We start from the raw sequence: 180,044 nt of genomic DNA on the forward strand, positions 1-180,044 counted from the left end.
TTTTCCGGTCGGTTTTGCTTCGTAAACAAATTTGATCATGAATTCGTATGCACTTCAATTCTTTTCTCGTCCTTATTGAGCAAACCTTAAAAACATAACTGCTCAATTAAATGACAGGATTCCTCAGCGCGAAGGCGGGGATTCCATCCCTGAGCTTGGTAATGCCAATGGAGAAATGGATTCCCGCCTTCGCGGGAATGACAAAATGTCCTTAACTTAGTGGCAGTGTCTCTCCCCTGAAGGGAAGACTTTTAGCTAATAGCTCCTGCTCAGGACTCATCGTGCAGTGCGTCGGTGGGCTTTTCAATAATACGATGTTTCATCGCAAGGAAGGTCAGCTCGACATCATTTTTAATGCCCAGCTTGTCAAACATGCGGTAACGATAACCATTAATAGTCTTGGTACTTAAAAATAAGCGGTCGGCAATATCCTGAACGGTCATACCACTGGTGATCATAAACATGACCTGCATTTCACGTTCAGAAAGCTGATCAAAAGGAGATTCCTGGTCAGCCTCAAGGCTGCTGATTGCCATTTTCTGAGCAATTTCAGTGCTTAAATATTTCTCACCCTTGGCTACTTTGCGAATTGCGGCAGCCATTTCTTCAGCACTGGATTCTTTTGTGACATACCCCATTGCACCCAATTGTAACACTCGTGAGGGCAATGGTTCAGCGCATAATGCCGTCACGGCAATAATTTTGACCTGCGGATTGGATTTTTTTAAACGACGGGTTACTTCCCAGCCATCAATGCCGGGCATTTTCATATCGAGCAAAATCACATCCGGTTTATGCAACTTGACCTGTGTTAACGCCTGTTCGCCGCTTTCTGCCTCCGCAACGACACTCATGTCAGGTAAATCTTCCAACAAACGGCGAATACCCATTCTAACGAACACATGGTCATCCACAATGAGTACTTTAATCAAACGATGCTCCTTGACCATTACGCCAATGAACACAAAAGGTCCACTGATATTAGCAAGACTGCACTGTCATTACAATGATAGCCAGTCAATAACCATTTCAATTTCCCTGTGCCCATTCATGACGCATACTATATAGTGTAGCGGAATTTAACAGGCCAGAATATGAATGCTTGGATTATTCGGATCCACAGGGAAAAGAGGAGGATATTCACCCAGTTCCCGCGCCCTGTTAATCAATTTGGAAATATCCTGAGTCACCAGCTCGTAAAGCTGCTCATAACTATCAATAACAAAATAAACTTTTTGTAACTGATCAATACGGTATGGCGTTCTAAACGCAGTAATAGGATTGAATATCACCCGCATCGGAATTTCGCTTTCCACGCTGTAAGCGGTTTCGCTGATTGAAGAGAGAATACCGCCGCCATATGCCCGCAGACCCTGGCGATTATTTATTAATCCAAATTCAACGGTAAACCAGAACAAGCGCTGCAGTAAAGGCCATTCATCCTCGGAAAAACCCAGCACCCGCTGGGCATAGTTGCACACAAAATCGGCGTAGACCGGATTAGTAAGCATAGGGCAATGACCAAAGAGTTCGTGAAAAATATCCGGCTCCTGAACATAATTCAACTCTTCCTCACAGCGGATAAAGGTAGCCGCGGGAAATTTCCTTTGTGCCAGCAACTCAAAAAACTCCCTCGCTGAAATAAGCGCCGCAACCGGTTCCACCTGCCAACCTGTTAACTCAAGCAATTTGCGGCTGATATGCGGTAATTGAGGAATTTTATCGGCAGACAGGCCCAACCGCTCGAGGCCGTTTAAAAATTCATCGCAAGCCCGATTAACCAAAATCGGCATTTGCCGCTCATAGAGCAATTGCCAGATTCGATGTTCCTCAGGGGAATAGTTGACCATGCCCTCTGAATCAGGCTTGTGAGAAACATAGCGGCTGACAAACTCCATAATTACCTCGTGGATATTAATTCTGATGACTAAATTATAGCGATTTGCAGGATTGTGCAAATAAAAATTAATCGTACAAATACTGGTCTGGCCATCAATTACTTCTTGCTCTCAATCAGCTTTACACAATAAAGTAATCAATCTTACTTATCGCGTAAGGACACGGAATGAGTGGCGGAGTCAGGTGTTCCCGGACTTTAACTCTTTAGCCTTTATCGTGAACTTGTCTTACAAAACCCGCAAAGCGGGCCATTCATTCGACTGCTTATCCACAGAATCTGTGGATAAGCTTGTGCATACCCTGTAAAACGTCCTCAAAACAAAGACCTGTGAGCTATTGCTTTAATTCTGACAGGCTGCATTATCAATGGCAGCGAGTTAATTTTTTATCAGGCTTGTGTTTACAGTAATTAAATCATGCTAAAATTAGCAACTTTGCACATGAAAAGCAGCATGGTTCAATCAGAACGGTATCAGCAGGCCAAACGCGTTACACTTCTTGGCGCATTAGTCAACGCAATGCTGGGTTTAATTAAATTAATCACCGGTTTTATCTGGCATTCCCATGCGCTGGTTGCAGATGGCGTACACTCTTTTTCAGACTTATTCACCGACGGTCTGGTTCTCTTTGCTTCGCGATATGGCAGTCTGGATGCAGATGACAGCCATCCTTATGGGCATCAGCGCATTGAAACTGCCGCCACTTTACTGTTGTCGCTGCTGCTGGTACTCGCAGGAAGCGGCATTGCCTGGGATTCTATTGACGAGCTGATGAACGCCAGCCACACCCGACCTGGCTGGCTTGCCCTGCCGGTTGCCTTAATCTCTATTCTGTTGAATGAACTCCTCTTTCATTACACCCGTCATGTGGGCAAGCGCATTAAATCAGAGCTGATTATTGCCAATGCCTGGCATCATCGTTCAGACGCCGCCTCTTCCGTCGTGGTGGCATTAGGATTAGTCGCCAGCCTTTCGGGGTTTATTTATTTTGATGCAATCGCTGCCATCATTGTGGGATTAATGATTATCAAAATGGGACTTGAATACGGTTGGAACAGTGTGAAAGAGCTGGTTGACACCGCGGTTGACGCCGAAACCCTGCAGGCAATTGAAGCGATTATTCAGCAAGTGGATGGTGTGGATAAAATTCATCAGTTGCGCAGCCGATTTATGGGCGGCGATATCCTAATCGATGTGCATATCCTTGTCTCCCCGTTTATATCAGTCTCTGAAGGACATTATATTGCCCAACATGTTCATCAGGCATTAGTGAATAAACTCGAAAGAGTAAAAGATGTTATTGTTCATGTGGATCCGGAAGATGATGAGGTCACTTGCCCGTCCTTGCATCTTCCCAGCCGAAAAAAATTGCAGGAAATGTTAATTACCCCATGGCAGCAGCAATTTCCTGAACTGGAGAGATGCACCATTCATTATCTTGACGGCTATATTTATCTTGATTTACAGATTAAATCCTCATCACTCTCTTCATCGCTTCAGGAAACCATTACCAGTGATCTCGCAGATTATCCTGAAATTAAACGCGTTACTATCCTGAATCTGAACCAGAGTATTGAAAATGGGGCTTGTTGAATTGGCTAGAAAACACTTGCCAAACAGAGTATGGAAAAATATCATTCCTGCATCTTTCAGGCCCAGGCATATTATTAAACAGTATCCCACCTAAGGAAATCCATGATTGTCACTGCAGCTACATTAAAGCTGATATTTGCCGTTGCCATTGTTGCGGTTATTTTATTAGCAGGTTGGTTACCTTTTAAGAAGCGGATTGAAAACGAAGAACACCTGGACTTCCCTATAGGAGAAACACTGGCTACCGGTGTTTTTCTGGGTGCTGCATTAATGCATATGCTGCCTGAAGCAAATCATGCCTTTATGGAACGAGGCTATCATTATCCTTTTGCTTTTATCATTACCGGCCTGGTTTTCCTGGTGTTTTTGTGGTTTGAACATTTGGGCAAGGAACTGTACCAGCATCATAATCACCGCCATCCGGCTTTCGCCATCTTAGCCTGGGCGATGTTGTCGGTTCATTCGCTGATGTTAGGCACAGCACTGGGCTTAAGCCACAGTAATTCAGTAGTGATTATGCTCTTCCTGGCTATTATTACCCATAAATGGGCTGAAAGTTTTGCAATCGCTGTACAACTTAACAAAAGCAGTCTCAGTCATACCAAAAGCCTGCTCTTTTTTCTATCCTTTAGCCTGATGACGCCGCTGGGTATTTTTCTCGGCTGGTATTTTGGAAGAGGACTTGAGACCAATTCCCTTTTTGACTCCATACTGATCTCAGCTTCAGCCGGTACGTTTCTTTATCTGGGAACCTTGCATGGACTGGAGCGCTGTGTAATGGTGGAGCGCTGCTGTAATCTTCGCGATTTCAGTTTTGTAATCATTGGTTTTCTATTAATGGCTTCGGTGGCGGTTTATGTATAATTTCCCCCATCAAAAACCGATTATTCTGGCATCCGGTTCAAGGGCCCGTCAGGAACTTTTGCGATCACTGGGCCTTGATTTCAAGGTAATTCCCTCCAATTGCGATGAAGAGGAAATCAAACAATCATTCCCTTTCCAGGATTTTATAGAGCTGGCCCGTCAATTGGCTCGCTCTAAAGCGCTGTCTGTGAGTGAGGCGAACCCATCCTCTTATGTGATTGCTGCAGATCAACTCTGTGTATTGGGGCAGCAGATTCTGGATAAACCGGGAGGCCATGAAACCGCGGTTATCCACCTTAAACTGTTAAGAGGGAAACAGCATAGTCAGATTTCGGCCTGCTGTATTGCTTTTGCTGGAAAAATTATCTGGGAGGCTCAGGATAGCGCTTTGCTGACTATAAAAAACTTAAGTGAGCAAGCCATTCAAAATTATCTTCAACATGATAAGCCCTATCAAAGCTGCGGCGCTTATCATTATGAGGGAAGGGCCAAATGGCTCTTTAGTGAAGTCATCGGCAGTGATAGTACAATTCAGGGGCTGCCTCTGATGGCATTGACTAATGCATTAATTGATTTGGGGATTGTTTCACTGGATTAGCTGCCATTAAGCTGAAATTTCTATTAAACTGTCCTCCCCGCGAAGGCGAGGATCTATCTCTGAGCTAGCTATAATGCCTATTGAGGAATGGATTCCCGCATTCGCGGGAATGACAAATTCCTTAGCTTAGTGGCCGTGCTGTCGCAGGGAAGAAGAGATAATTATTACTCTTTTGAATGACCAAATCCACCTGGATTCCAGGGAATATTATCAAAGAATGCATCCACATGCGTCATTTTACCGGTCTGAATATTCTGCTTGTCTATGATCGCCAGCTTGTAGCTCACTTCATTGTTCTTGTAATGCGGAGAAGAAACCACGGCTACAAAATTCTGCTGCTTTCCAGACGCTGGCATCATGGCGAAGGCGACATTCGGCGGCACCTCTTTGAAATTATCTTTAATTGAATTATCGGTCCATAGCTTCAGAAACTCTGATAAACTTACCAGACCCGTTGAACGGACTGGTCTGTCTGAGAAGTAGCTCAGATAATCTGGAGGATTTTGCAAGGTCAGGGTATACGAACTGTCAGCATTTTTTACCAGCTGCGCCTGTGAGTCGCTCTGGAAAAACATGTAATTGGTCTGAGTTGAGGCCATTGCATAACTACTGACTACCAGACAAACAGTACCCAACAACTTTTTCATGATAACCTCTTAAATTAGCTCGATTCATATCCGCTACGATGAGTTAAATCGTCGTTATGCTCTTGCTTTACTACACTAGATGTTTCCAGGCTATGTCTGGCAAAAAACGGATAACGATTCTTGCCCTGCAAAGAAACATTTACCTCTGGCATATCCCTTATCTGCTTATAATCCGTCCTTATTGATTCATTATACTCTTTTTGACGCAAAGGTGAAGCAGGATTGTCATCAGAAATACATAAACCTTCGAGACTCAAATCTTCAATACTCTCATCTTCGAGAAGTGGCTCTGAAGTCAGTTGCTCTTCTTCATCACTGTCTAGGCTGATATCATCATCTGCATCATAGTAATCACTGTTCTCATCGGATTGATCTGCGTCCGCATCGTTATGTTGTTCAAATACTTCACTATTTGTGTTTTCGTCATCATCTGAAAAATCAGACATTGAAAATGTGATCAATTCCTGGCTTTCGATATCATTTTCATCTTCAATTTCTTCAACCCGCACTGAAGGCTCTTTTTGACGGCGCTGTGCTAATTGCAACTGAAAATCGATAAGTGCCACTGCAGACAGTAAACCCATTAAGAAAGAGCTACCAGCCAGATCCCCGTCAAACAGACCATTAGTAACCTCATCATCATGAGCTGCGGCATAGATATCCAAAGGAAAATGGAAGAGAGCAGCAGCCAGTGAAGGATTCACACAAAGCACGGTCAATAGAAAGATTAAACTGTCGCTTAATATCGGATAGCCTTCTCTTGCCAGTGACTCACATAGACCTGTAATCGCAGTGAAAAGGATTATTGTAGTGGGAATAAATGAGTTTAAGGCTAATTGTCCCTGCTGAATCAGTACATCCAGAACTCCTGTGAAAGCAGTTCCTCCACGCCAGAAACTGGCTGCGTGTCGAGAAAAACTACGTTCATTGCCCTCACCCAGAACACGGTAATATTCATTACTAGTTGAAATCAGCGTGGGTATGAGAGCCAAAGCCGGCGCAATAATCTTGCCAAAGCTATCGTTATATAAGCTCAATCCCCCGATATCCATAGCCACGGTGGTGATCATGGTCCATGCAAAGCCGAAGTCAGCCAGAAATCCGCCTACTGCGTAGTCCATAAAGAATGTGCCTTTATGCAGGGATTTCAGGAATTTATTTTCGGGATATCGTTTGGCAAGCGCTTCTACAACCTCGTTACTAAGTGAAATGCCCGCACCCACAGCCATGGGCGCAATCAGCCACGAACCTGGATGATAATAAATCGCCACCAAGCCTAAAGTCGAAACCCAATTCGCTGCGCCTTCAGGAACGGAAGCCACCAACCGGATGCCGGTTTTGAATTTTTCGATTGATGAAGGCGGCTCTATGGCATTTGGATTAGCAGGAAGTAAAGGGATATTTTCCAGGTTTGGCATAACACTTCCAAAATGAATATTTACAATTAAACACAGTGGATTAATATTTTACACGTAAAGACTTAAGAAAAGCTTAAGCTTCGGGCACTGAACCGTGAATCAGAGCTTTGGGTTCAGCGAACAAGTCGGCGTTGTTCTGAATGAAGATTAATGCACAAATCCGTCTTTGCGAACGAATGTGAAGCAATCCAGCTTCTAACTTTGTTCAAGGTTCGATCTGGGTTGCTTCACATTCGTTCGCAAAGACGACAAGTTAGTTAATTCGTTATAGTTACTCAACACCAAACAAGTAGCGGGTGTTAGGAAAGCAAATCTAGAGACGTAGGGAAAAAGCTCAAATTTTGACATTATTCATTGTTTTCAATAAATAAATTAGCCAAGTTTCTATCTATATACTAAGCTAGAAAATGATAACTTCACTCAACGGAGCATGCCATGACCTTTCGATCCATGAAGTCACTATTAACAGTTGTAGTTGTAAGTTGTTTGCCGGCCATTGGTTTTAGCGACGATACAAAAACGGATGCAAAAACCGAGGCGCCCACGTTCCAGTCAACCTGCGTTAATGCCTGGATGGGCCGAAATACGGAAATAACTGATAAAATGGATTTTAAAAATTTTGGTGAAAAATATTGTAAATGTGCGGAAACCCAACAACCTCTTGACACCCAGGAAGCGATTAATAAAGCCGCTCAAGTATGTATGTCACGCACCATATTGCAAGATGCAATGGACAATGTAGAGGAAAATGTAGGCCTGGATAAAGTAACCAGTAAAGATATCGATGACAGCTGTCACAATCGCTGGCTGCTTGTTTATCCCAAAATGGATGAAAATGATAAGAAAATTGCGACATCCTATTGCGATTGCGCAGATCCCAAGTTAGTTGATTTAAGTAAAAACTCCGAAAAAATGACAGATGACGAGTATTATAAAGAAATTTACAAAATCGCTGCGACTTGTTCAGGAAAAGAAGGTAAATAGTTTAAACTGAGTCAGGGCGTGATGCTAACTTTCAGGGAGAGATCTCCTCTAGCTAGGTTCTGTGAACCAATTTTAATTGTGGCTGCAAATGCGGCTAACTGGTGCCAATATGTCTTTGAATTCGTTAAATAGGACTCGCTATTCGCCTCATTCAAAAACATATTGGCACTCAATTATCCGCATTTTCGCTCACAATAAAATTGGTTCACAGAACCTAAGAGATCTCAAGCTTTTACGAGGATTGCGGGAGTAGTACGATGGGCCACAAAGATAAATGTGAGGATGCAAGTTGCCACCATAAAGGTCCTTTATGTCGAATTAATAAACCATCCCATTTAACCGATGCACGGCAGCATTATGATCGAATAGCCTGTATATTTCAGGGTGGTGGCGCATTAGGCGCTTATCAGGTAGGAGCCTTTCGTGCAATCCATGAAAAGGGTTACCAGCCCAATTTTCTGGCAGGCGTATCGATTGGGGCTATTAACAGTGCCATCATTGCCGGCAATCCCCCGGAAAAGCAGCTTGAAAAATTAATGGCATTCTGGGACAAAATTGTTCCCGCCCTGTGGACTGATTCTTTTTTTGCGCATGAGATGCCAGATTATCTGCACCATTTTCATAATCGTATGGGCGCTTTGCATACAGTATTTTTCGGCCTGGATGGTTTTTTTAAACCACGTCCATTACCCCCGCATGCTTTTTCAAATAATACGCCGGATAATTTAAGTTATTATGATACCTCCTACTTACGTGAGACTTTGGAAGAATTGATTGATTTCGATCGTATTAATGATAAAAAAATAACTTTATGCCTTGGGGCTGTGGATATTGCCTCTGGTGAAATGGAGTTTTTTAACAATCAGAAGACGGAAATAACAGTTGACCATGTCATGGCCAGCGGTGCTTTACCTCCCGGCTTCCCAGCTGTTAAAATAGGAGATAATTACTATTGGGATGGCGGAATTTATGCCAACACTCCATTAGTAACCGTATTGGATGCCCTGCCCGAGCAGGATACCCTTTGCTTTGTAGTGGACTGTTTCAGCTTACGAGGCAATTTGCCGCGAACAATGGATGAGATGGAAGAACGTCAAAAAGATATCCGTTACGCCAGTCATTCCCGACGTTTGACCAACGTGTACACCAGCCGTCAGAATTTACAGGCAGCTATTCAATATCTTAGTGATAAATTAACCCCGGAAGCGATGCAGGATCCCGAAGTACAAAAAATTCTCGAGCTAGGTCATAGCAAACATTTCAGTGTGGTGCATATCATTTATCGAGGAACGGCCTTTGCGCATTCATTCAAAGATTACAATTTTATTCGCTCCGCTATTGATCATCGAATGAATACGGGCTATCAGAATGCTCTGGACGTTCTGGTTAAGCCGGATTGGGAAAGAAAATCAGACAAAGCTTTAGCCTGCTCCATCTATGGCGTGCCCTCTGATTATTTTGAACAACATTAAAAGCATAGTCTCAACTTAAGAGAATGCCCCTCTCTCTAACTCTCTCCCTGAGGGGGAGAGGACTTGAGTAAGTATTATCCAATAACCGGCGCCGCCTGTTTTGTCAATGCGTCAACCGCGTCCAGCAAATCGTCGATTCGTTTGCAGGATGATCCAGTATCATTTTTAAAAAAACCATGTCTCTTCGGAGAAGCTGAGTCAGCCGTCTTCTGTGCGGCCTCAGAAACAGACTTCCCGGTCTTGAATTCCGATGTTTTACATTGAGCGAGTTCGGATTTAAACTGCTCAATGTTGACTGCATTGCATAGGCCAGCAAGAACAGTGAACAATCGATCTTTTTGCTGTTTTGGGAAATTGACCTCTTTTTCATTGAATAATTTGTCCGCCTGTTTTAACAGATCAGCAAAAATAGGACCTTCTTTGATATGCGTCAAATCGGTATCAAGCCTTGAAATTCTGGCGCTGTGGTTTTTTATGTTTTCCCACATGCTACTGCTGTAACTGCGGCTTTTTACTGGTGCTTCCCTTTTCTCCTCACTGGGCATCACAGGCTTTTTATCAGGAACTGCTGAAACTGACGGTCCGAAGTCCGGCAGCGTATCAGCCAGAGGAACTGTGCGCATCGCTTTTCTCTGTAAGGCTATAATCCCCTCCTCCTGCTCTATGGCATGAGAAGCAATAGCGGACTCAATTTGCTCGGCCATTTCCTTTTGAGAGGTATGTAAATAAGACAGTATTTCAGCTCCCGATTTCTTCAGATACTTTCTTAAAAAATCTTCCGCTTTTTCTATGCCAGCGACATTATTGGTAAATTCTATGCTACGGGTACCAAAATTCGCATCAAAATATTTTAAAACGATGGATTTATCTTTGTGCTGGATACGTAAACCCATTGTATGAGCGACTTCCTCTCCATAGTAAAAGAATTGCATGCGATCTTTTTGCGGATTGGCCAGGATATCCCTTACAATAGTATGAGCAATGGATTTCTGCGTCGAGCTGCCTGCTTTGAAATTGGCCTCAGGCAAATCATCAGGCCGCAATCTCCATTGCGCTCGCTGTAAAGCCGCAATTCTTCTCACCATTGGCATATTGCTATAATCACTTTGGTTGGCAGTCAATTTCCGAAATTGCTTAACGAATTTATCCGTTATTAGCCACAGACCGGTAATACCGTAGCATTCTCCGCCCTTATTCACGAAGCCTTTTTTATCCCCTGCAATCAAAGTACCCTGGTTAAAATTCCGATGATTGACGGAAATTAAGTTACTTAATTGGGTTAAGGGATTGGAGTGGCTGATCTTTTGCTCTTTTAGCATCGGCGGATACGATTTAAAATCAATAAACTTTTGAAATCGCTTTTCAAGCGCTGGCTCCTTAATCATCGCTTTCATAGATAATCCATGAAATTCAAGACTTGCAGCACAAAGTTTCACATAATCATAGGGATTTATATGGCGTAGAAAATACTGTACCTCTTCGATAGAAAAAGGAATCGTACTAAAATTAGTTGCCATTTGCAGATAATGCTCATCGGAGGCTCTGGCCCAGGCACGCTCATTGCTCCAAAGCTCAAGAAAAAGAAACCGGCTGAAATCAGGACCATATTGCGCTAACTTGTCAAATATTTCTTCTGGATCTTCATTTTGCTCACGAAATGAACTCCATAATGCCAGAATGTCCACCCGCAGGAGCACATTCATTACAACTTTTGGTTCTTCCTGGCTTAAATTATTCAGTGCAATGAGAGGATGCTCGTTTTCAAGATTCATCACCAGCTCATTTACTTTGTCATTCTGTTCAGAGGTCAGGTCTTTATAGGGATTTAGAAATGCAAAAGGGGTGAGGACACTGCGAGGAGGCATATTAATTGTCCAAATAGTACATATAACGAATTATTAGTATAAAGCCTCTCTATTTGCAAATTACTAAAACCCATGTCAGCCTTTCTTACATCTTTTGCAATACCTCCTGCAGATGTTTGACAGGTTCTACTTCGAGGCCCATTGCCTGTTTCGGTGCATTGGCAAAAGGAACAATAGCCCGTTTAAAGCCATGCTTGGCAGCTTCCCTCAGACGCTCCTGCCCGCTTTGTACCGGGCGGATTTCGCCTGCCAGACCCACCTCGCCAAAAATTATTGTCTCACGATCAAAGACCTGGTTTCTTAAACTCGAAACCACAGCGGCAAGCAAAGCCAGATCACTGCCGGTTTCAGTCACTTTCACGCCGCCCACCACATTAATAAACACATCCTGATCAAAAGTAGCCACTCCGCCATGACGATGTAAAACGGCTAATAAAATGGCCAGACGATTATGTTCAAGACCCGCCGTAACCCGTTTTGGCTGCTGTCCATGCGCTTCATCAACCAAAGCCTGCACCTCAACTAACATAGGACGAGATCCCTCCCAGGTAACCATCACTGCGCTGCCGGGTGTCGGTTCTGGTTGACGGGACAGAAATATTGCAGAAGGATTGGCAACTTCTTTTAGTCCGCGATCAGTCATCGCAAAAACACCTAGCTCATTCACCGCTCCAAAACGATTTTTTATCGCGCGAATTACTCGAAACCGGCTATCACTCTGACCTTCAAAATACAAGACACTGTCCACCATGTGTTCAAGAACCCGTGGGCCTGCCAGAGCGCCCTCCTTGGTGACATGGCCCACAAGAAATACCGCAGTTTGTGAGCTTTTTGCAAAACGAACCAACTGTGCAGCCGATTCACGGACCTGCCCTACTCCACCCGGTGCGGAAGAGATGCTATCGGTAAAGATAGTTTGTATCGAATCAATGACCACTACGCGTGGCTTTTCAGTCTGAGTATGGCTTATAATGGTTTCCACATGGGTTTCGGCCAGCAAGCGAAGACCATCCAGAGGCAACTGCAGGCGCTTTGCGCGCATGGCGACCTGCTGTAATGATTCTTCACCCGTTACATAGAGGACCGATTGCTCTTTGGAAAGATTCGCCAGAGTCTGAAGCAAAAGAGTCGATTTACCGATACCGGGATCACCTCCGATTAGCACTACCGAACCATCCACCAATCCTCCGCCTAGAACGCGATTGAGCTCCGATAAGCCGCAGTCCATACGTACTTCATGATTGATAATAACATCTTCAACAGAAGTGACGATTGATTTCTGATTTGCGTAATTACCAATGCGCAGATTCTTCACCGGTGCAATACTTTCTTCAATCACTGAATTCCAGGCACCACACTGTGTACACTGACCTGACCATTGGGAAAAACTGGCTGCGCATTGACTGCAACTGTAACGGATTTTAGCTTTCATTTATTCTTTGCTTCTTTTTGCATAATGTAACAAACTGGGTAATCTTATCCTGAAAATCTAATCGAGGCTATGTCGACAATGAGTGCAGAAGTATTTCAATGGGCAGTCACAGGGGCTGGGCCCGCAGGAATTGCAGCGGTAGGAAAACTCATCGACCAGGGTATACCGGCGCGTGAAATCCTCTGGATTGATCCTGCCTTTAAAGTGGGTGATCTGGGACAATACTGGAGTGAGGTATCCAGTAATACCCGCGTTTCGCTTTTTGTGGATTTTCTAAAAGATGCCCACTCCTTTAAATTCAATGAAGCCGCAGAACAATTTGAATTACTGAGACTGCCTCCCGAGGAGACTTGCAAGCTTGAATATATCGTCAAACCCTTACAATGGGTGAGCGATCATTTACGTCAATCCACCACGTCTCAGCAGGAATCAGTGCAGCAGATCAATTTATCAGGGCGGCAATGGACTTTGACTACTGAAGAAAATGAATATAAAGCTGCGAATGTCATTTTAGCGACTGGTGCTCTGCCCTCTTCGCTAAACTATCCTGGTGTGGATGTATTGCCTTTTGAAATAGCCATTGATAAGCAGAAATTAGCCCAGACAATAAGCAGAGATCATTGCTATGGAGTGTTCGGCTCCTCTCACTCGGCTATCATTATCCTGCGCCATCTGGTTGAACTTGGCGTTGAAAAAATTATCAATTTCTACCGATCCCCCTGCCGATATGCCATCAATATGGGCGACTGGATTTTATTTGATAATACTGGTTTAAAAGGTCAAACGGCGAACTGGGCACGCGAGAACATTGATGGAAAACTGCCAGCCAGTCTTTCCCGATATATTATCAATGAACACAATCTGGCCCGCTATCTCCCGCAATGCCAGCAGGTCATCTATGCCGTGGGCTTTGAAACGCGGAAAAACCTGATTATCGGTGATTATGATCAGGTCCAATACAATCCTCATCTTGGTATTATTGGTCCGGGATTATTTGGTCTGGGCATCGCTTATCCTGAATTAAAAGCCGATCCTTATGGCAGTGTTGAAGCGCAGGTGGGGCTTTGGAAATTTATGGTTTATCTTAACAAAATACTGCCGCTGTGGCTCAAATATCATACCTGAGTTTTGAGACAGCCCAAGTTTGGGCCACATTAAAAAATAAAATAGGCTCTACTCTGCAATTTCAGATATAATATTGCAACTTTGTGCACAGGCAGTATACTCGCAACGTTCTGCCCCTCTGGAAACCCTTATGTCTGAAACCATTCATTTTGAAAAATCGATGCAGGAACTCGAAGAAATCGTCAGGCAGCTTGAGCGTGGGGATTTGATGCTGGAAGACTCGCTAAAGCAATATGAGAAAGGCATCCAACTGGCTCGTAAATGTCAGGAAGTACTGACCCAGGCTGAGCAGAAAATCGAAATGTTGCGAATGAATACAATGGAAACCGGTGAGCCTTCCAATGAATAATGAGAAAGTAAATGCCCTTATTGACCGCCACGAGATGGTCTTATTGCAACTGCTGTCTGAACTCGACATTCCTGCTTCCCGGTTAAAAGAAGCGATTGCTTATTCCTTGTTTCCTGGTGGTAAGCGGCTAAGGCCGGTTCTGGTTTATCTTTGCGGTGAAATGGTTCGGGCACCACTGGCAGCACTCGACTATATCGCGGCAGCAGTTGAACTGACCCATTGCTATTCGCTGGTTCACGATGACTTGCCCGCAATGGATAATGACGACATGCGCCGAGGGAAACCAAGCTGTCACCGCGCCTTTGATGAAGCAACTGCCATTCTGGTCGGCGACGGCATGCAAGCACTTGCAATTGAAATCCTGCTAAGCAAACTGACCGATATCCTTGCACCTGCCAAGGTGATTGAAATCACCAGAGAATTAGTACGCGCCAGCGGTCCTACCGGTATGGTGAGCGGGCAAAGTCTTGATCTCTCTGAACTGAGTAACAGCAGTATTGATGAACATACTTTGAAAAAAATTCATCAGTTGAAGACAGGTAAATTAATTCTCTCCTGCATTAATATGGCGTTGGCTGCGGGAAGCCCCAGCCATGAAGAAATCAGAAATCTGCGTCTTTATGGCAACCATCTCGGTCTGGTCTTTCAAATGCAGGATGACTACCTGGATGCCTACGCTTCAATAGAACATCTTGGCAAAGGCCGAGCGTCTGATTTGGCTAATGATAAAATTACCTATGCGCAGCTTTATCCCCAGAAAGGATTGCTCGAACAAATTAATCATCACTTTGATCATGCCAAAACCGCCTTACAGCAAATCGGTTCTACCGCAATGGAACTCCTTCATTTAAATGGGCAACTGCATCAGCGCACTTCTTTTTAAAGCACCCATAAACTTCCTGGTATTGCTCTTGTAACCCGCTCTCTCCATTCTGCTGCTATTCTTTAAGAATGGACTTTTACAGAGCGATCCCGGGCATGAGACGCTGTGCAATGAATTATCTAATCGCTTTGATTCTGATATCAGTCTGTGGCTTTGCAGAAGCTGGGAAAGTCATTCAATTTACAGTTAAGGGCAGTATAGGGCCGGCTACTGCGGATTATTTGAATCGTGGGATCGCTGCCGCACAAAACGCCAGTTTGATTCTGATTATTCTTGATACTCCGGGCGGGCTCGACAAATCAACCCGTCTCATCATTCAAGACATTCTCTCCTCCAAAGTACCTGTGGTCACTTACGTTTATCCAAAAGGCGCGCGCGCTGCCAGTGCGGGTACCTTTTTGCTTTATGCGAGCACGATTGCGGCAATGGCACCAGGAACCAATCTCGGTGCCGCAAGTCCGGTCAATTTAAGCGGCGATGAGAAGTCCGGGGTAATGGATAAAAAAGTTACTAATGACAGCGTAGCCTATATACGCTCATTAGCGCAGTTGCGAGGAAGAAATCCTCTGTTTGCCGAGCAGGCGGTCATTGCCGCCTCGACTTTGACAGCCAATGAGGCACTGAAAAAAGGCGTAATTGATATTATTGCGGATACCCCGAACGATTTACTGGAAAAACTCAATGGAAAAACCGTCAGTCAGGGAGGGTTGACCATTCAGATTGATACAAAACATTCTGAAATCGCCGCAATGAATCCCGACTGGCGTATGAAGTTGTTATTGATTATCACCGAGCCAACCATTGCCTATCTGCTGTTACTGCTAGGAATATATGGCATTTTTTTTGAGCTGGTAAACCCTGGATTTGTTTTACCAGGGGTTATAGGTTCCATTTCAATGATTATTGCCCTCTATGGTCTGCAATTGCTGCCTGTTAATTATGCCGGTCTGGCTTTAATGGTCATTGGTATTGGTTTTATTATTACCGAAGCGTTTACCTCAAGCTTTGGAATTCTTGGGATTGGAGGAACAATCGCCTTTATCGCCGGCTCAATTTTGCTCATTGATACCGAGCACCAATCCTATCAGATTGCCCGCTCAGCCATCTGGTCTATGGCTGCGGCCAATATCATTGCCATGTTTACCCTATTGGGAATGGCGATTCAGTCACGCCGCAAAACCGTTCAGAATGGACTATCCATACTACTTAACGCCGAAGGTCGGGCACTCAATGATATTAATTTAAAAGGACAAGCTATTATAAGGGGTGAAATATGGAGCGTGAGTTCTATGAAGCCAATCACTGCCGATAAGCCGGTTAGAGTTATTAAAGCAGAGGGATTAAATCTGGAAGTGGAAGAAATAGATTCAGTGAAAGAGATCAGTCATCAGGGAGAAAATTAATCATGAGCTCATTTTTAGGTTTTTTGATTGCATTCATTATTATTATCATTATTTCAAGTTTTCGTGTTCTGCGGGAATATGAGCGCGGCGTAATTTTTCAACTGGGGCGTTTCTGGAGTGTTAAAGGGCCTGGGCTTATTCTGGTACTTCCTGGCGTACAGCAAATGGTGCGCGTGGATTTGCGTACAGTTGTAATGGACGTTCCGAGCCAGGATGTGATATCGCGTGACAATGTGTCGGTGCGCGTCAATGCAGTGCTTTATTTTCGCGTTGTCGAACCGGAAAAAGCGATTATACAGGTTGAAAATTATTTTGAAGCCACCAGTCAGCTGGCCCAGACCACGCTGCGTTCAGTGCTCGGGCAGCATGAGCTGGATGAGATGCTGGCTGAACGTGAACAATTAAACAGTGACATTCAAAAAATCCTGGATAGCCAAACCGACGGCTGGGGAATTAAAGTTTCCAATGTCGAAATTAAGCATGTTGATTTGGATGAAAGCATGATCAGAGCGATTGCCAAACAGGCGGAGGCTGAACGAGACAGACGTGCTAAAGTAATTCATGCCGAAGGAGAACTTCAGGCCTCTGAAAAATTAATGCAGGCAGCGAAAGTTTTAGCAGAACAACCTCAGGCCATGCAACTTCGTTATTTGCAAACCTTATCTGCTCTCGCGGGCGGCAACACCTCGACTATCGTTTTTCCAATGCCGATTGAATTAGGGGAATTGTTGAAAAAAATGGGATAGATTTTCATCGCGCATTATTTAAGGGCCATTTCATCACTGGGGTATAGCGCACTCCTCCCCCGATGGATTGGCTTTCAAAAAGAGTGATCTCACTGACATTCATCGGGGTAAAAACTGGCAAAGAGACTGGTTCCTCAAACTGTCTATTCCATGCGTTATCTCGAATTCGACCTAAAGTCACATGCGCTGTATAAACCCGTGACTCAGTGGAATAACCCAAGTGGTTTAACGCCTCTCCGATTATTCGGGATAACATAGCCAGCGTTTCATTCGGTTCCACTTTAAGCGATATTACCTTGGGATAAGCAGGATTAGGGAAATAAAGAAAGTCTCCAAATTGTATGGGAAATGGTTCACAGCTAAACTCAGCTGTTAAAGTCTTCGCTAGTATCGGTATATCCCTGCAATTCATTTTTTGCACAAACTGCAAAGTCACATGCAAATTTTCCTTTAATGTCCATTTTACTGAAGAAGCATGTGAATGCTTCTGCATCCTGCTAATCAATAGAGCCAGCTCTTCCTGAACCTGGCCGGTTATCCCTACACCAAAGAAAGATCGAAAAGACTCCATAATCATTCTAATAATCGAAGTTATTTCTAATTTACGATAAAACACTTTCTTTTTCTATGTTATCCACAAAATCTGTGGGTAACTGTGTGTATAGCTTGTCAGTTTTACCAAATTCCAGCTTGTGAGAAATTTATCAACAGCCCATCAATAAAAGACCAAAACAGACCCAAAGAGGAAAAATATTAGCCTTTATGTTATATTAATTTGTATATCCTTAAAAAGGAAACCGGGGTATGGAGCTACAGTTGAGTAAAAACAAGCTTCTTATGGAAGCTTTAATGGCTTTAAAAAAACTGCTCAGGGATGAAGAAGCTTTAGATATTGCGGTGTTTCGCAATGGCCGCGTCAAATCGCCTGGCGTCAAATCAGGATATGAGGATGCCGAATTTCTGGATGGCTTTGTTTCCTTATCTACATTAAGCCTATGGGATACTCTGGATCAAAATGGGAATATTCAGGTCGATGCAGTGAGAAACGCTGGATTCAAGATAGAATTGAATAACGATAGCTTGAAAAGCAATCTAAGTATGCTCTTTACTGATTCCCAGATTGAAAATCTGTCTGATAAAGAAAAATTATATACAGATGCTATCGTTTACACTATCAGTTCAGAGCTTCAAACACCGGAGCGATTAATTGCCGCGCTGCAACCTGGTCCTTTTCAGAAATTCTTCAATATACAGTCCCTGATAAAAGAAGCATTCGATGGTCTTGATCTCACCGCCCTGCTTAAAGATAGTGTCTCTTTGGAAAAAGCAATTGACCTGAGACTATCCGCCCTGGACACAAAACCCGATGAACAATGTGTAGCAGAGTATGAACCCCGGGATCTTGAATTATTTAGCTCGCAGAAAAGTATCAACTATCGGCAGGTTCTTGAATCAATTAATCAGCAGGAACAGCGACGCAAAGAAATACGTCAAAGAGACTTGCCTCATTTTTCAAGTTTAATAATGGAGCTGACAGCGCTTGCCCATTCAACCGACTTTTTAAATGGGTTCGTAGAAAAAACAACATTGCTCGATAAATCCAGACTTATTCTGGAATTATTGAGTCGCACACAAATGTCCGCAGCAACGGGAATTCCCAATCCATTTCCTAAAGAAACCCGCTCACTGGAAAATCTTTATCATCATTTGATTATTGATGCCCTCTATCAGACCCTACAGTCTGAAAAGGAGAATGGCGTTAAACATCTTATCCAGGAACTGAAAAGTTCCGAAGCCAACGCCCTATGGGAAAAAACGGTTTCTTGCCTGGCGGAACATTTTATCACCCTTTGCGACAGCATGTTTTCTTTCTGCCTTGGATCTAATCTCAACGCTGAAAACAAAATATCATTAAACAATGCCTATCGACTGGCCAGTGTAATCGCACCTGAAATTCAGAACAATTCACTTAAAAATAAATTATTGGAAGCAAGAGCCGAGGTATTTCTGGCTGCATTGATGCAAATTCTCGTTACCACGACCCTAAGTCAAAAGGGCTGGGGAGTTCGGAATAGCCGTTATGAAATAACCATCGACGGAAAACCTTATAAACTCCCCAGGCGCGCCTCTGAACAGTATGAAGCCATTCGGGATTTTATGAATGGCAAACTATCCGCAATAGAGGCCGCAAGCCTGGTAATGAGTATTGGCCAGAAGGATTCCTCCAATTTCATCACCAGCCCGGGAGTGATCGTAAAGAATTATTTTTCACTATTTAAAGAAGGGGATCGCAACAAAACTGAAGAAGAGGTAACCGAGCAGTTAACTAAAAAAAATAACCCCGGTTAAACCTCAACCTGATGATAATCGCATCGCAAAAACCAGCTAGCCGCAAATGTTATAACCCCCATCGACATACAGAACCTGCCCGGTGATGTGAGCCGCTTTATCTGATACCAGAAAAGCAGCCATCTCCCCTACTGACTCAATAGTGACTAATTGATTAAGGGGTGCCTCTTTTGCTGCTTTTTCCATAAGCTGATCAAAATGTTCCAGACCAGAGGCGGCACGCGTCATTATCGGACCCGGAGAAATGGCATTAATCCTGATTTTCTCCTGCCCGAGGTCAATTGCCAGATAACGCACGGTCGCTTCTAAAGCCGCCTTCACCGGCCCCATCAGATTGTAATTTTTAATTACTTTTTCGGAACCATAATAACTCATGGTCATTATCGATCCGCCATGACTCATCAGAGGCTCCACCGCTTTGGAAAGACGAATCAGTGAATGACAGGAAATGTCCATCGCCAATAAAAAACCCTCTTTGGAGCAATCGACCACTCGCCCCTGCAAATCTGATTTCGGGGCAAAGGCGATGGAATGAATCAGAAAATCCAGCGTTCCCCATTGTTTATGAATTGTTTCAAAAAGAGCAGTGGTTTCCTCGTGGTTACAGACATCAAGAGGCATAAAAATGGGGGCTTTAACTTTCTCAGCCAAAGGCTGTACATATTTTCGCGCTTTTTCATTCTGATAAGTCAATGCCAGCTCTGCTCCGGCCTCATGCAATACTTTTGCACATCCCCAGGCAATTGATGACTCATTGGCTATGCCGACAATTAATCCTTTTAAACCCATTTTCAAGACTCCTTATTCAGTATGGCCAGGCTGTGTAAAGCCATCATTTTTTCTTCATTGGCGGAAATAACCAGCACAGAACGTACAGGCAAAAAATGAATCGCATCCAGAATTTTTTTACGGACCGTCATAGAGTTTTCACCAATGCCTCCTGTAAATATAATATGATCCACGCCTCTCAAAGAGATAGCCATCATCGCCATATATTGCGCCACTTTCAGGCAAAAGAAATCCATTGCGAACTGCGCTTTTTTATCTTCGCTTTTCTCAAGTAACTGAACATCATTCGTCCAACCGGATAATCCTTTCAAGCCAGACTCTCTGTATAATAGCGACTCCACCTCCTCGATACTCAAACCAAACTGCCTGACTAAATAAGGAATAACGCCTGGATCAATACTGCCGCAGCGCGTACCCATCGGCAAACCATCAAGTGCGGTCAATCCCATTGTCGTATCCACACTACGGCCTCCGGACATGGCACAAAGACTAGCCCCGTTCCCCAAATGAGCGGCGATAATCAAATCTTTATTCAGAGCACTATGATGCTTATCAAGATAATAGCTGATCCATTCATAGGAAAGACCATGAAATCCATAACGCCTTACACCAGCCTTGCGAATGGTTTCAGGCAGGGCATATTCAGTAAATAATGGCTCATGCCCGGCATGAAAGGCAGTATCAAAACAGGCGATTTGTATAACACTCTTGCCAAGCTGGTAAATGTATTCCACTCCGGCAATGTTGTAAGGCTGATGCAAAGGAGCCAAAGGACAAAGCGTTTTCAAATAATCGATAACATCAGGGGTAATAAGAACTGAATGCTTATAACGCTCACCGCCATGAACAATACGATGTGCTACAGTTAGAATTTTCCATTGGCATTCATGATGCTCTATCCAGTTAAAAATGTATTCCACAGCTTGCCGCTGATCCATATTCTCCGCAAGACTTAAACTTTCTGACGGTCCCTCATCAACCCGGGCTGCAAACACAGGCTTACCGCCAATATTAAAAACCTTGCCACTGGCCAGCAATTCAAGGCTTTCATCAGCCACAAACATTTGAAATTTGACGCTTGAAGATCCGACATTTAATACGAGGATGCTGTTTATTGCCAGGTTCATTTAATCAGACCTTCTTTTCGAGCAGCAGCCATTTTTACTGCCAGTGCACAGGACAGCAGTCGTGTACGAATTGAATCTGCACGGCTGGTCAATATAATTGGAACTCTGGCGCCTAATACAAGCCCTGCGGCATCAGCATGTCCAAAAAAAGTGAGCTGTTTGGAAAGCAGATTCCCTGATTCAATATCAGGAACTACCAGAATATCCGCATCCCCTGCCACTTCGGAGATAATATTTTTTTCAATTGCGGCCTGTTTGTTAATCGCATTATCAAAAGCCAGAGGACCATCCAGTATAGCCTGAGTAATCTGTTCTCTTTCTGACATCTTACATAATAGTGCCGCATCCACGGTGGCCTGCATCTTCACATTAACGAACTCGGTAGCTGCCAGTATCGCCACCTTGGGCTTCTTATCCATTCCATAAAGAACCCGCCACAAATTGATGGCATTTTGGCAGATATCCGCTTTTTCTGATACCGTAGGTGAAATATTAATCGCAGCGTCTGTGATAACCAACGGTTTATGATAAGAAGGAACGTCCATTACATAGGCATGGCTAATACGGTATTTGGTTCGCAAATTGGCAGAAGAAGGCACTATTGCGCCAAGCAACTCATGAGTCGCTAAAGAACCCTTCATGATCGCATCAACTTTACCCTCCGCCGCAAGCGACGCGGCTCTGACTGCTGCGGCATCACTATGAGGGCAATCAATAATTTCCCATTGGGACATATCAATATTGGCTTCACTACCTGCTGCCCTGATTTTAGCGACAGGACCAACCAATAGAGGCCTTATCAATCCCGCCCGTTCTGCATCAGCAATCGCCTCTATGCTGCTCGCTTTAACCGGGTGAACGACCACAGTGTTAATAGGGCCAATATTTTTGCAGGATTTGATGATTGGTTCAAATCGGTCATGGTTATGAATTTCGATATCAGGCAAACGTGTTTTGGCAACCTTCAGTTTTTTTGTCGGAGCCAATACGCGTGCCTGCCCCTCAATAACGATGTCTCCCTTCTCATTTTTTCCCAAACAATTAAAGAGGACAATTGGCCTGTCTTTTTCCTTGTCAATCACAGTAATTGTAATTGTGACCGTATCTCCCAGATGTACCGGATTCTTAAATTTAAGATCCTGACCAAGGTAAATGGTACCAGGGCCTGGTAAAGCGGTGCCTAATAAAGCAGAGATCAAACCGCCAGTCCACATGCCGTGACCGACAATTCCATGAAATATATCATTTTGGGCAAATCCGGGATCCATATGAGCAGGATTGATATCGCCGGAAACGGCTGCGAATAAAGCGATATCCTCAGGAGTTAACCTGCGGCTTAACATGGCTTGCTGGCCTATGGATAATTCATCAAAGGTTGTATTTTCAAGAAATTCATCGGTCACAGCTTATATCCCTAATACAGTGTTGTTACAGAAACGCGCATAAGCGTCACTAAAAATCCTCTCTCCCCTCAGCAATCTCGTCCTAGCCCTCACTGCCATTAAGTCAAGCTCAAATGTATATTAAACTGTCTTCCCCGCGAAGGCGGGGATCCCTCTCTGAGCGAGCTATAATGCCAATTGAGGAATGGATTCCCGCCTTCGCGGGAAGGACCAAATTCCTTAACTTAATGGCAGTGACCCTAGCCCTCTCCCAGCTTGAGAGAGGGGATTTTTTCTTAAGTTGACACCTATCCTCAAACGCGGAATTATGGATTTTTGTTTCAGCGTTTTGGTCGAAGCAACTTACTTTTTTTATTATAATAAGAGTTCCTGGAACGGCTATCTGATGCGAAAGTTGCTATCGCTTTGAGAACAAGATGACCCACTTTTGAAAAGGCTTGTAATAAGGCGAAAGCCAGCGTTCTGGCTCTTGTTGAGTGTGTTTTCATAAAGCACTTCCTATGCTAACAAATTAATCATCCATTTTGCGCGCTTACCTGCACGCAGCTTAATGATATAATTTAAACTAAATTCACACAATAATTCTTAAAAAAGAAAACCGGTTATCTAAAATTCATCCCATAAATTTAACTGCTTTGGCCCCTGCTCCTTTTTGCGGAATTGACTGGTATTTAAAGCAATCTGCCTTTCAGTATTTAAGCCAAAACGCCTGCAAGCCAACTGGAATCGCATCTTTAACAAATTGGCAAATTCCCCCTCTCCACGCATACGGCTGCCAAATGTCGAATCATATTCTTTACCGCCGCGCATCTGACGAATTAAACTCATAATGTGCCCGGCACGCTCTGGAAAATGCTTGCCCAGCCACTCCTTAAACAAATCCTTAACCTCGTGCGGTAATCGAAGCAGTACATAAGCAGCATTACGCGCTCCGGCCCTGCTGACCGCTTCGAGTATCCCCTCCAGTTCCATGTCATTAACCATAGGAATTATGGGTGCCAGCATCACCTGCACTGGGATATTATGTTGCGCTAAACCCTGCACCAGCCTTAATCTTGCAGAAGGTGCCGAGGTTCTTGGCTCCAGGATGCGCTTAAGATCAGTCGATAATGAAGTAATACTGACCGCCACTTTGGCCAGGTTGTTTTTCGCCATAGCTGCCAGCAGATCGAAATCTCTTTCCAGCAGCGAGTTTTTAGTAATTAAAACCACCGGATGCTGATGCTCAAGCAAAACCTCTAACAGGCTGCGGGTTATTTTCAATTTCCCTTCAACTGGCTGATAGGGATCCGTGTTTGCGCCAATCACGATGGGTTTACAGTGGTAGTTTGCCTTATTGATTTCCTTTCGCAATAATTCGGCAGCATCCTGCTTGTAGAAAATTTTGGTCTCAAAATCTAAACCGGGCGATAAATCCATATACGCATGGCTAGGTCTGGCATAACAGTAAATACACCCGTGCTCGCAGCCCCGGTAGGGGTTAATCGACTGTTCAAAGCCAATGTCAGAGGATTCGTTGCGGCTTATTATTGTTTTTGCTGATTCAGGATATAAAAAAGTCTCAAGCGGCGGCAGCGCTTCTTCCTCTATGTCCCATCCATCATCATAGTATTCATGACTTGTTTTTGCGAAACGTCCTTCCGGGTTGGACAAAGCGCCTCGATTTTTAATAGTAGGTCCAGTTTTCATGATCAATAACTCAACATCTTTTGCTGCAATTTTACCCAAAATAGTTAAAAAATGTAGCCCAATTAGCAAATACTTTCTTGTGAAATCAGGGGATCCAAAGCAGGATGACAGCATCTGGGGCTCGGCCAGACGATTTTTAACTTTTTTTGTCTGCCAGTTCTTTTGCCTCTTTCCACAAGGCCATTAACTGTTCAAAGGATAAATGGTCAAGATTGTTCAGATTCTGACTTTTAGCTAATTGCTTCACCATTAAAAAACGCTGCTCAAACTTGTTCAAACTCTTTTCCAGCGTTAACTCGGGATCATAACCGCAATATACGCAAAGTGATAACACTGCATGAAGCAGATCACCGATTTCATATTGCAGTAAATCATTTTCTCCATGGTCCTGGTCCAGCAATTGATTGACTTCCACACACTCGCTTTCAACTTGTGCCAGAATCTGCCGGGCATTATCCCAGCGAAAACCAAACTGCATGGCGTCCAGTTCCAAATCGATCAATTTGTTAAATAAATTCATAACTTGAATATTTCCAAGTGCGGTAGATAATTATTATCAGGGAGGATTCAGTTTTATTCCAGTCTTAAAGTCCTGAAATCGTTCGAATGCGTTGATTTTTACATTATCAGAATGATACAATATTGCACCATTTAGTTAGTTATAGAGCAATAATGCCCTTCACAAAAAACCGGCAATATCTCCCTAATACCGCTTTGCAGAACTGGCGCAACCTGTTTTATCGAGAAGACGATTCTAAACCAATTGAGCTCCTGATTGATGGAGAAAAACATAGCCTGCATATAAGCCGTTACCAGGGAGATGAAAATAACTTCGTAAGTCAGGGTGGTACTAAGCAAGTCTACCGATTAAATAATGGGAAGGTCTTTTCAATTTTAAACTGTTCAACCGGAGTGGGGTCTGATGCTGCCAAAGTATGGAACTGGGTAGTGGATGACGAAATTATTTTTTCAAATTATCTGGCCAAAATAGGTTTACGCACCCAGGATTATCAAAAAGTAAAGTTAAGCATTGACGGGCATGATGTATATGTTCTGCAAATGACGGCATTTGACAGCCTGCTCAAGCAGGGGAAGCAAGTCAGAGACGCCAAGAATGCACAACATTTCGGCAGTACCATGCTTTTTGGAAATCGGGAAAATGCCGAAAATCCCGCTTATCTATTACAGTTAATGCAGCCGCTTCTGGATGACATCGCTTGTCTGCTTGCCCATTGCGTGCATATCTCTAATCTTGGAGACAGTCTTAATCTGATTATTGAAGATACCCCCGAAACCCCCGAGCATCAGCGCGACCAACCAGGGCTTATCAGTGAAAGAAAACAAGTTCCCCATTTATTCTTCTATGATCTTAGTAAAGATTTTAAACAGATAGATTTCGATAACGATATCCATTTTGATAAAGAGTGTCGCCCCAAGGTTGCAGAATACTATATAAGAGGGGCCTATTTTGCCCTGCTTGCTGCAATAAATAACGAGGAAAGATCTCTTTTCGGACTTGGCGAATGTTCTCCTTTCCAATTTTCGAATAATAGTTTCGAGACTATAAAAGAACAGTTACTGGAGACAGTTCTTCAAAAAACCGAACAACTGATTGCCAGCAGAACCACATTACCTAAAATTACTGAAATCCCTTGTCCCCATTTACCTCAGCTTTATGAGCAACCTGCGGACTCTATTTTCGTAGCTCCCCAACCTGAACGGGCAGAAGATCAAAGGCTGTGCCGCGCTTTGAACAGGTACATCAGCGAGCGTGAGGCCGAAGTTAAACGGTTCCAATCGAATTACAATTCCTTCTGGGCAAAGCTATTTTCCAGAATGGATGCAACAACAAAAATAGAAACTGCAAAAAAAGTGATTGCCTGTATAGAGAACAAACCCAATACTGATAAAAATTTTTCACCCAGGGAACTGGCGGCAGCGCTTCAAGGCCGCCTCGGGCACCTAATGGCGGATAATGAATACGCATTGCCAACGGATTTTAAACAGCAACGAGACGCTTACCTGCAGACCAAATCGTTCTGGAGTTTTAATTAACTTTGACTGCCTGCCTGATTTTCATTAAGCTCAGGTAAAGTGAATTGACCAGGACGTAATCATGCCAGTACTGCAAGGGAATAATATTAGAACCTACTATGAAATTCATGGACAGGGTCAACCGCTGGTATTGATTGCCGGGTACACCGGCGATCACAATTTCTGGAATCTAATGCTGCCGCAACTGGCGAGCCAATTTCAGGTCATCATTTTTGATAATCGGGGAATTGGTGAAACAACAGATAAGGGAGAACCGTTTACTTTAGAGACTATGGCGGCCGATGTCATTGCATTGATTGACGCACTTGGACTGCTAAAGCCGCATATTCTGGGTCAGTCAATGGGGGGAGCTATTGCACAGATTGTCGCCCGAAACTATCTCGACCGCATCGGTAAACTAATTCTTTTAAATACCGTTTCCCGTTTCAATCAACGTACCATCAGAACGCTGGAGGGTTTGCTGCGTTGCCGCAAAGAAGGGGTATCCTTTGATTTGTTTATGGATCTGGCAATGCCCTGGTTTCTTTCCAATGCCTATTTAAGCAATGAACACAATATTTTATTATTTAAAGAGGTGCTTAAAAATAACCCCATTCCTCAAACCATTGAGGATCAGCAACGCCAGCTTAGAGCACTTGCTACATTTAACTCCACCGCCTGGCTGGGAGAACTAAATGTTCCCAGTCTGGTCATTGCAGCCGAAGAGGATATCATCACCCTCCCGGGAGAGAGCGAAGCCCTGGCGAAAATGTTACCTAATGCCGCGTTTATGAAGGTCCATGGTGCTCACTCCAGCCCTCTTGAACAAGCGCAACGGGTCAATGAGTTAGTTTTAAAATTTTGTGTTTAAAAATCGGCATAGACCATATTTAGACAGATGACTTAACCCGCGTAAAATTAAACGCGGGCGTAACCCTGATATCTATCCTATTGACTCAATCTCTCTTTAATCGTTTGTGCCGTATCATTTATAATCGTTAGCAACTGCTGAAAAAGCTGCTCCAGTAATGCAGTATGGCCTGACAAATGATACTCCTCCAAGCACTGACAAGCCCATTGCAAACGTACATTTCCGCAATACATCGCACTGCTCTTCAGTTTGTGAGCCAGTTTCGCTACTTTCTGCCAATCTCGTTCAGAATGTGCTTTGGCTAATTCTTCTCCAATGGCAGGTAATTCTTTTTCAAGCAGTAAACCGAGCATTTCACGTAAAGTCGCAAAATCACCAAGATTAGCAATACCTATAGTTTCATCAAATAAAGCATGACCTGACAAGGCAAAATAATGAAGTTCCTTATTATCGCTGCCATGGTGAACAAATTTGTCTTCTGCAATGAATTCTTTCAATAGACCTTGGAATGCGGGGAGGGTCACCGGTTTGCTGATTAATTTATTCATTCCAGCAGGAAGCTTCAGAGTATTACTGGATGATAAAGACTGCGCAGTCAGGCCTACAAACGGAATAGCTGCCCGGCCCTCCTGCTGCTCAAGTTCGCGCAGTCTATTTAACATTTCATGACCCGAAATTCCTGGAAGACCCAGATCGCTGATGATTAAATCAAAGGGTTGTTGCTGCAAAAGCTGCAATGCCTCTTCTCCAGAGGTGGCAATCTGATAATGACATCCGGATTTTTGCGCCATGATCTCCACAGTTTTTAATGCGACCGGATTATCCTCAACTAACAATAAGCGCGCCTCATGATTTGATATTTCATGATCAGAATTTAATTTTTCGCCATCTTGATACGTTTCATCATAACTTATGTCAGGCTCTGCCAACACCATCGGAAGTTTGAAGTAAAATCGGGTTCCCTTGCCAATAGTACTGCTTAAATTAATTTCCCCCCCCAGCAACTCCACATAGGTTTTAACGATATGCAAACCTACCCCATGCCCCTGATATTGCGCTTTATTGGATGGGTTTACTTTAAAAAACCGATCAAATACCTTGGCTTGCGCCTCCTCACTTATGCCTAAACCTGAATCAAATACCGAAAACTCCAAAGTGACATTATTCTCTTCCTCTGAAAGCTTCTGAATGCTTACTCCCACATGGCCTTCCTGGGTGAATTTAATGGCATTTCCAAGCAAATTCAGCAAAATGCGATGAATTTTAATGCGATCACTGATAAACCAGTCAGGAACATCTGGCTTGATATCAACCAAAAACTCAAGCTTTCGCATTAATACAGAAGGTTGTTCCAGCTGGACAATATCTTTAATTAATTTTCTCAGGCTGAAATGTTCATAATGCAAATCTTTTTCCTGAATGTTTCCAGAAGAAACAATTTCCAGAACGCCGTTGAGTAGTGCAAGCAACTGGGTACCGCTTTCGTGTATCCAGCGAGAATATTGCATCTCTTCTTGGGTATTGGCATTTTCCTCAAGCAGGTTGGACATGCTGATGATGCCGGTAATCGGCGTGCGAATATCATGGCTCATATTGGCGAGAAACTCGTCTTTGGCAATGTTGGCGGCTTCTGCCAATTCCTTTGCCTCACGCAATGCTTCGGCCCGTTTATTATCTTCTGTAACGTCCGTGGCCACTCCGGTGACGCCATAGCAAATCCCCTGCTCATCAAATAATGGAAATCCATTATCAATAATCCAGCGTATTTCACCATCGGGACGAATAATTCGATAATGTTCGGAATAACGGGCTCGCTCGCCCAGACGGCTCACTTTTTCAGCCATTTCGGAAATAGGATTATGATCCATCGCATCATCGGGATGAAGAAAATCCATCCATATCGATGGATTATTGTATAATTGTTCGCGAGAACGTCCCCAGATGCGCTCAAACGAAGGGCTAATGTATTGAATTTTCTTGAAATCCGGGCTGCTAATCCAATACACCTGATCACTATGTTCAGAGAATTTTGCCAGGAAGTCTCCGACTTCGTTAATAGTGAGATGAATCTTGTCCTTTTTTTCACCCATTGGAATGCTAGACTAAGAAATGTATAATTAAAATTTTAGCAAACTATATTTATTTTGCGCACTATTTATTTTTGGAGCAAACATGAGAGACCCCGCAGGCCAAAATGCAAATAATGCTGATCAGGTAATGACACAAGCAACTTGGGTAAACCACATCGAATCACTTATCGCGCAAGGTCTTTCCCAAAAAGAAATTGCCGCCGGGATGTTAAAACCAACCCAAAAAACCGGCTACCTGAATCTACAAAACAAACCCTACTTAATCAAGGCAGGCATGGGAAGACCGACTTATCCCGCTTCCGTTGCCGCCGTTTTGAAAAAGTACTTCTCTAATATAGAGGAAACGGCAAAAAAAGAAAGACAGGAGTTAGAAAATACATCCGGCAAGGGTGCACTGGATTACGGCGATCCGCAGGGAGATGAGGCGAATCGAAAAATGATGGCCACCGCCATGTCCAATTGGTACGATGCTCCAATCTCACCCCAGGATATTCTCTTTACGGTCGGTGGGGCCGGAGGCCTGCATTTAGTATTTGAAGTGCTGAACCAATTAAATGATAACGTTCCCTTCCGGATGATAACCCCTTTTCCTCATTATTCACTCTATGCTTCAAATCCCGGGCATAAACTTCATCCTATTGATGTGTTCAAGCTGCCCGGGTACAAACTGACTGCCGAGGCGATTGAGGCCAGTATTATTGAAGCCTATGAAGCGGCCAAAGAAGATCACATCCAGCCCAAAGCGATTTTAATTTGTAATCCCAATAATCCGATGGGTACCGTGATTGATGCAGAAGAGATGAAAAAAATTGCGGTAGTACTCAAGAAGTACCCTGATTTACGCATCATCTTTGATGAAGCCTATACAGAAATGAATTATGTGCGCAGGGGCCTTCTGGAAATACTTGAAGATTTACTTAAAGAAAATCCGGATCTGAAAATTATTCTTGATGAAGCCCATGAAAAGATGGGGATGGAAGAAAAAGTTAATTTTTTAAATCTGGTTAGTGCCTTGCTTCTGCAACATAAGCTTCAGAACGAACACTTACCCGAGCTCAGAAAAGAATACCAAAAAACCCTGGATATTATAATGAGCGGCTCCATTACCTTTAACACAATGTACCATTTATTCACTTTGAGGTCTCAACTAAACCATCTCGAAAACGCCGCGAAAAATCTGCGCATTGATAAATCCATCAAAGATACCTATGGCAACAAGGTCTATCATTCCCTGAGTAAACTCACAACGGCTCTCGAAAAAGATTCAAGACTGCCTCAAATGCTGGAGCAGGCTAAGGCTATCAAGGATAAGGAAAATGCTTCATTGGCAAAACTAGCGCCTGAGTTACTTGATCGAATTATTATTATGCGTTCAGCCACAAAAGCCTTCTCTGCCGCAGGAGAGAGGCTGGCTGTATTAATGACCTTTGATCCTGCGTTTATGCGCGAGCTCAAAACCTTGCAAATCAACACCGTGGGTCATGCGCCCCGCTCTTTACAAAAAGCCTATGCCGAAACCATGGCGAATCTTAATGAAAGAGAGCATCTGCTCATGAAATATTTTTATAAAGCAAAGGTCGATTATGTAACCGAGCGTGCAAAGCAAATGGGAATTACCCTACCCTCACCCGAGTACCATACTGAGGGCACCTTCTACGTTCCAGTGGATTTAAGTGAGCTATTTGGAATGAAAATTCCTGAAGGCGCAACCAAAGCGCTGGAAAAAGAGGGCGTAGTCAGTAATGATTTGGAGCTGGCCTACAGTTTGTTATATAAAGATCTGCTGTCTATCAGTCCTTTCTCCTATTGTGGTGTCGACGGCAAAAAAGGGTATATGCGGATAACCTGCTGCAGCCCGCAAGATGAGTTATGCGAAATGATGGATCGAATCGAAAGGCGCATTCTTAAAGTAAGACTTGAGAAAAATCAAAAAATGCGTCATGAAATTGAACAGTTACTTCATAGTTATGAGCATATTGAGACTACCTTTTCAAGAAGCAGTTTATTAACTGAGCCGTCATCAAAAGATCGCTGGGGAGAGCAACGCACTAAAAATGAACCTTTTTTATCATCAAGCCAGGAAGAAGAAAGAAGCAGTATCGAGGATTTTGCACGCGAAATCAGAATTCGTTATCAGAACATTCACAAGGAAAAACAACCCAGCGCACGCAAAATTCAAAAAGAAAATAAACAGCTTGAGAGCATACTGTCGGAATTGCGGCCTGCGATTATGAGGGCTACCCGATTAGGTCAAAGAATAGCCGCTCGCAAAATTAAAAACTTTCTATCCCATAATTTTCTTACCAGGAAAGATGATAATGAAAGAAAAAAACAACAGCGCGAAGAAGATGCAATCTGGAAGAGAGTAGTCGATAAAATGTTTGTCATAGATTGCCCACAGAAGGATAGTCTTCTCTGCCTCACACGTGAAAAGCGCATGGTCTATGCTGAATATGCGGAGGCAATCAATAAGTTAGAAAATACTGGCAATCTTCCCCAGCGCCCTCGCTCACAATAGGGTATAGGTCAACCTGAAATCTTCTCTCCCCTTAAGGGGAGACTCACATAAAGCAGGTGGACAAAAAAAGTCTTTGCGAGCTTCAGCGAAGCAATCCACTTCTTACTTTGTTCAAGTTTCGATCTGGATTGCTTCACGGTGTTCGCAAAGACGACAGGCTTGTTGCTTAGTTCTATTTACCATGAACGCCTTCGCGGGAGGCCGGCCTTTACTTTTCATTTTCCCGACTCGATGCCATACTCAATTCTTTCTATATCGAGCAGATCTTGTGATAAAAAAAACAACATATCTTATTATTGTAACGGTGATTATAGGAGTGCTTTCTGGCCTAAGTGGAATGTGTATTGCCTTGCTATTGCACTGGATACAGCATATCGCTTACGGTTACAGCTTACAGCATATTATCAGCCCGGAAAGCTTTCTCCAGGGAGTCGAGGCAGCTTCGGGCGAACGCCGGCTATTGGTTTTGGTCATTTGCGGCTTGGTCGCCGGTATTGGCTGGGGGCTTCTCTATCGCTTTGGCACTCCACTGCTTGGCATCTCCAACTCTATTAAAAAAGCCGAACCTATGCCGGTCATTGCAACGAGCATCCACTCTCTTTTGCAGGTAATAACCGTTGCACTTGGTTCACCGCTGGGCAGAGAAGTAGCGCCCCGCGAAATAGGCGCACTGTTCGCTGGATGGATTTCGCAAAAAAGCGGGCTGAGAAGCGAAGATACCAAAATAATGATTGCTTGTGGGGCCGGTGCTGGCCTGGCCGCGGTCTATAACGTTCCATTGGGCGGCGCCCTGTTTATTGCAGAAGTCTTGTTGTTTAGTTTTAACTGGTCGGTGCTGTTGCCAGCCCTTGTCAGTTCCACAATAGCGGTTGCCGTCTCCTGGATTGGGTTGGGTAATCAACCGCAATATGATCTTTCAGGATTAGTGCTCAGTCCCGGAATTATGGCTTGGTCAATACTCACCGGACCTGTTTATGGGCTTGCGGGTTACTGGTTTAGTAGAATTGCGAATCAATGCCGTAAAGCGGCGAAACACAACTGGCAACTACCGATTCTTTGTATTCTGAATTTTAGCTTAATCGGCGTGCTGGCTATTTTCTTTCCAGCTATTTTAGGGAACGGTAAAAGTGTCATTCATGTCGAATTTGGAGCCGTCACGCTGATGTCGCTCTCGGCAATATTATTCCTGTTGCGTGTTATAACCACCTGGTCGAGTTTACGGGCCGGAGCTGAAGGAGGCTTGTTAACCCCCTCAATGGCCGCCGGTGCCTTGTTGGGTGGTTTTTTAGGCGGTTTATGGAATCTGTATTTTCCAGGTATTATCCCTGCTTCCTTTGCTGCAATTGGCGCCACCGCGATGCTGGCTGCCAGTCAAAAAATGCCGCTGACTGCTATTGTGCTTATCTTTGAATTTACCCGTATTGACTTCAGTTTTATTATGCCAGTCCTCTTCGCAGTATGCGGATCACTTGCTGTTTGCAAATTATGTATGAGTCTTGAAAAATAACCCGGCTGCGCACAACCGGGTTCATTGCATCAGGACATGCGATAGATGAGCGTCCCAGAAAGCCCATTATCCTGAACATTGGAAGCCCATTGTGCAATATACGAAAGCTTCAACTGCAAATGATCCATCTCTGGACGTTGCACTAATAATCCGGCATCAATTAACACTGAATTGCGCGCAATGGGGCTGCCGTAAATAGTAAACAGATTGCTGCCGCTATTAAACGCCATCAGCATTTGCGGATCAAGATGATGATTTGCGTGCTGCCAACCGAGCATCAAACGCTGAGCGATGTTAATTCTGTCATTGACAAGCAGACTGGATGTTTCACGAAGTCCCAGAGTTGAATAGAAAAGATTTTCCTGACCGCGGCCATTTAAGGCGGCAGGACTGCCGGACTCGAAAAAGCGGCGCGTTTCCACATTCACATAGCTGCCGCCTATAAAGGGTTCTGCCTCTATATTGTTCATTGTGATCGGATAGCCTAATTCTCCAAACAATTGTGCTGTATTACCGTTGGAATTGGATTTAACCGAGTTGGAAAAGCCGGGGAATACAATATTACGATGCGTATGAATATCATGCCAGGTATAGGCCGCTCCACCTCGTAAATTAAACCATGCCAGACGACTGCCTGCATAAATTCCCAGATCATAATTGTCGCTGGATACCCAGGAGTTTCGTGCATACACTTTAATGTCTGAATTACTAGTCCCACCAATCATTCCAAGACGAAATGGCAAAACAGAGGTTGTGTCAGCTCCCAGGAAAAATCCACGGGTTCTGCGATCAGTTTGCGCTGCATTCCCATTGCCTTCCAGTTTACCCCAGGCGCCAAAACCTTGGCCCCACCAGCTAAGACCTGACAGCTTCTGGACTTTCTGATTAGCATCCACCTGTAAACCTTTCAAACCTGAGAAAGCCTGCTGCAAGCGATTTAAAGCCGCATAGCGCAGATAACGGCTTTCTTCCATAAAGGCACCTAATGTCGATACATGGATTTCTCCAGAAAGGCTGTCAAATGCCTGTGGGGCGAACTGTAAACTGCTCAGGTTACTGATTGCGTCAAAGACCGGATTACCGCCACCAAGACTCTCTACCCCTTCCGCCGTATTGAACTGATTGACAGTTAAGGCGGCACTGGAAAATCGCAGTCCATTTCGCAGAATATCCAGATAAACATGCTGCGGATCATAGGCAAGAATAAAATCCAGAAACGGTAAATGCTCATTAAGACTATTGTAGGTTCCTGTAACCCCGCCAAGCGCTGTTAAAATGGTATAGCGCGTTCCAGCAGAATAAACCCCGGGGCTGCGTAGCAACAATACTTCGGCGCCAGTAATACTCGCCGCTCCTCCGATACTGATCAAATCCGATTGACCGGCCGCATTAATTTCAAGCTCATAAATCGAACCAGGAAGCTGCAGATAATTCCCAAGCACAGAGAATGTGCCAATTGAATTGCCTGGGGCGATATTTCCACCAATAATTGCCGAGCCCACTGAACCCGTACCTTGCAGGCGCGCGCCAGGCAATACATCAACCGCGCCGGGGAGGCTGCCATCGATTCGTAAAATCCCCTGATTGACGCTTGTTGGTCCGGTATAAGTCTGTTGGCCGCCAATGGTTAACTGTCCTTCCCCGGTTTTGGATAAACCGCCGCAGCCATCGAACACATTATCGGTTCCAATATTAAACCCATTGGAATCAATCGTTAATCCCTGGCAACTCACGAATAACTGTCCAGGAAGAAAACCGCTGATAAACTGTTCATTATTTCCATTGGCTCTGAGAACACCGCCATCGAAATGAGTAGCAATAAAGAGACTGTTGCCCACTAACTGGTTCGTCTGCAGAACACCATTAGCGACAATCTCAAGCAGAGCAGGACCATTTCCAAGAACAGTTTTCTGCATCACATTGACCAGCCCTCCATCCTGAATACTGAGAAAACCCGCAGAGTTTTGCCCCACTGTCAAAGACGTATTATTCCAGAGTGAGCCCTGGCCATTGACTATTACTGCTCCCACAGATCCCGCGTCGGCAGCAATGATCCCCTGCTGATTGCTCACAGTGCCGCCGCCGCTTATAAACAGACTGCCGTTTCCGGATCCACCGACAGTCAGACTGCCGCTGTTAGACCAGAGTGAGTTTTCGCCATTCACATCAGCGATACTGACCGAGCTCGCGCCCGCAGCAATTACGGCTGATTGGGAGGTAACCAGACCACCAAAGAAAATCGACAGCGATCCGTCTGATAATAAGCCTATGTACAAATCCCCTTGATTATGCCACTGTGAGCCATCACCTTCTACGCCCACCCCGCCTGTAGAACCTGTTTCAGCACCAAGAATGGCATTCAGATTGGATACCATCCCCCCGTCGCAAATACATAAATCGCCGAATCCGCCCTTTCCAAGAATCAGATCACCGCTGTTAATCCACTGAGAACCCGGACCCTGGACATCAATCACTCCCACAGCATTTGCGGTATAGGCAACAGTGGTGGTGTTACTATTGACCTGACTGCCATTATCAATAATTACGTCCCCGATTCCATCAAAGCCAATTAACCATTGGCTATTGATGTTCAGCAAGCCGTTATCCATCATCAGCATACCAAGAGAACCAGCCGTTAGACCCATGGTGAAATTGGCCGTATTGACAGCCCCTCCATCCAGGATATTCAAATTGCCAGTGCCAAAACCGCCAAGCTCGAGTACGGCTGCATTATTCCACTGAGAACCAGGGCCATGTACGGTCACCGTTCCACTTGAACCTATGTTGGTACCAATTTGCGCCAGAAAATCGCTTACAACACCCCCATTCACAATATCCAGTATCCCCTCATTGATATCACCAACGATTAAGGAAACCAGAAATGCCGTTGAATTACCGTTGACTTCTGTCGAATTAGGAATAATCGTATCAATGATTACCGAATCACCTGGAACTGGAACCCCTGGAATCCAGTTCAGAGGATCAAACCAGTCATTTGACACTGACCCTGTCCAGTCTACTGCCCATACGGGATTGGACAAGCAGAAAATAGTCAATAAAGAGATTAATGGTTTGCTGGAAAAGAAAGAATGGGTATTTCTTTTTTTTAGTGAGTGGTTCAAATTCTAAGCTCCGTTTAAACATTCCTGTTTCACTGAATCTTCCTTTAAAACTCACCCTCTCAGGAAGAGATTTTCTATTAAGGAATATTCCTTTAAATCCTCTCTCCCTCAGGGAGAGAGTTAGAGAGAGGGGTTTAAAAATCAACCCTCACCTTAAACATCCACTGCCATTAAATTAAGCTTAAATGTATATTAAACTGTCCTCCCCGCGAAGGCGGGGATTCCATCTCTGAGCGAGCTATAATGCCAATTGAGGAATGGATTCTCGCCTTCGCGAGAATGACTGAGTTCCTTCACTTAAGGCAGTGCCCCTAACCCAGCGCATGAAAGAAATTTCCCTAGCAAACATTAATTCGGGTAATAACAACAGACCTAAATTGATAATACTTGAAATTATTCAAGTGTGAAACGGGCTTTTGTATGAACCCTGCCATAGCTAAAGACTATCCGATTCCAAAGCTTTCAACTCAAGGCCCTCAATCTCCTGCAAGGATTTTCCGGCGATACCTTGTAAATCGCCATACATTCCCACAGTGGCATTCATCACCCTTTCGATTTGCTCGGCACGCTTTGCCCATTGTTTCATAATCGCTTTACGCTCTTTGTCCAGATCTGTCTGCATTGAGGAAAAGGCTTCAACAATGGCTTCGATCCGCTGCCGGAAGCGAGAACCGGTGAGGTATTGATAAACCATTTCCATTTTGCCTAACTGGCCTTCAGATGATTTTCTGGCAAGAGACAATTCAAGCAGAGTCTGGCGAAGCACTGTCGCTACGGGAAAAGCCGCTTTTGGATGAGTAACCCACACGCCGTCAATCAAATCGAAGGTTTCAACCCCATCCGGTAGTGCCTGACTGACCAGAACTGAAATTTCCGCTTTCGCGCTGCGCTGGTCCTCTCTCAATTTACTTAACCAGCCGTCACTCCAGTGTTTGGTGCGCTTGGATTCCCATAAAATACTCCCGCAGGGCTGCTGATTACCTCCAAACACCCTTTGCAGCACATCACCGCCAAACTCGCCTTTGGGCACCGGTTCAATTAGGTCAAAGGGAAATTTGGTTTGCAGCATGGACTCCAGATAAAGCTCCTGCACTTCGCCCTGCAGTTGCTGCGAACCCTGTTCCGCTTTTCGCTTCAGGTCTTCAATCTGTTTTTGCATGCTGGAAATGGTTTGTTCTTTTTCCCTGATTTTAAAAACCAGTCCTTCCTCTGCTTCAAGACGCGCCTTATTCTTAACCGACTCAAGACCCTCATTGATTCGTTTTTCAATGGTTAAGTCCATTTCACGTTTAGCATCTTCAAGCTCACGCTGTTTTTTAATCGCTTCCGCCTGCATCTTTTGTGCTTCAGCAAGTTTTTCATCACGTGTTTTAAGAATGGCCTGTAATTCAGCAATCTCTTTGAGCCTGTTTTCCAGGTCGGAACCGATTGCCAGCTTCGCTTTTTGCGATTCCTCGATAGCGATGCGGCTACGCTCTTTTTTTAGCTGAACTTCAAGCTCATCAGCAATTTTCTTTTGCATCTGTTGCTCAGCCTGTTTAAGCAAACTCTCTTTTTGGCGTACCGCTTCTTCTTTCTGAAAGATTGCCTGATCTTTTTCCAGTAATTGCTGCTGGAATTGCTTTTTTGTGGTTTCAATCAGAGGCGCTGCCAGTGATTCGGTTAACTTGATGTCTGTTTTACAGGAAGGACAGCGAATGGTGGGTTCAGTCATTTTACACCAATGAGGAAAAAAAGCCCATTTTAGTTACCTCGGACCAAAACATCTACTTCTGCATAAAAAAATATATTGCCTATTTTATGTACATTTAATTCTATAACTTATACTTATTAAATCATTATCAGATTTTAGAATGACCTATGAGCAAAGATTATGAAGATATTAACCCTGCCCCTCCGGTGGCCAGAGATCATCTTCCGCAAACAGCCACTGTATTAATAGCCAATCCTGAAGTGTACGAGTATGCAAAGTTTGAGCAGGTAACTAAAGCTGAGAATGTGAAAACGGTCTACAGGGGGCAACGGAATAATCAGGGAGAGCCAATTAATGGCATCTTTACTGCCGGTATGTCCTCCTGCGTAGCCCTCGCTTTTATTATACGGGATGATAAAGGAGAAATTACGCAAATCTCGATGATGCATGTGCCTGGCTCAATTGGCCCTTCTACCTTTGAGGGTATTGAAGGTATTGATATGACCGGGTCTGCTATTATGGATAATATGCTTAAGAAAGCACCAAAAGGCTCAAGTGTAGAAGTGGTTATTGGCTGGAGTAAAGATGTCTATGAGTCTGACTTTCAGGCTACAGGAAAAACCACACTAATTGATGAAAATCTTGCACAGACCATTGAAAAAGTGATTACCGATAGAGGTTATAAACTCGATAAAATCGAGCCCTATTGGGGGGCTAAAAATAACCTGGATGAAAGTGGTTTCAGTTTTGGTATTAATTTTCAGGGGGAGCGAGGGGAATTTAAAAACTGTCGGGGCTGTCGCACAGAGGAGAACGATGCTCGAGTTAAAAAAACCGATTCTCCTGCTACGCCATCAATGGCAGCCTTCATGCTGAACTGGGCTCGCACTCTGCGTGATAAACTATTCTTTAATGCAATCAAAAAAGATCTAGCTGAGTCAGCAAACAATCCAGATTATGATGAAGTAAAAAAAATCGGCTTTGACTACAGTAAAGCCGAGCTTCCCATGAACGATATGGTTAAATTAAAAGAAATGATGGTGCTGGCTCGTGAAAAAAACGATGCCAGGCTCTGGGCTACCATTAAAGACGCCCTGGTCGAGCAGATTCAAACAAGCTCCAATAAAGCGTCAGCGGTTGCTGAACGAAAAGAATTATTGTCCATGCATTTTAAGGGCAAAGATAGTAATGGAGAATATAAAGGCAGCGGGCTTTGCCGGATGTTTCAAGGCGGCGAAACCGCTCACTGGCGTCAGGTAAAGCAATTTGAAGACTCAGCGCAAGCGGTTATGCAAAAATCGACTGACATGAAAGCGCAGCTCAGACTTTCAAACCCTGCTCCTGAAACACAGCCCTTGCTAGAGTCGGACAAGGAAGAGGAGCAAGAAAAGAGAGCAAGCATGAGCGCCTAGAATCAATATGAGCTTAGATTCCGCCATTTTGTTTTTTAAATCGGAATAGTATACTAGGCGCTTTTCCTTCTTAAGCACCAGCATGACCGAACTATTCCATAGCGCTCTCACCTTTATTAACAGTACCAAGCTGCTCAGCTCCCTTTATGCCGCCGGCTTAATTGTGGTGGGCTACATTGTCGCACAACGAGTCAGCACCATGACTAATCACTCGATCAGCAAACGCTTTTCCCGGCATCATGCATTACTGATTAGCCGTATTGTGTTTTATATTATTCTCGGATTATTTGCCGTATCCAGCCTGCAGCATCTTGGATTTAAGCTGGGCGTATTGCTGGGGGCGGCAGGTATTTTTACGGTCGCTATCAGTTTTGCCTCGCAAACCGCTGCCTCCAATTTAATCAGCGGCATTTTTCTATTGTTTGAGCATCCTTTTAAAGTAGGCGATACTATTGAACTTAAAGGGATTAATGGGGTGGTAGAATCCATTGATTTGCTTTCGACCAAATTACGCACTTCTGATAATAAGCTCATCCGCATTCCTAATGAGGTATTAATTAAATCGGAGCTGGCCAATCTGAACTATTTCGACACACGCCGGATTGATTTAATTATTGGGGTAGCTTATCAAAGCAATATCAATGAAGTTAAAGACACATTACTTGATATTGCCAGCCACTGCGCTCAAGTGCTAAAAGATCCTGCACCCAATGTGAACATTAATAACTTTGCAGACTCTGCAATTGAGCTAAAATTCATGGTATGGGTTAAAACAGAAGATCACTCGGCAGTTAAAAATCAACTGCAGGAAATTATTAAAGAAAAGTTTGATCTCAAGGGGATTGAAATGCCCTTCCCGCAGGTCACCATTCACCGCGTTTAAATAACAGGATGACAACATGACGATTGCCTTACTTGCAACCGGGGATGAAATCATTAATGGGGATACCCTCAACAGCAATGCCCATTTTCTGGCCCATGCTCTAAGCTCGGAAGGACTAACAGTCGGCCGGCACATGTCTTGTAGTGATAGTCAGGAAGATATTCATGAATGCATTCAGTTTTTAGCAAAAGATCATTCCATTCTCATTATTATCGGCGGCCTGGGCCCTACCTCTGATGATCGGACACGCTTCGCCCTCGGTCAATTCATGGGAACAGCTCTGATAGAATTCCCGGAAGCTTTAGAGCATGTACGAAATCGTCTGCTCAAAAGCAAGCTTGCCTTAACTGAGGGCAACCGGCAGCAGGCCAAATTTCCTCCGCAAGCTCTGTTATTGCCGAATCCTAACGGTACCGCTTTAGGTTGTTTTTGCGAGTGGAAGGGTCAATTATTCTTTTTACTTCCCGGCCCGCCGCGAGAATGCCATCCCATGTTCAATGAGCACGTCCTTCCCAGATTACAATCGACAGAACATGAAAATACCCAATTATTAAAGTGGCGAGCGTTTGGTGTTGCGGAAGGGCAGATTGCCCAGCAACTGGATGATGCTTTGAAAAATATAGAGTGTGTGACCGGATATCGTCTGGAAACACCCTATGTCGAATGCAAAGTCCGTTGCAAACCTGAGCTCATCGCAGAGGTTAATACTATTGTAGAACCTATTCTAAGACCCCATTTAATAACCCGAAGTGATAAAAAAGCATCGGAAGAATTTATTCTGGCTCTTTCTAAAACAGAGATAAGGCTTGCCGTCATCGACAAAGCAACGGGCGGCCATCTGCAGACCCTCATACAAAAGCCCGAGAACCGGCAGCAACTCCGTTTTCATGACTATGGTGAGACTGATTTGCACGTTGAGATCGCAGGATTAAGCGAGTACTGGCAGCAAAGCCCGAATAGCGGCACAACCCAGCTGACAATACACTGGCGCCGGGGGGACGAGCAAGGCAGTGAAAGACACAGCCTGCCCTATCGAAGCGCCCTGGTAGTTCATTCAGCGACGGAATGGCTATGCTTCCGTCTGCTTCATCTCATCAATCAGCTGCATAAGTGAATAACAAAGCTGCTGGGTGCCCTCTCCGGTCATCGCAGAAATCTGGAAGACTTTGTCAGTCCAGTTTAAACCTTGAATCACTTTGTTAATGGCAGCCTCTCTTTCCTCTGGATCAGGAAGCATGTCGATTTTATTGAGCACCAGCCAGCGAGGCTTTTGCAATAAGGCAGGATCATACTCTCCCAGTTCATGAATAATTGTTTTTGCCGCTTCCACTGGATCACTTTCATCTACTGGCGCCATATCGATAACATGCAGCAAAATACAGGTGCGTGCCAAATGCCTTAAAAAACGATGACCGAGACCAGCCCCTTCAGCGGCACCTTCTATCAGACCGGGAATATCAGCCATCACAAAACTTTTATGCGATGAAACACTCACCACCGCCAAACTGGGATGCAAGGTCGTAAATGGATAATCGGCAACTTTGGGTCTTGCAGCAGAGACTGCACGAATAAGGGTGGATTTACCCGCATTGGGAAGCCCTAAAAGACCGACGTCTGCCAAAACCCTCAACTCCAGCCGCAGATGGCGGGATTCACCAGCTGTACCGGGTGTAGTCTGACGGGGGGCGCGATTAACGCTGCTTTTGTAACGGGTATTTCCCAAACCATGAAAACCGCCCTGAGCCACCAGCAACTGCTGACCGTGCTCACTCACATCGCCCAGTAATTCACGCGAATCCACATCATACACCAGTGTTCCTACAGGAACAGGAATGACTAAATCCTCCCCTCGCTTGCCCGTGCAGTTTCCACCCATTCCCGGTTGACCATTCTCCGCTTTAAAATGCCTTTGATAGCGAAAATCGACCAAAGTATTGAGGCTGTTATTGCCTTCCAGATATACGCAACCGCCATCGCCGCCATCGCCGCCATCTGGTCCGCCGCGGGGAACAAATTTCTCGCGCCTGAAGCTCAGACAACCATGACCGCCATTACCAGCATCTACTTTAATGAGGGCTTCATCAACAAATTTCATGTTTTCTTACCCAAAATGAAAAAAAAAGCCCCGGTAGCGGGGCTTAAAGCTATTATCCTGCATGAACAGATTATGCCTGCTCTTCTACTGCCTGGACATTAACAAATTTACGATTTTTGGCGCCTTTTACATTGAATTCAACGTAACCGGTAACCAAAGCATACAATGTATGATCGCGGCCACAACCCACACCAACGCCTGGGTGGAAACGTGTACCACGCTGACGCACAAGGATTTCTCCCGCATTCACAAATTGACCGCCAAAGCGTTTTACACCAAGATACTTGGGATTCGAGTCACGTCCGTTACGCGTACTACCACCCGCTTTCTTATGAGCCATTTCTCTCCCCTCTACTTGCTGATCGCAGTAATTTTAACCTGCGTATAATATTGTCGGTGCCCCATTTGTTTCATATGGTGCTTACGACGTCTGAATTTAATAATCTTAACCTTTTTGTGTCGGCCATGCTCAAGCACTTCAGCAGTTACAGAGGCATTGGATATTAAAGGAGAGCCACAGGTCACCTTATCGCCGTCTGTCAGCATTAGCACTTCGCTAAAGTTGATTTCTTTGCCAACGTCTGCGGTCAGCAATTCTAATTTTAAAACATCGCCTTCTTTGACACGGTACTGCTTACCGCCGCTCTTAATTACCGCATACATAGCTCTTCTCCCACTCGCCACATTTGGCTTACACAAGTTCAACAAAGTGGCATATTCTATGAAATTACTGCCCTGACTTCAAGTTGTATTTAAATTATTGTATACTTCCCTGCCCATCAATTTTAGCATTTTCCCTGGTCGCGGGCAAAATGCCGGGTAAATTTAACGATTTTTATTTATTTGGAGATTTTTTAATGCCTATTTTACTGGAAGCCGAATCAAGAACTGATATGGGAAAAGGTGCGAGCCGCCGCCTGCGTCGTCTTGAAAATAAAGTTCCTGCCATTCTTTACGGCGGCGACAAAAAACCACAAACAATCCATTTATTACATAATAAAGTGATCAAGGCACTTGAACAGGAAAGTATCTATTCAAGTATTTTTGATCTGAAAGTGGATGGCAAGGTTGAGCATGTCATTCTGAAAGATTTACAACGTCATCCTTACAAGCCTATTGTTCTGCATATGGATTTACAACGTGTTTCTGCTAAAGATGTACTGATTAAACACGTCCCTGTTCATTTCACAAACGAACAGCAATGCAAAGCAGTTAAAGCAGGCGGTATTGTTAACCACACGATGACGCAGGTTGAAGTTCGTTGCCAGGCAAAAGATTTACCTGAATTTATTGAAGTTGATTTATCCAGCATGGTAATGGACCAGGTAATTCATCTATCTGACCTTAAATTGCCTAAAGGCGTTCAACTTACTGTTGACCTGGCAGATGGCACTCACAATCATCCAGTAGTCAGCATTCATGCTCCCAGAGGCAGTGCAGGCGATGCGGAAGAAGGTGAATCCGCAGAAGCAGCAGAATAATTTTTTTGGAAGAGGCGCAAACCGCCTCTTCCCTGATTTGCTTATTTTATGACTATTAAATTAATAATTGGCCTTCGCAACCCGGGTTCAGCTTATGCGCCTACTCGGCATAATGCCGGCGCCTGGTTCGTGGAAGCTTTAGCACAACATTGTGATCTGGCTTTCAAAACTGAAAAGAAATTAAATGCTGAACTGGCAACTTTGGATGGCCGCTGCCGGCTTCTCCTTCCATTAACCTTTATGAATAACAGCGGTCTCCCAGCCCGGGAAGTTGCCCAGTTTTATCGCATAAAACCTGAAGAAATCCTGGTTGTCCATGATGAACTTGATTTGCCCGCAGGCCGAATCAAGCTGAAATCAGGTGGAGGACATGGCGGACATAATGGCTTACGCGATATTATCGCTCATCTTGGCAGCCAGGCGTTTCATCGCCTGCGAGTGGGAATTGATCACCCGGGCCACAAAGATTTGGTGCTTAATTATGTGCTGGGTAAACCATCGCAGAATGACAAACAATTAATTCTGGAAGCAATTGATCGGGCTATCCAGGCTGCACCGACCATTATTGACGGCAATATTGCTGCCGCAATGAATGTCATTAATGGATAATAACTCATCAATTGATGAGCTTAATTGATTTTGAAGTGAGGTTACTATGGGATTTAAATGCGGTATCGTCGGCTTACCCAATGTCGGTAAATCGACATTATTCAACGCGCTGACCAAGGCAGGAATTGAAGCAGCCAACTATCCTTTCTGTACCATAGAACCTAATGTGGGGATTGTAACTGTTCCAGATCCGCGCCTTGATGCGCTTAGTGCTATCGTTAAACCCCAGCAAACCCTGCCGACTACCATGCAGTTTGTTGATATCGCAGGATTAGTTAAAGGGGCTGCCAAAGGAGAAGGGCTTGGAAATCAATTCCTGGCAAATATTCGCGAGACAGACGCTATCGCCCATGTAGTCCGCTGTTTTGATAACTCCGATGTAATTCATGTTGACGGACGAGTAGATCCACTGTCTGACATTGAAATCATTAATACGGAACTGGCGCTTGCCGATATGGAAACCGTCGATAAAGCCATCCTGAAATCCGCAAAAAACAGCAGAAGCGGCAACAAGGAAGCGCTTTTTGAAAAGCAGACTCTTGAGAAAATTAAAACGCATCTCGATGAGGGAACCCCGGTGAGAACCCTGGCATTAACCAATGAAGAAGATCAAATTATCAAAAGGCTCTTCCTGCTAACAGCCAAGCCGGTGCTCTATATTGCCAACGTAAGCGATGAAGGTCAGGAAAATAATCCTTATCTTGATAAGGTCAAAGAGCTGGCCGCCAGCGAAAATGCCAAAGTGGTTGCTCTATGTGCATCAACCGAATCAGATCTGATTGATTTGGATGATGAAGAGCGTGTTGAATATATGAATGAACTCGGCATTTCCGAGCCTGGTTTGAACCGGGTAATTCGTGCAGGTTATGACCTGCTGGGCTTACAGACCTATTTCACTGCCGGCGTTAAAGAAGTTCGCGCCTGGACAGTGGCGAAGGGAGCCACAGCACCACAGGCAGCCGGCGTTATTCACACCGATTTTGAAAAAGGCTTCATTCGCGCTGAAGTGATTGCCTATGAAGATTTTATTCAGAATCGTGGCGAACAAGGTGCAAAGGAAGCGGGCAAACTGCGGTTGGAAGGGAAAGACTATATTGTTCGTGATGGCGATGTGATGCATTTCAGATTTAATGTCTGATACCCACGAATAAATTGCTATGTATTGAGCACAAAAAACCGTCTTTGCGAGCGTCAGCGAAGCAAACCAGATCCTAACTTTGTTCAAGATTCGATCTGGATTGCTTCACTTTGTTCGCAAAGACGACAGGTTAGTTGCTTGGAGCAATTCATCGGTATACTTCAATTAATGATTAATTACCTCACTAATTTCATAAATCCTTCGCTCTATACTATAAAGACCTTTAAAATCATCAGGTACTTCGCTTCGCATTGCTGCAGCATGATGCTCCAGATAAGACTGATAGGCCAGATAGTTTTTCACATAATAGTCGACCTTGATTTTTTTCCATGAAACCGGTTCTGTTTCGATGCAGGTCAATACTTCAGCTTTTAAAAAACCTTCAATATCAAGTAATTTACCGACATGCGTGTTGAGCCATGCCATATACTCATCGAATATATCCGGATGAATTTCCACGCTGATTTCATATTTTATCATGGCTAATTTTCCGCCTAGCTGCTTATCGCATTATAAGAACCTGCCAGATAATTATTATTGACCTGACGGGTCATTAAATAATAATTAATTAGTTCCGCAAGATTCTTCATTCCCAGTTTCCTCATGATATTCGCTCGATGAATCTCCACTGTGGACAGTGCAATATTGAGGGTATAGCCGATCTCTTTGTTCATTTTGCCATTAATTACATATTCCAGAACTTCCTTTTCCCGAGGCGTTAGTTTCATCATATCGTCTTTAAACCGGGTGACAGTATTACACAAGGGAATAGCAGCAAATGACTTCTGCACTGCAGCCAGTAGTTGCTGGTTGTTAAAAGGCTTGGGGATGAAATCGAACGCGCCAATTTTCATGGCTCTTACAGCCATTTCAATATCACCATGCGCAGTAATAAAAATAACAGGCAATAAATTTTTGTTCTGTGTCAAACTCTCCTGTAACTCCAATCCCCCCATGTTTGGAAGCCGCACATCCAGAATGATACAACCATTCTGAACCTCTCCACGTTGAAAAGCTTCCAGAAAAAGATAGGGATCATTGTAACAAACCACCTCAATTTGCACCGATTCAAACAAGGCCATAAGCGCTCTGCTGATGGAAAGATCATCTTCTACCAGATAGACGCAAAAATTAGATTTATGCATTGATTTGACTTCCTGAATCATCAATTATTGCGTATCTTAAAGAGATTAATATCGCTTGACAATTCATTTTTATCGCGGGCTCGCGTATAAAATATATTTCGTTTGGGCCATTATCAAGGTGATTTAATATTGAAAGTTATGTTCGTGGGTAACGCTGAAAACACTAATTCCACTCCTGATGCGCAACAAATGATGCGTTGCCTACATCAGTTGACTGTGCAATGCACAGGTAACAAAAGCCTCTACTCCCTTCTCCAGGAGCATCTGGAGCTTATCATCCAGCTGTTTAAAGTGTCTTATGCCCAATTGAGTCTGCAGAATGTGGATACTCATCAGGTGCTTATAGAAGTGGGGGAAAACCTGAGCGTTAATCCCGCCTCCATTTTGCGCCTAAGTCAAAAAGCTGAAAAAATTCATAATAGTTTCTATATTGACAATCCCATGCTCACCGAGGATATTGCAAGCCGCTTTATACTTATTCCTGTGTCAAGCCCAACAAAAAGCGCCCTGGGCAATCTTTTAATATATTGGACACATGCAGAGAGACCGGATGATATGAGTATCTCCTGTCTTGAGTTAATTGCTTATCATACAGGCCATTTATTACAGCAAAGGGAAATTGACAGTCTTTCCAGTCTTTATAAAACAGCGGCAACCGAGGAAGGTTATGCCAGAAAACTTTTTTTAGCCACTCTTTCCCATGATCTTCGCTCACCGCTTACTTCAATTTTGACCTGGGCTCAATTATTAAAAACTACCTCATCTCCTCCGGATAAATTACAAACCGGCCTGAATTTTATTGAGGAAAGTGCACTTCGACAAAATAAAATTATCGATAATCTTATTCACATTTCCGAAGTGCTTTTAAATAAAACACCAATGGAATTTGAGTTCACTGATGTTAATTCTATTCTTAACAAATCCCTGCAATCAGTTATTTCGCTGATACAAAACAGAAACCTGCAAGTTAAAAAATGCCTGACGCCGCACCCGCTCATAATTCGCGCGGACTCGTTTCGGATTAAACAGGTTTTTTGTAATTTGCTGGCCAATGCTGTTAAATTCAGTTTTGAAAGCGGAGAGTTGTTGATCAAAACAGAGCATTTGGTTTTAAATCAAAAGAGTTATGCCCAGATCGTGTTCGAGGATCATGGTGTGGGTATGAAAAAAGAACAATTAACAAGAATTCTTCGACTATTTAACGAAGACGATGGCATAAAGGCTAAAGAGGGAATGGGAATCGGCCTTGCATTTTCTGCCTATCTGGTCAAATTGCACAGCGGCTTTATGGAGGCGGAGAATAAGGGAGAGAGTAGAGGCGCTATTTTCAGGGTCATGATACCGCTGGTTTAATTATGAATAGTGGTTAACCATTAGTGTAAAGTTAAAAACCCGTATTTTTTGATTGATAATAACAGGTTATCGTTTCAGTTCTTCTTATAATTCAAGGCATTGAGGAAATAGAATGACTGAACGATTAACAGGCAAGGTAAAATGGTTTGATCCTAAAAAAGGATTTGGATTTATCCATGCTGATGGGCAAGACTATTTTGTGCATTTTCGTAATATTCAGGCGACAGGATTCAGAACATTGACTGAAGGAGCTGACGTGAGTTTTTCTCCTTGTAAGGAAGATAAGGGATTGAAAGCATGTGAAGTAGAAATTATTAACCAGGTCTGAATTTGAAATGCGATGAGAAATTAAACATTTGTTAGAGACAAGGAGAGCTCTAGTTAAAATGGAAATTTTGAAACTAAATGCTTTACAGGGACCAAATTACTGGTCAAATACACATACTCGTTTAATAGTCCTGGAACTGGATCTGTTAAAATACGGGGCGCGCCCAAGTAACTCATTTCAGGGATTTACTGACGCCTTGGAAAAGCTGCTCCCTTCTCTGGCAGAAAATCCCTCTTCAGATAATTGCGAGGGGGGATTTTTGCAAAGACTGCGAAGAGGTATCCCCTTAAGCAGCGTCATTGAACAAGTCGCTCTTGAATTACAATCTCTGTCGGGCATGAGCTGCAGTTTCGGCAGGACCCACTATGTTGCCAGCAAGGGGGTGTATCAGATTGTTTTTAGTTACGAATTAGAGGAAGCAGGCTTATACGCAGCGAAAACTGCGGTCTCTATCGTTGAGTGCCTGGCGCTCTGCAAGCCTTATCTTTGCCTGGAAAACGATCTGTCCTATCTGAAACAAATCCGAGTACTTGCCAGTCCAGCCCCAGGTATTCTGTCTATTTTAAAAGAAGCTGAGAAGAGAAATATACCTTATTATCGGCTTGATAACGAACCGTTCTATCGGCTTGGACAAGGATGTAATCAAAAGCTTCTTTGCACAACCCTGGGGTCTCAGAATAGCAGTATCGGTGTTGATAATACTTATGATGAAACAGCAGTGAAAAAAATTCTGGATTCTCAATGCATACCCGTAACTCAAAGTTCGAGTGTCAAAGGTCAGAGTTTTATTTTTCTAGTCATTAATTTCAAACTGGCTGCGGTGATCAAACAGAACCAGCCAATCGCCCAAATTAAAGAAGAAAAAGAAATTACCGCAACGGAGGTTACGTCTCAAACCCATCCTTCCTATGCATTTCTTGCGGAGCGTGTTGCAAGGCTAATGCACCTCAGCATATGCGAAGTGGTTATAGTGAGTGAAGATATTCGTTTACCACTTAATGAGACCAGCAAAGCAGTCTGTCAAGTGAATGCAACTCCCCGCCTTGGCCAGTATCCCCTTGTAAAACCTATTGCAGCATCTATTATTGATATGCTCTATCCACCTAATCAATCTTCACGCATTCCCATAGTTGCTTTCTCCGGCGTCAAAGGGCAGCCAGGACTGGCTCAATTAATTGCGTCAATGGCAGAAAAATACGATTTTTCAAGTGGATTTACCTCTATTAACGGAGCCTGTATCACTGGACAGCCAATTACCTTTGCCAACGACAAGCCATTTAACCAGGTGAGAACAGTATTAAGGGATCCGGCCGTAAACTTTGCGGTTTTTGAATGCGATGCCGAAAGTATCTATGATTTCGGACTGGCGTTTGACTACTGTGATGTTGGCATCGTAATGAATGTTGCAAAAGAAAACTCAGATTTTGAACGAGTCAAAGAAACCCTGGTACGCAGCGTCCACTCTAAAGGCTACTGTATTTTAAATGCAGATGATGATCAGGTTTATGCGATGCGAACAGTTCCTGATTGCCCCGTGGCTTTATTCAGTCTGAATGCCGATAATTTAAGAATTAGCGAACACTGCCAGCAAAATGGACTGGCAGCTTATTTTGAGGACCAGTTCCTAATCGTTCGTAAAGGCAATAAAATCAAATGCCGCATTTATCTGCCAGAAATAACTCGGGGCAGCATCGCGCAAAATATTCTGGCAACAGTGCTGGTATATGCTTGTTTTGAGTTTAATATGGACTCTATCAATAGAAAACTTGCCAGCATTCTGGAGAAAGAACAATCTGATGCGCCTCGCCTATACGACCTTGTTCCTGAATAAGCGAAGCGCAGTCGGCTCCGCGCTAGTGAGTTAAAGCAAGCAAGTCTGCCAGATCATTGGCGTGGTCCTCTTCTTCCTCCAGAATCACTTCCAGCATGCGCCGCGTGGTGGGATCTTCCTGTCCAAACCAGGCGATTAATTTGCGATAGACCATAATCGCAATTCGCTCAGCAACCAGATCATCCTCAATCATACCGCGCAAATCGGTACTGGAACCGAACTCTGTAGCAGAACGTGAAAGAATGTTGGCAGGATTGAAATCAGGGTCACCTCCCAACTGATTAATTCGCTCAGCAATCATAAGCATATGATGCTCTTCCTGCTGCGCATGTTCTTCAAATTCTGCAGCCACCTGGATGTAATCAATGCCCTTGGCAATAATCTGATGGTGGCGATAGCGCAATACACATAAGATCTCTGTCGCCAAAGCATCATTTAACAACTTGCAGGCCTGCGTTAAATCAAGCGGATAGTCACAGGTCACCGCACCGTCTTGTAGACTATTTCTTGCTTCGTTTCGTATTTCCTGCAGATTATAGGGAAAAGGAACCTGTTCTTTGTCTTTCATTATCTATCCTTGACTAGACGCTTTATAAAACATTATAGACAATATTTAATATTAACAACTAAATAAAATACAACCTGATGCTAAGGAAAACCACTAATAAATCCTGTAAATTCCACTATTTATAAATAAATACAAACAAGAGATGATAAATCATAGTCGTTTTTCCCTTAAATCGCGCTAACCATGACATACGCTACTGTACAATTAATGGAGTAAATTTTATGACGGATAAAATTAAAGGAAAGGTTAAATGGTTTAATGCTAAAAAAGGTTATGGATTTATTATGGCCAATAATGAGGATTATTTCGTGCATTTTCGAGAGATTCAGTGCACAGGCTTTCGCACTCTGATAGAGGGTTCAGAAGTAACGTTCGTTGCAGAGCACACCGTACGAGGTCCACAAGCTCTGAATGTAGAAGTTACAGGTTCTGAAACAAGGAATTGAAGGCTGGTTTACAGAGCGAGAATATCCTGTTTGTTTCATCTTCATAAATATTTGATCCTCTTTTGCTGCACCAGAAAATTTCCCGCCCAAGCGGGAAATTAAACTGGCTCCTTCGTCAGGAACTAATAAGAAGAACCATTTGAACTGCCACTTCCTGTTCCAGTACTACCTGTTCCAGGATTGGTTGTACCTGTACCTGTCCCTGTGCTGTCAGTTCCAGGATTGGTTGTGCCTGTGCCTGTTCCGGTGCTTTCAGTTCCAGGATTGGTTGTGCCTGTTCCGGTGCTATCGGTTCCAGGATTGGTTGTGCCTGTTCCGGTATTATTGGTTCCAGGATTTGTTGTAGTATTGTTGTCTGTACCCGTTCCCGTAGTTCCTGTCGTGGAGTCTGTTCCGTTAGTTCCTGTACCCGTGCTGCCTGTACCCGTTGTAGAGGAAGTGCCCGTATCAGGAGTGCTGGTTGCATTAGTGCCGGTTGATGTGGTGGAATTCGTGCTGCTGCCTGTGTTGGCATGCAGAGAAAATGCCATCACGGTGAATAGAAATGCTATCATCCTTTTCATATTTATCTCCTAATTATGAATTTTTATTTAAGATCGTTTGATTTATTGAATTGAACGGCGGATCTGGACTGAACTATCATTTGTCCTTAATTGTTCTTACCCTTTAAGTTTAGTACAAAATACCCGAGCAAACGCCAGTTTATAAAACTATTTCAGCCGGATAAATTATTTTATGATAGACTAAGTTCAATTTAATCCATACCAGGAGTAAGAATGGAAAGCATGTTCACCTGTCTTGTTCTCTTATTTATCCTGGTTATTTCGGGCGTGGTTTCCCGACTATTACCCTCATTACCCTCACCACTGGTCCAAATCGCGCTGGGAGCGCTTGCCAGCAGCCTGTCCCCCAACTTTTATATTGGTTTTAATCCTGAGTTGTTCATGCTGTTGTTCATACCTCCATTATTATTCAGCGACAGCTGGCATTTCCCTAAAAGAGAGTTCTTTTCCAATACCCGCCCGATTATTATGCTCTCTATCGGGCTCGTTTTTTTTACGGTCGCCGGCATGGGGTATCTGCTTCACTGGCTTGAACCCTCAATCCCATTAGCAGCCTGCTTCGCACTGGCCGCAGCTTTATCGCCGACTGACGCTGTATCTTTAAAATCAATGACCAGCAAAACCGGAATGCCCGAGCGTTTGCGGCATATTCTGCAAGGCGAGGCATTATTAAATGACGCCTCTGGTCTTGTGTCTTTTAAATTTTCAGTTACCGCGATGCTGACCGGGTTCTTTTCCTTCACTAATGCCACTATCAGTCTGCTTCTGGTGGGATTAGGAGGAATTATCATTGGGGTTCTGCTGACCTATTTATTCATTGCCGCACTTGGACAGTTAAGCCGTCGGAACGCCAGTGAAACCACCACCGAAAATCTGCTGCTTTTACTTTTGCCTTACGCAGCCTATCTTGCAGCCGAACATCTGGGATGCTCAGGCATTATTGCCGCAGTGGCTGCCGGTTTTACCCTCGATCAGGCCGGTTTTCTGGATAAAACAATGGCTATCATGCGTATTGAAGGCCGTTTTGTCTGGGGTATGCTCGAAACTACCTTAAATGGCATCATTTTCATTTTACTGGGTTTATATTTACCCAATTCCTTTCAAATCATTGCTTATACCGGCACCAGCGTATCGAATTGCTTCCTGATTATTGCATTGATAACCTGCTCTCTGATTGCGCTCAGGGCACTCTGGATTTATCTGACCTTGCCTTTTGAGGCAATGATAGCGAGACGAAAACAGGCAGAGTGGAAAATCCCCAATTTAAAAATTGTAACCGCCATAGCGTTTGGCGGAATTCGCGGAGCTATCGCTTTAGCAGCAATCCTTTCATTACCTACCTGGATGCCTGACGGCTCACCCTTCCCCATGAGGGATCTCTTAATCAGCGTAGTCGTGGGGGTCGTACTCTGTTCCCTGTTATTGAGTGCAATAGTACTCCCTCTCATTATTCCCAGCCTGCGCTCTTTAATTATCGAATCGCCGGATGATGAAGAGTTTCAGGCCCGAATCGCAGCCGCCCAGGCTGGTATACAGGCTATAGAACAGGAACTTGCTCAACTGGCCGAAAATTTAAATGAAGAAGAACTCAATCTCTGTACACAAGTGGGCAAAACACTTACTGCTTCCCTGAGTCAATTTGTTTCCTCCAGTGTCGGCGGAGAAACAGAGAAAATGGCAAGCCTGAAAGCACTTGATTTTGAAGAATCTTTACGCCTGGCAGCCCTGGAAGGCGCCCGCAAAGAGCTAAGACAGCTTCGCAAAAAGGGACGAATTAATAATTCCACGATGATTGGCATCATCCACTTACTGGATATTCGCCAGCTTTCGCTCGTGGATAATTACAGACAATCTCAATTAAAAAAGATTAAGAGCTAAATACGCCTCATTTTCCAGAACTGAGCAAGTGAGAGCTGCTATCATTGAGTCTCGCCAGTAATTCAGTAGTTATAAGCTCTCCCTCCATCTGCCCGCTAATCATTTCAGAGGAGGTCAGGTAACTCAAGCCCAAAGCCAGCTCTTTAATTTCCGAGCCCATCTCCTGTGAGAGGTATTGGCGAATACGATCGATTAAGGCGAGACAACCCTCTCGGTCTGTCATTGGTAACAGAAAAAACATTGTACCTTCCATCCTGGAGGACAAATCACTCTCGCGAAAGATTTGCCGCAATTTTTTAAAAAATTGCCCCATAGACCGCTCGGTATTAACAATTCCTTTCTCATGCAGCAATTGATCTTCATTGAGAATGCGCAAGGTCATTATGCTGAAATACCAGGTGTTATAACGTTCTGCCAGTTTGGCTTGCCAGGATACAATCGCCATAAAAACGATATAGTCAATGACATTAAAAAACTGATGAAAATTATGATAAATTTCCTTTTCTATACCCTGTACCAGATATTCAGCTCTCCGTGTTAATGAATAGTCATACAAGTATCTCGTTTTTAATTCATCAATGAAAAAAAGACGCTGACAAACCAGACACATCATATTCACTTCCGCTTCAGCAAAAAAATGACCGCAATCCATGCACATTTTATCTTCGACAGGCTTATCATAATCCACACCCAGTTCTTCGAGCTTGGTATTACAGCGGCTGCAAATCAATCGCTCCCGACGAAGAAACTCTGGAACAGGCCCTATTTTGCCGCAAGTATAACAATGAACAAAATTCTGTAATTTAATACGAATCGAATGGCAGCTGGGACAAGAATTTTTTAAATTTAACAGACCGGAACTACAGAAACTGCAAATCTTGATTTCATCAATCAAATTATGCTGAGAAAGGATATCCCTTAAGACCAAATCTTCAAGAAATTCCCAGTCATCCCTTTTCTCCTCTTGAGAGGAAAACAGAGTAATTAATGGAAAATAATAGACATAGGGATTGTGATAACTAATCTGACCTCTTAATTTCAACTCAGGACGTGTGTAAAGATAAGTGCTTAGCATTACCTCTTTCTCTTCTGACAGAAGCACATTCCCCGGAATTTTTTTTAATCGCTGATGAATCGCATGAGCTTTAGTCAATAATTCATCGTCAGCCGAACCATCAAATAAGTCTTGAAGAGACTCATCAATGTCTCCATGATAAAAAATAGGTGTATACCGATACGTCGGAATGGAACGGAGTTCGCGCAACAAGGCAACCCACTCCTGCCGCTCTTTTTTAGACATCACAATGGCATAGGGGGATTGCTTGGGAAGCTCATTGATCTGCCCCACGATTTCTACCTTGAACGGCAAAAACTTATCATCGCTAATATTGCTAATCATCCAAATTGATTGCGGATTATTTATTGTCATTGCGGTTATCCTGACTCAACTTATATTTTGAGTTTAGACCATTTACATTTTGAATACCGCAAAGAGCAGGCATGTTTAGAGCATGGCACTTCTGTTGCCGTCCTCTTCAAACTTGACATTATCGCTGACCCGACTTAGCATGCGAGCATAACAAGCGCAGGGGCAGATTATGACGGTTAATCGTTTGAGGGCATTAGTCAGCGAAGACTTTGAAGCCGTTAATTCATTAATTATTGATAAAATTCAGTCACAGGTCGGATTAATTGAAGACTTGTCGCACTATATTGTCCAGAGCGGCGGTAAACGCTTACGCCCTCTTCTGTTATTATTAGCAAGCCGCGCCTGTGGATATGAAGGCAGGGATCACATTCCCCTGGCCGCCATGATTGAGTATTTTCACACGGCAACCTTATTACATGACGATGTGGTTGACGAATCTACCTTAAGACGCGGAAGAGAAACTGCTAATGAAATCTGGGGCAGTAAAGCCAGTATACTCGTAGGGGATTATCTCTTCACCCAGTCTGTTCAATTGATGGTGAATGTACACAACTGGTCAGTTCTTCACCTTCTGGCTGACACCTCTCATCAAATTAGCTGTGGGGAAGTCAAGCAGCTGGTCAACAAGCATAATTCCTCACTCACCGTAAAAGACTATTATGATGTGATTCGCGCAAAAACCGCCCTGTTATTTGCCGCCGCCGCATCGATTGGCGCTATCCTTAGCAATGCCGGCGAACCTTTGGAAAAGGCGCTTTATGCTTATGGACTGCATCTGGGGAATGCCTTTCAACTCATTGACGATGCCCTCGACTACTGTGCAGACAGTAAAACCATCGGCAAAAATATCGGCGATGATCTTGCAGATGGAAAGGCAACCATGCCATTATTACATGCACTGGAGCACTCAAATTCAGAACAACAGCAAATTATCAGAGAAAGCCTGCAAACAGGCAATCGCGATAAACTGGAAGCTATATTGCAGATAATCGAAGAAACGCAATCCATTGCCTACACAAAGCAATGTGCGGCAGAGGAAGTCAACCACGCGCTTTCTGCCCTGGATATTTTGCCCGCATCCCAGTACAAGACAGCGCTGGTGGAGTTGGCCGAATTTGCGATAAATCGAAATCATTAGAGTCAACGGAGTGTAGCTCAGACTGGTAGAGCACTGCCTTCGGGAGGCAGGGGTCGCAGGTTCAATTCCTGTCACTCCGACCAATAAAATCAATAGGTTACGATAATTACCTCGTACTTATGTCTTCTTACAAAGTGCATATAAAGTGCTATTTTATTGTATGTTGATGCGTAAAGTGCAGATACATTAGAGTTATATTTATTAATGGGTAGCTTATAACTAGGAATCGATCCTGAAGAATATAGCTAGATCGATTTGTTTTATTTTGCAAAACAGCATTACGTTTCTGAAAATCTGAATTGACAAGTAGCTTTAAGAAAATAGAAAAGACGATGCATGGCTGCTTAAACCATGCACCGTAAATTGATATTAGTTAATTTGAGGGGTTAGCTAGACAATCAAGAGCATCTATGCTGCTCGAGCCATGTATCCAAATCTTCTTTTAAATAGCGAATTGAACGGCCTATTTTAATATATTTAGGACCGGGCGTGCGGTTAGCTAGTGTTCCATATGCCCTATCTTGAGAAAGAAAAGAACGACTCATGCAGATATAACTTGCTGCTTCCGCCTCTTTAAAAACCCTTTTATCCATGTTGTATCCTTATATATTAAGACTAAATCAGATGTAAGCTTATAGTATACGCATACACGTATAATTTCAATATTGATACATTATTTAAGTATAATTATTTTCTCATACTATGCTGAACTTCAAAAATTTTTCTTTCAGCTGAAAACTTACCTTCAAATCGTGCAAGTCCATCTCCCCGCATTTTAGGTGCAAATTCAGTAAAATACTGATCTAACGCTGCCCTGCTCTCAAGCACATATTGTACAGTCAACTTCTCCTGACTACTTACCGCTTCTTCTGGTTTTAGGATCTTAGCTTTGATAAAACCCGGTAACTGAATCATTTCCTCTGCATGTTTCTTCAGCCACTCTTGGTATTCAGGATATATATCAGAATCAATAGCCAAATTTACTTCGTAGATAACCATAGCTTTTCCTTTCATGATTAATAATTAACAAACTTAGAGCTGCACAAATGGTAATTGGAATACCCGGATTAACTTGATCGTTTGACGTTATCAGCCAGTAAGGCATTAGCCCTGCAAATAAAGCCAGGCTGATATTATAAGATATGGCCAGAGCCTTACCACGTTGTTCTTTTGGAAACTGAATCACGAGAAATGCCGGAAGCGCTGAGTTGAGTAATGCCTGTACTATCGCAAAAAGTGCTAACGTTACAATGCAGCTCGTAATACTCAACTGTGGCAATAATGCAAATACTACATATGAAAACAGTAAATAGAGGATAGATGCGAGTCTTATTTGTTTTCGGATGCCAATCCTATCCGCCAAGATTCCTCCAAATGGCAAGAGCAATAAATAGAGGACTAGCGATAAGAGAGTGATCAATATTGACTCTTTATGAGAATGCGCATTTAATAGTGACGTTAAAAATGTCGGCAAGAAAACAAAGGTAATATAAAAGGCTGAGGCCGATAAACTTGTGATTACAAACGCTTCAATTAACTCCCGTTTATATGTTTTCACCAGATTCCGATAAGTTAAAGACGATGAGCGCGACTTCCTAACCACTCCTTTGATACTATTTCGGATAAACAAAACAGCTAAACAACCAAGCGCCCCTAATAGAAAGGGAATTCTCCATGCGAACTCGATGATCTGTTGATTAGGTGCCACATATAAAAGAATAAATGCTGCCAAATTTGCAAACACAATTCCAATACAACCCCCGACAAAGGCTAAGCTGCCAAATAAGGCTGGCTGATTTTTCCCATGTTCAACAGCAAAAATCATCGCTGATGAGAACTCGCCTGATATCGATAAGCCCTGCATTATCCGGCAGACAATTAAAATGGAACCATAACTGACGCACAACCAGCGAGTAGGCGACAGACCAATTAATAATGTGGCAATAGTCATTAATAACGTCGTGTACAACATTACCCTTCTTTGCCCAAATTGATCTATCAAGTAGCCACAGCTAATTGCACCAATGGGTTTAATCAAATAGCTAACTATATAAGCTAAAACTGTAAAATTTATACTCGCTCTACCCGGATATTCATGAGAAAAGACTTCAACTAAAATCGGAATCAGAAAGGGAAATACCGAAAAATCATAAACCTCTATGATTGTCCCTAAAAATGCCGAGGTAAGAGGAGCTTTCTTCATTTACATCCCAGTAAAGTTTGAGTACATTATTATAACACTGGATGTATTTAATTAGCAGCATGGACTTACAGTTGTATTCAAAATCAAAAAACCCTCACAACAGCTTTCCCGAAAAATTCGAACTCCAATTTTATCAGGCCTTTCATACCTTGAAAAAGTTAGGTTGTGATTATTTATATTTTCTGGGTATTGAGAATCAAATATCGTACCGGTTTTGTACACATGACTATTGGATGGATATTTATAACAGAGAAAAACTAATTCTAAATGATCCACTTAGGCGAATTACAGAGGGTAGCAACTTTATACTTGTACCTTGGGATCAGATTACACATTTACATGGCGGTGAGAAAAAAACAATGGGGGCAAGGATTTCCTATGGCTTTTTTAATGGCCTCACAATATCCCGACAATTCGGTAATAAAAAATTCATATTCGCTTTTGCAACCGAATTGAGAGAACACGATCTTGCTAGGTTCCTTTTGCTAGAGAATATGGATAAATTGGAGCAGGTAATTGCTCTTTGCATAAAATTATATGATCAGTATTTAATTTTAGTGTCGGGTAATAGATCAATTGAAATTAAAAATCATTGTCATTAGATGTTTCTTTATCTTGAAATAGTTTAGACAAAAACCGAATATTACCTTGCTTTCTACCTTTAATTTTATTAATAAAATATTTAATTACATCTTTTTCTCTGGAGAGATAATATTTACGATGTTCGTATATTAATAAAGGAGGAAAATTATCATTCACATTTTTATTAATTAATGAATATGACGATACAAAATTTGGTGGTCCAACTCCATAGTAAAAGTCAAAGGGCAATAGCTTTGATTTATTCTTGGGATCAAAGTCAATTACATTTGGATAGAGTTCTTTATTTTTACTTTTCGGGTAAGCTTCTAAATAAACCACTCTTTTAATACCGGAGTTAACAATTTCTTTCGCACATAGATGACATGGGAATGTTGTTGTATAAAGTGTGCAGTTTCTAACAGATATCCCTACTTTAGCAGCATCGATGATCGCTGCAATCTCAGCGTGAGTGCATGGGTGGAAATCCAATGAGTCTTTTAAAAAGGATGAAATTTCATTCACATTCTGATTAGGTTCAAGCTCTTTAAGATACTTGACCCACTTTTCTATTTTAATTTTATATATCTCATATCCTTCTGTTATTAAGCATTGATCACCGAAAGTTGGATTTGAAGATTGTGATGGCGCACGAATAGAAGCCACAGCAATCACTTCTCCCTGCTCAGTAAGAATTGAAGCTCCTATATGTCTATCCCCCGGAAAATTTGATCTTACGCTTACCTGATAAGCTAGATTCATCCCGAACTCATCTTGTGTAGGATAGTCAATATATTCTCCGCAAACAATTTTAACAAACTTCTTTATTTCGTGATCAACTTTATTCAGAGGTAGATCTAAATTAAAAAAATAATGTGACTTATGAAACAATTTAGAAACTTCTTGACCATAGCCTTTTTGTGATTTTGGATCATTAAAATCTTTTTTTATTAAGTTATGAGTTACATCTGGTTGTATTTCTGTAGAAAAGACGGATGGGATTTTTTTCGATAATTTTTTAATATCATCAATCAGATGACTATCAAATAAATCGTCGTACTCATGGTTAGGATCAATTTCAAGTGTAAATGATTCTGACTCTTCTTGAATTGGAAAATCGTTAGAAAATTTATATTTCAGAAGCTTATCTCTTTCGACTTCATTTGAAAATAGAGAAATTTGGATGTAGTTTCTGCCATATACATGGGTAAGTACATCCTGTTCAGTAGTATTTTTTATTTGATCAATAAGGTATACCGTCTTTGAATTTCGCTGCCTTTTTTTAAATATTAAATACGTTGTTAGAAAACCAAAAAAGCCACTTGAATACCTTTCTCGAATATAATTGCAAAGCTGCATTTTAAAAAAATAAACGAATGCTTCACATACATCTGTAGGAGAAATTTTTATAAATTCTTTTGTAAGGGAAATATACTCGACTCTGTAACCTCTACTTTGAAAGTATTTTTTTAAGAAATCAACAAGATGCCCTCTATTGGTTCCAAGGGGGGCAACAAGTCCAATAACTAATTCAACTTGAGTCTGTTCTGATCTATCCATGAAAAAAATTATCTGTCTGAATATTATTAATATAGATTAGATTACTAGCAACACATATTTATTTCTTCAAAACCATTTAACCATTAAATTAAATAAAGTGTTTTAATAGATGCGTAAGTCAGACTCTAACCTTTCATGAAAATTAACTCGCCTTGCTGTTGAAATAGCTCTCTCTGTTCTGGAGAATCAGTAATTGCTTGGTGAAGGTAGTCAAAGGCGCCTAATAATATTGCTTTATTAAAAGAATCAAGCCCCGATTTAATTATTAGACCACCAAGCTCAATTTTCCGCTTAGTATCCGCACGCCTTTTTCTTAACTTTTCAACTGTCAATAATTTCTGGTCACGGCAAATAACTTGTTTTTGTCTTATAATTTGCTTAGTTATGTCCATGAATCACCTCATGGGCTAATTTGGCAAAAAGAGAATCTAGGCGGTTGAGATCGATTTGATTCAGGCCGTGCTTGTAGGCCAAGTGGCCGATTTTGAGCTGGTGCTTCTCTTGTAAGAGATCCAGCTTTTCTTTTGCTTTTTGAATTTTATCCATAAGTACAGCTTCCATTTGCGATACTGTCTTCTTTGACATAATAACTCCGCAAATTTGAACGAGATCAAAAATATCATATACCCACAGATCTCCTAGTTCAATAGCTTTTATCCATGAGCGCCAGCGAATTCCACCTGTCCCGAAGAAAAGAATTTTCTAAGGGCGCAATATACAAACTATCGTTTGTTTGCTAAATTCACGCATATGGCGATTTCCTATGCGAATATTTCCGTGCATAGCAGGAGCAAAGGGCACAGTGCTGTGGCTGCTGCTGCGTACCGTGCCGGAATTAAGCTATATGATGAGCGTCTTGGTCAAACGTTTGATTACAGCAAACGAAAAGACGTTAAATTCTCTGAATTGTTGTTACCCGAAGGAACAGAGGAAAACTTCACAGACCGAGAGTTCATCTGGAATGAAGTCGAGCGGGTTGAAACAAGAAAAAATGCCCAAGTCAGTAAAGATGTGATGCTCGCCTTACCCAAAGAGCTGGATTTGATTCAGCAAATCGAATTAGCCAAGCGTTTTGCTCACACTCATTTTGTCGATAAGGGAATCCCTGCGGACGTTTCCATTCACGACCACGGTGATGGTAATCCGCATGCGCACATCCTAATCACCACCAGACGGTTAGAACAAAATCAATTTTCAAAATACAAAGCCCGTGATTTAAACCCACAGTTCGCCAAAGGGTTTATTACCGAAAAAGAACAATGGCATCAGCAATGGCGAGACTTTCAGAATGTATATTTTGAAGAAAAGGGAATTGATTTAACGGTAGACCTCAACCATATCATTCCAGAAAGACATCACGGCGGTTTCAGGGATAAAGCGAGTCATTACCTCCTTGAAGAAAATGAACTCATCAAGCAAGCACGCGAAGAAATTGCTTTAAACGATATCGAGAATTTCATCAATATTCTGTCGATTGAACACAGCGTTTTCACCCGAAAAGATATTGAAACGCTGTTATTCAAAACCATTACCCAAGAAAATTATACTGAATTTTTTCAAGTAACGGTTGAGCGTGTACTATCCGATAAAAACGTCATTTGCCTGGGCGAAAACGAGCAAGGTCAGAAGGCCTTTACCACTCGGCATCAATATTTGCAGGAAAGCAAACTGTTAAGCGCTGTTGAATGTCTTCAAGAAAGAACCAATCATGTCTTTAAAGCCGATGTTGTCCGGTTTTTACAAGCTACAACGCTCAGTGAAGAGCAGCACCAAGCCTTTGAATTTATCGTAAACGGCGGTGACATCAGTTGCATTATTGGCCGGCCGGGTGTGGGTAAAAGTTACATGTTAACGCCAGTTAAAGACTTCTATCAGCAGCAAGGTTGCCGCGTATTGGGGGCAACCCTTGCCGGAAAAGTCGCCAAGCAATTACAGATTGAATCCGGTATCGAATCATCCACTATTGCCTCATTAACTGCGCAAATGATGTCAGGCAAGCTGACCTTAAATGCCAATGATATTTTAATTATTGATGAAGCAGGCATGGTGGATTTTGCCAATATGTCTTTTCTCATCGACCGGGTGAAAGAAGCCAAGGCAAAACTGATTTTAGTCGGTGACCCAGACCAGCTCAAACCCATCAAGAAAGGCGCCATTTTCAAAGGGATTGCATCCCTTGTGGGATGCTTCACGATGGTGGATATCAAACGACAAAGGCATGCCGGTGACCGTCAGGCAAGTATTGAACTGGCAAAAGGTAATATTGAAAAAGGGCTTACTCACTATCTCAGACAAAATGCGATAGTGATTGCTGACAATGAACGTTCAAAAAGCCCAAGCGACCTACTGATTAACGCTTGGCAGGCAAATATCCATCAGCATAACGATTTAAAAAATAGCATCATCCTTGCGCATGCCAATGTGACTGTAGATAGTCTCAACTTAAACGCTCGCGAACTCCTAATGCAAAAAGGCATTCTTGATTCTGAGCAAGTCAACTACATCAAAGAAATAAAAAGCAAAAACCGCCAATATCAGCCCGGCCAGTACATCATGGTCACTCACAGTGATAACGAATTAGGGCTTATCGGTGGAGAACAAGGCCGTATAGTCGCAGTCGATGAAGAACAAAACATAACACTGAAAATGAATGACGACCGGGAAATCAAAGTACCTTCGCACTTAAGGCGTTATGTCGAGCAAACCGGTCTGCAAGACTTTTATCTCACGAAAGGGGAACGCATATTCTTCAAGAAAGGCGATAAAGATATTGGCGTGAAGAATGGTGATTTAGCCACTATTACTCAAGTCAATAAGGAAGGCTTCACCGCCGTTTTAGATTCAGGGGCAACTGTAACCGTGCCTAAGCGCTACAAGCAAATTGATTATGCCTATGCCATGACCGTTCATAAATCACAAGGCATGTCCGTTGAAAACACCTATGTTTGCATTGATACCCAATGGTGGGACAGAGCATTAAGCTTTGTTGCCTTTACACGCCACAAAGAAAAACTAAAAATATTTGCAAACAGTAAAAACTATCCTGATTTCAAGACAATGGTTGAACAGCTATCACGCAAAACCCTACAAGATAACGTCATAGATTACCCAATGAATCTAGGTATCCGACACGGGTTTGAGTTTGATAATCTGGTAGACCGCGCAGTTAAGCGAATAACTTCTGCTTCGCAGATAATTAAGAATAAAGCAAATTATCTCTATAACTATGCGCAAGCCGTGAAAATGCAGCAGTTAACCCCGGGTAATAAGCAAAGGGTCCAGCAGGTCGGGAAAGACGTTGCACAATATATCAATTTAAAAATACAGATAGCGAACCAGTACCGGCAATTAAAAATTAAAGCAGAAACACTGGGGCTTAAAATGCCAGAGCTTAAAGAATACGATTATTTCTATAAACTGGCATGTGCACGCGACAAAAAAGCGGCCGAGTTGTTACTAGCCGAGCAAACACAGCTTTCTAAGATCAAGCTTAAACATTTTGACGTGAGCCAACTTGCAAAAGAAGCAGCCCGTTATGAGAAGGTAAAAATGATTCGAGCCATTATCAATGCAAGACTTAATTGGCAAGGAGATAGCGAGCTGAGTAAACGAGCACATAGCTTATCGGTTACAAAAGATGTAATTCACATTGCCCAAGAAATTAAAAAGACAAAAAGTTGTGAAAAAATATTCGCTGAAAGAGTACATTTTCTACAGCAGCGCCATAGGCAAACAATCCATGAGAAATTAAAAGAAAAATTTCCATTGCTGAAACGATATGACGAGCTTTCGGCTATACGCTCGAAACAGACTGGATTACATGCGGAACAAACAGACAAAGCCTTGATGAAAACAGTTAAAATGATAATCGCAGACAAATCCCTGTATCACAAATTGCAGAATGATTTACCGAATTTGATTGAGAGGATGACAAAGAACTATATGCTTGATAAAAAGAAAGAACATGAACGATGAGAATCCGCGATAAACTAAAAATGAGAAACAAATCTTTACAATTAAAGCCAATGTGAATTCAGATTTATGTTTTAGCTTAATACAAATATCCTAAAGAAATTCAAAAGGATAAATGTATTAAGGCTACAACCTACGACTAACTCTTACATACTTGGAGCATTAGTTGGTTCATCATCACGTTTATCGTCTAGATTTGTAATTTGTTTTATTTCACTATGGTTGGACTCTTCTTGCTTAGTTGCAGACGGCTTAGGATCTGGCTCAGTACTGGTCACAGGGCTAGAGATACTTAACTCTTTAGTCAATGTTTTGTATGATTCATTTGCATTCGTATGAGCATTATGATTTTCTGATGCTTCGTGATGAGTTCGTTCACGATGACGAATTGCTTGTACTGCATAATAGGGTACCCCTAGTACATTCAGCACCGAAACTGTAGCAATTGCTCCTCCAGCGATCGGCAAACCAATTGTACACCCAAGGCCAAATCTGAACAGATCTTTACTAAAGAGAAAACCCAATGCTGTAGAAACCCCGCCTACTGCAATCCCTATTGCAGCTACCCCGGCTCCTGCGGCAACGCCAACAGGAATAGCAACTGGCGCAACTACTAATTTATCGAAATTAGACATTTCCTCTTTGGACTTATCTTTGCTTACAGCTCGTCCAATATTTCTAAAGTATTTGCCATAAGCTTGTGCAGCCTTTCCCATGATTCCTCCAATTTTTGTGGGTCGTTGTTTTCAAACAATCCAAATGCTACCACAATGCAAGATTGATTGTAAAATAAATATACAGAGAAGGATTGTAATACAGAGAAAGACTATTCCCAGAAAGTTAGGTGAGAGTATTCTATACTGCAGCCCCGAAAAGCTTACTCGCAAACAATAATTTTGTAACATTAACTATTTTAACACACAGCTTTATCCGCTCCGCAAAGCGCATTATCGAAGGGAAAGTTTTAATTTCAATAGGCAACAGTTCTAACTGCATGACAAAGACCCTAAGGCTTATTGATACGTTATCCCATCCTCATTCGCCAGTGACAATAACTCCATGAATAACTAATACAAGGTCTACTCGTCGCAAGCTCCTGCGTTCCACCTTGCATTGGCTATTCATTCCGTTAGAACTATTTTTTGCGAATGGGGATGGGATGACGAAGCAACAAGCAAGGCAGCTGCGTTCAATTAGAAACTGAATTCGCTTTGCTCATAACTATATAGAAAGCGATGGGTTCAAGGAATCAAAAGCATTAAATATATCAGGGCGACTAATTGCATTTAATACAATTAATGACAAGTTAGCTCGACATGCGATATTAGTTTGTTGGTGACTGCGTTAAATTGAGTAAGAAAAAATGTATTATCAATTAACCCGAAAGAGAAGTATAAAACCTCACCTGAATCTGAGATAAAATTTTCTGTAGCGAATCCAGTACCGGATTGAGTTTTGTTTATTAACTTAAAGATGTGTCCATTAATATTTATAGTGTATGTAGCTCCATCATATAAAACATGAATTGTTTGACCACTTTTATCCATTCCTACGCATTGGATAATTAATGCATGTGAGCTAGTAGAATAAGCCAAGGTAAACGCAAAAATTAAATTTTTCATAAAACTATCCATTTTAAAGCATTTATTTACATTTTAGTCTGAGCTAAAAGGCACTGTCTTAGAAATATATTAAATAATTTGCCCTGATTATCCCTTTATTTAGAGTAGAGCTGATAGTTCATAATTTGTTCCCGGGCTTCCATCTCTTATGAATCGGTTACGATTTATCTTGTTAAGTGGTAGGTTCAAACTGGGGTGTCTTAGCTCTTTCTGGGCTTCCTTATACCAAATAAATTGCGTGGCTTTTACTGAAGGAAACCCAGAACGCATGATTAGAGTGTGCTCTGCCGGGATCTTCATAATTGCTTCAGGCCGCATTAACGGGACGGCCTGATAGTTTTTTCCATGACTATTACTAATACCTTGTGCCTGTAATGAAGTGGATTCATTCGCTACCCGCTGCGTTTTGGTGCCCAGCATTTTGCTGATAAACTCGGCATCTCCTAAATCTTCAGTGGTAAATGCCACCTTGGTTTTAATATTGGTAAAGGCTTTGGCTTCATCCTGCGAGTATTTTTCATAGGTTTGGGCAATGTATTGAAACATCAGGATGCAGCGCACCCGGTATTCGCGAAGCAGCTTTAACGAGCGCCTTAATCGCTCAATACGACCTAATGAGGAAAACTCATCAATGAGGCACAATAAGGGATATGGTTCCTTTTTAGGATCAGGAATTTCTCGAATCATGGCAGAAATTAATTGCTGCCAGAATAAGGTGAGTAAAGGCGCTAAGCGTTCCATGTCATCATCGGTAAACCCAACATAAATTGTCATTTTCTTACGCCGTAACCCCTTGAAATCAAAATCACTGGCGCTAGTCGCTGCATCGATAAACGGATCGTCAAAGAGCTCTAAATAGCCGGAGAAGGATTCTAAAATCGAGCTTCGGGTTTTCTCATGGTTATTGATGTAGGAATAGCCATTGCGGTAGAACTCAGGATCCAGGTGGTCGGTATTGTCGAGCAAGTCTTGCAGCCAGACATCAAATTGCTGCTGTTTAATCAAGCGGTTCATCTCGCCTAAGGTGGTTGGTCGTTCGGTCGTATCCAGTAAATAGAGCGTTAAACATTTAAAGAGCTTACGGCTCGCTTGCGTCCAAATGACATCCCCTTTTGGGTTATCCGGTATTAAAATATGTGCGGTTCGTTGAATGTCGGTCATGCGATGATTAACGTCTTTGCTAATGCTAGATAGGGGGTTAAATCGATGCGTTCGCCCTTCCGGGTGAGTCGGTGCAAAACAATAGCAGTCATGCCCTAAGACTTTTTGCCGATAACCTGATGTCGTCTCAAAGAGGGTTAATTTGACGTCATTGCATACTACTGAATAGGGATAATTAAATAGATTGGGAATGGCAATACTTCGCGTTTTACCACTCCCGGACGGTGCAAAGACCAAGACGTGTTCAAAGCCATTGGAATACAAGGGAACCCCATATTTTTTACCGATGATTAAACTTTCCTCTTTTTTTTTAAAAAAATCGGCTTTGTGAATTTCATAGCCATTGGCAAAATGGGCATTTCCCAATACTTTATTGCCAGGGCGAATTCGCTCAAACAGCGCGTGTGCCGGAAGTGCGAAGACTAAAAAGAAACCCGCGAGCTCACAGCCGATGAAACGGCGCAACGGCTCGGGTTCTTCAGTAAGTTCCTGCAAGAAAGCGATAAGCTCTGAGGTATTGTTAAAGGTTTCTTGCGACCACCATTGATAGAGGAAAACACCAACTATTAAAGCAGTTGCTGAGAGCATCAAACAAAGGAGGAAAATACCACTTAACCACCGGATAAAGCCGCCTTTGAGATAACAGGCAGCCAGAATGAAAGGAAGGGAAGCAAACAGCAATGCCCCTGCACACAAGCCGTAATACCCAAAGCGAAGTAAAACAAAGAGCGACCAAGGATAAGGCGTATTGGATAGCCCCAAGCTCCACAGGGAAATCAAGCTGGCTAGTTCCAAAACCAGCAGCAAGCAAACCATCGCGATTATTATTTTTCTAGGCATGGCTCATCCTTAAAACTGACGCACGGCGCGCACATGACCTAAGGTGCTCGCTTTATCGCTGGAAATAACCTCACCGGTGTTAAAGTTTTGTAGCCATGCCTGAGAGACGCTTGCTTCAGTTGAGCTCCAATAATAATCGGGTGCAAAACTGGTTAAACCTTGCGGTTGTAAATTCGCTTTTAAAAGGCTTAGTTCATAGATGGATGGCAGATACCAACCGCCATAGCAAAGGCTTTGTGGATTGGCGGGGGTCATGCAAGGCGCTTCACCATCCTCAGACACACTATATTGATTCGCCAGAAGGGCTGCAAATTGGCCGGTTTGATTATCAATGGTTTGTTCGCTAATGATTAAGCGGGTATTGGACTCCCCAGCACCAATGCCATCCGCCCGAGCATTAGTGATCTTATTACCGCTTTCCCCATTTCGCCATTGAATGCCTTGAGTGTTGACATCATGGGTACTGGCAATTAGTCCATGTTGACCGGTGTTATCCACCCAGAAGACAATCCCGCCCTGATAGAGCTCCCCAATTTGATGGGTGATGATATTGGCACTAATGACCTCGCCTTCAATACGGATACCACTACCGGCCTGATAACGACCTGCAGGCCCTCGTTCTCCTTTCGGTCCTGGCATGCCCTGGGGGCCTTGAGGGCCAGCGGGAATATTGGCAATTTGCCTGGCTAAAGCAGTAATCTGATTAGAAACCACGACCATTTGGTCTTGCAGCATACCAATATGCTGCCAGACATCCGTATCCCCTGCATGGACGCTGTTAAAACATAAACACGACAAGGCAGAAATCGCTAGCTTTTTCATGAATCACCTCATTAATAATTCCGGGGTTGCTCCTTTGAAATAAATCCATGAAATACCGCGTCCATTGGGTGTTTTTTGCAGTTGAATGATGACATCCACTACCTGATTGATTTCGCGCAAGATGTCTTCATCGCGCATCGAAGGCACATTGTTGAGCTTATAGAGCTGCACCATGCGCATAAGGGCTATTTGCGGGTTATTGGCGTGAATGCTGGTCATTGACCCCTCATGACCTGTAGAGCACGCCGCAATAAAATCCAATATCTCCCGCCCTCTGATTTCGCCCATCATCAAACGGTCAGGACGAAGCCTTAACGAACATTGCACCAAGTCTTGCATGCAAAGGGCTGATTCGCTTTTGGTTTTAAGCGCGAGTAAATTCACTTGATTGCTATGAGGCAATTGCAGCTCATAGGTGTCTTCTAGTGTGATAATACGTTCCTGCTTGGGAATACGCTGGCAGCAGGCATTTAAAAAAGTCGTTTTACCCGAAGACGTACCGCCTGAAATGACAATATTCTTTTTAGCCAGGATGGCCGACTCAATAAATTCCGGCCAGCATTGTTTGCGATAAAGGGCTAGCAAATGCTTGTCGGTGTCGCTTTCCAGCGATTTTTTCCCGTCTATTAAAAAGGGTTTGGCATTTCGATAAAAATCCAGCCCGTAATCGCTTAAATTGCGACTGGCTACGGTTTGCCGGCGAATCGACAAGGTGTAATGCCTGGCTGCTGGCGGGATGACTAACTGCACCCGGGAGCCATCCATTAAATTGCCCGATAACAAGGGATGCACTTCATTGAGTAGCTGTTTATTCTCATTGGCGATTAACCCAAAGAGCCGCTTTAAGTGCAGGCTATCCAATGCAGGCACTGAATGCACCTGCATTGCTCCTTCTTTTTCAACAAACACTTCTCGCGGTCGATTGATTAGAATCTCCGAAACACTGGCATCATTTAGCCAGGGCGATAAGGGCTGCAATAACCCTTCTGAACCCGGCGCGTAAAAGGCTTTCTCAATCATTAGCCTCTGCCTCCCTTCACGCCAAAGAAATCCAAATCATGCGCGACAAAGACATTGATTAAAGTGCCTTGGTTGACTTGCAAGGTTGGTCGAATGGTCATGCCGGCATTCACGGCCTGCCCTGCGGTTTGCTGAAAGCTTGAAGCAATCGCCATACGGTACTGGGATTCAGAGTTGTAACGGTCTTGGCCGTTAACGCCACTGGTGGCGGTATAAGCGCCTAAAATGGATAACAAAGCACTGGTGCCAAAGCGCTCAAAGAAATGGCGATTGATATAGTCCGCTCCTTGGCCTGAACGGCCTATAGCATCCGTGCTTGGGCTGTTTAGACTGACTATCACCCCATTAGCGAGCTGTATCCGATTCCAGACCACAAGTATTCGGCTTTGCCCATCCACCACTTGCGAATCAAATTGGCCGACTAATACCGAGCCTTTAGGGATTAAACAATGCTGGCCTTCCAGTGAAAAAATATCGCGCAGGGTAATCGCGCGCACCATCCCCGGCAATTCGGAATTAATGGCCGTTTCCAAAGTCGCTGCCAGCATTTCGCCTGCGGGTACGGTTGAACCCGGGTGCGGTAATTTGGTCGCAGTGACTGAGGTGATTTCATTTTGCTGGTTTAAAAACTGGGTGTTGGGATTGTTTCCTGCAAATGTATTGGGTGAACTGGCATTGCCGGTTCCTGCCACCGCACTGATGGCTTGCCGATTCACTAGAAAGGTAGTCGGTGCATTCATGCGCGCCTGCATTTCCTTGCTCATGTGTTCTTTATGGCGAAGCTTCGGCGGTCTAATGGGTTGTTGATTAGCCATCTTCGTTTGAGTACCCATAACCGGCTTGGCAGCTTCGGCCTTCATCTTTTCAATCAACTCAAGATTTTGTGACAGCGTGTAATCGTTTTGCGAATGGGTAGCTGGCTCCTCTGCCTTCACTGTTTTGGCATGCTTCGGCATAAAGGCATAACCTAACAAAGTAATTGAAACGCCCATCACTACTGCCATTTTTGGATTGATTCCGAAATAGGATTTCTTAGGCGGTGTCACTTGGGATAATTCGCTTAATGGTTCATCGTGATTGTGTTCATTTGCTTGCATGCTTACCTCCTGCCTTGTCGAAGACGTTCAATTTCATTGCTGTTAAAAATAGAGGCTACCAAGCCACCGCTTCTTAGCGTAAACTGAGGCGCTAAGCGTTGAATAATTAAGAGATGGCCTTGCCTTCGAGTATTTACAATCGATTCCTTCCCTTGCTTGTTATCGACTGCAAAGACCGCCGGAACCGGTTGCGTTGGACTAAATTCAAAATAAGTAAATTGGCCATCGTCATAGACATGCTGCGGGGTTAATTCCGCACTACCGCTGAAGCGATAGTTCCAGTTCAAAGTTTTTGGGTCTCTATGTTGCTTATTAAGAGAGGCATTGCGAAGCACTGCCGCTTTGCGCGCAGCCTCAAGCTTGGCTTTTTCTTCTTCAGGGTAAGTAAACTGCAATGCATAGATGGGTTTTACCGACTCATTATCCATTGATTGATTACTGGTCACTTGAAAATAATAATTATGCTTGTCAGTGACTACCGTCATATTGGTATTACTGTTTAGCAGAGTTGGCTTTACAAACATCATATAAGGCAGGTGTTCATGATAGGTCACCATCCAGCCGGCGGTGTCGCCTCCTTCTACGGCCAGAATGGTTTCTTTGGGATTAAAGAGAATTTGCGTGGTGGTAAAGGTGCGGGCTTTAAGCTTCACCACATTATGCTCTTGAAAAGGCACTACGGTGACTCGCGCATCTTGTTTCGTGGATTGGGGAAGCTGTTGCCCGAACGCCAGCGTATTGGCAAGGAGTACCATTGTTGTTATTAATTTCTTCATCATCACCTCACACATTCCGAAGTTGTTTGCTATAGCGGGTTACCTGAAAGCCGTCCCAGTTTTTCCAGCGGATATCGGGCGCATTGGAGGGCTGGTTATACACCCATGAGATTAAGGCGTTGTACTGGGTTTCTGTTTGCTGGCCAGTGGCTTTATCAGTGTCAATCAAGGTAAAGACCACTTCGGCCACGTTATGATGGTTCTTTGGAAAATCCTTGTCGTTAAACAAGACATTGTCGAGAAAGTTAATGCTGTAGACGTGAACGCTACGCGTTAACTTTGTGCCAAGTAGTATTACAGGTGACTGCGGGTTGCTTTTGGATTGCTCGCGGAGGTATTCATCATTCACTGACTCGCTGGATAAAAGCCCTACTAAATCGTATTGCGAACGATAGGCGCTGACCTCATAACTTTCACGGTGTGTGATATAGCGGACGATGTCGCTTTCCACTTGCGTTTGATTAATGGTTGCATTGGTTTGCGTCACCGGCTCAATGGTAGTCACCCCATTGTCATAATGATGTACCAGCATCGGCACCAGTGTTCGCATAGGAGCGAGGACTGCGACTGCGAGCACCGCACAAAGGTTTAATCCCATTGAGGTTAAAAACGCCACTTGATACCGATTCCTTGATACTTCTATCCGGGTAAACTGGTCATCTGCCCAGTGCTTTGCTTGTTTAAAATAGTCATTTACAGGCTGCTTGCTTGTTTTCATGATTAACCTCGAAAGGATTGAAGATTAAGAGGAGCGCGTGACGCTTGATAGACTTGAACCGGTGATTTGGCACTGGCCGGCACCAGCTGCTTTAAAGCCTCTTGGGATTGCCTACCAGCTTCTTTTGCTTTTTGGCTAGCACCCATTGCACTTCCAACAAACCCGCCCAACATGGCAGCGCCGTTGCTGGTCGAACAAGACGCCCCAATGCTTTTGGCAATGGCGGTAACTTCAAGTAAGGCCATGACACAAAAGGCTGCGACCAAGAGAATTGGGATCCAATCCGATAGGCCAATATCAAGGGCATGATTGGTATAATGCCCATAGACTGACCAATGAATCAGGCGCATGCAAAAGCTGGTTACGGACGACACAAACACCAGCACCAGCGAAAACCCCACCAGCGTTCCTATCCAGCGCTCAAAAAACGACTTGGTCACATCAAACAAAGTGAACATTATAAAAATGGGCGCGGTACTCAAACACACCGCAAGCATCAATTTCGCGATAATGAGTTCAAACAAGGCCAAGCCAATGACCGCAAGGCCGGAGAGATAAATCATTAAGGCCACAAAAATCGGACTCCAGTGTTTAAAGCTTGCTTTATCCCATGTCCAAGCCCCTACGCGAACCACTTCATTCAAGACCGATTGCAGGCCACTGTTCACACCGTCCACTGAGAGGCCTGAGAGATTGGCTTTCATCAGCACGCCACCGAGCTCGCTCGCCCCATCCACGAACAGCCCGACAAAGTATTCGGAAAAAAAGCCCCAATTCATGGCAAACAGGTAAATGCCGCCCATTCGCAAGGCTAATTTCATTAAGTCTTTGGACGGCATACGGATAAAGCCCATCATGATGCCAAAGCCCATTAAGACCAGGGCAAGCACACAAGCGCCTGCCAGTGGCTTTTCAAGATGCGAAGCCAGTGCCTGATAGCCATTCACCACAAAGGTTTTGCTTATTTCATCGATTTGGCCGGTCAGCTGGCCAATGATATTGGCATAGGTTGGACTTACCATTGGCTAGTCCTCGATGCTGTTAAAGACGCGTTGCTGATAGGCAAGGGCAATCGGATTATAGAAGGACTTATCGGTAATCTGTTTGACTTCAACTGAGGCAAAGGCCGGATGGGTTCGGAGTTCATCGACCATGAGCTTAAACAATAACTCGCAATCGATATGGGCATCATTTAAGCCCATACAGCTCGGATAATAGCCCCCGCCAGTACCTGAGTTTAAGCGCATGGCTTTTTCTGCCGAGCGCGAGGCCTGCATTAAGGCATTGACTTGCTCGGCTTTGGGTTGTGACTGCAAAGGGTTTTTATCGCAGGCGCTTAATGCCACGGTGCAAGCAAGGGTTAGGGTGAGTTTTGCTAATCGGTTCATGATTTGTTCTTCCTTTTATTGTTGTTATTCATTCACAGGGTATTGCGAGCAGGCTCGGCCGTAATTCGGACAGGGTGAGTCCAAGTCCGGTGGTTGGCTGCAAGCACAAGTGTTCAGTAGTACAAAGCATACAAGGATGAGTCGCATTGAATGTTCTCCTCATTCATCCGGCAAGCGGTTAAAGCGTGCCATGTCGGTTTCACTGCTGATGTCATTAAAGCCACTCATGGCCGACTGCTGGCCGATTAGGGTTTGCAGCTTGAGTTGCTCGGTTTGGATAAAGGCGAGTTCTGCAATCAAGCGCGAATTTAAATCGATGGCTGCCTTGGTGTTTGGGGTTTTCTCAATGTGATTACTGAGGTCATGAATGGCTTTTAAATGCTGATTGATTTCGTTATAAGCGTAGGTGGCTTGCACGCTGACCGCTTCATTCACCGCTTTGTTTTGCTGGTATTGGGTAAGACGCTCAGCAGTCGCTCCTTTTAGGAAACTGGCATCATCCAAGGTGATATGGCTTTTTTCATACGCCTTGACCAGCTCTTGATAACGGCTTGGGTTGCCTCCTGCGATATTCTTTAAGGCTTCATCCCAGCTATTGGCTGACCATTGCCGGTTTTTTAAATCCGCAATGCTGTTGTTCAAATTGCCAAAGCCATAGTTACCACTGTTTAAGTCTTGAAGTTTCTGCAAGCTATTGAGTTGCGATTCAGCATTCTGGTAGGTTTTTTCCAGCATCTCGTATTGGGCTTTCAAATGGTTTAACTGCTCAATGGCTTTTTCAAGCATGGCCGCATCAGACACGCCCAACACATCGGCATGCACATTGGCACTTAAACAAAGCCCGGCAAAAAGTAGTCGAATGTTCATGCGCCACTCCTTTCGATAAAGACCGGCAACCAGTCTTCGGCATTAGCGCTCACCTCATCGATAATGCTATCGAGTAAGCGCACGGAAGCTTCATTGCCGGAAAAGACGCGAATTTCGTCTGGCAGGTCGCTTAAATCAAGCTTACAAAGAATGCTCTTTCGGTCTTGCTTGTAGAGGAATAGTCTTGATTCGGGGGTTAAGGATTTTATGGTCTGATATTCACTTCGGCTTAAGCCTAAGGCTTCAATGTAAGTCGCTTCATTGGCTGCCGGATTGGGGAAATAAATACTGGTCGCGACATTGGTGATGATTTCGGCTGCAATCGGTGAATGGATAATGGATTCAGGCGTTTGCGTCATGAAAATGAAGTGGCCGTTTTTCTTGCGAATCGTGGCTGCCCATGCTTTTAAGTGCTTCAGCCAAAACGGGGAATTAAATACCTGCCAAGCCTCATCAATGATAATCGAGGTTAAGCGCCCATCAAGGCAGAGGCGTACCCGGTGCAATAAGTACATATAAACAGGCGTTGAGATTAGTGGGGAGACTTCATCCATCAGATAAGTGATGTCAAAGCCCACCTTATCGAAATTCACATTCAGCGCGTCATGGTCATGGTCAAACAGCCAGGCAAATTCGCCCGCTTCTCGGGTTACATCTTCACGAAGCCAACGCTTTAATTCCGGCCATCGCGGGAAGTCTTTCGGAAGACAACGGGCAATATTGCTTAAATTGCGATAACGACGCCCCAAATGCTCAAAGGAGTAAGTCACACATTCGTTAATGGTTTCGCGAATATTGCTCGGTAAATCGACTTCATTGGGCTGCTTGATGAGTTCAGCGAACCAGTCTATGACAAAGCTTCGATTGGCTGGCGTGTCCTCTAACATTAGAGGGTTCATGGCGATACGGTCAGCATGCTTGGGCGAAATCACGGTGTAGCTGCTATTCGGTGCGCTTAAGACATAAATCTTGGACGCTTCATCACGGTCAAAGAAAAAGCTTCGATTGTCATAACGTCCCATTTGCGCATCAAGGAAAGATACCAGCGTATTTTTGCCAGCATTGGTCGCGCCAAAGATAGCCGTATGCCCTTTGGCGGGGTTTGTTTTGGACGACTGGCTGTGATAGTTGAAGAATACCGGGGTTTTTGATGGCGTTTCTAATAAAGTGACCGCTTCGCCCAAGTGATTGCCATTGCGAAAGCCTGTATCGAAATTATGCAATGAACAGAAATCGACAAAGTTGTGCGAGGTAATTAAGCTTGCTCTTGCAATAAAGGCATGGTTCCCGGGAATCTGCGACCAATAGGCTAACTCTTGGCCTAAGTTCTCCCGCACTAATACAATACCTGCTGAGGCATAGGCTTTCACTGCTTCGCGAACAGCATCCTCTAATTGAACTTTATCAGGCGATAAGAGCATTAAGCTATTGTGATGAAAACCTAAACGGGCTATTTCGCTGGAAAGCCCATCTTCCAAGGCACTTAACTGCTGGATTTGGCTTGCACCTAAATCCTTGGCATTCAATAAATTGCCGCGTTTCTTGTCGACTAAATCCAGTGCGACCTCACGAGGCACCGGCGCAAAGCTATGGGTTAGGATGTATTCAGAGTCGAGCTCTAAGAGCTTATCGAGAATGATTGAGCTGGTTTCTGAACCGTATTTTTTAATTGAGAGCATGGCAGCAAACGAGCTGCCACTAGCGCCTTGAAACTGGATGGATTGGCCGAAGAATAATTGCTTGTTGGTCACGTATTGGCTGAGATTGCCCTCTGGATATTTTGCATTGGCTTTTAAGGTATCCAGCAAGCCTTTGCCGGTCATGGCGTTAAATTGGGGTTCGGTAAAGGGTAATCGCTCGCCGGCATTAGGAATTAGGGAAAGAAAGGCTAATAATTCGCTATAGCCCTTTTCGCGGTCATTTTCGCCCAGCAAATGCGGTTTAAAGGGCGATAGCGAGGTTTTTAACTGCTCCATTTTACCGAGCAGTAAGGCGATTTCAGCTTCCCGCTGCTGTTGTCTTGCTTCAATTTGTTTAGAAGCACTGACTTTGCTCCACCAGCTTAAGGTGCGGGCTGCTTTGCTTGAATTATCGCCCTTAAGCACTACGGTGATATAAATCGCATTGCGGTATAAGCTCTTGCCTTGAAAACGGGCATGGTATTTCTTATTCACCCGTTTGGCAAAGGGGGATTTAAACTCACCCTTTAAACGAATATCTTCCTTATGGCGGTGAATGGTCACATAGGCCATGAAGCGTTCATCGAGGTGCAAAAGCGCTTGGTGGAGACGAAAAGACATTTCATTGAGGTAGTCAGGTTCAGCCATGACGAAGAAAATGCCTTCGACCTGTAAGGTGGCTCCGATTGCCCCTTGTTTAGTTTCAAAAATACTTGCTGAATTTAAATGCGTAATCGGAAACAAGTAGCTAATACCTGTTTCCTGTTGTAGACGCTGTTTACTCTTAGTAAGGCTCATAAGCGCGAACTCCCCAAAAGGATGTATTGGGCACATTGGGCAATAGAAACAGGCGTTTGCTTAAGATGGTGAATAAGGCCGTATCCTGTTTACAGGCTAACCAGCCAAAGGCATGAATGGGCAGGAAAATGAGTCCATACAGCATACTGCCTAAACCAATGAACGCCCCCATCGACAGGATTAGATTCATCACGTGAAATTCAAGGGTCACCCCGCCAGTCATAGCCGGGCGGGTCAGTGCGCCAAAAACGGGATTAGAATGCAATTGATTAATCGACATTATCCCCTCTCCACGACGCCATAAATTTCACTGGCACCAAACACGAGGCCTAGCCCGACTAGAAAATACACGAAATACTCTTTGGGGAATTTCTGCAATTTAAAACACATGTAACCCAAGGTGACGATAATTCCCACAGCGACCGAGCGCACTAAGCCGCCTTGCAGGTATTTAACTGCTCCATTAATCACTGTCTCAATCGATTTGGCAAAACATGGAACCGGTAGTAGGGCGCTGCACAAGACAAGGTATTTCGCATTAGTGAACTGTTTAAACCGATAAAGTTTGCGCATTATGCTCTCCTCAGTAAGCCTTGGGGAGTTTGAAGTAAACATCATTACAGGCTTTCTCGCTTGTATTGGCGGTTGCCTGCTTGCGTGCAAAAATCTCCTGCCGGTCAACATCAATATTCAAGGGCGCTTGAACGCCCAAATACAACATGCCGTGATGGGCTGCCAAACACTTCACCTGAATTTCACCGTCATTCAAAAACAGTTTGTCGCCCAGATGGCATTGCAACACCATCATGCAATTGGCACTAAGGTACTGAATCCCCTCAGCAGGTGTGTCAATATCGATGCGCACTGAGGATTTAAATCCTAAGTGAATCAAATCGCTATCCAGATGCAGCACCTTCACTTGAATTTGACCCTTGTCAATCAGAATCAATTCGCCTTCTCGTCTTCCTAAAATCAGCATGGTTTTCTCCCTTAGTTGCTGTTTAACATTTGTTTGATCATTCTTAGATGAGCCAATCCTACTTCCAGCGGGGCGGGGTTTGCCGGCTTTTTATTTTCCTGTTCTTTTTGCTCATCGACCCGCTTTTGAAAGCTTCGGCACAGGTCATAAAATTGCGGTAGCGTGGGCGGAAACTCCTTCTGCTTCAGGCAACATTCGATTGCCTTATCAATAATTTCCGGCTGAAAGTCTTTCAAGCTGTTCAACCACTCTTTCTTCATGAAGGCGATAAAGCCTTCCTCCTTCAACTGCGAACGCCAAACTGCGCCGTAAAAGGAGGCAAACTTCATAAACAAGCGGTTAATAAGCGCCTCTGGAGACACTCCTGAAGGGGATGACGTTGGAGTCCGTACTATCGGTTTCGCATCCACTTTGGCATTCTGCCCAGAGCGAATCGTAGTTTGTGGCAGCTGAATAAGATTTTTGATGTGTTGCATGGTGCTCGTCCTTTTGGTGTTGAGTCGGTAATTCATCGTTCCAGCATTGCTGGGCTATCCAGTTACTGGCATTCTTCCAGTTGGGCATCCAGCGTTTGAGGGCTATTTGTTGGTCGTGGTAAGCAATTTGCTGCTGCAAGGCATTCATCATGCGCTGAAAGAGCTCGGCAGAAGGATTTAATTCCAAGAAAGCTTGCTGTGCTTGAGGCTGCGAGCGCTTGACCGGATACACCGACCAAAATTGGTCGAATTGTTTATATAAAAAAAATAAATAATTATTATTACTATTATGAGGTATGGCGGGTTCTGTCTTTTTACCTATGGCGGCTTGCTGATTTATTTTATCAAAATCCCTTGCCCCGTCTGGGCTATTGGAGTTATCCACAATGGCGGAATGGTGTGGCGCCTTGATGGCGGGTTTATTTTGGGCAGAAAAACGCTCAGACGCTAATAAGCACTTTAAAATAAGCGCGTGCTCAGTGCTTTGATTTTCAATTAAACCCGCTTTTTCCAATCCTTTAATGGCTCGGCGGACCTGATCTTTGCTTGGACTTCCGCTTCGAATCCCAGGGTGTGGTTCAACATAAAGCGCTTCAGCTATAGATTGATGACTGATCCCACGTTTTATTCCTGCCATGCGTGTGTTTATGTCCATATAAGGGCGTATTCCTACTAAGTAAGCCAACTGTTGAACCTGAGGTAAGCCATAAAGCCTTGCAAGTTCGTCTTTATTAATAAAAAAGTCCATCACTAACACTTCATCCCTAACGTTTTAATGCACTTGATTTTGAGCTAACACTCACATACATTGAGCAAATCAATACGAACTATCCCTTAACCTGCCTAATTCATTGACCATTTGATGTAAATTTGTTAAAGCTATTAGTTCAATGGGTTGTGTTTTATGGGATAATACGTATATTAAAATAAATTATACCTATAATGCGTATTATGTAAATACGTTATACGCGATTATGGTATATAAATTATTTGTACTAGGTTTCTATGAATGAAAATACAGATGATCAACGTATAAATGCCGGCCGGCGTATTAAAACCGCTAGAAGTTTGGCAGGTATATCTCGTAAAGATTTGGAACAGAAATTCGGTATTAGTATGCACACTCTCCAATCATGGGAGTTAGGCAGAAACCCATTAAATGAAAAAACAGCATCCAAACTTGTAGAAATATTACATAGCGCAGGCGTAAGCTGTTCAATGCAATGGCTTCTTAATGGCTCAGGGAAAAGTCCTAGCCTTGTGAATTCTGACTTTGTACCTTTTCCTGTGCTTGATAAAGATATAGCCCCACTGCTTAGTCAAGAAAGTTCCATCCAGAGAGAAATTGAATTCTTTAAGTCTAATAATCCCAATGCTATCGCCATGATGGTTTCAGATGACACAATGGAGCCCAGCTATTCAAAAGGAGACTTTGTTGGAGGTATCAAATACTTAAATGCAGTAGACATCGAGAAATGCTTAGGCCACGACTGTATCATAGAGATTAATGAGGGAACTTATTTTAGACGCCTAGTGAAAAGGAATAGTGGTTTCGCATTGGTTTGTCTAAATGCTCAAACGGAGGTTGAGGAACCAGTTATTTTTACAAAGAGAATATTAGCAGTAACACCTATCATCTGGCATCGTTGGAGAATTATACGCTGAGTTCAATGTCATGCTTTGGCGCTTTTATGACTGTTTTATATAAGCACGCCGAAGAACAATGATTTAGTTTTCACAGTAATCAGACTTAGCACCCATATTGTATAAGGGTTTCTGTGGAAGAACTGACAAAAAATGCGATTTCAAAACAACCCGGACAGTTTTATTGCAAATAATTCAAGAAGGACCTAGTGTACAATTTGTTGGTCATGATCTATACGAAAAAACCGCTTACAAATAAAAATTAGAGGGGCAAGTCTTCCCCTCTAGTTCCTCCTTTAAGGGATGCCCCTACATAAGGTCTACTCAAATTTAGCTTGCCGTGATGGCTCTTGAAATAACCCATCCAAAATATCATAAGCCTCATTCCAAACTTCCAAAGTAGTTGATGGCTCATCGTTTGAGGGCATTCCTCTATCATTCAAAAACCTAATATCGCTGCCTAATTTCTTTGATGCTGCTTCTTCTAGTTTCGCTCGTACAGCCATTTCAATTGTAATAGCAGCCTCGGTTGATACTGCTTTTATTTCGATCCCTTTATTCGATGCTGGCTCAATACTTTCAATTAGCTTGGCTTCAAGATTAAATTTTTCTGCAAATTCATCAACTTTATCTTTTTGTCTAGTAGGTTCTTTAAAAAAGTTATATTTTTCAAGGAATTTTTCAGATTTTGGTTTACCGAAAAAGAAGTTTAAAAATTTCGCAACAAAACCTTCTCTTTGGATTTCACGACGATGTGTTTTAAATACACCCTCTGAATCTTTATACCCATACATCGTAATCCTTACATCATTATGGTTATTTTTAAATGTTTCAAAAATGGTATCCAAATCTACCACATCCTGAGAATCAGCTTGATTTTTTACAGTATTGTATAGGGCGATCAAAAGGTTCAACTTAGCCAATTTAACAGTGAAGTTATTTCCACTGAATTCATTGCTAAGCGAAATTACACTGGGTATTAGATCGGTAGCCTCTTTAGACACTTTTAAAGTGTATTGCTGAGATAAGCGTCCATCATACCTTGCTTGAGGGGTAAAATATTTTTTATCCGAATGGGTTAGATTTTGTTCATAAATTCTGTTTATATGCTCATATAACTCTTTTAAAAATTTTGTTTTTTCTTCCTGTGTATGTAATTTCATCTCTGGCCTCAAATGTTTTCATTAATTTTACATAAAGACCAATAAATAGTCAATAATGGGGTTTGTGCCTCTATCTTGAAAGCGACATATCGTTGCTTTACTTGGATGTTTTAGGTACCTATTGGATAGATAAGAAAGATCATCAGACCATGAAATGCGTGGTACTCTACACCCATAAGAACATCTATTCTCAGCTGGCGGTTTTCACAAACATGGCTTTTGATTATTCCCCCAATTAATTTTATTAACTGCACTAATTTTATGTTCAGGGGCTAAATGAGCATACCTTAATGTCATTTTTATATCAGAATGGCCCAACAGCTCTCTGACAGTATTTAAATCAACTCCAGCCATAACCAGTTTACTGGCGAAATGATGACGCAGATCATGCCATCTAAATTGTGTGATTTTGGCTTGCTCTAAAAGTGAAGCCCAAGAGCGTTTGACATGATTAAATGGTTGGTTGCCCTTGCTAGGAAAAATCAAAGTGCTTTCAGCGTCTCTCTTTTGATAAAGCTGATTCAAAATACTGTATGCTTCATCATTCAAAGGAATGAAACGGGAGCTTCTGTTTTTAGTGATTCCACCATCTATGAAAATGGATTTTGCAGAAAGATCTATCATATCCCAGGTTAGATTAAATAACTCCCCTCGTCTTAGGCCTGTATTAACAGAGAGTAGTACCATAGGCATCAAATAATCACAGAACGCCCCTTCCTCGAGTTCTGAGTACAACGCATATCCGCGAATTTTACGCCATTGATTTCCACTTTCCCTTTTTTGTCTCAAGTGATTTTCCCTTTCTTGCAATGCTTGCCGTAAACGGGTTTCTTCCTCCACCGATAAATATCTTACTTTTGGGGAACGATCCACTTTGAACTGCTTTAAGTTTCGTAAGATATTTTCTTTCAGGAAGCCCCATTCTGTGGCTTTAGTGATCACCGATTTGAGCGTGGTAATGTTTCGGTTTATAGTCGCTTGCGCTGTTCCTTCGTTTAGACGTTTTACGCGCCACTGCTCTAAAAGAGCAGGAGTAATATCAGTAAGTGACTTGGAATACAATTTACTGAAACATCGGTCAAGTGCCTCGATAGTTTCCTTACCTCTTTTGTGATGAGCTAAAGCCCAAGGCTGATATTCATTTTCTATGAATTCTTTTAATGTTTTAGGCCTATTGGTGCCTTTTTGCACTTCGGGCTTAATCCCTTTGTGAAAATTATTCAGCACTTCAATTGCCTTTTCTCGTGCTTGTGCCGCTGAAATGACGCCTGCCTTTCCCAGATTAACCCTGCCCCCGCGAGCATACTGGCATATGTAAACCATACTTCCAGTCGGATGCACTCGTAAAATAAAGCCTTTTAAATTTATATCTCTCACATCATAGGCTTTCTTTTCATTAGGAACTAAAGTTTTAATGAGAGAGTTACTAATCTTAGCTAGCATCATCATCTCCTAGATCTTTGTTACTTAGGGCATAGGAGCTTAATTCTGTTTCAATTTCTTCTGTTGTAGGTAATACATGATTCAGGCGCTCTGTTAATGCTTGGCTCAGCTCATATTCTGCAATTCCCATTGGGCTACTGACACGCCTCAATGAATATTCGGCTATGACCTTATCTTTCTTTTCGCAAAGCAGCAGCCCTATAGTTGGGCCATCCTCAGGCATTTTTAATTGCTCATCCACAGCAGATAAATAAAAATTTAACTGCCCAGTATCCTTGGGATTCAGTTCACCTCGTTTGAGTTCCACAACGACATAAACATGAAGTTTTGTGTTATACATTAAGAGGTCGATCTCGAATCGTTTGCCTGAAACGACAATCGGGTAACGCGTCCCATATAAAGCGAAGCCCTGGCCTAACTCCATCAGGAATTCTTTTACATGAGTAAGCAAGCCATTATGAATATCTTTTTCGTGAGCTTCATCCCCCACCGATAAAAAATGGAACTTGTAGGGATCCTTAATCATTTCTTGCGCCAAGTGTGATTGAGGAGAAGGTAACTTTTCTATAAAGTTTGTTGTCTTATGTTCTATTTTGGATTGCCTGCTAAAGAGATCACTTTTAATTTGCTTTTGCAGTTCTCGATAAGACCACTCATTCTCAATTGTTTTATAGGCATACCATTTTTTTTCATTTACTTGGTCTAAAGAAAAAGCCTGAATTAACACAATATGGTGTGTCCAGGTTAATTGGTCAGGCAGTGCCTGACCAAATTCACCATTCGGATAATTATGAGCAAAAAGGCGCATATATTTAAGATTTGTTTTAGAAAATCCTTCTGTATTTGGAAAAGCCCTGCGTAAATCATTTGATAAAGCATCAAATAGCCTATCTCCCCATTGCGCATTCTTTTGTTCTTGAATGATTAAGTTACCAACTTCCCAATAAAATTTGATTAATTCATGGTTGACTGTTATAGCTGCACGTATTTGCGCCTTTTTAAGTCTTTCCTTTATATCGGTTAATAGATTTTGGTAAGATAAATTGAGCTGAAGTGAAGAGGCATTACTTATTTTCTTTGGCATTTGGATTTCCCGTTCCACCATTTGGTCAGGCAGTGCCTGACCAAAGTAAAGTGCATATAAAGTGCTTTTTTATTGTAAAGTGTAGCATAACAATGAATGCTAATGCATTATCAATCCGTTGAAAACCCTTTAGAAATAAGGGTTTTTAATGCACTGAGATATATTGAAATATACTGAGAAATTATTTGAATTGCCTTCGGGAGGCAGGGGTCGCAGGTTCAATTCCTGTCACTCCGACCAATAAAATCAATGGGTTATGGTATTTACCATATCTTTGGATCAAATGGCTGTAGTTACTGAGTAAGCTTTTAGGGATCCGTGAAAGCGCCCCTTTAAGCAGTTGACCAAAAACCACCCTTACGGTGGTTTTTTGGTTTATAGCCTCAAAAGTCTTCAGATGCGCTCTGCACTTCAATACCGCTTTATCAATGTATAGTGCAATCGAAAATGTCAGTGTTAAAGTTGCAATGCAGCTGGTACCACCAGCCGGGTAATAATGCAAATTATCCACTTACTCCAGGCGTATAATGGTCAAGTGCATCATCTATTTTGACGAGCGTATCTGAAGAGAAATACGATTGAGAATACAGATAAGTCATTAATTCGTTCTGTTCATTAAGCTTTTGCTGCTCGATGACTATGTTGTGTTTCCCCAGCAAAATATACATAGTATCATCAACGCTATGCATGGTTCCTTCATCATTTCCTTTTAACCTACTCTCTATATTCAATAAAGGAACGTTTTCGGGTACATCTTCCGTAAAAAGCTGAGGTAGTTCCCCAGAGCCGCCAAACAAAAAATAATCGCTGGATATGATTGGCCCATAACTTTCAGTTATGGCCTCCAGAATTTGACTATGAACAATATGCATATTTTGCAGAGGCGAAATATGAGCCAACACTCTAAATTCAGTAAGAAATGTTTTACCGGAAATGATTAAAACAAGACAATCACTAACTCCGATAGCACATAAGGAATCTAAATCAAAATAAATTTGCGGTTTATCCAGTACAAATTGATTAAGGTTTTTTGGGTTTGCTTCATATACCTGGCACACTTTATTGGGCGTTTGGATAGTAAAGCTATCCATTTCGACTATATACAATTTTTTTCCAACAAATTCCTCAGGTTTATAAAATTGATCGTTCAGATCGTAAATATCTTCCCCTGGAACTTGATAAATACTTTGAGAATTAGTGACATAATCATAGTATTCATTTGAAAATTTTGAAAAAAAATGTTTAATCTAGTTCAGACGCTCCAAGTCTTGTTGGGTCATTACATGGTAATTTAAAAACTTTAGTTTCATTACCGTCATTACAATTTGTTCTAAATCATTGGTTGGTGAAATACCTAACATATCGTAATAAGTCATGAATGCTCTGTCCTTAGTTGCCCTACTAAAAGTATAGATGGTAGTAAATTGTTGATAAATAAAAGCAGAGCTTCATTTAATATTGACACCATGGCGGTAAGACTGTGAATAAATAACCGACTGCTTTTTGTAGGTTAAAAATTCATGGAGAAAATTGAGCATTTAGTGTAAACTACAAACACCTTGACTAGAAAAAACTTCAATGCAAGAAAAAATCGATAACAGCTTGGCTTTGATTAAATCAAAAACTAAAGCCAGGAACGATGCATCAGTATTAACTTTACAATTACATGACTCGCAAATTCAAGATCTTATCGACACCTCATTTTCGTTAGTCCAAATGATTGGTGAAGGTGAGATTCTGCTTATGCCTGGTAGAAGTCCAGCTCTTCACGCATTTATTCTAAAAGCAGCAGGTCATCCCTGCTTTCATTTCCCGTGCTCAGGCCGTTTTTATGCTTTTAATTCTTATCCGGAAAATAATCAATTGGAAGGCATGCGCGCCAATTTGGAACGAATAGGACTTAATATCGAACTTTTACAAACAGCAAAAAAAATCCACCTTTTTGATTACATTGATAGCGGCGCATGTATTGAAGGCCTTTTAATGCTATTTGCGCATTGGGCTTATGATACTAAATATAATAATGGGAGAGCTAGCTCGGCTAAAATGTTTCACGATATAGCCTATAGTAGTGAAGAGTACAAACATTTTCTGGCTAAATTCAGTGTTCACGCCATGGGAAAGCTTAGTCTCTATATGTTCCCTCATCTTAAAACAATAGAAAAGCATAGTTTTAATAAATATGGTCATCTATCAATGCCTTATTTTGCTAATGCAATATATGCAAGGACTATCTATTTTCCAAGAGAATGCTGGCATCTTGATGCCACCAAAATACATATAGAAGATTTAAATTCTGAATTTGCTAAAGAAGTCCGCATCCAGGAACTTTCAATATTGGAAAAATTGCTCGAGCATTCTTTAGCGGGACATTACAACCTCGCTGGATTGGAACGAACTTTTGAAGCGGCTATAACCAATTTGAAAATCACGGAAATTACCAGTTCCTATAACAGATATCGTTTTTTATCTGCTGCAATTTCTTCAAGACCGACTTACTCTATGCGGATCCAAATTCTTGAGGAATTGATTCCATTAGAAGAAGTACAGAATTGCGCTCTGCAGTGATTAGTTGATTACCATATATGCCATTAACAATATTATGTATCTCAAAAATAGGTGCTTAAAGTAGTTCAATAAAACCACTATTTCCTAAGATTTAGAAGTGGCTCAGGCAATCAATATTCCTTATATTTTAGGAATTTACCGCTTAACTTTATTGATACTCGATCCCCTGCCGGGTCAGGTTCGCGTTGCAAATCCATCTTAAAATCAATAGCGCTCATGATGCCATCACCAAACTCTTCCTGAATTAGTTCTTTAAATGTGGTGCCATAAACACTCACTAGCTCATAAAAACGATAGATTAGGGGATCGGTTGGAACGGCTGTTGGCAAAGAACCCCGATGAGGTACTGTTTGCAATATCGCCAAAGCTTCCTTGGGTAAGTCAAATAATTTGACCACTGTTTCTGCTTGTGTAGCATTAAATGTCATTTGCCCAAGGCAGCCTGCGGTAACCCACTCTTTGCTGCCGCCAACTGCTTTAGCTACCTCCGCCCAACGCAGCTTCTTTTGTACTCGTGCAGCTAAGATCAACTCCGTTATTGTTGCTCTGTCCATGGTTTTCCTTATTAGTTAGTTTTTGCTAAAGCTTGCAAATAGTGATTCATAAATTCCAGCCATTTTAAATACATCTATAGTAAGGCTTAGTGAAAATACTAAAAAATAATTAGAGCTTAAGTTTTGTCGGACCAGGTTCTTCCTTGATAGGAGATTTCCTCTCATCTGAAATTTCATTCAGTAAGGAAACCAGGCTTGGATTATATTGTTCTGCATACTGTATAGGTGTTTTGCCCTTGTTATCGGCAGCATGAAGTTCATCCCCTGTCTCTATGAAGGGTTTTAGCATGTCTTTTAAATCAGCTTCTGATTTTTCTAACCAGTTGAAAGGATGCTGCTTTAGTAGTATATGCAATGGAGTCATTCCTACGTCATTTGGTACTGTCGGTTTTACCCCTAACTGAATGAGACCTAATAAAAAATTATAAGTTTCATTAAATTGATCTGTATAACCTTTGATAGACTTCTTCCTATACTCTTGTTCCAAATTAACACCTCTATCTAATCCCTGATGCAGAAATTTAAACTGTTGCGCCCGAGATGTAGCTTCATTCACGGATGGAAGCATCTCTATGGCGAGATGTATTAACCTATTCCCATTGGAGTCAATAGCGTTTAAATCTGCTCCATGGTCCCGCAAAATTTCAAAAACGACAAGCATCTTATTAAATGATCGCTTTCCTACTGCATGTAAACCAATAGAAAGTAATTGATCATACCAGGGGCATTCTGTGTTGCCTGTAAAAGAAGAATATCGGATAGGTGATTTATCTACATGAGGAATAAGTAAACTAACAGCCTCGTAATTATTTGCCGCTACAGCATTGTATAAGGCAGACCGATTTTTACAATCACCAACATCAGCCTTCCTTTCGATTAAAAGTTTAATAATTGCCGATACTTCTAGAGGCTTATCTGCACGCTTCGCGATAATCTCAAGTGCTGTATGTCCCGCACCATTGCGTTTATTAACATCGATATTTGGGTAAGAAAGTAATCGCTTTATTGCATCTATATCTGCTTTTTTAGCAGCAATATGAATCGGCGCATCGCCTTTCTCATTGAGCGCATTCACGTCATATAACAATGATAAAAATTCAACTAAATCTGGATGATCTCTTTCACAAATCTTTATAGCTTCCTTTAGAGTAGGTCTATTCATTTGTGGATGTGACGCGAGTAAACGAGCGATATCGAGATGATTATTGCTAATTGCTAATATTAAAGCGGGTTCATGGGGATAGTTTTGCTTTACTTCATTTGGATTACATCCGGCTTGAAGTCTGGTTTTTACCAGTTCAATATCTCCATATTCAGCTAAACAAGCTATCGATTGCAAATAGGCTATTCCATCGTTAGCAACGAGAACGCCCCCTCTTAATTCTGCAATTTTATCAATATTTTTTAAAATTGCAGTCCTCCTTTCATCAGGTAGATTATCAATTTCATTAATTGTCAGTAATGAATTCTCAGGCTTAGGATGGTTTTGACGTAATTGATCGAGCCTTACAGGAACTCCTTGAACTGAGACACCAAATAAGCAAAGATTATTTAACTCGAGTGGATAAAAAACATTATATGAAGGAAAATCGCTACCTGCTGCATAATCAAAAAGGATATTAGCAATTTGTTGGTATTGTTCACGTCCACTAGCCCATTGACCATATTTATTGTATGCAAGATTAATGGCCTCCTCTACAGAAGCCCCTGCGTTAACTAATAATTCGACAATTTGCTTATTTCCTAACAATGCTGCTTCGTAGAGCACGGAAGGACTAGGTTTTGCTCCCATTGAAAGCAAGTAATCGACAATATCTGCACTACCCTGCTTTATTGCTTTATCAAGCCCAATTCGTCTTACATCATATTGCTTGCCAAACTCATGGGGCTTTGCTGCTTCTACTATTAATTGAACTATAGTCAGATCGTTTGTTTGCACAGCATAGTTAATTATCCAGTCTCGCAAACCATTTCTTTGTGGATCCGGCACTTGCTGTATTGGGTCAAAGTACTGTAGATGGTCTTGAATCGCGCGATAATCTTTATTTAAGATGGCATCTCTGAATGATTCTAAGGTAACGGACTTGAGGGCCTCCCTCTTTACCACATCACACATGCCTGAGCAGCGGCTGAGATGGACAATTAAATTGCTGGTATGATCTGATTTTTTTAAGATGGCATTGTGCTTCTGCTTATCTACAAGCGCTTTAATCTCATCAATTGAGGTTGCATCCCCAATCTTATCTATAAGCAGTTTGGCATACTCCACTTTGGTTGCGGTTAATGCCCGATCTCGAAAATAGCGGGTAGTCAAGGACTCAGAAAACTTACCTTGCACCAAAGATCCTCTTGAATCAATATAGCGGGTTAGCTCTCTGATACAACTTTCTTTGAGATTATCAAGGCTGAGTTCTCTTTCATTCAGTAATATTTTTTTACCTTTCACAACTGCATCTGCCAATTTATCTTTTGTCCAGAATGAAATACTTGGTAAGGGTTTTTGAGAGCGGCTATCGCTTGAGAACACGTGGTCAGCAAATTCTTTGGCCAAATCTAATTCTGAGTTTGGTTCCAGGCCGAATCGTAAATCGCGTTCACTGTTATATCCGTCAGCCAGTATTTTCGCCAGAGTGGGGTTAGCTTTTAAAAAGCTGGCATCAAACATGTCCGGCCTCTTTTCCTTCAGGAATAGTAAAGCCTTAACAGTATCCATACTTTCTGGATTTTTTTTCTCAATCCAGAGAGCCAATGATTCAAACGAGCACCCTGTTGTTCCCATGTTTCACTGCTTATTATGCTGTTTCTGCGCTTTCCTCTGCTGCTAACTTTGTCTTCCTCTTCTTTTTCCAGCAGCAAAGCCATACCAACATCGATGCAAACGGTTTGCCCCTCGGCAGTGGTTATAAAGTTGAAGGGGGCAGCATCAATGATAATACGCCCTGTACGATTGAAAATATCAATAACCGCAGTGCTGATTTCTCTATCAGTAGCCTGGCGACCTTTTATGTAGGGGCAGGTCCAGCCTCTGCCGAGGGATTCTAGCTTATGGACTTCAGCAGCTGGCTTAATATGGGAGTTTATTTCATTCCATATTCTCACAGCACGTTCCGGTGTATCGGTGGCCTGACCTGCACTTTGAGGCTTTTTGAATACCAGAGTTTCTTCATCATTGACATAAGCTGTATTGAAAGCACCCTCACCCAGTTTCTTCCAGGGCATATCATTATCTCAATTTACCACTTTGCTTAATTCTAGACCATAGACAGCCATTGATTCAATCTGATTCCTGGAGCCTCTGTTCGACTTAGGAATTCAGTTAAATGGCTATACTGTATATATCCTGAATGACAGAAAATAATCATCATGCTAATAAATGAATTCATTGAGCGTAATTATCAGTTAAGTTATTTGATAAATAAGCATTTGGAAAACCTGAAGAATCATCCAGATTTGGAGAATTTAGATACCATACTAGGCTATGTAGAGAATTTATTGGGTTCTGAAAATGGGCCAATTTATTTTGAAGAAATTCTTAATTACCATTTAACGAGCACATTAGCATACATGATTATTACATTGCACGATGAAAAATTATTGAATGAAGTCTCCCTATTCCGGCTTACTCATTTTGCGCAGCCTAACAGTATGGGGCAGGGGCTGTCTCAATTACAATCGGCAGGGTTACTGAAGGCTAATTTTGAGCTGTTAAGACCATTTGATCAGATTTTATTTTCAAGACCCATGTTAGGGATTTGGAATGCAATGCCACTCGGAGAGTTGAGACAGGATGATGTCAATTCATTTATTGCGATTTGCCGCAGCGATGGAACTATCGAAGAAAAACAAAATGCTATACGTAATTATGTCAATCAGAATCTGCTCTATCTGGATGAAGAAGAACTTGTTCAATTGGGTAATATTGAAATTAATCGAGCTCAGAGCACCCATACGGCCAGCGTTCATGCAACAACGGACTTAACAGCCTGGTTATTAGATTTAAACCATAGACAAAATCCGGTTACCCTGAAAAGTATTCAGGAAATCACGAGTTTGCTCGAAGATCTCGCTGACGAAACGCTGGATGCTGAACAAAAACGTGCGGCGATTGATTGTTTGAAGCGTTTAAGTTCGCTGCCTGCAGAAATTGTTTTAGATTCTGAAAAAAAAGCGATCGCTTTGCGCCTGGCTAAAGAAACAGAACTAGGTAAGGAAGCGGCAATTTCACCACTGTTGCCCCTAATGGAACAAGAAGCTGAAAGGCTTCAGGTGATTAGTATCGAGCAATTGATACGCCTGATTTTTCATAACATCTCCCAGGATGATCAGCTTGATTATTGGGCTGCTTTTGTATCAGCACTTTATGAAATTCAGCGAGGTTATAATCTGGATGCGATGGGCTCTGATAATGTACCAGCGGAGGATAAGGAAATTTGTTTTGGCGGCACAGCCAATAAATTCTGTGAGCGATTACAAGGTTTATCCCCATTGATTAAGTTCATATACGTGGATAACGTATCGATTATTCTAAAAATAAAGCAGCTTTTGCTCAATGAAATTCTCAATACTGCCGATGAGTTGATTAACGAGCGAGCTAATGACGAGTTTATTTTATTGATTGGGGATATGCAAAATGATGAAAAGTCAATTCATCGTTATCATCAAGCCTTTGGTTATTTAAAACCCCAGTTGGAACAATTGCTGGAACTTAAAGTGTATTCCATCATTTATGGACACGATGCCCTTGAGAAATTGCTAAGTGATTTTGAAATTGCAATTGATAATTTTCCCGATATTACCAATCCAAGGGAGGCAAAGGATTTTAGTCCTGAATCCCTGCATAGATTTGCAAAATTTGTGGGTATAAAAAATGGGATGCTGAGAAGTGCAGCAAACTATCCCGGGTTTTATCCTGCTGATAAGCGTCCAGGAGAAGCAAAACAAAATGAGCAAGACAATGAGCTATCAAAAAGTGATGAGGTACCCAGAAAAAATCATTAACATCACAATATGCTGATAAAAGCACCTGCCGCCTATCCATTGTTCTGAGTGGTCTAACCCTTTGTTAGGACAAGGGCCATAGCCGTTGTTATAAAAATTCCTATCATAAGCATTCAGTTTATACAATTTTTGCTTATGCCGAAGTTCGGACACTGCCTCTGACTCTTTGGCATAGATATCGAAATTTGATATAAATCGACTCAAGTGTTAAAGTATTGCCCTATTTATATCAATTTTTGCCTTTAAATATTAGCGCTGAATACTTACCTATGATTGATCAAGAACTATTAGACCGAATTGCTCGAAATGACCCAGCCCTGACCTCTATAAAAGAGAATGGTTTTATAATAAACGATGAGGATGCGCAAAATCTCGCTCAGGCACTTCATACTAATACAAGCCTGACTGACATGGATCTTGCTCTTAACAACATCGGTGCCGAAGGGGCGCGGAGCTTGGCCAGAGAGCTTGAAACCAATACAAGTCTGACCTCTATTAACCTTGGCGGTAATCAGCTATGTGACCAAGGGGCGCAAAGTTTCGCTGAGATGCTCGAAATTAATCAAAGCCTGACTGACATTAGTCTCTTCTGTAATTTCATTTGCGCTCCGGGAGCGCAGCGGCTGGGAGATGCACTCACCATCAATAATACCCTGAAGTCCCTTGACCTTCGGGAGAATAATCTTGGTGTTGAAGGTACAGAGTTTCTGGCGGAAGGCCTCAAGAGGAATACTGGCCTGACCTCCATTAATCTTTATGATAATTCAATCCTGGATAAGGGTGCCTCAATAGTCGCCAAACTGCTTGAAACCAATACCCCGCTAAGCTTCATTGGCCTTGGCGCTAATCAAATTGGTGCTGATGGTATCCGGGAGCTGGGTAAAGCATTCAAAATCAATACACGCCTGACGTCCATGAGTCTTTATGGTAATAAGATTGATGTTGAGGCTGCGCACTATCTAGCGGAAGGATTGAAAAACAACACTGGCCTTATCAGTATCCAGCTTGGCGCTAATCAAATTGAAGCGGCCGGTGCCGCGCATCTTGCAAAAGCACTTGAGACCAATAATAGTCTGACCTCCATTGACCTTTTTAATAATTCAATCCGGGATGCCGGGATGCAAAGCCTTGCTAATGCCCTTAAAACCAATAAAGTGCTGACCTCCCTTGGGCTAAACCATAATCAAATTAGCTCAAATGGGGTACGAAGCCTTGTTGAAGCACTTAAGTCTAATACCACTCTAGGCTCCGTCAATCTTTACCAAAATGAAATTGATGATGCAGGAGCGCAAAGTCTCGCTGAACTACTCAAAACCAACACCAGTCTTAGCTCACTAGAGCTTGGCCAGAATAGAATCGGTATTGCCGGTGCGCATAGCCTGGCAGAAGCACTCGAAACCAATACTAGTGTAATATATCTAAATCTTGTTGGTAATGGAATTCGGGGGCCTATACTTCAACGTATTAATACGGCCTTGGAAAGAAACAGAAAAATCAAAGCACTCTTTGATGAGGGTCAACAGGCTCTGACCGCCACAACAAAAGAAATTGAAGAATTTCTAAATGGCACAATGGATTACAAAGATAATCTTAATGGGCTGGCGGATTTAATCAGCAGGAATTTAAAGGAACTTGAAACACTTTATCCCGAAAGCAGGCAACTTCACAGCTTGCGCGCTCAATGGTTTGAATTCAGGCTTCAACACTTTTTTGACTACGATTTGGCTGCAACTGTCACGGAGTTTATGCAATTAACCCTCACCCAATCATCGTTGCCATATTATCAAACATTTCTAACCGACATGATCGTGGCATACAAATGCAGACTGGGAGCTCGTCTGCAGGATAATAATCCCCCGGAGAGCTCCGATTTCAGTGATCAGGGATTAATTGAACTATGTCTACTCGATCCATCACTAAAGCCACATACTCTGGCTGAAAGCCTCGCTCATTATTTCAAACTAGACCAGGATGATGTGTGGGTTTACAGTTTACCAGAGGTTTTAACAGCATTGGAAACCCTAGCGCTTGAAGAAGGATGCGAACAGGATAATTTACGGCTCAAAGTATTGGGAATCTGCCATTCTGCTAATTCTCAGTTAAACTTTAAAACTGCTAAAGAGATCAATGAACATCTGCTTCAGGAGATTGCCTTTATTTCAGATCTGAAAGAGAGAAAGATGGGTTATTATAATGAACTTAATAAAATTGTTGATAACTTAAGCCCAGAACTAAGAAAAGAGTTGGCAATGCTGCTTTTAAATTCTCCCGATCACCTCTTAAAAAAAGAAAGGCATTTTTTCCGATCTCAGGATTATTCCAATCAGACATTCACTATGCATAAAATCGTCGCAAGCTTATTAACTAATGTGAATAAAACCGCCTCCAATGAGGTTCACATTGAGGAGCATACTCTATCACGGCATGTGACACAGTGTTTTTAAATATATAATTTGTCTGGGCGCTTTCGCCCGACATTTCCTTTTGCCTTCGTATAAAACGGCATTCTTATTGGACAGTTTCTAAACCATCTTATTCGCTGGATTTTGGTGAAAAATGAAACGTCGGGCGGAAAGCGCCCGACCTACTGTATTTATTCTATTTTATGGCCATCCAGATGCCGTTCATCACGCTCTTTATTTTTTTCTCTAACTGTTTTTCTTTAGCAAGCGTAGGTCGGGCGCTTTCGCCCGACATTTCCTTTTTCCTTCTTGCTCACTAAAATCAAAACTGTTATATAGCTGTTTCATAACGGAATATATAAGCAATCCAACATGCGCTATCGACGAGTGATTATTCCCGGTGCCACTTATTTCTTTACTGTTAATCTGCAAAATCGAAGCAGTAGATTACTCATCGAACAGATTGATGTACTACGTATGGCCTTTCGCCGTTCCAAGCATTATTACCCATTTATAATTGATGCGATTGTCATCTTGCCTGACCATCTTCACATAATAATGACCCTTCCAGAAAATGATGGGAATTTTTCCTTACGGTGGAATCTGATAAAAGGCATTTTTTCAAGGCAGCTCTCAATAAAAGAGCACGTGTCTCCAATAGAAAGAACAGGCGCGAAAGGGGTATTTGGCAGAAACGGTTTTGGGAGCATCTTATTCGGGATGAGTTAGACTTTGAAAATCATGTCAATTATATTCACTATAATCCGGTTAAGCATGGACATGTGTCTCAACCAATCGATTGGCCTTATTCAAGCATTCATCAATTTGTTAAAAATGGCATTATTCCTTCTCATTGGACAATTTCTAAACCCTCTTTTTCGCTGGATTTTGGTGAAAAATGAAATGTCGGGCGAAAGCGCCCGACCTACTGTATTTATTCTATTTTATGGCCATCCAAATGCCGTTCATCACGCTCTTTATTTTTTTTCTCTAACTGTTTTTCTTTATTGCTTCTTCCATATTTAATACGATTTTCAGAAGCCTTTTTCTCTTTTTCTGACTTGATTTTGGCTTTTCTTTTTTTATTTAGATTAATGACTATTGCCATAGAGGCCTCGAGAAGATGGGTACTTGTATTGTTAAGTATACATTTTATAGCGGCAATTACCTTACATTTAGCTAATTGATTTGTATGGTCTATAGTTATTTCAAGCAACTATTAAATATAAAATAAAAATGAATATCTTCATCACTGGTGGATGCGGTTTTATCGGGTCGCATTTATGCGAATATTACCTGAATAACGGTCATAACGTGATTACGGTTGACAATCTCTCATCGGGACGTCTGGAAAATATTGAAGCGCTCAGAAAAAACGCTTCATTTACTTTTGTAGAAGCTGATATTCTTGAATGGCCAGATTTGAAAGAAACTTTAAAATGGGCCGATATAATTTTTCACTTTGCAGCCACTGTCGGCATGTTTAATGTAGTCAATGATCCGATTAGCACCCTCATTAACAACCTGATGGGATGTCAGCGTCTTTTAAAGAACATGAGTGAAATTAAATCTGATGCGATTGTGGTAATTGCCTCTTCATCTTCGGTATATGGTGATAGTCAAACCTTTTCCAGCGAAAATGATAATCTGAATATTCATCGTTTATCTTGTTCGACTTCAACTTATCCGATTAGTAAATTGGCGGATGAAGCACTTGCTTATGCCTATATTCACCGTCATCAATTAAATATCATACTTGCACGAATCTTCAATACGATTGGGCCTCGGCAAACTGATTTATATGGAATGGTGGTGCCGAGATTTATAAAACAGGCCTGTAGCAATGAACCTATTACCATTTTTGGCGACGGGACTCAGACTCGTTCTTTTTGCGATGTGCGAGACGTGATTAAAGCCATGGATATGCTAATCCATGAGCCAAAGGCTTTGGGACAAAGTATCAACATTGGAAATTCATCAGAGATTTCAATTAATGATCTGGCTCAACTCGTCAGAAGTCAGGCAAATAGCCATTCTTCAATTCAGTACCTATCTTATGAGGAAGCCTATGGGGAACATTTCATAGATATTACACAACGCTGTCCCAATCTGTCGAAACTCTACCATTTAACAAATTTCAAGCATCAGTGGACTCTGGCTGATACTGTCGGTGATTTGATTGCAAGAAAGAAGCAGAAAGCGTAGGTCGGGCGCTTTCGCCCGACATTTCCTTTTCCTTCTTGCATGTCTATTACATTCATTATAATCCGGTTAAGCATGGGCATGTGTCTCAACCAATCAATTGGCCTTATTCCAGCATTCATCAATTCGTTAAAAATGGCATTCTTCCTTCTTATTGGACAGTTTCTAAACCATCTTATTTGCTTGATTTCGGTAAAAAATGAATGTCGGGCGAAGCGCCCGACCTACGTCTTATTCATAGAGGATCCAGCAAATCAGTTATTCTGAACCCTTGTCTGCAATGAAGCGTCGTCCATGATGTCTTTGAAATGTTCAACATCAGAAAGCGCATTGCGTAACTCTTCGAACGATGTCAGATTGCTATTTTCAAAGGCCTGCAGAACACTCTTCGCATCCTCGTTCAAAGAGGATTCGTCATAGTTATCCAGCCGCTTCCTGATGTCGACTAAGGCCTGTGCGATCGCCTTCTCATCATTATGATCCAGATTGCCTACGATGCTTTTGATGTCCTCAATAATTAATGGAGTAGCGCCATCCTGATTATCCATCAGAGGATCATCGAGAATGGAAAACACTGCATAAATATTTTCCTCTCGTTCATTGGGAGGAATTTTAGCGATATTTAACATCGATTTCATGCTATATTTTGAAGCATTTTGTTTTTGATTCTGGGGCGTAATATCTGATTTAATCAACTCATTCATCTCTGCCAGGTCCTGCTTAAACCCTTCAAAAAATTCTACTTCTGTATTGGACAAGGTGTAGGCCGATCGAAACAGATTCGGAATATATTCCAGAAGACTCGCTTCATGTCTTTCATTATGAGCAAGCTTAAATCCAAACAAGGCACCGCGAACCTTTGCTTTAAAATTGCCCCATGTCGAACCGGTGGTATAATCCCCCAACGACTGCATATACAAGGCGTAAGATTTTTGTTTTTCTGCTGGTGAAGCCTGCTCATTTAAATAAACTTTTTCTAATAAATGGTTAAGCGGATCAATAATATTTTTGATGGCGACCGGAAACTCTACTGTGCCAGTATCCAAATGGATGATGGATTTTCGATACATCATAAAAAAGCTGGCGTAGAGGTTACTTTCTGCAAAACTCTCTTCACAACCCAGTTTTTCAACAAGACGGGCGATATTGGGATTAGTATCGGCTTTTTCTTTTAAACGTTCTACCAGATTATTCAGCTTTTTCATTTCCGGATTTTCAAAAAGAATATCGCGTAAAGCTTTCACCTCTACAGGCAGTTTTTTATCATCCGAGCGCACGCCAGTAGGCGCCTCAAGAAATCCGTTAGAACTTGCTTTACGAGAGATGGAGGCTATGAACCGCTCAAAGCCCAGTTTTTCCAGAGTTTCCTCTTTTAAACCTGCCATTTTACAATATTCATATAATTCGTGAGCGGCCTTATGGATTTCAGCAGGTTTCATTTCTATTTGCGGATTGCTAATTCTGAATTCAATACCCAGAAGTAACTTATGGATCTTCCTGGGATCAAGCATTCGAGAGTCGGACACTTCTTTCATCAGTGCGTCCTTTAACTCAAGATAATCTCGGGTCAGGCTCCTGCGATAACCATCGACGCGAAGCTGAACCTTGCCATCAATACCTCCCCAGGCATAAGTTACTTTGGAACGTTCCGCCTGATGCTCATAATAGCTATCCGGCAGAGCAATCAGATTCGACAAGCCGTCATAGTGACGGGGAATGCTTTTTAATCCTTCGTGGGGTAAATTGGGAATATCAACTGACACATTTCTAAGCCTGCCTGCTACTTCGGAATAAATGCCCAGTTTCCCCAAATAAGAATGTAGTCTGGCTGCGAAACTATTCTCTCCCTGAACCCCGCCGCGACCGCCATTGCATATTTCAACGTTGATCTTGAGCGTACCTTTATCAGGTCCAAACACTTCTTTATTAAGTGTTTTATCAAGATAGTCGCCAATTTCAGTATAAAAAGCGCCGGGGATATAAGGATTACTGGGGGCTCCATGTCCCCATATATAGAGATGATCATCGGGGGTCATGCTTTCAAGAATTTCTTTATCGGCCTCCTCAGGCTCAGCACTTTCCCAGGTCATGTATTGACCTTCATTAACATCGACTGGATAAATTATATGTACTTCAATGTCCTCATTACCCTTTTCTTCTTCCCTGTTTTGAATTCGCCGCATAAATGCCTGAACTTCTCGTTCTTCAGATTTATCAAAGCACAAAATCACTGCTTTCTTGCCCATTTGTCTTCCAAAGCTTGTTTCTATTTAAGAATTATAGCCGCTTATACCAGGCTTGCTGGGGAGGTCATTAAAGAGAGCGAGACTCAGTCTGCATATATCGCAGCATACTCTCAGCAGCCGAAACCCCCTGAGCAATGGCTCTGACCACTAAGTCAGCCCCTAACACCATATCGCCGCCGCAAAAGATTCGGGGATTGGACGTCTGGAAGGGAAAGTTTGCCTTTTCTGAGGTTTCAACCAGGCCTTTATCAGTTAAATCAACACTTAAATGCTCTAGCCATTCGGGTGGATTGGCATCAAAGCCATAAGCAATAATCACCGCATCGGCTGGCAAAATATATTCACTCCCTTCCTGATACTCAAGCCTGCCGCTGGCATTTTTTACGGTATTCACCAGCTTAACTGCTTCCACTTTTTTGTCACCAATCAGTTCAACAGCCTGCTTATGGCAGACAAAATGTACCCCTTCCTCTATAGCATTTTTAATTTCTTTCCTTGCGCCTGGCATATCCAGCATCCCCTGGCGATAGACACAATCAACTGAAAAAGCCTCCAGTCGCAAGGCACTGCGATTACAATCCATCGCAGTATCTCCTCCTCCGAGAATTACCAGTTTTTTATTGCGGAAATCGAATGGTTCACAACCAGGCAGCCCCAGAAAACTGTAGATATTATGAACCAGAAAGTCCAAAGCCTGATAGACATTCTCTAAGGCTTCTCCCGGAATTCCTGCTTTTTTTCCTTTATCAGCGCCTAATCCTAAAAACAAAGCATCATACTCAAGTAATAATTGCTGTGGATTTAAATCACGTCCTACTTCTGTATTCAAATGAAAGCGCACGCCCATCTCTTCTAAAATCTGGCGGCGCTGTCTTATAATTTTTTTCTCCAGTTTAAATTCGGGAATACCAAAGGTCAGCAAACCGCCAATTTCAGGATATTTATCAAAAACCGAAACCTCTGTTCCAGTTTTAGCTAAAACAGATGCACAAGCCAACCCGGCCGGTCCTGCTCCGATAACGGCAACCCGGCGTCCATTGGGTTTGACTGCGCTCATATCGGGACGCCATCCATTCTCAAGCGCCTTATCAGCGATAAACTGCTCTATTGCGCCAATAGTGACCGCCCCTAAACCATCATTTAGAGTACAGGCCCCTTCGCAAAGACGCTCCTGCGGACAAATCCGGCCGCAAACTTCAGGAAAAGGATTGGTTTGATGCGCCAGATTCGCCGCTTCTTCCAGCTTTCCTTCCGCCACAAGGCGCAGCCATCCTGGAATATGGTTATGAACAGGACATTGCCAGGCGCAATAAGGGTTCCCGCAATCCAGGCAACGTCCGGCCTGATTTTGTGCCTGATCAAGGCTGTAAGACAGATAAACGGATGCCGAATGACGAATTCGTTCTTCAGGACTTAGCTTGTCAGGCTCCTGTCTCTTATCCGTTACAAACTTGAATTCTATAGGTTTACTTTCTTTCATAGGCCACGCAAGCTATTCCAACCTATCGCTTTCGGTTTTACCAGCCAAAACAGAGGTAGATACTCACTGAAGGAGTTCTTAATCTGTTGCCCCCAACGACTGCCTGTCTCGTTAATATGATGTTGCAGTAGTTGTTCAAGATAATCAGCATATTCCTTGGTATCGAGTTCAGTTAATCGATATCCTTCCACAAACTCTTCATTACACTGCTGGATAAAGCGATCTGCCAAATCCAGAACAAAGGCAAAACCTCCAGTCATCCCAGCGCCAAAATTAATGCCTGTATCGCCCAGCACCAGCACAACGCCTGCGGTCATATATTCACAGCAATGAGCGCCGGCGCCCTCAATGACGGCCACAGCGCCTGAATTCCGCACAGCAAAACGCTCACCCACCTGACCCGCTATATAACAAATCCCGCCAGTCGCACCATAAAGGCAGGTATTTCCAGCGATGCTTGTCTTATTTGAGTCATACTGCGCCTCATTTGGCAGTCTGATGACAATTTTTCCGCCGCTAATGCCTTTTCCCACATAATCATTTGCATCTCCGGTCAGGTAAAGTGACATCCCCTGACAAGTCCAGGCGCCAAAACTCTGCCCTGCCGTCCCGGTAAAGAATAATTGAACTGAATTTTCTTTTAATGCCTTGAATCCATACTGTCTGGCAATAGTTCCCGCAAGCCTGGCACCGATTGAGCGATTGCCATTATGAATAGGAAAATGCAGCTTAATATCCTGATGCGCTGCCAGCAGAGGTTCTACAGCCTCCTGTATGGCCTGAGCCAGACTTGCTTTATCTCTTGGCTTATTACTTTTAGGAAGCTCTCGCCACTGATAGGAAGAATCGACTTTGCTGCAATCGAGCATGAATGAGAGATCAATTCGGTTAATCAGTGGATCATCTGTTGTTATTTTTTGTAATAAATCCCTGCGGCCAATAATTTCCTGCAAACTCGAAAAACCGAGGCTGGCGAGGATTTCCCTGACTTCCTCAGCAAGCCAGCTAAAATAATGGATTACCCGCTCAGGGCTTCCCTGATAATGATTTTCTCTTAAAAAGCCATCCTGTGTGGCAATACCGGTCGCGCAATTATTAAGATGACAGATCCTTAAATACTTACACCCAAGCGCCACCATTGGAGCGGTACCAAAACCGAAGCTCTCTGCACCCAAAAGGGCTGCTTTCACTACATCCATCCCTGTTTTCATGCCCCCGTCGACTTGCAGAATGACACGATGCCGCAACTTGTTTTCCAGTAAGAGCTGATGGGTTTCATGCAAACCGAGTTCCCAGGGCGAGCCGGTATATTTAATCGAGGAGGTGGGGCTTGCGCCAGTACCGCCATCGTAACCTGAAATAGTAATGACATCCGCATAAGCCTTGACTACTCCAGCAGCGATAGTCCCAATTCCAGGGCCTGAAACCAGTTTTACCGAAATCAGGGCCTGCGAGTTAATCTGCTTCAGGTCAAAAATCAATTGCGCCAGATCTTCAATCGAATAAATATCATGATGCGGCGGCGGTGAAATCAGAGTAACGCCTTCACCGCAGTAACGTAATTGGGCAATCAGGGCATTCACTTTACTGCCGGGCAGCTGCCCTCCTTCCCCGGGTTTCGCTCCCTGAGCGATCTTGATTTGTATGACTTCGGCATTCATAAGGTAGTCCGCAGTGACTCCAAAGCGGCCGGAAGCAATTTGCTTAATCTTGGAGCGCTTGATGGTATTGTGGCGGTAGTCAGCTTCTCCTCCCTCTCCTGAATTGGAACGACCTCCCAAGGTATTCATAGCCACAGCAAGCGCTTCATGAGCCTCTGGCGACAAGGCGCCTAAGGACATGGCAGCCGTTTCAAAACGCGGGAAAATCTTGTCTGCTTTTTCAATATTTTCCAGAGGCAAATTGTTCTTAGCATATTGAATATCCAGTAAATCCCGGATTGTCGTCAATGGTCTTTGTTGAATGAGTTGAGAAAAACGTTGATAGAGCGAATACTCTCCCTGTTTTGCCGCATTGAGCAAACTCATTACCACATCGGGATTGAATTCATGGTACTCATTATCTGGCAAGTATTTCAGTAAGCCGCCATGACGTGGATAGCTATAGGGATTATGAGCGTCATCGAAATAAGCTCGGGCCAGGCTATCAAGATCGCTGAAATCCAAAACTTCCAGTTTGGAAGCGCTCTGACTAAAACAGCGGTTGAGAACCGACTTGCTTAAACCAATGATTTCAAAAAGCTGGGTTCCCCGATAACTGCCCAGTGTTGAAATACCCATTTTGGCACTGATCTTTAATAAACCGCCTTCAATAGCTTTCACATAATTACTTAAACCCTTTTCGATATTGAAATCAGCAATCAGAGAATAAGCCAGATAAGGATAAATCGCCGCTGCGCCATAAGCCAGCAGGGCGGCAAAATGATGCGGATCGCGCACCCATCCAGAGGCTACCAGCAAGTCACAGTCATAGCGCTTTCCTGCCTTAATCAGGCTCTCATGAATAGCACCCACGGCCAGCAAAGGATGTAATGGAATAGCCTGTACATCGAGGTCTGAATCAGACAACAGCAATAATACCGCCCCCTGACTAACTGCCTCCAAGGCCTGTTTGCCAAGCCTTTCAATCGCCTCAAACAAACTTTCCTGAGTTGAATAGAATAATGACAGTTTTACAAAAGGATAGCCCTGAGTTGTCAGAGTCTGTAAATGCTCCCACTCTCCGCTGGAAAGAACCGGGGAGCTTAATATAATCCGTTTGGCATGCAGCGGGCTTGCTTCAAAGAGGTTTGCCTGGCGCCCCAGGGTGATTTTCGTCGACATAATAATGGACTCACGTAATGAATCCATTGCCGGATTAGTTACTTGCGCAAATTGCTGCCTGAAATAATCAAACAACGAGCGATTTCGAGTGGATAGTAATGCGATCGGGGTATCATCCCCCATCGATGCAGTGGCTTCCTTGGCCGTTTGCGCCATTGCCTTGAGGACATCATTCACTTCTTCATTGCTGATATCATAGAGTTTCCGATAAAAAGCGACCTGCCGGTCAGTTAGCCGATTAGCCTCCAGGACATAATGTAATTCAGCCGGAGGATGATGGATATGCTGTTGCAGCCAGTCTGAATAGGGGTATTTTGAACTCAGCCTGGAATCAATAACCGCAGTGCTCATAACCTGATGCGTCTTCACATCAACGGCCAGAAGCTCGCCGGGACCAATTCTGCCCTTGCAAAGAATATTCTCTTCGTCCAGATCAATAACACCGGTTTCGGAACAAACAAGCAGTAAGCCATCCCTGCTCTGTAAATAACGTGCAGGGCGAAAACCGTTTCTATCCAGAGCACAGCACACTAATCGCCCATCGGTAAACACCACACTGGCAGGCCCGTCCCAGGGCTCCATTTGCAAGGAGCAATAATCAAAGAAAGCCTGTTGCTCTGAATCGCAGTTCCTGTTTTTTTTGAAAGCAGGTTGAATCAGCAGACGAATTGCCTGGAAAGGCTCCATACCTCCACGAACTAAAAACTCAAGCATATTATCAAGGCTTGCTGAATCAGAAGCGATAGGATCGATAATCGGCCTTATTTCGTCCAGACAATCCTGGTCTTTATTGGTCAACAGCGGTGCTCGAGCTAAAACCGCATGCCGATTACCCTGAATGGTATTAATCTCCCCGTTGTGAGCCAGAAATCGAAACGGTTGTGTCAGCCGCCATGCGGGCAAGGTATTGGTAGAAAACCGTTGATGAAAAATGCTGAAAGCGGATTTAACTGCTTTATCACTTAAATCTTTATAAAATACTGGTAAGTACTTGGGCAAAACCAGGGCCTTATAAATTACTACCTGGGTTGAAAGAGAACAAATATAAAAATAAGGATCCCCCCTTAAACTTTCAGTAGCGCGATGACGAGCGAGCATGAGCCTGGCTTCAGTTAGCTCAAGGGTCTGCTTATCATCAACATTCACTATAACCTGGGCAAAATGGGGCAAGTTACTGCGTGCATGCTCTCCGCAAAGCGCACTGTCGACGCTGAGATCCCTCCAACCTGCAACAGAGAAGCCAAGAGTAGTTAATTCTTTATTTAATTGCTCTTTCTGGGCCTCTGCATCATCAGAGTTTAGAAAACACATGCCAACCGCAAATCGAGCGCTTAAAATCCAACCCTGCTGTTCTGCATATTTTCTGAAGAAATGCCTGGGTAACTGTATAAGCAATCCGCAACCATCGGCAGACAAGCCATCCTCGCCTGCCACTCCTCTATGAGTCAGACGTTGTAAAGCAGTCAGCGACAGTTCAACAATGCGGTGGGAGACTTTACCGTTGATGCTGGCAATAAAACCACAGCCGCAATTATCCTTCTCTATAATAGCCACGCCCCTGCCCTCTTCAATTCTAATAATAGAGCTTCTTAATTAAGATATAGACCCAATTTAAACTGCCAGGCAGGCTAGAGAATAAAATCCTCTAAAATTATCGATGGCGGGCCAAAATAACTCACTTTGCCTGGCGATCTCCAATACTGTTTGAGCGAGACTCTCAAGAAAAAATAACAGGAATTAAGCCACTGTTAAATACGTGCTTGCCTCTATACAACTCAATCCACCACAGATATCAGGCGATGGAACGTACAATGCCGCCATCAACATGCACAGAAGAACCATTGGTCGCCGAGGCCAGAGGACTGCATAAAAAAGCAACCATGACCGCTACCTCGTGAGTACTGGCGAAGCGTTTAAGAAGAGAGGATGGTCTCATTGTGCTGAAAAATTCCTGTTCAATTTCCTGCACAGTTCGAGATTGTTCCTTGCTTATCGTATTTAAAAAATCATTAACCCCATCGCTTTGAGTAGGACCTGGAAGCACACTGTTGACAGTAACTCTGGTTCCGGCGGTCAATTCAGCCATGCCACGCGCAATGGCTAACTGAGCTGTTTTGGTCATACCATAATGAATCATTTCGGGGGGGATCTGTAAACCGGACTCACTGGATATAAAAATAATGCGGCCTTCATTTTTATTAAGCATGAGAGGTAAATAATGACGGCTTAGGCGTACCCCGCTCATAACATTGACATCGAATATATGCAGCCAATCCTCATCCGAGATGTCCACAAACGATTTGATTTCGTAAATGCCGACATTGTTAATCAGTATGTCAACAGAAGGCAGTTCCTTAATCAGCTTTTCTACCCCTGCTTTAGTACTCAGATCAGCAGGTGCCGCCTGCAGTCTGGCATGGGGATGTAAGGAATGAATATGCGCAATGGCCTGCTGCACCCGCTCTTCTGAGCGGCCATTGATAATCACTGTGGCGCCCTCCTGGGCAAGCACTTCAGCTATGGCGAGTCCAATACCGGCGGTCGAACCGGTTACAAGCGCAATTTTTTCTTCCAACTGAAAATCCATTTTGATCATCCTTAATTGTTTAGTTCATTGATCTTACAGCAAGCCTTAAAGATTTCCAGCCATGAAATCTGCTCAATAGGGATTTAAATTCTTGCAGGTCAGATGGTTCACATGGCAGGTGGAAGGTACTGCGCTGTGCGAGTAACATCTGGTCTTCGCACCATTAATCGCATTGTCAGCCACGCGGTAAATACCGCTTTTCCAGACATGTGCCAGACTATCCATCGCAGTACACTGCCACAAGGGACGCACAGAGACTCCATTAACCATTGCATCACAGTCTTCCCGTGAAATGGTGCAGGTCCTGGGCTGCTTGCTCTGACTTTTACAAAGGAGCTTGGCATTGCGCAAGGCAGTCCACTCGTTTGAAGAAAGGGCGATGAAACGCTGGTCGGTATAATCATGCGCATGACAATGCCAGATTTCTTTATAAGAAATAAAAACAGCCGCATGAACCTGATAAGCAAATCCGGTGAAAAAAAGGCCTAAAAGCCATCCTGACTTCCTCATGGTTTTCTCCCTGATTCAATCAAATAAGAAGGAAAACACCCCCTTTATTATTTAATTGTAAACCAGTTGAGAAAGTTCGCTTAAATGGCTGTCTCGTTTTACCAGACTCTGTCATTTCCGCGCGGCATTGTTGCTTATGAAGAAAGGTACATAAAAAACCGTCTTTGCGAGCGTTAGCAAAGCAATCCAGTTCCTTACTTTGTTCAAGTTCCGATCTGGATTGCTTCACTTTGTTCGCAAAGACGACAAATTAGTTGTGTGGACCTTTAATGCAACAACACTTTCCCGCAAATGCGGAAATCAATCTAATGGTGTATATTGGCCTTTTCACTTTCACCTTCGCTTTCATCCTCATGCTCCTGTTCCTGATCGGATAATGAGCGCGGCTTAGGCTCAATTCCTACCAATTTCTCAACCGGCTTTTGTTCCAACCCTATCAGGCTCTGCATTTGCTTTTTGAATTTTGAGGAAACTTCATGGTCCAAATCCTGATGAAACAGATTCAACTCATGTTTTGACTGCGGGCTTGTTTGATGCCAGTCAGCATGAGCAACGTTATGAGTAACAGTAGAGGCTGAACTTGACGATGAGCTTGAAAATGAAAAGATATCGCCGGCAAGATTATTGTTATTATTGTTGTTATTACTACTATATTGCTGCGTTTCAGAAATCTCCTCTTCAAACTCGTCAGGATTAGACTCCCTGGAATGACTTAAACTGTCAGAGGACTGGTTCAAATGCTGGGTCAAATCATCAGACACGCGAATACTGGGGGAGAAATAATTCGTTGTTTCATCGGGCATGTAGGTGCTTCTGGGGTGGTATTTACTTTCAGTCTGTTTTTTATATGTAAAAATTGCTGTCTCATCCAGCATCTTACAAAACTGCGGCATATGTTCAGCAGGAACTCTGATGCCTTCGGCACTTAATTTATAAGTCTCGGCGAACGACGTATCCTGTAATCGGGATACGTATTTAGTGAATGCCTGATAGGCCTCGTTCCTGCGATTTTCAGGTTCACAGTGAAATAAAAATTCCCCGTCTTTTTGACCTAGTTTCCACTTGAGTGCGGGTTGTTTTGTGGGCATTATCCGTAAATGCGCTAACACGACCTTGCCATCACCCGATAAAATGGAGGTAGGATTACCAAGCTTGTTCAGATTATCCAGTACATCCACTTGTTCAGGAGTCATTAACATCTTTTGCTTGAAAATCTGAAACATCTTTCTATGAGCAGTGCTCGCCCGATCAGAAGCGTGTTCGACTTCGTGAACATATTGATCAAATAATACATTTTGATTGGATCTTGCGGAAAGTTCAGTTTTCACCTTGTCAGTAACTTTGTCAATCGTTTGGATGCGGGCGATGCGCAGCGCGAAATCCGGATTTTTTGCAGAATAAGCGAGAATCATTTCTTCAATTTTACGTTGTTCCTGCAAAGAAAACACTTTGCCGGCAGCATCCGGGTCCATGCGATAAAGATAAAACATTCCCATCATTTTTTCGCTCATGGGAGCATCATAAAAAGCTGAAATATTTTTAAATTTTTTATTGGCATCCGCAGGTTGAATAAAGGTAAAATCATCTTTCAAACTATTCAGTATTGGATTCTCTTCCCGGTAAGCATGGCCAAAATCAAAGCCAAAAAAATACTCTCCAACCCGTCCTTTATTTTGTCCCTGTGAACCCAGGACATCACGATCACCCTGGGCAAGAACCAGCGGTAAGGATTCACCCAAATCTTTAACACTATCATCTGCAAGAAAACGGCCATTAACTGTTTTGGGTTCTTTATTTTCAAATTGAACCAGATGCCCCTGGTATAAATCTTTCTTCACACTGCCGCGAAGTTTACCTTCAAATACCCTAAGTTCAGGTTCCCACTTACAGGCGGTCATTATTTTTGCTTTGCCGTTGGAATATTCGCCAAAAGCGAGCTCCTGCTCCTGAACATGCATGCCATAGGCTTTAGCCACTGAATTGGCAAAATACTCCAATACGGCATTGGTGTTTTCCACTTGAGGATCTGAAAGCCTGACTTTTTGGTATATTGCTGTGGCCGGCGCCTTCACTAAATCTGGCAAGGACTTAATCGCATTGGTTTTTTCCAGACGATCTTTTGGCGGCGACACTTTACCACTGGGCGTATCATTGTAATCCTGTTTGATTAACCATAAATCAAGCTTTTGCTGACTGGGATTGTTTACATTTCCAGTTTTACCCTCTTTTTCAATTAGCTGGCTAAAACTCAGAAGCTCTCCGTAGTGTACGTTAGCCGGTTCCGCAACCATATTGCTAATAGTCTCTCTTAGCTGATTCATTGGCATGCTGTTATCAAAAACAGCAGGCATCGCCTCACTGATTCTTTGTCGAAAAGCAGGATTGATTTTGACACCCAGAAATCCCGGCTCAACACCACCCGGCTTATCCCCAACATAAAAAAATTCGCCGAGCACAGTGCCTACGCGATAATGCCGATTTTCTCCGCGAGGAGGAATGATTGTTGGATCAATTTTTTCGTAACTCATAATCAACTTATCCTTAAGAAGTAGTAGCCGTCCAATTGATTATTTTTTGATTATTTATAGTAAATATTATACAATGCTCAGGCTGATTTTGTTTTAATTTTTTTATATAAGCTATTTAATCACTAGATAATATCGATTTCATCTGGTTTGATAAAGTTAAAATTAACTCCCCAGTTACGTCATCATGAGCGTAACGAAGGATCTCAAACGGCTTAAAGCTGAGCCAGATTCAGGAGATCCTTCACTGCGTTCAGGATGACGTTACCTGGGGAATTCCGTAAAAAATCCTGATTTGGGAGGGGCATGATGACAAAAGAAGTAAGGATAGAAAAAAGAAGAGATAATAGAAATATATTATCCAGAACGATTGGAAAGGTAATCCAGAAAGCCCAGGATTATTCCGCTGCTGTAACCAACACTTTCGTTTTGGCATTCAAATACAACGCAGGAAAAGATCTCTATGCCTTTCAGCATTTTCTCGAAGACAGGTACAGGGCGCTACCTAAAGATCAAACCAAAATTCTTGATGTTCCAGTGATTTCTCCCAGTATTTTTCCACCCAGACTCGTGCAGCGAGTGGTTGCGATTGGCAATCCCCGTGTTCTTTTGGAAATTGAGAAACTTCCCTGCGCTCAATCTTTTAAAAAATGGTATGAAGATAATCCTGAGAGACCAGCAATTAAACGAGGTCGAGCGTTTTCCTCTATTCTTGAGGCAATTGGCATGGGAATTCTGACTGAAGATCAGAAAATTCATGATGATTTTCTCGATCAAATGCACAGTTTGCAATTCAGTGGAGTTAAAGATCCCAAACACCCCAATCACCAATTTCAAACGAATTTTCTCGAGGTGATAAAAAAAGAAACCGGAGATTTAATTGAAACAATCAAGGCACGCTCTGTCAATAATGAACCGATTGAATTAGATTTTCTGGTTTTTTCCCTGAAGATTTTTCTCAAATCCTTTTATCCTAAATCGGACTGGAGCAATGAAAAATGGATTGATCAACTGGCCCGACAAATTGAACATGTGTCTCATGAGGCATTTAAAAATATTATGAATCCCTACGGGAATATTCAGTCACTGCGTGAGCTTGCTGCGAAGCATTTGGATCCCTTTATTGATAAAATTCTTGAAGATGAAGAACCCGCGTATCTTAACGCCGACTATGTAAAAAGAACCAGCCGGGATATCAAAAAGCAAATCATTATTGCCCTGCTCTTTGCCGGTGGAGATAATATCAGACGCCTTATCGAGCATGGTCTTGTTAAATTTGGGCAGGATGAAATTTATCAGAAATATTTTGCTAAAGGTGTAACGCTTTCCGATTTACAGACTTATGTGAAAGAGCTAGAACGCCTGTTGACTATTATTTACGCACAACCTGGTGAAGCCGAAGAAGATTTCGTTATTGAATTTGAGGGGGAAGAGTTCGCCGTTAAGCAGGGCGATCAATTGCATTATACAACCTGGATTGCGACCACTGATGAGAAAGAGTGGGGAGAGCATGCGCGAGAGTTTAACCCGGAAGCGAATAAAGACAAGCACAAAGAATTGCGTGCCGATCTGACATTTGGCGCCAATCGACGCCGCTGCCGGGGAAATATTGTCACTCATGAGATTATCTATGAGCTTTTCATGCGTATCTTAAATCAATTTGAAATTGAGAGCTTTGTCGACGGCCAAAAAGGCGTTCATCCGATGAAGAAAGACTTTAACAATGAAGTGGATGGGCCAGTTACCGTAAGATATACGCCAAAAGCCGCTCAGACACTCGAGGTTGAAAAAGAAAGCGTCAATCCAGAAGAGCTGCTTAAACCAGAAAAGGCCAGCAAAGTGAAAGACTGTTACAAAGGTCTAGCTGCAAATGGATTTATAAGCCAGCTAAATAAATCCGGGCTTCCGGAAGTTGTCGAAGCAATGGAGATCGCTTTTGACTCCGAAACTAAAGTTTTTCCAGCCTAGGCGTAAACGTGTCGCGGCCCCGCCGCTTCATCACTGCCCATTAAGTTAAGGAAATTCTGCAATTACATGTAGGTTGTGCCCTTGGCACAACCTTGCGTTCTGGAGTGGTTCAACCCCTTTGCGTGGGCCAGGCTCACATAGCGGTCAGGCTAAGAAGTAATGTTATCACCTCTCCACCGCGCGCAGCGTGGGGGAGTAGGGTAGGGTGAGGGGGTTAAAAAATTTATCACGTTAGTGATTCCATCTTGTTGTGGCAATTAATCATAACCACAGAAATATGATAATGAATCGCTACGCGATCTTGTTTATAAGCCCCCTCACCCTAACCCTCTCCCCCGCTGCGCGGTGGAGAGGGGATCAGATATTCTTAGCCTGGCGACTATGGGCCAAGGGCACAAACTACAATGATTCCTTAACTTAATGGCAGTGCGCCGCTTCATGAGCGGCAGACTTTGTTCTTACTATATATTGAGATCTATGTACTATATAACTTTCAAACCATTCATGTACGGCTGTAAAGCATCTGGAATATGAATATTTCCTTCCTGATCCTGGTAATTCTCCATAATAGCCACCAAAGTACGTCCCACTGCCAGACCTGAACCATTTAAAGTATGAACCAATTGCGTTTCCTGCGTTTCAGGATGGCGGTAACGAGCCTTCATTCGTCTGGCCTGAAATGCCTCCATGTTAGAACAGGAGGAAATTTCACGATAAGTATTCTGACTAGGCAGCCAAACTTCAAGATCATAGGTTTTAGCGGATCCCGCGCCCAAATCGCCTGTACATAAGCTGACAACGCGATAAGCAAGGCCAAGACGCTGCAAAATCACTTCCGCATGACTGGTGAGTTTTTCGAGCGTTGCATAGGAGTCTTCTGGCCTGGTTATCCACACCAGTTCTACTTTTTCAAATTGATGCTGTCTTATCATTCCCTTTGTATCTTTACCGTATGAACCTGCTTCACTGCGGAAACAAGGGGAATGGCAGGCATGCTGTATTGGCAGATCCTGATAAGGAATAATGCAATCCCTCACGGTGTTAGTGACGGGAATTTCTGCGGTTGAAGTGAGATAATAGTTTTGATCTCCAGTCAACTTGAATAAGTCATTTTCAAATTTAGGTAATTGCCCTGTTCCCAATAAGCTGTCTGCATTGACAATATAAGGCACATAAATCTCATTATAGCCATGCTCCTGAGTGTGAATATCCAGCATGAACTGAATCAGGGCACGATGCATACGAGCCAGTTTCTGCTTCATCACCACAAAGCGGCTGCCGGTTATTTTTACAGCCAGGGAAAAATCAAGCAAGCCTTTCGCCTCGCCCAGCTCATCATGTGATTTGACAGGAAAATCGAAGCGGGGAACTTCACCCCAACGCCGTACTTCCTTATTCTCTGTTTCATCTTTCCCTGCGGGCACTGTTTCATGTGGAATATTGGGAAGAGAAAGTAACAAAGCATCCAGTTGTCTGAGGACGGCTTCCAAGTCCTGCTTGTTGATTTCCAGCTGCTTTCCCAGTTCGTTCACCGCATCACGCATCGGTTCAATATCTTCTCCGCGTGATTTGGCAAGCCCGATCATTTTGGAACGTTGATTACGCTCGTTCTGTAAAGCCTGCGTGGCCACCTGCAAGGATTTTCGTTGTTCCTCCAGCTGCAGGAATTGTTCTGTATCAAATTGAAAACCGCGTGTTGCCAATTTCTCGGCAATCAAATGGGGATTTTCGCGCAACAACTGGATATCCAACATGAATTCACCTCAATTATCATCTACTAACGCCAGAACTAACCAATGGTTAATTCAGCATTCCATTGTAAAACTCGGCCCGACTCGATTTTGCCATCCAAAAATTTCAATACGCTATCGACAATGGCGGGTTCGTCCACAAACTCAAGGACCATCGGCAAATTAAAATGCATATCCATTAATTTGACCTCTCGCAGTTTACCTGTATGACCAAAGCCCTTCACGCCGCGAAAAATAGTGGCGCCCTTTACTTTCTGATCATGAAGATAGTTATAAATTTCATTCAGCCAGGGAGAATCCTCACTAAGATAAATACGCACTACTTTAACCTGCATCAATATATTCCTCCAAGCCAGCGTCCCAAATGCATACCAAGAAAAGCCAATCCTAAAGCCAAGAAATTATTCAATACCACATTCAAACAGGCGCTCCAATATTGGCTGTCCTGATAGAGCATCCAGGTTTCCCATGAAAAACTGGAAAAAGTGGTAAAGCCACCGAGAAAGCCTACCATAAAGAACAAGCGCCAGTAGTCGCTGACAGCAAATCGCTCCAACAGCAAAATCATTAAAAAGCCAGCCAGAAAGGAGCCGAAACTGTTAACAATTAATGTACCATAAGGAAAACGGGGGCCCCATAGTTTCAGAGCCAAAAGGCTGGTTCCCAAACGCGAAACAGCGCCTAATCCACCGCCTGCAGCAACCAATATGACTGACCACATATTTCACCTGATTATTAAGATCCATTTAAAGGACAGATTTTCAGTAAACTCTTAAAAATCTTGTCTCTGCTCAGGGACTCAACCCTCTCCCTAACCCTCTCCCAGCTTGGGAGAGGGGATCCTCTGTTAAAAGGAATCGCCTTAAAGTCCTCTCTCCCCAGGGGAGAGAGTTAGAGAGAGGGGGCTTTCTCTTAAGTTGACGCTTGCCCCCTATCTGACAATACCTCGCGATGATTCGTTCAAAGCATCAATCATTGGTATCACCTCAGGACAATCAACCTGCATTTGTTCCAACTCGGCTACCGCTTGCTGCACTGTTAATCCTTTACGGAAAATAATTTTATAGGCTCGCCGCAAACCATCAATCGCATTGGATGAAAAACCGCGCCGACGCAATCCGACCGTATTAATTCCACAAGCAGAGGTCGTATGTCCGGCAATCATCACATAAGGCAATACATCTTTGGTCACATAGGTAGCTCTTGCGATGAAGGCATAAGCACCGACCTGGCAGAACTGATGAACTGCTGCATAAGGACCAATTATGGCATAATCATGAACGGTTACATGGCCAGAAAGCGCTGCGTAATTGACCATAATAATCTGATTACCAATCATACAGTCATGGCCGATATGGGAATAGGCCATCAGGAAATTGCCATTGCCAATACGTGTGACACCGCCTCCTTTCACAGTTCCGCGGCTAATCATACAGTATTCGCGGATTACATTATCATCACCAATCTCCAGACGAGTCGGCTCTCCCTTGTAAGTAATATCCTGTGGCTCGTCACCTACGGAAGCAAACTGAAAAATTTTGTTGTTTTTTCCAATAGTAGTCGGTCCTTGAATTACCACATGAGGCCCAATCCATGTACCTTCGCCTATTTCAACATCGGCTCCAATAATACTGCCAGGACCTACAGAAACCCCACTCGCCAATTTGGCCGAGGGGTGAATAATTGCACCTTCATCTATCACTTTTTCACTTCCTTCGCTGCACTCATTAAATCAGCGGAGCAGGCCAGTTTGTCGCCGACAAATGCCTCGCCATGCATACGCCAAAAATCTCGTTTTTGCCCTACCAGTTTTACTTCCAAACGAAGCTGATCGCCCGGAGTCACTATCTGTTTAAACTTTGCGTTATCAATTCCGGCAAAAAAATAAATAAACTCATGTCCCTCTTTGGGACGCCGTGAAAGGTTGGATAAAATTGCGCTAGCCTGAGCTAAAGCTTCCAACATTAACACACCCGGCATGATAGGATTACCTGGGAAATGTCCCATAAAGAATGGTTCATTAATGGTAACGTTTTTAATTGCAATCAAATAATCCAAGGACTTATACTCATGCACTCTATCCACCAGGATAAACGGATACCGATGCGGTATAAGCTCAAGAATTTTTGGTATATCTATGGCCTCACTCATGTAATATCTCTCAATCTTTGATAATGCCTTCAATTGAAACGTTTTCGCCTAATCGACTGAAACGGGTTCAATCTTCTCTCAACCGATCTTTTTCTAATCTAATAAGCCGTAAGATATAATCGTCAAGACGTTTAAATCGTGCCGCATTACGCCGCCACCGATGATGCTCACTAACCATTGTGCCCGACGAATAAATTCCCGGCTTGCTTAATGACTTGTTCACCGTTGACATACCGGTTACTACCAGATCATCTCCCAAATGAAGATTAGCCGCTACGCTGCATGCCCCGCCAAGGATACAATGAGAACCAATTTGGGTAAATGCACCAATCACAGTGCCGGCAGCAATTGCAGTATGCCGGCCTATGGTAACATCATGTGCGATTTGAACCAAATTATCTATTTGCACTCCACTTCCAAGCCAGGTATCTCCAACGATCCCTCTGACGATGACAGTATTTGCTCCAATAGTAACCTCATCACTTATTACTATTGAGCCTGCTGCAGATAAAGCTGACCATCGTCCTTTGACTTTATAACCATGAAATGGCTCAGCTCCTATCACTGCACCACTATCGATCATGCAATGCGACCCAATAATGACGCCCTGCTCCAAACTTACATTATTCGCTATTCGAGTATTTTCACCAATGACTACATCGGAGGCAATGGAACAATTAGCACCAATATGGACATTTTGACCCAGTTTAACATTCTCAGCAATATGACTATTTGCCTCAATTGAAACTTGTTCACCAAGCGTGACGGAGGCATGTATTACCGCATGCGGATGAATTGCAGCCAAAGGGACTTCCTTTGACTGTGCCAATAAAGCGTTTATGGCTTGTGCAGCAGCCAAGGGATCAGAGACCGCAATAGTGCTGACAGGAGAATCGGATACATCACGTGATGCTAATAATACAGCGCCCGCCTGAGTATTTTTTAACATCTGCAAGGGCAGGTGGCGATCATAGTAAGCGAGTTCAGAGGAGTTAGCCCTGACAAGAGAGGAAAACCCCTGGATGGGCAAGTCGGGGTTACCACCAATTGCTCCATCCAGGTAATCAGCCAGAAAGGCTAAGGTATAAAAAGGTTTCACGAATCAGTTGATTTGCTTCAGAACCTGATCAGTGATATCCAGTTTGTCGATGCTAAATGGAGTCGCATCTTTTTGCAGAATCAAATCATACTTTTCATTTTCAGCCACTTTACTGATTGCTTTACGGATTTTACCGTATAACTCTTCCATAGCTTCATTATGAGCAGTACTTAATTCCTGCTGGTATTGCTGACCTTCCCTTTCAAAAGTTTGTTGCTGAGAAACGATTTTTTTCTCCATATCTTTTTTCTGGGTCTGGCTCATAACAGTGCTGTCGCGTTTAAACTTTTCCATGTCTTTTTTCAGACTTTCTTCCATAGCAACCAGCTTGTCACGTCTTGGCTTGAATTCTTTTTCCAGTTTTTGCTGAATGGCTTTCATCTGACTGGAAGTTTGCATGATTTTTTGCAAATCAACCACACCAATTTTTGACCAGTCGGCAAACGCGTTAGTCATACCCAAGCTAAACAACAATGCAATAAATAACCCGCTTACACGCTTCATGTTTTTCTCCTGATTTCAAAGCCACAAATGCTAGCACAAATTCATAACACTTGCGATAAAGGGAATCAATATCTCTGATAAAAAATTTAAGCCTGTTGAGGGTATAGCCAATCTAAAAACAAGGGACCCTGAGGACAAACCGCCGGGCAGAGGGAGCACCGCCATTAAGTTAGCTCAGTTGTATATTAACTTGTCTTCCCCGCGAAGGCGGGGATCCATCTATAAGCTAGCTATAATGCCAGTTGAGGAATGGATTCCCGGCTTCGTGGGAAGGACATAATTCCTTAACTTAATGGCAGTGGACCTAGGGGAGATAAGCAGATACCGCGCATAAAGCGCGGTACGCCGACGAAAGGTTAAAATCCGGAGGTTAGTGAGAACTGGAAGAACTGCTGTTCGTCACCAGGCTGCATATTCAAGGGTTTCGCAATGCTAAAGGCTAATGGTCCAAAAGGTGAACGCCATTCTACAGAAAGACCTGCTGAATAACGCATTGGACCATCCCCCCAGCCAGCCAGCGCTAGTGGGGTTCCACGAACAAACACATTACCGGCATCAACAAAAGCCATTGTCCGGATATTGTCGCGGCTTAAAGGATAGGGCAAGGCAATACCAGCACTGCCATTGACCAGGAAGTTCGCTCCCATAGAATTACCGACGCTGTCTCTGGGCCCTAAAGTATAGGTTTGATAACCGCGTACCTGTCCAGGCTGGGCAATACCCCCTGCGTAATAGTTTTCAAAAAACGGTAGACCCTGATTGTTAAAGCCATTTCCATACGCAATATTTCCCAGGAGTGAGAAAATAAAGCCATGTGTTAAAGGGTAATACCAATGTGCCGAGTAAGAGGTTTTGTAATAGTTAAGAGAATCTGAAGTCGCAGGCAAAGCAAACAGCAAGCTGGCCTGTTGATTCATCCCTCGCGTGGGATAGGGCATCTGATCATAGGTATTACGGCTCCAGCCCGAAGTCAGGCGAATCTCATTGAAGCTTCGTCCGTAGATATTGACAAAGTTCTGGATCTGCTGAGAAGTACCCACCGATTTAATAAATAAATTCTGGAAACCATAGCCAAACTGCACACTGCTGTTTTCACTCAGCAGCACATTATAGTTGATATCTCCTCCTACACGATCTGAGGTGTAGGCACTAATATCGAGTTTGCCGGGGTCAACTGTCTGATAGTAAATATTAACTCCACGGCCGACACCGGTATTGGTATAGAATGGGTTGTAGTAGCTCAGGTTATAATCCTGGCCGTAATAACTTGCATTAAATGAAAAACCTACTGAACGCCCAGTTCCCATAAAGTTATGCTGATTCACCGAGGCATTAAATTGCGGGCCATTAGTACCATAACCCAGGGAAGCAGTCGCCTCAGCTGAAGGAGCCTCCTCCATCTGAACATCCAGATCGACCTGATTGTTAGTACCCGGGACAGGATTGGTTTTGATATTGATATCTTTTAAATAACTTAATAATCTCAGCTGCCGCTCAGACTCTTTAATATTATGTAAAGAAAGCAAGCCGCCTTCATTCTGACGAATCATGCTTCTTAATACGTAATCACCGGTTTTGGTATTACCATGAAAATTAATCCGGCGAACGTATACATGACGGCCAGGCTCAATCACAAAGGTAATAAAGACCGTTTTGTCATTTTCATCAATTCGCGGCTCGGCATTGATTGCCGGAAACCCATAGCCAATATCTCCCAGTGCGAGACCAATGGCCGAAATGCTTTCGGTTACTTTTTTTCTTGAAAATACATCGCCCTGCTTTACCTGAACCAAAGCATCAATTTTCTCTTTCGGCAATATGGTTTTACCAGCCAAAGCATAGCCCGCGAAGCGGTATTGAGGACCTTCTTCAACGTGAATATTAATGTATACATCTTTTTTATCAGGCGAGAGCAATACCTGGGAAGAGACCACATTAAATTTGAGATATCCTCTATCCAGATAAAAGGAGCGAATAGATTCAAGAGAGGCATCCATCGCAGCCTTTGAGTACTGATCTTTTTTACTAAAGTAAGTAAAGAGATTGCTGGTGGACAGCGACATTTCAGACAGTAATTCGTTATCCGAAAAGTCATGATTGCCAATAAAGCGAATTTCTTTAATCCGGGATACCCGTCCTTCAGAAACCGTCACGTTGATGGCCACCCGGTTTTCAGTCAGCTGGGTAACCTGGGATTCGATGCGGGCATTATATCTGCCGCGGCCGTTGTAAGCCTGTTTTAATTCTTTTTCCAATCGCTCTAGTGAAGAACGTTGAAATACTCTACCCTTAGCCAATCCCATTTGCTTAAGCAGTTCTTTCATTTTATCGCTGGGAATCTCGGAATTACCAGTAACGGTAATCGAACCGATAGTGGCACGCTCAACGACATTAACAATCAGGGTATTTCCCTGACGTTCCAGTGATACCGATTGAAAGAACCCGGTATCGTATAAAGCGCGAATAATTTCTCCAGTAGAAGAAGCATCCACTTCTTCACCCACCTGTACTGGTAAATAATTGAGTACTGTACCCACACTCACTCGTTGTAAACCAACAACCTTAATATCTCTTACGATAAATCCACCGGCCGCATGTAGTTGTATCGAAAGCGTAAGCATCGCGGAACAACAAACACCTAATACTAATTTTTTACTGACTTTATTCATTATTATTCTACGTCCAGTACTGCTTAAAATTTTGCCGACCAATCTTTTTTTATCGGCAGGCTTGGAGAAAAACAATTGCACCCTTTTATCGGAACTGATCTATCCTGTCAAGGATTGCTTGTTATCCGCAGGAGCTACAACTAATATGATCTTGTCATAAACAGGGGGCTATTTTAACCTGTAAGGCGGGAGAGATCATTAGTTAACGCTAAAAACATTAATGTTACCAAAAAGGCTAAACCGATATATAAACCAATTGTTCTAAATTCATCGGACAAGGGTTTTCGTCTAATCAGTTCGATCAAATAAAACAGCAAATGTCCGCCATCGAGCATAGGAACTGGCAAAAGATTCAATACTCCAAGGCTTATACTGACCAATGCCAGGAAAGAAAGGTAATAGGCAAGGCCGCTTCGACCCGACTCACCTGCCCCCTGGGCAATGCCTACAGGACCGCTTAAAGTATCTAATCCCAGCTGTCCGGTTACAAAGCGCCCGATTAGCGAAAAAGTCGCCCCAGTAAGTTCGACCGTTTGCTTCATGGCAATTTTAAGAGCAGGAAGAGGAGCCTCTCTTTGTAGACGCAGCCATTGATTTGGCCAATTTACTTTTTCCGATTTAACTCCTAAAAATCCTGAAACTTGCCCATCGGTTTCTTTTGCACCAATTGTCACAGGAATTTCCAGTAATTTTCCATTTCTAAGTACGGATAAATGTATTACCTGATTAGGATGTTCTTTTACAAATTCTACTAGGAACAACCAGTCGCTCAATTTCTGCTTATCCATCATTTCGATGCGATCCCCTACCTGAAGACCGGCCTGATCGGCAGGCGACCCGCTCATCACCTCGCCCACTACCGGTGGTATCGAGGGTATAAAAGGCACAATACCAAGACTGCCTAAGAGATCGGGTTTCCTGGGATTGATTTCCCAGTTTTTGAGAGAGAGCCAGAGTGTTTTATGTTCGCCATTGACCATTGACTTTACAGTCAGGGATACTTTCTCATCACTTCCAACCAAAGGCATGAACGCATACTGAAAATCTCGCCAGCTGCTGATTTTTCGATCTTCCATAGCCACAATTTCTTGTTTTGCAGTCAAACCGGCATAAGCAGCAGGAGTTCCCGGTTTAATTTCATCAATCATCGGAGCAAGCGATTTAATTCCGATGATTAGAACAAGCCACAAGCAGACAAATGCGAATAGTAAATTAAAAGCCGGGCCGGCAACGACAATAGCAATACGCTGCCAAACCGGCTTGTTATTAAACGCCAGATGTTTTTCATCGGGAGACACCTCTCCTTCACTTTCATCGAGCATTTTGACATAGCCCCCCAGAGGAAGGAGCGACCAGGCGTATTCCGTACCCTTTCGATCATGCCATCTGGCAATCACTTTTCCAAAACCGAAGGAAAAACGCAGTACTTTGACCCCACACAAACGGGCAACCCAGAAGTGACCAAATTCGTGAATGGTTATCAGCAGAAAAAGAGCAAGAAAAAAATAAAGCAGCGTTAATATCATGGCATTATCCAGACATCCAGAACCAACCGTAAAAAAATGGCGCTGCGGCAATCATACTGTCCAGGCGATCTAAAATACCGCCATGTCCTGGAATTAAGTGGCCAGTATCCTTAATCTGTACACGTCTTTTAAACATACTGATAATCAAATCGCCAACCAGCGAAATCAGAATAACGGACAGTGCCATAAGAAACCACCTGGTTACACTGTCTGGTTTAAAATAAGAATAACCTGCTACTGCAACAGCCAGAGCCAAACCCAATCCTCCGCAGAGCCCCTCGTAGGATTTACCGGGACTTACTGCAGGAATTAACTTATGTCGTCCCCATTGCTTTCCAGCCATGTATGCGCCGATATCCGCCCCCCAGATCAGCAGGAGAAGATAAACAACCAGTGCTTTTCCCTGAGGAAGAGCAAACACATTAATCATGCTTTGGCCAAACAAAGGTAATAATAGTATAGCTGAAAATGCGATAATGCCCGGCTTTCCCCAATAAGCCTGCGAGCGAGGAAATCCGACTAAGGCAGCGATAACCAGCAGCCAGACCAATAACCCGGGAATAAGCCAGATTTCATAAAAAAAATAACATAAAATGGAAGCAACAATTAAACTGGCCATAAATACCAGTTTCAAAGGAAACCTGGTAATTGGTACCAGTTGCAGCCATTCAAATCCACAGGCCAGTACCAGCAAGAAGATAACGGCAGCAAAAAACCAGTAATTCGCGTAATACATGCCCAGTAAAACCAGAGGAGCCATTACCAGTATGGTTAATAAACGCTGTATAAACATTTAGACGCTCCCTCTGATTTGTTCTGAGGTTTTACCGTAGCGTCTTTGCCTTTGGCTAAAGCTCTCAATTGCTTTTTCAAATTCGACACTGGAAAATTCGGGCCAGGAAACAGGTGCAAAATAAAGCTCGGTGTAGGCTATCTGCCAAAGAAAAAAATTACTGATTCGATGCTCGCCGCTGGTTCTTATGAATAAATCAGGATCAGGAATTTTGCTGGTATTCAGATAGTCGGCAACCAGAACTTCATTAATGGCTTCCAGGTTAATTTTTCCACAGGAAACATCTTTTGCTATCGATTGTACTGCCTGAACAACATCCCAGCGCCCACCATAATTAACAGCGATATTAAGCAGCAATTTGCTATTGTTTGCGGTTAGCTCTTCCGCTTTTTTCATCTCCTCGCATAAAGCGTCAGACAAATATCCCCTGTCACCTAAAAAATTGAGGCGAATCCCGTTCTGGTGCAATTCATTCACCTCTTTATTCAGAGCATTCATAAATAATTGCATCAGAAACTCAATCTCTGGCTCTGGACGTGACCAGTTCTCACTGCTAAAGGCAAACAGACTTAAAACCGAAACCCCCTTTTCAAGGCAGCATTTAATTACTGTTTTTACACTATCTACTCCAGCACGATGCCCTTCAATCCGATGCATGCCGCGTTGCTGTGCCCATCGCCCATTGCCGTCCATTACGATAGCTATATGTTGAGGTACCTTACTATTCAAGCTTACACACCTTAATATCGCAGAAACAAGAATTACAATGGCCGATAGTCTAACTGCTTTATTAAAAAATATTAAGCCCTTTGGTGAATAGGATGATTATTGATGGGGCTGTATGAATTAAAAGCACGCCTGCTGATTGAAGGAGAGAAGAGAGTGTTCATCAACTGTGTCATGTCACGTCATCTCGAACGCAGTGAGAGATCTCCCAAATCTTGATTTGTGCCAGCATTCGGAGATCTCTCACTGCGTTCGAGATGACGGCGTGCTATATCTATTTCTTTTACAAGCCTTGCTTTAGCAAGCGAATCCGATATAGATATAACTGCTCTTTCCACAGAAAAAGTTCAATGCGTATCTCCGGCAAATCAAAAAATTGTAGCTCGATTTCTTGTCGACTATCAAAATAATGTGGCCCACTATGCGGATTCTGACTGGCTACCAACGGATCCGATAATAGGCAAAAGCGAACTTGAATGTGTTCAATATGGTAAGGATAAGGCAGATATCAATTACAGATGCGTTATGAAAAAATTACCGTTATCTTGGACACTTGTAGTCATACCTTATGAAAAACTGAGTAGTTTTCATTCTACCTATTCGTCTAGTTATTGCCCATGGTAATGTAAAACAACCACTTATTATTGCTTTAATCTTCCCCAGTAACTGTAATGAAACTCAAAACAAATAGGATCACTCTGGTCCAGCTAAAATATGCTGCGAGCACTGAAAATGAAGTTGAGGTAAACGCTGGTAAAATTCAGCGTCCTTTAATAAACTGACCAGCAGAAAAATAAAGGAGTTCATAATGAATAAAACAATCGCCGTCCTTCTGGGCACAGGTCTTGGTCTGACGTCAACAGTATCGCTTGCCGATGCCTTCCAGACTACTTCATTGCCTCAGGGTTATAAAAACACTTTGGTTGCTGATACATCAACACCCAGCAGCGACAGCAGTACGCAAACTCAAACCGATGATGGAAAAGACGATAAAAAAGGCGAAGGAAAATGCGCTGCCGGCAAATGCGGAGCAGGTAAATGCGGTTCTTCTAACTAATTAATGCTGAAGATTTATGGTAAGCGTTTCAAAACCAATAGCTGGTACGGGGCTTGGATTACGGACCGGTTTTTTAAAGGAATTGATTAATAACTCAGATATCGCCTTTGATTTCCTCGAACTGGCCCCCGAAAACTGGCTGGGAATTGGCGGATGGCGTGCCCGTGCACTAAGCACAATCCGCGAACGATTTCCGCTTAGCGCACATGGTTTAGGACTGTCTATTGGCGGCATCAATCCTGTCGATACTCAGTTCCTGGATCAGCTGATGCTGTTTTTTAAACAGTATGACATTAAGCAATATACCGAACACCTGAGTTATTGCAGTGATGAGCAAGGTTATCTTTATGAGCTATTGCCATTGCCTTTTACCGAGGAAGCAGTAAAACATGTGAGTGCCAGAATTCGCTTTGTCCAGGATTATCTGGGAATGCGCATTGCCTTTGAGAATTCAAGCTATTACTACTGCCCTGCTCGAGAGATGTCAGAAATAGACTTCATTAACGCGGTGCTTGCAGAAGCAGATTGCGACCTCTTGCTGGATATCAACAATCTTTATGTGAATAGCATCAACCATCAATATCAGGCAAAAGAGTTCATCACCGCGCTGCCCGCGCATAAAATTCAGCTTGTTCATGTGGCAGGTCATGAGCAGATTAATGTTGGTTCAAAACTGGATACACACGGCAGCCCGGTTTGCACGCAGGTCTGGGAGCTTTTAGAGTTCCTGTATCAGCAGAAAGGCCTTATACCCACCTTGCTGGAACGCGATCAAAATATTCCTGAGTGGTCTGAATTGATGCGTGAAACGAGAGCAATCCAGCAATTGCAGAGCAATATATGAGCAATTCAATAAAAATCCTGCAAACGACATTTACCAGCTCTCTGCGCCATTCAGAAGAATCAGCCGACACTTCGAGAATAAATCTCTACCAGAACCTTGTATTTTCAAGCTTTAATGATTTGATTAAACCCTGTTTTCCTGTATTAAAATCCATTATTTCAGCTTCACTTTGGGAAGAGCTAATTCGCGATTTCATCCGAAACCACCCCGTTTCTACCCCTTTGTTTTATCAAATTCCAGGCGAATTTGTACGCTTTCTTCAGGAAAGCGCAAATCTCTCCAAGCACCCTCCTTTTCTGGCTGATTTAGCGCATTATGAATGGATGGAGTTAGTGATTGAACTGGCTATGGACGAATCAGAACAAGTGCCTGCTACGGCAGTCGCCCCTTTGACCGGTGTTTTTCGATTCAGCACGACCGCAGCCATGCACCATTACCACTACCCGGTTGAACAAATCAGCGAAAATTATTTACCACAGCAACCAGAGGACTCTTTTCTGATTATCTGGAGAGACGCCAATGACAAAGTAGGATTTATGAAAATCACCGCCTTTGTTTATCACCTGCTAAATTATATGACAGAGAATAAAACATCAGCCTGCAGCACGCTTGATCTGGAAAATCACCCGCAAAGAGAAGAGCTGGCTTCTCTTTGCGAAAAACTGTTAAACGAACTGAGAGACAAAAATATTTTGCTTCCAGCCCGTTAATCACTTAAAACGCAAGCCCCTTTGCCATCGGCACTCCATTGAGTGCTTATCGTGTAAACGCTGCTGCAATCCGCGTTTTTACAAATCATTGTTGCTGGTATCACCTGGCAGGCACCCGCCCAGCCATTGTTATTAAATGCAATGGATAACGCTTTTTCTCCCGCGGGAAGATTAGCGGTGCCTGTGCGTCCATTGACGGTTGCAGCCGCTATCCAGTTTCCCTGGGAAGCATCTAAATTGTAACTTAGACTTAATTGAGTAATCTGCCCTAGGTTACCTGCATTAAAATTAACGGTTACCGCCTGCGGCAAGCCATCTTCCTGAGCTCCACCTGAAATGTCGACTTTTTCAGGGATATCGTAATTCTCACCCAATAATTTGCCGCCATACTGAAATGGATTGTAATTAAAATAGTTCATAATCACCCAGGCATTGGATGTGGTGCTTGGTAAGGTATTGGCATTCCAGCCGAAAGGAATGGCGAAACGCTTACTGGCATATAGATAGGCCTGGCCCGATCCACTATCGAGACTTACGAAATTATCTTTGGGGGTTGCACCGTCAAAACCTGCTGCCAGATACTGATCGTTTCGCAAATGCTTAATTCCCTGCTGCATGCTGGTCAGATCGGCCTGCAACTGGCTTATGTCTTCACCCTTTTGAGAATAATAATCAATAAGCGACTGAACCATATTAATAGCGCCTGCAGTCCATTCGGTCGACATAATATTTTCAGGATTATCCCCGGAATTATTATGAAGGGTATAACCGACTCCCCAGAGCTCGCCTTGCTGGTAATACCCCCCCTGCTCTCTGATTTTATTCCATACAGCCTTGGATGTTCCATCACCAAACCATTTGTCGACGGTTTCTGGCCCCAGGGAAGCAATTCCCCAGGTGTTTATATCAATAGCCATCGCCGCTGCTGAATCAGAAGTATCGGGTTGCCAGTCAGAAAGGGAAGAAGGAATGGGTGCTGTGCCATGCGTATAAAAAATACCGTGCTTTTGATCATAGGCCCCATTATAAATGAAGCTTAATAAACCCAGCGTTTTATAGCCATTCACAGTGGTTCCGCCATTAAGCATGACATCAACCTGCTGCAAGGCCTCGGTCACTTGCGGAGTTTGCTCACTGTTTTGCAGAACTTTCTTTAAAATCTGCAGGCCGCCAAGCGCTGAAAAATTATTTTCAACTGAAATTTCCCCTTGCGCTATCGGCCCCTGGTTTCCTTGTGAGCCGCCCGGCGCATAGTAAAATGCACCAATCCCGGCCTGCATCGCAGAAAAAGCGCTTAGACTATTCATTGCATTGATTAAAGCGGGAGAATTGGCAGCTACTTTGCCATCATTGAGAAGTAATTCTGCCTGTAAAGGACCTATTAACTGGGCCCAGGCGTTTTCCCCAGTAATGGGTTTCCAATCAGACCAGGTGGATACATATTCGAAAAACTGAGCTGGATGGTTATCGGGATCGTTTTGGGCCAATTCGTCTGGATCATAATCCCAGCTAAGTTCTTTTTGATACCGCCCTTTATAGAAGGGATCTTTGTTATGGAAATCAGTAGCAATCATACGAAAACTGAAGGCTTTACTGGCATCGCTTATTGAACTCTGATAGCCATATTTGAATTGCTTGTCGGTGGCGCGGTTATCCTTGTTCATAATCGCCTGTAACTGGTTGCCAATCAATGTTTTCGCTTGTTCAGCCTCCAGATAATGATTTTTGGCGGCCAATGCCAGTGCAATTTGCCAGGTAGCCGCATCATAGATGTCAGCGCCATACTTCATATCGGTTCGTTCAAGCTGGGCTTGTGCCTGGGCCATGTCAAGGTCACCGCCTTGCTGAGGGGGAAGACCGCGCCCGAGAATAGCGTAGGGATCATTGTATAAACTGTCCACAACACTGCAGGTATCCGCAGGCTTGCAGATATAATCACCAAAATATTTGTCAATATCTTCCTGGTTGCCGGTATAGTAGCTCAGAGGAACCGATTGGCCGTCCTTGCTGCTTATCAGAAGATCTTTGGAAACCAGAAAGCTGACCAGCTCGCTGATGTCCTTATTCTGTGCATCCTCTGCAAATAGTGCTCCTGGATTACAAATAAGACTGCTGATCGCCAGGACCAGGGGAAGTTTTCTCATCAGTTTCGCTCCGGCTAGAATGTCAGGCCGGATTATAAAATCACGATGAGGACCGTGAGCGTTAATTTACTAATATTTACGCTTTTTTAGCGATTGGCTTGTCCTGGGGCGTGTTTTGTAATTTGATTCGATAGCCTGGATTTCGGCTGCTGCTTTTTCACTCTCTTCATTAAGAGCGGTATTAAACCAGCTGGCAAGAATTTCCTTTGCCAAATCCTGGGTCAGCAAGCGATTGGATAATGCAAGGACATTGGCACTATTCCAGATGCGGGAACCTGCAGCGGTTTGAGCATCAGTGCACAAGGCGGCTCTGATGCCAGGAATCTTATTAGCAACAATTGAGGTGCCAGTGCCTGTCCAGCAGAAGAAAATACCTTCCTGGCAGTCTCCTGAACTGATTGCTTTGGCGGCTTCCTCAGTTGAGGCAATCCAGGGCGCGTTACTACGCGATCGCAGAGCGCCAAATAACACCGGTTCGTATCCTGACTTTCTCAACTCCTCAACTACAAAATCGTTCACTGGATAAAGCTCATCGCTGCAAACCGCTATTTTCATCGTTATAACTCCCAGCTATTTGACCAGATTAAAACCGGCATCAATCCAACCCTGCGATCCACTCTCCAGAGAGTACACCTGCTCATAACCCATGGCCTGCAGATTATCCGCAACCAGAGCACAGCGAAAACCGCCGCTGCAATACACTACGATTGGAGTCTTTAAATCTGAAATTTGTTTCTCGATATCGCGCTCAATAATTCCTTTCCCTAGATGGACAGCTCCTGGAATGTGTCCGGTTTCCCATTCATTGGTTTCGCGTACATCAATGAGCTGAAAAGATTCATTGCTATCCATTTTTTCTTTCAAAGCGAGCGGAGAAATCTCTTTAATGCGTTGCTTTGCCGCTGTCACTAACTTCAAAAATCCGGGAGAATGTTGTTTCATAATAATCCTTAAAGAGAAGTGTCTGTATTATAAAAGTTAATCCTTTTTAATTTAAATAAAAAAACATTGCAATCGACATCGAATGCTCGCCTAAACCTGTCCGATAAGTATATACTTATAGATCTAATCTTTCCTGCTCAGGAAGATTTCATTATTCTCTAATTTTGTCGGAGTTACCCCATGCAACAAAGAAAACCATTAGTATTAATGATTCTTGATGGCTGGGGGTACAGCTGCAACGAGAACCACAACGCAATCGCCGCAGCAAACACTCCTCAATGGGATGACTGGTGGGCGCACCGGCCGCATATCTTGCTAAACGCCTCTGGACATGTCGTTGGTTTACCTGATGATCAAATGGGCAATTCAGAAGTCGGCCATATGCATATTGGTGCAGGCCGTCTGATTTATCAGGATTTAACCCGTATCAACCACGCTATAGAAACCGGAGAATTCGAGCAAAACGAATTATTTCTGAGTACTATTCAGCAATTAAAAGAAAGTGGCAAGTCCTTGCATGTGATGGGACTTTTATCTCCCGGAGGAGTTCACAGTCATCAAAATCACTTATTTACCTTTATAAAAATTTGCCATCAGCTCGGATTTTACAATGTGTATCTCCATCTGTTTTTAGATGGCCGTGATACTCCACCACAAAGTGCCCTAAGCAGTATCGAAGCTCTGGAAGAGCAGCTTGAGCTTTATCCGGCAGCACGTATTGCTTCAATCAGCGGGCGTTATTTTGCTATGGACCGGGACAAACGCTGGGAAAGGGTAGCACCGGTTTATCATATGCTGACCCAAGGCAAGGGCCAATACCATTTTGATAGCGCAAAAGAAGCGATCCGGAATTTCTATGCAGAGGGCAAATCGGATGAGTTCATTCCGCCGACCTTGATTGGAGAATATAAAGCGATCGAAGATGGAGATGCCCTGTTCTTTTTTAATTTTCGTGCCGATCGCGCAAGGCAGCTCACTGAGGCATTCATTAACGACTCATTTGAGGGTTTCATTCGTCATAGAAAACCAGAACTGGCTGCCTTTATCAGCATGACTCAGTTCTCAAAAAGCTTAAACACCGCAATCGCATTTCCACCGATTCCTTTAAGCAATACACTCGGGAAAGTGCTTGCCGATTATCGATTGAATCAGTTGAGAATTGCGGAAACGGAAAAATACGCTCATGTCACCTTCTTTTTTAATGGCGGATCAGAACAGATTTTTCCCAATGAGGATCGCATACTTATCCCTTCACCACCTGTTGCAACCTATGATTTACAACCGGAGATGAGCGCGCCTCAATTAACTCATGCCCTGGTGGATGCGATTAACAGCGATGCCTATGATGTGATCATCTGCAATTATGCCAATGCAGATATGGTAGGACATACAGGCGATTTTAGCGCCACGAAGAAAGCAATTGAGTGCCTTGACCGTTGTATGAGTGAGGTTTGGCAGGCTTTGGAAAGAAAAGACGGTTGCATGTTAATCACCGCGGACCATGGCAATGCAGAATTAATGTATGATGAGAACACCAGCCAGGCTCACACTGCTCATACCTGTGAAATGGTTCCCTTTGTTTATGTGGGTAATACCCGTAGACATTTTAAAGTCAGCCAGGGTACTTTAGTGGATATCGCACCGACCATTCTTTCTCTGCTTGATTTATCAAAGCCGGATGAAATGACAGGACAAGCCCTTCTGGTGGAAGATCATGCCGATTCTGTCTAATTTAAGATGTTATATTTCAGGTTTTGCCCTTGTTCTTTGCCTGGCAGGTGCAGACTATGCGGCTGATAGCTCCTCTGTACTACAGACCAAAACCAAATTAAAGCAGCTGGACACGCAAATAAATCGTCTCAAACAAGTGCTGGCCAATGCCAATGATCGCCGCGGTCTGTTGAATCGCGAACTGGCAGGCACCGAGAAACAAATAGACAAAGCAATTCAACAGCTGCGCTCCATTCAAACTGATATTGACAGCAAGAAACAAAAAATTGTCAGCCTTGAACAGCATATCAGCGAATTGAATCAGCAACTGATAAAACAGCAGCAACAACTGGCAAGCCATATTCGCACCCGCTATCAGATAGGAGGTTATCAGCCGGTTAAATGGATTATCAATCAGGATGAACCCTATTCTATCAGTCGCCTGCTCACCTATTATCAATACATCGTTCAGTCACGGCAACATATTATCGATGCCATTGATAACACGAAAAAGAATTTAACCTCCAATCAGAAAAGTTTACAGGATGAACTGGCTGAGCAGCGCCAGCTACAGCAACGGCTTCATATTCATCAGGCCCAGCTAGAGGAAGATAAACACTATCATAAAGCAGTTATCCAATCGCTGAGTAAAGAAATCCAGAGCAAAGAGCATACACTGGCGGAGTTTGAACATAATAAAGAGAATCTCTCCAGTCTTTTAAAGAATCTGGCCTTGAAAAGCGTCGCCTTACCTAAACAAAGCTTTAACAAGATGCGGCATAAACTTCCACGCCCCATTCAAAGCCGTTCTCATCAACGGATGAATCAGGGCGTGACATTTTTTGCCGGAGAAGGAACACCGGTTCGTGCCGTCTCATCGGGCAAAATTGTCTTTAGCGATTGGCTTAATGGCTATGGGTTATTAATCATTATTGATCATGGACAAGGCTTTATGACCCTGTATGCGCACAATCAGTCTTTGTATAAGCGCAAAGGGGCTACCGTACAGCAAGGAGAGCAAATTGCCTCCGTTGGACACAGCGGCGGGATAAAACAAAACGGTCTATACTTTGAGGTGAGGCAACGTGGCAAAGCTGTTCCACCACTTGAATGGTTAGCTTGATTTGTGTAATTTGACAATCATCGACATAATAATAAACATCAGCCAGAAGTAGTCAAATCCAGCTTGGTGATTCTGTGATCGTTAAGAAAGCAGTTATGATAAACGGATTTCTCGGTTTTCTGTCCCGTATGCTGTGTTAATTCATGCTCGAAGTAATAGCCTGAAGCAGACGAACTCCGGCATTGCAAAAGCAATTTCCGATAGAAGTTTTTCTTCTCAATAGACTCTCTGGCATTTATATTGCTTCATGTAATTTGACATCGGAAGGTGACCGCATGATGCGTGGCACACTATCCAAGGAGAACATTATGCGCAACAAACGGTTTTACTCTGGTGCTCTGGCGACAGTATTAACAACTGCGTTTTTGTTTCCAGCTCAACTCTATGCAACTGATGCCTCGGCAACAGCGACAAACACCAATTCAGAGGGGAATAAAAAAATTCCATTGGAGGATGTCCAACGCTTCTCAAATGCCTTAAGCCAGATTAAAAAATACTATGTGAAACCGACTGACGATAAAGAGCTGTTTGATAATGCCATTAAAGGTATGCTAAGCGGTCTGGATCCACATTCCACTTATCTTGATGAAGATGCATTTAAAGATCTGCAAACTTCAACCAGCGGTGAATTTGGCGGTCTGGGTATTGAAGTCACAATGGAAGAAGGAGTAGTGAAAGTAGTCACTCCTCTGGTTGATACACCAGCCTATCGTGCGGGTATCAAAGCCGGTGATTATATAATCAAACTGGGCAACCAATCCGTTCAGGGCATCACTCTGCAGGAAGCCGTTGATTTAATGCGTGGAAAGGCGGGTACGACCATCGACCTGACCATTCTGAGAAAAGGTGAAAGTAAACCACTGGTATTCTCTGTGGTTCGCGAGAAAATTCTTATCAAAAGCGTAAAAAGTAAACTTCTTGATGACAATTACGGTTATATACGCCTGACCCAATTTCAGGCAATGACCGGTGATGATATGGAAAAAGCCATCGCCCAACTTAAACAGCAGGCTGGCGGCAATCTGAAAGGTCTGATTCTTGATCTTAGAAATAATCCAGGAGGATTGCTGGACTCAGCGATTCAGGTATCAGATGCGTTTCTGGATACCTCGAAAGATGGCAAGCAGGAAATGATTGTCTACACACAAGGGCGCTTACCTGGTTCAAAATTCACTGCTCTGGCCAATCCAGGCGATGTTTTGAACAACGCACCCATGATTGTGCTTATCAATAATGGCTCAGCTTCAGCTTCAGAGATTGTTGCAGGGGCTCTTAAAGACAACAAGCGGGCAATTATCGTCGGCACACAAAGCTTCGGCAAAGGCTCTGTACAGACTATCCTGCCGCTGGATGATAAACGGGGAATCAAACTGACGACAGCCCTTTATTATACGCCATCGGGTGTGTCTATTCAGGCTAAGGGTATTACCCCTGATATCGTCATCGATGAAGTGACTGTGGCAAAAGATGATAATAAAGCCAGTTTCACCGGGTTTTCAGAGGCTGATTTAAGCGGCCACCTGGCAAATACCAGTGAACAAACCAAAAGCGTTGAACACTCTAACAAAGATGATAAAGCGCTTCTGCATGAGGACTATCAACTCTACGCCGCCTTGACTATTCTCAAAGGCCTGGCAGTTGCCCGTAACTAAATCAAAAGCCTCCCCTCCTGCGTCCCGCGACTTGTTCGCGGGATCCAGCAACCCAATAAGATCCTGGATTCTGCTGATAATCCACAGAAGCCAGGGCATAGGTCACTGCCATTAAGTTAAGGAAATTTTGTCTTTCCCGAGAAGGCGGGAATCCATTGCTCAAATGGCATTATAACGGGCTCAGAGATGGATCCCCGCCTTCGCGGGGAGGACAGTTTATATACAACTGAGCTTAACTTAATGGCAGTGAGAGTTAACATTACTTCTTAGCCCTTGGCCTAACATTGAGTTCTGGAGTGGATCAGCTCTTTTTGTTAGGCCAAGGACCCAAACTACAATAATACCTCAACTTAGAAGTAGTTAGGCATAGAGTACCCCTTAATAAAACCTTAACCATTTCTGACTATAATTAGACCAATATAAATAACTAATGAGCAAGATAATGGCTAGAGCAAAGCGGGATAATTCTTCGTTAAAAGCGTTAGTTGTAGGAGATGCAAACAGCGCATGGTCTGAGTTCCTGGAACCTACCATTCGAAAATCCAGGACAGCGCAAGGGGAAACTAACACAGAAAACTCTTCTGTTGTTAGAATCCGAAAACCTCTCAGAGAACGTACTGAAGGCGAGTTAAGACGACATCGGAACAATCCCTCTGCTCTTCAGGCAAATATACTGAGCCAGGATCATGCCCCTTTTTTGAATCTGGTAAATGCCACCGCCGACCCCGCGCGAGTCAGGATGCATGTGGGTAAAGACGAGAAATGTGCGGATGTGCTCATTTATGTCGTTAACCTGTCAAGTAACCAAAATAATATTGAAGAATTAAAAGCAAATATTAACACTTATCTCCAACAGATGCGCCCGGATACACGATTGATTTTAGTAGGAACTCATCCTTCCTCGGGTCTGTTTGACTTTCCCCAAACATCCGACAATGAGGAGGTTCTGAACAGCCTTCTAGGTACTTTTGCGGGAAGATTAATTAATGTGCTTAACCTTCCGCCCAACTCTATAAACCCTTTCGGTGCAAATCCTAAAGATAAAGAAATAGAGAATTTTATCACACAACTCGATTTCTATGCGAGCAACAGGCGGGCACCTCAAGTACAGTTATCACAGCCACCTACTCCAACTCACACAGCTCCAGCGGCTGAAAACGTAAGAACTCCACGCCAGAATTTAAATATTGAACTCGAATTTCCCTCTCCACCCCAGCAACCGCCAGCTCAACCTTCTCCCGCACCGCAGAATGCACCGGTCCTGGCCCGACATGATTATCCAAAGTCATACCATGCGATGTGGACCAGGCAAACCTTTCCGCATTTGTCCATGGAGAAAAGGAATTATCTGGCAGCGAGGACTATCCTTGAAGACTATGCACTTAGAACCTCGGATACTGCGAGCAGATGGCAGCGGGCGGGGCATTTTTTTGCACACCCGCGGCGAGGCCACACTGAGATTATTAATAACTTTTTAAAGAATTATACCGGTGAGGAGAATGTTCCGGCATTGCTTAGCGCACTCCAGCAGACATTGAAAAAAGAAATCAAAGAAGAGTTTAACCCCAAAGGAAGTCTTGCAGTCCGTTTGGACTACATTGAAGAGCAGTGCAATTTGAATGCTGATAAAAGAATTATAAATCACGAGGAAATCATTGCTGCCAGACAGGAAAGAATCGATGCAAAAAATGGTCAAAGTCTGTGCTAATTGAAATAACCATCTTGATATGCAAAAAGCATATCAAGATGTAAATATTTTAACCAGGACGCGCAACTTCAGCAGGGGGGTTATCCTCCGCAGGGGCCTTATTGGCTGCCTCAACCGAGGGTTCCACTGCATTAGGACGCATATCGTTTAACGCATCACGAAATTTCTCAGTTTTTTCAATATCTTTTTGTCTTTCCTGCTCAGGATTATCTACCTGATCAATACCATCCTTTATATCAGGATCATCTGTTTCCGGATTTCCCTTTAAGTTTAAATAAGCCTCCCGCAAAGCTTCGCCTCGTTGAATTTTTTGTATTTCCTTATAGGCTTGATAAGATTCCCTCATTGACATTTTGTGCATTATGGACTGACTTAAAACATAGGAGACACTTCTAAAAAAGCTCTTAAGGGCGTAGAGCAGACCCAAACCTTTACTGCTTTTGGCAGCAATCTCCTTAAACTGCGGGTTATTCTCCAGATTTTTAGCCTCGTTGTAACGCATATTGATAGGCACAGCAGGATCGCGAAATTTATCTACAAGTTTTTCGCCAAACTCAGATAAATCTTTATTTTCTCCGGGTTTTATTTTGCTCATGTGATCATTGATGATATGAGTCACATTATCAACAAACCGATACGCTCTGTATTGATTAGTCTGGATATTATTAAGCCCCATTTTCAGCTCGTCCATTGACAGACTGTCAGCCTGGCCTTCACTGATTAATTTATCCCGGTTATTTTGATAGTAAGTGCGCAGTTCATTGATATATTGGGTTTTAAATGGTTCATTCAAAACTTTGCCAGATTGTGCCATAGCCGGGATGTATACCTTAGTCAGCAGCTTTTCAAATTCACTATCCAGTATTTTTTCTTTCCGTTCCCTATAGCCTTCTGAATAGGTCTTACCCACCTCATCCAGATAGTTTAGTTTATTGGAAAGTGTTTGCATTTTAAATTCGATATCTGTTTTTTCCTGAGGAGTGGTCGCTTTATTGAGATCGTCATTTAACTGTGCCCTGCGGCTAGCCGTTTCTGACTTTAAAATCGCCATAAACTGATCTTGCTGTATAATGGCCAGTTTATCCTCATAAGGCAGATCCAGCTCGCTTAACATGGATTCAAAAAAAACATTCAGTTTTTGCATGGTAGGCATAAGCATCGTGCCCGGGTTAAGATAAAGATCGTCTTCCTTATGACTTATTTCCGCTAAAACTGCTTGATATAACTGAGTTTTCAAGGTACCCGTTTGTACATTGGCGATTGTACCAACGGTAGCGCCAAGCTCTCCCAGCTGTTCACCAAAGCGTTTAAGCTGTGCCAACAAGCCTTTGGACTTCCATAATCCACCTATCTGAGACCCTTCGGAAAGCTTTTCAAGACCACTCACAATCTTATCCGCTTCTTTTTTCATTGTCTCGGGATTGGCTAGTTGCTCACGCGTATACCCCTTAAACTTACGTCCCTCATCCACTTCCAGACCAAAATACCCGGCTAGCTGCTGCTGTTTATCTGCAACATAAGCAGATGCAGCAAATAAACTATCAACTTTCTTCTGAATGACTGATCTGGCCTCCTGAAGCTCCTGTGCGCTCTGACTCTGCACCTGAGCGGGACTCACTACAGAGCTATAAGACGTTAACACCTTGGCTACTGAAGCATATTGCTCTTTTAGTTCAGGGGTCATGCTGTTCAAGGTATTCCAGGACGCTTTTAACTGCATGAGCACATTTTTTAAAACAGTGAATTTAGTAACCAGTGAATCGTCATTGTTCATTTTTTCAAAAGCCGCCAGCGCTTTTTGCAAATCGTATAAATTATTTTCCAGATTTTTTATTTGCTTCACCACTTTGGGATCCGTGGAATCCTCCGCATGGGGCGGCATCTGGATTCGGTCATTGACCTGTGTGGATAAATTATTAATACGCGTAGTTCTGACATACTCACTTAGCTTGCCAATTGATGTAGATAACCCCATTTCCTGAATCGCAGCGAAATTACCCCGTAAATTATTAATTGAAGAAACCTGAGCTGGAGATAATTTATCGACAGCAGGTAATGGCTCTCTTTTTTTGTTGGAAAGATCAGTCAGAAACTGCTTACGAGCATTTAGCTCTCTGAAAAAATCAGGGTGCCGTAAGTCAGCATTGATTTCTGCTAACTTTGCTTTATCTCCGGAATTAAGCGCTGCGGTTATTTTTGCATCCAGTTCATTATTAGTATGATAAATAGTCGGCTGTAGTCTTAGATATTCACTTTTTAGATAAACCAGGTCTTTCTCGGAGACCTCTTCTGAAGAGTCGACAGTTTTTTTGATTGTATCAAGCATTGTTGGCAATATTTCCTCGACCCGCTCCAGGGCATCTAATCCCATTACGCCCTGCCCACTGAGCGCCGCCGTTGTCTCGGGTGCCAATAAGGCCTTCTGATCTCTTGCAGCCAAAACCTCCTCATAGGGAACGATTTTTCCTTTGAATTTTTCTGCTAGGCTAAACTCTGCTTCATTAATAACTTCCAGCTTAAGAATTTCAGCATTTTCTTTATCATCATAATATTTCAAAATCTTTTGTCTTAATCCACCAACCAGATTCACTTCTCCGTGCCAGTACCCGCCGATATCATTCATCAAACCACTAATATCCGCTTTTTTGAGTTTCTCAACCCCTTTCCAGAATCCAGCGAACCGTCCTTGGGCGGGCGGTGCTTCTGTAGCATTAAGAGCGGATACAATTTGCTTGTCCAGCTCAACATTAAAGGTTGCAACTGCCGATTGAATCACCTGATAGGATTGCTTTAATCGCTGCTTATCCTCCTGGCTGATATCCGCCAGATTTTTTCCAGCATATTGATTAAGCAGATCAAAGAACTGTTTTGCCTGGGAAGCTTTAAACTCCAGCTCCTGTAGTTCGGTATAGGACGCGACTCTCGATTCATCTAAAGCATGAATACGGCTTTGTGCTATGAATGATTTGGCCGAGCCTACTTTAGCCACCCGCAGTACATCAGCCGCATTAGCATCAGGAAGCTTTTTAACGGCTTCTGATTGTGCTATGCGCGCTTCAATGGCATCACGCAAGACGGTTGCCTGTTCAACGATGGGATCAGAAATAGTACCCGGTTTCAAATAATTACGACGTTCAAAATCGTCAGCCATAGTAATCAGGGCCGTTAATCCTTCATTGCCCCACTTGATATAAGCCTTTATTGTTTCCTCGGAAAGGTTATTTTGTTCGGCATCAAGCCGTTCTTTGAGCTCCTTGAGACCTTTCAAGGCCTTTCTTGCAGAAGGCAGAGCACTCAGCGTATGCTTATCACTGAGTAGCGCATCAATCAGTTGGCCTATTGCCTGCTGTTTTTTTGCGGATATCTGCAAGGCTTCCGCACTTTGCTTATTATCGGGATTTATAGCCGTTGCCGCAGAATTGAACAATCGAGGTAATTGATTCAATAATCCGCTCAGCACATTCCCCTGTAATGTAGTCTTATCGCCTTCCTGCAGGGCGTTGACACCTTGTCCGAGCAAAAGCCCGGCGCCTCCAGCCAAATCCAGATGCTCATATTTTTCCTGTAAACCCAGAGCTTCCACCGCAGAAGCGAGATTGTTGTATACTGGCTGAATAAGATCCATATTATCCCGCAATAATTCCCTGATCTCGGGTGCTGCTTCATTAAAGCTATCGAGAGCCTTGTACACATTATATAGATCATAAGCAATTTGTATCTGATTGCTTAAAACACTATGCACCATTCCCAATTTACTGGATGAATCAATTTTCTGCCATATTTCGGCCTTGGCCGCGTTCTCGGCATAATACAAACTATTAATCAGCTTTTTTATGGATGCAACCTGTGGAGGATCCTTGTCAAGGTCAGTATAGGGAACGCCTTCCTCATTAGGCGTCAGTTTTTTACTGATTGGTGCACTCAAACTGGTTTTCAGCCGCTCATTCAAGGCGGTTCTAGCATTGCGAATTGTCATAAATAAGGGCAGCGCAGGTGCAGCTTCAACAGCTGCTGTCACTGCAGTTTCTTTGGCAATAGGCTCCGCTGGAAGTTTTACATCTGCAAGAGCCAAAAACGATTTAACCTCTGTATTCCATAGATCCGCAACCTCCATAGAGTGCTGTAATTCCGAAAAAGCAGGTAAAGCCATCTGGCTAATACGGCTCTCTAAAAACGAAGCCCGAATTTTATCTTCCGATGTCAGGGCATTTTTGTCTCTAAGGCCGCGCAGCTCATGCAAATCTTTAACCAGACTGTTCCAGGGAATAGCCCTTAGCTCGGGGGCTGCCTCCTGGTCCTGATAATTTGCTGAATCCAATATCTCTTTAATTTTATTGGTTAATGCAGGAAAATCAGGCGCAGGACTGTTGATAACTGCTTTGCACGCAGCAAATAGTTCACTTATTCTTGGGGTTCTGTCAGCATCTGAGGACATGAGAAAAACACTTTAATGGTCTGAATGCTTAAATTATAGTCAAAAATGAAATGCTTATTAGTCTGCGCCCCAATCCACTTTGAAAATAATGGAGACTTTAGCAAACAATCAGTATACTCATTCTCCTGTAATGTATTTTGGCTTCGCAGAATCAATGAGTTCCAACAGCTGAAGCCAGTATGGGCTTTAGTATGCAAAAATTGTTTGGTTATGCGTTTTTACTGGCGTTTGCTTCGTCTGTTCAATCCAGTGTTGAGCAACATTTTAATGAAATCCGGCAAGATCCTAATGCCTTATATGCGTTTCTTAAAGAAATGCCCAAGGGCGGGGAACTGCATTATCATCTAGCCGGTGGCGCCTACCCTGAAACTATGGTTGAACTCGCAGCCAGGCAGGATTATTGTTTGAACCCGCAGTCATTTGGTATCAATAAAATCAGTGAAGCCTGTAACGGAATAAAAAGTGATCAAATACTGAATAATCCTGCATTATACGACAAGCTTATCCGAGCCTGGTCAATGAAGGATTTCATTGCCGGCGAAGAATCTGGACATGATCATTTCTTTGCCACCTTTTTCAAATTCACTAACCTCATCATGGACAATCACATCCCACTTCTTGCAGAAGTCATGCAGCGCGCCAGCGAGCAGCAGGAAGAATATATGGAAATCATGATGATGCCCGATTATGCCAAATCCACAGTCATTTCAGAAAAACCCGATCTGGCACAAGGCTTTGAAAAAGCGAGAAAGCTTCTTCTTGATGATCCAGCCTTTGTTCAGGAAATCGCAAATACAGTAAAAGTCAGCGACCAGTTATTACCAGACACCAGAAAGTTCCTGGGATGTGAAAACCAATCCGAGCAGTCCGTTTGCCATCTAACGGTAAAATTTCAGTATCATATTCTTCGTGAGCAGCCTCTTCAAAGCTTTTTTATGCAGGCGCTGCATGGATTTGCCGCCGCCTCCCAATCAGAAGCAATTGTCGCCATTAATATGGTACAGGCAGAAGACGGCATCATCTCCCTTAGAGATTATAAAAAACAAATGGAAGTGATCAACTTCCTGCACCAGCAATATCCGCAAGTCCACATTGCACTCCATGCCGGTGAATTAAAGGCCGAAGATGTGATGCCAAAGGAGTTGAGATTTCATATACGAGATGCGGTGTTAACTGGACATGCCGAACGAATAGGTCACGGGCTTGATATTGGATTTGAGGATAAAGCCAATGACACGCTGAATTACATGAAAACGCACCAGATCCCGGTAGAAATTAATCTCACCAGTAACGAGAAAATATTTAATATCAAGGGAAAAGAACATCCCATCCATTATTATTTAAAACAAGGGGTGCCCATTGTCTTGTCAACTGATGATGAAGGCATCCTGCGAACTGATCTGACACGTCAATATGTGAAAGCAGTCATTGAGCACGACATCGACTACCAGACACTTAAGCGGATGACCCGAAATGTACTAACTTATGCCTTTTTACCCGGCAAAAGTATCTGGGCGGATCCCGCCAGACAAACCCTGGTTACTGAATGTGCTGATGTGAACAGCGCCGCCTGTAGCACTTTTGTAAATGGGAATGAGAAAGCGAGCTTGCAGCGAAATCTTGAACTCAGATTAGCCGCTTTTGAAAAACGCTTTGAAAATTAATCATCAATCAGGAAGAACTATATGTTAAGGAAAACCGTTTGTGCCGCCAGTCTTATTCTGTGCTCTTCTATCAGCCATGCCGGATTCTACCTCGGCGCCAGTGTTGGACCTGAGGGAGCTGAATTCAGACAAAGATCCCATGTCATTCGCCCGGGTACTTTTGACGTAATCGATAAGAATCATTTTTCAGGCACTGGCGTTTTCGGCTCTATCTTCGGCGGCTACCAGTGGCGTTATCAGCGCTATAGTCTGGCGGCGGAAGTGAATGGAAATTTGAGCTCAGTGGAATATGAGCTGAATAATAACGAATATATTCATCAAACCTTTTTGAAAACCACGTTCACTGTAAAACGAAGCGCTGGAGTCAGTATCCTGCCTGGCTATTTTCTCTCCGAAAATACGCTGATATTTGGCCGCGTGGGCTACAGCAACGGGCGGGTTAAAATCAGCGAATCCGATCCCACTATTCTTAGCCAAACCAAAAACCGCGGGGGAATTCGCTATGGATTAGGCTTAAAGCATGCCTTATCCACTAATTGGTGGCTGATGCTGGATTACAGCCAAATTAATTATAAGGGCATTAAGAGTGCAGTGTTTGAACCGTTTGGCGGAGTGTTAAAACAAACTAAAATTACGCCAAATACCGCTCAAATGGGACTGGGTATAATTTATGATTTTGATCAGCCTAAGGCATATGTGAAGTAGTACAAAAACCTTGATGCCCGTGGCGTGCATCAAGGTTCTTTTTTCCTAGTTAAAAGGATCGCGTCTGATAATAGTGGAATCACGCTCTGGGCCTGTTGAAAGCATATCAACCGGTATATTCAATAATTCCTCAATTCGTTTCAGATAAGCCAGTGCGTTAGCCGGCATCTGTGACATTGACGTTAAATCAGCGGTGGATTCAGTCCATCCGGGCAATTCTTCATACACCGGCTCAAGACCTTCAAAATCCTCTGCCGATTGAGGCGGACGAGTCAGTAATTGCCCATTTTTATCACGATAGGCTACAGCAATTCGCAGGGTTTCCAAACCGTCCAGGACATCCAGTTTGGTTACGCATAAGCCGGTGATACTATTCAGTTCAATCGACCGACGAAGCAATACGGCATCAAACCATCCGCAACGACGAGGCCGTCCGGTAACTGCCCCAAACTCATGCCCACGCTCTGCCAGGCGCTTTCCAATATCATCCTGGAGTTCAGTTGGGAAAGGTCCGCCACCCACCCGTGTCGTGTAGGCTTTGGTGATTCCCAGAACATAGTCAAGATAGCGCGGGCCGAACCCTGCGCCATTAATCACACTGCCGACGCAGGTGTTGGATGAGGTCACGAAGGGATAGGTTCCATGATCGATGTCCAGATAAACCCCTTGTGCGCCTTCAAATAGGATTGAATCGCCTTGTTCTCGATGGGTGTGTAAGCTGGTGGTCACGTCACAGACCATCTCCTTTAACTCAGCGGCCCATATTTTTGCATCGTGAAGAACAGGCTCTATATGAACCTCGGGCTGTTGATAATAATTTTTAAGAACAAAATTATGATAATGTAATAACTCAGTCAGTTTTCGGGCAAAGCGGTTTTCATCAAACAAGTCGCTGACTTTCAAAGCCCGGCGAGCTATTTTATCTTCGTAGGCAGGACCAATTCCTCGGCCTGTTGTTCCGATAGCCTTGCTTCCCTTCAGTGTTTCACGGGCTTTATCGAGAGCCACATGATAGGGTAGAATCAAGGGACAGGCCTGGCTGATTTTCAGACGCTCACGAACATTGATTCCCTTGGCTTCCAGCTCACGAATTTCCGCAAGCAGGGCTTCTGGCGAAAGAACAACTCCATTGCCGATATAACAGCTGACATGAGGCCTGAGCATTCCGGATGGGATGAGCCGCAAAACTGTTTTTTCACCGTTAATTTTCAAGGTATGGCCAGCATTGTGACCGCCCTGATAGCGGACAACAGCCTTTACGTTCTGGGTCAGCAAATCGACAATTTTACCCTTACCTTCATCGCCCCATTGCGTACCAACTATTACAACATTCTTGCCCATAATTAAACTCTTACTCTATAAACTGGTGAATAATGGAGAGGAGAATAACTCCCGCTAACATACTGAGAAACCCTGTTATGCGAATTATTTTTCACAACAAAATGTCTCAAAGAAAAAAGGGTTAAGCGAACTTAACCCTCTTCAACAAAATAAAAAATTATATCAGTTTTTCTTTGTCGTATCACCACTTTTTACTAAAGAATGTCTAAAGTAATCAAAAAAAGAACTGCTTTGATCCAATACTAATAAATCCTGTTTACTGGTAAAACTTCCTTCATAGGCTTTCAAACTGCGGTAGAATGCAAAGAATTGAGTATTCTGACCATAAGCCTCCGCGTAAATGGTAGCTGCTTCAGCCTGGCCTTTTGCCCGAATAATCTGCCCTTCACTATGGGCTTTTGCCAGAGCCACGGTCACTTCTGCATCCGCGGCCGCCTGAATAGCTTCTGCTGCAGCCTGTCCATCGGCACGATGTCTGTTAGCAATTTTTTGCATGTCAGCTCGCATGCGTTGATAAATGGCGTTGCTGGTGTTAGCCGGTAGTTCAATTCCCTTGATTCTGACATCGACCACATCAACACCTAAACCCTGCGCCTGCTGTTCTGCTTTTTCACGTAACACATCAACCACGTCATCTCTGCCGCCTGACACCACATCAGAAATAGTCCGTTTGCCGAATTCAGCGCGCAGCCAGGTATTCAATTGCTGCTCCAGCAAAGTTTCTGCTTTAAACTCATTCCCACCGGTAGATTTAAAATACTGAGCCAGATTGCCTATGCGCCATTTGACATAATAATCGACAATCACGTCTTTCTTTTCTTTAGTTACAATCCGCGAGGATTTAATGTCCAGGGTTTGCAGGCGTGTATCGAATAAACGCAGACTTTCAATAAACGGCGTTTTAAAATGCAAACCAGGCTCAAGCACCTTGACTTTATCTGTCTGTTTATCAATAACCAGGCGTCCCAGGCGTAAAAGAATCCCTTGCTGGCCTTGGTTTACAGTGAAAACACTGGCTAGTATGACCACCAAAATGAAAAACGCCAATACGACCAGAGTTGTTCTTAAAGCATTCATCTATTAATTCCTCACTTGTCGATAAGTTTGCCTGATTATCGGGCGTGTGGTTGCATGATCGTCATACTCGCCAGCGGCAGAACTTTCCTCCAGATTGGCAGCGACTTCATCCACAGCAGGTTTTGGCAAGGAAGCGGTCACTGCGTTATGAGCCAGCTTATCCAGCGATAAATAAAGTAAATTCCCGGATTTGCCATCTACAATAATCTTGCTGCTCTTGCTTAATACCTGTTGAATGGTATCAAGGTACATTCTTTCGGAGGTTACAAGCGGGGCCAGATTGTATTGCGGTAATAAGGCCAGAAATTCAGCGACCTCACCTTTCGCTTTTAATACCACCTGCTTAGCAAAAGCCTGTGCTTCCTCACGAATACGCTGCGCATTACCTTCGGCGATAGGAACTACCCTTGCCTTGTATGCATAAGCCTGCTCCTTAAAGCGCTTTTCGTCTTCCTGCGCCTTAATGGCATCATCGAAGGCATCCTGTACATTCTCAGGGGCTCTGGCTGGCTGTGGCGATACGTTAACAATCACTATTCCTGTTTTATAACGATCAAGAATTTTAATCAGTGAATCCTGTACATGGGTTGCCCATGCTTCACGGCCTTCAGTGATAATTTCATTTAGTGTGGTAGTACCAACGACCTGACGCAACGCGCTGGATGTAGCTTGTTGCAGGCTTTCCTGAGGATCAACCACATTAAAGAGATAGGCTTGCAAATCACCAATGCGGTATTGAACAGCCAGTGAGACTGAAACCAGATTTTCATCCTTGGTCAGCATATGCCCTGAATAGGAATAGTCCGAAACGCGTTCAACATTTCGCACCACCTTTGATTCTATGATACGAGGTATCCAGTGCGGCCCAGGCCCTACGGTTTCTACATATTTGCCAAAACGCTGAATCACCGCCTGCTCTGCGGGATCCACAATAAAAATGCCTGAAAGCGCCCAGAGAATGAAAATAACCAGCAAAGCCAGGAATGCCAGCATACCAGCACTTTTTCCAGGTACGCCTGAACCCGGATCGCCTTCCTCACCAGAATTCCCCCCCAACAAGGTTTTTTTTAATTTATCCTGAAAGCGTTTGAGGGCTTCGTCTAAATCAGGCGGCTGATTTTGACCATTCCATTGATTTTTATCTTTATCTTTGTCTGGTTCTTTCCATCCCATTGAGTTCTCCACCCGGTACGTAAAGCTAGGATTCTAGGGCTTGCCGGAAGTTTAAGCAAGCCTCTGTACCAAACTCTGGAACAGGATTTATTCAATTTTCAAAACTGGTATGCGAAGCTTCACCCGCATACCAGTTCAACCTGTGGGTAAGAATCTAGACCATAAATCGTTCTTGCGCCTTTTCCTCTTCCTGCTGGGCAATCTCGTCGAGAAGTGCTTCCAGCTTGTTATCCAAAGCTAATGCCGATTTGTTGTGAACACTACTTTTATTGCTTTCAATGAGGTTATATATAGTACTTGTACGGGTACCTGCACCTTTATCGGATGTCGCATATAATCTTACTTCATCCCAACTGTTAAACCGGCCTTCCCCCAGATTCCAGAAGCCAGCTGCCCAGGGATTCCCGCCGCAGCAAGCTTCATTGCGATTTTTATAAAATAAACGGGTAAAAACCGCCAGTTTAATTTCATCACTACTATAATGTCTTTCTTTTTTCTTGTCTGAAATCTTTCCTTCAGCCTCTTTCTTACGATATTTAAGAGTGGCTTCCAATACCAGATTTTCCATTTTCTCAGTGACTTTACCTGGATTACCCGCTAAATGAGAGAAAAAGCCGGATTCCGGGTAGAAAATTTTATGCCAGGTGTTCTTGGCGTGTAATTGCAGGATAATAAATCTTGAACGCTTATAGCTATTCTCGGCATAACTTGCAATTTCACTGGCAAGCTGTTCCCGGTATTGGGTAAGCAAATTGCGATGATTTTTACTTTCCGGAACAGTTGACCCGCGGCATATCAGCATTGCGATGCCTGCCAGCAGAGATTTTATTTTATTTTTATCCTTTTCATTGCTCAGATGCTGACAAAGCACGTTGATTGGACGATCCTGCGTATTACCTGTGGGATCGCAAATTGGAGCGTTCACTTTATCTGCAAGCAATTTCTCTTTATCTGCGCTCGATTTATCTCTATCGGTAATTGATTGTCCTTTAAGCAATACTTTTAGGGCATCAATTTTTGCGTAACGGATGGCTATAACAAAAGGAGTGATCCGGGTGGTGGGATTGTAATAAATTTCAGGGTTTGCTCCGCTTTCAATCAGCATCCTGACCCCTTCAGCCCAATCGTCCCTTACTGCTTGATGAAGAGCAGAATTCAAAACTTTGCTTTTTTGCGCAACACGGAATGCGGTCGGTTCATCCAGTCTCGGTTTTCTTAGCAATACCGCCTTAAGGCTCTCTGCATCTCTTGTCTGTACTGCCCGTGCAAGCAGAGTAAAACCATTCTCGTCTGTAGAATCGATCAGACGCATCAGCCCCACAGGCGCCTCATCGTCGTGCTCTTCAACAAGAACCCGAAAACGCGCATCTTTGGAACCCCAGATTTGTTCCTCGGCTTTTTCTTTAAGAGGCATAAAGTGGCCTAACAGAGGCGGAATCAGATCAAGCTTCTTCTGACGCAGCGCAAAATGAACTGGTTTGCCGCTAATGAAATTATCATGAGGCAATATATAGCTTATATGAGGTATTAAATTCAGCTCATTCGCATCATGTTTTAAAATGAGATAGTTAAGGAGAGTGAAATTGCCAACGCCTGTAATTTCATACTTTTGCTGAGCCAAAAATCCCAGCTCTTCTTTTGATATTTCCCCGTCTTCTGATGACTCTAGGTAATCTCTCTCCTCATCGGCATTAATGGATTTCAAATAACTTAAAAATTTCGACAATTCGCCGTCTTTCAGTACATTATCCAGTACCTTGAAATCAATCATTTTCAATCATCCTCTTAGTTATTAGAAGTCGGAGCCATTTAAAAGAGCATATTACACAGGCTGAAGTCCAAGTTCAAAAATTCTTTACTAATTAACAAAAAATTTCTCAAGTCGTTATTTACAGGAACGCCGTCATCTTGAACACAGTGAGAGATCTCGCTAATCTGACATGGCATGACACAGTTTGATGAAGACTCTCGAAATTGCTTCTCTTAATCCCTGATGTCGATTTCATAATGCACTTAATGATCTATTAATAAACAAATGCTATAGTATCTTATTTTTGGAAATCCTATGGCAATAGCACATCCCAATCTGCTTAAACTTGCAATGGAACTGGGCCTTTATAACAACGCCGAAGGCCTTTGTCATGGCTTTACCATCCAGTGGATAGAGGCTTGCCTTTCCGGTGATGCAGAAGAACAGCGTTTTGAAAAATACATCGCAGAAATTGCCTCCTCCTCTCCAGAGATTCTCGCCTCAGAAATTAAAAATGCCAAACTCAAAAGCGATAATGCAGAGTTGCTTTCTGAAAAAGAGCAGGAACTTCTTGAGATCTATCAAACTGTACGCCGTATCTGTATTTTTCATAATCCCAGTAGCTTTTCAGAATTATTTAAAACAGGCTTTCCAGTGCTTCAACGGCATTGGGAAACAGTTTCCTCAGCCATCTCTACTGGGGCTATTCAGGAGCAAGGTGGACTTAAGGACTTATACTCCGCATCTTTTGTGCTAAATCCTGAAGAAATCGAAAGCTATCTTACAGAACTCAATGATTTACTGGACTTCAAGGAGGAGCATGCTGAAAAATTGAATGCGCCAGTGGCCCTGCTTTTACATAATGCGCATCATGCTATAGGCCTCATCTATAAGCCTAATCAGGGATGGAGTTATCGTAACATTAATCAGGACTTTCCGACAGATAATACAGTAGTCAGAGATCCGGCGATACTGGCCAATTTTATTAATACGGCCTACAGAAATAACAGTCCCTTTATCGCCTTTAATGCTCGTGCCATCCGAACTGCTTTTGCTCATGAAAACCCGGATTTGCAGAAAAAACTGGAGCTATTTAAAAACTCACATGTAATTAACGAAGAAATAGCTCAACGGCATGATGAGTATGCAAACCTGGCCTGGATTGCCGCAGCATCTGACGATAAGGCACTTATCAGTAAGTTGCCTCAATCAATCAATCTTAACTTTCAGGGATTCAAAGGAATGACGCCAGCCTGCATGGCCGCCCAAAATGCTTCCCCTGAAATTCTGAGTGAATTAATCAGTAAAGAGGCCGATGTCAATCTGCCTAACCATAGGGGAGAAACACCTGCATATATTGCCGCTAAACAAGGACTAACCGTCATCATCGACATCCTGGGCTCAAAAGCGGATCTGGATAAAACAACAAATGAAGAAAATGCCTTTCCATTGTTTGCGGCCGCCCAAATGGGCTTTACCGATACCGTTGTATCATTAACCAAGCATGGGGCCAGCCCAAATCAGCGAACTACCAAGGGAGCGACCTGTTTAATAATTGCCGCCCAGAAAGGCCATCAGGAAATTGTGCAGCACTTAATCGGACTCAACGATGTGGATTTAAATGCAGCAAATAATAGTGAGGCAAGCGCAGTTTATGTTGCTGCACAAAATGGCCATGACCAGATTGTCAGACTGCTGGCCGATAAGAAAGCCAATTTAAATCAGCCAAGAGATAATGGTGACACTCCGGCTATCATAGCGGTCAAAAATAAACATCCTGCTGTAATCAGAGAACTTGGATCTCATGGAGCTGATTTAAATCAGGAAAACATAGAGGGCCTTACACCTTGCCTGATTGCAGTTCTGCAGGAAGACAGGGCGATGATTAAGGAATTGAGTGCTCAGAAAGCTGATTTAAACGCAGCCAGCAGCTCTAAGATGTTCCCGATATTTCTGGCAGCGCAGCTGGGTTTTTCAGAGATGGTCGACATCTTGGCCGAAGAAGGCGCCAATTTAGACCAGATAGCCCACAATGGCGCCACTCCAGCCATGGTTGCTGCATTTGAAGGTCATAGGGAAACAGTTAAAGCCCTGATTGCTCACAAAGCAAATTTTGATGTATCCACTACGGATGGAATAACCCCGCTTTTTATGGCCTGCCAACAGAATTTTCCTGAAATAGTGAAGCTTTTACTGGACATACCTGTAGACTCAACAATTGCCTTTCGTGCAACTCCAGCTCAACTGAGACAAAGTATTGCAGATAAAGGCGTGAGCGCAATTCAAAAAATGGAAAGCTTAATTACTGCACAATCCCCGGATAGTGAAGGAAAAATAAAGTTGCTCCCCAAAGATATTGCAGAGATTTTAGGGCACCAGGCGATTGTGGATCTGTTTGCTCAGTCTGTAAGGCTCAAAACAGAGGCGTTTTTCAGTGATTCGCGCTGCTTTTTTAATCAACAAATATCCAAAGCGGTATCACTCGAACCAGCTTTAAGCTCCCCGGAACAATCTATGCCTCTGTAGAGGCATAAGATCGATAAATAACAGCCTAATCTGCTACTTGATGCGAATTGCCCGGGGGGCTGCATAAATCAAAAAAACCGTCTTTGCGAGCATTAGCGAAGCAATCCAGATCCTTCACTTTGTTCAAGGTTCGATCTGGATTGCTTCACTTTGTTCGCAAAGACAACAGGCCAGAATGGTTTTTCCCGTCCCGCCTTTTTATTTTTTAATAAAAATAAGATCCCAAACACCATGGCCTAAACCCTGTCCCCGTTTTTCAAATTTGGTAACCGGTCGGGTTTCAGGTCTTGGCGAATAGCCTCCATCGCTCATTTTATTGATTAGGGCATTCTCGTTTGAAAGAACCTCCAGCATTTGTTCGGCATACTCTTCCCAATCGGTAGCACAATGAATAAATCCACCCTGCTTAATGGCAGCAGCCAGAGTCTTTATTAGTTCAGGCTGAATTAAACGCCGCTTATGATGGCGTTTTTTAGGCCAGGGATCAGGAAAAAAAATCTGCACTCCCGCGAGACTTTCAGGCGGAATCTGCTTTGTGAAAATCTCGACCGCATCATGGACTACAATACGAACATTCTCTATATTTTTTTCATGAAGATCCGCGATAAGACTTCCTACTCCTGCTCGATGCACTTCAATACCAAGAAAATTCTGTTCTGGATGTGCCTCGGCCATAGCCAGCAAGGAGGCTCCCATCCCAAAGCCAATTTCAACTACGGTTTGTGCATCCCGTTTAAACAGCTCTGACCAATTCCAGAAAGTGCCAGTAAAAGGCACCTCATAATGCGCCAGTAAATTATCCAGAGCGAATTGCTGCCTGTTACTGATGCGCCCGGCTCTCAGCACATAGCTTTTAATAGTACGTTTCATAAAACCTGCGATACAATAAAAGGGGAGGAGTATAACAAAAAAGCGAGAGTCTCGACCAGCACCAGAAAAAAGGGTATTATCCACTATCTTTGGTCTACAAAGCACTTTTTGATTGCATAATTTGACATTTTTTGCTATAAAAGCGCTCTTGTATTATCCCCGGCTGATTTGTGGCTTAAGCCTTTAATTCAAGCCCAGCTAGATGTAAATCTACAGAACCTTTGGAGCAACAATATGTCAAGAGTATGTCAGGTAACTGGCAAGCGACCAATCACTGGTAACAATGTTTCGCATGCCAATAATAAAACCCGCAGACGTTTCCTGCCTAATATTAAACGACGTCGTTTCTGGTTTGAAGAAGAACAACGTTTTGTTACACTCAGAGTCAGCACTAAAGGTCTTCGTACTATAGACAAACTGGGTATTAAAGCAATTGTTGACAAACTTAGAGCCGAAGGCGAAAAAGTTTAACTGACTGAGGAATTTCAAAATGGCTAAAAAAACCAGGATCACATTAAAATTAGTGTCCACCGCTGGAACAGGGCATTTCTATACTACCAGAAAAAACCCAACTACTACTCCGGAAAAACTGGAGTTCAATAAATTTGATCCCGTCGCTCGTAAGCACGTACCTTACAAAGAAGCAAAAATCAAATAAAGAAAAGCCTCCACTCGAGGCTTTTTTTTCATCTCGTTTAAACTCACCAAATATTATCTGCTCGTTCTTTTGCAATTAAACCCATTCAATATAAAAAGTTTTGATTCTTGTCTAATCCCCTACTGGATAATCCAAGTGAATCAGTTAAACTTACTAGTATAAAGCGGGTAAACAAAGAGGATTTGAATGAAACCATCGTTGCAGCTCAGTATTAGTCAGCAGCTGACATTGACCCCACAGTTACAACAGGCAATACGCCTGCTTCAGTTATCCACCCTGGATTTACAACAGGAAATACAACAGGCGGTTGAATCCAATCCCATGCTTGAGGCAAGCCCCAATGAGGATAAGGATGATTCTTCAGAAGCAGATCACCAAATCCCCGATGAGTTTGCCGACTTCCAATGGTCGCAACTGTACTCCAATAGCGGAAAACGTAGTTTGTTTGAAGATAATGATCTTAATTACGATAATCTGCATTGCACCACCACTAATCTGCAGGATCATTTACGCTGGCAGCTCGAACTGACGCCTATGAGTGATGTGGATCGCGTAATTGCCACTGCAATTATTGATGCCATTGATAACGATGGTTTTTTAACACAAAGCCTGACCGAACTCCATACCAGCCTGGATAGCGAAAGCCATCCACTCGAAATGGATGAAATTGAAGCGGTGCGGCATCGCTTGCAGCATTTCGATCCAGTAGGCTGTGCATCAATCAATCTTTCTGAAACCCTTTCGGTACAACTTGAACAACTACCCAGTGATAATAGTGATGTCGAGCTCGCCAAGGAAATTATACGAAACAGTATCGAATTACTGGGTCAGCATAATTACCGGCAGCTAATTAAAAATTATCAGACCAGTGAAGAACAGTTAAATCGTGCCCTGCAGATTATCCAAAAGCTTAATCCCAAACCTGGCACAGTGATTCAGGAAGAAATTACCGAATATATTATTCCGGATGTGATTGTTAAAAAAATAGATGGCCGATGGCAGGTATTACTAAATCAAAGTACTCTGCCGCGTTTATCGATTAATAATCAATACGCTTCATTGATTCAAAGAGCAGATAATAGCCCTGACAATCAATTTCTGAAGAATAATCTTCAGGAAGCCCGCTGGTTTTTAAAAAGCATTCAAAGCAGGCAGGAAACCTTATTAAAAGTAGCAAATTGCATTGTGGATTATCAGATGGATTTCTTCGAACATGGTGATGAAGCGATGAAGCCATTGATCCTTAATGATGTCGCTCAGGCTCTTGATATGCATGAGTCCACTATTTCCAGAGTGACTACGCAAAAATTTATGCATACCCCGCGCGGCGTATTTGAACTTAAGTATTTTTTCTCAAGCCATGTCGCCACTTCTACGGGGGGTGAGTGCTCATCAACGGCTATCCGTGCAGTAATAAAGAAACTCATCGCCGCAGAAAATAGAAAAAAACCGCTGAGCGACAGTAAAATTGCAGACCTTATTGCACAGCAGGGGATTCAGGTTGCCCGCCGTACCGTAGCAAAATATCGGGAGGCAATGGGGATCCCCCCTTCCAATGAAAGAAAAAGTATTTCATAATGTAGTTGTAATCAAAGAAGGAGAAATATTATGGAAATTAATTTTACAGGCCATAATGTTGATGTCACCCCTGCTTTAAGAGACTTTACTAAAGGTAAATTCAATAAGCTTGAGCGTCATTTTGATAAAATAACGGCAATCCATGTAGTTTTCGATATTGAAAAGCTGGTAAAAATTGCTGAGGCGACTATTTTAGTTGCCAAAGCCGAGATTCATGCTCGAGCCGAATCTGAAGATATGTATGCAGCCATTGATGTTTTAGTCGACAAACTCAACCGCCAACTCATCAAACATAAAGAAAAAATTCAAACTCATCGCGAATAATTAACCGATTAAAAATTAAATCGGGCCTTCTGGCCCGATTTTTTTCTGCATCTTTAAAATTTCAAACCCTTCAGAAAGAGTCAGACACTGTAGGTTGAGGCCTTGGCCCAACCTACACTACTCCAGCTTAATGGCAGTGACCAAGCCCCTCTTCCAAACTTACTCCATATCTCCAGTATATTCACCGAAGCAAGCCATACTGTTTAATTTCGCACGTTTCAATAAAGCAGCCTGTGCTTTCTCAACATTCTCCGCTTTCCCTTTCCATGCTTGCAGACAGTCTTCCTGTAAAGCTCTGCCATAGGAGAAGCTCAATACCCAAGGCTGATAACCTGTGCAGTTAATCGCATTCAAATTGGCAGTAGCCTGCTCCGGACTTTGACCGCCAGAGAGGAAATTGATTGTTGGAACCGCTGCGGGAACCATGTTACGAAATACGCTGATAGTGTAATCAGCTACTTCTTCAGGAGTAGAAAATGGATTATGTTTTTTGCCGCTCGTAATCATACTTGGCTTCAGAACAATGTTTTCAAGCTCCACCTGATGAATAAACAGTGAATGGAAGAGTTCGTGCAGAACCATTTCGGTCGCCTGGGCGCAATGCTCGATATCGTGATCTCCATCCATTAATACTTCAGGCTCAACAATAGGTACAATACCCGTTGCCTGACAGATAGAAGCATAACGAGCCAGCATTTCGGCCCCAGCCTTAATTGCGGTTAAACTGGGGGTGCAATCGCTAATTGAATACACATTACGCCATTTAGCAAAGCGCGCACCCAATTTCTTGAAATGAGCCAGACGCTCAGCCAGACCGTCAAGTCCCTGAGTGACTTTTTCATCGTTGGTGTTGGGTAATGTAATCAATCCCTTGTCCACTTTAATGCCAGGTACAATACCTTTGGCAGCGAATAATTCAGCAACAGACGTTCCATTCTGGTCGCGGTGTTCAAATGTTTCTTCAAATAAAATCACGCCATTGATGTACTGCTCCAAACCTTCTGTGTTTGCCAGCAATAAACGATAGTCACGTCGATTCTCTTCTGTATTTTCCACATTGATGGTTTCAAAACGTTTGCCGATTGTGCCGCTGCTTTCGTCGGCGGCCAGAATACCCTTGCCATCTTGTAAAAGCTGATCCATTGTTGTTACCAACTCATCATAATTCATAGTCACTTCTTCTCCTCATTGTTTCTTATTTCAGGATTTGTTCAGCTTTGCATCAATCGGAGCTGCAATCCGGTTTTTGAGTTACCGTGAAATATACTTTTCGCGTATAACCTGTTGGGTAGCAAATCCTTTGGATTTTAACAGTTCAAAAGACTCGTCGATCATACCCGGATTTCCACATAAATAAACTATATCTTCTTCTGGATTCAGACTTAATTCGGTAAACGCGTGCTGTACATAGCCGCTGCACTGATGCTCAATTAAAGATCCGCTGGGCTCACGGCTTAACTGCGCTCTGAAAATGACCTGCTGCGGAAACGCCTTGGCTAACTCCAGAAACTCATTTTCATAAAGTACATCGCTGCGGGTTTGTCCTCCAAACAAAATAACCAGTTTGAGATCGGGGTTCATTTCCATACGACGCTTTAATTCAGGCAGCATTGCCCGGTATGGAGTGACTCCGGTACTGGTCGCCACCAGCAAATACCGCTTCGGCGGCTCATCCTTTAGCGTCAGTCTTCCAAAGGGACCACTAATCTGAATCACGTCCCCTGGCTGCAGATTAAATAAAAATGCGGTTCCTGGGCCATTTTCTACAAAACCTGCCGCAAACTCAATACGATTGTCACACAATGGAACATTGGCGATACTATAGCTTCGTTTTAATTGTTTGCCATCCCGGTCGAAATGAATACTAATGAATTGACCTGGCAAGTAAGTAAAAGGCGGATTCTCCTGGAGTTCAAATATAAAATGCTTTACTTTTGAGGATAACATGAAAGCATCAGCTAGTTTGGCAGAAATAGTTTTGACTGGCATTATTGGATTACCCGATTAAAAAAAACTTAATATAGTAAAAAAACTGTATTTGCAAGAGATCTCTTTTTAAAAAAGTATATAATTAAACCATGAATAGTGCAGATTTAATTCAAATGATCGGCAATTTAAGTCGATCCCTCTTTCCTGTACAGTCCCTGATTTCCGGATTGGCCTATATATTGGGCATTTTATTTTTCATGACCGCGATTGCCAAACTGCGAAAAATTGGAGATTATCGCGCCAATTCATCCTCACAGGAAAAAATGTTTGGACCCATCGCCTATATAGTCGGCGGAGCCGCTTTGCTTTTTCTTCCCTCAGCAGTGGCTTCCTTATCAAACACGGCTTTTGGGGTTGGAAATATTTTGCAATACGCTAATTATAATCCCACAAATATCTATAGCTCAATGGACTTAGTCATAAGAACCGCGGGATTGATCTGGTTTGTTCGCGGAGCTGTACTGCTCACTCATGCCAGTGAGCCGGGAGTGCAGGATGGCCCCAAAGGCCTTGCTTTTCTGGCTGGAGGTGTGTTTGCCATGAATTTTGATAATACCATTGCCTTCATGGGCTGGATTGTCAACCAGTTAACCTCCCTGGCACTCACATTCCGCTATGTTTAGCAGGGCAGCCAAAAAGCCAGCCTGATGCTAATCCCCTTCCTTACAGATTTTCAAATCATTTTCTTTGGCGAAATCCATAATGGCCTGGTAGACCTGCGGGCTGGTTTCTTTAAGTTTGGGATCAAGTAAAACGCATTTATAGCCTTCTGCATTAACACTGGGCTGTAATAAGGGAGAGTATCGAATTCGACGATTTTTAAAACTGGCTAAGGTACCGCTCATGCGCTCAGCCCAATCGCTGGGACGAAAGGTTTTGCCCTGCTGAGTTACTCCTTCAATTACAATTTTCTTATCATCAGAATCAGACATTTCAAACGCATAAACAAAACAGTATGCCTATTATAGCATCATATTGAAAAAACCACGACTCGCAAAACTACTCTGCCAGAAAAATGTGGAATTCTAAATCAGCGCCATTGTTCTGGCCTGATTCAGTCTTTATCACTCAAGAGCATTAACGAATAAACGCTAACCACTGATTATAACAAATTTATAAGAAAAGGATAATCATGGCGAGACACTTGCCAATTATGCTAGGATAATCCAATTTTTATAGCAGGTATTAGCAGTGAACCCCAAAGAGAGTCATTCCGGGATCTATTTACTTCCCAATCTTTTTACAACAGCCAGTTTGTTCGCAGCCTTTTATTCAATTGTCGCCTCATTAAAGAACCAATATGAGACCGCCGTCATTGCTATTTTTATTGGCATGCTCGCTGATGGCCTGGATGGCCGTATTGCTCGTTTGACCAACACGCAAACCGCATTTGGCGCTCAATACGACAGTTTATCGGATATGGTTACTTTTGGAGTAGCCCCTTCATTGCTGGTTTACAGCTGGGGGTTGGATAGGCTGGGTAAAATTGGCTGGTTGGTTGCTTTTGTGTACACAGCCGCAGTCGCTTTGCGATTAGCCCGTTTTAACACCCAGGTTGAGGTAGCCGATAAGCGTTATTTTCAAGGCCTGGCCTGTCCGCCCGCGGCGGCAATTGTATCTTCTTTCGTATGGCTTTGTTTTCAAAATGAGTTTAATCATCTTTCCATTGTCATTTTAACTGCTGCTATTACAGTGGTCACCGCAGTACTGATGGTCAGCAATATTCGTTATCATAGTTTTAAAGAAATTGATTTCAAAGGCAAAGTTCCTTTTTTATATCTGCTGATAACGGTTATATTATTTGTGGCAATTGCTGCCAATCCCTCAGTCGTTTTATTTATTGGGTTTGTTCTTTACGCACTATCAGGACCGCTTCAGCTTCTTGTATCACTGCATAAAAAGCGGCGATTTGAAAAACAGCCCCCGGCAGAATGAGTTAGCCGGCCTGGCTGTGGCTTACAGATAGGCTCACTGCCATTATGTTAAGGAACTTTGTCCTTCCCGCGCAGGCGGGAATCCATTCCTCAATTGGCATTATAGTTTATCTCAGAGACGGATCCCCGCCTTCGCGGGGAGGACAGTTTAATAGAAAAATTGAGCTTAATTTAATGGCAGTGACAAGTAGGCTATCGTGTTTTTGAACCGGACTAAGAGCCATTCACTCTTATTCTGGCTCTCCAAATCGATTATTGATCAACGCGACTAATGCTTTTTCCATTTCCACTTCATCAGGGCCTTCAATCACCATCTCCAGTTCACTACCCACTCCACCCGCCAGCATCATCACGCCCATAATGCTTTTACCATTGACGGTCTTTTTGTTGAAAGTCACATCGATCTGGCTCTGATAACGTGCAGCCAGGGCAACAAATTTGGCCGAGGCTCTGGCATGTAAACCGAGCTTATTAATAATTTTTACTGTGGTTTTTATCATAAACTCTCATCTGCAGTGAATCGGTTATTAATTTTTATCCGGGGATTATTTGGTGCTTCCATTAGCCGATTAAAAAGCTCTTTTTCACAAGTCAGCTCGCGGCATATTCCAGTAAATTCCGGGTCGGTAAACTGAACGATGATATCGCGCAATAATTTCAGATGACGCTCGCTTTGATTTTCAGGAACAGCTAATCCAATAATTAAATCCGTTAGCTGCCGGTCTTCAGCACAGAAATCAACAGGATGCAGCAGGCGGATGAAACAGGCTCTAGCCTGATTTAAATCCTTAACCCGCACATGGGGGATGGCGATACCCTGGCCAATTGCGGTACTACCCATGCTTTCTCGCTTCCAGTAAGCACTGAAAAGATCCTCACGATTTAACTCAGGAAAACAGTCGCTTAATATCTGGCTAATCTTTTGTAATACGGCTGCTTTACTTTTAGAACTTGAATCAACATTGACACAATCAGGGACCATTATTTGAGCTAAGAACATGCAAGCCTCTCCAAATCCGGCATTGTTGCATCAATAGAAAACCCGTCGTCTTTGCGAACGCAGTGAAGCAATCCAGATTGAATCTTGAGCAAAATCAGGAACTGGATTGCTTCGCTAACGCTCGCAAAGACGGTTATGTATGCATCTATCTTCATTTATGCAACAACGCCTCCAAATCCGCAGAGTCTGTATTTTACTGCTCTTGCCTACAGAGCACAATCTTTGTTTTATATCTCAAACCAGGCACAGAGAGGAAGGTGATCAGATAAGGTTCTCCAGGGTTTCCCATGGAGACAAAGGGCTTCCAGAGGTTTTAAACCCCGATAATAAATACGATCCACGCAAAGCGTGGGTTTTATAGCCGGAAACGAACGAGCGGGTTCACCTTTCAGAGTTAGAAAAGCTTCATATATCTGAAGTTCCTCTGCCAAAGGTTTAGACAAATGCAATCGCCAATCGTTAAAATCACCAGCCATGATCAGAGGCTCATCCTCTGGAATAGACTCTGAGATTCGCTGCATCAACGCCCGGCATTGAAATGCCCGTTCGCGTTTGAATAAGCCTAAATGTACGCAAAGCAAATGCAGATTTTTTTGTTCATTCCCCTCGCCGATTTTAATTTGACTATGAAGAATGCTTCTGGAAGCGCGGTTTCGGCTGGATAAATTAAGATTTTCAAAGGCCTCGAAGCTAAATTTGCTAAGGATTGCATTCCCATGATGACCCGATTGGTACACGGCATTCTTGGCATAAAGATAATGAGGCCATTCCTTTTCAGCAATATATTCAAATTGCGGTCTGTCAGGCCACCTCTCAATTCGCTTCTCCCGGCGAATATGAAGTCCCTGCACTTCCTGTAAAAAGACAAAATCAGGACTCAAACCAGATAAGGCCATGCGCATTTGCGGTAGTAAAAACCGAAGTCTTCCCGCACCAAAACCTTTGTGAATATTGTAGGTAATTATTGAAAAGGTTTTCCCAAATGTTGTCATGGAGCTCTTTGTCAGATGCCTGTATATCAAGAATAACACTATTTTCCGGTGCTAAAACAGAGTGTTCCATATATTTCAGACTCAGGGTAATAAGCTTTTATTGAAAATAGATTAAGCTTACTCCACAATGGCGTCCTATATTCAGGCACAGAGAATCAATTAATATCATCTGATTCAACCAGGAACCTGCCATGTATCATAATTTAGACCTTGGCTATGACCGCAGTATTAATGATGTCATAACCGAATTAGAGGGAATTGACCCGGAAGAAGTGAAGCAGCTAAGTATTGATTCACTGGATTCCAGTCTGTTTTCTTATGAAGACCTGCTTACTATAAGCCAGAGAGTTCCAACATTCATTAACACTCTTGATATCACCAATTTAAATTCTGGTAAGCTTGATCTGCAGAAACTGAGCGAATTCCTCTCCTGTATGCCAAAGCACTTTTTGAAAGCGGGGTTTAATATCAGAGGATTGAAATCCCGGCCCATTGATAAGGTCTGCGGCTTATTAGGCAGCCTGGCATCCACAGCAATACATCATTTGGAATTATCGGACAATTCCACCGACGATATGAATATTACTGAAATAAATGAGGAGAGTTTTTTTGACCGCAGCCCGGAAGAAATTATCAGAGTGGCTCGCACATTACCCCCTGACATTCACTCATTAGCTGTAGTCAGAGGCAATATTCATTCCGGGAACTATCGTAATCTGGCTCTTTTTTTAAAGAACTTATCTGAAACAGTGATTAGCCTTGATATAAGTGAAAACTCATTCGAGAATTTAAATATTGGCCAAATACTGCACATTTTGGCATCCATTCCAAAACCCATCATCTCACTTAAGCTTTGCAATAACAATATGGGCAGATTCTCCAGCGTAATGGCACTAATATGCGATGTATTGCCTGAAAATCTGATTAATCTGGATTTGAGTTTCAATGATTTTGCCGGAGCTTTCATCAATTTAAAACGACTTGAGCAGCTCTGCAAATTAAAATTAGCCGGTAACAACTATGAAGCATTGCATTATCGAGCGCTAAGACTTCGTTTTCAGGGTTTGCCTGCGCGGACAACACAAGTGATGTTCTGCTTTTCTCATCAGGAAAATCAAAGAAGCTCCTATATAAACCCGGCCAACTTCAGCTTTGAGGATTGGAATCAATCCAGCATGAAACAATTTTTTGATGTCCAGAGTTCCTTCCCTCGCCCGGCCTCGAGTAGTCAGTTCAACTTCTTTCCCATGGAGATAGCTGAAAATCAACCATCAGAAGGCAGCCATGAGACTGACGGTGCGGTCTCATCACTACAAGGCAGAACATCTACGACAAGACCGTCCTAGAAGTATTGCAGATTGAAACAGATCAGGGTAGATTGTTTTTCCTGATATCACCTGGTATAGCCTCAGCCTGAAATTGTTTTAAGGATTGGAATGTCCTGTCGATTTGAGCTTAGTAACACAGAGCCACGAAGTTTATTTATTGAGGTTCAAGACGGACTCGGTGTTTTGACGCTCGCTAAAGAGCAGAATCTAAAAACGATTATCAATGCCCTGAGTTCAGAATTTTCTTACATCAAAAAGCTCACTCTTGCCGGCAGCGGGCTTATGCAGTTTGATTATGACGAGTATGTCAGTATATTACGCGCACTTCCCAAAGGACTTGGCAATCTCAATATATCGGCTAATTATCTCGATCGTTTCAGCCCTGAACAACTGCTATTTCTAGGTTATGTTTTACCCACCCAATTACGCTGTATTAAGGCAGAAGGAAATAATCTTTCAGCCCAGGCACTCATTTCATTTCTGAATGGCCTTGCAAATAATCTGCCTTCACTGGAACAACTGAATACTCGTAATAACCCGGCAATCGTCTGTGACAGCTTTATGCTCATCAGCATCTGGCAGGCATTCCCCAAATCATTACGTCATTTGCTTATGGATAGTATCGATCTATCTCATTTTACCCCGCAGCAGATTATTGAGCTTATTCCGCACTATCCGCGTGCTTTCCAAAGCCTGCATCTGGACTTTGGAGGCTGGCGTGCTGAATGGGTATTTTCACTGTTCAGACAATTGCCTGGTCATCTCAGGAAACTGGTGATTGCCATTCCTTTTCCCCATAGTATTTCCCGTAACATGCTGGATGCCTGGAAGACATTACCCCGGCATATCCATGAAATTGAGATTTTAGATACCAGTTTTCAAAAAGAATGGATTTACAGCTTATCTGTTTTTATTGGAAATCTGCATGTAGAAAAATTAAGCCTTGCTTATAATAATCTGGGTCTTTTAGAACCACATGATGCGGTACTCTTGACTCGTTCTGTTTCTTCGTTTACAAAACAACTGGATTTGTCTTATAACCAGTTACCAGAAAGCAGCATACCTTTCTTTTTTGCCGGCGTTTCAAAGGAATTGAAGACTCTTATACTTCATGGCAATGGGTTTGAATCTCTCCCCCGGGAAAAACTGATTTCCTATTTCAAGTTTCTTCCCCATAACGATATCCGCCTGCATTTTGGCAGGATGAAGATGACTCGAGGGGAGTTTGAGACATTCAGATATAATCAGCCTTCTTTTATAACAGCGAAGCTTGCTCCACCGGATAGCCCTATCATCGGCGATCCTGTCCACTTAAACGAGAGTATTGTTTCATTACGCCGTAACTCTCATTATCGATTTTTTACGACAACACCCAATATAGAGCCGCCGCCAGAGGAAGACGCTCTGGCAGTGACCCAATACTCTTCCCAGCCCACGCTTTTAATGCCATCTCCCCAATATCCGCAATCAATTAGCTGGCTTCAAGGCAGATAAGTTTAAATGGTTTTAGTTATACTATAACAAGTCAACTGATTTAAACATTGCAGAGTGATTATGGACAACTTCTATTTAGATATTCCCGGCTTTCAGATTGCTGGTAGAACCTGGGGGGACAAAAGTCTGCCACCATTACTATGCCTGCACGGCTGGCTGGATAATGCCAACTCGTTTGAGCCCCTGGCTCCATTTTTGAGCGAAAAATTTTATGTTATTGCCATAGACTTGCCCGGGCATGGTTTGTCATCTCATTTACCCGATGGGTATCATTATCATTTTAGTGATGGCATTTTCACTGTGTATCAGATTATTAAACAGCTGGGATATGAGAAAATCCATTTACTGGGGCATTCGATGGGAGCTTGTCTTGCGAGCCTTGTAGCCGGTGTACTTACCGAGAATGTTTTGTCTTCCGTTTTAATTGAAGGCTTAGGTCCATTATCCGCTCCAGAGGAAACATGTAGTGAACAACTTTCAAATTATATAAACCGCAGCCTTTGGGCTTCTGCCAAAGCGGCGAAACCTTATCCATCTCTTGAACTGGCTGCACAGGCAAGAGCGCACAATGGTCACTTACCTATTGAATATGCACGAATTCTCTGTCAGCGCGGTGTAGATGAGCAAGCAAAAGGCTATTATTGGCGGCACGACCGCAAATTAATTCACCCCACTCCACTGCGAATGACCGAAGGGCAGGTTCTGTCCTGTCTTAAAGAAATTATTTCCCCAAGCTATCTTATCTGGGCCGATAATGGCTTTGGCTTTCCCAAGAGAGAAATGGAAAAACGAATCCAGGCAGTTAAAGGCATCCAGGTGCAGATGTTGTCAGGCGGTCATCATATTCATATGGAAAATCCGGAAACGGTTGCAAAATCCATGCAGAGTTTTTACAAATCGCTTGAATAAGCCTTGCAGGAATAAATGACTAAAGATGCCCGGTCAAAGCGACCGGGCTTAAGAAAGGCGATTAGCTACATGAGTTGTAGTTAATGGCAACAACACCTAACGATTTTTTGATGTCTTCGACTGAGTAGCCCAGGTCTTTCGCTGCGCTTATCATACCGCAACCGCCTTCATCAAAAGTTTCATAAGGAGTCCAGTAATCCATATTGGCTTTAACCATCACATCAAAAGCCTTTTTGGGATCCCAACCAGCCTGATTAGACAGCGTGTAATACAATCTGTTGTACACACCACTGGAGAAGTGAACATCGAGGCTGCTATCGTATTCATCAGCAGAGTCAATTGACATACCATCTTTACTGGGTACATCCATATAACGCAGAGTCTCCCAGCCGCTGTCTTCTTTCATGATTTCAGCGCCGATCATCCAACTGCTTTTGCCCACTGAATAATACTCAGCGGCCATTGCGGCCATGTCAGAGAATGATTCATTCATTCCGCCTGATTGACCATAATATTCCAGTCCGGAATGCTGTTCAGTAAATCCGTGACTGACTTCATGGCTGCCGACACCCAGGGAAACTAATGGATACATAAAGGTATCGCCGTCACCAAAGGTCATTTGCTTGCCATCCCAATAGGCATTTTCGTAACCTTGGCCATAATGTACGCGCATTACTAACTGCATGGGCGAACCATCTCGTTTCTTCAACGCTTCCACACCATACCAGTCGTGATACATGTGTTTGATTACATAACCAGCATATAACGCATCATTGGTCGGTGAATAGGCGCCATTGTCGCGATCATAGCCATCCGCTTTGTAACCAGTCCAGAAAATGTCCTCATCCCCATCATCCTTCTTACAGGAGAAACTCATGGGCTTGTTGGTTGAATAATAACTATGCTCCATATCCACTACACGAACTTCTTTATTCTCCATATAGCATTTATTAAGCAGTTTGGAGCGGGTGATTTCCAGGAGGGGCAGATCACGGCCATAGCTTACTTCACCTACTTTGCTGTTACCACCAAAGCCTTTCCCTTTAACGGCAGCACGTCCTGTCTTGATATCATTCCATTGGACAAATGGTTTTAAAGTATCAGCATCAAGAATTGCGGAGGGTCTTTCCGGAATACGATCATCATAACGAACATAAACGCTTACTTTATAAGCCCAGTGCGCTTTATTTTGTTTATCGATATACACTACCGGCGTAACTTGTTCTTCGCTGACATCATTTGAATTATATTGCGCTTTGAATTGATTCAGCGCCGCGTCGCCATTTTTTATTAAATCAGCAGATGGTTTGCCTAATTCCGCTTTTAAACCGGAATACACTTTACCATTCATTGAAACCTTGCCTTTTCCAGCGACCAGGCTGCTCGCAGCATTGGTGCTATGAAGAATGGCATAACCACCGATTACATTATAACCCGCATATTGTTGCTGCATACGGACATGGTTTACATGATTTTTATCGGTGCTTTCCTGCAAATATTGCAAACTATCGTCAGAAGCCGCCACACCCTGCTGTACACCGGGTAAAGCCAGATGAAACTGTTGTTGGAGATTCTGCAAAGACGCATTTTGTAACTGCACAGGCTCAGCTGCATGGGCAGAAGAGGCAATGATCAATGACAAACCTGCTGCAAGAGGTGATAATTTGAGATTGTAGTGCATTAATACTAACTCCTTAAGCTAATACACATGAGGCAGCTCGTCCCAGAGAGCCCATGTTGTTAAAAAACACCAGACTTGACTCACAAAATTTGACAGCCTGACTTTGAAAAGTCTGGTAACAACCAACCAGTAAAAACAACTAACTGAATCGGTTTCCGAATTCCAGCTTAAAGCATCTGAGGTTGGCTTATACCAAAATCCGTGAAAGCAATTCTATCAGCTAGCAGTCAAACTACCATAGTTTTATTTAATTTTAAATTGTTAATTTTTAATCTGTTAATCGCCCATTCTTTAAAGAATACCTTATCAGGCTTTTGCACTTGGCTGCTCTTATACTGTACAATACCGCTTTCTTTTTTTTCGTGCTTGGCATGGCTACTATTATTACTGATATTGATTTGGCGGCTCATCAGCTCATCCGGGGTGATATTGTGGCCATTCCCACAGAAACCGTTTATGGCCTGGCAGGAAATGCTACAGATGAAGCAGCGATCGCTAAAATCTATCAACTGAAAAACAGACCCTTAAATCATCCGTTGATAGTGCATGTGGCATCGGACACCGATTTGCTGGAATGGGTAAATTATATTCCTCCTTATGCGCATAAGCTCATGGAGAAATTCTGGCCAGGTCCTCTGACTTTGGTTTTCTCAGCCCGCCCTGGTAAAATCAGCCCTTCAGTGACAGGAGGCCAGTCGACCGTCGCGATACGCTGTCCGGCTCATCCCATTGCCCAAACCCTTCTTAATAGCCTGAACTTTCCTTTAGTGGCTCCCTCCGCCAATCCTTTTGGAAAAATAAGCCCGACCACCGCAGAACATGTTCAGGACAGCTTCCATAGTGATTCATTGCTTATTCTCGATGGCGGTCGAGCTACGGTAGGGATTGAATCCACTATTGTGGATGCGACTCATCCTGAAAGTTACCAGTTATTACGGGCGGGCATTATCAATGAAGAAGCACTGGATACTTTTCTCAATGCAAAAGCCTTGTCCATGGTCAATGAAACCCGTGTTTCAGGCAGGCTAAAGCAGCATTATCAGCCCGAAAAAACACTGTTTTATTTTGATGACCAATATAGCCTTAAGCGATTTATCCAAAGCCAATCTCAATCCGTCTACGCATTATGTTTCGAAAAGCTTAGTCTGCCAGCGACCCATTCCAGTTATCAATTACCGGCCCATGCCAGCGAGATGGCTTATGAGCTTTATTTTCAATTACGGCGTGCTGATAAATCCGAGGCCGCAGTCATTGCCATCGAACTGCCTCCTGATACTGTAGAATGGCAGGGGATACGCGAACGGATTATCAAAGCGGGAAGACCTGGAACTTAAAAGGGTAAAAGCTTGATTCTATTTAGAAGCAATCTTGTCGGTATCATGCCGATATGTTCGAGCATCTGGACAATATTAAAATCTTCAGGCAGAATCCATCAAATTTTGCAAGTTAACTAAGTCATGAAGAAAATTCTGGTATTACACGGCCCCAATTTGAATCGGCTTGGAACTCGGGAACCAGAGGTCTATGGAACATCAACCCTGGACCAAATCAATCAACGCTTACAAGATGATGCCGGCAAAGCCCAGGTTTCAATTGCCTTTTTCCAAAGCAACAGCGAGTCAGAATTGATTGATAGAATCCATCAGGCCGCTGATGAACAGGTAGACCACATAATTATCAATGCTGCGGGCTTAACCCATACCAGTATTGCTCTTCGTGATGCACTGGCGGCTGTAGCCATTCCATTTATTGAAGTACATTTGAGTAATATTCATTCACGCGAAGCGTTTCGCCACCATTCTTTTTTGTCCTCAATCGCCCAGGGAATAATTTGCGGCTTCGGTGCCAACAGTTATTACCTTGCATTGCAAGCGATTGTGAATAATTAATAATTTTTAGAGAGTAACCAATGGATATCCGCAAAATCAGAAAATTAATCGAACTACTGGAAGAAACCGGTATTTCAGAAATAGAAATCAAAGAAGGCGAAGAGTCAGTGCGCTTAAGCCGGCATTATACGATGGAAGCGCCACAAGCCGTTCGTTATGCCCCGCCTCCTGTTGCGGCTCCTGCCAACCAGGCCAGCCCCATGCCGGCTACTGCCGAAAACAGGGAGAACATTACAGCAACGGCCAAAGGACATCGAGTTAAATCCCCGATGGTCGGCACGATGTATACCTCCCCCTCTCCTGATGCCCCCGCATTTGTCACGATAGGCCAGACTGTTAAGGCCGGCGACACACTTTGCATCGTGGAAGCGATGAAAATGTTTAACGAAATTGAAGCAGATCGGGCAGGCAGAATTGTAGATATTCTGGTGGCTAACGGGGAACCGGTTGAATATGACCAACCCTTGTTTGTGATTGAAGAATAAGGGAGTCCTTATGCTTAGTAAAATTGTAATTGCCAATCGCGGAGAAATTGCCCTGCGAATTCTCCGTGCCTGCAAAGAACTGGGAATTCAAACCGTTGCAGTACACTCCGATGTGGACAAAGACCTGCTGCATGTGCGGCTGGCTGATGAAACGGTGTGCATTGGTCCTGCTCCGTCTCAAAAAAGCTATCTTAATATTCCGGCTATTATATCGGCAGCGGAAATTACCGATGCAGTAGCTATCCATCCCGGTTATGGATTTTTATCAGAAAATGCCGATTTTGCCGACATTGTGGAGCAAAGCGGTTTCACCTTTATTGGCCCGCGCGGCGATACCATTCGCCTGATGGGTGACAAGGTTTCTGCAATTGCCGCCATGAAAAAGGCGGGTGTACCCTGTGTTCCAGGATCGGATGGTCCGCTGACTGATGATGACAAATTAAACCTGTCTCTTGCCAAACAGATTGGCTATCCCGTCATTATTAAAGCGGCAGGCGGAGGCGGCGGACGAGGGATGCGGGTTGTTCATTCTGAAGCGAACCTCTTAAACGCGATCGCTTTAACCAGCAGTGAAGCGAAAGCAGCCTTCAATAATCCGATTGTCTACATGGAAAAATTTCTTGAAAATCCTCGCCATGTGGAATTTCAGGTGCTGGGCGATGGAAAAGGCAATGCTATTCATTTAGGTGAGCGCGACTGCTCCATGCAGCGCCGTCATCAGAAAGTGATCGAAGAAGCGCCGGCTCCTGGTATTACACCAGAACTTCGCAAGGAAATAGGCGAGCGTGTCGTGAACGCCTGCCGTGAACTCAAATACCGAGGTGCTGGAACCTTTGAATTTCTGTATCAGGACGGCTGCTTTTATTTTATCGAAATGAATACCCGTATCCAGGTGGAACATCCGGTCACCGAGATGATCACCGGTATCGATTTAATTAAAGAACAAATCAAAATCGCCAGCGATTTGCCATTCACTCTTAAACAAGAGGACATTAAGCTGAAAGGCCATGCGGTTGAATGCCGTATTAATGCCGAAGATCCAAGAAACTTCATGCCCTGCCCCGGAACGATTCGTCTGTTGCATCAGCCTGGAGGGCCTGGAATTCGCTTTGATTCGCATATCTACAGCAGCTATACCGTTCCTCCCAATTATGATTCCATGATTGGAAAACTCATCAGTTATGGGGAAACCCGTGCTGAAGCCTTCGCGAGAATGCGAAATGCGCTAGACGAAATAATTATTGACGGTATCAAGACTAATATTGAATTACACCAGCGTATTCTGCGTGATAAATCCTTTATGCAGGGTGGAACCAATATTCACTACCTGGAAAAAATGTTGAAGGAATAAGCTGTGTGGTATCAAATACAAATTGAAAATTGTCAGCATGAACAGATTGAACTACTCAATGACTATTTGGAAAATGCCGGCGCCTTATCCATTACGCTCACTGACAAAAATGATGATCCGGTATTGGAACCGGCGCCAGGCACCACTCCTCTCTGGCCCGATGTAGTCATTAATGCCTTATTTTCGGACGAGAACGAGGCGCTGCAGACATTGAGCAATCTGCAATCCGATTTCCCAATGCTCCACTCTCACATGGAGTCACTCCCGGATCAGGATTGGGAACGAAGCTGGATGGACGATTTTAAACCTCAGCAGTTTGGCAAACGCTTGTGGATTTGTCCTTCCTGGCATACTCCACCTGAACCAGAAGCGGTGAATCTCATTCTGGATCCAGGTCTTGCTTTTGGAACTGGCAATCACGCGACCACCAGTCTTTGCCTCCATTGGTTAGGAAATAACGATGTCAGCGGTAAAACCATAATTGACTATGGTTGCGGTTCCGGGATCCTCGCTCTGGCAGCGCTTAAACTGGGAGCAGATAAAGCCTACGCCGTGGATATCGATCCGCAAGCCCTGCAAGCGACCGAAAATAATGCAATCAGCAATCATTTACTTAATGAACACTTGCAAATCAGTTTACCAGACACCCTGAATGAACCTGTTGACCTGATGATTGCCAATATCCTTCTTTCTCCTTTACTCCAGTTAAAAGAGGTGTTTCACAAGCTGTTAAACCCACAAGGCAGATTACTGGTATCAGGCATTTTGAATGAGCAGGTTGAAGGTCTGGTTAAAGAATACGAGAATCACTTTGCGTTGCAGCAAACCTACAATCATGAGGGATGGAGTTTGCTGGAATTTATCCGCAATGAATAATTCATTGAAATCTCCACTATTTCCCGAAATAAATGCTACAGGAGTATTTTATGGCTGAACAACACTGGCAAACTTTTTCTCCAAAACGTGCATTGCTTAGTGTCTCCGACAAACAGGGTATCGTTAGTTTGGCTAAACTGCTGAGTGAATATGGCATTGAACTGGTAGCCACTGGCAATACGGCTGTAATACTTCGTGAACAAGGCTTGGCAGTCACTGATGTCAGTGAATGCACTGGCTTTCCTGAAATTATGAATGGGCGCGTCAAAACATTACATCCCGCTATTCATGCAGGCATCCTGGCCAGAGGGGAACAAGATTCTCCTGTATTGCAACAGCAGGGAATCAAAGCCTTTGATCTGGTTATTGTTAATCTTTATCCTTTTGAGCAAACGATCAGCAATCCGGAGTGTAATTTTGACAGTGCGATAGAAAATATAGATATCGGCGGCCCGTCAATGATACGAGGCGCTGCAAAAAATCATGCGCATGTCTCGGTTATCGTGAGTCCGGCTGATTACGATAAACTCTCTGAATATATTAAAGCTGGGAAGAAACCAGCCCACTGGAATTTTGAGTTGGCGAAGAAAGCCTTTGCCCATACAGCCGCCTATGATGCATCCATTGCCAATTATTTTGGAACGCTGAATGAAAATAAAATTCCAAGCGGCTTCCCTGATACCCTGACCTGCCAGTTTACAAAACATTTTAATTTACGCTATGGGGAAAATCCTCATCAGCAAGCTGCGTTCTACCTGGAAAAAAAAGCATCCCCTCATTCATTGGCACGGGCTGAAGTCATTCAGGGTAAAGAGTTATCTTATAACAACCTGCTGGATGCCGATGCCGGTTTTGATACCATCAAATCATTTACCAGAGAACAGCCTGTCTGTGTCATTGTTAAACATGGGAACCCCTGCGGCATTGCGCAGAGCAAAACTCAGTTACAAGCTTATATTAAAGCCTATGAATGCGATCCGGTTTCTGCTTATGGCGGTATTCTGGCCTTTAACGGCTGTCTGGATGCAGAAACAGCCCAAAATATTCTTTCCCGACAATTCGCCGAAGTCATTATTGTGCCGGCAATTAGCGCAGAAGCCAAAATTATTCTGGCAGGCAAACCGAATATTCGCGTGTTGGTTACGGGCGGCATAGCACCTTCCGAGCGTTTTGAGCTGGATTCACGCCGTGTGGAAGGCGGCTTATTAATTCAGGAACACGACAGCTTCCCCATCGCTTCCGAGCAATTCAAAATTGTTACCCGACATGCTCCCTCTCAGCAGCAGAAAGAAGATCTGTTATTTGCCTGGGCGGCAGTAAAACATGTGAAATCCAACGCCATAGTTCTTGCCAAACACCATGCAACAATTGGTATTGGTGCAGGTCAAACCAGCAGGGTAATGAGTACCCGAATAGCCCTCTGGCAAGCCAAAGAGCGCCAGTTCGATTGCCGGCAAGCGGTCATGGCCTCGGATGCTTTCATTCCCTTCGCGGATAGTGTGGAAATGGCCATTGAGGCAGGCATTACCGCCATTATTCAGCCAGGCGGCTCAATCCGGGACAACGAGGTTATAGAGGTAGCCAATGCTGCAGGCATCAGCATGATATTTACTGGTTTTCGCCATTTCAGGCATTAAGATAATTAAGAAGTTAGAAGAGTTTCTGATTAACCGTCTTTGCGAGCCCTGGCGAAGCAATCCAGATCGATGTTTTCTTAAAGCTAGATGTAGATTGCTTCACTTTGTTCGCAAAGACGGCTGTATGAGATGTGACTAGAGTCAGCTACTTACAGCCGGTTACTTGTTATTCCTTAATCAATCCCAATTCTTTAACCGCCGCTTTCTCTTGACGTAATTCTTCAAGAGTCGCCTGGAATTTAGCTTGTCCGTAGTCGTTTAAAGGTAAATTCTCAACCACCGACAATTTGCCATTCTGTACACGGCAAGGGTATGAGAAAATTAAGCCTTTATCGACACCATACTCTCCATTTGAACGAAGACACATAGAAAAGGATTCATGAGACACGGTATCGGTAACCAGATGATTAACACCCTGGATAATCGCATTGGCCGCAGACGCAGCAGAAGATGCCCCTCTGGCTTTGATGACTGCAGCACCGCGCTGTTGAACCGTTGAAACGAAGGTCTCTTTCAACCAGGTCTCATCATTAATGACTTTTGCAGCCGACTCTCCTTTAATTTTTGCATTATAAAAATCAGGATATTGAGTCGCAGAATGGTTACCCCAAATGGTCATTTGCGTAACATCCGTTACCGGCACACCCGCTTTTTTAGCCAACTGGGTGCGGGCGCGTAATTCATCCAGCATCGTCATCGCATAGAAACGATCACCAGGAACATCTGGCGCACTGTGCATGGCAATCAGGCAGTTAGTGTTGCATGGATTTCCGACCACAAAAACGCGGACATCATCTGCGGCATGATCATTAATCGCCTGGCCTTGTTTAGTGAAAATACCGCCATTAATCTGCAATAAATCAGAGCGTTCCATGCCTTGTTTACGCGGAACCGCTCCCACGAGAACAGCCCAGTTAACGCCATTCATCCCATCTTTTAAATCAGCAGTACAATGAATTCTTTTCAGTAATGGAAAAGCACAGTCATCCAATTCCATCGCCACACCTTCCAGAGAAGGCAATGCCTGCTCAAGCTCCAGTAAATTCAGTTCCACTTCGGTTTCCGGACCAAACATTTGACCTGAAGCAATACGAAACAGTAAGGCATAGCCAATCTGACCAGCAGCTCCAGTCACTGCAACTCTAACACGATTACTCATTATTTTTTTCCTTCTCTAACCATTGTTTGACTAAAAAAAGCGCCGCAATGCTGCGGGCTTCAGAAAAATCGGGGCGTAATAAAAGCTCATCACTTGCATATAATGGCCATTCAATAACCTCCGGCGGTTCAGGCTCATCTCCAGATAATGACGCCGGATATAAGTCTCTGGCCAATACGACATCCAAACGCGCCCCAAAATAACCCGGAGCCAGGGTCAGAGAGTGTATCCAATCCAGACGCCTGGCTCCAAACCCTGCTTCCTCGCGCAACTCCCGATCAGCGGCCTGCAAAGCTGATTCTCCCTTTTCAATCAGCCCTTTGGGAAATGCCACTTCATAGGCATCAGTCCCAGCAGCATATTCTCTGACCAGAAGAAAAGATTCGGAAGGTGTCAAGGCAACTATTAATACAGCCCCATGCCCATGATGACGAATTCGCTCATATACTCGCCGGGAACCATTGCTAAATTCTAATTGCATTTGCTCAATAGTAAACAAATTGGATTTTGCAATCACGGTTTTTTGCTTACAAACAGGTTTTTCACGCATTGTTAAACTATCCCATCTTGTTCTAGCGGAGAGTATACATTTTAATCACTCCACTTTCTTTGCTGCCAAACAGCCCCTTGTGGTATTATTACACTTCCACATAAGTCAGTCTAATCCGAGTCAATGATTCCAACATCACTGTATATTCATGTTCCCTGGTGTATTCGTAAATGCCCTTATTGCGATTTTAATTCACATAAAAGCCCTCAGGAGTTGCCGGAGCAACAATACATCCAGGCATTACTAAATGATCTCAAACAGGATCTCATTGATTTTCCTCAACGGCAAATTATTTCCATTTTTATTGGCGGAGGCACGCCCAGTTTATTATCAGCCAGTGCCTATGCCTGTCTTCTGGAAGAAATTGGCAAACTGCTGCCTCTGTCTGAAGACATTGAAATCACCATGGAAGCGAATCCCGGCACGGTAGAACAGCAGCGCTTCCGAGGATATCGAGAGGCTGGAATCAATCGCCTTTCGCTCGGCATTCAAAGCTTCAACCCAGAGCACTTAAAAAAACTTGGCCGTATACACGATGATAAACAAGCCCATTTTGCCATCGAAACCGCACGCCGGTCCGGCTTTGACAATATCAACCTTGATTTAATGCACGGATTGCCTGGTCAAACTATAGAACAGGGCCTTGCTGATCTTCAACAGGCACTACAGTATGAACCCGAACATTTATCCTGGTATCAGCTGACTCTTGAACCCAATACTGTCTTTTATAAGCAACGCCCTGTCCTGCCAGAGGACGATGAGATCGCTCTCATGGAGGAGCAAGGCTTTGCCCTGCTGCAGCAATCGGCTTATCAACGCTATGAAATTTCTGCTTTTAGTCAAAAAAACAGAGCATCCCGACATAATCTGAACTACTGGTTATTTGGAGACTATTTCGGTATTGGCGCAGGTGCGCATGGTAAAATAACCAAAGAACTCACTACACCAGAGATCATTCGCACCAATAAATACCGCCAGCCCACTGACTATCTTAATAAAGACAAGCCGTTTTGCGCCGGTAAAGAATCCATTGATGCCGATTCCCTGCTTTTTGAATTTTTCTTAAATACCACCCGCCTGGAACAAGCCATTCCCTTGAAACTGTTTACTGAAAGAACCGGATTGTCCCAAAGCCTCTTACTTGGCAAGTTAAAAAAAGCCTCTGAACTGAAGTTAATCATTCTTCAAGATGATCACTGGCAGGTAAGCCCTTTAGGAAGACAATTCACCAACAATCTGCAGGAGCTTTTTTTGCCCTGAGACTCTTAAGCGGAGTTCAATGAATATCGATAACTTTTGAACTCCGCTTATAACTGTTTATCAGGAATAGATTATAGCTAACCCTTCACAAGCTTCCCAGTTTAACTGATAATGACTATTTAAATTGCCACTGCTCAGGAGAGGTCATGCTAAGCTTTTTGCTGTTTGTTTTTGTGGTTGTACTGGGTTATTTATCCGGATCTGTCTGTTCGGCTGTTATCGTCAGCCGCATATTCTCCCTCCCTGATCCACGGACAGAAGGCTCGCAAAATCCTGGCGCCACCAATGTGCTTCGGCTGGCCGGAAAAAAATACGCAGTGATTGTTCTGTTATGCGATGTGCTGAAAGGTCTGGTTCCCGTTCTCATTGCAAAAATTTTGCATGCAGGGCCTGCAGCAATCAGCTTTACCTGTCTTGCAGCGGTACTGGGCCATATGTACCCCATTTTCTTTGATTTCAAAGGGGGTAAAGGTGTGGCTACAGCCATTGGCGCTTTTCTTGGCCTGCATTTTGTAATGGGAGTTGTGGTCATCGCCACCTGGCTTTTGGTCGCTAATTTCACCCGCTATTCATCCCTGGCCTCAATCATCGCAATATTGCTTGCCCCCCTTTATGCCTTATTAAGCCTCGGCAATCTGGATACTTTTCCACCGCTCTTTTTTATTGCCTTGTTTGTTTTATATAAGCACCGCGACAATATTACCCGGCTCATTGACGGTGAAGAGCCGAAGCTTCACTTCGGGCGCTCGAATTTAAAAAATATGACCGAGGAAATCCTTACGGAAACCGCTGAATTTACTTCACACGAAGCTGCAGAAGAAGCAGCAAACCAGGCTCCGATGCGTGATAATGTAACGGAACTTCAGCCTAAGAAACCTGCAAAAAAACGAAAACCAAAGCCCACTCCACCCTGAGATGAAGGGATTTCCGGTTGTCTGCAACCGGAAATCCTTTGTAGCAGACTACAAAGGCCAACGCGCTTTCACATTAATAGCAGCATCATTATCCTGACGTCCCGCCAGCAAATGTAAACATCCGGTATAGGCAATCATCGCCCCGTTATCAGTACAAAACTCTAAGGGTGGAAAAAAAACACGTCCACCCAATTGAGCGGTCATGCTCTCTAAACTCTGCCGAAGCTTAAGATTTGCGCCAACTCCACCTGCCACAACCAGCGTATTAGCCTGTGTAGATGCCATTGCCCGCTTGCATTTAATGAGCAGCGTATCGACAATTGCCTGTTGAAAGGCATAGGCAATAGCTGATTTGCTTTCCTCACTTTTATCACTGTTATTCCAGGCGTTTAAAGCATGGGTTTTTAGCCCGCTGAAGCTGAAGTTCAAACCCGGTCTGTCCGTCATTGGCCGTGGAAATGGCGGGAAATTGTTTCGTAAATGAGCGGGACATGCGTCCGCTAATTTTGCCAGCTGCGCCCCGCCAGGATAAGGAATACCCATTAGCTTGGCTGTCTTATCGAAAGCTTCGCCCACCGCATCATCGACACTCTCTCCGAGCAGCCGATACTCATTTAGTTCATTAATTTCAATTAGCTGGGTATGCCCGCCTGAGACAAGCAAGGCAAGAAAAGGAAAGTTCAATTCTTTTGCCTGCATTTTGGCCACTAATATATGCGCTTCAAGATGATGTACAGCCAAAGCCGGAATCTGCAAAGCAAAGGCCAGGGTTTTAGCAAAACAGGCACCCACTAACAAGGCCCCGATGAGGCCCGGGCCGGCAGTGTAGGCGATTGCATCGATCGCAGATTTCTTCAGGCCGCTTTTACACAATACCTCATCAAGCAAGGGAACCAGATGATTAATATGATCCCGCGATGCCAGCTCGGGAACAACTCCACCATATTGTTGATGTAAAGCGATTTGTGAATAAAGCGCGTGAGCCAATAAACCTTTATCGGAGTCATAAAGCGCCACGCCTGTCTCATCACAGGATGATTCGATACCTAAAACCAGCATTAAAAACCTCAAACAATCAGTTGCCGCTACGCGAAACCCAGGGAAAGAAATTGCAATATTAACAAACTTACTTCAAACTGGCATAGAAATTGATTACAATTATTAAACTAAAGTCAATCAATAAACTTGACCTTAAGCGGATCTGGCACTAGAATTGCCAACCTATTGTGTTTAATTATATCAGAGGACTATTTAATGCCCACCGTTCGTGTGAAAGAAGGTGAAAACCCCGAATACGCACTTCGCCGTTTCAAGCGCTCCTGTGAAAAAGCAGGTATCCTGACCGAATTACGCCGTCGTGAATTTTATGAAAAACCCACTGCTGAACGCAAAAGAAAGCAAGCTGCTGCGGTGAAACGTCACCTTAAAAAAATCTCACGCGATACAACTACCCGTCGTGCTATCAAACATCGTCGTAAAAAAACATCATGAGTATTAAAGATCGCATTAGTAATGACCTGAAAGACGCCATGCGTGCCAGGGACAAGCAACAGCTTGAGACCCTGCGGCTCATTACTGCTGCAATCAAACAGGTCGAAGTAGATGAGCGCATCGATGTGGATGATGCACGTTTGTTAGTTATTCTGGATAAACTCGCCAAACAGCGTAAGGAATCCATTAGTCAATTTACCTCTGCTGGAAGAACCGACCTGGTTGCTCAGGAAGAATATGAGCTTGGCATCATCGGCAAATATTTGCCAGAGCCTCTTTCTGACGAAGAAGTTATGACCTTGGTCACGCAAGCAATTGCTGAACTTGGCGCTGAAAAAATGAGTGATATGGGCAAAGTAATGGCGCATTTAAAACCCATGCTGCAAGGCCGTGCCGATATGTCTCAAGTCAGTGCTATCATCAAGGCCAAACTCAGCTAATTTTCCGGGAAACATACCCAACATGTCTGGCTTAATTCCACGGCCATTTATTGATGAGCTCCTGAGCAGAACTGATCTGGTCGAGCTCATCGAACATTATGTTCCCTTAAAAAAGCGCGGCAACAGCTATATCGCCTGCTGTCCATTTCACAATGAAAAAACACCCTCTTTCAATGTCGTAGCAAAAAAACAGTTTTTTCATTGCTTTGGCTGTGGAACCAGCGGAAATGCCATCAGCTTTATGATGTCTTATCTGAATCAAAGCTTTACCGATGCAGTCGAAACACTTGCCGTTCGCTTAGGCATGACTGTTCCAAAAGAGCTTGCGTCGCGCGAGGTCAAACAAGGGCCTAATCTTTACCAGTTACTTGCCAGAGTTACACGGCATTACCAGGCTTTATTGAAAACAGCTCCCGCCGCTGAAGCGGTTAACTATCTGCGTCAGCGCGGATTGACGGGTGAAATCGCTAAACAATTCCAATTAGGATATGCGCCTGGGGACTGGAATGTTCTCGAAAAAAACTTTTTTGCGGATAAAAAAGGGCTAATTGATACCGGCATGCTGATTAAAAAAGACAATGGAAAAACCTATGATCGCTATAGAAACCGTATTATGTTTCCCATTCATGATCGCCAGGGAAAAATTGTCGGCTTCGGCGGAAGAGCAATAAGCCCTGATCAGCAGCCTAAATATTTAAACTCCCCAGAAACGGTACTGTTTCAAAAAAATCGCGAGCTGTATGGGCTGTATCAGGTTTTACAACAGCCTCGTCAGGATCAGATCATTGTTGTAGAAGGCTATCTCGATGTGATTGCCTTGGCTCAGTATGGCATCAATAATGCCGTGGCCGCCCTGGGAACTGCGACCAGTTCCTATCATGTTCAGATGCTCAGCAAATATTGTAAACAGCTCATTTTTTGCTTTGACGGCGATAAAGCGGGGCGTCAGGCGGCCTGGAGAGCACTGGAAAATTCATTACCCCATTTGAATAGCGGTATGGATGTCCGCTTTGTTTTTTTACCTGAAGGACAGGACCCCGACAGTTTTGTGCGTGAGAGAGGCCGCGATAAATTTCTTGAAATTATGCAATCGGCAGTCTCCCTGAATGATTATTTTATTTCAAATCTTTCTGAAAACCTGGATTTGCATAGTATCGCCGGAAAAACACAGTTTATTAACCTGTCCAAACCCTATCTGGCCAATATGCCGGAAGGCACTTATAAGCAACTGTTAATTAATGAGCTTTCACAGATAACCCGTCTTGAAAACCACCGCATTGAGTGGGTGATTACAGAACAGAATAACTCCACCCAACCGGTAAAACCCAAAAAAGGAATCAGCCGCTCTCCCATTCGCCTGGCGATTGCATTGCTAATCCAAAATCCCGAGATCTATTCAGGGGCTCAGCAACAGATTAATCTGCAGCTGCTTGGTGGTAAGGAACAAGAAATTTTGAAACAATTGATTGAGCAAATTGCTGCAAATCCTCAGATAAATACCGCGTCTTTGATCGAACAATGGCGAGAAACCTCCTTTTTTGAATCACTAAATAAGCTGGCTGCCTGGGATCATCAGGTTCCTGAAGAAGCCTTGACCAAAGAGTTCCTTGATATTATTATTTTTTTACAAAAACAGAATAGCGGCAATAAAATTAATGAATTTCTTGAAAAATCCCGAAAAGAAGGCTTAACTCTTTCAGAGCAAATGCAATTGCAAAACTTGTTAAAGCAACGCCATCAAAACAGGCGTGATAAAAATTAACACATTTTTGCTGGCATGTTTTTGACGTGAGGGTTATAATCAAAAACATTTTTGTAGATTCCCCTTCATTATCTGACTAAGTGCCTATGAACATAAATGACCAAGAACAACAACGCTCACAGATCACTAAAGTCATTAGCCTAGGTAAAGATCAAAATTACCTGACTTATGCACAAATAAATGATCTGCTTCCCAATATTGTTGATACCGAACATTTTGACGTCATCATCAGTATGCTGGAGAGCATGAATATTAAAGTCTTCGAGCTCCCGCCGAGCGACGATGAACTAGCTCTTCTTGGTACAACTGAAGAAGCACCGGAGGATGTGGAAGAAGCCGCAGCCGTATTGGCCTCCGTCGACAAGGAAACTGGCCGTACTACCGATCCGGTTCGCATGTACATGCGCGAAATGGGTACAGTTGAACTGCTGACTCGTGAGGGTGAAATCCGCATCGCCAAGCGTATTGAAGAAGGCATATATCAGGTCCTGCGTTCATTGGCGCACTATCCGGAAACGGCACAATTAGTACTTGAAGACTACGATCGCGTACAGCTTGAAGAAATGCGCCTGAGTGAAATCATCAGTGGTTTCGCCGACAGCGAAGAAGAAGCGCCGCCCTCAAGTATTGGTTCCATGTTGGATGAAGGTCAGCAAGAAGAATTACTGGTTGAAGAAGTTAATCTTGATGATGAAGATGAAGACGGCGAAGGCGGAGGCGGTCTTGAAGCAGATGACGGTCCTAATCCTGAAATAGCCAAAGTCTATTTTGACGATCTGCGTGAGAAATACGATTTTGCAATGACGGCTTTACGCGAAAAAGGACGCAGCAACAAACTGACTGTGGAAAAGCTTGACTCAATGGCAGAATCCTTCCTGAAGCTGAAACTGACTTCCCGTCAGGTTGACAAATTGACCCGCCATTTCCGACTGCTGAGAAATCACATTCGTGAATTTGAAAGAAGCATCATGCGTTTGTGTATTGAAAAAGCAAGAATACCGCGCAAGCTGTTTATTGAGACATTCCCAGGTCAGGAAACTGACTTAAACTGGTTACCAGATTTAATCAAGATTCATGGCAGAAAGCTCGATATGGCTCGTCTTGAAGAGTACAACGACGAAATCAAACGCCTGCAGAGCCGACTGGCTGCCTTTGAAGAAGAGTTTGGTTTAACCATTAGTGAAATCAAAGACATTAACAAGAAAATGTCCATCGGAGAGGCCAAAGCCCGCCGTGCTAAAAAAGAAATGGTGGAAGCGAACCTGCGTCTGGTAATTTCAATCGCCAAGAAGTATACCAACCGCGGCTTGCAATTCCTGGACTTAATTCAGGAAGGTAATATTGGTTTGATGAAGGCCGTTGATAAATTTGAATACCGACGCGGTTACAAGTTTTCAACCTATGCCACCTGGTGGATTCGACAGGCAATTACCCGTTCAATCGCAGATCAGGCAAGAACCATCCGTATTCCGGTTCACATGATTGAGACTATCAATAAATTGAATCGAATCTCGCGACAAATCCTGCAGGAAACCGGCAGAGAGGCAACACCTGAAGAGTTGGCAGCTAAAATGGATCTGAGCGAAGATAAAATTCGCAAAGTTCTCAAAATAGCTAAAGAGCCGATATCAATGGAAACCCCGGTAGGTGATGACGACGATTCGCACTTAGGCGACTTCATCGAAGACGTGAATATCGAATCACCGATTGCAAGAGCAACCGCTGAAGGCCTACGAGAAGCGACTCTGGAAATATTGGAAACATTAACCCCCAGAGAAGCCAAGGTCCTGCGCATGCGCTTCGGCATCGAAATGAACACAGACCACACCCTCGAAGAGGTCGGAAAACAATTCGACGTAACTCGCGAGCGTATCCGCCAGATCGAAGCCAAAGCCCTACGCAAACTCCGCCACCCTTCCCGCTCAGAAAAATTGAGAAGCTTCCTGGAAGGCGACGACGATTAAACCCAGGAGCCCCAGGGCTCCTGAAAAAGTTCAAAAAAAAGTGGTGTTACACAAAATTTAAGATTACAATAACACCTTCTCTACGGGCCTATAGCTCAGTTGGTCAGAGCAGCGGACTCATAATCCGTTGGTCCTAGGTTCAAGTCCTAGTGGGCCCACCAATTAAAACCTTTAAAATCAATAACCTACGTTGATTACCTGTTTCAATCC

At 43.3% G+C, this 180,044-nt stretch carries 157 protein-coding genes, 2 tRNA genes and 2 pseudogenes; 69 read left to right on the top strand and 92 right to left on the bottom strand.

All coding sequences use genetic code 11. The annotated features are described in order from the left end of the window. Nucleotides 1-269: 269 nt before the first annotated feature. Both letA and phhA read right to left on the bottom strand, forming a co-directional pair. Entirely contained in the window at nucleotides 270-932 is a 663-nt protein-coding gene (letA, locus tag E1O89_RS07445; protein ID WP_058506407.1) for a two-component system response regulator LetA, read from the bottom strand. 147 nt (nucleotides 933-1,079) lie between these two features. After that, the gene (phhA, locus tag E1O89_RS07450; RefSeq protein WP_133139624.1) at nucleotides 1,080-1,898 is read right to left on the bottom strand and encodes a phenylalanine 4-monooxygenase; all 819 of its coding nucleotides are present in this window, start codon (nucleotides 1,896-1,898) and stop codon (nucleotides 1,080-1,082) included. Between the two features lie 453 nt (nucleotides 1,899-2,351). Between phhA and E1O89_RS07455 the strand changes: the two genes are divergently transcribed. The 3 genes from E1O89_RS07455 (at nucleotide 2,352) to E1O89_RS07465 (ending at nucleotide 4,953) form a co-directional block, all read left to right on the top strand. Continuing rightward, nucleotides 2,352-3,491 (top strand): cation diffusion facilitator family transporter, encoded by a 1,140-nt coding sequence (locus E1O89_RS07455; RefSeq protein WP_133139752.1) that lies wholly within the window; start codon nucleotides 2,352-2,354, stop codon nucleotides 3,489-3,491. Between the two features lie 102 nt (nucleotides 3,492-3,593). Next, on the top strand, nucleotides 3,594-4,355 hold the full coding sequence (locus tag E1O89_RS07460) for a ZIP family metal transporter (protein ID WP_407927342.1): 762 nt from the start codon (nucleotides 3,594-3,596) through the stop codon (nucleotides 4,353-4,355). Then, nucleotides 4,348-4,953 (top strand): Maf family protein, encoded by a 606-nt coding sequence (locus E1O89_RS07465; protein WP_133139625.1) that lies wholly within the window; start codon nucleotides 4,348-4,350, stop codon nucleotides 4,951-4,953. The genes E1O89_RS07460 and E1O89_RS07465 overlap by 8 nt, the downstream gene beginning before the upstream one ends. A gap of 164 nt (nucleotides 4,954-5,117) precedes the next feature. Here E1O89_RS07465 and E1O89_RS07470 read toward each other — a convergent pair whose 3' ends face one another. Together E1O89_RS07470 and E1O89_RS07475 are read right to left on the bottom strand one after the other, a co-directional pair. Next, nucleotides 5,118-5,600: a hypothetical protein gene (locus tag E1O89_RS07470; protein ID WP_133139626.1), complete on the bottom strand. Its 483-nt coding sequence runs from the start codon at nucleotides 5,598-5,600 to the stop codon at nucleotides 5,118-5,120. Nucleotides 5,601-5,614: 14 nt separating this feature from the next. Further along, nucleotides 5,615-7,018: a hypothetical protein gene (locus E1O89_RS07475; protein WP_133139627.1), complete on the bottom strand. Its 1,404-nt coding sequence runs from the start codon at nucleotides 7,016-7,018 to the stop codon at nucleotides 5,615-5,617. Nucleotides 7,019-7,453: 435 nt separating this feature from the next. Here E1O89_RS07475 and E1O89_RS07480 point away from each other — a divergent pair, with 435 nt between their 5' ends. Further along, nucleotides 7,454-8,002, top strand: coding sequence for a hypothetical protein (locus E1O89_RS07480; protein ID WP_112220681.1), 549 nt, complete (start codon nucleotides 7,454-7,456; stop codon nucleotides 8,000-8,002). A gap of 257 nt (nucleotides 8,003-8,259) precedes the next feature. Continuing rightward, on the top strand, nucleotides 8,260-9,474 hold the full coding sequence (locus E1O89_RS07485; protein ID WP_133139628.1) for a patatin-like phospholipase family protein: 1,215 nt from the start codon (nucleotides 8,260-8,262) through the stop codon (nucleotides 9,472-9,474). A gap of 74 nt (nucleotides 9,475-9,548) precedes the next feature. Here E1O89_RS07485 and E1O89_RS07490 read toward each other — a convergent pair whose 3' ends face one another. After that, nucleotides 9,549-11,339 (bottom strand): hypothetical protein, encoded by a 1,791-nt coding sequence (locus tag E1O89_RS07490; RefSeq protein WP_133139629.1) that lies wholly within the window; start codon nucleotides 11,337-11,339, stop codon nucleotides 9,549-9,551. A gap of 85 nt (nucleotides 11,340-11,424) precedes the next feature. Further along, entirely contained in the window at nucleotides 11,425-12,771 is a 1,347-nt protein-coding gene (radA, locus tag E1O89_RS07495; RefSeq protein WP_133139630.1) for a DNA repair protein RadA, read from the bottom strand. A gap of 78 nt (nucleotides 12,772-12,849) precedes the next feature. On the opposite strand from radA, the gene E1O89_RS07500 reads away from it, so the two are divergent. From E1O89_RS07500 to E1O89_RS07520, 5 genes are all read left to right on the top strand, one after another. After that, complete coding sequence (locus E1O89_RS07500) at nucleotides 12,850-13,896, top strand: NAD(P)-binding domain-containing protein (RefSeq protein ID WP_133139631.1); 1,047 nt, start codon at nucleotides 12,850-12,852, stop codon at nucleotides 13,894-13,896. Nucleotides 13,897-14,026: 130 nt separating this feature from the next. Further along, complete coding sequence (locus E1O89_RS07505) at nucleotides 14,027-14,245, top strand: exodeoxyribonuclease VII small subunit (protein WP_058506396.1); 219 nt, start codon at nucleotides 14,027-14,029, stop codon at nucleotides 14,243-14,245. Then, the gene (locus E1O89_RS07510; protein WP_133139632.1) at nucleotides 14,238-15,128 is read left to right on the top strand and encodes a polyprenyl synthetase family protein; all 891 of its coding nucleotides are present in this window, start codon (nucleotides 14,238-14,240) and stop codon (nucleotides 15,126-15,128) included. Before E1O89_RS07505 ends, E1O89_RS07510 begins: the two co-directional genes overlap by 8 nt. Before the next feature lie 110 nt (nucleotides 15,129-15,238). After that, nucleotides 15,239-16,531: an NfeD family protein gene (locus E1O89_RS07515; protein WP_133139633.1), complete on the top strand. Its 1,293-nt coding sequence runs from the start codon at nucleotides 15,239-15,241 to the stop codon at nucleotides 16,529-16,531. 2 nt (nucleotides 16,532-16,533) lie between these two features. Then, nucleotides 16,534-17,277 carry a slipin family protein gene (locus E1O89_RS07520; protein ID WP_133139634.1) on the top strand — a complete coding sequence of 248 codons (744 nt, stop codon included), beginning with the start codon at nucleotides 16,534-16,536 and terminating at the stop codon, nucleotides 17,275-17,277. Between the two features lie 4 nt (nucleotides 17,278-17,281). On the opposite strand, the gene thpR is transcribed toward E1O89_RS07520, so the two are convergent. Further along, nucleotides 17,282-17,848 carry an RNA 2',3'-cyclic phosphodiesterase gene (gene thpR, locus E1O89_RS07525; RefSeq protein ID WP_165483097.1) on the bottom strand — a complete coding sequence of 189 codons (567 nt, stop codon included), beginning with the start codon at nucleotides 17,846-17,848 and terminating at the stop codon, nucleotides 17,282-17,284. A gap of 233 nt (nucleotides 17,849-18,081) precedes the next feature. Here thpR and E1O89_RS07530 point away from each other — a divergent pair, with 233 nt between their 5' ends. Next, on the top strand, nucleotides 18,082-19,626 hold the full coding sequence (locus E1O89_RS07530; protein ID WP_133139636.1) for a hypothetical protein: 1,545 nt from the start codon (nucleotides 18,082-18,084) through the stop codon (nucleotides 19,624-19,626). Between the two features lie 36 nt (nucleotides 19,627-19,662). Here the strand turns inward: E1O89_RS07530 and fabI are convergent, their stop codons facing one another. The 6 genes from fabI to E1O89_RS07555 all read right to left on the bottom strand — a co-directional run bounded on the left by fabI (nucleotide 19,663) and on the right by E1O89_RS07555 (nucleotide 25,154). After that, nucleotides 19,663-20,415, bottom strand: coding sequence for an enoyl-ACP reductase FabI (gene fabI, locus E1O89_RS07535; protein WP_133139637.1), 753 nt, complete (start codon nucleotides 20,413-20,415; stop codon nucleotides 19,663-19,665). 2 nt (nucleotides 20,416-20,417) lie between these two features. After that, nucleotides 20,418-21,542, bottom strand: coding sequence for an acetate/propionate family kinase (locus tag E1O89_RS07540; protein WP_133139638.1), 1,125 nt, complete (start codon nucleotides 21,540-21,542; stop codon nucleotides 20,418-20,420). After that, a complete protein-coding gene (locus tag E1O89_RS07545; protein WP_133139639.1) occupies nucleotides 21,539-22,945 on the bottom strand; it encodes a bifunctional enoyl-CoA hydratase/phosphate acetyltransferase in 1,407 nt (468 codons plus the stop codon). Before E1O89_RS07545 ends, E1O89_RS07540 begins: the two co-directional genes overlap by 4 nt. A gap of 320 nt (nucleotides 22,946-23,265) precedes the next feature. Then, entirely contained in the window at nucleotides 23,266-23,433 is a 168-nt protein-coding gene (locus tag E1O89_RS15435) for a hypothetical protein (RefSeq protein ID WP_165483098.1), read from the bottom strand. A 118-nt stretch (nucleotides 23,434-23,551) separates the two neighbouring features. Then, nucleotides 23,552-24,634: a PA0069 family radical SAM protein gene (locus E1O89_RS07550; protein WP_133139640.1), complete on the bottom strand. Its 1,083-nt coding sequence runs from the start codon at nucleotides 24,632-24,634 to the stop codon at nucleotides 23,552-23,554. 136 nt (nucleotides 24,635-24,770) lie between these two features. Beyond that, a complete protein-coding gene (locus E1O89_RS07555; RefSeq protein ID WP_133139641.1) occupies nucleotides 24,771-25,154 on the bottom strand; it encodes a MazG nucleotide pyrophosphohydrolase domain-containing protein in 384 nt (127 codons plus the stop codon). A 152-nt stretch (nucleotides 25,155-25,306) separates the two neighbouring features. Here E1O89_RS07555 and E1O89_RS07560 point away from each other — a divergent pair, with 152 nt between their 5' ends. Both E1O89_RS07560 and E1O89_RS07565 read left to right on the top strand, forming a co-directional pair. Beyond that, a complete protein-coding gene (locus E1O89_RS07560) occupies nucleotides 25,307-26,689 on the top strand; it encodes a hypothetical protein (protein WP_133139642.1) in 1,383 nt (460 codons plus the stop codon). Nucleotides 26,690-26,750: 61 nt separating this feature from the next. After that, nucleotides 26,751-27,539: an alpha/beta fold hydrolase gene (locus tag E1O89_RS07565; RefSeq protein ID WP_133139643.1), complete on the top strand. Its 789-nt coding sequence runs from the start codon at nucleotides 26,751-26,753 to the stop codon at nucleotides 27,537-27,539. 77 nt (nucleotides 27,540-27,616) lie between these two features. Here the strand turns inward: E1O89_RS07565 and E1O89_RS07570 are convergent, their stop codons facing one another. After that, nucleotides 27,617-29,629, bottom strand: a complete 2,013-nt coding sequence (locus tag E1O89_RS07570) for a PAS domain-containing hybrid sensor histidine kinase/response regulator (protein WP_133139644.1) — start codon at nucleotides 29,627-29,629, stop codon at nucleotides 27,617-27,619. An 82-nt stretch (nucleotides 29,630-29,711) separates the two neighbouring features. Here E1O89_RS07570 and E1O89_RS07575 point away from each other — a divergent pair, with 82 nt between their 5' ends. Further along, nucleotides 29,712-32,147, top strand: a complete 2,436-nt coding sequence (locus tag E1O89_RS07575; RefSeq protein WP_133139645.1) for an aminotransferase class I/II-fold pyridoxal phosphate-dependent enzyme — start codon at nucleotides 29,712-29,714, stop codon at nucleotides 32,145-32,147. A gap of 268 nt (nucleotides 32,148-32,415) precedes the next feature. Continuing rightward, a complete protein-coding gene (locus E1O89_RS07580; RefSeq protein ID WP_262337454.1) occupies nucleotides 32,416-33,654 on the top strand; it encodes a chloride channel protein in 1,239 nt (412 codons plus the stop codon). A 29-nt stretch (nucleotides 33,655-33,683) separates the two neighbouring features. Here the strand turns inward: E1O89_RS07580 and E1O89_RS07585 are convergent, their stop codons facing one another. Both E1O89_RS07585 and E1O89_RS07590 read right to left on the bottom strand, forming a co-directional pair. Continuing rightward, nucleotides 33,684-36,656 carry an autotransporter domain-containing protein gene (locus E1O89_RS07585; RefSeq protein WP_165483099.1) on the bottom strand — a complete coding sequence of 991 codons (2,973 nt, stop codon included), beginning with the start codon at nucleotides 36,654-36,656 and terminating at the stop codon, nucleotides 33,684-33,686. A 556-nt stretch (nucleotides 36,657-37,212) separates the two neighbouring features. Further along, on the bottom strand, nucleotides 37,213-38,490 hold the full coding sequence (locus tag E1O89_RS07590) for a DUF2130 domain-containing protein (RefSeq protein ID WP_133139648.1): 1,278 nt from the start codon (nucleotides 38,488-38,490) through the stop codon (nucleotides 37,213-37,215). Nucleotides 38,491-38,636: 146 nt separating this feature from the next. Between E1O89_RS07590 and E1O89_RS07595 the strand changes: the two genes are divergently transcribed. From E1O89_RS07595 to E1O89_RS07605, 3 genes are all read left to right on the top strand, one after another. Further along, a complete protein-coding gene (locus tag E1O89_RS07595; protein WP_133139649.1) occupies nucleotides 38,637-39,881 on the top strand; it encodes a hypothetical protein in 1,245 nt (414 codons plus the stop codon). Between the two features lie 82 nt (nucleotides 39,882-39,963). Then, nucleotides 39,964-40,764 (top strand): mechanosensitive ion channel family protein, encoded by an 801-nt coding sequence (locus E1O89_RS07600; protein WP_133139650.1) that lies wholly within the window; start codon nucleotides 39,964-39,966, stop codon nucleotides 40,762-40,764. Between the two features lie 16 nt (nucleotides 40,765-40,780). Further along, nucleotides 40,781-41,878, top strand: coding sequence for a competence/damage-inducible protein A (locus E1O89_RS07605; protein WP_133139651.1), 1,098 nt, complete (start codon nucleotides 40,781-40,783; stop codon nucleotides 41,876-41,878). On the opposite strand, the gene cgtA is transcribed toward E1O89_RS07605, so the two are convergent. From cgtA to rplU, 3 genes are all read right to left on the bottom strand, one after another. Continuing rightward, nucleotides 41,834-42,859 carry an Obg family GTPase CgtA gene (gene cgtA / locus E1O89_RS07610; protein ID WP_133139652.1) on the bottom strand — a complete coding sequence of 342 codons (1,026 nt, stop codon included), beginning with the start codon at nucleotides 42,857-42,859 and terminating at the stop codon, nucleotides 41,834-41,836. The two genes, E1O89_RS07605 and cgtA, sit on opposite strands and share 45 nt — an antisense overlap. Before the next feature lie 70 nt (nucleotides 42,860-42,929). Further along, nucleotides 42,930-43,199, bottom strand: coding sequence for a 50S ribosomal protein L27 (gene rpmA, locus E1O89_RS07615; RefSeq protein ID WP_112220710.1), 270 nt, complete (start codon nucleotides 43,197-43,199; stop codon nucleotides 42,930-42,932). Nucleotides 43,200-43,210: 11 nt separating this feature from the next. After that, the gene (gene rplU, locus E1O89_RS07620) at nucleotides 43,211-43,522 is read right to left on the bottom strand and encodes a 50S ribosomal protein L21 (RefSeq protein WP_058506374.1); all 312 of its coding nucleotides are present in this window, start codon (nucleotides 43,520-43,522) and stop codon (nucleotides 43,211-43,213) included. Between the two features lie 194 nt (nucleotides 43,523-43,716). Between rplU and E1O89_RS07625 the strand changes: the two genes are divergently transcribed. From E1O89_RS07625 to ychF, 3 genes are read left to right on the top strand one after another with little or no spacing between them, the layout of a single operon-like run. Beyond that, complete coding sequence (locus E1O89_RS07625; protein WP_058506373.1) at nucleotides 43,717-44,340, top strand: 50S ribosomal protein L25/general stress protein Ctc; 624 nt, start codon at nucleotides 43,717-43,719, stop codon at nucleotides 44,338-44,340. A 48-nt stretch (nucleotides 44,341-44,388) separates the two neighbouring features. Continuing rightward, complete coding sequence (gene pth / locus E1O89_RS07630; protein WP_133139654.1) at nucleotides 44,389-44,949, top strand: aminoacyl-tRNA hydrolase; 561 nt, start codon at nucleotides 44,389-44,391, stop codon at nucleotides 44,947-44,949. 46 nt (nucleotides 44,950-44,995) lie between these two features. Beyond that, on the top strand, nucleotides 44,996-46,087 hold the full coding sequence (gene ychF / locus E1O89_RS07635; RefSeq protein ID WP_133139655.1) for a redox-regulated ATPase YchF: 1,092 nt from the start codon (nucleotides 44,996-44,998) through the stop codon (nucleotides 46,085-46,087). 165 nt (nucleotides 46,088-46,252) lie between these two features. Here ychF and E1O89_RS07640 read toward each other — a convergent pair whose 3' ends face one another. Next, entirely contained in the window at nucleotides 46,253-46,567 is a 315-nt protein-coding gene (locus E1O89_RS07640; RefSeq protein ID WP_133139656.1) for a DUF4286 family protein, read from the bottom strand. 14 nt (nucleotides 46,568-46,581) lie between these two features. Further along, nucleotides 46,582-47,232 carry a response regulator transcription factor gene (locus E1O89_RS07645; RefSeq protein WP_165483100.1) on the bottom strand — a complete coding sequence of 217 codons (651 nt, stop codon included), beginning with the start codon at nucleotides 47,230-47,232 and terminating at the stop codon, nucleotides 46,582-46,584. Nucleotides 47,233-47,370: 138 nt separating this feature from the next. Between E1O89_RS07645 and E1O89_RS07650 the strand changes: the two genes are divergently transcribed. The 3 genes from E1O89_RS07650 (at nucleotide 47,371) to E1O89_RS07660 (ending at nucleotide 50,744) form a co-directional block, all read left to right on the top strand. After that, the gene (locus E1O89_RS07650) at nucleotides 47,371-48,585 is read left to right on the top strand and encodes a sensor histidine kinase (protein ID WP_262337461.1); all 1,215 of its coding nucleotides are present in this window, start codon (nucleotides 47,371-47,373) and stop codon (nucleotides 48,583-48,585) included. Nucleotides 48,586-48,697: 112 nt separating this feature from the next. Further along, nucleotides 48,698-48,913, top strand: coding sequence for a cold-shock protein (locus E1O89_RS07655; protein ID WP_133139659.1), 216 nt, complete (start codon nucleotides 48,698-48,700; stop codon nucleotides 48,911-48,913). A gap of 58 nt (nucleotides 48,914-48,971) precedes the next feature. Further along, a complete protein-coding gene (locus tag E1O89_RS07660; protein WP_133139660.1) occupies nucleotides 48,972-50,744 on the top strand; it encodes a cyanophycin synthetase family protein in 1,773 nt (590 codons plus the stop codon). 22 nt (nucleotides 50,745-50,766) lie between these two features. On the opposite strand, the gene E1O89_RS07665 is transcribed toward E1O89_RS07660, so the two are convergent. Next, nucleotides 50,767-51,312, bottom strand: coding sequence for a bacterioferritin (locus E1O89_RS07665; protein WP_133139661.1), 546 nt, complete (start codon nucleotides 51,310-51,312; stop codon nucleotides 50,767-50,769). Between the two features lie 221 nt (nucleotides 51,313-51,533). Between E1O89_RS07665 and E1O89_RS07670 the strand changes: the two genes are divergently transcribed. Beyond that, a complete protein-coding gene (locus E1O89_RS07670) occupies nucleotides 51,534-51,758 on the top strand; it encodes a cold-shock protein (protein WP_112220719.1) in 225 nt (74 codons plus the stop codon). A 122-nt stretch (nucleotides 51,759-51,880) separates the two neighbouring features. Here the strand turns inward: E1O89_RS07670 and E1O89_RS07675 are convergent, their stop codons facing one another. Next, on the bottom strand, nucleotides 51,881-52,321 hold the full coding sequence (locus tag E1O89_RS07675) for a hypothetical protein (protein ID WP_133139662.1): 441 nt from the start codon (nucleotides 52,319-52,321) through the stop codon (nucleotides 51,881-51,883). Between the two features lie 213 nt (nucleotides 52,322-52,534). On the opposite strand from E1O89_RS07675, the gene E1O89_RS07680 reads away from it, so the two are divergent. After that, a complete protein-coding gene (locus E1O89_RS07680) occupies nucleotides 52,535-54,199 on the top strand; it encodes a Na+/H+ antiporter (RefSeq protein ID WP_133139663.1) in 1,665 nt (554 codons plus the stop codon). Between the two features lie 7 nt (nucleotides 54,200-54,206). On the opposite strand, the gene E1O89_RS07685 is transcribed toward E1O89_RS07680, so the two are convergent. Then, nucleotides 54,207-55,628, bottom strand: coding sequence for a GGDEF domain-containing protein (locus E1O89_RS07685; RefSeq protein WP_133139664.1), 1,422 nt, complete (start codon nucleotides 55,626-55,628; stop codon nucleotides 54,207-54,209). Nucleotides 55,629-55,797: 169 nt separating this feature from the next. On the opposite strand from E1O89_RS07685, the gene E1O89_RS07690 reads away from it, so the two are divergent. Continuing rightward, nucleotides 55,798-56,766, top strand: coding sequence for a polyprenyl synthetase family protein (locus E1O89_RS07690; protein ID WP_133139665.1), 969 nt, complete (start codon nucleotides 55,798-55,800; stop codon nucleotides 56,764-56,766). 6 nt (nucleotides 56,767-56,772) lie between these two features. Next, a tRNA-Pro gene (locus E1O89_RS07695) sits at nucleotides 56,773-56,849 on the top strand. Nucleotides 56,850-57,164: 315 nt separating this feature from the next. Here E1O89_RS07695 and E1O89_RS07700 read toward each other — a convergent pair. The 3 genes from E1O89_RS07700 to E1O89_RS07710 all read right to left on the bottom strand — a co-directional run bounded on the left by E1O89_RS07700 (nucleotide 57,165) and on the right by E1O89_RS07710 (nucleotide 58,969). Beyond that, nucleotides 57,165-57,359 (bottom strand): helix-turn-helix domain-containing protein, encoded by a 195-nt coding sequence (locus tag E1O89_RS07700; protein ID WP_133139666.1) that lies wholly within the window; start codon nucleotides 57,357-57,359, stop codon nucleotides 57,165-57,167. Between the two features lie 94 nt (nucleotides 57,360-57,453). Then, nucleotides 57,454-57,765, bottom strand: a complete 312-nt coding sequence (locus tag E1O89_RS07705) for a DUF4286 family protein (protein ID WP_133139667.1) — start codon at nucleotides 57,763-57,765, stop codon at nucleotides 57,454-57,456. Beyond that, a complete protein-coding gene (locus tag E1O89_RS07710; RefSeq protein WP_133139668.1) occupies nucleotides 57,734-58,969 on the bottom strand; it encodes an MFS transporter in 1,236 nt (411 codons plus the stop codon). The genes E1O89_RS07705 and E1O89_RS07710 overlap by 32 nt, the downstream gene beginning before the upstream one ends. A gap of 59 nt (nucleotides 58,970-59,028) precedes the next feature. Here E1O89_RS07710 and E1O89_RS07715 point away from each other — a divergent pair, with 59 nt between their 5' ends. Then, complete coding sequence (locus E1O89_RS07715; RefSeq protein WP_165483101.1) at nucleotides 59,029-59,571, top strand: autoinducer binding domain-containing protein; 543 nt, start codon at nucleotides 59,029-59,031, stop codon at nucleotides 59,569-59,571. On the opposite strand, the gene E1O89_RS07720 is transcribed toward E1O89_RS07715, so the two are convergent. The 3 genes from E1O89_RS07720 to E1O89_RS07730 form a co-directional block, all read right to left on the bottom strand. After that, nucleotides 59,552-61,108: a deaminase gene (locus E1O89_RS07720; protein WP_133139670.1), complete on the bottom strand. Its 1,557-nt coding sequence runs from the start codon at nucleotides 61,106-61,108 to the stop codon at nucleotides 59,552-59,554. The genes E1O89_RS07715 and E1O89_RS07720 overlap by 20 nt on opposite strands. A gap of 125 nt (nucleotides 61,109-61,233) precedes the next feature. Further along, nucleotides 61,234-61,500 carry a conjugal transfer protein TraD gene (locus E1O89_RS07725; RefSeq protein WP_133139671.1) on the bottom strand — a complete coding sequence of 89 codons (267 nt, stop codon included), beginning with the start codon at nucleotides 61,498-61,500 and terminating at the stop codon, nucleotides 61,234-61,236. Further along, on the bottom strand, nucleotides 61,487-61,693 hold the full coding sequence (locus tag E1O89_RS07730) for a hypothetical protein (protein ID WP_133139672.1): 207 nt from the start codon (nucleotides 61,691-61,693) through the stop codon (nucleotides 61,487-61,489). The genes E1O89_RS07725 and E1O89_RS07730 overlap by 14 nt, the downstream gene beginning before the upstream one ends. 165 nt (nucleotides 61,694-61,858) lie before the next feature. Between E1O89_RS07730 and traA the strand changes: the two genes are divergently transcribed. Further along, nucleotides 61,859-65,083 (top strand): Ti-type conjugative transfer relaxase TraA, encoded by a 3,225-nt coding sequence (gene traA, locus E1O89_RS07735; RefSeq protein ID WP_262337462.1) that lies wholly within the window; start codon nucleotides 61,859-61,861, stop codon nucleotides 65,081-65,083. A gap of 143 nt (nucleotides 65,084-65,226) precedes the next feature. Here the strand turns inward: traA and E1O89_RS07740 are convergent, their stop codons facing one another. The 17 genes from E1O89_RS07740 to E1O89_RS07820 all read right to left on the bottom strand — a co-directional run bounded on the left by E1O89_RS07740 (nucleotide 65,227) and on the right by E1O89_RS07820 (nucleotide 80,071). Further along, nucleotides 65,227-65,796: a hypothetical protein gene (locus tag E1O89_RS07740; RefSeq protein ID WP_133139674.1), complete on the bottom strand. Its 570-nt coding sequence runs from the start codon at nucleotides 65,794-65,796 to the stop codon at nucleotides 65,227-65,229. A 579-nt stretch (nucleotides 65,797-66,375) separates the two neighbouring features. Continuing rightward, nucleotides 66,376-66,702 carry a hypothetical protein gene (locus tag E1O89_RS07745; protein WP_133139675.1) on the bottom strand — a complete coding sequence of 109 codons (327 nt, stop codon included), beginning with the start codon at nucleotides 66,700-66,702 and terminating at the stop codon, nucleotides 66,376-66,378. A 99-nt stretch (nucleotides 66,703-66,801) separates the two neighbouring features. Next, entirely contained in the window at nucleotides 66,802-68,703 is a 1,902-nt protein-coding gene (locus E1O89_RS07750; RefSeq protein WP_262337456.1) for a type IV secretory system conjugative DNA transfer family protein, read from the bottom strand. 9 nt (nucleotides 68,704-68,712) lie between these two features. Then, complete coding sequence (locus E1O89_RS07755) at nucleotides 68,713-69,525, bottom strand: DUF1566 domain-containing protein (RefSeq protein WP_410054764.1); 813 nt, start codon at nucleotides 69,523-69,525, stop codon at nucleotides 68,713-68,715. A gap of 3 nt (nucleotides 69,526-69,528) precedes the next feature. Then, a complete protein-coding gene (gene virB11 / locus E1O89_RS07760) occupies nucleotides 69,529-70,545 on the bottom strand; it encodes a P-type DNA transfer ATPase VirB11 (RefSeq protein ID WP_133139676.1) in 1,017 nt (338 codons plus the stop codon). Continuing rightward, nucleotides 70,545-71,642 (bottom strand): TrbI/VirB10 family protein, encoded by a 1,098-nt coding sequence (locus tag E1O89_RS07765; protein ID WP_165483102.1) that lies wholly within the window; start codon nucleotides 71,640-71,642, stop codon nucleotides 70,545-70,547. Before E1O89_RS07765 ends, virB11 begins: the two co-directional genes overlap by 1 nt. A 2-nt stretch (nucleotides 71,643-71,644) precedes the next feature. After that, nucleotides 71,645-72,421, bottom strand: a complete 777-nt coding sequence (virB9, locus tag E1O89_RS07770) for a P-type conjugative transfer protein VirB9 (RefSeq protein WP_133139677.1) — start codon at nucleotides 72,419-72,421, stop codon at nucleotides 71,645-71,647. A 4-nt stretch (nucleotides 72,422-72,425) separates the two neighbouring features. Next, complete coding sequence (locus tag E1O89_RS07775; RefSeq protein WP_133139678.1) at nucleotides 72,426-73,136, bottom strand: virB8 family protein; 711 nt, start codon at nucleotides 73,134-73,136, stop codon at nucleotides 72,426-72,428. A 2-nt stretch (nucleotides 73,137-73,138) separates the two neighbouring features. Continuing rightward, complete coding sequence (locus E1O89_RS07780; RefSeq protein WP_133139679.1) at nucleotides 73,139-74,158, bottom strand: type IV secretion system protein; 1,020 nt, start codon at nucleotides 74,156-74,158, stop codon at nucleotides 73,139-73,141. 3 nt (nucleotides 74,159-74,161) lie between these two features. Beyond that, the gene (locus E1O89_RS07785; protein WP_133139680.1) at nucleotides 74,162-74,524 is read right to left on the bottom strand and encodes a hypothetical protein; all 363 of its coding nucleotides are present in this window, start codon (nucleotides 74,522-74,524) and stop codon (nucleotides 74,162-74,164) included. Between the two features lie 159 nt (nucleotides 74,525-74,683). Next, on the bottom strand, nucleotides 74,684-75,391 hold the full coding sequence (locus E1O89_RS07790; RefSeq protein WP_133139681.1) for a type IV secretion system protein: 708 nt from the start codon (nucleotides 75,389-75,391) through the stop codon (nucleotides 74,684-74,686). After that, nucleotides 75,388-77,868, bottom strand: a complete 2,481-nt coding sequence (locus tag E1O89_RS07795) for a VirB4 family type IV secretion/conjugal transfer ATPase (RefSeq protein ID WP_133139682.1) — start codon at nucleotides 77,866-77,868, stop codon at nucleotides 75,388-75,390. Before E1O89_RS07795 ends, E1O89_RS07790 begins: the two co-directional genes overlap by 4 nt. Next, complete coding sequence (locus tag E1O89_RS07800; RefSeq protein ID WP_262337458.1) at nucleotides 77,855-78,148, bottom strand: type IV secretion system protein VirB3; 294 nt, start codon at nucleotides 78,146-78,148, stop codon at nucleotides 77,855-77,857. Before E1O89_RS07800 ends, E1O89_RS07795 begins: the two co-directional genes overlap by 14 nt. After that, nucleotides 78,148-78,441 (bottom strand): TrbC/VirB2 family protein, encoded by a 294-nt coding sequence (locus tag E1O89_RS07805; RefSeq protein ID WP_133139683.1) that lies wholly within the window; start codon nucleotides 78,439-78,441, stop codon nucleotides 78,148-78,150. The genes E1O89_RS07800 and E1O89_RS07805 overlap by 1 nt, the downstream gene beginning before the upstream one ends. 10 nt (nucleotides 78,442-78,451) lie before the next feature. Beyond that, a complete protein-coding gene (locus E1O89_RS07810) occupies nucleotides 78,452-78,847 on the bottom strand; it encodes a carbon storage regulator (RefSeq protein ID WP_133139684.1) in 396 nt (131 codons plus the stop codon). Nucleotides 78,848-78,858: 11 nt separating this feature from the next. Continuing rightward, nucleotides 78,859-79,176, bottom strand: coding sequence for a Vir protein (locus tag E1O89_RS07815; protein WP_133139685.1), 318 nt, complete (start codon nucleotides 79,174-79,176; stop codon nucleotides 78,859-78,861). 10 nt (nucleotides 79,177-79,186) lie between these two features. Continuing rightward, nucleotides 79,187-80,071, bottom strand: a complete 885-nt coding sequence (locus E1O89_RS07820) for a hypothetical protein (RefSeq protein WP_133139686.1) — start codon at nucleotides 80,069-80,071, stop codon at nucleotides 79,187-79,189. 257 nt (nucleotides 80,072-80,328) lie between these two features. Here E1O89_RS07820 and E1O89_RS07825 point away from each other — a divergent pair, with 257 nt between their 5' ends. Continuing rightward, nucleotides 80,329-80,988, top strand: coding sequence for a helix-turn-helix domain-containing protein (locus E1O89_RS07825; protein ID WP_133139687.1), 660 nt, complete (start codon nucleotides 80,329-80,331; stop codon nucleotides 80,986-80,988). Between the two features lie 299 nt (nucleotides 80,989-81,287). On the opposite strand, the gene E1O89_RS07830 is transcribed toward E1O89_RS07825, so the two are convergent. From E1O89_RS07830 to E1O89_RS07850, 5 genes are all read right to left on the bottom strand, one after another. Continuing rightward, nucleotides 81,288-82,130 carry a hypothetical protein gene (locus tag E1O89_RS07830; RefSeq protein ID WP_133139688.1) on the bottom strand — a complete coding sequence of 281 codons (843 nt, stop codon included), beginning with the start codon at nucleotides 82,128-82,130 and terminating at the stop codon, nucleotides 81,288-81,290. Between the two features lie 204 nt (nucleotides 82,131-82,334). Further along, complete coding sequence (locus tag E1O89_RS07835) at nucleotides 82,335-83,573, bottom strand: site-specific integrase (RefSeq protein WP_133139689.1); 1,239 nt, start codon at nucleotides 83,571-83,573, stop codon at nucleotides 82,335-82,337. After that, nucleotides 83,563-84,657, bottom strand: a complete 1,095-nt coding sequence (locus E1O89_RS07840; RefSeq protein ID WP_133139690.1) for a YhcG family protein — start codon at nucleotides 84,655-84,657, stop codon at nucleotides 83,563-83,565. The genes E1O89_RS07835 and E1O89_RS07840 overlap by 11 nt, the downstream gene beginning before the upstream one ends. 181 nt (nucleotides 84,658-84,838) lie before the next feature. After that, nucleotides 84,839-85,168, bottom strand: a complete 330-nt coding sequence (locus tag E1O89_RS07845) for a hypothetical protein (protein WP_133139691.1) — start codon at nucleotides 85,166-85,168, stop codon at nucleotides 84,839-84,841. Further along, a complete protein-coding gene (locus E1O89_RS07850; RefSeq protein ID WP_133139692.1) occupies nucleotides 85,161-85,763 on the bottom strand; it encodes a hypothetical protein in 603 nt (200 codons plus the stop codon). Before E1O89_RS07850 ends, E1O89_RS07845 begins: the two co-directional genes overlap by 8 nt. A gap of 472 nt (nucleotides 85,764-86,235) precedes the next feature. Here E1O89_RS07850 and E1O89_RS07855 point away from each other — a divergent pair, with 472 nt between their 5' ends. Then, the gene (locus tag E1O89_RS07855) at nucleotides 86,236-87,225 is read left to right on the top strand and encodes a hypothetical protein (RefSeq protein ID WP_133139693.1); all 990 of its coding nucleotides are present in this window, start codon (nucleotides 86,236-86,238) and stop codon (nucleotides 87,223-87,225) included. A gap of 110 nt (nucleotides 87,226-87,335) precedes the next feature. Here the strand turns inward: E1O89_RS07855 and cynS are convergent, their stop codons facing one another. From cynS to E1O89_RS07870, 3 genes are all read right to left on the bottom strand, one after another. Next, nucleotides 87,336-87,779 (bottom strand): cyanase, encoded by a 444-nt coding sequence (gene cynS, locus E1O89_RS07860; protein WP_133139694.1) that lies wholly within the window; start codon nucleotides 87,777-87,779, stop codon nucleotides 87,336-87,338. 109 nt (nucleotides 87,780-87,888) lie between these two features. Continuing rightward, nucleotides 87,889-90,444, bottom strand: a complete 2,556-nt coding sequence (locus E1O89_RS07865) for an ankyrin repeat domain-containing protein (protein ID WP_165483103.1) — start codon at nucleotides 90,442-90,444, stop codon at nucleotides 87,889-87,891. Nucleotides 90,445-90,461: 17 nt separating this feature from the next. Next, entirely contained in the window at nucleotides 90,462-90,998 is a 537-nt protein-coding gene (locus E1O89_RS07870; protein ID WP_133139696.1) for a hypothetical protein, read from the bottom strand. A gap of 144 nt (nucleotides 90,999-91,142) precedes the next feature. Between E1O89_RS07870 and E1O89_RS07875 the strand changes: the two genes are divergently transcribed. The 3 genes and pseudogenes from E1O89_RS07875 to E1O89_RS07885 all read left to right on the top strand — a co-directional run bounded on the left by E1O89_RS07875 (nucleotide 91,143) and on the right by E1O89_RS07885 (nucleotide 96,081). Further along, nucleotides 91,143-92,777, top strand: a complete 1,635-nt coding sequence (locus E1O89_RS07875) for a hypothetical protein (RefSeq protein WP_133139697.1) — start codon at nucleotides 91,143-91,145, stop codon at nucleotides 92,775-92,777. 269 nt (nucleotides 92,778-93,046) lie between these two features. Then, complete coding sequence (locus E1O89_RS07880) at nucleotides 93,047-95,221, top strand: hypothetical protein (protein ID WP_133139698.1); 2,175 nt, start codon at nucleotides 93,047-93,049, stop codon at nucleotides 95,219-95,221. Nucleotides 95,222-95,551: 330 nt separating this feature from the next. Continuing rightward, a pseudogene (locus E1O89_RS07885) lies at nucleotides 95,552-96,081 on the top strand (REP-associated tyrosine transposase). Nucleotides 96,082-96,113: 32 nt separating this feature from the next. On the opposite strand, the gene E1O89_RS07890 reads toward E1O89_RS07885, so the two are convergent. Next, nucleotides 96,114-96,287 carry a DUF4169 family protein gene (locus E1O89_RS07890; protein WP_112220432.1) on the bottom strand — a complete coding sequence of 58 codons (174 nt, stop codon included), beginning with the start codon at nucleotides 96,285-96,287 and terminating at the stop codon, nucleotides 96,114-96,116. Between the two features lie 128 nt (nucleotides 96,288-96,415). Between E1O89_RS07890 and E1O89_RS07895 the strand changes: the two genes are divergently transcribed. Next, the gene (locus E1O89_RS07895; protein WP_133139699.1) at nucleotides 96,416-97,384 is read left to right on the top strand and encodes an NAD-dependent epimerase/dehydratase family protein; all 969 of its coding nucleotides are present in this window, start codon (nucleotides 96,416-96,418) and stop codon (nucleotides 97,382-97,384) included. A 251-nt stretch (nucleotides 97,385-97,635) separates the two neighbouring features. Here the strand turns inward: E1O89_RS07895 and E1O89_RS07905 are convergent, their stop codons facing one another. The 6 genes and pseudogenes from E1O89_RS07905 to E1O89_RS07930 all read right to left on the bottom strand — a co-directional run bounded on the left by E1O89_RS07905 (nucleotide 97,636) and on the right by E1O89_RS07930 (nucleotide 109,554). Continuing rightward, a complete protein-coding gene (locus E1O89_RS07905; RefSeq protein WP_133139700.1) occupies nucleotides 97,636-99,627 on the bottom strand; it encodes a hypothetical protein in 1,992 nt (663 codons plus the stop codon). A gap of 67 nt (nucleotides 99,628-99,694) precedes the next feature. Beyond that, on the bottom strand, nucleotides 99,695-101,107 hold the full coding sequence (locus E1O89_RS07910) for an FAD-dependent oxidoreductase (protein ID WP_133139701.1): 1,413 nt from the start codon (nucleotides 101,105-101,107) through the stop codon (nucleotides 99,695-99,697). Beyond that, nucleotides 101,104-105,459: pseudogene (gene gltB / locus E1O89_RS07915) on the bottom strand (glutamate synthase large subunit); the annotation flags it as partial. The gene E1O89_RS07910 and the pseudogene gltB, both read right to left, overlap by 4 nt. Nucleotides 105,460-105,721: 262 nt before the next feature. Further along, nucleotides 105,722-106,516 carry an SDR family NAD(P)-dependent oxidoreductase gene (locus E1O89_RS07920; RefSeq protein WP_133139703.1) on the bottom strand — a complete coding sequence of 265 codons (795 nt, stop codon included), beginning with the start codon at nucleotides 106,514-106,516 and terminating at the stop codon, nucleotides 105,722-105,724. 72 nt (nucleotides 106,517-106,588) lie between these two features. Next, a complete protein-coding gene (locus E1O89_RS07925; RefSeq protein WP_133139704.1) occupies nucleotides 106,589-107,026 on the bottom strand; it encodes a hypothetical protein in 438 nt (145 codons plus the stop codon). Between the two features lie 305 nt (nucleotides 107,027-107,331). Then, complete coding sequence (locus tag E1O89_RS07930) at nucleotides 107,332-109,554, bottom strand: hypothetical protein (protein ID WP_133139705.1); 2,223 nt, start codon at nucleotides 109,552-109,554, stop codon at nucleotides 107,332-107,334. A 303-nt stretch (nucleotides 109,555-109,857) separates the two neighbouring features. Here E1O89_RS07930 and E1O89_RS07935 point away from each other — a divergent pair, with 303 nt between their 5' ends. Then, on the top strand, nucleotides 109,858-111,519 hold the full coding sequence (locus tag E1O89_RS07935) for a cytochrome P450 (protein ID WP_133139706.1): 1,662 nt from the start codon (nucleotides 109,858-109,860) through the stop codon (nucleotides 111,517-111,519). A gap of 482 nt (nucleotides 111,520-112,001) precedes the next feature. Here E1O89_RS07935 and serS read toward each other — a convergent pair whose 3' ends face one another. The 11 genes from serS to E1O89_RS07990 form a co-directional block, all read right to left on the bottom strand. After that, nucleotides 112,002-113,273 (bottom strand): serine--tRNA ligase, encoded by a 1,272-nt coding sequence (gene serS, locus E1O89_RS07940; RefSeq protein ID WP_133139707.1) that lies wholly within the window; start codon nucleotides 113,271-113,273, stop codon nucleotides 112,002-112,004. A 35-nt stretch (nucleotides 113,274-113,308) separates the two neighbouring features. Then, nucleotides 113,309-113,605, bottom strand: coding sequence for a DUF190 domain-containing protein (locus E1O89_RS07945; RefSeq protein WP_133139708.1), 297 nt, complete (start codon nucleotides 113,603-113,605; stop codon nucleotides 113,309-113,311). After that, nucleotides 113,605-113,991 (bottom strand): fluoride efflux transporter CrcB, encoded by a 387-nt coding sequence (crcB, locus tag E1O89_RS07950; protein WP_133139709.1) that lies wholly within the window; start codon nucleotides 113,989-113,991, stop codon nucleotides 113,605-113,607. The genes E1O89_RS07945 and crcB overlap by 1 nt, the downstream gene beginning before the upstream one ends. 210 nt (nucleotides 113,992-114,201) lie before the next feature. Continuing rightward, nucleotides 114,202-114,972 (bottom strand): acyl-ACP--UDP-N-acetylglucosamine O-acyltransferase, encoded by a 771-nt coding sequence (gene lpxA, locus E1O89_RS07955; protein ID WP_058508171.1) that lies wholly within the window; start codon nucleotides 114,970-114,972, stop codon nucleotides 114,202-114,204. Further along, nucleotides 114,969-115,421: a 3-hydroxyacyl-ACP dehydratase FabZ gene (gene fabZ / locus E1O89_RS07960; RefSeq protein WP_058508172.1), complete on the bottom strand. Its 453-nt coding sequence runs from the start codon at nucleotides 115,419-115,421 to the stop codon at nucleotides 114,969-114,971. The genes lpxA and fabZ overlap by 4 nt, the downstream gene beginning before the upstream one ends. Nucleotides 115,422-115,488: 67 nt before the next feature. Beyond that, the gene (gene lpxD / locus E1O89_RS07965) at nucleotides 115,489-116,520 is read right to left on the bottom strand and encodes a UDP-3-O-(3-hydroxymyristoyl)glucosamine N-acyltransferase (RefSeq protein ID WP_133139710.1); all 1,032 of its coding nucleotides are present in this window, start codon (nucleotides 116,518-116,520) and stop codon (nucleotides 115,489-115,491) included. A 3-nt stretch (nucleotides 116,521-116,523) separates the two neighbouring features. Next, nucleotides 116,524-117,024, bottom strand: a complete 501-nt coding sequence (locus E1O89_RS07970) for an OmpH family outer membrane protein (RefSeq protein WP_058508174.1) — start codon at nucleotides 117,022-117,024, stop codon at nucleotides 116,524-116,526. Nucleotides 117,025-117,380: 356 nt separating this feature from the next. Continuing rightward, nucleotides 117,381-119,693, bottom strand: coding sequence for an outer membrane protein assembly factor BamA (gene bamA / locus E1O89_RS07975; protein ID WP_165483104.1), 2,313 nt, complete (start codon nucleotides 119,691-119,693; stop codon nucleotides 117,381-117,383). A gap of 173 nt (nucleotides 119,694-119,866) precedes the next feature. After that, nucleotides 119,867-121,219 carry an RIP metalloprotease RseP gene (gene rseP, locus E1O89_RS07980; RefSeq protein WP_133139711.1) on the bottom strand — a complete coding sequence of 451 codons (1,353 nt, stop codon included), beginning with the start codon at nucleotides 121,217-121,219 and terminating at the stop codon, nucleotides 119,867-119,869. 4 nt (nucleotides 121,220-121,223) lie between these two features. Further along, complete coding sequence (locus tag E1O89_RS07985) at nucleotides 121,224-122,012, bottom strand: phosphatidate cytidylyltransferase (RefSeq protein WP_133139712.1); 789 nt, start codon at nucleotides 122,010-122,012, stop codon at nucleotides 121,224-121,226. Further along, nucleotides 122,013-122,741, bottom strand: coding sequence for an isoprenyl transferase (locus tag E1O89_RS07990; protein ID WP_133139713.1), 729 nt, complete (start codon nucleotides 122,739-122,741; stop codon nucleotides 122,013-122,015). An 805-nt stretch (nucleotides 122,742-123,546) separates the two neighbouring features. On the opposite strand from E1O89_RS07990, the gene E1O89_RS07995 reads away from it, so the two are divergent. Genes E1O89_RS07995 through E1O89_RS08005 form a run of 3 tightly spaced genes read left to right on the top strand, consistent with a single transcriptional unit; the run spans nucleotide 123,547 to nucleotide 125,349 of the window. Then, nucleotides 123,547-123,795: a hypothetical protein gene (locus E1O89_RS07995; RefSeq protein WP_133139714.1), complete on the top strand. Its 249-nt coding sequence runs from the start codon at nucleotides 123,547-123,549 to the stop codon at nucleotides 123,793-123,795. Between the two features lie 16 nt (nucleotides 123,796-123,811). Continuing rightward, nucleotides 123,812-124,639: a DUF692 domain-containing protein gene (locus E1O89_RS08000; RefSeq protein ID WP_133139715.1), complete on the top strand. Its 828-nt coding sequence runs from the start codon at nucleotides 123,812-123,814 to the stop codon at nucleotides 124,637-124,639. Further along, complete coding sequence (locus tag E1O89_RS08005; protein ID WP_133139716.1) at nucleotides 124,636-125,349, top strand: DUF2063 domain-containing protein; 714 nt, start codon at nucleotides 124,636-124,638, stop codon at nucleotides 125,347-125,349. Before E1O89_RS08000 ends, E1O89_RS08005 begins: the two co-directional genes overlap by 4 nt. Here the strand turns inward: E1O89_RS08005 and E1O89_RS08010 are convergent. The 3 genes from E1O89_RS08010 to E1O89_RS08020 form a co-directional block, all read right to left on the bottom strand. Then, entirely contained in the window at nucleotides 125,346-127,493 is a 2,148-nt protein-coding gene (locus E1O89_RS08010) for a hypothetical protein (RefSeq protein ID WP_133139717.1), read from the bottom strand. The genes E1O89_RS08005 and E1O89_RS08010 overlap by 4 nt on opposite strands. A 69-nt stretch (nucleotides 127,494-127,562) precedes the next feature. After that, nucleotides 127,563-128,048 carry an RpiB/LacA/LacB family sugar-phosphate isomerase gene (locus E1O89_RS08015; protein ID WP_133139718.1) on the bottom strand — a complete coding sequence of 162 codons (486 nt, stop codon included), beginning with the start codon at nucleotides 128,046-128,048 and terminating at the stop codon, nucleotides 127,563-127,565. A 15-nt stretch (nucleotides 128,049-128,063) separates the two neighbouring features. After that, entirely contained in the window at nucleotides 128,064-128,435 is a 372-nt protein-coding gene (locus E1O89_RS08020) for a rhodanese-like domain-containing protein (protein ID WP_133139719.1), read from the bottom strand. A gap of 180 nt (nucleotides 128,436-128,615) precedes the next feature. Between E1O89_RS08020 and gpmI the strand changes: the two genes are divergently transcribed. The 4 genes from gpmI to E1O89_RS08040 all read left to right on the top strand — a co-directional run bounded on the left by gpmI (nucleotide 128,616) and on the right by E1O89_RS08040 (nucleotide 134,628). Next, complete coding sequence (gene gpmI, locus E1O89_RS08025) at nucleotides 128,616-130,166, top strand: 2,3-bisphosphoglycerate-independent phosphoglycerate mutase (protein ID WP_133139720.1); 1,551 nt, start codon at nucleotides 128,616-128,618, stop codon at nucleotides 130,164-130,166. Beyond that, complete coding sequence (locus tag E1O89_RS08030; protein WP_133139721.1) at nucleotides 130,150-131,268, top strand: murein hydrolase activator EnvC family protein; 1,119 nt, start codon at nucleotides 130,150-130,152, stop codon at nucleotides 131,266-131,268. Before gpmI ends, E1O89_RS08030 begins: the two co-directional genes overlap by 17 nt. Before the next feature lie 308 nt (nucleotides 131,269-131,576). Further along, a complete protein-coding gene (locus E1O89_RS08035) occupies nucleotides 131,577-132,920 on the top strand; it encodes a S41 family peptidase (RefSeq protein ID WP_133139722.1) in 1,344 nt (447 codons plus the stop codon). A 442-nt stretch (nucleotides 132,921-133,362) separates the two neighbouring features. Next, nucleotides 133,363-134,628, top strand: coding sequence for a DUF5617 domain-containing protein (locus tag E1O89_RS08040; RefSeq protein ID WP_133139723.1), 1,266 nt, complete (start codon nucleotides 133,363-133,365; stop codon nucleotides 134,626-134,628). A 49-nt stretch (nucleotides 134,629-134,677) separates the two neighbouring features. Here E1O89_RS08040 and E1O89_RS08045 read toward each other — a convergent pair whose 3' ends face one another. Then, the gene (locus E1O89_RS08045; protein ID WP_133139724.1) at nucleotides 134,678-139,063 is read right to left on the bottom strand and encodes a hypothetical protein; all 4,386 of its coding nucleotides are present in this window, start codon (nucleotides 139,061-139,063) and stop codon (nucleotides 134,678-134,680) included. 191 nt (nucleotides 139,064-139,254) lie between these two features. Between E1O89_RS08045 and E1O89_RS08050 the strand changes: the two genes are divergently transcribed. Together E1O89_RS08050 and E1O89_RS08055 are read left to right on the top strand one after the other, a co-directional pair. Continuing rightward, nucleotides 139,255-140,727, top strand: a complete 1,473-nt coding sequence (locus E1O89_RS08050; RefSeq protein WP_133139725.1) for an adenosine deaminase family protein — start codon at nucleotides 139,255-139,257, stop codon at nucleotides 140,725-140,727. Nucleotides 140,728-140,748: 21 nt separating this feature from the next. Continuing rightward, on the top strand, nucleotides 140,749-141,432 hold the full coding sequence (locus tag E1O89_RS08055) for an outer membrane protein (protein WP_133139726.1): 684 nt from the start codon (nucleotides 140,749-140,751) through the stop codon (nucleotides 141,430-141,432). A gap of 45 nt (nucleotides 141,433-141,477) precedes the next feature. Here E1O89_RS08055 and E1O89_RS08060 read toward each other — a convergent pair whose 3' ends face one another. The 4 genes from E1O89_RS08060 to E1O89_RS08075 all read right to left on the bottom strand — a co-directional run bounded on the left by E1O89_RS08060 (nucleotide 141,478) and on the right by E1O89_RS08075 (nucleotide 146,794). Next, a complete protein-coding gene (locus E1O89_RS08060; protein ID WP_133139727.1) occupies nucleotides 141,478-142,773 on the bottom strand; it encodes an adenylosuccinate synthase in 1,296 nt (431 codons plus the stop codon). Nucleotides 142,774-142,935: 162 nt separating this feature from the next. Then, the gene (hflC, locus tag E1O89_RS08065) at nucleotides 142,936-143,850 is read right to left on the bottom strand and encodes a protease modulator HflC (RefSeq protein WP_112220402.1); all 915 of its coding nucleotides are present in this window, start codon (nucleotides 143,848-143,850) and stop codon (nucleotides 142,936-142,938) included. A gap of 3 nt (nucleotides 143,851-143,853) precedes the next feature. Continuing rightward, nucleotides 143,854-145,023: an FtsH protease activity modulator HflK gene (gene hflK, locus E1O89_RS08070; protein WP_133139728.1), complete on the bottom strand. Its 1,170-nt coding sequence runs from the start codon at nucleotides 145,021-145,023 to the stop codon at nucleotides 143,854-143,856. 154 nt (nucleotides 145,024-145,177) lie between these two features. After that, nucleotides 145,178-146,794 (bottom strand): ankyrin repeat domain-containing protein, encoded by a 1,617-nt coding sequence (locus E1O89_RS08075; protein ID WP_133139729.1) that lies wholly within the window; start codon nucleotides 146,792-146,794, stop codon nucleotides 145,178-145,180. 294 nt (nucleotides 146,795-147,088) lie between these two features. Between E1O89_RS08075 and E1O89_RS08080 the strand changes: the two genes are divergently transcribed. Further along, the gene (locus tag E1O89_RS08080; RefSeq protein WP_133139730.1) at nucleotides 147,089-149,299 is read left to right on the top strand and encodes an ankyrin repeat domain-containing protein; all 2,211 of its coding nucleotides are present in this window, start codon (nucleotides 147,089-147,091) and stop codon (nucleotides 149,297-149,299) included. Between the two features lie 198 nt (nucleotides 149,300-149,497). Here E1O89_RS08080 and trmB read toward each other — a convergent pair whose 3' ends face one another. After that, a complete protein-coding gene (gene trmB, locus E1O89_RS08085; RefSeq protein ID WP_133139731.1) occupies nucleotides 149,498-150,169 on the bottom strand; it encodes a tRNA (guanosine(46)-N7)-methyltransferase TrmB in 672 nt (223 codons plus the stop codon). Nucleotides 150,170-150,403: 234 nt separating this feature from the next. Here trmB and rpmB point away from each other — a divergent pair, with 234 nt between their 5' ends. The 4 genes from rpmB (at nucleotide 150,404) to hpf (ending at nucleotide 152,729) form a co-directional block, all read left to right on the top strand. Then, nucleotides 150,404-150,640, top strand: coding sequence for a 50S ribosomal protein L28 (gene rpmB, locus E1O89_RS08090; RefSeq protein WP_058508407.1), 237 nt, complete (start codon nucleotides 150,404-150,406; stop codon nucleotides 150,638-150,640). Between the two features lie 19 nt (nucleotides 150,641-150,659). Further along, a complete protein-coding gene (rpmG, locus tag E1O89_RS08095) occupies nucleotides 150,660-150,827 on the top strand; it encodes a 50S ribosomal protein L33 (RefSeq protein WP_058508408.1) in 168 nt (55 codons plus the stop codon). A gap of 186 nt (nucleotides 150,828-151,013) precedes the next feature. Further along, nucleotides 151,014-152,405 carry an RNA polymerase factor sigma-54 gene (locus tag E1O89_RS08100; protein WP_133139732.1) on the top strand — a complete coding sequence of 464 codons (1,392 nt, stop codon included), beginning with the start codon at nucleotides 151,014-151,016 and terminating at the stop codon, nucleotides 152,403-152,405. A gap of 30 nt (nucleotides 152,406-152,435) precedes the next feature. After that, complete coding sequence (gene hpf / locus E1O89_RS08105; RefSeq protein WP_058508410.1) at nucleotides 152,436-152,729, top strand: ribosome hibernation-promoting factor, HPF/YfiA family; 294 nt, start codon at nucleotides 152,436-152,438, stop codon at nucleotides 152,727-152,729. A 159-nt stretch (nucleotides 152,730-152,888) separates the two neighbouring features. Here the strand turns inward: hpf and E1O89_RS08110 are convergent, their stop codons facing one another. Together E1O89_RS08110 and E1O89_RS08115 are read right to left on the bottom strand one after the other, a co-directional pair. Then, the gene (locus E1O89_RS08110; protein ID WP_112220396.1) at nucleotides 152,889-153,899 is read right to left on the bottom strand and encodes a class I fructose-bisphosphate aldolase; all 1,011 of its coding nucleotides are present in this window, start codon (nucleotides 153,897-153,899) and stop codon (nucleotides 152,889-152,891) included. 81 nt (nucleotides 153,900-153,980) lie between these two features. Beyond that, complete coding sequence (locus tag E1O89_RS08115) at nucleotides 153,981-154,718, bottom strand: ferredoxin--NADP reductase (protein WP_133139733.1); 738 nt, start codon at nucleotides 154,716-154,718, stop codon at nucleotides 153,981-153,983. 89 nt (nucleotides 154,719-154,807) lie between these two features. Between E1O89_RS08115 and E1O89_RS08120 the strand changes: the two genes are divergently transcribed. Beyond that, complete coding sequence (locus tag E1O89_RS08120; protein ID WP_133139734.1) at nucleotides 154,808-155,341, top strand: type IV secretion protein IcmC; 534 nt, start codon at nucleotides 154,808-154,810, stop codon at nucleotides 155,339-155,341. 27 nt (nucleotides 155,342-155,368) lie between these two features. Here the strand turns inward: E1O89_RS08120 and E1O89_RS08125 are convergent, their stop codons facing one another. After that, on the bottom strand, nucleotides 155,369-155,650 hold the full coding sequence (locus E1O89_RS08125; protein WP_058508414.1) for a DUF3579 domain-containing protein: 282 nt from the start codon (nucleotides 155,648-155,650) through the stop codon (nucleotides 155,369-155,371). Nucleotides 155,651-155,909: 259 nt separating this feature from the next. Here E1O89_RS08125 and pssA point away from each other — a divergent pair, with 259 nt between their 5' ends. Beyond that, on the top strand, nucleotides 155,910-156,653 hold the full coding sequence (gene pssA / locus E1O89_RS08130) for a CDP-diacylglycerol--serine O-phosphatidyltransferase (RefSeq protein WP_133139735.1): 744 nt from the start codon (nucleotides 155,910-155,912) through the stop codon (nucleotides 156,651-156,653). Between the two features lie 229 nt (nucleotides 156,654-156,882). Here pssA and E1O89_RS08135 read toward each other — a convergent pair whose 3' ends face one another. The 3 genes from E1O89_RS08135 to E1O89_RS08145 form a co-directional block, all read right to left on the bottom strand. Beyond that, nucleotides 156,883-157,152, bottom strand: coding sequence for an HPr family phosphocarrier protein (locus E1O89_RS08135; protein ID WP_133139736.1), 270 nt, complete (start codon nucleotides 157,150-157,152; stop codon nucleotides 156,883-156,885). After that, nucleotides 157,149-157,652, bottom strand: coding sequence for a PTS sugar transporter subunit IIA (locus E1O89_RS08140; RefSeq protein ID WP_133139737.1), 504 nt, complete (start codon nucleotides 157,650-157,652; stop codon nucleotides 157,149-157,151). The genes E1O89_RS08135 and E1O89_RS08140 overlap by 4 nt, the downstream gene beginning before the upstream one ends. Nucleotides 157,653-157,879: 227 nt before the next feature. Beyond that, the gene (locus E1O89_RS08145; RefSeq protein ID WP_112220391.1) at nucleotides 157,880-158,644 is read right to left on the bottom strand and encodes an endonuclease/exonuclease/phosphatase family protein; all 765 of its coding nucleotides are present in this window, start codon (nucleotides 158,642-158,644) and stop codon (nucleotides 157,880-157,882) included. A 191-nt stretch (nucleotides 158,645-158,835) separates the two neighbouring features. On the opposite strand from E1O89_RS08145, the gene E1O89_RS08150 reads away from it, so the two are divergent. From E1O89_RS08150 to E1O89_RS08160, 3 genes are all read left to right on the top strand, one after another. Then, entirely contained in the window at nucleotides 158,836-159,990 is a 1,155-nt protein-coding gene (locus E1O89_RS08150; protein WP_133139738.1) for a hypothetical protein, read from the top strand. 90 nt (nucleotides 159,991-160,080) lie between these two features. After that, nucleotides 160,081-161,466 (top strand): hypothetical protein, encoded by a 1,386-nt coding sequence (locus tag E1O89_RS08155; RefSeq protein ID WP_133139739.1) that lies wholly within the window; start codon nucleotides 160,081-160,083, stop codon nucleotides 161,464-161,466. A gap of 60 nt (nucleotides 161,467-161,526) precedes the next feature. Next, nucleotides 161,527-162,375, top strand: a complete 849-nt coding sequence (locus E1O89_RS08160; RefSeq protein WP_133139740.1) for an alpha/beta fold hydrolase — start codon at nucleotides 161,527-161,529, stop codon at nucleotides 162,373-162,375. Between the two features lie 61 nt (nucleotides 162,376-162,436). On the opposite strand, the gene proA is transcribed toward E1O89_RS08160, so the two are convergent. After that, nucleotides 162,437-164,056, bottom strand: a complete 1,620-nt coding sequence (proA, locus tag E1O89_RS08165; RefSeq protein WP_133139741.1) for a zinc metalloprotease ProA — start codon at nucleotides 164,054-164,056, stop codon at nucleotides 162,437-162,439. A gap of 371 nt (nucleotides 164,057-164,427) precedes the next feature. Here proA and E1O89_RS08170 point away from each other — a divergent pair, with 371 nt between their 5' ends. The 6 genes from E1O89_RS08170 to purH all read left to right on the top strand — a co-directional run bounded on the left by E1O89_RS08170 (nucleotide 164,428) and on the right by purH (nucleotide 170,294). Next, entirely contained in the window at nucleotides 164,428-165,390 is a 963-nt protein-coding gene (locus E1O89_RS08170; RefSeq protein ID WP_133139758.1) for an L-threonylcarbamoyladenylate synthase, read from the top strand. Between the two features lie 123 nt (nucleotides 165,391-165,513). Further along, nucleotides 165,514-165,945: a type II 3-dehydroquinate dehydratase gene (gene aroQ / locus E1O89_RS08175; RefSeq protein ID WP_133139742.1), complete on the top strand. Its 432-nt coding sequence runs from the start codon at nucleotides 165,514-165,516 to the stop codon at nucleotides 165,943-165,945. Nucleotides 165,946-165,965: 20 nt separating this feature from the next. Continuing rightward, entirely contained in the window at nucleotides 165,966-166,430 is a 465-nt protein-coding gene (gene accB, locus E1O89_RS08180) for an acetyl-CoA carboxylase biotin carboxyl carrier protein (RefSeq protein WP_112220385.1), read from the top strand. Nucleotides 166,431-166,440: 10 nt separating this feature from the next. After that, on the top strand, nucleotides 166,441-167,781 hold the full coding sequence (gene accC, locus E1O89_RS08185; RefSeq protein ID WP_112220384.1) for an acetyl-CoA carboxylase biotin carboxylase subunit: 1,341 nt from the start codon (nucleotides 166,441-166,443) through the stop codon (nucleotides 167,779-167,781). Nucleotides 167,782-167,784: 3 nt separating this feature from the next. Then, nucleotides 167,785-168,657, top strand: coding sequence for a 50S ribosomal protein L11 methyltransferase (gene prmA / locus E1O89_RS08190; RefSeq protein ID WP_133139743.1), 873 nt, complete (start codon nucleotides 167,785-167,787; stop codon nucleotides 168,655-168,657). A 50-nt stretch (nucleotides 168,658-168,707) separates the two neighbouring features. Next, nucleotides 168,708-170,294, top strand: a complete 1,587-nt coding sequence (gene purH, locus E1O89_RS08195; RefSeq protein WP_133139744.1) for a bifunctional phosphoribosylaminoimidazolecarboxamide formyltransferase/IMP cyclohydrolase — start codon at nucleotides 168,708-168,710, stop codon at nucleotides 170,292-170,294. Between the two features lie 166 nt (nucleotides 170,295-170,460). Here the strand turns inward: purH and E1O89_RS08200 are convergent, their stop codons facing one another. Continuing rightward, on the bottom strand, nucleotides 170,461-171,453 hold the full coding sequence (locus tag E1O89_RS08200; protein WP_222845430.1) for a malate dehydrogenase: 993 nt from the start codon (nucleotides 171,451-171,453) through the stop codon (nucleotides 170,461-170,463). Further along, nucleotides 171,446-172,003, bottom strand: a complete 558-nt coding sequence (gene nudE, locus E1O89_RS08205) for an ADP compounds hydrolase NudE (RefSeq protein ID WP_133139746.1) — start codon at nucleotides 172,001-172,003, stop codon at nucleotides 171,446-171,448. Before nudE ends, E1O89_RS08200 begins: the two co-directional genes overlap by 8 nt. Before the next feature lie 123 nt (nucleotides 172,004-172,126). On the opposite strand from nudE, the gene hemW reads away from it, so the two are divergent. Together hemW and plsY are read left to right on the top strand one after the other, a co-directional pair. Continuing rightward, nucleotides 172,127-173,263 carry a radical SAM family heme chaperone HemW gene (gene hemW, locus E1O89_RS08210; RefSeq protein ID WP_133139747.1) on the top strand — a complete coding sequence of 379 codons (1,137 nt, stop codon included), beginning with the start codon at nucleotides 172,127-172,129 and terminating at the stop codon, nucleotides 173,261-173,263. Between the two features lie 146 nt (nucleotides 173,264-173,409). Beyond that, a complete protein-coding gene (gene plsY, locus E1O89_RS08215; protein ID WP_133139748.1) occupies nucleotides 173,410-174,177 on the top strand; it encodes a glycerol-3-phosphate 1-O-acyltransferase PlsY in 768 nt (255 codons plus the stop codon). 48 nt (nucleotides 174,178-174,225) lie between these two features. Here the strand turns inward: plsY and tsaD are convergent, their stop codons facing one another. After that, entirely contained in the window at nucleotides 174,226-175,236 is a 1,011-nt protein-coding gene (gene tsaD / locus E1O89_RS08220) for a tRNA (adenosine(37)-N6)-threonylcarbamoyltransferase complex transferase subunit TsaD (protein WP_133139749.1), read from the bottom strand. 195 nt (nucleotides 175,237-175,431) lie between these two features. Between tsaD and rpsU the strand changes: the two genes are divergently transcribed. From rpsU to E1O89_RS08245, 5 genes are all read left to right on the top strand, one after another. Next, nucleotides 175,432-175,668 (top strand): 30S ribosomal protein S21, encoded by a 237-nt coding sequence (gene rpsU / locus E1O89_RS08225; protein ID WP_058508433.1) that lies wholly within the window; start codon nucleotides 175,432-175,434, stop codon nucleotides 175,666-175,668. Then, a complete protein-coding gene (locus E1O89_RS08230) occupies nucleotides 175,665-176,108 on the top strand; it encodes a GatB/YqeY domain-containing protein (protein WP_058508434.1) in 444 nt (147 codons plus the stop codon). The genes rpsU and E1O89_RS08230 overlap by 4 nt, the downstream gene beginning before the upstream one ends. A gap of 22 nt (nucleotides 176,109-176,130) precedes the next feature. Further along, nucleotides 176,131-177,870, top strand: coding sequence for a DNA primase (gene dnaG, locus E1O89_RS08235; RefSeq protein WP_133139750.1), 1,740 nt, complete (start codon nucleotides 176,131-176,133; stop codon nucleotides 177,868-177,870). Nucleotides 177,871-177,956: 86 nt separating this feature from the next. Next, nucleotides 177,957-179,834: an RNA polymerase sigma factor RpoD gene (gene rpoD, locus E1O89_RS08240; RefSeq protein WP_133139751.1), complete on the top strand. Its 1,878-nt coding sequence runs from the start codon at nucleotides 177,957-177,959 to the stop codon at nucleotides 179,832-179,834. An 84-nt stretch (nucleotides 179,835-179,918) separates the two neighbouring features. Then, nucleotides 179,919-179,995, top strand: a tRNA-Ile gene (locus tag E1O89_RS08245). Nucleotides 179,996-180,044: the final 49 nt, after the last annotated feature.

Origin of the sequence: Legionella genomosp. 1 (assembly GCF_900640215.1) — a bacterium.
Lineage (GTDB): Bacteria > Pseudomonadota > Gammaproteobacteria > Legionellales > Legionellaceae > Legionella_C > Legionella_C quinlivanii_A.

Coding starts and splice junctions, on each gene's coding strand:
- phhA (WP_133139624.1), bottom strand. CDS start 1,898: ATGGAGTTTGTCAGCCGCTATGTTTCTCACAAGCCTGATTCAGAGGGC.
- E1O89_RS07455 (WP_133139752.1), top strand. CDS start 2,352: ATGGTTCAATCAGAACGGTATCAGCAGGCCAAACGCGTTACACTTCTT.
- E1O89_RS07460 (WP_407927342.1), top strand. CDS start 3,594: ATGATTGTCACTGCAGCTACATTAAAGCTGATATTTGCCGTTGCCATT.
- E1O89_RS07465 (WP_133139625.1), top strand. CDS start 4,348: ATGTATAATTTCCCCCATCAAAAACCGATTATTCTGGCATCCGGTTCA.
- E1O89_RS07470 (WP_133139626.1), bottom strand. CDS start 5,600: ATGAAAAAGTTGTTGGGTACTGTTTGTCTGGTAGTCAGTAGTTATGCA.
- E1O89_RS07475 (WP_133139627.1), bottom strand. CDS start 7,018: ATGCCAAACCTGGAAAATATCCCTTTACTTCCTGCTAATCCAAATGCC.
- E1O89_RS07480 (WP_112220681.1), top strand. CDS start 7,454: ATGACCTTTCGATCCATGAAGTCACTATTAACAGTTGTAGTTGTAAGT.
- E1O89_RS07485 (WP_133139628.1), top strand. CDS start 8,260: ATGGGCCACAAAGATAAATGTGAGGATGCAAGTTGCCACCATAAAGGT.
- E1O89_RS07490 (WP_133139629.1), bottom strand. CDS start 11,339: ATGCCTCCTCGCAGTGTCCTCACCCCTTTTGCATTTCTAAATCCCTAT.
- radA (WP_133139630.1), bottom strand. CDS start 12,771: ATGAAAGCTAAAATCCGTTACAGTTGCAGTCAATGCGCAGCCAGTTTT.
- E1O89_RS07500 (WP_133139631.1), top strand. CDS start 12,850: ATGAGTGCAGAAGTATTTCAATGGGCAGTCACAGGGGCTGGGCCCGCA.
- E1O89_RS07505 (WP_058506396.1), top strand. CDS start 14,027: ATGTCTGAAACCATTCATTTTGAAAAATCGATGCAGGAACTCGAAGAA.
- E1O89_RS07510 (WP_133139632.1), top strand. CDS start 14,238: ATGAATAATGAGAAAGTAAATGCCCTTATTGACCGCCACGAGATGGTC.
- E1O89_RS07515 (WP_133139633.1), top strand. CDS start 15,239: ATGAATTATCTAATCGCTTTGATTCTGATATCAGTCTGTGGCTTTGCA.
- E1O89_RS07520 (WP_133139634.1), top strand. CDS start 16,534: ATGAGCTCATTTTTAGGTTTTTTGATTGCATTCATTATTATTATCATT.
- thpR (WP_165483097.1), bottom strand. CDS start 17,848: ATGGAGTCTTTTCGATCTTTCTTTGGTGTAGGGATAACCGGCCAGGTT.
- E1O89_RS07530 (WP_133139636.1), top strand. CDS start 18,082: ATGGAGCTACAGTTGAGTAAAAACAAGCTTCTTATGGAAGCTTTAATG.
- fabI (WP_133139637.1), bottom strand. CDS start 20,415: ATGGGTTTAAAAGGATTAATTGTCGGCATAGCCAATGAGTCATCAATT.
- E1O89_RS07540 (WP_133139638.1), bottom strand. CDS start 21,542: ATGAACCTGGCAATAAACAGCATCCTCGTATTAAATGTCGGATCTTCA.
- E1O89_RS15435 (WP_165483098.1), bottom strand. CDS start 23,433: ATGAAAACACACTCAACAAGAGCCAGAACGCTGGCTTTCGCCTTATTA.
- E1O89_RS07550 (WP_133139640.1), bottom strand. CDS start 24,634: ATGAAAACTGGACCTACTATTAAAAATCGAGGCGCTTTGTCCAACCCG.
- E1O89_RS07555 (WP_133139641.1), bottom strand. CDS start 25,154: ATGAATTTATTTAACAAATTGATCGATTTGGAACTGGACGCCATGCAG.
- E1O89_RS07560 (WP_133139642.1), top strand. CDS start 25,307: ATGCCCTTCACAAAAAACCGGCAATATCTCCCTAATACCGCTTTGCAG.
- E1O89_RS07565 (WP_133139643.1), top strand. CDS start 26,751: ATGCCAGTACTGCAAGGGAATAATATTAGAACCTACTATGAAATTCAT.
- E1O89_RS07570 (WP_133139644.1), bottom strand. CDS start 29,629: ATGGGTGAAAAAAAGGACAAGATTCATCTCACTATTAACGAAGTCGGA.
- E1O89_RS07575 (WP_133139645.1), top strand. CDS start 29,712: ATGAGAGACCCCGCAGGCCAAAATGCAAATAATGCTGATCAGGTAATG.
- E1O89_RS07590 (WP_133139648.1), bottom strand. CDS start 38,490: ATGACTGAACCCACCATTCGCTGTCCTTCCTGTAAAACAGACATCAAG.
- E1O89_RS07595 (WP_133139649.1), top strand. CDS start 38,637: ATGAGCAAAGATTATGAAGATATTAACCCTGCCCCTCCGGTGGCCAGA.
- E1O89_RS07600 (WP_133139650.1), top strand. CDS start 39,964: ATGACCGAACTATTCCATAGCGCTCTCACCTTTATTAACAGTACCAAG.
- E1O89_RS07605 (WP_133139651.1), top strand. CDS start 40,781: ATGACGATTGCCTTACTTGCAACCGGGGATGAAATCATTAATGGGGAT.
- cgtA (WP_133139652.1), bottom strand. CDS start 42,859: ATGAAATTTGTTGATGAAGCCCTCATTAAAGTAGATGCTGGTAATGGC.
- rpmA (WP_112220710.1), bottom strand. CDS start 43,199: ATGGCTCATAAGAAAGCGGGTGGTAGTACGCGTAACGGACGTGACTCG.
- rplU (WP_058506374.1), bottom strand. CDS start 43,522: ATGTATGCGGTAATTAAGAGCGGCGGTAAGCAGTACCGTGTCAAAGAA.
- E1O89_RS07625 (WP_058506373.1), top strand. CDS start 43,717: ATGCCTATTTTACTGGAAGCCGAATCAAGAACTGATATGGGAAAAGGT.
- pth (WP_133139654.1), top strand. CDS start 44,389: ATGACTATTAAATTAATAATTGGCCTTCGCAACCCGGGTTCAGCTTAT.
- ychF (WP_133139655.1), top strand. CDS start 44,996: ATGGGATTTAAATGCGGTATCGTCGGCTTACCCAATGTCGGTAAATCG.
- E1O89_RS07640 (WP_133139656.1), bottom strand. CDS start 46,567: ATGATAAAATATGAAATCAGCGTGGAAATTCATCCGGATATATTCGAT.
- E1O89_RS07645 (WP_165483100.1), bottom strand. CDS start 47,232: ATGCATAAATCTAATTTTTGCGTCTATCTGGTAGAAGATGATCTTTCC.
- E1O89_RS07650 (WP_262337461.1), top strand. CDS start 47,371: ATGTTCGTGGGTAACGCTGAAAACACTAATTCCACTCCTGATGCGCAA.
- E1O89_RS07655 (WP_133139659.1), top strand. CDS start 48,698: ATGACTGAACGATTAACAGGCAAGGTAAAATGGTTTGATCCTAAAAAA.
- E1O89_RS07660 (WP_133139660.1), top strand. CDS start 48,972: ATGGAAATTTTGAAACTAAATGCTTTACAGGGACCAAATTACTGGTCA.
- E1O89_RS07665 (WP_133139661.1), bottom strand. CDS start 51,312: ATGAAAGACAAAGAACAGGTTCCTTTTCCCTATAATCTGCAGGAAATA.
- E1O89_RS07670 (WP_112220719.1), top strand. CDS start 51,534: ATGACGGATAAAATTAAAGGAAAGGTTAAATGGTTTAATGCTAAAAAA.
- E1O89_RS07675 (WP_133139662.1), bottom strand. CDS start 52,321: ATGAAAAGGATGATAGCATTTCTATTCACCGTGATGGCATTTTCTCTG.
- E1O89_RS07680 (WP_133139663.1), top strand. CDS start 52,535: ATGGAAAGCATGTTCACCTGTCTTGTTCTCTTATTTATCCTGGTTATT.
- E1O89_RS07685 (WP_133139664.1), bottom strand. CDS start 55,628: ATGACAATAAATAATCCGCAATCAATTTGGATGATTAGCAATATTAGC.
- E1O89_RS07690 (WP_133139665.1), top strand. CDS start 55,798: ATGACGGTTAATCGTTTGAGGGCATTAGTCAGCGAAGACTTTGAAGCC.
- E1O89_RS07700 (WP_133139666.1), bottom strand. CDS start 57,359: ATGGATAAAAGGGTTTTTAAAGAGGCGGAAGCAGCAAGTTATATCTGC.
- E1O89_RS07705 (WP_133139667.1), bottom strand. CDS start 57,765: ATGGTTATCTACGAAGTAAATTTGGCTATTGATTCTGATATATATCCT.
- E1O89_RS07710 (WP_133139668.1), bottom strand. CDS start 58,969: ATGAAGAAAGCTCCTCTTACCTCGGCATTTTTAGGGACAATCATAGAG.
- E1O89_RS07715 (WP_165483101.1), top strand. CDS start 59,029: ATGGACTTACAGTTGTATTCAAAATCAAAAAACCCTCACAACAGCTTT.
- E1O89_RS07720 (WP_133139670.1), bottom strand. CDS start 61,108: ATGGATAGATCAGAACAGACTCAAGTTGAATTAGTTATTGGACTTGTT.
- E1O89_RS07725 (WP_133139671.1), bottom strand. CDS start 61,500: ATGGACATAACTAAGCAAATTATAAGACAAAAACAAGTTATTTGCCGT.
- E1O89_RS07730 (WP_133139672.1), bottom strand. CDS start 61,693: ATGTCAAAGAAGACAGTATCGCAAATGGAAGCTGTACTTATGGATAAA.
- traA (WP_262337462.1), top strand. CDS start 61,859: ATGGCGATTTCCTATGCGAATATTTCCGTGCATAGCAGGAGCAAAGGG.
- E1O89_RS07740 (WP_133139674.1), bottom strand. CDS start 65,796: ATGGGAAAGGCTGCACAAGCTTATGGCAAATACTTTAGAAATATTGGA.
- E1O89_RS07745 (WP_133139675.1), bottom strand. CDS start 66,702: ATGAAAAATTTAATTTTTGCGTTTACCTTGGCTTATTCTACTAGCTCA.
- E1O89_RS07750 (WP_262337456.1), bottom strand. CDS start 68,703: ATGCCTAGAAAAATAATAATCGCGATGGTTTGCTTGCTGCTGGTTTTG.
- E1O89_RS07755 (WP_410054764.1), bottom strand. CDS start 69,525: ATGAAAAAGCTAGCGATTTCTGCCTTGTCGTGTTTATGTTTTAACAGC.
- virB11 (WP_133139676.1), bottom strand. CDS start 70,545: ATGATTGAGAAAGCCTTTTACGCGCCGGGTTCAGAAGGGTTATTGCAG.
- E1O89_RS07765 (WP_165483102.1), bottom strand. CDS start 71,642: ATGCAAGCAAATGAACACAATCACGATGAACCATTAAGCGAATTATCC.
- virB9 (WP_133139677.1), bottom strand. CDS start 72,421: ATGATGAAGAAATTAATAACAACAATGGTACTCCTTGCCAATACGCTG.
- E1O89_RS07775 (WP_133139678.1), bottom strand. CDS start 73,136: ATGAAAACAAGCAAGCAGCCTGTAAATGACTATTTTAAACAAGCAAAG.
- E1O89_RS07780 (WP_133139679.1), bottom strand. CDS start 74,158: ATGGTAAGTCCAACCTATGCCAATATCATTGGCCAGCTGACCGGCCAA.
- E1O89_RS07785 (WP_133139680.1), bottom strand. CDS start 74,524: ATGAACCGATTAGCAAAACTCACCCTAACCCTTGCTTGCACCGTGGCA.
- E1O89_RS07790 (WP_133139681.1), bottom strand. CDS start 75,391: ATGAACATTCGACTACTTTTTGCCGGGCTTTGTTTAAGTGCCAATGTG.
- E1O89_RS07795 (WP_133139682.1), bottom strand. CDS start 77,868: ATGAGCCTTACTAAGAGTAAACAGCGTCTACAACAGGAAACAGGTATT.
- E1O89_RS07800 (WP_262337458.1), bottom strand. CDS start 78,148: ATGTCGATTAATCAATTGCATTCTAATCCCGTTTTTGGCGCACTGACC.
- E1O89_RS07805 (WP_133139683.1), bottom strand. CDS start 78,441: ATGCGCAAACTTTATCGGTTTAAACAGTTCACTAATGCGAAATACCTT.
- E1O89_RS07810 (WP_133139684.1), bottom strand. CDS start 78,847: ATGCTGATTTTAGGAAGACGAGAAGGCGAATTGATTCTGATTGACAAG.
- E1O89_RS07815 (WP_133139685.1), bottom strand. CDS start 79,176: ATGAAGTTTGCCTCCTTTTACGGCGCAGTTTGGCGTTCGCAGTTGAAG.
- E1O89_RS07820 (WP_133139686.1), bottom strand. CDS start 80,071: ATGGACTTTTTTATTAATAAAGACGAACTTGCAAGGCTTTATGGCTTA.
- E1O89_RS07825 (WP_133139687.1), top strand. CDS start 80,329: ATGAATGAAAATACAGATGATCAACGTATAAATGCCGGCCGGCGTATT.
- E1O89_RS07830 (WP_133139688.1), bottom strand. CDS start 82,130: ATGAAATTACATACACAGGAAGAAAAAACAAAATTTTTAAAAGAGTTA.
- E1O89_RS07835 (WP_133139689.1), bottom strand. CDS start 83,573: ATGCTAGCTAAGATTAGTAACTCTCTCATTAAAACTTTAGTTCCTAAT.
- E1O89_RS07840 (WP_133139690.1), bottom strand. CDS start 84,657: ATGCCAAAGAAAATAAGTAATGCCTCTTCACTTCAGCTCAATTTATCT.
- E1O89_RS07855 (WP_133139693.1), top strand. CDS start 86,236: ATGCAAGAAAAAATCGATAACAGCTTGGCTTTGATTAAATCAAAAACT.
- cynS (WP_133139694.1), bottom strand. CDS start 87,779: ATGGACAGAGCAACAATAACGGAGTTGATCTTAGCTGCACGAGTACAA.
- E1O89_RS07865 (WP_165483103.1), bottom strand. CDS start 90,444: ATGTTTGATGCCAGCTTTTTAAAAGCTAACCCCACTCTGGCGAAAATA.
- E1O89_RS07870 (WP_133139696.1), bottom strand. CDS start 90,998: ATGCCCTGGAAGAAACTGGGTGAGGGTGCTTTCAATACAGCTTATGTC.
- E1O89_RS07875 (WP_133139697.1), top strand. CDS start 91,143: ATGCTAATAAATGAATTCATTGAGCGTAATTATCAGTTAAGTTATTTG.
- E1O89_RS07880 (WP_133139698.1), top strand. CDS start 93,047: ATGATTGATCAAGAACTATTAGACCGAATTGCTCGAAATGACCCAGCC.
- E1O89_RS07890 (WP_112220432.1), bottom strand. CDS start 96,287: ATGGCAATAGTCATTAATCTAAATAAAAAAAGAAAAGCCAAAATCAAG.
- E1O89_RS07895 (WP_133139699.1), top strand. CDS start 96,416: ATGAATATCTTCATCACTGGTGGATGCGGTTTTATCGGGTCGCATTTA.
- E1O89_RS07905 (WP_133139700.1), bottom strand. CDS start 99,627: ATGGGCAAGAAAGCAGTGATTTTGTGCTTTGATAAATCTGAAGAACGA.
- E1O89_RS07910 (WP_133139701.1), bottom strand. CDS start 101,107: ATGAAAGAAAGTAAACCTATAGAATTCAAGTTTGTAACGGATAAGAGA.
- E1O89_RS07920 (WP_133139703.1), bottom strand. CDS start 106,516: ATGGATTTTCAGTTGGAAGAAAAAATTGCGCTTGTAACCGGTTCGACC.
- E1O89_RS07925 (WP_133139704.1), bottom strand. CDS start 107,026: ATGAGGAAGTCAGGATGGCTTTTAGGCCTTTTTTTCACCGGATTTGCT.
- E1O89_RS07930 (WP_133139705.1), bottom strand. CDS start 109,554: ATGAGTTACGAAAAAATTGATCCAACAATCATTCCTCCTCGCGGAGAA.
- E1O89_RS07935 (WP_133139706.1), top strand. CDS start 109,858: ATGATGACAAAAGAAGTAAGGATAGAAAAAAGAAGAGATAATAGAAAT.
- serS (WP_133139707.1), bottom strand. CDS start 113,273: ATGTTGGATATCCAGTTGTTGCGCGAAAATCCCCATTTGATTGCCGAG.
- E1O89_RS07945 (WP_133139708.1), bottom strand. CDS start 113,605: ATGCAGGTTAAAGTAGTGCGTATTTATCTTAGTGAGGATTCTCCCTGG.
- crcB (WP_133139709.1), bottom strand. CDS start 113,991: ATGTGGTCAGTCATATTGGTTGCTGCAGGCGGTGGATTAGGCGCTGTT.
- fabZ (WP_058508172.1), bottom strand. CDS start 115,421: ATGAGTGAGGCCATAGATATACCAAAAATTCTTGAGCTTATACCGCAT.
- E1O89_RS07970 (WP_058508174.1), bottom strand. CDS start 117,024: ATGAAGCGTGTAAGCGGGTTATTTATTGCATTGTTGTTTAGCTTGGGT.
- bamA (WP_165483104.1), bottom strand. CDS start 119,693: ATGAATAAAGTCAGTAAAAAATTAGTATTAGGTGTTTGTTGTTCCGCG.
- rseP (WP_133139711.1), bottom strand. CDS start 121,219: ATGATATTAACGCTGCTTTATTTTTTTCTTGCTCTTTTTCTGCTGATA.
- E1O89_RS07985 (WP_133139712.1), bottom strand. CDS start 122,012: ATGTTTATACAGCGTTTATTAACCATACTGGTAATGGCTCCTCTGGTT.
- E1O89_RS07995 (WP_133139714.1), top strand. CDS start 123,547: ATGAATAAAACAATCGCCGTCCTTCTGGGCACAGGTCTTGGTCTGACG.
- E1O89_RS08000 (WP_133139715.1), top strand. CDS start 123,812: ATGGTAAGCGTTTCAAAACCAATAGCTGGTACGGGGCTTGGATTACGG.
- E1O89_RS08005 (WP_133139716.1), top strand. CDS start 124,636: ATGAGCAATTCAATAAAAATCCTGCAAACGACATTTACCAGCTCTCTG.
- E1O89_RS08010 (WP_133139717.1), bottom strand. CDS start 127,493: ATGAGAAAACTTCCCCTGGTCCTGGCGATCAGCAGTCTTATTTGTAAT.
- E1O89_RS08015 (WP_133139718.1), bottom strand. CDS start 128,048: ATGAAAATAGCGGTTTGCAGCGATGAGCTTTATCCAGTGAACGATTTT.
- E1O89_RS08020 (WP_133139719.1), bottom strand. CDS start 128,435: ATGAAACAACATTCTCCCGGATTTTTGAAGTTAGTGACAGCGGCAAAG.
- gpmI (WP_133139720.1), top strand. CDS start 128,616: ATGCAACAAAGAAAACCATTAGTATTAATGATTCTTGATGGCTGGGGG.
- E1O89_RS08030 (WP_133139721.1), top strand. CDS start 130,150: ATGCCGATTCTGTCTAATTTAAGATGTTATATTTCAGGTTTTGCCCTT.
- E1O89_RS08035 (WP_133139722.1), top strand. CDS start 131,577: ATGCGCAACAAACGGTTTTACTCTGGTGCTCTGGCGACAGTATTAACA.
- E1O89_RS08040 (WP_133139723.1), top strand. CDS start 133,363: ATGGCTAGAGCAAAGCGGGATAATTCTTCGTTAAAAGCGTTAGTTGTA.
- E1O89_RS08045 (WP_133139724.1), bottom strand. CDS start 139,063: ATGTCCTCAGATGCTGACAGAACCCCAAGAATAAGTGAACTATTTGCT.
- E1O89_RS08050 (WP_133139725.1), top strand. CDS start 139,255: ATGCAAAAATTGTTTGGTTATGCGTTTTTACTGGCGTTTGCTTCGTCT.
- E1O89_RS08055 (WP_133139726.1), top strand. CDS start 140,749: ATGTTAAGGAAAACCGTTTGTGCCGCCAGTCTTATTCTGTGCTCTTCT.
- E1O89_RS08060 (WP_133139727.1), bottom strand. CDS start 142,773: ATGGGCAAGAATGTTGTAATAGTTGGTACGCAATGGGGCGATGAAGGT.
- hflC (WP_112220402.1), bottom strand. CDS start 143,850: ATGAATGCTTTAAGAACAACTCTGGTCGTATTGGCGTTTTTCATTTTG.
- hflK (WP_133139728.1), bottom strand. CDS start 145,023: ATGGGATGGAAAGAACCAGACAAAGATAAAGATAAAAATCAATGGAAT.
- E1O89_RS08075 (WP_133139729.1), bottom strand. CDS start 146,794: ATGATTGATTTCAAGGTACTGGATAATGTACTGAAAGACGGCGAATTG.
- E1O89_RS08080 (WP_133139730.1), top strand. CDS start 147,089: ATGGCAATAGCACATCCCAATCTGCTTAAACTTGCAATGGAACTGGGC.
- trmB (WP_133139731.1), bottom strand. CDS start 150,169: ATGAAACGTACTATTAAAAGCTATGTGCTGAGAGCCGGGCGCATCAGT.
- rpmB (WP_058508407.1), top strand. CDS start 150,404: ATGTCAAGAGTATGTCAGGTAACTGGCAAGCGACCAATCACTGGTAAC.
- rpmG (WP_058508408.1), top strand. CDS start 150,660: ATGGCTAAAAAAACCAGGATCACATTAAAATTAGTGTCCACCGCTGGA.
- E1O89_RS08100 (WP_133139732.1), top strand. CDS start 151,014: ATGAAACCATCGTTGCAGCTCAGTATTAGTCAGCAGCTGACATTGACC.
- hpf (WP_058508410.1), top strand. CDS start 152,436: ATGGAAATTAATTTTACAGGCCATAATGTTGATGTCACCCCTGCTTTA.
- E1O89_RS08110 (WP_112220396.1), bottom strand. CDS start 153,899: ATGAATTATGATGAGTTGGTAACAACAATGGATCAGCTTTTACAAGAT.
- E1O89_RS08115 (WP_133139733.1), bottom strand. CDS start 154,718: ATGCCAGTCAAAACTATTTCTGCCAAACTAGCTGATGCTTTCATGTTA.
- E1O89_RS08120 (WP_133139734.1), top strand. CDS start 154,808: ATGAATAGTGCAGATTTAATTCAAATGATCGGCAATTTAAGTCGATCC.
- E1O89_RS08125 (WP_058508414.1), bottom strand. CDS start 155,650: ATGTCTGATTCTGATGATAAGAAAATTGTAATTGAAGGAGTAACTCAG.
- E1O89_RS08135 (WP_133139736.1), bottom strand. CDS start 157,152: ATGATAAAAACCACAGTAAAAATTATTAATAAGCTCGGTTTACATGCC.
- E1O89_RS08140 (WP_133139737.1), bottom strand. CDS start 157,652: ATGTTCTTAGCTCAAATAATGGTCCCTGATTGTGTCAATGTTGATTCA.
- E1O89_RS08145 (WP_112220391.1), bottom strand. CDS start 158,644: ATGACAACATTTGGGAAAACCTTTTCAATAATTACCTACAATATTCAC.
- E1O89_RS08150 (WP_133139738.1), top strand. CDS start 158,836: ATGTATCATAATTTAGACCTTGGCTATGACCGCAGTATTAATGATGTC.
- E1O89_RS08155 (WP_133139739.1), top strand. CDS start 160,081: ATGTCCTGTCGATTTGAGCTTAGTAACACAGAGCCACGAAGTTTATTT.
- E1O89_RS08160 (WP_133139740.1), top strand. CDS start 161,527: ATGGACAACTTCTATTTAGATATTCCCGGCTTTCAGATTGCTGGTAGA.
- proA (WP_133139741.1), bottom strand. CDS start 164,056: ATGCACTACAATCTCAAATTATCACCTCTTGCAGCAGGTTTGTCATTG.
- E1O89_RS08170 (WP_133139758.1), top strand. CDS start 164,428: ATGGCTACTATTATTACTGATATTGATTTGGCGGCTCATCAGCTCATC.
- aroQ (WP_133139742.1), top strand. CDS start 165,514: ATGAAGAAAATTCTGGTATTACACGGCCCCAATTTGAATCGGCTTGGA.
- accB (WP_112220385.1), top strand. CDS start 165,966: ATGGATATCCGCAAAATCAGAAAATTAATCGAACTACTGGAAGAAACC.
- accC (WP_112220384.1), top strand. CDS start 166,441: ATGCTTAGTAAAATTGTAATTGCCAATCGCGGAGAAATTGCCCTGCGA.
- purH (WP_133139744.1), top strand. CDS start 168,708: ATGGCTGAACAACACTGGCAAACTTTTTCTCCAAAACGTGCATTGCTT.
- E1O89_RS08200 (WP_222845430.1), bottom strand. CDS start 171,453: ATGAGTAATCGTGTTAGAGTTGCAGTGACTGGAGCTGCTGGTCAGATT.
- nudE (WP_133139746.1), bottom strand. CDS start 172,003: ATGCGTGAAAAACCTGTTTGTAAGCAAAAAACCGTGATTGCAAAATCC.
- hemW (WP_133139747.1), top strand. CDS start 172,127: ATGATTCCAACATCACTGTATATTCATGTTCCCTGGTGTATTCGTAAA.
- plsY (WP_133139748.1), top strand. CDS start 173,410: ATGCTAAGCTTTTTGCTGTTTGTTTTTGTGGTTGTACTGGGTTATTTA.
- tsaD (WP_133139749.1), bottom strand. CDS start 175,236: ATGCTGGTTTTAGGTATCGAATCATCCTGTGATGAGACAGGCGTGGCG.
- rpsU (WP_058508433.1), top strand. CDS start 175,432: ATGCCCACCGTTCGTGTGAAAGAAGGTGAAAACCCCGAATACGCACTT.
- E1O89_RS08230 (WP_058508434.1), top strand. CDS start 175,665: ATGAGTATTAAAGATCGCATTAGTAATGACCTGAAAGACGCCATGCGT.
- dnaG (WP_133139750.1), top strand. CDS start 176,131: ATGTCTGGCTTAATTCCACGGCCATTTATTGATGAGCTCCTGAGCAGA.
- rpoD (WP_133139751.1), top strand. CDS start 177,957: ATGAACATAAATGACCAAGAACAACAACGCTCACAGATCACTAAAGTC.